The following is a 190,351-nucleotide window of genomic DNA, read 5'->3' on the forward strand; positions in this document are numbered from 1 at the left end:
GCCATTTGGAAACCGTTTGCGTCGACACCTTGTGCCGGGCCGCGATTTCACGCCCGGGAAGGCCTTCGGAACTGTCCAGGATCAGCTCCGCGCGTTGCTTCTCGGCCGCTGGCGTTTTGCGGCGCCGTACCCACTGCTGCAGCTCGGCACGCTCAGAATCCGACAGGTCCAGCTTGATCGGTTTGCGACCACGTTGAGCCATCACGCCCCCTCTTAAACGGAGATCAACCCATGGCCTATATTGTATAATGAACTATTGTTAAAGCACACTAGGCGACGGCCGGCCCGGGGTGGTGCCCTATCGCCAGTTCAGGACCAGGCCCTGGGCACGGAGGATTTGCAACGCGGGGTCGACACAGGTATCGATAAAGGCGGCGCGGCGTGGATTGTCGCGCGCCAGACGGCGGTAGTCCGGGCCCACGGGCAACCCCGCGAGCTGGTAGATATCCGCCGTGGGGTAGTAGAAGGCATGCACGAACTGGCGGAACACCCGTCGCATCAGCGGGCGGTAGGCCGCCTTTTGCCAGGTCGGCAGGGTATCCAGATAACTCTCCAGCGTGTCCCGGGCATGCGCCATGTGGCGCGCCTCGTCGATCATGTGGGTGGTCACGACGTCGTGCACTGTGGGGCTGATCTGATCGCGGCGCTGGTGAATCAGGCGATTCATCCGATCCGGGACCTCCTCGCCGATCATCACTGCGATCCAGAAGATCGAGGACTCGAACGGGGCAAAGCGGCCGACCAGGGTGGCGAGCTTCGGTTTCGGGAAGCGCCGTTCCGGCAGCTCCAGCCCGCTACGGCGCATGAACTCGATGAACATCAGGCTGTGGCCAGCCTCTTCGCGCAGCTCGTGCAGGCGGTAGTTGAGCCGGTCTAGCCGGCCGGTCGAGTGCATGGAGATGCGCGAGATGCGTTCCATGAACAGGCCTTCCAGCCACAGCGCGCCACTGATGAAATAGAGAAATTCGTACTGCGACAGGCGGCGCTTCTGCTCGCCGGACAGCGCGGAATATTCCGGCGTGCCGAACAGCGAGATGGCCTCTTCCGGGATCCAGTAGTCCTCCGAAGACAGCGCATCCCAGCGAATCCGCGTGAGCGGATCCTGGTACGGCGAGCTGTTGCGGCTCAAGTGATCGAGCAGCTCCTGGGAGGAATTCATCGTTGGCGTGCCGGGACCCATGCGGATAACGCCCGGAATCATACCGACTCTGCCGCCCCGGACCAACGCCAACCCGTTGCAATCTGCGGTTGCTCCCCCATGATAGAGCGCATGGACAAGAACCTACGGTACCGAATTAGTTTTCTGAACAACGGCAAAACGTACGAGCTGTACGCCCGCGACGTTTACCAGGACGAGCTTTACGGGTTCGTCACGATCGAGGGCCTGCTGTTCGGCGAGCGCACGCAAATGGTGGTGGATCCGTCGGAGGAGCGCCTGCGCACCGAGTTCGAGGGTGTGGAGCGTTTCCATGTGCCGATGCATGCGCTGATCCGGATCGACGAGGTCACGGCGGTGGGCACCCCGCGCATTCACGATGCGGGCACCGCCGGTGGCAATGTGCACGCCTTTCCCGGGCTGCCGGGCAAGGGCGGTTCCTGAGCCCGCAAGCTGCTGTTTTGCGCCCGCTCCATTGCGCCGGTGCCGCGGCTGGTTTAGGATTCCGCGCTTCGTGACCGTCCAGCGGTTGCGGAAAACGGAGAGGTGGCCGAGCGGTCGAAGGCGCACGCCTGGAAAGTGTGTATACGGTAACCCCGTATCGAGGGTTCGAATCCCTCCCTCTCCGCCAGATTCAAGCAAAGGGGCCCGAGTGGCCCCTTTTGCATTCTCGGCCGTGGCGTGTTGCTCGTTGGCGGTTGGGCATGGTTCATCAACCGATTTTTTCGATGTTTTTGATGCCTTCGGATGCGCCAGGCCGGCAGCGCTGAACTCCTTGCGCCTGCGGCGCCGATCAGAATTTCTATTTTGAATCGTCCGGCCTGACACGCCCTCCGCGAGGGGTTTATATCCGGATGGGTAGCTTGAGACAGGCGTTGTCTTATCGTGGTCGTTCGGTTTCACCATTGAGGCAGATCCAGCCCACCGTAGGATGCCGATGAGCGAAGCGAATCGCATCATGGCCCGTGCCGCCTCGGCGAACGGTGCGTTTCGCTCCGCTCAACAGCACCCTACCTGTGATCTCTCAAGCGCCTGCGTCTCCGTAGCGGGTCAGAGCACGGCAGGCGGCCGGACGAGGGCATCGTAAACGTCCGATGATGAGTCAGGACCGATCGGCTAGCCGCGGGGCTTGAAGCCGGGTGGGTGGCGGGCAATCCAGGTGACGAAATCGTGGACGACTGGTTCGTCCAGGAGTGCTTCGCGGTTATTCAGGCGTTCGGCCAGGGTCTGCTCGTCGAAGTGTTTGTGGATGTGGTCATGGCAGGGGCGGCAGACCCACAGGATGCGGCCCTCGCGTTCGGCGCGGGTGAAGCGCCGGCGGATGCGCTTGCGCCGGTGCTGCTTGCGCGGGATCAGGTGGTGGCGGGTTAGCGCGTCCATCGCGCGGCCACACAGTTCGCAGGCGGCTGCCGGTCCCCGTTCAGCCTCGCCGGATCCGATCACGGCATCTGCAGGCGGCAGCGCGGCGGCGGCTGGGTGATGGCGTAGTCGGGCTGCGCCAGATCCATCAGGCAGGGGGCGCCTTCCGGGTCGACGATGCGCGTGCCGATGGCGCGGATCGCGTCCTGGCGCAGGCCGGTCTCGCGGACCTGGCGGCTGGTGATGGGCTGCCATTCGCCGTCGCGTTCCTCGGCGATCTCGAAGCCGAAGGGGAAGTAGCCGGGCGCGCCGAGGCGCAGGTCGGTGACCACCAGCCGGTCGGGTGCTTCGTCCTGCTCGGCGCGGTGGAAGCGCAGGAAGTCGCCGGCGAACCATTGCAGCCGCTGCCCGTCCTCCAGGGCCAGGGCCTCGTCCTGCAGGTGCGCGCCGCGTTCGAAGACCTCGAAGTCCGGGCGGATCGGCTGGTCGAAGATGCCCACCCAGGCCTCCAGAAACTGGTCATCATCCACGACGGTGACGCGCCACAGCAGCAGGTTGAACGGGGTAGGTTGCACTAGGCGTGGCTGGTCCTGCAGGTCCATCGCGATCAGGGTGGGCTGGATGCGGTGGTCGATCCAGGCCTTGAGCGCCAGCCCGGACCCGGCATAGGCGGTGGAGAGGACCAGTCCGGCCACCAGCAGCCTTGGGGCGAAGCGGTAGAACAGCGCGCCGATCGTGGCGACCAGGAGGGGCACGGTGTAGAGCGGGTCGATCACGAAGATCGAGGCTGTCCCCACCGGCCCGGCGAAGGGCCACAGGAGCTGGGTGCCGTAGGTGGTGAGCGCATCCAGCAGCACATGGGTGGAGAGCACCAGGAACAGGAACCACCACCAGCGCCCGAAGCCGATATCGCGCGTGGCCGGGATCCGTGCGAGCAGGCCCGCTATGCCCGTCGCGACCAGTAGATGCAGCAGCAGGGAGTGGCTGAAGCCGCGGTGATGGATGAAATCGGAGACGTCATCCCCGTAGGCTATGAGCACGTCCAGGTCCGGGATAATGGCCACTACAGCGCCCAGCAGGACGGCCTGCGGCCCAGGCGTGATCCGAGGGTCAGGCCGCCGACAACGGCGCCCAGGCTGGCTTGGGTGACGGGATCCATGCGGGAGCATTTCCTTTTTGGTGACGCGCTTGCGACTGGCGCGCGGCGCCCAAGTTCACGTGATCAGACCAGAGCGGCAAACATGACTCAAGCCGGAACCGACAACCAATGGCAGTTCTGGGTGGACCGCGGCGGCACCTTTACCGATCTGGTTGCACGCGACCCGGAGGGCCGGCTGCATACCCGCAAGCTGCTGTCGGATAACCCGCGGGCCTATGCCGATGCCGCGGTGCAGGGCATCCGCGACCTCCTCGGACTGACCGCCGAGGCAGCGATCCCCGCCGGGATGATCCACGAGGTGCGCATGGGCACCACGGTGGCGACCAACGCGTTGCTGGAGCGCAAGGGCGAGCCGACCCTGCTCGTGGTCACCGCAGGGTTGGAGGACGCACTAGCGATCGGGCACCAGGCGCGGCCGGACCTGTTTGCGCGCTTCATCCGCCTGTCACAGCCGATCTATGCGCGAGTGGCACCGGTACGCGAACGGGTGAACGCGGCCGGCGAGGTGCTGCAGCCAGTGGATCTTGATGACCTGCGTCCGCGCCTGCAGGCGGCGCTGGACGACGGTATTCGCGCGGTGGCCATCGTCTGCATCCACGGCTATCGCTATCCGGCGCACGAACAGGCCATCGCGGGGCTCGCGCGGGAGATGGGCTTCGCCGAGGTGGCGACCAGCCACGAGACCAGCCCTCTGATCAAGCTGGTGCCTCGCGGCGAGACCACGGTGGTGGACGCCTACCTGTCGCCCGTGCTGCGCCGCTATGTCGATCAGGTGGCCGGCGAACTGGGGGATGTGCCGCTGCGCTTCATGCAGTCGCATGGCGGGCTGGTGGACGCGGCCCGTTTTCGCGGCCGTGACGCAATCCTGTCCGGTCCGGCCGGCGGTATCGTCGGGGCGTTGAAGACCGCCGCGCCACTGGGGTTCGAGCGCCTGATCACCTTCGATATGGGCGGGACCTCCACCGATGTTGCGCATCTGGCGGGCGAGCTGGAACGCCGCCAGGAGAGCGAGGTGGCGGGTGCGCGTCTGCGTGTGCCGATGCTGGATATCCATACCGTGGCCGCTGGAGGAGGGTCGGTCTGCCGCTTCGACGGCATCCGCCTGCGGGTTGGGCCGGAGTCCGCCGGGGCGCAGCCCGGGCCGGCCTGCTACGGCCAGGGCGGGCCGTTGACGGTGACCGACTGCAACGTGCTGCTGGGGCGCCTGCGCCCGGCGTATTTCCCGGCCGTGTTCGGCCCCGATCGCGACCGGCCGCTGGACCCGGAGCCGGTTCGGAAGCAGTTCGACGAGCTGGCGGTTCAGGTCATGTCGATGACGGCTGAACGGGTGACGCCGGAGGCGCTGGCCGAGGGGTTGTTGCAGATCGCGGTGGAGCACATGGCCCAGGCGATCAAGACGATCTCGGTGCAGCGTGGCCACGACGTGTCGCGCTATGCCCTGGTCTGTTTTGGCGGGGCCGGCGGGCAGCATGCCTGCCGGGTCGCGGAGCAGTTGGGCATGCGCCACATCCTGTTCCATCCGCTGGGCGGCGTGCTGTCGGCCTACGGGATGGGGCTGGGGGAGCTGCGGGCCCTGCGCGAGCGCAGCCTGGAATGGCCCCTGGACGACGAGCATGCCGCGGCGATCGAAGCCGCGCTGGATGATCAGGCCACGGCGGCGGCCGCGGCCCTGGCGGACCAGGGGGTGGAACCCAAAGCCATGCGCATCGAGCGCCGGCTGCATCTGCGGCTGGCCGGCTCGGACACCGCGCTGGAGGTCCCGGCCGGGTCCTCCGATGCGCTGATGGAGGCCTTCGCCGCAGCCTATCGCGGGCGCTACGGCTTTGCCCCGCCGGATCGCGAGCTGGTGGTGGCGGTCGCGGCGGCCGAGGCCATCGCGACTGCGGCGGAGGCGCCGCCGGATCGGTCACCGGAACCGATGGTCGAGGGTCCCGCGCCGGAGGCGGATACGGTCGCGATGGTGGTGGCGGGCGGGCTGCGCGACGTGCCCCTGTACCGGCGCGAGGCCCTGAGCCCCGGGATGACGCTGGCAGGCCCGGCACTGGTCATCGAGGCTACCGCGACGCTGGTGCTGGAGCCGGGCTGGAGGGGTCGGATCGAGCACGAGGGCTCGCTGTGCCTGGAGCGCGAGGCGGGCGCGGGTCGGCGGGTGCAGCCAGCGGACGCCGCGCCGGACGAGATCCCGCGCGATCCCATTCTGCTCGAGGTCTTCAACAATCGCTTCATGGCGATTGCCGACCAGATGGGTTTCACCCTGCGCAATACCGCCCATTCGGTGAACATCAAGGAGCGCCTGGACTTCTCCTGCGCGCTGTTCGATGCACGTGGCAATCTGGTCGCCAATGCCCCGCACATGCCGGTGCACCTGGGGTCGATGGGTGCCAGCGTGCGTGCGGTGGTTACGGTGGCGGCCGGCGATCTGCGCCCGGGCGACGCCTGGGTGCTGAACGACCCCTACAACGGCGGGACCCACCTGCCGGACATCACCGTGGTTACGCCAGTCTTCGTCGGCCCCGGGGATGCGGTGACCGAGGACCCGCAGGCCGGGATTGAGCAGCCGGCCTTCTTCGTGGCCTCGCGCGGCCACCATGCCGATGTCGGCGGCATCACTCCGGGCTCGATGCCGGCCTTCTCCCGCCGGCTGGAGGAAGAGGGCGTGCTGATCCCGCCGACCCTGCTCGTTCGCGAGGGCCGCTTCGCGACCCCGGCGATGCGGACGCTACTGGCCTCGGGCGAGTGGCCGGCGCGCAACCCGGAGCAGAATCTGGCCGATCTGGAGGCCCAGGTGGCGGCCAACCGCAAGGGGCTGGAGGAGCTGGGGCGGCTGCTGGACGAATACGGTACGGGCACGGTGGCGGCCTACATGCAGCATGTGCAGGACAACGCCACCGAGGCGGTGCAGCGGCTGATTGCGGGCCTGGAGGGCGGCACGTTTAGCTATGCGCTGGATAACGGTGCCGAGATCCGGGTTGCCGTGATACCCGATCCGGGAGCGCGCCGACTGCGGATCGATTTCGCGGGGACCTCGCCGGCCCGCGAGGACAACTTCAATGCCCCGGGCTCCATCGTCCGTGCGGCGGTGCTGTACGTGCTGCGCACGCTGCTGGAGGACGAGATCCCCCTGAACGATGGCTGCCTGGTTCCGGTGGACCTGGCGATCCCGGAGGGTTGTCTGCTGAACCCGGCGCCGCCCGCCGCCGTGGTGGCGGGCAACGTCGAGACCTCGCAGGTGGTGACCGATGCCCTGTTCGGTGCCCTCGGGGTGCAGGCCGCGGCCCAGGGCACGATGAACAACCTGACCTTTGGCGATGCCGAGCGGCAGTACTACGAGACCATCGCCGGGGGTGCCGGGGCCGGTCCCGGCGAGGACGGGGCGAGTGCGGTGCAGACGCATATGACCAACTCGCGTCTGACCGATCCCGAGGTGCTGGAAAGACGTTTCCCGGTGCGGGTGGAGCACTTTGGCTATCGCCGAGGTTCCGGCGGCCGGGGGCAGCGCCGCGGCGGCGACGGTGTGATCCGGCGGCTGGGTTTTGATGTGGCGATGGAGGTTGTGCTACTGGCCAATCGGCGCCGCGTTCCTCCATTCGGACTGGCCGGGGGTGAGCCGGGGGCGCTTGGCGAGGATGCCATCCTGCGCGCGGACGGCATGCGCGAGCCGATGGCAGGCTGTGATCGCCAGACGGTGGGCCCGGGGGATGCGGTGGAGATCCGGACTCCGGGGGGTGGCGGCTACGGGCGCGTCAGGGATTAGGCTCGCCGCAGCACGGGGACGTCAGTCGTCCCAGCGCTGCGGGACGCGCTGGATCTCATCGGTGTCGTATCCGAGCTCGGCGAGGTAGGCGAGGATGGCCTGGTAGTCGTCCTCGGGCATCTCCGGTTCGCGCGCCATGATCCAGACATAGTCGCGCTTGCTGCGGCCGATCACCGTCTGGCTGTAGTCCTCGTCGAGATAGACGATCAGGAACTCGGCCTTGAACGGCCACAGGAATCGCATGCCCCATTCGGCGTTGTCCTTGCTGCGTACGAAGCCTGTCGGGTTGTATTCGCGGCGCGGGCCGTCGAAGCCGCTCTTGTTGAACGAGAAGGTGGTGGCAATGGTGCCGTCGTCGTTCAGCGCGTACTGCTCCAGGGCGTTGTAGGCATCGCGCTCCAGTAACGTCGGGATGTTCGCGATCACGTACCAGTCGCCCATGTAGCGGTCGAGGTCGACGTGGTCCACGGTCGGCATCTTCTGCGGGCTGCTGCATCCGGTCATCAGGATCCCCAGTACCAGGCCCGCGCAAAGGGCCGCCAGTGTGCGTGTCATCGATGCATCCCAGAGGGGTTCGAAAGATGGACCGTGCCGCTGCGGAAAAGGTCCGGTGGGGTGGCAGGCCGCGTGCCAATCCGGTCCAAGGTTGGCCTCAGGCGGTCTGGCCGAGGCGCTGATCCATCAGGTGATCGAACAGCGATTCTTCCGGAATGATCTGGGCGCGACCGCTGCGGAATTCGTGCGCCAGACCCTGAATGCTGTGCTGGCGCTTGGCGCGTCCGGCGGCATCGGTGAACAGCAGGCGTCCGGCGTGACTGCCGCGCCAGACCAGCTTCATGCGCGTGACCCTGGTGCCGGCGGGGGAGGTGAACTGGATCCAGGTGCCGGAGATCAGGTTGTCGGCATGCTCGACATGCTCGTCGTCGTGGTCGCGCATCAGGGACGGATCGTCGTCCGGGTGGCGCGGTGCACTGCCGAAGATGGAACTCGGGCGGGCGCTGGTTCGCTTGCGCGTCGGCTCCGATCGTTCTTCGCTAGTGCCTGCCTTGTCGGTTTGCCCAGTCGGCGCCTGTTCGGCTGGTGCCTGCCGATCGGCGGTGGCGGAGCGGCGTTTTCCGGCGGCGACCAGGTGGGCGCTGACCAGGTCCTGCTTGATACGGGCGCGCTCCTCCTTCGATAGCGGGGCGCGATCGAGGAAGGCACGGATGCGGGCCAGGAGTGGTGCGGAGGCCTGGAAGTCCGGTTCCCGCTGCATCAGTCCCAGAAGCTCGTGCAGCAGGGCCATCCCGTCGCTGTCCGGGTCCGCGGCGTCCGGGGGCGCGTCACCGGATGCCGCGGCATCCGCCTCCGCGGTCTTCTGGGCGGTCATCAGGGGTACCCAGGCATCCATCAGTTGTTCGCGGGCCTCGTCGGGGATGTCCTGGCCCATGGAGATCACAGTGCGCTCCACCGTGGATTCGACGCTGTAGCTGATCTCCAGCGTGCGTTCCTCCAGCTGTGCCTCAGCCTGTTCGCTCGCTGCCTGGTGGGCGATCTGTTCCTCGGCCGCGGCAAGTTCTTCCCGGAGCCGTTCCAGAGCCTCGTCAAAGGCCGCGCTGTCGCCCAGGCCACCGTTACGCACGCGCTCCACATTCGCGAACACCAGGCGGGTGAGCGGCAGCTGTCGGGCCTCGTCCAGGGGCAGGTCGGGGTCGATGCGCAGCGCGATGTTGAGCAGCAGGCCGGTCATCTGGCGCGCCGGGTGCATGCGATCGCGGAAGAAGTGGGTTTCGCGCATCGCGATGCGAACCAGTGGCAACTGAAGATCGGACAGCGGCTCGCGAAGGGCGGGGTTGAGGTCGTCCCGCTTCAGGATCAGATCGAACAGACCCTGCAGCAGATCCATGATGAACGGTTCCAGCGTGCTGGCTGGAGATGTGTTCAGCACGGTGGTGATGGCCTCGACCGGGCTGCCAGCAGGCATCTGTCCGGCTTCCGTCATGACTTCGCCGGCGACCGGTACCTGATACCCGAATTGGCCCCAGTTGCCCGACGCGGCGCCGGTCCCGGGCGAGTTGGCCCCCGGCGGGGCGCTGGTGGGGGCTGTTTGTCCCGCGTTGGTATCGCTGCGACCTGCCGGCCTGCGTGTCGTCTGGCGCACCTCGGGAACCGTGAAGCCGGCCGCGCGGAAGTCCTGCAGTAGCGCCTGCATTTCGGGCTGCATTTCCCGGAGCATGTCACGATCGAACCAGTGCAGGAGCAGCAGGCATTCGTCGGCGGACAGCGGGACGGCCTCCACAGCCTCGAGGAAGGCCTCGCCCAGTGCGTGGGGGTGCCAGGGCGCAGCTTCGGGCGGTGTGGCGAGGTCATAATCCCGGGTGACCGTCTCCAGCGCGTCGATCTCCTCGGACAGGCTGGAACGCGCGCTGTTGACGAGCTTGCGCAGGGCGACTTCGCGTTCGGTGTCGGCGTCATCCATCAGGGACAATTCCAGGCCGTCACCGGTGAGGTCGCCTGCGCCCTCTGTTTCGTCAACGGAGATCAGGGCCGCGTGTAGTCGCTCGCGGAAGTGTTGCCTGATCGTTGAACTACCCATCCGAACCTGTCGGGACAGGGCGAATTTCTGGGCCGCCCGCTGCGAATCGATGGCGCGTTCGGAGGCCTCCATCAGCCGGTCGTCGAGGTCATTCAGAAAGGCGTCGTGCCGCTCCTGGACCGCCTTGAAAAAAGGTGCCCAGATACGGTGGAGGGTGCGGGCCGGGATCCGTTGGGGTTGCGCCATGTCGGTTCAGCAGCTGAGATCAAGGCTGCCAATCTAGCACCCCGGCAATCAAAGGTGTCAGTCACCCGCGACCTTTCCCTGCCCTGACGGGGAACCGCATGTCGGGCCCCGGGTCAACGAGGTTGATGTTGATTCATTCGCACGTTGGCGTTGATCCTTTTATCTTTCTACTAGCCCCGGCGCGGCGGGCGCCGGGGCTAGGCAGCACGCAAGACCGACTCGGGAACCAAAGTGCGAATGGGTCCGTGTCTCCCTGAATATCGCAACAGAGGCCGACAGATGCAGCGGATGATCGAATGGGCGGAACAGGGACGGGTGCCGGACCCGCTGGTGCGGGCGGGGATTCGTCGGCTGCTGGCCGCGCGGCTGCGCGCGAGTGGGGCCCCGGCCGAGGAGGCGATGGAGCGGCGTTATGCGTTGATCGAGGCGATGCGCGCCGCGCCCGTGGCGTTGTCCACCGAGGTTGCCAACGAGCAGCACTACGAGGTTCCGACCGAGTATTTCGAGCGCTGCCTCGGGCCGTGGCTGAAATACTCCTGCGCCTGGTGGCCGGAGGGCGTGGACGACCTGCGTGGCGCCGAGGCGGCCATGCTGCAGCTGACCTGCGAACGGGCGGGCCTCGAGAACGGGCAGCGGGTCCTGGAGCTGGGCTGTGGCTGGGGTTCGCTGTCGCTCTGGATGGCGGAACAGTACCCGAAGTCGCGCATCGTCTCGGTGTCCAACTCGGCGACCCAGCGGGCGTCGATCGAGGCGCGGCGGGATGCGCGCGGGCTGGAAAACCTGACGATCATCACCGCGGACATGAACACCTTCGCGCCGGAGCAGACCGGGTTCGACCGGGTGGTCTCGGTGGAGATGTTCGAACATATGCGCAACTGGCCCGAGTTGCTGCGGCGCGTGGCGACCTGGCTGCGCCCGGGCGGGCAGTTGTTCATGCATGTCTTCGCCCATCGCGAGTTCGCCTACTTCTTCGAGAGCGAGGGCGAACACGACTGGATGGGGCAGTACTTCTTCCGCGACGGGCTGATGCCAGCGGATGACCTGGCGCGGCATTTTCAGGAGGATCTGCGGGTGGTGCGCCAGTGGCGGGTGAACGGCCACCACTACGCGCGCACCCTGAACGCCTGGCTGGCGCGCCAGGACGCCGCGCGGGACGAACTGATGCCGTTATTCGAACAGACCTACGGCGAGCAGGACGCGGCGTTGTGGTTTCAGCGCTGGCGGATGTTCTACATGGCCTGCGCCGAGCTGTTCGACTATCGCGGCGGGAACGAGTGGTTCGTGTCGCATATCCTGTTTCGTCGGCCGGAAGGTTAACGGGTGGCGGGATGGGGCATGTTCCTTGCCGGGCTTGCCGCGGTGCTGGCTCTGATGACGGCGGTCTGGGCGGCGAGCGTGCTGCGGCGCGACGCGAGCCTGGTGGATCGCTACTGGGGTCTGGGTTTCGTGCTGGTCACGCTGGTGTGGTGGGGGCTGGCCGGGTGGCCCCTGCTGGGGCTGTGGATCGTGATCCCGGTGCTGCTGTGGGGGCTGCGGCTGTCCGCCTTCATCACCTGGCGCAACTGGGGCCACGGCGAGGACGGGCGCTACACGGACATGCGCGCGGGCCGCAGCGAGCGTGCCTTTGCCGTGCGCAGTCTGGTCACGATCTTCTGGCTGCAGGGCGCACTGGTGGCGGTGATCGGCCTGCCCATGCTGGCCGTGGTGCGGGCCGACGCGCTGGGGTGGCCGCTGGCCGTGGCCGGTCTGCTGTTGTGGGCGGTGGGGCTTTTTTTCGAGGCGGTGGCGGATGCGCAGATGGCACGTTTTCGCGCCGATCCGGGCAATCGCGGGCAGGTGATGGATCGCGGCCTGTGGCGTTTTAGTCGCCATCCCAACTATTTCGGCGAGATTGTGGTCTGGGTCGGGTTCGCCCTGCTGGCCCTGGCTGCGGGCGGCTGGTGGGCTGTGCCCTCCGTGGTGTTGATGATCCTGCTGATCCTGCGTGTGTCCGGCGTCACGTTGCTGGAAAGTCGTCTGCATGAATCCCGACCCGGTTATGCTGACTACGTGCGCCGCACCAACACGCTGATCCCGGGCCCACCGCGCAGCTGATGCGGCGGCAGGAATTATCCCGCACCCTTGCTGCGCTTTCCCCGTCCGCGCTATAAAGCGCACGTCCTGTCCGACCGGTGGTCGGGCGCCTCTCCCGTAGCCGCCGTAACCGCAAGCGAGTCGATCGATCCGATGAGTGCGAACCCGAGTTCCGTCCAGGCCATTGAATTGAAGGGGCGCATGATGCTGGTCTCGGTGCTGCGCGTGTACCAGACCGATCCGCGGGTTCTGGGCGAGGCGCTGGCCGCGCGGCGCGAGGAGGCCCCGGATCTGATGCGCGACATGCCGATCGTGCTCGATCTGGAGGCGGTGGCCGAGAGCCCGGAGTCCGACCTGCAGGCAACCATCGAGCGCGTGCGCGCCGAGGGCTTCAAACTGATCGGCCTGCAGGCCGGCGCCGCCGCCGAGCGCCTGCAGAGCTATGCCGAACTGTTCGATGTGCTACCGGTGCTGCAACTGGGTGGGCGCGGCGGCGCGCCCACCGGCGAGGTACCGCTGGAGGACGAGCCCCCGGCGCCGGACAAGGCCGTCGAGCCCGAGGAGGAACGTCCGCCGACCGCCGTGGCGGCGGTCCACAGCTCGACTCGTATCGTCGATCAACCGGTGCGCTCCGGGCAGCAGATCTACGCCCGCGGGGGGGACCTGATCGTGACCGGCGCAGTCTCGCCAGGGGCCGAACTGCTGGCGGACGGGCACATTCACGTGCTGGGCCCGTTACGTGGGCGTGCGCTGGCCGGGGTGCGCGGCCTGGTGACCGCGCGTATCTTTTGTCGGCGCCTGGACGCCGAGCTGTTGTCCATCGCCGGACATTACCGGATCGCCGAAGACATCACGGAAGCCGAACGCGGCGAGAATCGGCTGGTGACACTGGACGACGAAAGCCTCAAGATCGCGGAGATATGATCGGCCACCTGCCGGTCACGAATGACAGGAACCCGTCCACACGCCCCGGGAACGCCGGGCGCGTGCAAGACGACAAGGAGCTACCGCCAACATGGCACGTATCGTAGTGATTACCTCCGGCAAGGGCGGGGTGGGCAAGACCACCACCTCGGCCGCGATTGCCACTGGCCTGGCCCAGCGCGGTCACAAGACCGTCGTGATCGATTTCGACGTCGGTCTGCGCAACCTCGATCTGATCATGGGCTGCGAGCGGCGTGTGGTGTACGACTTCGTCAACGTGATCAACGGCGATGCGAACCTGAAGCAGGCCCTGATCCGCGACAAGCGTGTGGAAAACCTGTACATCCTTCCCGCCTCGCAGACCCGCGACAAGGATGCCCTGAGCCAGGATGGCGTGGAGCGCGTGCTGAACCAGCTGTCCGAGGACTTCGATTACATCGTCTGCGACAGCCCGGCCGGGATCGAGCGCGGGGCGCTGATGGCCGCCTACTTCGCCGACGAGGCGATCGTGGTGACCAACCCCGAGGTCTCCTCGGTGCGCGACTCCGACCGCATCCTCGGCATCCTGGCGAGCAAGACGCGCAAGGTGGAGCAGGGCGGCGAGCCGATCGAGGGCAAGCTGCTGCTGACGCGTTACTCCGCCGAGCGCGCCGAACGCGGCGAGATGCTGAGCATCGAGGACGTCGGCGAGATCCTGGCGATCGAACTCCTGGGCGTGATCCCGGAATCCCAGGCGGTGCTGAATGCCTCGAACGCCGGACAGCCGGTGGTGCTGGACGAAGAATCCGACGCAGGGCAGGCCTACCAGGACGCGGTGGACCGGTTCCTGGGCGAGGAACGCCCGCTGCGCTTTGTCGATGTACCGAAGAAGGGCTTCTTCGGACGCCTGTTCAAGGGTTGATCATGGGGATTTTCGATTACTTCCGTCAGCCGCGGCAGAAGAGCGCCAGCGTTGCCAAAGAACGCCTGCAGATCATCGTGGCGCGCGAGCGTGCGGCGCGCTCCGGGCCCGACTACCTCCCGGCAATGCAGCAGGAACTGCTGCAGGTGATCCGCAAATACGTTCAGGTGGACGACGAGGCTGTGCAGATGAGCGTTGACCGCGAAGGGGACTGCGAGGTCCTCGAGCTGAACATTACCCTGCCGGACGACCAGGACTAACGCGATGAAAGTTCTTGTGACCGGCTCGGCCGGATTTATCGGCAGCGCCCTCAGCCTGCGCCTGCTGGAGCGCGGCGACGAGGTGATCGGCGTCGACAATCTGAACGACTACTACGACGTCTCGCTGAAGGAGGCGCGCCTGGCGCGCACCCAGGACCACCCGAACTTCACCGAGGTGCGCGAGGACATCGCCGATCGCGCCGCGATGGAGCGGGTGTTCCGCGAGCACCGCCCGGAGCGGGTGGTGAACCTGGCGGCCCAGGCCGGCGTGCGCTATTCGCTGGAGAACCCGGCGGCCTACGTCGACACCAACCTGGTCGGTTTTGGCAACATCCTGGAAGGCTGCCGGCACAACGGCGTCGAGCACCTGGTCTATGCCAGCTCCAGCTCGGTCTACGGCGCCAACACCACCATGCCGTTCTCGGTGCACGACAACGTCGATCACCCGCTGAGCCTGTACGCTGCCAGCAAGAAGGCCAACGAGCTGATGGCGCATACCTACAGTCATCTCTACGACCTGCCGGTGACCGGGCTGCGCTTCTTCACCGTCTACGGCCCCTGGGGCCGCCCGGACATGGCGTTGTTCATGTTCACCAAGAAGATCCTGGCGGGCGAGCCGATCGACGTCTTCAACTACGGCCACCACCGGCGCGACTTCACCTATATCGACGACATCGTCGAGGGCGTGATCCGCACCCTGGATCACGTGGCCCCGCGCAACCCCGACTGGAACGGGGCCGAGCCCGACTCCGCCACCAGCGCGGCCCCCTACCGGCTGTACAACATCGGCAACCACGAGCCGGTGGAATTGATGCGCTACATCGAGGTGCTTGAGGACTGCCTGGGCAAGAAGGCCGAGAAGAACCTCCTGCCGCTGCAGCCGGGGGATGTCCCGGACACCTATGCCGATGTCGAGGCCCTGCGCCAGGACGTAGGCTATGCCCCCGCGACTGTGGTCGAAGACGGCATTGCGCGCTTCGTCGAGTGGTATCGCGAGTACTACCGCGTTTGATTTCCAGCCCGCGGCCACCCGGCCGCGCGGTCCTTGGTCCCGCTCGTTTGTCGGACCCTTCCTTGCCTGTCGTTCAGGGTCAGTCCCGTGGCCCGTTCACGGAAGTCGTGCGCACCAGGAACCTGTAGCCGGTCGGTGAGTCCACCGGAGACATCGATGCAAGGAGACAAGGCATGAGCCAGACCATTTTGATCGTAGTCACCAGTCACGGCGAGATCGCGCCCGGTCAGGCGACGGGCCTGTGGTTCGACGAGTTCGCCGAGCCCTATGATCGCTTCCGCAAGGCGGGTTTCGAGGTCAAGGTAGCCAGCCCGAAGGGCGGCCCCGTGCCGCTGGACCCCAAGAGCCTGGAGTCCAGTCATTTGGGTCCGGCGGCGGTGGCCGCTCAGGAGGCCCTGGACGACACCATAACGCTCGACGCGGACACGAACCACGGGGCCTATGCGGCGATCTTCTTCCCCGGCGGCCACGGGACCATGTTCGACCTGCCGGACAATCCGCATGTGCAGCGCCTGGTCGCGGAATTCATGGAGAACGACAAAGTGGTTGCCGCGGTCTGCCACGGGCCGGCCTGCCTGGTCGGCGCGATGCTGGCGGATGGCAGTTCCGCGGTGAAGGGGCGCAAGGTCGCGGCCTTCACGAACAGCGAGGAGAAGGCGGTCCAGCTGGACACTGCGATGCCGTTCCTGCTGGAGGACAAGCTGCAGGAACTCGGCGGCGAGGTGGATACCGCCGACGATTGGGCCGATCACGTGGTGGTGGACGGCAAGCTGGTGACCGGGCAAAACCCGCAGTCCAGCAAGAGTGTCGCCGACGCGATCGTGCGACTGCTGCGCGAAACGGGTTGAGCACCTGAATCCGGCCGAGGCGAATGCCTCGGCTTTTTTTGATCCCGGATGTGAATCAGGTTCAAAAACCGTCGCTGGTTCGATATGCTGCGTTCCATGAGTACAGTGGATCGCAAGAAGCGCGAGCGCGAGGCGCGCGAGGCGCTGTTCATCGAGCGGGCGCACGAGCGCATCCGCGAGGAGGGCCTGCTGGCCCTGCAGATGTCGAAACTGGCGGCAGACTGCGAGTACGCGACGGGCACGCTGTACCAGCACTTCGAATCCCGGGAGGACCTGCTGGCGGCGGTGGCGGCGCGCACCACGCTGCAGCGGGCCGCGCGTTTCCGGGCGATCCCGGAGCTGGCGCTGAGCACCCGTTCGCGCATGCTTGCGATCGTGCTGACCGACATCGATTTCGCCGCGCAAAACCCCGACTACTATCGCCTTACCCAGTACCTGGTGACCGAGGTGGTCTGGGCGAATGTGTCGGCTCCGCGCCGCACGGCATTGCTGGAGGCCGGGAAGCCGATCAGCGAGGCGGTGCATGCGGTGGTGGCCGAGGCGCGCGAACGCGGCGATCTGCCCCCGGCCCGCGAGATCTCCGAGGAGGAGATGGGGTTGGGCCCCTGGGCGCTGAACGTGGGCATGCAAAGCCTCGCCAATGCGCGGGGCCTGCTGGATGCCTACGACATCCACCGGCCCTATGACCACCTGATTCGGCATTTCCACGCCCTGATGACCGGCTGGCGCTGGGAGCCGCGTCTGGACCCGGACGAGCCCACGGTTGTGCGCGCGGAGACCGAGCGCGTGCGGGCGGTCCTGCGCGATGCGGGTCTCGGCGATTCAGGCCTGGCCTCGAGCTCTGCAGCGGCGGGCTAGTCCGCCGATCACAATTCATGATGCCGGCGGGGATGGCCCACCGGATCCGGGAGACCCTGATGAAGCGTTTCATCCTCATGCTGGTGGCGGTGGCCATCGTGCTCGGCGGTATTTTCGGCTTCAAGGCCTTTGTCGATCAGCAGATCGCAGAGTACTTCGAAGATATGCCGGAGCCCGTGGTGACCATCAACGCCGCCGAGGTGTCGACCGACTCCTGGACCCCGCAGGTGCGTGCCATTGGGAGCCTGGAGGCGGTGCAGGGCGCGACCCTGAGCTTCGAGACGCAGGGCATTGTCCAGGCGATTCACTTCGAAAACGGGGCGCGGGTCGAGGCCGGCGATCCGCTGGTGGATCTGGATACCACGCTGGACGAGGCCGAGCTCGACAACCTGCGTGCCGGCGAGCGCCTGGCGCGCCGCGAGCTGGAGCGCGCCAGGGGCCTGATCGAGCGCAACGACATCTCGGATTCGGAATTTCAGCGCCGGGTGGCCGAGGCCGAGCAGGCCCAGGCCTCGGTGAAGGCGCAGGAGGCCCGCATCCGGCAGAAGAGTCTGCGCGCGCCGTTCGCTGGCGAGCTGGGTATCCGTGAGGTGAGCGTCGGCCAGTTCGTTGGGCCCGGGGATCCGATCGTGGTGCTGGAGGCGCTGCAGCCGCTGTATGTGAATTTCACCCTCCCGGAGCGCCGCTTGGGCGAGATCGCCCTGGGTCAGGACGTCCGTGTGGATGTGGATGCCTTTGGCGAAGCATTCACCGGCGAGGTGACGGCCATCGAACCGCGGGTCCGCGCGGCCTCGCGCATGTTCCGCGTGCAGGCCGTCCTGGGCAACGAACAGGGTCGCCTGCGTCCGGGGCAGTTCGCCCGGGTGACGCTGGATCGCGGGGAGTCCGAGGAGGCGGTGGTCGCGCCGCAGACCGCGATCCGCTTTGCGCCCTGGGGGCAATCGGTATTCGTGATCGCGGAGGACGACGAAGGCCAGCTGCGGGTGGAGCAGCGCCTGATCGAGACCGGCGCGCGCCGCGGTGATCTGGTGCAGGTCCTTGACGGGCTGGAGCCGGGTGAACGTATCGCGGCCAGTGGCCTGCTCAAGCTGCAAAACGACTCCCCGGTCGAGATCACCGAGGATGCCCAGCCCGACGCCGAGCGCGACCCGCGCCCGGCGAACCGCTAGACCGGGGTCGCTGGCATGCGCTTTACCGATATCTTCATCCAGAAGCCGGTGCTCGCCACGGTGGTGAGTCTGTTCATCCTGTTGTTCGGGGTGCGCGCGGTGTTTGACCTGAACGTGCGCCAGTTCCCCGAGGTGCAGAACGCGGTGGTGACTGTCAGCACCGCGTATATCGGCGCGGATGCCGACCTGGTGCAGGGCTTCATCACCACGCCGATGGAGCGCGAGGTGGCCGAGGCCGAGGGGATCGATTACCTCGTTTCCACCAGTCGCGCGGGGATCAGCATCGTCGAGGCCCACCTGGAGCTGGACTACGATCCCAACGTGGCCCTGACGCAAATCGCGGCCCAGGTGGACAAGATTCGCAGCGACCTGCCGGCGGAGGCCGAGGACTCGGTGGTGGATCTGTCCGTGGGGCAGGACGTGGCCGCAATGTACATGTCGTTCTACTCCGAACGGCTGTCCAACAACCAGACCACCGATTACCTGATCCGCGAGGTGCAGCCGGAACTGGCGACCATCAACGGCGTGCAGCGGGCCGAGATCCTGGGTGCCCAGAGCTTTGCGATGCGCGCCTGGCTGGATGCCGATCGCATGGCGGCCTTCGGCGTGACCGGGCGCGATGTGCGCGAGGCATTGCAGCGCAACAATGTGCTATCCGCCGTGGGTCAGACCCGCGGCTCCATGGTCGGGCTGGCTTTGACCGCGGATACGGATCTAAGCCGGCCGGAAGACTTCGAGCAGCTGATCCTGTTCGACGCCGACGGTGACCTGGTGCGCCTGAGCGATGTGGCCGAGGTCGAGCTGGGCTCGGAGAACTACGACACCTCGGTGCGCTTCAATGGCGAGGCGGCCACCTTCGTCGGCATCGAGATGGCGCCGGACGCCAACGCCCTGGACGTGATCGCGGAGGTGCGCCAGGTGTTCGACGAGCGCATCCTGCCGCGCCTGCCATCGGGGCTGGAAGGCGAGATCGTCTACGACTCCACGGACTACATCCAGAGTGCGATCGACGAGGTGCTGGTGACCATCGGCCTGGCGCTGGGGATCGTGCTGGTGGTGATCTACCTGTTCCTCGGCTCGCTGCGTAGCGTGATCATCCCGGCCGTGGCGGTGCCGCTGTCGCTGGTGGGCACCTTCATGCTGATGCTGCTGATGGGATTCTCGCTGAACCTGCTGACCCTGCTGGCAATGGTGCTGGCCATCGGCATCGTGGTGGATGACGCGATCATCATGCTGGAGAACATCTCCCGCCATATCGAGGAGGGGATGTCGCGCATGGATGCGGCGATCCAGGGGGCGCGCGAACTCGCCTGGCCGATCGTGGCGATGTCGACCACGTTGGTGGCGGTGTTCCTGCCGCTGGGGTTCATCGGGGGGCTGACGGGTACGCTGTTCGTCGAATTTGCCTTCACCCTGGCGGCGACGGTGGTGATCTCCGGCATTGTCGCGATCACGCTGTCGCCGATGATGTGCTCGAAGATCCTGCGCGATGGCGCCACCGAGAAGCGCGGGCGAATCGAGGGCTGGCTGGATACGCGCTTCGACGGGCTCCAGCAGCGCTATCGCCGGCGTCTGCACGGGGCACTGAATGATCGTTTCACCATCGCGGTGTTCGGCGCCATCGTTCTGGTGTCCTGCTACTTCCTGTTCGTGACGTCGCAGACCGAGCTGGAGCCGCCGGAGGACCAGGGCTTTGCGTTTTCCATCATGGAGGGCGATGCCTACATGGGCCTGGACTGGCTGGAGCGCAACACGGCGCTGACCGACCAGTTCCTGGACGAGATCCCGGAACTCGAGAACATCTTCATCGTGAACGGTTTCGGTGGCGGCCCGGGCATCGCCGGTGCCGGCAACCAGGCCCTGGGTGGTTTCGTCCTCGCACCCTGGGATCAGCGTGACCGGGATACCGAGACCATCCTGCAGGAGGAGCTACAGCCACGCCTGGACCGCATCCCGGCGCTGGAAGTATTCGCGATCCAGCCGCCGCAGCTGCCGACCCCGGGCGACGGCGCTCCGGTCAGCGTGGTCCTGGGCTCCACCGGTTCGTTCGAGGAGCTGGAGCAGTTCGCCAGCGAGATCATGCAGCGGGCGATGGCGACCGGGCGCTTCATCTTCATGGATTCCGATCTCGACTTCGACCAGCCGCAGGTGGATCTCAAGATCGACCGCGAACGCGCCGCGCAGCTCGGGATCGACATGGCCACGCTCAATGCGGATCTGGCGACCATGCTGTCTGGCGGGTTTGCCGGGCGCTTCGCGATGGAGAACCGCAGCTATCGCGTGATCCCCCAGGTGCAGCGCAGTGAGCGCCTGAATCCGGAGCAGCTGGAGGAGCTGTTCACCCGCACCCGCGATGGCGAGCCGATCCCGCTGTCCAGCATCGTGACGCTGGAGGAGACGGTCACCCCGCGCTCGCTCAAGCGCTTCCAGCAACTCAATGCCGTGACCCTGTCGGGCGTGCCGCGGCCGGGCGTGACCCTGGGCGAGGCCCTGGACATCGTCGACCGGATTGCCGCCGACGTGCTCCCGCCGGATGTCAGCGTCGACTACGCCGGACAGTCGCGCCAGCTGAAGGCCGAGGGCAGTGAGCTGGTGATCACCTTCTTCTTTGCCCTGCTGGTGATCTTCCTGGTCCTGGCCGCCCAGTTCGAGTCGTTCCGCGACCCGTTGATCATTCTGACCACGGTGCCGATGTCCATCGCCGGGGCGCTGATCTTCATCAGCCTCGGGGTGACCTCGCTGAACATCTATACCCAGGTGGGCCTGCTGACCCTGATCGGCCTGATCGCCAAGCACGGCATCCTGATCGTGGAGTTTGCCAACCAGCTGCAGCGCCAGGGCCGGACGCTGCGCGAGGCCATCGAGGAGGCTGCCGCGCTGCGCCTGCGGCCGATCCTGATGACCACCACCGCGACCGTAGTGGCGATGGTGCCGTTGCTGATGGCTGCTGGGGCTGGGGCCGGCTCGCGCTTCGCGATGGGCCTGGTGATCGCCAGCGGCATGGCGATCGGGACGCTGTTCACGCTGTTCGTGGTGCCCGCCGTGTATCTGTATCTCGCGCGGGATCACCACGCCGCCGCCAGCGGAGAACCGGCGACCGCGACTTCGTGAGGTCCGGGCAGGCCGTGCCCGGGGTGCTGCCTGCGGCCGGTAACGCGGGCTTGTACCCTGCATCGCGCCAAAGGCATGCATCGGCTACGGTCTTCGACTACAATCGACAACCGCAATCCGTCGCGGTCGGCGTCCCGACGCCTGACTGCAACCTTGCGAACCCGAACCCCCGCCGGTCAGCGGCCCTCCCGCTGCCCGGCTTTTATATAAACGATAGTCTATCGGTCGCATCTAGATTATTTATTTGTTATTAGTGATTGCCCTCCCTAATCTAGGCGACCATCACGATTAACCAACGCGTAGGAGAAGGCCACATGTCTGCCGCCAAGAAGTACTCCGCGGGCGTCAAGGATTACCGCGAAACATACTGGATGCCCGAATACACGCCGCTGGATACTGACCTGCTGGCGTGTTTCAAGATTACCCCGCAGCCCGGTATCGACCGCGAAGAAGCTGCCGCCGCCGTGGCAGCCGAGTCCTCCACCGGTACCTGGACCACGGTGTGGACCGACCTCTTGACCGACATGGATTACTACAAGGGTCGGGCGTACATGATCGAGGACGTCCCGGGAGACGACGAGTCCTTCTACGCGTTCATCGCCTACCCGATCGACCTGTTCGAAGAAGGCTCCATGGTGAACGTGTTCACCTCCCTGGTCGGTAACGTGTTCGGCTTCAAGGCCGTGCGTATGCTGCGCCTGGAAGACGTGCGCTTCCCGATCGCCTACGTGAAGACCTGTGGCGGTCCGCCCATGGGTATCCAGGTTGAACGTGACCGCCTGAACAAGTACGGCCGCCCGATGCTGGGCTGTACCATCAAGCCGAAGCTGGGCCTGTCCGCGAAGAACTACGGCCGTGCCGTGTACGAGTGCCTGCGTGGTGGTCTCGACTTCACCAAGGACGACGAAAACGTCAACTCCCAGCCGTTCATGCGCTGGCGTGACCGCTTCGATTTCGTCCAGGAAGCGACCGAAAAGGCCGAAGCCGAGACCGGCGAGCGCAAGGGTCACTACCTGAACGTCACCGCGCCGACCCCGGAAGAGATGTACAAGCGTGCCGAGTACGCCAAGGAAATTGGCGCACCGATCATCATGCACGACTACATCACCGGCGGCTTCTGTGCCAATACGGGCCTGGCCAACTGGTGCCGCGACAACGGCATGCTGCTGCACATCCACCGTGCCATGCACGCGGTTATCGACCGTCATCCGAAGCACGGTATCCACTTCCGTGTGCTCGCCAAGATCCTGCGTCTGTCCGGCGGTGACCACCTCCACACCGGCACCGTGGTCGGCAAGCTGGAAGGCGACCGCGCCGCGACGCTTGGCTGGATCGATCTGCTGCGTGAATCCTTCATCCCGGAAGACCGCTCGCGCGGCATCTTCTTCGATCAGGACTGGGGTTCCATGCCGGGCGTGTTCGCCGTGGCCTCCGGTGGTATCCACGTCTGGCACATGCCGGCCTTGGTCGCCATCTTCGGCGACGACTCCGTGCTGCAGTTCGGTGGCGGCACCCTGGGCCACCCGTGGGGCAATGCTCCGGGCGCGACCGCCAACCGTGTGGCCGTCGAGGCCTGCGTCCAGGCCCGCAACGAGGGTCGCGAGATCGAGAAGGAAGGCAAGGAGATCCTGACCCAGGCCGCCCAGCACAGTCCCGAACTGAAGATCGCCATGGAAACGTGGAAGGAAATCAAGTTCGAGTTCGACACCACCGACAAGCTGGACGTCCAACACAAGTGATCGTCCGTGTGCGGGCGGCCTGAGTGGGCCGCCCGCACCTTCAGAGAACAAGCGCATAGGATTAACGACATGTCCGATATTCAGAACTTCAAGCCGGTGCAGAAGTACGAGACCTTCTCCTACCTGCCCGAGATGAACGCCGATCAGGTTCGCCGTCAGATCGAATACGCCATTGCCCAGGGCTGGAATCCGGCGGTCGAGTACAGCGAAAAAGAACACGCCATGTCCAACTACTGGTACATGTGGAAGCTCCCGATGTTTGGCGAGCAGTCCGTCGAGACCGTGCTGAGCGAGATCGAGCAGTGCCGCCGTGCCAATCCCGGCATGATGGTCCGCTTCCTCGCCTACGATAACTACGCCCAGAGTCAGGGCACGGCCTTCGTGGTCGACCGCGGTCGCTAAGGACCCGGTACCTGCCGGGTCCGCCTTCGGGCCCGGCAGTTCAGTAAAGCGTTATTTACCGTTGCTGCCGCCAACTGTAAGGAAGTGCCATGAGTAATCCGACATCTGCGTCTGAAGGTCTCTCGGGGCGTGAACGTGCCCTGGAACGGCGCAAAGCCATGTCCCGTAATGGCAAGGCTGCCGTCAAGTCGACCGGTCAAACCAAGGGGAGCAGCCGCTCCGCCGTGGCTGCGCGGGACGCGCGCCAGGCGAAACCGGACCCTGTCCCGGCGCCCCAGACGCGGGAGCGGGAAATGCACTCCAGTGAATCCTCGTCGCAGGTCTCCGTCGAGACCCGCGACACCACCCCCGAGCGCCGGCCCGATCCGGGCGCGCACGCGGGTGCCTCCAGTGGTCGCCAGGTAGCCCTTGAGCGGCGCCAGAAAATGGCGCGCCAGGGCAAGAAAGCCGTGGGCCGAACCAATACCCGTGCGCAGGCTGCGGGTGGCATGGCCCCCGCCGGCGCTGAGCGTTCGCGCCAGCTGGAAGCGCTGGCCCAGTCGCAGAACGTCGAGGTCGATTGCTCGAACATGAGCGGTCGCGAGATCTGCCGCCTGCGGCGTCAGGCGCTTTCCACGGAAGGCAAGAAAGCCGTTGCGCCGGAACCGCGCCGTGGGGATCGCATCAAGGGATCGGAGCCGGTGGCTGCTGCGACCCAGGAATCCAAGAAGGATTGCGGCTGCGGCTGCAAGGGCGAGAAGGCCGAGCGCGATGCGTCGGTAAACAGCGCCCCGAGCCGCGACTCCGCGATGGTCGAAAGCGGCCTGGACCAGCTGTGCGACAAGGTCGAATCCGGGGGTGAGGCCGCTGGCCCGCACCCGATGATCTCCGAGGTTCGTGCGATCTGCATGGCCCGCCGCGATGCCATGGCGCAAAACGGCAAGCAGGCCCTGCGCCGTCGCTTCAACGGCGGTCAGGCCCGCGGCACCCTGCCGCAGGAAGGTGCCTGGAAGGCCTCCAAGCGCAAGGGTATGTCCACTCGCGAAGTGGCTCGCCAGCGCCGCGACGAACAGTGCAAGCTGGGCCGTGGCTCCTCCGAGCCGGGTCGGCCCTGCGGTCGGCCACGCCCCGTCGAGGGCGATGTGCCGCCGAAAGTTGAAGAGGGCACCACGCTCGCCGGCAGCCACGTCAGTGGCACGCAGGTCGAGCGGACCTCCGGCGTTACCGGCACCGAGGCGGGCAGCTGCTCGTCGGTCACCGGGACCGAATACCTTGGGGTGGAACATTACGAGCGTTACTGTGGCGTGTCCCCCGCAGGCAATCCGCCGAAGGTGGGCGCTTCGCACACGGCGCACGGCCAGTCCGTCAGTGGCACCGAGGTCGGTCGTTCGACCCGCGTGACCGGCGACGAGCGTGGGGCCTGCGAGACGATCACCGGCACCGAATACCTCAGTACCGAGCAGTACGAAGGCTTCTGCGGCACGCGTCCGCAGGCCGGGCCGGCCCGAACCAGCGTGATGGTCACCCGTCAAGGGGAAGGCGTATCGGGCACCTCGGTCGGGCGTAGCCCGAGCGTTACCGGCGACGAAGCCGGCTCTTGCCGCGATGTGACCGGTACCGAGTACCTGAACACCGCGGCCAGCGAGGTTCCCTGTAACACGGGAAAGTCGAACGGGGCGCCGGCGAAGGTCGGCGTGATGCACACGCTTCGCGGTCGTGAATTGACCGGGCCTGAAGTCGGGCGCTCCATCAACGTGACCGGTAACGAATATGGCAGCTGCAAGCCGGTGACCGGGACCGAGTATCTCGGCACCGAGCAGTTCCAGGGCTTTTGCGGTACTCGCCCGGAGCCGGCCCCGGCCAAGGTCCAGGAGTCGCACACCATGGATGACCAGAGCGTGACCGGAGTGGCCGTGGGCCGCAGCCAGCACGTGACCGGCGATGAGCGCGGCTCCTGTGCCTCGCTGACCGGTACGCCGTACTACAACAAGTCCGACTTTGGTGAACTGTGCGACCGCCCGGACGCCGGCGGTGTGCCCAAGGTTGGTGTGATGCACACCCTCCGGGGTCGGGAGGTTTCGGGCACCCAGGTGGATCATTCGATCCACGTCACGGGAGACGAATATGGCGGCTGCAAGCCGATCACCGGAACTGAATACGCCGGTTCTGAGCATTACGACGCTTTCTGTGGCGGTCAGCGCCCGGAAGCCAGTCCGGAGAAGGTGACTGTGGGCCGTACCTGGAACCAGCAGATTGTTTCCGGCTCCGCGATCGGGCGTTCCTCGCGGGTGACCGGTGACGAGTACGGTTCCTGTAAGCCAATCAGCGGCACCGCCTATATCGGTCCGGATCAGTACGATCAGTTCTGCGATACGCAGGATTCGAAGGAGGCCGGGACCCGTGTGGCCGAGCGCCAGTCCACGCCGGGGCACTCGCTGTCCGGCAGCCAACCGGGCTACGACAAGCGCGTGACCGGTACCGAACGTGGCGCCTGTCAGGACGTTTCCGGTTCCCCGTACGTGGGCGGCAAAGAGTTTGCCCAGAGCTGCACCAGTGCGGCGAGCAGTCTGCATCCGCGTCTGCGCCCGGAGGGCATGGGCACGCAGGCGGCTCCGGCTCAGCCAGCGCCACAGGAATCCGCTCGCCCGATGCCCAACGCCGGTTTCAGTGTGGACACGCCGGCGCGGGTCGCCGCGGAGCGTCGTGAACGCGTGACTGGCACGGCCTATGGCACTAGCGGAAGCCTGACCGGTTCGATCAACAAGGCGATGGGTCTGGTCTCCGGCACCGAAGAGTTCCGTTATGGCGCCAGCAAGCAGTCCGTGGCCGCGGAGCCGGTGGAAGAAGCGGAGAAGGTCGGTGCCAACCGGGTGACGCTGAACGGCAGCAGCAATGGCGTCTCCATTACCGGCGACGACTGGGGGCGCGGTGACCACGTGACCGGGACCGAGGGCCTCTCGACGCGCCGCAACCAGACGCAGAAGGGCAACCCGCGTGGTGAAGGCCGCAGCGCTTATATCAATCGGGAACTCGAGCGCAAGGAAGCGCCCCCGAGCAGGATCACGGGTTCCTCCGGGAACAGCGACGCCGGTTCTCTGGTGACGCTGTCCGGCGGGGCGCGCGGTTAAGGACAGGAGAGGACTCTGAACGTCATGGTGCGTGGTCGCCGCAAAAACAGCTCCATGGGCTCGCGCTTCGCGAAGTCCCGGGTTGCGGCTGCGCGCGCGGCGGTGCCGAGCTCTGCGGCGGCGGTATCCGCTGTGCCGGCCTGTGAGTCTTCCGTGCCGGAGGGGACGCGCGAGCTGACGGCGGGTCATGCGTTGGCGGATGTCCCGATGAACGAGCGGTTGCACGCCTTCGAGCAGGGGTTCCGGGAGCGCTTCGCGCAGCTGGTTCCGGTGCTGAAGGAGGTGCATGCGCTGCAGCACGAGCGCGACTTCGAGGCACGTGCGCAGGCGATCGTCGAGGAGCGCCTGGGGTATCAGCTGCCGCAAAAGGCGCTGGAGGATGCCTGGATCAACGATCTGGATACGCGCGAACTGTATCTGCACGGGACGTTCGAGCTGTTTGATCAGGTGGTCAACGAATACTGGGCCGGCCGTGATGACCTGGTCGCCGAAGCGGAAAGCGCAATTGCGTATTTCCTCGACTGCGACTTCCACGAAGTGGACATCTCCCCGTGCTCGGACGGCCGACTGCTGGGGTTGCGCCGCTTCATCCTGCGGCTTCCTGATCTCGCGGTGCGAGTGAAGAGTTACGCCGGGGCGCAGTTCGACATCGAAGAGGATGTACGTCACTGGACCAAGCGCGAACTACTGCGCTTCCGTGAGGGGCGGCCGACCACGGCCGATGTCCCCAGCCGCTATCTGAAGATTGCGGCTTACCACTACAGTGGCGCGGATCCGCTGCATCAGGGATGCGCGGCGCACGGCAACAGCGAGCGCGATGCGGCGGACGGTGCCCTGCACCAGCTGCGCGCGTTTCGTCAGGCGATCGAGAACACCTACTGCTGTGGGGCCTCGGTCGACACGCTGCTAATCGGGGTGGATACCGATACGGATGCGATCAAGATCCACATCCCGGACGCGGACACACGGATGAGCCTGTATCGCTTCGTGGAAAGCGCGGAGTTGTACCGGGCGACGCAAGGGCTGGACGACCAGACCGCATCGCTGCGGGTGTATCAGGCGATCCAGGACACGATTCACCAGCAGGGCTGGGGGCGCGGTAACGGCGCGCCGCACGAAGGAATGCTGCGCCTGATCTCGCGGCTGCTGCTGAGCAATATTTCGCAGCTGGATTATGTGGCGCGCTATCACGGAGGCCATTACGCCGATGTCGGCCACCGCGAGCGCGTGATTATCGTCGGTCAGGAGATCGAGGAGATGCAGGTTCGCAACTTCGCGTACTTCGCTCACCTGGAGACGATGGAAGAGGGCGCCGAGGGGATGGATGTCGGCGTGAACAAGATTTTTCGCAAGCTGAATGTCGAGCGCGGCCTGCCGATTCCGGTGGTGGTGCATTACCGCTACGACCGCAAGGTGCCGGGATCGCGGGAGCGGGTCGAGGCGCGTTGTCGCCGAATTCGCAACACGATCATGGATCGCTATCGCGACCTGGCTGAAAAGGGCCTGATCGGCTGCCACATGGTGATCCGCGACAAACGCAGCGGAAGCCGTCTGGAACCACTGGCCGCCTGACGCACACGGGAACGGGAATGAAGATCTGCAAGGTTGAGAAGACGCTGGTTTCGACCAACCGCATCCGCGATCTGGGGCACCGGCCGTTGCTGGTGGTTCAGGAAAAGGCGGGTGGGCCGCGCACCGTGGCGGTCGATGCGGTCGGGTGCGTGCCCGGGGACTGGGTCATCGTGGTGGGCAGCTCGGCGGCGCGCGAAGCGGCCGGTGACAAGTCCTACCCGAGTGACGCGACGATCGTCGGGATCATTGATTACTGGGAGGAGCAGTAGCTCCATGGAAATCATGCAGGTGCAGGATGAACTGGTGGTGACCCGTCGCGTCGACGGGTTGAGCACTATTTCCCTGCGCGTGCTGGTCGACCAGAAGGGTGCGCTGAGTGTGGCCGTGGATCCGGTTGGGGCGCATCCGGGAAACTGGGTGTTCACCATCAGCGGGTCGGCCGCGCGGCTCGCGCTGGACGACAACACTATCCAGACCGATCTCACGATCGGCGGCATCATCGACCACTGGGACGATGGTGGTAAGAAGACGGAAGGGTCGAAGGACGTGGCAGGACAAGACCAGACCGATGCACAGCGCTCTGCTGGTTCCCGCAAGGCGGCGTGAGCGTCATTTTTGTTTTAAAAAACCGTAAATCCAGGAGAGAAGACAATGGCAACTGAACGTTTTGGTGTGGCGCTGGGCATGATCGAGACCCGTGGTCTGGTGCCGGCGATTGAAGCGGCCGATGCAATGACCAAGGCCTCCGAAGTGCGTCTGATCGGTCGCCAGTTCGTCGGTGGCGGCTACGTGACCGTGCTGGTCCGTGGCGAAACCGGTGCCGTGAACGCCGCTGTGCGTGCCGGTGCGGATTCCTGCGAGCGCGTGGGTGACGGCCTGGTGGCCGCGCACATCATCGCCCGCGTGCATTCCGAAGTGGAAAGCATCCTGCCCGAGCAGGTTGAAAAGTAAATCATCAGTAACGCTTGATAGGAGTTGAGTAATGGCTAGCGAAAACTTTGGTGTGGCCCTCGGCATGATCGAGACCCGTGGTCTGGTGCCGGCGATCGAGGCCGCGGACGCAATGACCAAGGCCTCCGAGGTGCGTCTGATCGGGCGTCAGTTCGTGGGTGGTGGTTACGTGACCGTGCTGGTCCGTGGCGAAACCGGTGCCGTGAACGCCGCTGTGCGTGCCGGTGCGGATTCCTGCGAGCGTGTCGGTGACGGCCTGGTGGCTGCGCACATCATTGCTCGCGTCCATTCCGAGGTGGAAAACATCCTCCCGGAAAAGCCGTAACTCACGGCGGCCGAACCCCGTCGGGCCCGGATCGGGCCCGACGGCTTTTTCATGAAGAGGTAGATGATGGCTAACGAAATTTCTGGTGTGGCTCTTGGCATGATCGAGACCCGTGGTCTGGTCCCGGCGATCGAAGCCGCGGATGCGATGACCAAGGCCGCCGAAGTGCGCCTGATCGGTCGTGAATTTGTCGGTGGCGGTTACGTGACCGTACTGGTCCGTGGTGAAACCGGTGCCGTGAACGCCGCTGTGCGTGCGGGCGCGGATTCTTGCGAGCGTGTGGGCGACGGCCTGGTGGCTGCGCACATCATTGCTCGCGTGCATTCGGAAGTGGAAGGCATCCTGCCGACGGCACCGACTGCCGGCGGTTCGGCCAGCTGAGGCGACATCCATGTCCGATCCACGGATCGTGGGGTACCTGAACCGGGCGGTGGCACACGAGCTGTCGGCGGTGCAGCAATACCTGGCCCAGGCGCGGTTGACCGCGATGTGGGGGATGACTGACGCAAGCGACTGCCTGCGTCGGGACGCCCAGGAAGAGCTGGATCATGCGGATCGCTTCATGACTCGCATGTTCCACTACGGGGTGGTGCCGAACGGCAGCCAGCTGGCGCCGGTGCGGCTTGGTCGCTCCATGGCCGAGCTTTTGGCGCGCTCGCGCGAGCTGGAGATGGAGGCGATTCGTCTGTATGACGAAGCGGCCGTCTATTGCCGACGCGTAGGCGCGGTGGATGATGCGGCGCTGTTCGAGAGCATCCTCGAGGATGAGCTGGAACACGTGCGCGAGATCGATGCCCAGGGCAGCACCGCGTGACGAGTGCGGACGCGGCAACAAAAGCGGAGTAGGCAATGGCGGATACCGATCTCGTGGTTCCGGCCGGGTGGGAACCCGGCAAGGGGACCTCGGCGTCCATGAGCAAGCAGTTCACGTTCGACCGCTACGGCATCACGCGGAAATTTCTCGACCACGTGGCCGAGTTGTCGGAGCAGGACGGTTATCATCCGAACATCAGCTTCGGGACGACCTACGTGAACATCACCATCGACGCCCGTGACGGCGAACAGCTCGGGGAAGGCGACAAGGCCTTCGCCCTTGAAGTCGACCGCCTGGCCGATGCCACTACCGGCTGAGCCGGGGCATTCTTGACGGGCCGGGGCGATCCCGGTCCCCTTCCGCAGGAGGCTGTTGCGTGGGTTCGAGGGTAATCGCGGTAGTCAATCAGAAGGGCGGTACCGGCAAGACCACCCTGACCATGAACCTGGCGGCCGGCCTGGCCCGGCGTGGCCGTACGCTGGTGGTGGATGCCGACCCGCAGGGCTCGGCCGGGCAATGGGCGCGCATGGCCTCCGAGGATCGCCCGTTTGCGGCCTCGGTGTTTGCGGTCGCCGGACCCCTGGATCGCGAATTGAAGGCCCTGCGCAAGGACTACGACTACATCGTGGTGGATTGTCCGCCGACGCTCGAGGGCGGTGCCGTCACCGGCGCCCTGGCGGCGGCCGACGAGGTCCTGATCCCGGTGCTTCCGTCGCCGGTGGATCTGTGGGGCAGTGTGCGTATGGGGCGCGGGCTCGAAGAGGCCAAGCTCAAGAATCCCGCCCTGCGCCCCTACATCGTGATCAATCAGCTCGAAGTCCGCAGTGCGCTGTCGCGTGCCATGAAACACGCACTGATGGAGATCGACATCCCCGCCCTGGAGCAGTCACTGCGCCGGCGGGCCATATATCGGCGTTCTGCGCTGGAAGGCTGTTCCGTCTTTGATCTGGGCAAGCCGGGCGACGCGGCGGCGGCGGAGATCGAAGCCATCATCGAGGAGGTGTCGCAATGAGCAATGTGCAAGACAAGCTGGCAGCGGGCGTGCGCAGCGCGCGCGAGGACCAGGACAAGGACAAGACCCCGGACACCACGGCCAAGGCTGACGCGCCGGCCGCGGCAGAGAAGGACACCAGCCAGGAGCCGGCGAGCAGCAGCCCGCAGGCTGCTGCGAGTACCAAGGCGGCCGCCACCAAGAAGGCGGCGACTACTACCGGCAAGGCTACGGCCCGCAAGGGCACCACGGCGCGCAAGAAGCCGGCAGCCACGAGGAAGACGGGTACGACCGCCCAGTCTACCCAGGCCAAGGCAACCCCGGCCGGCAAGAAGCCGGCTGCGAAGAAGGCGGCGAAGGCGAACAAGAGCGGAAACGCGTTGCATCCGGATCGGGTCTGGCCCGACTGAGGCCCTGCGTGCCGATGGCCGGGGCTTGCGCCCCGGCCTTTCTGATTGAGGAGTCGAAACATGCAGGACGAACTACGCGATCACCTGATCACCGAGGAGCCCTACTATCAGTCCACGGCGGACGAGGTGGAGCTGTACGAGGCTGCCTATTCGGTGCGCATGCCGATGATGCTCAAGGGCCCCACGGGCTGCGGCAAGACGCGCTTTGTCGAGCACATGGCGTGGAAGCTGCGCAAGCCGCTGATTACCGTTTCGTGCAACGAGGACATGACCGCCTCGGATCTGGTCGGCCGCTATCTTCTGGATGCCAACGGCACGCGCTGGCAGGACGGTCCGCTGACCCAGGCGGCCCGCCACGGGGCGATCTGCTACCTCGACGAGATCGTCGAGGCGCGCCAGGACACGACGGTGGTTATTCACCCGCTGACCGACAATCGTCGCATGCTGCCGCTGGAGAAGAAGGGTGAGATGGTCGAGGCGCATCCGGATTTTCAGGTGGTCATCTCCTACAACCCGGGCTATCAGAGCCTGATGAAGGACCTGAAGGAGTCGACCAAGCAGCGCTTCGGCGCGCTGGACTTCAACTACCCGGATCACGAAACCGAAACGCGCATTGTGGTCCACGAAGGCGGGGTCAACGAGGACATGGCCAGCAAGCTGGTCAGCGTCGCAGAACGCGCGCGCAATCTGAAGGGCCACGGGCTGGACGAGGGGATCTCGACCCGCATGCTGGTGTACGCCGCATCGCTGATCGCCAAGGGCGTCGCGCCGTTGGCCGCCTGCCGCATGGCCCTGGTGCGTCCGATCACGGACGATCCGGACATGCGCGACGCCCTCGACTCCGCCGTCACGACGTTCTTCTAGGCGCTTGCGCCGGATACGATGAGCATCCATCTGGAGGAATACCAGGACCTCCTCGAGGACCTCGGGGGGCAAGCTTCCGAGGTCCTCGAGGCCTCGTGGCAGGAGGCGACGCGTGCCTTCAGTACGGGTGGCCTGAAACGATACTACCTGGAAGGCGCGCGCAGCCTGCACTCCCTGGGGCGGGGTTCGGAGATGGTTGTTGCCTTCGTCCAGGAGGCGCCGGATCTGGCGCAGGAACTGGGCGAGGACGCGGTCGGCGAGCTGGTGAGCTCGGCGATCAAGATGTACTCCAAGACCAGTGGCGCGGTTATTACCCTGCTGATCTCCACCAGCCCGATCGCGGCGCGGCGCCTGGGCGACCTGCGCCTGTTCGGGGGATATCTGCGCCTGGTCGACAACCTGCTGGGGCAGGCGCCGCGCGGCGTTCGGCCCATGCTGGAACACCTCGACGAGTTGCTTTCGCAATTGACGCTGGGCGGGTTGCGCCGTTGGGCGACCTGGGGCGGACAGGCGCATCGCACCGACCTCGAGGCACAGATTGCCTACTTCGGTCTGGAATCGCCCGAGTCCCGCTCGGTGCTCCAGAAGGAGCGCCGTGGCACCCTGTTTGTGGATGTGCAACGCCGCATCAACCTCTATCTGCGTTCGCTCTGGGCGCGCGACTTCTTCATGCGCCCGACGAGTGGCGACTTCGAGTCGCGCGAGGGCTACAAGCCCTATATCGAGGGGTTCACGATCTTCCTCCCGGACGCATTCGACGACTGGGAGGGTCTGACCGGGCTGGATCTCTACCGCGCTGCCGCGGCCCATGCGGCGGCCCATGTGGTCTACACCCGCGAGATGCAGCCGGAAGAGGCCCCGCGTGGGGTGATCGGTGTGCTGACCGAGCTGTTCGAGGATGCACGCGTGGAGGGCCTGGCGACGCAGGGCTTCCCCGGCCTGCGCAACCTGTGGACGCCCCTGCATACGGCCACCCCGGAGGACGGCGAGGCGCCGCAGGCGCTGCTGTCGCGAACCGCGCGCGCCCTGCTGGACCCGGATTACCGCGATGACCACGCGTTTGTCGGCAAGGCCCGGGCGGCCCTGGCCGGGCGGGCGGACGACCTCGAGGCCCCGGGGCTGGCGGTCGAGCTGGCCGAGGCCCTGGCGCCGGAGTTTCCGGAAAAGGGCTACATGAATCCGCGCCAGGTTGCCCCGGATGTGGTCTACCGCGATGACAACCGGTACATCTGGGCCTTCGGCCGCGAGGAAGAGGACTTCGAGACGCTGATGGCGGGCGGCGCCAATCAGGAGCGGGTGTATGTCTCGCTGATGGAGATGCTCAACACCCTGGATGTACCCGGAGCTGGCGATGATGCCCAGCTGATCATGGTGCTCGCGACCGAGTTCTTCCGCGACAGCGAGGACGAGAGCATCAATCAGCAGGAGGGCAAGGAGCCGATCTCGCTGCCCTACCACTACCACGAGTGGGACTACCAGATGCAGCTGGAGCGGCCGCACTGGGTCACCCTGCTGGAACGGCGCCCGCAGAAGGGCGACGTGGCCGAGATCGACGCGATCAACGAAAAGCACAAGCCACTGATCTCGCGCCTGAAGTTCTTGATCGAGGCGATGCAGCCGCAGGGCGTCCAGCGCCTGCGCAAGCAGGCCGAGGGCGACGAGCTGGACTTGAACGCGCTGGTCGATGCGCAGATCGATCTGCGCATGCGGCGCCAGCCCGACGAGCGCATCTACGTGCGCAACGTCCGCCAGGTGCGCGATCTGTCCGTGCTGGTGCTGCTGGATCTGTCCGAGTCCACCAACGAGATGGTCCAGGGTACGGACACCAGTGTGGTACAGCTGGCGCGCGAGGCCACCGCACTCCTGGGCGGGGCAATCTCCAAGATCGGCGATCCCTTCGCCATCCACGGATTTGCCTCGGATGGGCGCCACGACGTCGAGTATTACCGCTTCAAGGACTTTGGCGCGCCCTACGACGATCATGCCCGGGCACGACTGGCCGGGATGAAGGGCCAGCTCTCCACCCGTATGGGCGCGGCCGTCCGGCATGCCGGGCATCTTCTGCAGCAACAGGGCACGCAGAAGAAGCTGTTGCTGATCGTGACCGACGGCGAGCCGGCGGATACCGATGTGCGCGACCCGCAATATCTGCGTCAGGACGCGAAACGTGCGGTGGAAGAGGTGGGCAAGAACGGCGTCTACAGCTTCTGTATCAGCCTGGACCCGAAGGCCGACGAGTACGTCGAACGGATCTTCGGGGCACAGCACTTCATGGTGCTGGATCGTATCGAACGGCTCCCGGAAAAGCTGCCGATGCTGTACGCCGGTCTCACCCGGTAGGGAGTACCGTGACCCCTCGAGTTCGACGCAACCAGCGAGTCGCTGCCCGGTCAGATGCAAGGCGCGCTTGCGCAGGAAGGATGGGTCTCCTTTCCAGCAGGCGCAACGCCACAGATGGCCGGTCAGCGACTCGCCCGGAGGGAGCTCCCATGAAGCGCCATGACGGCGTTACGGCGCTTGACAAGGACCGGGCCATTGCCTGCGCGCCGCGCCTTGTCCTGGCGCTTCATGGGAACGCTGGTTGCGTCGAACTCGAGGGGTCACGGTACTAGCATGGCCAGGAAAGGGACCGGCACGACACCGCAGAAGGAATCCGGCCTTCCGCAGGTGATGCTGAAATCCGAACTGCCGGCGCACCTGATCCGGCACGCCACCCTGCGCCAGCTGCAGGTGTTCGAAGCGATCGTGCGCCTGGGTAGCTTCACCCGCGCGGCGGAAGAGCTCTATCTGACCCAGCCGACCGTCTCTATCCAGATCAAGAAGCTCGCCGGGGCCCTGGGCCTGCCGCTGTTCGAGTACGTTGGGCGCAAGGCCTTCCCGACCGAGGTCGGGCTGCTGCTGTACGACACCTGCCGCGAGATGCTCGGCGCGCTGACCAACCTGGAGATGAAGCTGGCGGAGATGCACGGGCTCAAGCGGGGGCGGCTGCGTCTGGCGGTCATCACCACCGCGCAGTATTTCGCACCGACCATCCTCGGGCAGTTCGCCAGGCGTTATCCGGATATCGAGCTGTCGCTGGAGGTCAGTAACTTTGACCGCGTGTTGCAGCGGCTGGCCAACAACGATGACGACCTGTACATCATCGGGCACGTACCCGAGCGGCTGACCGACATCGCGGTCTACCCCTTCGCCCCGAATCCGCTGGTGGTGATGGCCAGCCGCGACCACCCGTTGGTCGGGCAGCGCAACATCCCGATTGAGCGCCTGGAACAGGAGACATTCCTGATGCGCGAGCCGGGCTCCGGTATCCGCGAGGCGACGTTGAAGCTGTTCCAGGAACACGGCATCAGCCCGACCGTGCGCATGGAGCTCGGTTCCAACGAGGCGATCAAGCAGGCGGTGATCGGCGGTCTCGGGATCGCGGTGCTGTCGCTGCACACCCTCAGCGCGGAGGGGGCGGGCGGCCCGGTGGCACTGCTGGACGTGGAGCACTTCCCGATCCACCGCCAGTGGCACATCGTTCACCCCAGGCAGAAGGTCCTGTCGGTCGTCGCGCAGACCTTCCTCGACTTCGCCATCCAGGACGAGGCCCGCGTACGTGGCCAGGTCGAGGACCTGTTGGCCGCGTTCAAGGCGCAGGCCAGTTGAGGGACGCTGTCGCGAGCATGACAGGCCCTGGAGGCTCCCTTACAATTCATCGTCTATCCGGCCGGGGACGGCCGAACTCGGAGATCCGTCAGTGACCACGAGCAGCCGGCCGCGCATCAGCGGCACCCAGTTCATCAACGCCGATCAGGCGCCGCGTTCACGTCTGAGCCTGAGCGCCTCGCATCGCGATCAGCACCACCCGGTCACCGGGACCGGTGGCGACCCCCGGTTCGGCGCGATCGATACCCCGGCCAACGAGAGCTGCGTGGTCTGCGCGCCGGCGACCCGTCGGCTGGCCGAGGAACTGTTCGAGGGCTGGAACGCCGCCCTGCAGACCGGCGATGCGCGCAAGGTCGCCGAGCGCTACGCCGACGATGCCGTCCTGCTGCCGACGGTCTCCAATGTCCCGCGTACCAGCCATGCAGAGATCCAGGACTACTTCGAGCACTTCCTGGAGAAGAAGCCTCACGGCACGATCAACACCCGTAACGTGAAGCTCGGCTGCAACAAGCTGACGGATGCCGGTACCTACACCTTTCGCGTGACGGATGGCGGTGAGACCAAGGAGGTCCCCGCGCGCTACACCTTCGTCTACGAGAACCGTGACGGGGAATGGAAGATCGTCCATCACCACTCCTCGATGATGCCGACCGCCTGAAGAGGGTGTCTCCCCGGTCCGGAGGCCTTTCGGGCCTCGGGCACCGCTTTAAGGTGAGTTGACTGTTCTCAACGCTCTCGGCTTCGCTCCAGCGCCCGCGCGAGCTTGATGCCGCTCGAAATCAGGCCGACGTGGCTGAATGCCTGCGGGAAGTTGCCGAGGAAAGCGCCGCTGGCCGGGTCGATCTGTTCCGGGAGCAGACCCAGCGCATTGGTGCGGTCGCACAGGGAGTCGTACAGCGCCTGGGCCTCCTCCAGCCGATCCTGCCCGACCAGATTGTCGACCAGCCAGAAGCTGCACAGGACAAACGCACCCTCGTGCCCAGGCAGCCCGTCCGGCGACTCCTCCGGCAGGTAGCGGTACAGCAGCCCGTTCCCTGCGCCCAGGCGCCGGATGATGGCCTCTGTGGTGGCGACCATCTTCGGATGATCCGCGGGGATAAGGCCGCGTCCCGGTAGTGCCAGCAGGCTCGCGTCGACGCCGCCGCCGCCCAGATGCTCGGTCAAGGTCTGGAGTTCGGGGTCCCAGGCCTGTTCGATGATTGCCTCGCGGATCTGTCGCGCCTCGGAACGCCAGAGGGCGCTGTCGCCTTGCACGCCGTTGCTCTCGGCCAGTTCGGCCCCGCGCTCCAGCGCGACCGCGCACAGGGCGGCGGAGTAGGTAAAGGGTCGTCCGGCCGTGCGGACCTCCCAGATACCGTGGTCGGGGTTTTTCCACTCCGTGTTGGCCGACTCGACCAGGCGCCGCAGGCGTTCCCACAGGTGATCGTCCAGCGTGCCGCCCCAGCGTACCCAGCGATAGGCGCAATCGAGGATCTCCCCGAACACGTCATGCTGACGCTGCTCGACCGCGCCGTTCCCCCAGCGCACGGGCCCCGAACCGCGGTAGCCCTCCAGTTCGGGATCGCTCCGCTCCGGCTGCGGGAGGTGGCCATCCACGTCATACAACACCCGGGGCCAGCCCGCGCGATCAACGGCGTCCAGGGCCCAGCCGATAAATCCGGCGGCCTCGTGGGTCATGCCGATATCGCTCATCGCGTACACCGAGAAGGCCGCATCGCGGATCCACGCGTAGCGGTAATCCCAGTTGCGCGGTCCGCCGATCGCCTCCGGCAGGGATGACGTCGGTGCCGCAATCATGGCCCCGGTCGCGGTGTAGTCCATCTGCTTGAGGGTGACAGCCGAGCGGCGGACGAGGTCCTCGCGAGGCCCTTCATAGCTGAAGTGCGTCATCCAGCGTCGCCAGACCAGCAGGGTGGCCTCGAGCAGTTCCTGCGGGGTGCGGGGCTGGAACCGATGTGTATGCGGCCCCCACCCGAGGAGCACGTGATGCTGCTCCCCCGCCTCCAGTTCATGCAGGCTGTCCTCCCCCTCCAGGGGCAGGGACGAACTCAGGGCCAGTTCCAGGTCCGGTTGGCGGTGCAACGACAGGCCCAGGCCAGCCCCGTGCGCATACACATCCGCACCGCCCCGGGGTGCGACGCGGACCCGCAGGCGTACCCGACCCTCCAGCACCTCGATCCGGCGAAGCAGCTCGTTCCTTCCGGCGGGTGCGTCTTCGGAGAGGTCGGCCCCTGCGCGCAGGGGCAGGCAGTCGGTCACCCGGACGCGCCCCTCGGGGCCGGCCATCTCGGTAATCAGGACGGCGGTATCCGGAATATAGCGCTGGTGCGAGGTGACCAGTGGTTCCGGGGCGACGGTGAAGGCGCCGCCGCGCTGGTGGTCCAGCAGCGCACAGAACAATGGCTCCGAGTCAAAGCGGGGGACGCACATCCAGGGGATCGCCCCGTCGCGGCCCACCAGGGCGGCGGTCGTGCAGTTTCCGATCAGGCCGTGTTCCTCGATCGGCAGGTAGCCGTCAATGCGTTGTACGGGGCGGTCGGATACCGTCACTGGGTCACTCCTTCGACATGAAATGTGGGTAAGGCGGGCATGGCGGATCGCTCTTGCTCCAGGATGACAACGGACTCGCCGGGCAGGTCGAGGCGGTCGGGTCCCACGACGATACCCGCATCGGATTGCAGCAGGGTGTGCAGGTCCGCGGCCGCCGGGCATTCCAGGCGTTGCGGAGCAGGTTGCAGGTTGCACGCCACCAGCAGTCCCGGCCGGCGCATCATCAACCAGCGCCCGGCCTCGTCGAAACTCGCTTCGACCGCATCCAGCCGGTCATCGCCGAATGCCGGGTGGCTGCGCCGCAGGGCGATCAGGGATCGGTACCATCGCAGGATTCCGGCGTGGCGTTCGCGTTCGCGCTCGCCCCAGTTCAGCCTGGATCGTTCGAAGGTCTCGCGGGATTGCGGGTCCGGAATCCCGTCCGTATCCCGGCTGAAGGCCGCGAACTCGCGCTGGCGGCCTTCGGTGACCGCGCGCCCGAGGTCGGCGTCCGTGTGATCCGTGAAATACAGGAACGGGGTCTGCGCAGCCCATTCTTCCCCCTGGAACAGCATCGGCACGAAGGGGCTGGTCATCACCAGCGCCGCCCCGATCTTCAGCAGGCCGGGGGAGAGCAGATGGCTGATGCGCTCCCCATTGGGTCGGTTGCCAATCTGGTCGTGGTTTTGCAGGCAGCCGATGAAACGTCGCCCCGGCAGATCGGATGCCGGGCGGCCGTGGATACGGCGGCGGTAGCGGGAGTATCGGCCGTCGTAGGCCAGGCCGCGCGTCAGTACCCGGGCCAGATCGGCGAGGCGGCCGAAATCCGCGTAGTAACCGTCGGACTCCCCGGTCAGCAGCGCATGCAATGCGTGGTGGAAGTCTTCGTTCCACTGCGCATCGAGTCCGTAGCCGCCGGCTTCGACCGGCCACGCCACGCGCGGGTCGTTGCGGTCGTTCTCCGCGATCACCACCAGATGCCGCCCCAGTTCCCCCTCGAGGCGCTGCACCTCGGTGGCGAGTTGTTCCAGGAAATGGATGGCCGAGGTATCGACGATCGCGTGTACCGCGTCGATGCGCAGGCCGTCGATGTGGTAGTCACGCAGCCACATCAGGGCGTTGTCGATGAAGAAGCGGCGCACGCTGTTGCTGTCGGGGCCGTCGAGGTTCACGGCGTCGCCCCACGGGGTTTGGTAGTGGTCGGTGAAATAGGGGCCGAACTGCGCCAGGTAGTTGCCGTCCGGCCCGAGGTGGTTGTAGACCACGTCCAGCAGCACCGCGATGCCGCGGCGGTGGCAGGCATCCACCAGCCGTTTCAGGCCGTCGGGGCCCCCGTAGGCGTGGTGCGGAGCATACAGGTCGACCCCGTCGTAGCCCCAGCCGCGCGCGCCGGGAAACTCCGCCACTGGCATCAGTTCCAGGTGGGTGATGCCGAGTTCGACCAGATGGTCGAGCCGGTCGATCACGCCGTCAAAGCGGCCCTCCGGGGTGAAGGTGCCGACGTGGATCTCCTGGATGACTGCCGCAGCCAGCGGCGGCGCCTGCCAGCCGGCGTCGTTCCAGGCGAAGCGGGAATGGTCCAGCCAGCGCGACGGGCCATGCACGCCCTGCGGTTGCCAGGCGGAACGCGGATCGGGAAACGGGCCGTTGCCGTCGACGCGGAAGGCGTAGTCGCTGCCGTGCACCAGTCGCTCGGTGTCCAGTGACCACCAGCCGTCCGCCCCACGGTCCATCGGCAAATAACTGCCGTCGCACTCCAGCTCGACCTGGATCGCCTCTGGCGCCCACACCCGCACGGTCGTCATGGCATGGGCTCCTCGCGTTCGAGCAGCGCGACCGGAAACGCTCCGAGGATCTCCGCCACCGGCCGTTCGCCGCCTTCCAGCGTCTCGCCGGACAGGCGGTTATGCCAGTTGCCCGGCGGCAGCGGGAGCCGGGTGTCGCGCCAGTCGTCCGCCAGCCCGAGGACCAGGCGCGGCACCAGCACCAGCGCTCCCGCGCCGCGCTGGTAGGCCACCGCATGCGTGGTACGCTCGCCGTTGGCCCGCAGCGGGGTGTAGGCGGCATCCGGGCGGAACCATTCCGGGTGGCGACGGCGCAGGGCCAGGGTCTGGTGCACCACCCACTGCTTGGGCAGGCCCTCGTCGGCGCGGGCAATGATCTGCGCCGGCGACAGGTGTGCCAGTTCCTCCAGCAGGCGGGCCCGCGTTGCGAAGTCCACCGGGCGGCGGTTGTCCGGATCGACCAGGCTCAGGTCCCACAGCTCGCTGCCCTGGTAGAGGTCCGGGATCCCCGGCGCGGTGAGCTTGATCAGGGTCTGCGCCAGGCTGTTGCTGCGGCCGGGGCCGACCAGCGGCTGCAGGAACGAGTCCAGTGCCTCGCAAAAGCCGGGGTCTTCGAGCGTGTCGGCCACGAAATCGCGCAGCGCCTGCTCGTAGTCCGCCTGGGGATGGGTCCAGCTGTTGTGCTGCTTGGCCTCGCGGGTGGCCTTTTCCATGTAGGCGGTCATGCGTTCGGCGTCGATCGGCCAGGCGCCGATCAGTGTCTGATAGTAGAGGTATTCGGTGGCCGGGTCCGGCCATTCGCCCGTGCGGTGGCGGGCGTTGTGGCGCATCCAGCGACGCACGCTCTGTGCCCATGCGCCCGGAATTTCGGACAGCAACACCAGGCGGGCGCGTACGTCCTCGCTGCGTTTGCTGTCGTGGGTCGAGGTCGCCAGCATCGCCTCGGGATGGCGGCCTTGGGCCTGGGCGGTAGCGTCGTGGAACGCGTCCACCGACATCCCGAAGTGGTCCGGGTCGCCGCCGACCTCGTTGAGCGCTGTCAGCCGGGGGAAACGGTACAACGCGGTGTCCTCCACGCCCTTGGCCATCGTCGGCCCGGTCAGCTGCTGGAAACGCAGGGCGAGCTCGGTCTCGCGCTCGCCGGGGATGCGCAGGAGCAAAAGGTCGCGCAGGAACTGCAGAAGCTCTTTGTCCAGCTCTGCGCGATGCTCGGTGGCCTGCTCGATCGCAGTCTCCACGCAGCCGACGTCGGTCATGGTCACCCCGCCTTCGCGCGGGCTCACGTAGGAGCGGTAGACCGGGAAGCAGGCGGCCACCTCCAGCAGGGCGAGGTAGAGCTCGTGGCGGGTGTAGTCGCGATGGCGGCGGTGGCGTTCGCAGATGTCCACGAACAGCGAACTCAGACGGTTGAGTTCGCTGCCGAGCAGATCCTTCAGCACCTGCCGCTTGGAGTCGTAGACCAATTCCGGGTAGTCGGCCTCCACGCCGGCCAGTTCCTCGAACAGCCGCGTCAGCGGCGCCTCGCCGGCCGGGTCCACGAACAGCCCCTGCACGCGGTTGAGGAAGTCGTAGCCGGTGGTGCCAGCGATCGGCCAGTCGTCGGGTAGCGACTCGCCCGGCTCGAGGATCTTCTCGGCGACGATCCAGGTATCCGGGCAGGCGCGGCTCAGCTGGCTAAAGTATTGGGCGGGATCGCGCAGGCCGTCCGGATGGTCGACCCGCAGGCCGTGCACCGAGCCTTCCTCCACCCAGCGGACCGGCAGGGCATGCACGGCTCGGAACACCTCCTCCTGCTCCTGGCGTAGCCCGGCCAGGTCGTTGATGTCGAAGAACCGGCGGTAGCCCAGGTCGCGGCCGGCGGTGCGCCACCAGGCCAGGCGGTAGTTCTGCTTCTCGATCAGCGCGTCCAGGGCATCGGGATCGGTGTTGATCCGCTCCACCTCGGCCTGGAGCGCCTCGGCGGCTCCCGAATCCTGGCGGGTGATGTCGTCCAGCAGCTGGCGGATCACATCCTGGTCGCGGTGGCGCCGTTCCGCCGAATCGCGCGCGGTCAGGTGTGGCTGCGGCAGGCGTGCGCAGGATTCGGCGAGAAAGCCGAGCCGTTCGATGCACGTGGCGCGATAGGCGCGGTCGAGCAGATCGTTGAGCGAGGACGGGTCGAGCGGAAAGCGGTGCTCGTAATAGGCAAGCCCGAACAGCCCGTCGGCGTACTGCAGGCGAATCTCTCCGGCCTCGAGGACGCGTCCGTAATGATCGCCCAGCACTGGCAGCAGGACCTTGTTCGGCCAACGTTCTTCCGAGGACTCCCAGTCCACGTCGAAATACATCGCAAACGGGCTGGCGGGGCCGTTTTCCAGAACATCCCACCACCACGGGTTCTGGTCCCCGGCGACCGCCATGTGGTTGGGCACGATGTCCAGCACCAGCCCCATCCCGGCGGCCTCCAGCGCCGCGCCCAGGCGCTGGCGCGCCGCCTCGCCGCCGAGCTCCTCGTTCACCCGCGAGGGGTCGACCACGTCATAGCCGTGGGTGCTGCCACGCACCGCCTGCAGGATCGGCGACAGGTAGACATGGGACACACCCAGCCGCGCAAGGTAGGGAACTACATTCGCGGCGTCGTCCAGCGTGAAGCCCGGGTGCAGTTGCAGGCGGCAGGTGGCGATCCGCTCGGGCTGCGCGCGCTGCTCTCCGCGTCCGTTCGCGGACCCCGTTCGTCCTGTGTTGCCGAAGGATGCCTGCATCGACCTCCGCCCCGAAGGCAGACCGGCCGGGAAGTCCGACCGCTAATCCGAATATGGACCAGATTTCGGACGAAAGGAATGCGCACTCCTGCGCAACCTCTCAACAATGGAGGCATCGGTGCCGGGATAGGCCGCCTGACCGGGACCTGCGATCGCCGGTGGGGTTGGCTGGCCCATCGCTGCCGTTGCATTATTTTCGGTCTGTTGGGCGCGCACCCGCCTGACCACCTGACGTGTCGAGTTGGAGAAGGCTGCCGGAATGATCAAGGAGTCGGACTGGAAGCGGTTCAGCCAGTTGAAGGAAACCGCGCTGGATCGTTACTGCGAACGAGCCCTGGCCGATTGTCGGGCGACAATGGAACAGGAGGACCGGTCGAACCACGAACGCTTTCTGGATCTGTACCAGCAATTGCACGAAGCGGACAAACGGCTGGAATTCATCTTCGATGGCCACGCCCGTTCGAAGGCGCTTGATCAGTTCGCGTGCATGCGGCGCGAAGGGCTGATCGAGGATTCGGAGCTGGAAGGGTTTACCGAGGAATTCGTGGAGAAGACCCGGCCGCTGGCCTGGTAGTTGCCGCCCCCGGCCAACCCCCAACGTGCAGGCGCCTGCCCCGCAGGCGAAGCGACACGGAATGACGAGCGCCACGTACCAGCCGGGACGGATATGCCTTCACCACCGTTCCACAGCATCGCTCTGACCCCGGCGCTGCGCAGATGACTTGGGCGATACGCGGACCGTCCCGTCCACCGCTGCGATCCTGTTCGTCCTACTGCCGGCCGGGGCGATGGTCTTCGGGCTGATTGCTGTCTCCTGGTTATCGCGGCCGCCCGCGTGACGCCCTTGGCAAGGCAGGGGCGCTCATAAGTTCGCGTCCCCCGGGGCCGGAAACCAAAAGGCCCGGCGGGTGCCGGGCCTTCGGGGTGGATCAGGAGGCGAGTCGTTTGTACTTGACCCGGTGCGGCTGCTCGGCCGCGGCGCCGAGGCGCTTGTGGCGGTCTTCCTCGTACTCCTGGTAGTTGCCGTCGAAGAACACCACGTTGCCGTCTTCCTCGAACGCGAGGATGTGGGTGGCGATGCGGTCGAGGAACCAGCGATCATGCGAGATCACGATCACGGAGCCGGGGAAGTCCAGCAGCGCCTCTTCCAGCGCGCGCAGGGTTTCCACGTCCAGGTCGTTGGTGGGTTCGTCGAGCAGCAGGAAGTTGCCGCCGCTTTGCAGCAGCTTGGCCAGGTGCACGCGGTTGCGTTCCCCGCCCGAGAGATCCTTCATGCGCTTTTGCTGGTCGGTGCCCTTGAAATTGAAGCGACCGACATAGGCGCGTGACGGCATCTGGAAGTTGCCGACCTGGATGATGTCCTGGCCGTTGGAGATCTCCTCCCAGACGGACTTGTCGTCCTGGAGGGCGTCGCGGCTCTGATCGACATAGGCCAGCTGCACGGTCTCGCCGAGCTCGATGGTCCCTTCGTCCGGCTGTTCCTGCCCGGCGATCATGCGGAACAGGGTGGTCTTGCCCACGCCGTTCGGGCCGATCACGCCGATCAGCGCACCGCGTGGGACGGACAGGGACAGGCCCTGATACAGCACGCGGTCGCCGAAGTGCTTGGACAGGTTCTCCACCTCCAGCACCTTGTCGCCCAGACGCGGGCCCGGCGGGATGTAGATCTCCTTGGTCTCGGAGCGCTTCTGGTAATCGGTGGAGGCGATCTCCTCGAACCGCTTCAGGCGTGCCTTGCTCTTGGCGCCACGGCCCTTCGGGTTGGAGCGCACCCACTCCAGCTCGGACTCCATCGCCTTCACGCGGGCCGTCTCGGACTTTTCTTCCTGCTTCAGGCGCTTTTCCTTCTGTTCCAGCCACTGCGAGTAGTTGCCCTGGAACGGGATGCCCTGGCCGCGGTCCAGCTCGAGGATCCAGCCGGCCACGTTGTCGAGGAAGTAGCGATCATGGGTCACCGCGACCACGGTGCCCTGGAACTCCTGCAGGAAGCGCTCCAGCCAGGCCACGGACTCCGCGTCCAGGTGGTTGGTCGGCTCGTCGAGGATCAGCATGTCCGGGCTGGACAGCAGCAGACGGCAAAGCGCCACGCGGCGGCGTTCCCCCCCGGAGAGGTTCTTCACGTCGGCATCCCACGGCGGCAGGCGCAGGGCGTCGGCGGCGACCTCCAGCTTGCGTTCCAGGTTGTGGCCGTCGGCGGCCTCGATCTTCGCCTCCAGCTCGCCCTGCTTGGCGGCCAGGGCGTCGAAGTCGGCCTCCGGCTCGGCATAGGCGGCATACACCTGATCCAGCTCGGCCAGGGCCTCCTTGACCGGGGCCACCGCCTCTTCCACGTTGCCGCGCACGTCCTTGCTCTCGTCGAGCTGTGGCTCCTGCGACAGGAAGCCGATGTTGATGCCCGGCTGCGCGCGCGCCTCGCCGACGATGTCCGTGTCGACCCCGGCCATGATACGCAGCAGGGTGGACTTGCCCGCGCCGTTGTAGCCCAGCACGCCGATCTTGGCGCCCGGGAAGAAGTTCAGGTTGATGTCCTTGAGGATGTACTTCTTTGGCGGGACGATCTTGCCCACGCCGTTCATGGTGAAGATGTACTGCGCCATGGTGCTCCTGAGGTGAATGCGGTTTGGATAGGGTGCGGGCCGGGTCGCCGGCAGCTTGTTTGTGCACTTTACCATCAGGCGCCCGCGGATTTGTGTCCCCGGGTGTCCGGCGGGCCCCCCTTGCACTGGACTTGTTAAAGCTTGTGGGGAAGTGGGCGGCGTACTGCGCGCATGGGGCATGGGCGACCATTTCCGGTTAAGATGTGACCGCGGTCACGTTTTTTTGACGAGTGGCTGGCTGGTAGCTTGGCGCGCAGCGGGGGGCCGGAGATGGGGTTGGTATCAGGGAATTCGATGGCGGAGCAGCCGGAACAACAGACAAGAGAGCCCCTTCGGATCGTGGTGTTCTCTCGTCGCGCCGGATTTGCCGACGGGCTGGGCACGAACCTGCCGAGCCAGCAGCATGCGGCTTACGAGGAATTGGCATCAACACCCGAATCCGGGGCGCGGACCGGCTTTGTCGTGGACCTGGAATCGTTGCCCGAGCCGCTGGAGCTGATTCGCGCGCTGCGGCAGCACCCCGAATGGCGAATGCAGTTAATTTGGACCCGGGGCGACGCCGGACCAGAGAGTCGAGCCCTGACAGACGGGGCCTTCGAGACGGTGGACAACCCGGGTGAACGTATCGAGACGTGCAGCGGCCGATTGCTGACCGCGAACGGAGGCCAGCCCGCACGCAGTCAGGATGACGTCTTGCTGACACTTCTGTGGAGCCACCCGCACATGAGCCTGCAGCCGGTGCGCGACTGGTCCGCCCCAGAGCTTTACCGCTACCCTTTGTTGGATGTGCTTCTGGAGGAGGACACCCCGGAGTTCTGGCTGCGGGGTTTGAAACAGCGGCGCTTGGTGGAGGGCCAGGAGCTGGTGGATCGCGTTCGCCTGTGCCCGGGGTGCCGCCATGGACACCTCAGTTTCGTGGATGTCTGTCCCGAATGCGACTCGCTGGATATTCGCACCGAGCCCGGACTGCACTGCTTCAGTTGCGGGCACGTGGCGCCGCAGCGGCTGTTCCAGGACAACGGGATGCTGAGTTGCCCGAACTGCCACGCGACCCTGCGGCATATTGGCGAGGATTATGACCGGCCGCTGGAGAATCATGTTTGCGGCGGCTGTCAGCACATGTTTATGGAAGGGCGTGTTCTGGCGCGCTGCATGGCCTGCGGCCAAGCCCATGACCCGGATGCCCTGGAAGCGCTTGGAGTGTATCGCTACCGGTTGTCCGAGGCCGGCCGGCTGGTCGCGCGTACCGGCGACATCGGGGATTTGTACGGCGTCTTCGATGAGATCAATTATGTTTCACCGGAGCACTTCGAGTTCTTCTTCGACTGGACGCTGAAACTTCGGGAGCGCCACGAAGAGATCCGGTTTGGCCTGATCCTGCTGCACCTGAACGGGTTGGCGCGGGTGATCGATACCCTGGGCCATGGTCGTGGCGCGGCCTTGGTGGATTCCTTCGCTGAGCGGGTCAAGGCACTAGTGCGCACAACTGATCTGGTGACGCGAACGGCAGATGATCGCATCTGGTTGTTGCTGCCGCAGACGTCGGCCGACGGGGTGGATGTATTGGCTGGCCGCCTGTCCCGGCTAATGGAAGACAGTGTAGAAGGGACTGCCCTGGATCGCTTGGGGCGGGTTTATCACGAGTCCTCGATCGGCATGAGCGAGGCCGAGGACGCAGCGGCCGTAATGGCCCGCCTGGTTTCGCGCTCGCAATGACCGGTGTGCTGGAATTCCTGGCGCAGATCGTCGAGATACTCGGTGGGCTGTTTCACGAGACGAATGCGCTCGCGTTGGCCTACATGTTCATCCCCTTCGTGGTGTTTCTGGAACTGCCCCTGAACCTGATGATCTGGTTGGGGGTGCTGCGCTACTACACGCGGCGAATCTACGCGGTTCCGACCCGCTACCCCTATACCCCGAGGGTGACCTGCATCATCACGTGTTACTCGGAAGGGGGGGGCGTGCGGGGAACGGTGCGCTCCATGCTTGAGCAGGTCTACCCGGGGCAGATCGAGATCATCGCGGTAGTGGATGGGGCCGACCAGAATCCGGCTACGCTTAGCGCCCTGCGCGCGATGGAACCCGAGGTCGAGCGATATGCCAGCCGGAAGCTGGTAGTGGTGCCAAAGACGCCGCGCGGCGGACGGGTTTCGTCTCTGAACGCCGGTTTGCAGATGGCGCGCGGGGAGATCCTGCTGGCGGTGGACGCCGATACCTCTTTTGACAACACGATGGTGACCGAAGCGGCTGGGCATTTTCGAGATCCCAATGTGATCGCGGTGGCCGGTTCATTGCGGGTCCGCAATTGGCACGACAATCTCCTGACGCGTTTCCAGGCGCTCGAGTACATGATCACCATCCACCTTGCCAAGGTCGGGCTCGGAGAGTTTCACGGTATCAATAACATTTCGGGTGCGTTCGGTGTGTTTCGGACCGAGATGGTGCGCAAGATCGGGGGCTGGACGACCGGCTCGGCCGAGGATCTCGACCTGACCCTCAGGCTCAAACAGTACTTCGGTCGCTACCCGGGCTTTCGCATCGCGTTCGAGCCGAGGGCCATGGGGCATACCGATTGCCCGGCGACCTGGAAGGGCTTCCTGCTCCAGCGCCTGCGCTGGGACGGCGATCTTTTCTACATGTACATGCGCAAGCACCGCGCAGCGTTTTCCGTGCGGCAAATGGGGTTCTGGAACGTGCTGTTGGGACTCTGGTACGGGATGTTGTTCCAGATGATCATGCCGGTGTTGATCGTGCTGTACACCCTTTGGCTGGTGGTCATGGTGGCGCCGGTGGTGGTGGTGGCCACCTTCATCATCATCATGGGCCTGTACGCCGTACTCACGGCACTCATGTACATCACCGCCTTGGTGTTCATCTCCGAACGGCGGGGACGGGACCTTCGCTTGGCCTGGTTGATCCCGTTGTTCCCGTTCTTTGCGATGCTCATGCGGGTGTGGTCGCTGGTAGCCATCATCAACGAATGGTGGCGCCACTCCAGTCAGGAATCCTCCATGGCACCCTGGTGGGTGCTGCGCAAGAGCAAGCGTTGACATGACCATACGATCCACATTGTTGGCCGCAGTCTGGCTGGCGGGCTTGGCCGCCGCCGGTGGTGTGCAGGCCGGAGACACCTTGCCGGGGTTGCTGGAGGAAGCACCGCAGGCCCCCTTGCTCCTGGCGGAACAGGCCGAGGTCGAACGCGCGCAGGCACAACAGGATCGCCAGTACGAAACGCACGGCTGGGAACTGTTCGGCAGCGCGGGTGGCGGCACTTTCGACGAGCCGGTCGCCGCCGGAATCAACCGGCGTTATACGGGTACGCGGGCCACTGTCGGCGTCCAACGGCCGCTGTTGGGCAGTGACGAACAGCAACGGCGAGCTATCTGGCAGGCCCGGGGCGAGGCCGGTGCAGCGGCCTATCGCTACGAACAGCAGTTGCAGGAGGTTCGCCGTGACATCGGCGAGCAATACGCCCGGATCTGGCACGCGCAGCGTGCGCAGGCGCTCAGCAGCGCCATGCTCTCGGTGGAAGGCGAACTGGAACGTTCGCTGCAAGATCGGCGCGATCAGCAACTGATGCGCGATGACGAGATCGGGCGGTTGCAGCAAGGTCTCGACGTTGCGCGTCTGGATGCCGACCAGTCCGCGATTAGCGAGGACGAGGCGCGGCTCGAACTTGAGGGCTTGCTGGGCCGGCAGGTCTCTCTGCCGCGTGCCCCGGCATGGTTTGATCCGCAACGGATGACCTGTCCGCTGCAGGAAACGGACGGGGCGCCGGGCGTGCGGGCGGTCGAGGCAGAGCTCGAATCCGCGGTCGAACGCGAACGCCTGACCCGTTTCAATGCGCTGCAGTCCAACCTGCAGCTGCGCTACACGTCGACCTACGAGGACGACGTCAGCCGCATGGGCAGCGGGCTGGAGTTTGTCTGGACCGTCTCCATCCCGTTGCGAGCTTTCGGCGGCGAGAGTCCTCTGCGTCGCGAGTTGCAGGCCGAGCAACGGCGCCTGCAACACCTGCGGGCCGCTGCCCAGGGCGCGGCGCTGCAACGTCAGGATCTGGCCGAGCGGCGCCTCGAGGTGCATCAGCGTCGCCTGCAGGCTGTGACAGCCGAGCTGAAGCGTGCCGAGCGCAGTCTCCGCGTCGCACAAGAACGTACCGACGATGCGCTGGCCGTGCCTTGGGAGGAGTTGTTGCCGGCGCGTGCGGAATACTATCGCGCCGCCCGGGCCCGGCTGGATGCCACGCTGGAAATCTGGCTGGCACAGATTGCCTGCGACCAGTTCGTAACCGAGCAACCTCGAAGGCTGGAGCGAGTGGCGCAGGCGCGGCAGGTGCTGGGCGCGAGTGTCGAGGCAATAGCTTCCCTTGGCGGCCCGGTTCGTATCTATCTGTGGCAAAGCGCGCCGGTCATCGCGGGGCGTGATCCCGCCTTCTGGCCGGTGCTCGAACGTGCGGCCGTAGAGCACATTTGGTTGTCCCTGGACGGCGACCAGATCGGGCGGTATGTCTCTTCCGCGGACCCTCTGGAACGGTTCATCCGTGAGGCGCGCCGGCGTGGGGTATCCGTCGGCCTGTTGCTGGGTGAACCGACCTGGACCCTGCCCGAACACCGCAAGGATCTGGTGGCGATCATTGAATCTCTGGCGCATGTCGATTTTGCCGACCTGCATCTCGACATAGAGATCGATCAACTCAATCGCTATGTTCACGACCGCGACTGGTTGCTGGAGGAGTGGCTGCAAACGGTGGCGGCCGCTGCCAATGCCTCCCCCTGGCGCGTCGGGATTAGTGCCCATCCGCGGGACTTCGGTGACCCGGATCGTTGTCTTGGCTGCGAATTCGCCGAGCGCGGCGTAGATGAAATCGCGCTGATGACCTATGCCACCCGTCCGCAGACGCTGGAAGCGCAATTGGAGCCAATCTTGCAGCGCGGGGCCGGAGTTGACTGGGTGCTGGCGCAAAGCGTGGAGCGCGCGTTGCCACCGGAGAACAGCTGGTTCCAGCATGGCTGGAACGCCATGCAATCGGGGCTGAATGCCGCACTCGAACCACTTGGGCGTCGGGAACTACCGATTGCGATCCAGAGCTATTCCGATTTGAAGGATATGTGGGCCGATGAAGATTCGCTTTGACAGCAGTGACCGGCGCCAAGCCGGACAGGACGGTGGTCTCAAGGTCCGCTACGGGCCGGCTCGACGGGCCGCGTTTCGCCTGCGCTGGTACTTGATTCTGCTGCTGGTTGCGAGCCCGGTGCTCTATTTTCTGTATTCGCTGATCAGTGATCAGCTGTCCACCGAGGTGCCGGCGATGATCTGGTACCCACAGCATCAACTGCTAGCTCGGGTACCCGGTTTTGTCGATTCGGTGGAGGTTGATCGCTGGGAGCGTGTGAGCCGAGGCGACACGGTAGTGGTGCAGCGGAGCCCGGAACTGGAGAGCAAGCTGCGTCAGATCGAGATAGACCTGGTACAGCTGCGTGAGCGGGTCGCCCATACGCACCGTGAGCGCCAGGCGGACCTGAACCATCGGATCGGCCTGTTGAAGGACAACTTGGGAGATGTGCGCGGGCATGAGGCGCGCCTCATGCGGCTGATCGATCGCCGTTCGGCGTCCCAAGGGGAAATGCTGCCGGTGCGAACCGAGCGCGCACGCATCGAAGAGCGCTTGGCGGAACTCGAGGGCGAGCTGCAGCGGCTCCCGCAGGCAGACTCGGTGGAGACCTGGCCCGACACCCTCCAGGTTCGCTACGACCAGCTCCAGTCCGAGCGCTCCGAACTGCAACAGGAGCGGGCGCTGCTGGTGAAGGAGGCCGATCTCGACGGGGTGATCACCGAACTCTTGGCGGAGCCCGGCCAGTTCGTGACCGTGGGAACCCCGTTGTTGCGCTACAGCGGCACCCGGCTGCGGATTGTGGCGTACATCGAGCCGCGCCATCTGGAGCGCCGTATCGTGCCGGGCCGCGAGGTGGCCCTGATTCTACCGGACCGTACACACCGGGCCGCTGTGGTGTGGGATACGGTGGGTGCCGCCGACCGCCTGCCGGCCGAGCTGCGCACCGGTATTGGCGATGGCCAGAGCGCCGTGCCGGTGATCGTCGAGCCGGAAGAGGCCCTTCCGGAGATTTGGCGCGTGGATCGACTGCCGGTGCGTGTGAAATTCTGATCCGCCGGGCGGTGCGATTCGGTTTATCGGGCGTCAAACAGGGGCGGATGTATTTCCCGCGTGTTCTCTCCGCCGGCAAGCCCTTTCCTGTGGGGCCTGAACCCGGAGCGATCAACTTAACGAGACCGCAAGTGTCCACGGCAAAAGACTAGACCGGACCCCAGCGGCGTAGGTGCGACTGCGGCTCCGTTATCTCATCCCGCCTGGATTTGGGTTCATCAAGCCGGGGCTCGACGAGTATTGGCGCGAAAAGGCTGAATACCCGGGATTTGGAATGGCGCGTGCTCGACGCAAACTGCTACCATTGATGTAATGACAAGGTATCAACGGGGGCGCGTGCACCAGGCCTTGCGCAGGGGCACGGCGGCAGCGCACAAGGCGCTGGATCATCACCGGTTGATGCAGCGGCTGACAAGCAGTGATCTCACCCGCGAGCAGTACGCTGAATCGCTCGCGGCCATGTGCCGACCGCACGCGCGACTGGAGCGGTGGGTTCATGAAAGCCGCCATCATTTTGAGTCGGGACTTGAGCTGTCGCCACGTCTCGAGCGACTGGAAGCAGACCTGTTCGAGTTGGGCCAGCCCGCTCCCGTTCCCCCGGCCTCGCAGACCCCGCCAGACCCTTCGGGCGGACGTGCGGCTTGGTGGGGCCGGGTTTACGTGCTGGAGGGGTCGCGTCACGGCAGCGCGGTGATTGCCAGGTGCATCCATTCCAGTCTGGGCGATACCGCGCCTTGCCGTTTCTTCGGGGAGGCCATGGTGCCCGGCGCCTCCAGGACCTTGCTGGCGATGCTCGAGCGCGAGCTGGAAGATCATGACGCTCTCGAGCAGGCTGTAGTGGGGGCCCGAGAGGCGTTCGCCATCTACCAGGCCGAACTGGAGACCTTCGATAGCCGCAAAGATGCCGTCGAAATGCGCTAAATTAACCGCCCGCAGCAACTCCCCGAAGGAGATGAAGGATATGGACGAGCCGGAACTGGAAGCCGCGCTCGAGGCTTGCGAGCGCGAGCCGGTGCATATCCCGGGAGCGATTCAGCCGCACGGTGCGCTGATTGCCATGGACGAGCAGCTCCAGGAGGTTCGCCAGGTTAGCGCCAACCTCGAATCCATCCTCGGTATGCGGGTGGCGGATGCGTTGGCCATGACACCCGAGCGGCTGTTCACTCGCCGCTGGCTCGATCAGATCCGCACCCAGCTTGAGTCCCCGAACCGTTACGGTGCGATGATCGTGTCGCTGCGGATCCGCGGCCGGTCACAGCGGTTTCGCCTGCTCTCGTATCGCAGCGGTGCGCGGGTGGTGGCCGAATTCGAACCGATTTCCGGCAATCCCGAGCGCTGGCTGTTCGGCGCCATGGCCGACTGGCAGACGGAGCTGTCCGGTCATACGACCCGTGACGGGCTGCTGCGGGCGCTCACCGCCCTGGTGCGCGAACTGGCCGGCTACGATCGGGTGATGATCTATCGGTTCGACGAGGACTGGAACGGCAGCGTTGTCGCCGAAAGCCTGGCCGACGGCGCCGACAGCTACCTCGGCCACCACTTTCCGGCCAGCGACATTCCTGCCCAGGTGCGGCAGCTCTACAGCATCAAGCGCGTGCGCGACATCCCGGATGCAACGGCCGAAGCGGTGCCGCTGGTGCCGGCAAGCGACCCGGTCGACGATTCAGCCCTCGACCTCTCGCACGGCATTCTGCGTGCCGTCGCACCGATCCATGTCACCTACCTGGCCAACATGGGTGTGGTCGCCTCGATGTCGATTGCACTGCATCTGGATGGTCGGCTGTGGGGGTTGTTGGCCTGCCATGCAACGTCACCCAATATCCTGTCGCCGGCGCTGCGTGATGCCCTGCGTGCCATGGTGCAGACCGCCTGCTTTCAGCTCGAATTGATCCAGGCACGCGAGGAAGCCGTGCTGATTCAGCGGGCCAACGACAGCCGCGACGTCCTGGTCGACGAACGTGGCGAGTTTCCCGAGCCGGAAGAACTGCTGGCGCGACACGGCAAGGACTGGCTGCAGGTCTTCCGGGCGAGTGGCGCGGTGCTGGCCGCCGGCGATCAGAGCGCCGGCGTGGGCACTGTGCCGGATGCCGAGTCGATCAATGGCATTGTCGCCTGGTTGAGCCAGCATCACTCCAGTGAGCTGGCCTGGTCGTCGAACGAGCTCGGCGGGACCGAGCTGGGAACGTTCTGTGAACCCGCCCGGGCCGCGGGCTTGCTGGCGGTACCGCTGCCGATGCGGAATCCGCGTGACGCCTGGCTGCTGTTCTTTCGGTCGGAGAAGGCCGAAACCCGCATCTGGGCGGGCAATCCCGACAAGACCATCGACCGGCAAAGTGGCCGACTGTCGCCGCGCGAGAGCTTCGCTTCCTGGAAGGAAATCGTGCGCGGACAAAGTGCCCGGTGGCGATCGGTGGAACTGCGTGCGGCGACCGACCTGGCCAGCGATCTCGCGGTGCTGATCGCGGCCGGCGAAATCAGTCAGCTCAACCAGCGGCTCGAGCGCCTGGCTACCCGTGACCATCTCACCGGCCTGTGGAATCGCTATCGCATGGAGGGGGCGATCGAACAGGAGGTTGCCGCGGCCGAACGCTACGGTCGACCTTGCGCGCTGCTCATGTTCGATATCGACCATTTCAAGCGTTTTAACGACACCTGGGGACACGATGCCGGCGACGAGGTGCTGGTGAGAATTGCAACGACTGTCTCGACCCAGATGCGCGACACCGATCTCGCGGGTCGCTGGGGGGGTGAAGAATTCCTCGTACTGGCCGCCAACACCGATCTCGAGGGTGCGGCGCGTCTGGCGGAACGGCTGCGCGCGGCGATCGCGGCCCTGGAGATCCGCGACTATGGCCATGTGACTGCCAGCTTCGGCGTGGCGGTATACCGGGAGGGCGATCAGAGCCGCGACATCGTCAAGCGCGCGGACCTCGCCCTGTATGCCGCCAAGGAGGGCGGACGCAACCGAGTCGAAGTCAGCGCCGACTGAATCCGAACCTAGAGGCATGTGGGCGTTAGCCTTGGCGGGTCGAACCATGCTCGATAACGAGAAGACGTGTACGAAACGGGGATGACGCGGGGTTTATTCGCGCTTGCAGCCGCGACGTTTTGCCGTCGAATGGCACCCTCGGGAGTGAACCCATGCCAGGCGGGGCCGGGGCGGCAGGCCGACCCGATTGGGCCGCTGCGGCGTCTCGGGGGAGGCGTTTACTGGTGTGGGTTGAAGCCGCGACGGCGCAGGAAGGCCTTCTCCAGTTCGACGACAATGAACAGGACGATGCCGAAGATGAGGATGCGGGCCCATTCTTCGGGGCCGATGGCGGTGGTGCCGAACAGGAACTGTAAGGGCGGGGCGTAGGTGAACAGGCCCTGTAGCAGGATCAGGGCGGCGACCGCGATCAGGACCGGGCGGCTGCCGAACAGGCCCTCAAGATTGAAGGACGGCTCCAGGATGTAGCGGCTGTTGAACAGGAAGAAGAGCTGGCCCATGACCAGGGTGTTGATGGCGACGGTGCGGGCGAATTCGTCGGCCACGCCCTGTTGTTCCAGCCAGAGGAAGTGGCCGAAGGTGCCGGCCACCAGTAGCGCGGAGACGAAGCCGACGCGCCAGATCAGGAAGCCGGAGAGCAGGGGCGCGCGCGGTGGGCGCGGGGGGCGTTGCATCACGCCGGGCTCGGTCGGTTCGAAGGCCAGCGCCAGCGCCAGGGTCACGGCGGTGACCATATTGACCCACAGCACCTGCACCGGTGTCAGCGGCAGCGTCAGGCCGAGCAGGATTGCGGCCACAATGGTGAAGGCCTGGCCGCCGTTGGTGGGCAGCAGGAACAGGACGGCCTTCTTCAGGTTGTCGTAGACCGTGCGGCCTTCCTCGACCGCGTTGGCGATGGAGGCGAAATTGTCGTCGGCCAGGACCATCTCGGAGGCCTCGCGGGCGGCCTCGGTGCCCTTGATGCCCATGGCGATACCGACATCCGCGCGCTTGAGTGCCGGGGCGTCGTTGACGCCGTCGCCGGTCATCGCCACCACCTCGTGATGGCTCTGGATGGCGCGGACCAGGCGCAGCTTGTGTTCCGGCGTGGCGCGGGCGAACACGTCCACACGCTGGACCATGTCTTCCAGCTCGCCATCGGTGGCGCTTTCCAGTTCGTGGCCGACCACCACGCCGCCGGCCGTGTCGATGCCCAGCTCGTCGGCGATGGCGCGGGCGGTCACGCCGTGATCGCCGGTGATCATCTTCACCCGGATCCCGGCCTGCTGGCAGGTGGCGACGGCGGCGATGGCCTCGTCGCGCGGCGGGTCGATGATCCCGCAGACCGCCACCAGCGACAGCCCGCCGTCCTCGACATCGGCGAATTCCAGTTCGCGCTTGTGATCGGCCACGCGTCGGGTTGCCAGGGCGAGCAGGCGCTGGCCGCGTGCCGCGACCGCGTCCATCCACTCCTGCCAGTGCTCGCTCTCCAGCGGCTGGTCACCGTCGGCCGTGCGCTGGTGGCTGCATACCGCCAGCACCCGCTCCGGGGCCCCCTTGAGGAAGATGAAGGCACCGCCTTCGTGGTCGTGGTGCAGGGTGGCCATGAACTTGTAGGACGACTCGAAGGGGATGAGGTCGTCGCGAACAAAGAGCTCGTTGATCTCCTTCGGCTCCAGGCCGCCTTTCATGGCGGCGGCGATCAGGGCGCCCTCGGTCGGGTCGCCCTCCATGGTCCAGTGGTCGTCGCTGCGATAGAGCTCGGCGTCGTTGCACAGCAGGATGCCGCGCAGGGTCTCCGCCAGCAGGGGGTCAGCTTCCGGACTCACATCCTCGCCGTCGCGGGTGATCCCGCCGTGGGGCTCGTACCCCACACCGGCCAGCTCGTATTCGGCCTCGGCGGTGACGATGCTCTTCACCGTCATCTCGTTGCGGGTGAGGGTGCCGGTCTTGTCCGAGCAGATGGTGGTGACCGACCCGAGGGTCTCCACGGCCGGCAGGCGGCGGATGATCGCGTGACGCGCGGCCATGCGCTGTACCCCGATCGCCAGGGTGATGGTCATGATGGCCGGCAGGCCCTCGGGGATGGCCGCGACCGCGAGGCTGACCGCCGCGAGGAAGGTCTCCACCAGGTCGTAGTCGCGTACCCAGAAGCCGAAGGCAAAGGTCGCCGCGGCGAGCACGCCGATGGCGACTGACAGGCCGCGCCCGAACTGGGCGATCTGGCGCAGCAGCGGTGTGGTCAGGGTCTCCACCTCCCCGATCAGGGTGGAGATGCGGCCGATCTCGGTATCGGCCCCGGTCCCGACGACGACGCCACGGCCCTGACCGAAGGCCACGAGCGTGCCGGAGTACGCCATCGAGAGGCGATCGCCGAGATCGGACTCGGTCTCTACCGGGGCGGTTTGCTTGTCGCTGGCCACGGATTCGCCGGTCAGCGCGGCCTCGTCGATGCGCATGTTGTGTGCCGCAGTGAGACGCAGGTCGGCCGGGACGCGGTCCCCGGCCTGCAGGTAGACGATGTCGCCGGGGACCAGCGTCTCCGCGGGGATGCTGCGGCGCTGGCCATCGCGCAGCACCTGGGCCTTCGGTGACAGCATCTGGCGGATCGCGTCGAGGGCCTTCTCCGCCTTGCCCTCCTGTATGTAGCCGATGATCGCGTTGATTAGCACGACGCCCAGGATCACCCAGGTATCCAGCCAGTGGCCAAGCAGGGCGGTGCCGATGGCCGCGGCGATCAGTACGTAGATCAGCACGTTGTGGAATTGCAGCAGGAAGCGCTGGATCGGCCCGGTCCGCGCGGTCTCCGGCAGACGGTTGGGTCCGATCTCCTGGAGCCGTTGTTCGGCATCGGCCGAGTCGAGCCCGTGCTCGTCCGCCTTCAGGCGCTGGAGCACCTCGTCGTTCTTCAGCGCGTGCCAGTTGGGGGATGGGTCGCGATCGCTCATGCGTCTCCCAGCGATGTGATGGCGGCAGGGCCCGCCCGGATTTTTCTATCATGCTCCGGGCAAGCCGCGCTGTCAGGCCATTGGCCGTGCGTCCGGGCGGAATTTTCCCACCGTTGATGAGTCTATTCTTCCACGATAACCACCAAGGAGGTTCCCCATGTCTCGCTGGATCGCAACGACCGCCCTCACGGTTGCCGGACTGTTCGCCATCCCGGCCATGGCCGCGGAGAAGGTCACGCTGGCACACGATGATTTGACCCTGGTCGGGCACATGAAGGAAGGCATGGGTGCGAGTCCCTCCGACGGCGTGGTCCTGATGCTGCACGGCACCCTGGCGCATGGGCGCATGGAGGTGATGGCGGGGGTGCAGGACCTGCTGGCCGACCATGGCCTGAACTCCCTGTCGATCAACCTGAGCTACGGCATCGATGCACGTGAAGGGATGTTCGAATGCGACGCCCCGGTGCGGCACGGGGTGGATGACCACCTGCAGGAGATCAGTCTGTGGCACGAGTGGTTGCAGGACGAGGGCTACGGCCCGGTGACCCTGTTCGGCCACTCCCGTGGCGGTAATCAGATCGCTCGCTACCTGACCGAGCGCGATCCGGACGGAATCCGTGCTCTGGTGCTGGTGGCGGCCTCCACCTTTGACGAGGATGAGGCAGCGGCCGACTTCGAGGACCAAAGCGGCCTGCCGCTACAGGTGATGCTGGACCGCGCCCGCGAGCTGCAGCGCATGAACCAGGAAGAGACCCTGATGGAGGATGTGCGCTTCCTCTACTGCGAGGAACTGGATGTCACCCCGCGCGCCTTCCTTGGGTACTACGAGCCGACCAGCCAGAACGACACGCCCTCGGTGATCCGCGGGATGCAGATCCCGACGCTGGTGATCGTGGGTTCCGAGGACGACGTGGTGCCGGACCTGTCGCAGAAGATCGAGGCGGTGAAGGGCAGCGGCGACATCACCCTGATGACCGTGGACGGTGCGGGCCACTTCTTCCGCGACTTCTTCGCCGATGACGTGGCCGATTTCACCACGGACTTTATCGATCAGAACTGATCGGTAAGCCCTCAAGAAAAAGTCGGCGCTAGTGCAAGGCCGGCCCGGGATTTCCCCGGGCCGGCCTTTTTCGTGCCCGTGGTAGGGGGCTATCCGACCAGCAGCGTCAGGTAGAGCCCGAGCATCGCGGCGGAGAACAGCAGCCCGATGGTCTCCCATCGGGTCAGGACGCGTTCGGCGTCTTCCAGGCGCTGGCGCAGTTTCAGGCGCAGCACCCGCAGGCGTGCCGGCATCCGGCGCGGCCGGGGTGGTGGCAGGGCCAGGTTTCGGTGGGTACGGTGGGCGGCACTCCAGGCGGCCTCGGCCAGGACGGCCAGATCGCCCTCCGGCACGCGCGGGGTCTCGCGGTCGCGGATCAGGCGATAGGCGATACCGGCGAGGACGAGTCCGAGAACGACCGGCCACAACAGGGTCAGGCCATACAGGTCCCGTGGCTCGACGGGCAGGCCGTCGGGCCCTCCGACCAGGACCCCGAGCGGGAGCAGCAACGCCATCGGTGCAAGACTGCCCCAGGCCCACCATCGGTGCCGGTCGAGCCCATCGGCGGGTGTTTGCAGTCCGGCCTGCCAGCGCCAAAGGAAACGCAGCAGCAGCACGGTGGTGCCCGCCGCGGCGAGGGTCAGCAGCAACTCCGTATGTGCCAGCCAGCCGGGCAGCGCGTCGGGTGCCAGTGGGCCCTTTAGCGTGTTCTTGGCCAGCGCGCCGCTGGTGAAAGGCAGCCCGGCCAGGGCCAGGGCCGGTAACAGGGCGAACAGGACAAAGGCGGCGCGGGCCAGTGGCGTGGCCGGCCACTGGTGCTGCATGCCCGCCGTCAGGAACAGGGCCCCCTTCGCCAGCCCGTGATGAACGGCGTACAGCGTCACGGCGGCCAGCAGCCAGCCGCGTGCCTCCGGCAGCAACAGGGCCAGCCCGATGCCAACCGTCATCAGCCCCATCTGCGAGATGCTGGAGTAGGCGAGGATGGTCTTCGGCCGCACCTGCAGCACGCCGACCAGGACCCCGAGGAAGGCCGCCGCCAGGCCCAGCAGGACCAGGGTCTCGCCCAGCACCGCATGGCCGATGGCGTCAATCGGCAACAACCGCATCCAGCCCAGCAGCCCGGCCTTGATCATGGCCCCGGAGAGCACGGCGCTGGCCGGCACCGGGGCCGCCGGGTGGGCCAGGGGGAGCCAGAAGTGCAGCGGCAGGATGCCGGCCTTGATCCCCAGGCCCAGGACCAGCAGTACGAGGGCCCAGCCCTCGGGGCGGGCCGTCGCCATGGCCGCGAGGCTGGATTGCCCCGCGGCGTGGACGGCCAGGAGCAGGCCCGCGAGCAGCAACACCTCGCCCAGCACCGCAAGGATCAGGTACACCCGCCCGGCGCGCCACGCCTCTGGCTTCCCGGAGTGGACCACCAGCCCATAGGCGGAGAGGCTCATCAGGGAAAAGAACAGATAAAACGAAGCCGCGTCCTGCGCGAGAATCAGGCCCAGGTTGCCGGCGAGTGCCAGCAGCCAGAACACGTAAAAGCGCTCGCGTCGGGCGTCGTCATGCCGCTCGCCGAGGGCGAACAGCCCGGCCGCCAGCCACAGGCCCGCGGTCAGGGCCAGAAACGCCCGCCCGGTCGGGTCGACGGCCAGATGAGTCCCCATCAGCAGGCTATCGAAGGTTGCCTCCAGCCCGGTCGGGGCCAGCGCGGCGAGCAGCAGCCCGGGGAGTGCGGCCCAGGGCACGAGGCGGTTCAGCCGCACCTGCCCCGGGCGCAGGCCGATGAACACGGCCAGCAGCAGCGGCAGCAGCGGGACCGCGAGCAGGAGGGCGCCGCTCACAGCCCGAACTCCGGCAGGGAATAGTCGCGCCGTACGATTAGGCTGACCCAGCCCAGCGGGCTCAGCTCCAGCCCGGCGAACAGCCCGACCAGCAGACCCAGCGCGGCGGTGAAGACCACCGGAAACAGCAGCATCCAGTGGGTCTCGAAGCGGGTCGGCCCGGCCTGCGCCTGCAACGGTTCATGCCACGGCTCGCGGCGCTCGCCGAGCCATCCGCGGATCACCGGCGGCAGGAAATAGGCCGCGTTCAGCAGGCTGCTGAGGATCAGCACGCCGAGCACCCAGGGCATGCCGGCCTCCAGCGCCCCCAGCCCCAGGTGCCACTTGGTCACGAATCCTGCCAGCGGCGGCAGGCCGATCATGCCCAGCGCCCCCAGGGTGAAGGCGAGCATGGTCAGCGGCATGCGCCGGCCGACCCCGTCGAGCTCGCTGATGCGGTGGATGCCGAGGGTCTCGGCGAAGTTGCCCGCACAGAAGAACAGGGTGATCTTGGTGATGCCTTGATGAACCAGGTGCACCAGCCCGCCGATGATCCCCAGCGGCCCGGCGAGGGCCACGCCCAGGATGATGTAGGAGACCTGGCTGATGGTGGAGAAGGCCAGGCGCTGTTTCAGGTCGTCTGTGCGCAGGGCCTGGATGGAGGCGTAGACAATGGTGATCGCCGCCACCACCAGCAGCCCGGCGGTCAGACCCAGTTCGATCGCCAGCTCGGTCCCATACACGTCATTGACCACGCGGATGATGCCGAAGGCCCCGGCCTTGACCACGGCCACCGCGTGCAGCAACGCGCTGACCGGCGCCGGCGCGACCATCGCGATGGGTAGCCAGGAGTGCAGCGGCACCAACGCGGCCTTCACCCCGAAGCCGATCATCAGCAGCACGAAAAGGATCTGGAGGGTGGTGGCGTGTGTATCTGCGAGGCCGTCCAGGTACCCGCCCGGGGTGAAGCCCTCGGCACCCGCCAGGAGCGTGAGCCAGACGATGGCCGTGAACAGCACCAGCCCGCTGGTCAGGGTGTAGGCGAGATAGAGCCGGCCGGCGCGCAGCGCAGCCGGGGTGCCGCGGTGGACCACCAACGGCCAGGTCGCAAGCGTCAGAATCTCGTAAAAGATCAGGAAGGTGACCAGATTGCCCGACAGGGCGATGCCTACCGTGGCGCTGACGCACAGCGAGAAGAACCCGAAGAAGCGACTGCGCCGGGGCGATCCTTCCAGATACCCGATCGCGTAGATCGTGGTGACGAACCACAGCACCGCCGACAGGCTGGCGAACAGCAGTGACAACGAGTCCGCGGCCAGGACCAGATCGATACCCGGCATCAGCGGGAGGCTGAAATAGTACTCGTCGCCGCGTAGCACCCCGTCCAGCAGGACCGCGACCAGCGCCAGCTTGGTGCCGGCACCGCCCAGGTTGAGCGCGGTGCGCAGGCCCTGGCGATGCTCGGGCAGGAAAAAGATTGCGATACCCGGCCCGAGGGAGCTGAACAGGATCGCGAGCAGCAGCCAGCCGCCGTCCATCAGGGGGCCCCCGGCGTCAGTGCGAGCGTGTTCAGGGTCAGCGTGCCGGCCAGCCCGGCCAGCGCCGCGATCGTGGCCAGGCCCAGGGGAACCCAGTCCATCCACGGCGAGACCGTCTCGCCGGCATCTTCGCGTCCGCGGTGAAAGGTCGGGGCCACCATCCGCAATATGTAGGCCGCCGCCAGCAGGCCGCCGCCGGCGATCGCCAGCACCCACAGCACGCCGATCACGCTGCCGGCCAGTACGGTTCCCAGACCGGCCTCCAGCAGCAGGTACTTGGCGATGAAGCCGCCAGTGAACGGCAGCCCCATCAGGCTGACGCCGGCCAGCCCCAGGGCGAAGACCGTGCGCGGCCGCGCCCGCAGTACATCGCCGAGATCGGCCAGCCGATCATGCCCGGCGGCGTGCTGCAGCGTGCCGGCCGCCAGGAAGACCGAGGCCTTGGCCAGCGCGTGGACGACCGCGAAGAACACCACCACCCGCCAGGCACCCGGATCTACCAGCATCAGCGGGAAGGCCACCAGCAGATAACCGAACTGGGCCACGGTGGAATAGGCCACGATCGATTTGAGGCGGCCGGCGCGCAGGGCCTGCAGCGAGCCCCAGACCAGCGCCGCCACGCCCAGCATCCCGACGAGGATGCCGAAGGCCGGGGTGGCCAGCGGGGCGAACACGCCCATCCACAGACGCAGGATCAGGTAGAACGACCCGGTGACCACCAGCCCGGAGAGCACCGCGCTGACCGGCGCCGGGGCCGAACCGTGGGCCGGCGCCAGCCAGACATGCAGCGGGAACAGCGCAGCCTTGAGCATCAGCCCGGCGGTCATCAGCACGGCGGCCATGCGCTCGGTCGGGCCCGCCTCGGTGCGCGCCTCCAGCAGGACCAGGTCGAGGACCCCGTGCTCCCCGAACAGCAGCACCACCCCCATCAGGAAGCTCAGCGAGCCGAGGATGTTGACCAGCAGATAGCGCACCGCGCCGGAGACCGCGGCGGCCGTTCCGGTGAAGGCGACCAGCGCCACCGCCGACAGTGAGACCACCTCCAGCGTGATGTACAGGTTGAAGGCATCGCCGGAGAGAAACAGCATGTTCAGGCCGGCCCACAGCCAGAGCCACAACGGCCAGAATTGGCGCCGCTCGATGCGATCATGCACATAGCCCAGGCTGTAGAGGCTGGTCGCGAGCCCCACGACGGCCGTCAGCACCAGCAGGGTCATGGACAACCCGTCCAGATGCAGCATCAGGCCCAGCGGGGCCTCCCAGCCACCCAGCGCCACCCGCGTGGCGGCGGCCTCCGGATCCGGCCCTGCGTTCAGGAACAGCGCGCTCAGGCCCAGCACCCAGGCCGTGACCGCGAGCGCCCCCAGCAGGCCGATGCGATGGGCCTGGCGCGGCCAGGCCGTTGCCAGTATCGCCACCGCCAGTGACAGCGCGACTAGCCCGGCGATCGCCCCCGGGAGCAGCTCGGCATCGGCCGGGATCACGAGGGTCGATCCTCGCCGGAGGACGGATCGGCGGGGCTACCGTCGGCGTGATGCGTCTCGCGCGAGATGTCTTCCACCGGGACGTCGTCGTCCGGTGGGCCGGGGAGCATGACCGCGTGGCCGGTCAGTCGGGTCAGGTGTACCACCAGGGCGAGGGCGAAGGCGGTGGCGCTGACCGCAACCACAATGCCGGTCAGGGTCAGGGCCTGCGCAACCGGGTCCGGCGGTCCCTCGCCGCGGGCGGCCACGCCCAGCAGCACCATGAACACGCCCGAGCCCATGATGTTCAGGGCCAGGATACGCAGGACCAGATGGTGCCGGCGGATCAGGCCGTACAGCCCCAGGGCAAACAGGATGGCGCCAGCGGTGGGATACAGCAGGCCCGGTGCCAGCGTGTGAGCCAGCGTTTCGGCCAGGCCGTTCATGCGTCGTCCCCGGTCGGCCGTCCGGCCACGAACAGGGCCACCAGGGCCAGCGCGATGGATAGCGTAGCCGCGACCTCGATCAGGATGATCAGCGGGTAGGCCCAGGCCTCGGCGTAGCCGAGAAAGCCGTGCCCGGCCACGAGGCCGTACAGCCCCACCAGCAGGAACAGTGCAACCCCGCCGGTCAGGCCCAGGCGCAGCGGCGCGCCTGGCGCCATCGGCAGCTGGCGGGGCCGCGCCAGTACCAGCAGGATGCCGGCCGCGCCGAGGATGGCCCCGGCCTGAAAGGCGCCGCCGGGGGCGTGGCTCCCGGCCCACAACACGTACACCCCGGTGACGATCGCCACCGGGACCAGCAGGCGCAGGGTGCCGGGCAGGATTGGGCCCGGGGCCGGACGCGCCGGGATCAGGTCATGCCGCCCCAGCGACCACGCGCCCAGCAGCGCGATCAGCACGATCGCCAGCTCGAGGAAGGTGTCGTAGGCGCGGAAGTTCAGCAGCACCGCCGTGATCGGATGGTCGACACCGGAGACATCCATGTGCGCGTCCACTACCGGCTCCAGCCCGGTGGACTGCGGCTGGTGCCACAGCGCGGTGACCAGCAGGCCGCCGACCACCAGGGCAAAGGTCAAAGCGGGCAGGAAGGTCCGGCGTTCGGGCGGCGGGTCGTGCAGGGCGCGCAGCAGGGCATGCGGCCCGGTGGGATCGGGCGGGGGGGTATGCGGGCGGCCAGTGTGGCGCTCCGCCATGATGCTGCGCAGGCGTTCCAGCGTGACCAGCAGCAGGGCGCCGGTAATGCCCGCGCCGATCGCCGCCTCGGCCAGCGCGATGTCCGGGGCCTCCAGCCGCACCCAGGCCAGCGCCAGCAGTAAGCCAAAGGTGATGAATAGCACCACGGCCCGAAACAGGTCGGTACTGGCGAGGCAGCGCCAGGCAACCCCGACAATGCCGGCCAGCAGGACCAGGTCGAAGAGGACCAGCAGCCCGTTCATCGGTCCGACTCGAACTCCCCGTGGGTCCAGGTCCGTTGCGCGACCATGTGCGCGGCGGTAGTCCCTGCGGCCAGGACCAGCACCCAGATCAGCAGCAGCTTGAGGATGTCCGCCGGCCCGCTGGCCTGGAACATCAGCCCGAGCACCACCAGTCCAAGGCCGACGTTGTCGGCCTTGGTCAACGCATGCAGGCGTGAATAGACGTCAGGGAAGCGCAGCAGCCCGGCGGTGCCGGCTGCAAAGAAGACGAGCCCGACGAGGATCAGGATGATGGTCAGTGTGTTAGCGATCATCGTTCGATTCCCTTGATTCCGTGGACTCCGGGTTTCGCCGGTGGGTCGGGGTATCCGGGGGTTCCGGCAGGCCATGCTGGCGGACAAAGGCGACGGCGGCGACCACCGCCAGCAGCGCGAAGACCAGGGCTACGTCGATCAGGGCGGATTCCTCCAGGGTCATCGACAGCAATAGCAGGATCGTCACCCCGGTGGTGCCGAACAGCTGCGCGGCCAGCATGCGGTCCCCGGAACCCGGCCCGCGCAGCACGCGAATGAGACCCAGCAGGATGGTGCCCAGCAGGAATAGCGCTGCGGCCAGGTAGAAGACGCTCATGGGGCCTCACCGCTGCGCTTGTTGCGATGCTCGCGCGGGTCGTGGAAGGCGGCCCGGATGCGCTGTTCCAGGGCGATCAGCGCCGCCCGGGTGTCGGCCTCACGATCCAGCACATGCAGAGTCAGCAGCCGGCCCTCCAGCCGTATGCTGAGCGTGCCGGGCAGCAGACTCACGACCGCCATGAACAGGGTTAGTGGCGGACCATGGGAAAGCTCGGTTCGGTAGGTTACGAAGGCCGGGCGGATCGGCAGGCGCGGATCCAGGGCGCGGCGCGCAACATCCAGGCCGCCCAGGAACGAGTTGCGCAGAAAAAAGATCAGCAGGCCGGGCAGGGCGCGCAGGCGTAACGGGAGCGGCCGACCGGTCGGTAGCAGCAGGCTGGCGCTGCCGGCCAGGACGATCGCCAGCACGGCCAGCGGCTCGAGCAGGGCCTGGTGGCCCGCGAGCACCCACCACAGCAGCGCGGCCGCGGCCGCAGTCCCGATCGCCCGCCTGCCACGCGACCGCGCGCGGCCGGGGAAGCCGGGCCTCGGTTGCGAAGAGCGAGACGGGGGTGCCATCGAATCGCTGGCTGTCGGAGGTGTCGAGGCGATCCAGCCGCTCTTATCTCAGCTCGTTGCTGGCGTCGGTGAACCCCATCAAGGACACGTCAAAGACGAACGGTTGCTCCTGGTGCAGGGCGCGGAAGGCCACGGTCAGGGCTTGCCCGCCGCGGAGCGCACTCATCTGAGCGTCACTCAATTCGCGCCCGGCGACGCAGCCCTGCTGTACGCAGGTGACATAGCCGGCATCCATTTCCTCGCCCGCGTCATCGACCTGCATGCGGATACCGGGACGCAGATCCACGCCCAGCGGAACCAGCACCTCGATCACATGCTGGTCACCTTCGCGGCGGACGGTGGCCTGGAGGAACAGCCCCTGAGCCTGTTCGTCCTGAATCTCCAGGGTCTGCTGCATCTGGCAGCGCTCCCCGTTCTGGGTGTCGATGCAGGCGACCTCCCAGTCCTGATAGACCGTGGTCTCCGGTTCCTGCTGCTGCATGGGCTGCTGCGGCTGGCCGGGCTGCTCCATCTGCTGGGCCGTGGCCGGGGCGGCGAGGCCCGCGAGCAGCAGGGCAAGCAGGGCGATGGAGGGACCGCGGCGGACGCGGCGAACACACTGGATGGCCGTATGCATGAGTCGAGGTGTCTCCGGTATTGAAATGACGCCCCTACTCTAGCGCGCCAGGCAAGGCGGTGCCTCGAACCGGCTTCGGTTTCGGGGATGCAGTAGGCGCGCTTCCCTCCCGTCCGTCGGTCAGGGGGTGTAGCGTTCGACGAAGTCGCAGCGGCCCTCAGGCAGCCAGTCCGGGAAGTCGTAGTAGCGTGCGAGCACCGGCTCCAGGACCTGCTGGTGGTAGGCGGTGTAGTCGAAGCCGTGGCCCTCGGCGAGGGTCCACTCGACGCCGCGGATGGTGACCTCACGCACGCGGACCTGGTCGAAGAAGGGCTCCACGTGCGCCGGGTCCAGTTCGCCGCGGGTGGGCACGTACAGCAGGTTGGCCCCGTCCAGCGCGCGGAAGTCGGTGAGCAGGTCGTCCTGGCGCCCGTAGTGGGAGCCGGGGCCGAACACGCCGACTTCGCGCCCGGCGTAGTAGGCGAGCACTGCCGAGCGCGAGTAGCTGCGGGTGAACACCTGCCAGTCGGTGTCGTATCCGGCAACGACCTCGGCCACCGACTCCGGTGCGAGGTAGAACACCGCGTCGGCGTAGCGGTTCTGATCCTTGAGCCATTCCACCGGCATCAGCGCGATGGTCAGCAGGATGGCGGCGTGCAGCGCGGCAAGCCCGCCCGACATCCAGGCGCTGATGTTGAGGGCGCGCACCGTCAGGAACAGCGCCGGCAGCAACAGGAATGGGGCGAAGGCGGCCAGCCAGTGGAGGCCGATGCCCTTGAACGGGGCGAGCAGCGCGAACAGGGCCAGCGGGATCAGCCCGGCGGAGAGGAACACGCCCAGACGATGTTCGCGGATACCGGCGCCGAGCGCCCGCCATTGGCGGGCGTAGAACCACAGCAGCCAGGGCGTGAACAGATAGACCAGCAGGACCGCGTAGGTGAGTCCGTTGCCGGGGTCGAAACCGCCGTCGCCGTGCCGGTTCACGATGTTGAACATCACGTTGTACCAGCAGTTGCCCCAGTTCCAGTACAGGTTGAGGGCCACCGCCGGCAGCACGCCGAGGATGATCAGCAGGAGCCCGCGCCAGTGGTGCCGCGCGAACAGCAGGATGTGCAGCCCCAGTGCGATCCCCAGCAGCACCGCGAAGTATTTCGACAGGAACGCGAGGCCCAGGGCCAGCCCCGCAAGAAGGAAGAAGAGTGCGCGTCCGGTGCGCAGGGCGTACCAGGCCAGCCCCGTCGCCAGCAGGACGAACAGGATCAGCGGGGTGTCCGTCGCGGTGATCACCGCGATGAAGAACAGCGGCATGAACAGCGCCAGCAGCGAGACCAGGCGCGCCCGCACCGGATCGGTATGCCGCCACCAGGCAAAGATCGCCAGCGCCGGGGCCATGGAGACGAAGATCCCCAGTGCGCGGATGGCCAGTGGGTGGTCCGACAGCGCCAGGACCGCGCTCAGCCACCAGCCGATCATCGGCGGGTGGTCGTAGTAGCCGAGATCCGGGTTGCGGCCCCAGATCAGGAAATAGGCCTCGTCGCCGGTGATCGGCAGCGACCAGGCCATTAGCACCTTTACCAGCAATACGGCCAGCACGATCGCGCCGTAATGACGGGCGAGCCAGGGCCAGGAAGGCCGCTCGTGGTTCACTCGGGAATGCCCTCCCCGGCAGGTCCGTGAACCCGGTGGAAGCGGCCCCGGCGCAGCCGATAGCCGCTACGCGCAAGATCCAGCATCGGCTGGTCGGCGGCGCTGTCGCCGTAGGCCGCGACCAGATCCACGGGGGTCTCGGGGTCCAGCGTGGCCAGCCAGGCGGCGATCGCAGCCGGCTTGGCGGCGCCCCGGCAGTTGGTGCCATCCAGGCGCCCGGTGACGCGACCGGCGTCATCCACTGCCAGGCGCGAGCTGACTACGCCCTTGATGCCATGGCGCTCGGCCCAGGGCTGCAGCCAGACATCCAGGGAGGCGGAGACCAGCACGCAGTCATGGCCCGCGGCCTGATGGGCCTGTAGTGCGCGCATGCCTGCCGGCCGCACAAGACGATCCAGACGACGGTCGGCGAACTCGCGCCCCTTGGCCTGCAAATGAGCCAGGGTCTCGCCGCCCAGCATGCGGGTGAGCACGGCCTCTTTCGCGTCCTGGTTGGACAGCCGTTTCAGCGCCAGGCCGGTCAGGGCCGGGAGGCAGCTGGGCAGGCGGCGCAGGAACTCCGGCGTCCCCAGCGTATGACGCAGGAAGGGGAACAGGCTGTCGCGTCGGGTCAGTGTGCCGTCGAAATCAAACAGCACGATGCGCCGCGTGTCATCCGGATGCATGGCTACAGTTTGAGGCGTTTGAACAGGTACTCGGGGATCAGGCGGATGATGGTCATGATCACCCACCACTTGGCCGGCAGGTAGGCCACGTCACGCCCGCGGCGCATGGCCCGGACGATGCCGCGGGCGACCGTTTCGGGTTCGGCCCACAGGGCGCCGGCCCGGTTGAAGCCCTCGGTCATCGGGGTGCGCACGAAGCCGGGCTTGAGCGTGACCACGTCGACGCCGCTGAAGAACAGGCGGTTGCGCAGGCCCTGCAGGTAGGTGGCGAGCATGCCCTTGGCGGTGCCGTAGACATAGTTGCTCTGGCGCCCGCGATCACCGGCGACTGAGCCGATGGCGGCGATCACGCCACCCCCGCGGGCCTCGAAGTCCGGCGCGATGCGGGCGAGCAGGGCGATGGCGCTGGTGCCGTTCACGTGGATCGCCTCCAGGGTTTCGTCCACCGAGGCGTTGCAGGCGGCCTGGTCGGGCAGGGTGCCCCAGGCGAGCAGCGCGCTGTCCACCTCGCCCAGGGCCTCCTGCGCCTGTTGCCAGATCGCCGCGTGGCCGTCGATGTCCGCGAGATCCGCGGTTGCGCCGAGGATGCGGGCGCCGTCGGGGTCGTCGGCGCGCACCCGCAGGTCGGCCAGCAGGGCCTCCAGGGCCTCGCCGTCGCGGGCCACGCAGAACAGCCGCGCGCCGGTGTCGACAAGATCGCGTGCCACGGCGGCCGCGATGGCCGAGGTGGCACCAAAGAGGACAACGTTTTTCATGGGGTTCATGCAGTCACCCTGCGCCAGAAGCCGGAGGAAAATTCGGGGTCCACATACTCGGCGAAGGCCTCCCAGCGGGGGAACCCCTGACGGAAGACGTCGGCCGGCATGCGTGCGTCCTTCGCAGGGTACAGGGCACCGCCGGCCTCCTGCACGATCGCGTCCAGGCGCGCGAACAGGCGTTCGGTGTCGCGGCCCTTTTCCGGGAAGTCCAGCGCGAGCGTGGCGCCGGGACGCGGGAAGGACAGCATGCCCGGGGCGGGGCGGGCCCCGAAGGTCTTGAGTACGGCGAGAAACGAGCCCTGGCCGCTGGCGGCGATCGCATCCAGCAGGGCCTGTACGCCGTCCTTCGCATCCGTCGGCGGCAGCACGCACTGGTACTGATAGAAACCGTTGTGGCCGTAGATCCGGTTCCAGTGGCGGATCGCATCCAGCGGGAACAACCAGGGCAGGTGATGGACCGCGCGCGGGGTCGCGTGTACCGGCTGGCGGTAATAGACGTGGTTGAACGCGCGCAGGGTCAGGCGGTTGACCAGCGAGACCGGCGGGTCCAGCGGGATGCTGCGGCGGCGTTCGTGCCAGGCGTCCTTGCGCGGGGCGGTGGTGGCATGGCGCGCGCCGCCGTAGATGCCACGCCCGACCCGGCCGTTCGCTCCCGGGTTCAGGCAGTCGATCCAGGCCACGGTGTAGGGCCACTCGCGCTCGGACTGGGCGTTCAGCTCCCAGAACGCGTCCAGCGAGTCGAAGCGCTGCGACCAGGCGCGCATCCAGGCGCTGCGTATCGGCGCCAGTTGCAGAGTCACGGTTTCGATCAGCCCTGTCAGCCCCAGGCCGCCGACGGTCGCGGCGAACCAGTCGGGGGTGGTCTCGGGGGTGATCTCCAGCACTTGGCCATCGGAGCGGCGCAGGGTCAGGGCGCGCACGTGGTCGCCGAAGCTGCCGGCCTGATGGTGGTTCTTGCCGTGCACGTCGTTGGCGACCGCCCCGCCCAGGGTGACAAAACGCGTGCCGGGTACCACCGGCGGGAACCAGCCGCGTGGCACGGCAAAGTGCAGCAGCGCGTCCAGCGACAGGCCGGCCTCGGCCGTGAGCTCTCCGGTGGCGGCGTCGAAGGCCACGAAGCGATCCAGCCCCGGGGTGTGCAGCAGGGATGCCTCCGGGTTCAGGCAGACGTCTCCGTAGCTGCGCCCCAGGCCGTGGGCGAGCAGCGGTCGCGGCACATCGGGCAGGGCCCGCCCGCGGCGATCCAGGGTGACCTCGGCGGCATGTTCTACCCGCGGGATGCGGTTCCAGCTGGCGGTCATGCCCTGGCCTCCATGCGCCCAATGCCCCCGTCATTGTGAGGCCCCGCAGGGGCCGTGGCACAAAAGCGCGGAGCGCGTTGAACGGCCGCAGGCCGGCCCGAAGGGCGAGCGCAGCGAGTCATCGCCGCCTCATGCCCCCCACGCCTGGAACAGCTTTTGGAGATTGCCGCGGCCCCTGCGGGGCCTCGCAATGACCGGGGTGTGGATTGCCGGTTGCGCATGATGATGCCGGGATGGCACCAGGAGAACGTTGCGGCCCCTGCGGCTCTCTGGCTTCGAACCTGTAGGAGCCCGGCCCTCCGGGCGATTGGGGCATTGGTTGCACCCCATCGGCCAGGGGGCTGGACGCCTGCAGGGCTTCGCCGTGACGGGGTGAGAGCGAGAAGCCTATGCATGGTGCTGGTCCGCGAGTTCGTGGCCGCGGGCCTCGGGGTTGGTGCCCAGTGCGATCAGGCCGAGGATGACCGCGAACCACAGCGTGGTGAAGCGGATCAGCATGGTCGCCGCGACCGCGTCGGCCGGCGGTATGTCGGCCCATAGCAGCAGGGCGACCATCACGGCCTCGGTGCCGCCGAGCCCGCCCGGCAGGAAGCTCAGCGCGCCAGCCAGCATGGCCAGGGCGAAGACGAAGGCGGCAAAGGCGAAGCCGACTTCGAAGCCCATGGCATTCAGGATCCACCAGAAGGCCAGGGCCTCCGCACTCCAGGCGATTACGCTGAGCACGGTGGTCCCGGCCAGCAGGGCGGGCCGGTGGCAGCGCCGCGCCTGCAGCAGGACGGTGACCAGGTGGTGCAGGGTGCGCCACAGGCGCTGCCCCGGACGGTCGCTCAGGACTTGCAGCCAGGCCAGCGGCCGGCGCCAGGCGAGCACCACCAGCGCGGCCAGGATGCAGGCGGCGCCGATCAGGATCAGCCAGGTGCCCTGGGCCACCAGGGTCAGGCCGAGCATGGACAGCAGCACCACGGCGATCAGGTCGGACAGGCGCTCGGAGACGAATGCCGCGAAGCTGTCGGGGTAGGGCACATGGCGGCGCTTCAGCAGCACGCCGCGCAGGGCCTCGCCGGCCTTGCCGGGAGTGGTAGTCAGGGCAAAGCCGGCGACGTAGATGTGCAGGCTGGCGGCGGCCGGGACGGCATGCCCCAGGGTGCGCAGGTACAGCTGCCAGCGGGCAAAGCGCAGACTGTAGTTGACCAGCGAAAGCGCCAGGGCCAGCAGCAGGCCGCCGATGCCCACAAGCTTGAGGGCGCGCCAGACCTCGTCCGCCCCGGCCCACAGGGCGACCCCGAGATACAGTGCGACGGCCACGATGACCGAGAACATCACGGCGCGCAGGCGCCAGCCGGAGAGCCGTACCGCGCTCATGCGAGCACGGCGATGGTGACCCCCAGCCATACCGCGACGGTGGCCAGCAGGTGGGGGTCGGTGACCAGGTCGCGCGAGGTGTCGTTGCCGCCGCCGCGGGCGTGCAGCAGGAACAGGTAGCGGAAGATGCCGTAGATCACGAACGGCAGGGTGTAGATCAGCCCGTCGGTGCCATGCAGCGCGATGGTCTCGGCGCTGACGGTGTACAGGCCATAGGCGAGTACGGTGCAGGCGGCGCTGATGGAGATGAACTGGTCCAGCAGACTGACGCTGTAGTCGTCGAGTACGCGGCGTGGTCTTTCGGCGTTGCCGCGGCGTTCGATGGTGATGTCGGCCAGTTCCGCACGGCGCTTGGCGAAGCCGAGAAACAGCGTCAGCATCAGGCCACACAGCAGCAGCCACTGCGAGGGTTCGATGCCCAGGCCCAGGGTGCCGGCGAGGATGCGCAGCATGAAGCCGGCGGCGATGCTGAATACGTCGAGGATCACGACGTGCTTGAGCGACCAGGAGTAGGCCACGTTCAGCACCAGGTAGGTCAGGATCAGCGTGATGACCCAGGCGCTCACCAGCGCCCCGAGGACCAGCGCGATGACCGCCGCCGTTGCGAAGATCGCCCAGGCGGTGGGTATGCCGATGGCGCCGCTGGCGATGGGGCGGTCGCGCTTGGTCGGATGGTGGCGGTCGGCCTCGACGTCGACGATGTCGTTCAGCACGTACACCGCGCTGGCAATCGCGCAGAAGGCGAGGAAGGTGAGGCCGGCCGCCAGCACCGTGCCGGGCTCGCCCCACTCGTGCGCGAACACTACGCCGAGGAATACGAACCCGTTCTTGATGTACTGGTGCGGGCGCAGCAGTTTGATCAGCGAATACAGCATGCAGGCGTCGGCCGTTAAAGAAGGTGCAGTCTACTGACGCACTCGATGCGTTACCATCGGCGGCGCTGTCGCGCGCCCGTGCTGCGCGCGCCATCCCATGTTTCGATCTCCCAGGAGAACTGCCATGTCCCGTATTGCCCGATTCTTTCTTCCGGCCGTCCTTCTGGCCGCGGCCGGGCTTGTTGCCGGTTGCATGTCCGGAGGTGGCCCGGAACCCGAGTTCGCCGAAGGCAAACCCTTCCCCGAGCGCACCCTGAACGACCAGCACGGCGATGCGGTGGAGCTGCCGGGCAATGCCCGCGTGATCCTGAAGACCGTGGAGGCGGCGCCGGCCAATATCGCCAATGAGGTACTGGGCGAGATGAGCGCCGAGCAGCGCGACGCGCTGGGCATCGTCTATATCGCCGACATCCACGAGATGCCGGCGCAGCCGATGCAGAACGTGGTGCTGCCGCGGATGCAGGCGCGTGACTACTCCATCGTGGTGACCTCCAGCGAGGCCGATGCCGGCTTCCTGCCACATCAGCGCGAGCAGGTGACCGTGATCCTGCTGGACGCCGAGGGTGTCGTGACCGGGGTCGGCCATGCTGGTAGCGAAGAGGCCCTGAAGGACATGCTCGACGACGCGCACGAGTAAACCCGCGCATGATGGGTTCGAACCGCGGCAGGGTCTGAGATGGCCTTCTTTCTGGGCCTGCTGACGGCCCTGGGGTTTGGCGCCGGCGATTTCTTCGGCGGGCTGGCCTCGCGGCGCATCCCGGCGCTGGTGGTGGCCTGCTATTCCCAGATCCTCGCGACCGCGGCCCTGTTGGTGATCGCCCTTCCGCTGGCGGGGCTACCCGGGGCGCAGGCCCTGATGTGGGGCGGGGCCGCGGGGCTTGCTCTGGCGCTGGGCCTGCTGGCGTACTACCACGGCCTGGCCCAGGGTTCGATGGGGCTGGTCGCCGCGGTGACCGGGGTGATCTCGGCGCTGGTGCCGTTGCTGGTCGGACTCGCGCTGGGTGAACAGCCGGGGCTGCTGGCGTTGCTCGGGATCGCCGCGATCGTGATCGCGATCGGGATGATCTCTGGCGGTGCGCGCAAGGCGAGTCCGCGCAACCTGGATAAACCGGTCCGTGGCCTGATGGCGCTGGCCCGGGGGGAGCATCCGGTTCGCGGTCTGCTCGACGCGGCAATCGCGGGGGCCTGCTTCGGCCTGATATTCGTGTTCCTGAACGAGGCCGAGGCCGGCTCGCCGCTGTGGCCGGTGGTCGCGACCTCGGCAGTGGGTGCCTTGGCCCTTCTGGTGGTGATGCTGATCCGCCGTCCGCAGTTGGGGATGAGCCGCTCGACCCTGGTGTTGCTGTCGCTGGCCGGTCTGTTACAGGCGGCGGCCACCGTGGCCTTCGTGGTCGCGGTGCGCATGGGCCTGTTGTCGATCATCGCGGTGGCCGGGGCGCTGTCCCCGGCGCCGACGGCGCTGATGGCGCGATTGTTCCAGGCCGAGCGCATGTCACGGGTGCAACTGGCCGGGTTCTTCTTCGCCCTCGCCGGTATCCTGCTGATCGTGCTGGGCGGGCCCGGATAGGCATCGGGCGAGTCTGATAAGTTGGTGCCCTGATTCACTCCACAGGAGGTGCGAAGTGTCCGAAGATCCGAAACCGGAAGTTGTGCGCAGCGACGTGAGCGAGCCCACGCTCGGCCCGCGCAAGGAAAGCACCATGGTCACCGTGGTGTACGTGCTCTATCTGGTCAGCTTTCTGACCGTACTGACCGCCATCGCCGGTTTGATCCTCGCCTACATCAAGCGCGGCGAGGCCGATCACGTCAGCGTCTCCCACTTCACCTATCAGATCCGCACGTTCTGGATCGGGCTGTTGTTCGGCGTGATCGGGGCTATCACGACGCCCATTGGCATCGGGTTCGTGATCTTCCTGGCCCTGGTGATCTGGCTGCTGGTGCGCTGCATCAAGGGCCTGCTGGCCAACAACGACAACCGCGCCATCGAGCAGCCCGAAACCTGGCTCTGGTAAGCGCCTTGTGCCGTGCCCGAGCCGCGTTCGCGGATGCGTGAACGGCTGGAGCAGTATCAGGTACTGATCTACCTGGTGATGATCGGCCTGGGGCTCTTCCTCGGCCTGAATGCACCGGAGGCCAGCCAGTGGCTGGATGTCGTGCTCTGGCCGGTGCTGGGGCTGCTGCTGTACGCCACGTTCACGCAGACGCCGCTGATCCATCTGGGCGAGGCGTTCCGCGAACCGCGTTTTCTGGTGGCCGCGGTGATGGGCAACTTCGTGGTGATCCCGCCGCTGGTCTGGGCGATCCTCCAGGTGGCGCCGGGCGATCCGGCGATCCTGCTGGGTATTGCCCTGGTGCTGCTGGTGCCATGCACCGACTGGTTCATCACCTTTACCCATCTCGGCGGCGGCGATACCCGCCGGGCCATCGCCTTCTCCCCGATCTCGCTGCTCATGCAGCTGGCGCTGCTGCCGCTTTATCTGTGGCTGTTCTTCGGCGGCGAATTCACCCTGGCGCTGGCCGGCGAGGACGTGCTGAAGGCCTTTGCCGGCCTGATCCTGGTCCCGCTGATCCTGGCGTACTTGACCGAACGCTGGGCTGGCGACGACCCCGGCCGCGGACACCTGATCTCGGGCCTGGCCTGGCTGCCGGTCCCTTTGCTGGCCGTGGTGGTGTTCATCATCGCGGCCTCCCAGGTCAACACGGTACTGGACGGTGCCGGTGTGCTGTTGCCGCTGTTGCTAATCTTCGCCGGCTTCCTGGTGGTCGCGGCCCTGCTGGCGCGTGCGCTGGCCGGGATGTTCGGCCTGCCGGTGACCGAAGGGCGGGTGCTCGCCTTCAGCCTCGGGTCGCGCAACTCCTTCGTGGTCCTGCCCATCGCGCTCGCCCTGCCGCAGGGGCTGGAACTCGCCGTGGTCGTGGTGGTGTTCCAGTCCCTGGTCGAGCTGATCGGCATGGCCCTGTACCTGTGGTGGATTCCACGCCATTTGTTCCCCGATCGCCCTGCCGCCTGAGGCGGCGCTTCCGAGCCCCGCATCGCCGTCCCGCCTTTTGTATCGGGTCGATCACCAGACACGTGCAGGAGTGCCGTCCGCGGAGGTGGCCGCGTGTCGAGCACTTCCTGGGGAAGGGTGCGGTAGCGGGGCGGATGGGCCTCGTGCGGGGCCAGGGGCAGGCAAAGGGATCGTTCCCCAGGCGGTGCATCGCCCGGGGCTGACGGCTGACGGGTACCGGTTCGACCGGGGTCAGCGCTCCAGGTACTGCAATTTGTTCTCGACGCCATCCCATTCCTCGGCGTCCTCTGGCGGGTCCTTGCGCGCGGTGATCACCGGCCAGGTGCGGGCGAGTTCGGCGTTCAGCTCGATGAACTGGAGTTGGTCTTCGGGGACGTCATCTTCCGGCACGATGGCCTCGGCCGGACATTCCGGCTCGCACAGAGTGCAGTCGATGCATTCGTCGGGGTCGATGGCCAGGAAGTTCGGTCCTTCATGGAAGCAGTCGACCGGGCAGACCTCGACGCAATCGGTGTACTTGCACTTGATGCAGTTATCGAGAACGATGAAAGTCATGCTTTTCTCCCTTTAAATTCAGTCTGTTGACCGAGACTTTTGATGCCCGGTCATGGTCGCGGCGGTGCGTGTCCCTGGCCCTGCCGACAAGATATTGCAGCATTGTAACGCCACCACCGCGGGAGTCGTGAATCCCGGATCGCGCCGGCGTCATTGTGGCGGCGCGCCTACCGCAGCGAAACGCACCGCTCCCCCCGGTGGCCCGCGGTGTGATGCGATTCGCTCCGTGCGTCAGCATGTTACGGCGCTTCTCCGGGAGGGTGGTTTTCGCGCAAGGCGTCCTTCATGCGGTAGAGGGCCTCCAGGGCCTCGCGCGGGGACATGTCGTCCGGGTCCAGGGTGTCGAACAGGGCCTTCAGGGCGCGTGCCTCCGGTTCGTACGATTCGGGCTCGGGTGCGGCCACGTCTGCTGGGGCGGGTTTGGGCGTGAACAGCCCCAGTTGCGGTGAGTCGCTCTCGGCGGCGCGGTCCTCCAGCTCGCGCAGGTGCTGGCGTGCGAGCTTCAGGACATCGGCCGGTACCCCGGCCAGTTGCGCTACCTGCAGGCCGTAACTCTGGTTGGCCGGGCCCTCGCGGACCTGGTGCAGGAACACGATGCTGTGTTCGTGCTCCATGGCATCCGTGTGCACGTTGGCGACCGCGGGCTCGCGCTCGGCCAGCGCCGTCAGCTCGAAGTAATGGGTGGCGAACAGGGTCAGGGCCCGATTGTGGCGTGCCAGGCGTTCGGCGCAGGCCAGGGCCAGGGCGAGGCCGTCGAAGGTGCTGGTGCCGCGGCCGATCTCGTCCATCAGCACCAGGCTCTCGGGGCCCGCGTTGTGCAGGATGTTGGCGGCCTCGGTCATCTCCACCATGAAGGTGGAGCGCCCGGAGGTCAGGTCGTCGGAGGCCCCGATGCGGGTGAAGATGCGGTCCACCGGGCCGATCTGCGCGCGCGTCGCCGGGACGAAGCTGCCCATGCAGGCCAGCAGCACGATCAGTGCGGTCTGACGCATGTATGTGGACTTGCCGCCCATGTTCGGGCCGGTGATCACCAGCAGCCGGCGCTCCTCCGGATCCAGCTCGGTGTCGTTGGCGACGAACGGGGTATCCAGGCCGGCTTCCACGACCGGGTGGCGGCCCTGTTCGATACGGATGCCGGGTGCGTCGACCAGTTCCGGGCAGCGCCAGTCCAGGCGCTGCGCGCGTTCGGTCAGGCAGGCCAGGGCATCCAGCTCGGCCAGTGCGTCCGCGATGGCGCGCAGGCGCGGGGCGCGATCCTGGAGCTCGGTGATGAGGCCGTCGAACAGCGCGCGTTCGCGGGCCATGGCCTGCTCGCGGGCGGAGAGGATCTCGTCCTCGAAGCGCTTGAGTTCCTCGGTGGTGTAGCGTTCCGCGTTCTTCAGGGTCTGGCGGCGCATGAAGCGCCCGGGCAGCTCGGCCGAGCGCGTGCGCGAGACCTCGATGTAGTAGCCGTGCACGCGGTTGTAGGCGACCTTGAGCGTGGGGATGCCGGTGGCCTCGCGCTCGCGCGCCTCGATCTCGCGCAGGAACGAGTCGGCATCGTTCTCCAGTGTGCGCAGCCGATCCAGCTCGGCATCGAAGCCGGCGCGGATCATGCCGCCGTCGGTGACGCGCAACGGCGGTTCCTCGACCAGCGCGGCGGCCAGGGTCGCGCTCAGATCGTTCTCCGGGGCCAGGGACTCGTGCAGGGCCTGCAAGGACCCGCCGGTCTCTGCCAGCGGGGTCAGGGCCTGGTGCAGGGGCGGCAGGCGTTCGAGGCTCGCGAGCAGGGCGGTCAGGTCGCGTGGCCGGGCGCTGCCGAGCACGATGCGCGAGAGGATGCGTTCGACATCCGCGCTGCCGGCGAGGGACTCGCGCAAGGGTGCGGTTGCCCCCGACTCCAGGAGTCCGGTGATCGCGGTCTGGCGCTCGCGGATGATTGCGCGCTCGCGCAGCGGCTGATGCAGCCACTGCAGCAGTCGGCGCGAGCCCATCGCCGAGCGCGTGGTGTCCAGCAGGGCCAGCAGCGATCCGTGGCGTTCGCCGCCGAGGGTGCGGGTCAGTTCCAGGTTACGGCGGGTGGCCGGGTCCAGCACCAGCATCTGGCTACGCAGCTCGTGCGCCAGGCCGGTGATGTGCGCAAGGTCGCCCCGATGGCGGTTCTGCACGTAGGCAAGCAGGGCCCCGGCCGCGGCGACCCCGAGATCCAGGCCCTCGCAGCCGAAGCCGGAGAGATCGCGGGTACCGAAGTGGGTGGTCAGGACCCGGCGGGCGGAGACGCCGTCGAAGTGCCAGTCGGCGTGGTGTTGCGGGGCGAAGCCCTCGATCCCGGGGATGGGTGCGGCCTGATCCGGGATCAGGCATTCCACTGGATCCAGCCGCGCCAGCTCGGCGGCCAGCTCGGTCGCGTCGCGCACCTCCAGCAGGCGGAACTGGCCGCTGGCGAACTCCAGGCTGGCGATCCCGAAGCCCTCCTTGCGGCCCTTGATGGCGGCCGAGCCGGCCGGGCAGACGGCGACCATCCGGTTGATGCTGCGGGCATCCAGCAGGGCCTCCTCGGTGACCGTGCCGGGGGTGACGATGCGCACAACCTCGCGCTTGACCGGGCCCTTCTGTGCACCCACCGCGCTGGTCTGCTCGCAGATGGCGACGCTCTCGCCCAGCTTCAGCAGGCGCGCGAGATAGCTCTCCAGGGTGTGCACCGGGATGCCGGCCATGGGGATGGGTTGTCCGGCCGATTCGCCGCGCCGGGTCAGGGTGATGTCGAGCAGCCCCGCGGCGCGCTCGGCGTCGTCATGGAACAGCTCGTAGAAATCGCCCATGCGGTAGAGCAGCAGCGTGTCGGGGTACTCGGCCTTGATACCGAGGTACTGCTGCATCATCGGGGTGTGTGCGGAAAGGTCTGTATTGTCAGTCACTTGTGAGCGGCTGTCCAAAAAATCGGGGTTTGCAATTAGACATTTGTCTAATACTCGGGGGTTTGGCGCGCACGGTATCACGCGCGCGGATGTATCGGTGGGCAACCCCTCGTGCCCCCCGTGCGGGCTCCATACCCCAACGAAAAACGCCCCGGCCTCTCAGGGGGAGAAGGCACGGGGCGCCGAGCACACAGGGGGGTGGTGCTCTTCAGTCACGCTATCCGGCGCACATCAGGACCGCAAGCAGGCCAACTAACGTTCCACACCCCTGCTTATAACGCCCTCGTAACGCCCTCGAGTAGCGGGGTAGACATTCGCGCGGCTGGCATCGTTGTGTGGTGCGGTCTGCCGCCGATTTGCCCGGCTAATGCTGCATCTCATCGGAGTATGGGCGGCGGTGCTCATCGGTCCGGCGGCGCTCGATCCGGGCAAACGCGCAGTATACGGATGCAGCGCCCGACGTGGCAGGTGGGGCACGTGCGGGAGTTGTGCCACACTCGGGTTAGCGCAAGCGACGCGATGTCAGGCAGGAGGCGAGCATGATCGGGGAAGAGGATCGGCGCGATCACCGGCGGATGCAGGTCAGCACGGCGGCGCGTGTCACCTGGCGCTCCAGTGGCGAGTCCATCAGTGTGCAGCTGGAGGACCTCTCCGCCATGGGTTGCGCCTTCGTGGCACAGCGCGAGACCGATGCCGGTGTGGGCATGACGGTCTCGGTGCCGAGCCCGGACGGTCGCCTGGAGGGCCTGGAGCGCCACGGCCGCGTGGTGCGCTGCGCCCCCGTCGAGGGCGCATCCGGCAACGGCTGGCGGGTTGCGGTCGCCTTCGATCCGGAGGGATGATCGCGCCATGACGGCAGAATCGAGCACCACCCTCCTGACGCTGCGCGAGTCCGACACCCCCAGCCTGTCGGCCCTGGTTTATGACCTGGGCGAACGTCTGATGGCGAAGGGCGAACGTCTGTGCACCGTGGAATCCTGCACCGGCGGCGGCATCGCCCAGGCGATGACGGATATCCCGGGTAGCTCGCAGTGGTTTGAATGCGGCTGGGTGGCGTACTCCAACGCCGCCAAGACCGGGATGGTCGGTGTCCCGGCCGAACTGATCGAGGAACACGGCGCCGTCAGCGAGGCGGTGGCTCGCGCGATGGTCGAGGGCGGGCTGGCCCGCAGCGGTGCGGATCACGCGCTCTCGGTCACAGGAATCGCCGGGCCCGGCGGCGGGACCGATGCCAAGCCGGTCGGCACGGTCTGCTTCGGCTGGCAACAGCGAGGCCAGGATGCCCGTGTCGAGACCTGCCATTTCGATGGCGAACGCCACGAGGTCCGCCTGCAGTCCATGCTGCATGCCCTGAGCGAACTGCTGGGGCACTAGGTGTGATCTCTCTATAGGTTGTCCACGGGGCCATGCCGGCCCGGGAACCTCGAGTCGACGGCCGCGCCTGGAATCTCGTGGGCGCGCGTGCCCCTCCCATGAAAACGCCCCGGCCTCTGGAGGCACGGGGCGTCGAGGACACAGGGGAGGAGGTGCTCGCGGGAAACGCTATTCGTCCCCTTTGGCCCCCGTAAGCCAACTGGCTCACAGACCCCGAATTTCGCCCTGAACCCCGCGCTGGAACGTGTGCGGGGCCGCGACTGTGTGGGCCGCGTTCGGGGCGGGGGGCGATTCCGCGGGTGTGCGCCAGCGTCCGTTCCGCGGCGTCAGGGTTGGACGGCCGCCGGGGTGGCGTTCCGGGATAGAGCTCCGGGATAAAGCGACGGGATTAACGGAGTCACAGAACCGGGCAGGCGAACCGGAGCTATGCGGTATACGGTATATGTTGTGCATACGAAGGTCGTATGCCCCGGACCGCGCGGAGTATGCCGTGCGGGGCGGGATCGCAAGTCGACGGCGGGCGGGTTCGCGGACAGGTAGACCATGAGAAGGAACGACGGGTGCAACAAGTGCCGCCGGACGTGGCGGCTCGCGTTCCTTGGGATCGCCCTGCTGCCGTGGCTGGTGGCCGGTCCGCTGGCTGGGGCAGACGAGGATTCGGAGCCATCCTCGCCGGTGATGGTAAGCCCGGCGGAAGTGACGGCCCTGGAGGTCGACCTGGCCGCTTTCCGTGAGCGCCTGCCCAGGTTGCTGGGGGCAGTGGACACGCAGCCGGCGGAGGAGTGGCTGGAGGCCAGTCCGCTGGATGAGCTTGAGGCGCGCAGCGGCGACGAGGAGCGGGCGGACGCAGAACGGGCGCTGTGGGACCAGGCCCGCGAGCACGAGCAGGCGGGTGTCGAGCGGGTGCGCGGAGCGCTGGACCGTGCGACCACCGCCCGGGAGGTGCCGGAACGCCTGGGCGAGTTGGAACAGGGCCTGGACGGGATCGGGGCATTCCCGCCCGGGCTGGGCGAGGAGGTCTCGATCCGCCGGCTCGAGGATGCACTGGAACGGGTGGCGCGCGACCGCGAGCGACTGGAAGCGGAGCTCGATGACCAGCGCATCCGGCACGCGCAACTGGAAGAGCAGGCAGAGGTTCAGGCGGAGACCCTGGAGCAACTGCGCCGGGAGCGTCAGGAGCTGGAGGACGGGCCACAGCCGCTGCCCGAGGAGGTCGAATGGACGGAAGCGCACGCGGCCGTGCAAGAGGCCCGGGGGCGCCAGGCGGATGCCCGCCTGGTTGCGGCGCAGCTGGATGCCGATTCGCTGCCGCCGCGCATGCAGGCGCTGGGCCTGCTGATCCGCGGCCTGGAGCTGGAGGAGCGGTGGCAGCGCGTCCTGCAGAGTCGGCTGGAGGTCCGGTTGACCGAGCTGTCCAGCGAGGAATTGCAGGAACTGCGTTCGGAGTTGCGGACCCTGCTGGAGCGTCAGCCGGAAGCACGGCGGCACTATGAGGAAGAAATCGAGGAACTGCATGCGGCCTTCGACCGCATTGCGGAGGCCCGGGCACAGACCCGCACCCTGCAGCATGAGCGTGATCGGCTGGTCCGGGTTGAACGGGAACTGGCGCAATCCCTGTCCCATGTCCACGAGCGCCTGGAGATCAGTGGCCTGACCGAGGCGTTGGGCGGGGTTTTCCTGGAGGAGCAGCGACGCCTGCACGATCTTGACCAGGTCCGCTTCCAACTGCGTGATCTGGAGCGAGAACTGGCGCAGTCGCAGTTGCGGACCATCAGTCTGCGCGAGCGTCTGGCTGCGCTGCCGGCGGACCCGGTGGCGGAGTGGGAACCCCCAGCACGTGCCGCCTTGCGCGAGCTTCGCCGCCAGACACTGAATGCGGAGCTGCAGTCCGAGGAGGCGCGGACCGAACAGCTGCGCCAGGCCGACCTGCGTCTGCGGGCGGTCGTCGAGCTGGTGGCGGAACTCGACCGTATCCTGCGAGAAGCGCTGCTCTGGTGGCCGAGTCATTCCCCGGTCGGGGTCGCGTGGATCGAGCGGGTGCCGGCCGCGACCCTTGCCCTGCTTGACCCCGAGGCCTGGGCGGAGCTGCAGGAGACATTCCTGCGCGAGACGTTGCACCGGCCATGGTTCATCGGCTTCATGCTGCTGGTGGCGGGACTGCTCTATTTTGCCGGGCGCAATATCCACCGTCACCTGGAGCGCCTCGCCGAACTGACCCGTCACCGCTACACGGACAGTCTCGGGATCACCGTCAGGGCCCTGGGGTGGAGTCTGCTGCGTGTCCTGCCCGTCCCATTTCTGCTGTTGTCTCTCGCATTCCAGCTGCATGCGGTCCCGGACCCGGGCTTTGCGGTGGAGGTGCTGTCCCTGGCGCTGGTCACGGTTTCGGTGTGGTGGCTGGCGGGGCATCTCCTGCTTCTCTTTATCAGCCGCCATGGGGTCGGGGCCGCGCATTTCGGCTGGCCCGAGCCATGGCTGACTCGCCTTTATCGTCATCTGCACTGGTTTCTGCCGGTGCAGACCCTGCTGTTCCTGTTCGTGGCACTGACCTTCGGGCACCCGAGCGACGCGGTGTTCGACCTTTATGGCCGTCTGGCACTCCTGGCGGTCATTCTGAACTTTGGTCTGGTGGCCTGGCTGCTACTGGTTCCGGTCCCGGACGCCTCGGGAGACGGCACGCTGGATGATCGCGGCCGCCGGCTGCTGCTGCTGCGGGGGATCCTGATCCTGGCGGTGGTGGGTCTGGTCACCCTCACCCTGGCCGGTTATCTGTACACCGTGGCCGAGCTTCTGCGGCACCTGGTCGGGACGGTCCTGGTACTGATTGTCGTCGGTCTTGGCTACAGCCTGGCGGCCCGGTGGCTGGTCCTGGGCGAGATGCGGCTGGCGCTGCTCCGGGTCCGTGAACGGCGCGAGCTGGAAGCGGTCACCGAGGGCGGCAGCGGCGGCGAGGCCGGGCTGGATGCCCCCGAACCGCGGCTGAGCATGGAGGATGTGAACCTGCAAAGCCGCACCCTGCTGCGGGTGGCGGCGCTGGGCGGCATGGTGGTGGGGCTGTTGTGGGTGTGGGCGGACATCCTGCCGGCCCTGGCCTGGCTGGACGGGATCACGCTGTGGTCGCGCACGATCGAGATCGGCGAGAGCGAAATCCTCACCAGCGTGTCCCTCCAGGATCTGTTGCTGGCCGCGTTTCTGGGGGTGCTGTTTCTGTTGTCCGCGCGCAACTTGCCGGGGCTGGTGGAGATCCTCCTTTCGCGCAGCACGAAGATGGATGCGCCCGGGCGCTACACGTTCACCATGCTCTTGCGCTACTTCCTGGCCGTGGTGGCGGTCATCGTCGTGTTTTCGCTCCTGGGCCTGCGCTGGAGCGAAATCCAGTGGCTGGTGGCGGCGCTGACCATCGGTCTGGGTTTCGGGCTGCAGGAGGTCGTGGCCAACTTCGTTGCCGGCCTGATCGTGCTGCTGGAGCGCCCGGTCCGGGTGGGCGATACCATCACCGTCGGCGAATACAGCGGGACGGTATCGAAGATCCGGGGCCGGGCTACCACGATCGTCGACTGGGATAACCGGGAGATCGTGGTTCCCAACAAGATGTTCATCTCGGACCACCTGATCAACTGGACCCTGAGCGACACGACCACGCGGCTGGTGATCCCCGTGGGGGTGAGCTATGAGTCCGATGTCGATCTCGTCCGGGAGACCCTCCTGGAGGTTGCCCACGACGACCCGCACGTCCTGGAGGATCCCGAATCGGTGGTGTATTTCCTCCGATTCGGGGACACCGCGCTGAATTTCGAACTCCGGGTGTTCGTCTGTCAGATGGCGGACCGGCTGGTCACACTGAGTGAACTCCACACCGCAATCATCAAGCGCTTCCGTGAACTGGGTATCAAGATCGCCTTTCCGCAGATGGACGTCCGTCTGCACGACGACGGAACGCGACGGCGCAGCTCCGCGTCCCCTTCGGTGGGTCGCGACGAACCCGGGGACCCCACCGATCGGTGACGGGTGCCCGGTTCGTCGGCCCGGGGCGGTGACCCGGGCAAACCCAAGCGTCCCGCCTCCCGGCCAGGCTGCTTGCCTCCAGTGCCGCGCGCTTTAAGGAGACGCTGATTTAATCGCGCGCTCGCGCTCGAGTCGCTTTTGCGTGCGAACAAGGCGCGGCGACTGCCGTGCAGTCATTCTGCACAAGGGAGCCGCAACGCCGTGCGCGCGCCCGTTTTCGTCAACAACGGGCGGCCGAGCCCGCTCTTTCAATCACTTGTCGGGTTGGTGCCCCCCCCCATTTCAATGAGAATGGCCCGATCCTGCGTTGCGCCGCTTGCGGGTAGAACCACTACCCGCTGCACGACGCGCCTGGTCTCGGGAAACAGGGGGCACCAACGCGAGCGTGCGATTAAATCAGCGTCTCCTTAAGCGGGGCGGCGTGTGTTTTTTGCAAGTCCTTTGTCCCTGCACGATCACGGGTTGGGTCACTCCCCGCCCTGTGGGATACTGCGGCCCCGTATCCGCCCCGTCTTGGGCAACGGGTCGGAAACCATCGCAGCAAGTATCGGGAGGCATACCGTGGACGACAATCGCAAGAAGGCCCTGACCGCCGCACTTGGGCAGATCGAACGCCAATTCGGCAAGGGCGCGGTCATGCGCATGGGCGATCAGGAGGCGGTGGACATCCCCGCGATCTCCACGGGCTCCCTGGCACTGGATATCGCGCTCGGCATCGGCGGTGTGCCGCGCGGGCGCGTGGTCGAGATCTACGGGCCGGAGTCCTCGGGCAAGACGACCCTGACCCTGCAGGTGATCGCCGAGGCGCAAAAGGCCGGCGGTACTGCCGCGTTTGTCGACGCCGAACACGCACTGGACCCGACCTACGCCGAGAAGCTGGGCGTGAACGTGGACGACCTGCTGGTCTCGCAGCCGGATACCGGCGAGCAGGCCCTGGAGATCTCCGACATGCTGGTGCGTTCCGGCGCGATCGACGTCGTGGTCGTCGACTCCGTGGCCGCGCTCACGCCCAAGGCCGAGATCGAGGGCGAGATGGGCGACTCCCACGTTGGCCTGCAGGCGCGCCTGATGTCGCAGGCCCTGCGCAAGCTGACCGCCAACATCAAGCGCTCCAACACGCTGGTTATCTTCATCAACCAGATCCGCATGAAGATCGGCGTGATGTTCGGCAGCCCCGAGACCACCACCGGCGGCAACGCCCTCAAGTTCTACGCCTCGGTGCGCATGGACATCCGCCGCATCGGCGCGATCAAGAAGGGCGACGAGGTTATCGGCAACGAGACCCGCGTGAAGGTGGTGAAGAACAAGATGGCACCCCCGTTCCGGGAGGCGTATTTCGAGATCCTCTACGGCGAGGGGATCTCCCGCGTCGGCGAGATCATCGAGATGGGCGTGAAGGAAGGCCTGATTGACAAGGCCGGCGCCTGGTACAGCTACAACGGCGAGCGCATCGGCCAGGGCAAGGAAAACGCCCGGCAATACCTGAAAGACAATCCGCACATCTCCGAGGAAGTCGAAAAAATCCTGCGCGAACGCCTGCTGCCCAAGCGCAAAAAGGCCACGGCAGAGGACGTGCCGGTCGATGCCCCGGTCGAGGAGCAAGGCTGACCCGGCCGACCCCGAGGCGGCGCTTGAGGCGGGCCTGCGGTTGCTGATTCGGCGCGAACACTCCGGCCGGGAGCTTGCCCGCAAGCTCGGTGAGCGCGGCTTCGAACGGGATGCGGTGGACGCCGCGCTGGAACGCGCGCGCCAGCTCGACTACCTGAGCGATACCCGTTACGCGGACTTCATGGCCCGCCACCGCACCGAGCAGGGTTACGGCGAACAGCGCATCCGCGCCGAACTTGCCCACAACGGCATCGGCAACGACACCGTCAACGCCGCCATCGACGCCCTGGAGATCGACTGGATCGACCAGGCCCGTGGCCAGCTCGAACGCCACTTCCGCCATCCCCCCGAGACCCGCGAGGACGAGGCCCGCTACCTTCGCCACCTCGCGGGCCGCGGCTTCCCCGGCGGTGTCGCTCACCAGGCCCTCGCCACCTGGAAGGACGAGTCCTGACCGATTGCTTCGCTGCGCTCGCAATGACGTTCTATTTACCCCGCCATTGCGAGCGCAGCGAGTAATCTCCTGACGCAGCCACGCGAGTCGGATCTCAAGCAATTCCGGGACGATTGCCGCGGCGCCTCGCAATGACGTGCCTTCTACCCCGTCATCGCGAGTGGCATCGCGACGAAGCACAAAAGCGGCGAAGCAGCGTTGAACGGCCGCAGGCCGGCCCGAAGGGCGAGCGAAGCGAGTAATCGCCCAACGGGACCACCGGCTCCGGCGGCCGAGCAACCCCCCCCCCTCAACCGGCGGGTGTCCCCGCGAAGGTATGGCCCGAAAATGGGCCCGGCAATACGCGGGTGGAGCGCTTGCGTGATAGCATTCCGGGCTTGACCCCATTGCTATCGGAACCGCATGAAAAGCGCCGACATTCGCCGGAGTTTCCTCGAATTCTTTGAAGGCCATGGCCATGCCATCGTGCCTTCCAGCCCGCTGGTGCCCGGCAACGACCCCACGTTGCTGTTTACCAATGCGGGCATGGTGCAGTTCAAGGATGTGTTCCTCGGGCGCGAGAAGCGCCCGTACACCCGGGCCGTGTCCAGCCAGCGCTGCGTGCGCGCCGGCGGCAAGCACAACGACCTCGAGAACGTCGGCTACACCGCCCGGCACCACACCTTCTTCGAGATGCTGGGCAACTTCAGCTTCGGCGACTACTTCAAGCGCGACGCGATCCACTACTGCTGGCAGTTCCTGACCGACACCATCGGCCTGACGCCGGAGAAGTTGTGGGTCACGGTCTACGAGACCGACGAAGACGCCTACAAGGTCTGGGCCGACGAGATCAAGGTCCCGGCCGAGCGCATCATCCGCATCGGCGACGCCCCTGACGGCAGTTCCGACAACTTCTGGCAGATGGGCGAGACCGGCCCCTGCGGCCCCTGTACCGAGGTCTTCTATGACCACGGTCCGGAAGTGGAAGGCGGCCCGCCCGGTTCCCCGGACGAGGACGGCGATCGGTACATCGAGATCTGGAACCTGGTGTTCATGCAGTACGACCGCGACGCGGACGGCACGCTGAACCCGCTGCCGCGTCCGTCGGTGGATACCGGCATGGGCCTGGAACGTCTGGCCGCCGTGCTGCAGGGCGTGCACTCGAACTACGAAATCGACCTGTTCCAGGACCTGATCGCGGCCGCGGCGCGCGTGACCGGGGCGACGGAGAAGGATTCCGCCTCGCTGCGCGTGATCGCGGACCACATCCGCTCCATCGCCTTCCTGATCACCGACGGCGTGCTGCCGTCGAACGAGGGGCGTGGCTACGTGCTGCGCCGCATCATCCGCCGCGCCGCCCGCCACGGCTTCAAGGTCGGCGCCCAGGATGCCTTCCTCTATCAGACGGTGGGCGATCTGGTGCGCGTGATGGGCGAGGCCTTCCCGGAGCTGGCCGAGGCGCAGGCCCAGGTCGAGAAGGTCCTGGAGAAGGAAGAGCGCAAGTTCCTGGAGACCCTGGACAAGGGCATGAAGATCCTGGAAGAGGACCTGCGTGATCTCGAGGGCAAGGTGATCCCCGGCGAGACCATCTTCCTGCTCTACGACACCTACGGCTTCCCGGTGGACCTGACCGGCGACATCGCGCGCGAGCGCGAGCTGGAGCTGGACATGGAGGGCTTCGAGTCCGCCATGGCCGGCCAGCGTGCACGGGCTCGTGCGGCCAGCCACTTTTCCATGGACGACGGCGGCCTGCCGCAGGTCGATGTCGCGACCGAGTTTTCCGGGTACGAGACCGTGGACGACGAGGGCCGTGTGCTCGCGCTGTACCAGAATGGCGAGGCCGTCGATCGCCTGGAGGTCGGCGCCGAGGGGCTGGTGGTCCTGGACCGTACGCCGTTCTATGGCGAGTCCGGCGGTCAGGTGGGCGATGTTGGGACGCTCAGCGGTTCCGGCGTGCGCTTTCAGGTCTCCGACACCCGCAAGCAGGGCGCGGCGCATATCCACGTGGGCCAGGTACGCGCCGGCACACTGGAGCGCGGGCAGACGCTGCAGGGCGCGGTAGAAGGCCCGCGCCGCGAGAACATCCGCCGGCACCACTCGGCTACCCACCTGCTGCACAAGGCCCTGCGCGATCAGCTGGGCGATCACGTGCAGCAGAAAGGCTCGCTGGTGGACCCGGACCGGCTGCGCTTCGACTTTACTCACATGGAGCCGCTGACCGACGAACAGCTTCGCTCCATCGAGGCCCAGGTGAACGCGGAGATCCTGGCCAACGAGGCTACCGATACGGATGTCATGGACATCGAGTCCGCGATGGAGTCCGGTGCGGTGGCGCTGTTCGGCGAGAAGTACGGTGACCGTGTGCGTGTACTGAAGATCGGCTCCTCGGTGGAGCTGTGCGGCGGCACGCATGTGCACCGCACTGGCGACATCGGGTTGTTCCGCATCACCGCCGAGGGCGGCGTGGCCGCCGGCATCCGCCGTATCGAGGCGGTCGCCGGCGAGGTCGCCCTGCGCTGGGTGGACGAGCAGATCGGCCACCTGGATGCGATCGCCGATCGCCTGCGCGCCGGGCGCGGTGAGGCGGCCGACAAGGTCGGCCAGCTGCAGGAACGTACCCGCGAGCTGGAGAAGCAGGTCACCCAGCTCAAGGGCAAACTGGCCAGCCAGGCCGGCGACGACCTCGGCTCCCAGGCCAAGGATGTCGATGGCATCCAGGTTCTGGCTGCCAAGGTCGAGGGCGTGGAGCCCAAGGCCCTGCGCGACATGGTCGACCAGCTCAAGCAGAAGCTGGGCAAGGCGGTGGTGGTGCTGGGGACTGCGACCGGCGAGGGCAAGGTGAGCCTGGTGGCCGGCGTGACCAAGGCCGAGACCGGCCAGTTCAAGGCCGGCGATCTGGTGGGCCATGTTGCTACGCAGGTCGACGGCAAGGGCGGCGGCCGCCCGGACATGGCGATGGCGGGCGGGCAGAGCCCAGACAAGCTGGACGCGGCCCTGGCGTCGGTGGAGGCCTGGGTGCGCGAACGCGCCTGACCGCCCGGTATCGTCCGATCCCCGTCATGGCGAGGCGCGTAGCGCCGTGGCGATCTCCGGGGGTAGCCCCGGTGCGGGAGGGTTCGGCGGGATCCGGTGGTTTCGGATGGAGGTTGCCGGGCCCCGTCGGGGCCTTGCAATGACGGGGCCCTGCGCGGGGTTTGCCGGCGCGGCGGGCTTTAATGCGGCGGCTAGTTAGTGTTTAATGCCCGCTTCTTAAGTAAACGCTAATGGATGGGGTGCGCCCTGTCCGGACGGTCGCAAGGGCCGGGCACGGAACGGAATCTTGAAATGGCGTTGCTGGTACTCAAATTTGGCGGCACCTCGGTGGGCTCGCCCGAACGCATCCAGGCGGTGGCGGAACGCGCGCTGAAGCTGCGCGAGGAAGGCCATCAGCTGGTGATCGTGGTCTCCGCGATGAGCGGCGAGACCGATCGCCTGTTGGGCCTGGCGCACGCACTGAACCCGCGCGCCGACGGTCGCGAACTGGATGTGCTGCTTTCCACCGGGGAGCAGGTCACCATCGCGCTGCTGTCGATGGCGCTGGAGGCGCGGGGCTGCGATGCGCGTTCCTATACCGGGGCGCAGGTGACGATCCGCACCGACAGCGCGCACAACAAGGCGCGCATCCGCAGCATCGACGATGCCCGGGTGCGCGGCGATCTCGACGCCGGGCGCGTGGTGGTCGTGGCGGGCTTCCAGGGCGTGGACGAGGACGGCGCGATCACAACCCTGGGCCGGGGCGGATCCGATACCACCGCGGTGGCGCTGGCCGCGGCGCTGAAGGCCGACGAGTGCCGCATCTACACCGATGTCGACGGCGTCTACACCACCGACCCGCGGTTGGTGCCGCATGCCCGCCGGTTGCAGAGCATCACCTTCGAGGAGATGCTGGAGATGGCCAGCCTGGGCTCCAAGGTGCTGCAGATCCGCGCGGTGGAATTTGCTGGCAAGTACAACGTCCCTTTACGAGTGCTGTCCTCGTTCGAGGAAGGCCCGGGAACCCTGATTACCACGGAGGAGGATGCGCAAGTGGAACAGGCGCTGGTTGCGGGTATCGCGTTCAATCAGAACGAGGCCCAGCTGACGGTTCAGGGCGTCCCCGATCAGCCGGGGGTCGCGCATCGCATCCTTGGCCCGATCGCGGACGCCAATATCGAGGTGGACATGATCGTGCAGAACGTCGGGGCGGATAACTCCACCGACTTCACGTTCACCGTCCATCGCAATGACTACGATAAGGCCCTGGAGATCCTGCAGGCGGCCGCGAAGGCGCTGAGCGCCCGCGAGGTTTCCGGCGATACGCACATCGTGAAGATCTCGGTGGTCGGGGTCGGCATGCGTTCGCATGCGGGCATCGCCAGCAAGATGTTCGAGGCCCTGTCGCGCGAAACCATCAACATCCGGATGATCTCGACCTCGGAGATCAAGATCTCCGTGGTCGTAGATGAGAAGTACCTCGAACTTGCAGTACGTGCATTGCACGATGCGTTTGAACTCGAACAGACTCCCGCCGGTCAACAGGAGGACGGTTAAGGATGACAGACCGTAAAACGGTTACCGGACGACCGACTCCGTCCGACACAGGCACTGCGGAGAAGAGCATGCTCATTCTGACTCGACGTGTGGGCGAGACCCTCATGATTGGCGAGGATGTGTCCGTCACCGTCCTCGGGGTCAAGGGCAATCAGGTCCGCATCGGCATCAACGCACCCCAGGACGTCGCGGTCCACCGGGAGGAGATCTTCCAGCGCATCCAGCGCGAAGCGAACCTCGCCAGCGGTGAAGATGGCGGCGACGCGGGCTCCGGTGGTGAATCCGGGGCCGGGGGCGTCGCCGCAGGCGCACGCGACGACTGAACCTCCCGTAAGGAAGGTGAAAGGCCCGGAGGCTGCGATCAGCCTTCCGGGCCTTTCATTTGAAGGCCCAAGGCCTTATCCTGTGCCGCGTTTCCGGAGAGTTGGCCGAGTGGTCGAAGGCGCTCCCCTGCTAAGGGAGTATGGGTCAAAAGCCCATCGAGGGTTCGAATCCCTCACTCTCCGCCAAATCCTGCAAAGGGGCCCGAGTGGCCCCTTTCGCACGTCTGGCCCCCGAGATTTGCGGGATTCGAACCCGAGATATAAGAACGATGGTTCGACCGGTGGCGCGTAGCGACACCGGAACGCCGCAGCGTAGCGAAGGCGGCCCGAAGGGCGACCGGCGCAGCCGGGCGTAATCCTCACTCTCCGCCAAATCCTGCAAAGGGGCCCAAGTGGCCCCTTTCGCACGTCTGGCCCCGGGCGTCCGGCCCCTAACCCTGCTTGTTGATCAGAACCCGTTTGTCCGGCCACCGCAGCCTGTGCTGGGTTCCCGGGCTTCGTTTGTCTGCAAGGCCCCGGGGGGGCATCAGTTCCGAGCCAGGGGCATGGCGAGGTCGAGGTGCGGCCAGCTTGCGGGCAGCTGTTCCGGGGCATGGGTGACCAGGATGCACTGACGGTCCTGAAGCCAGGGCTGGAGCCGTTCGATCACCCTTTGTTGCGTGGCCGTGTCGAGGCCGGTAAAGGGTTCGTCGAGCAGGACGACGGGGCGATCCTGAAGGACCACGGCCGCCAGCGCGAGGCGGCGACGCTGGCCTCCGGAGAGGTAGGAGCCGCCTTCGCCGATGCGGTAGTCCAGGCCCTCGTCGGTGCCGCGCACGCTCGCGGCGAGATCGACCCGCTCCAGGGCTTCCCATAGTGCGGCGTCGTTCAGCGCCGTCTGGCTTGGGTTGAGGATGGCGCGGAGGGTCGTATCCGGCAGTTGCAGCCCCTGGGGCAGGTAGCTGATGTGGCGGTAACGGCCATCGGTCGCGATCGCGTTCAGCTTGGCCTCACCCAGCGAGACGGTACCGGTCAGGGGCGGGAGTTCACCGGCCAGGGTGTCCAGCAGGGTGCTCTTGCCGCGCCCGCTGGCCCCGCTGATCACCAGGGGGCGGCCGCGCGCGGGGGCGATGTCCAGTGGGCCGAGTAACGGGCGTTCGCGGCGAAAGCCGATGGTCAGACCGCGTGCGTGCAGCGCGAGGGCGGCGTCGCGAGGGAGCGGGTCCAGCAGCTCGGCGGGCGGTCTGGCCTGGGTGGCGGTGGTCTCCAGATGCTGGACGCGCCCGGCCGCCTCCAGACTCTCGCCGGCCCGCCACCACGCCCCGGGCAGGCTGCCCAGGACCTCGCCCAGGCCCAGGGTCATCAGCGGCAGCAACACGGCGACGGGCGCGGTGAGGATTCCGTCCCGATACCAGCCCAGTGCGAGTACCAGCATCAACAGGGCGGAGGCGCCGACCAGGCCCTGGACGATCTGTTCGGAGGCGACCGAAAACGCCTCCTGAGCGCGTTGCCGGCCGGCGTAGTCCGCGTTTTCCCGGCGCAGGCTGGCCTCGTGTTCGCGGGCGCGGTCGTAGGCCAGAAGCTCGGCCAGGCCGCCGATGTAATCGAACAGCCCAACGCGTTCGCGGACCCGTGCCTGCACCAGCGCGTGGCTGCGCCGCTGCCCGGCAAGGGCGAGCAGTAGGGACACCGCGAGGGTTGCGACACCGGAGCCGGCGAGCACCGCCGCTGCGGGCCATGGCGCCAGCCAAAGGGCGATGATCAGCGTGGTGGTCAGGCTTAGCGCGGCCGCGATCATCGGCCCGGCGACGCGCAGGGGCATCGCGTCCAGGGTGTCGATGTCCCCGGTCAGGCGGGTCTGCAGGTCGCCACTGCGGTAGGCGCGAATGCGTTCCATGGGCAACGCCGCGAGGCCGCGAAAGCTGCGGCCGCGCAGGTCGGCCAGGCTGCGCAGCACCGCCTCGTGGCTGACCAGGCGTTCGAAGTAGCGCGCCAGGGTGCGACTGATCGCGGCGGTGCGGATGCCGCCGGACGGCACGTAAAGGTCCAGGGTGGCCAGCAGGCCCGCGCCCGCCAGGGCGGTCGCAGTGATGAACCAGCCGGACAATGCCAGCAGGGCTATCCCGGCGATCCAGGTCAGCGCCAGCAGGCCCCAGGCGCCCCAGTACCAGCCCTGGCGCTGTCGGAACACGCGGTGAAGAAAGGCCAGCCCCGCGCGGGTTTCGTTATGCATGGTGAGCCTCCGGCGTGGCCGGCGCCAGTTCCAGGCGTTGGGGGCAGCGCTGGTGGATGGCGGCATGATGGCTCGCGATGACCAGCGTCAGGCCGCGAACATCGGCCAGCTGAAACAGCGTGTCGAGCAGGGCCTGTTCGGTGTCCGGGTCCAGCGCGCTGGTGGGTTCGTCTAACAGCCAGAGACGGTGGCCGGAGAGCAGGGCGCGCGCTACGGCAACACGCTGGGCCTGACCGCCGGAGAGCCCGTGCTGGGCCTCGCCGATGGCGGTATCCAGGCCATCGGGAAGCTCGGGTGCCTCGAGCGGCAGGCCGGCCTGTTGCAGGGCGCTGGCCATCTCCGCATCCGGGATCGTGTCGCGGCGGGCGAGCTGCAGGTTTTCCCGCAGGCTGCCGTGGAACAGATGGGCGTCCTGGTCGATCCAGGCGAAATGGCGGGCCATCGGATGGCGCCGGATCGTACCCGTGGCGGGCGGCAGAAAGCCGGCACACACCGCGAGCAGGGTGGACTTACCGCTGCCACTGGGCCCCGTTAGCGCAAGATGGGCCCCGGCGTGGACTGCGAGGTCGAGATCCGCCAGTGCCGGCGTGCGCTGACCCGGGTAGTGCACCGTGACCCCCTCGAGTTGCAGCCAGGGGGCCGCCGCGTCCTCGTCGGCGGGCGCGGAGGCCTCTGCGGGGTCCATGGGGTCGGAGGGCGACGCAAGGGCGGGGGCGAGTGTCTGCGCGGCGGCCAGCGCGCCGGCGCGGTCATGGTAGCTCTGGGCGAACTGGCGTAGCGGCAGGAAGTACTCCGGCGCCAGCAGCAGGATGAACAGGCCGGTGAACAGGGTGATGTCGCCGGCCGGCCCGTAGTCGATGGCACCGAACAGGGCGAAGCCAATGTAGATCGCAACCATGCCGATCGCGACGGCGCTGAAGAACTCCATGATCGCCGAGGACAGGAACGCGACCCGCAGGGTGCGCATGGTCAGCCGCCGTTGCTGGTGACTGCGTTCGACGACCTCGGCCTCGGTGGCTGCGATGGCGCGCGCGCGGCGCAGCCAGTCCAGGGTGCGGATGCGGTCGAGAAAGTGCCCCGCCAGCCGGTTCTCCTCCTCCTGCTGGCGCCGATGGATCTGTTCCGCGCCCATGCCGACGATCGCCATGAAGGCCGGGATCAGGGGGGCGGCGAGCAGCAACAGCAAGGCGGCGAGCCAGTCCAGCCAGAGCGCCGCGACCAGGATGGCCAGCGGCGTCAGGATGACCGCCTGGCGGGCCGGAAGATAGCGTGCGTAATAGCCGGTCAGGTCATCCACTCGTGTCTGGAACTGTTCCGCCCAGGCGCCCGCGGTGGTCTGCCCGGCCAGCCGTGTCGGTCCCGTGTGGCGGGCCTGGCGCAGGAGGTCGGCGCGCAGCTGCTGCTTCACCGCAAAGGCGAGGCGGTGACCGGCCAGATCTCGCAGGGCCTGAGCGGAATACCGCAGTGCGAGCAACACGAGACCCCCGAGCAGGATCCCCGGCAGGTACGGGGCGTCGGCGGCGAACAGGGTGCCGTGGACCGCCCAGGCCACGAGCCCTGCCAGGGCAATGGTGGCCAGTGTCGCCACCAGCGTGCTGGCGGCGCTGAGGACCAGCCAGCGGCGGTGCGGCTGCTGGCGTGTGTGCAGCCATTGCCCCGGCGAGGCGCGTTCGCCCGTCGCATGCGTGTCTGTTGTGGCCGGTTCCGTCATCGACTAGCGCAGGTAGCGCCCGCGCAGCATGTTGAAGTACAGCGGCTTGATCATGTGGACCTTCAGGCGCCACCACATCCAGCTCGGGGCGCCCTGATCGAGGAAGGTGAAGGTCGGGACCTCCTCGAGGCTGTAATCGAACTCGACCAGGGCCGCCTTGCCCACCTCGGTGATCAGCGGGCAGGAGGTGTAGCCGTCGAACCGCCGTGCGGGCTCGCGATCCTGGAGTACGTCCACCAGATTGTCCGGCATCACCGCACCATGCGAGCGCACGGTCGAGGCGGTCTTGCCGATCGCGGTCGAGACCACATCCCCGGCACCGAAGATGTTCGGGTACTCCACGTGCTGCAGGGTGCGGTCATCCACCGCCAGCCAGCCGCCGTCCGACAGGGGCCCGTCCGCCACCGCCAGCCCCGCCTCGCGAACGAAGTCGTGCGCGCGCATCGGCGGGGTCACGTGGAGGTAGTCGTAGTCCACGGTCTCGCGGCCGCCGTCGCGGGTCTGGAACTGGGCCTGGCGGGCATCGATATCCACCGCCACCAGGGCGCCGCCGTCGTTCACGGCCACGCTGCGCTCGGCGTAAAGGTCGCGCACCATGTGGTCGAAGCGTTGCACGCTGAACAGCGTCTCGGAGGCGCTGTGATAGTGGAAATCGGCCCCGGAGCGCCGTCCGGCGGTGCGCAGCAGATCGTCAGCGATGAAGGTCGCCTTGATCGGCGCACCGGCACACTTGATCGGGGTGTTGGGAATGGTGAAGCGCGCCACTCCGCCGTTTTCGCCAAAGGTATGGATCTGTTCGTAGGCGTCACGCGCGGCCTCGGCGCTGGCGTACAGGCTGGTCAGGCCGGGGCGGCCGATATCCTCGCGGCGCAGCCCCTCGATCGCCTCGTAGTCCAGGTGCAGACCGGTGGCGACCACCAGGAAGTCGTAGTCGAGCCGGTCACCGCCGGTGGTCTCGACGCGTTGCGCCTCGGGGTCGATGGCTGCCACCGCGGAGCGGACCCAGTCCACGCCACGCGGGATGTAACGTTCATTGCGGCGCTGTACCTCGCCGACCGAATAGACACCGGCGGCCACCAGGGTCCAGCCCGGCTGGTAATGGTGGATCTCGCTCGGTTCGACAATGGTGATCCGCGCCCCGTCCAGCAGGTCGCGCAAGCGGGCGGCCATGGTCATGCCTGCGGCACCCCCGCCCAGCACCACGATGCGGGCCTGGCTGGAAACGGCCGCGCGGGCCGGAGCGGCGTGCACGCCGGTCGCCGACACCAGGCCGGCGGCACCGGCAATCTTCAGGAAATCGCGCCGGGACAGCCCGCGCAGCGCCTCGTCGGCCTGGCGGGCCATGGCTTTTTCAATCGCTGGTTGCTTCGGGTCTTCGGGCTGGTGCATTGCTCTCTCCGCGTATCCGTCTGCCGCGCCGAGACCGGGCGGGCTAGTTGTGATGGTCACGCCGCCTTCAAGCGGTTCGTGTGACGGATTGCTTACAAGTTGCATGCCAACACCGGCAGGCCGTTCCAGCGGGCCTTGTGTGCCGATATTGGCGGGACCAGACTGCCATTAATGACAGTCGCGCGACACGTAACTGACGAAAATGGCAGCCAAACACCGGCTGGAGCCCGCGCCCGGCGACCGGGAAAACGCCGGTTTCTGGCGTCCAGGCGGCGGCAGCCGTCCGGACGCCCAGGCTGGCACGGTACTTGTTAGGAGGTTCATCGATACGTCATTTCGGCGTGCCCTTGACTACGGAGGAAAGGCCATGGAGCTCGACCCCATACTGCTATCGCGAATTCAGTTCGCGTTCGTGGTTTCGTTTCACGCGATCTTTCCGGTCTTCACGATCGGGCTGGCTTCGTTTATCGCGTTTCTTGAGTTCCGCGCCTGGAAGACCGGCGAGGCGATCTATACCCAGATCTCGAAGTTCTGGATCAAGATCTTCGCGGTGGTCTTCGGTATGGGCGTGGTCTCCGGACTGGTCATGTCGTTCCAGTTCGGTACCAACTGGAGCGCGTTCTCCTACGCCACGGCCAATTTCCTCGGGCCCGTGCTGTCCTACGAGGTGCTGACCGCGTTCTTCCTGGAGGCGGCCTTCCTCGGCGTCCTGCTGTTCGGACGCGACAGGGTCCCCCAGGGCGTGCACCTGTTCGCGGCGCTAATGGTGGCATTGGGCACGTTCATCTCGTCCTTCTGGATCCTGGTGGCCAACAGCTGGATGCAGACGCCGGTCGGCTTCGAGCTGCACGACGGGGTATTTCACGTCTCGTCCTGGATCACGGCCATCTTCAACCCGAGCTTCTGGCCGCGCTTCTTCCATATGGGCCTGGCCTCGCTGCTGACGGCGGGCTTCGTGGTCGCCGGGGTCTCCGCCTGGTACCTGCTGCGCCAGCGCGACGTGGTCATGAATCGCAAGGCCCTGGGCACCACGATGTGGGTGCTGCTGTTCGCGGCCCCGGCCCAGCTGGTGGTCGGCGATATCCACGGCCTCAATACCTTCGAGCACCAGCCGACCAAGGTGGCGGCGATGGAAGGCGTGTGGGAGACCGAACGCGGCGCACCACTGCTGCTGTTTGCCATCCCGGACTCGGCCAACGAGACAAACCACTTCGAGATCGGTATCCCGAAGATGGCGAGCTTCATTCTGACCCACGATCTGGACGGTGAAGTGCCGGGCCTGCTGGAGGTCCCCGCGGAGGAACGTCCGCCGGTGGGCATCACCTTCTGGTCGTTCCGCATCATGATTTCGATTGGCATGGTGATGATCCTGTTCGTCCTGGTCGGTGCCTGGCTACGCTTCCGGCGCCGGATGTACTCCTCGCCGCGCTTCCTCAAGGGCCTGTCGTGGATGATCCCGGCGCCATTCATTGCGGTGGTCGCGGGCTGGTTCGTGACCGAGACGGGGCGCGCCCCCTGGCTGGTGTACGGCGTCATGAATCATGCCGAGGGCATCACGCCGGCCCTCACCGGCGGCATGGCGCTGTTCACCCTGATCGGCTACGTGGCGGTCTACGCGGCGGTGTTCAGTGGCGGGGTCTATTACCTGTTCCGCATCGTGCACCAGGGCCCGGAACCGGCCGATGCCACGCATGCAGCGGCGCACGCCAAGCGGCCCCTCTCGGCCGCCGACACCTGGATCGACGACGCCGCGGTCCGCGGTGAAAGGAGCTAAGTCATGGAAACCACGCTTGATATCACGCTGATCTGGGTCGTCATCATCGCGGTGGCCCTGATCGCCTACGTGCTGATGGACGGGTTCGACCTCGGGGTGGGGATCCTGTTTCCCTTCGCCCCGGGGGAGACCTCGCGCGACGTGATGATGAACTCGGTCGCCCCGGTGTGGGATGGCAACGAGACCTGGCTGATCCTTGGAGGGGCGGGGCTGCTGGCGGCCTTCCCGCTGGTGTACTCGGTGTTCCTGCCGGCGCTCTATATCGGGGTCTTCCTGATGCTGGCGGGGTTGATCTTCCGCGGCGTGGCCTTCGAATTCCGGTTCAAGGCGCATCGTTCCAAAGGGTTGTGGAATGCCGCCTTCGCGATCGGATCGGCGGTGGCGGCCTTCGCCCAGGGCGCGGTAGTGGGTGCCTACATCCAGGGGTTCGAGATGGACGGCCTCAGTTTCGCCGGCGGTCCGCTCGACTGGCTGACGCCCTTCACTGTACTCACCGGGATCGGGCTGCTGGCGGGCTATGCCCTGCTGGGGTCCACCTGGCTGATCGTCAAGACCGAGGGCGAGACCCAGGCCTTTGCCTATCGGGTCGCACCGTGGATGCTGGCGGCCGTGCTGCTGGTGTTCGGCGCAGTGAGCTTCATTACCCCGTTCATTGATCCGAAGGTGATGGAGCGCTGGATGGGTACCTGGCAGTACCTCTGGGTGTTGCCGGCCCTGGCGCTGCTCTCCTCCTGGGTGCTGATCCGCGCGGTTCGCCGCCGCCACGAGGGGATCCCCTTCGTGGCCACTATCGCCCTGTTCATCACCACCTACCTGGGGCTGCTGGTGAGCAAGTGGCCGTATGTGGTGCCGCCGGACTACACGTTCTGGGATGCGGCCTCCTCGCCGGACGCCCAGCTGTTCACCCTGGTAGGCGCGCTGTTCGTGATCCCGATCATCCTGGGCTACACCGCGTGGACCTACTGGGTCTTCCGCGGGAAGGTGACCCCGGAGACCGGCTATCACTAGGTCGCTTCCAGTACGCGCCCGACCCCAAGCCGAACGGGGCCCCGGCGGCTTGGCCGGGGCCCCGTTCGAGGTTGGTGTTCGTGGGGCTAGCGGGGTGCACGGCGAGCGATCGGCGGATCTCCCCGGATCGCCGGGGTCGCGGTGCAGCGGTCGCGGCGGGTCTTCGAGTTGCGGGCAACGTACGGGGGTGAACCCATGCCGTTGAACATCACTCGACTGAACGTGTCTATTGGGCAGCGCGACGGTGCCGTTTCGACCGTCGGATACGCAGTCCAGTACCCCCTTGTGCGAGGCGACGTGACGAGCATCCCGAAGAAGGATCCGGACCCGCAGGACACGCATGTCGAGACCCTGCGGCAGATGCTGGAGCTATTCCGGGAGCCGGCGATCCTGCTGTCCCCGGACTATCGCATCCTCGCTGCCAATGCGGCGTACCAGCACGTGTACGGAACAGATCGCGATGGTTCCGGCCGCAGCTGCTTCGAGGCCTCCCACGGGTTCCGGCGCCCTTGCGACGAGGCTGGCGAATCCTGCCCGCTGCGGGCGGCCCTGAGCAGTGGGCATCGCGAACGCGTCCTGCACGTGCATCACACCGAGTCTGGTCGCGAACACGTGGACGTGGAGTTGTTGCCTATCCAGGGCGCGGGTGGCGAGGTCCTGTATCTGGTCGAGCGGCTCCATCACCTGCCGGTATCAACTCCGCATGCGGGCGCCGGCGGCCTGGTGGGTCGATCGAAGGCCTTCAATGCCATGCTGGGTCTGATCAGCCGGGTGGCGCCGAGCAATGCCTCGGCCCTGCTGCTTGGCGAGTCCGGCACCGGCAAGGAACTGATCGCCCGGGCGATCCACGAGGAAAGCTCCAGGAGCCAGTCCCCGTTCGTGCCGGTGGAGTGCTCCGGGCTGACGGAAACGCTGTTCGAAAGCGAATTGTTCGGCCACGAAAAGGGTGCATTCACCGGGGCGACCTCGGCCAAGGCGGGCTTGGTGGAGGCCGCCGAGGGCGGGACCCTGTTCCTCGACGAGGTGGGCGACATCCCGCTAAGCCAGCAGGTCAAGCTGCTGCGCCTGCTGGAAACCCATGCCTATCGCCGAGTCGGGGGTGTGGAGTCGCGGGGGGCGGACTTCCGTCTGGTCTGCGCGACCCACCGCGACCTCGAGGCCATGGTGCGGGCCGGCGAGTTCCGCGAGGATCTGTACTACCGCATCAACACTTTCCCGATCGACGTGCCGCCCCTGCGGCAGCGCGCCGAGGACATACCGCTGCTAGTGGATGCGTTGATCGAGCGTCTGGACCTGACTGTACGTCCCCGGCTCGATGCCGAGGCGCAGAAACTTCTCAAGCGCTATTCATTCCCGGGGAATGTGCGCGAGCTGCGCAACATCCTCGAGCGGGCGGCATTGCTGGCCAATGGCGAGACCATCCGCCCGGACCAGCTGCCGGACCGGGTGCGGGAGGGCGCGAGCCAACAGGGCGGCCAGGATCCCGGGCGGATGAATGCCTTGCTGCACCCGCAGTCCCTGCGCCCCCTGGACGAGATCGAGCGCGAATACCTGCGGCATGCGGCGGCGGTCTACCCCGGTGATCGTCGTGCCCTGGCGCAAACCCTGGGGATCAGCGAACGCAGCCTGTACCGGCGCTTGCGCCAGCTCGAGGGCGACGCCGACGAACAGGAGGCCTGACGCGTTGATCCCGGTGGGGTGGGGCAGGCAGCCCCGCCCGTTCCGTGGGCCAGCAGCGTCCGGGGGAAGCGGCCGGACGTCCCTTGGTGGCCCGTCAAAGTGGACGGGGGTACGCCGTTACCGCCTGGAACATGAATACCGACGATATGCCAATAGACCAAAGCCACTGGAGTCTCACATGAACAAGAGCGTACTCACCCTTTCCCTGTCCGCCGCCCTGCTGGCGAGCCCGATGCTGGCCTCGGCCGAGCCGCTGTCGTTCGGCGAGCACCAGACCGTCCGCTCGATGGCCAGTGTCGGTATCGGCCAGGCGATCGTGAACCAGATGGGGGCCGGTTCGATGGCCGTCATCAACAACCCGTCCGCCGTCTGCGGAGCCCTGGCCGGCGGGCTGGGTGCGTCGATGCTGTCGGCCGCCCCGCAGGCCGGCTTCCGCATCGCGACCCTGCGTTCCGGCGAGGACGCGGCGGTCGCAGTGCAGGTGACCGCGGACAAGGACGTGGCCTACCTCGCGCTGGGTGGCTCGCTGGATCGCGAGGAGAACATTGCGCTGGCCCACGCCTATCTGCAGGAGCTGGCCGCGTCCGAATGGGACGGCACCCTGGTGCTGCATATCTCCTCGTGGATGCAGAAGCAGGTCCAGGCCGTGGCGGAGGCCGACGAAGCCGTGGCCGACTATCTCGAGGGCCTCCGCATGGTGGCGCTCCAGCCCGATCTGGCGGCGGGGCAGGCGGTGATGCTTGGAGTGAATTTCGACGGTGAGAGCTTCACAACCGAAGAGGTCGGTCGTCAGGACATGCGCGAGGACCTGGTGGAGCTGTTCCGCCGCATGTAATCCAGTGGGGATGGCCCGGGGAGGGCTCATTTCCTTCCCGGGCCATCGTTAGCTTTCCGCTATCGAGTCGTTAGTGAATTAGTAATTCCCGATATGCGCGGATCCAGATACGGTGGTTCGCACATGGAGGCACGGCCCCATGAGATGCCGAACCAACCTCTAGAATGAAAGGAGTACATCATGGCACTGCATTTGGGCGATACCGCACCGAATTTCCAGATTGACACCACCCAGGGCAAGATCGATTTCCACGAATGGATCGGCGACTCCTGGTGCTTTTTCTTCAGCCACCCGGCCGATTTCACCCCGGTGTGCACCACCGAGATGGGCCGTACCGCCCAGCTGGCCAAGCAGTTCGCGGACCGCAACGTGAAGCCGCTGGGTCTGTCGACCGATACGGTCGAAGAGCACAACAAGTGGATCGAGGACGTCAACGACACCCAGGACACCACGCTGGAGTTCCCGATCGTCGCGGATGCCGACAAGAAGATCTCGGAGCTCTACGAGATGATCCACCCGGGCGAGAGCGAGACCGCGGCGGTGCGTTCCGTCTACATCATCGACCCGAACAAGAAGATTCGTCTGATGATGACCTATCCGATGTCGGTGGGCCGCAACTTCGACGAGATCCTGCGGGTGATCGATGCGCTGCAGACCGGTGACAAGCACGGGATCGCGACGCCGGCCGACTGGACCCCGGGTGCTCGCGTGATCATCCCGCCGACGGTCAGCAACGAAGACGCGCAGAAGAAGTTCCCGCAGGGCTTCGAGGAGATCCGCTCCTACCTGCGCTACACCAAGGTCTGATCCGGACCAACCAGCGACCTCGCCCGGCAACGGGCGGGGCCGTACTCCCGGGATGGGAGCAGGGGCCGCAAGGCCCCTTTTTTGTGTCTGGCTACTGCGGGCGAGTGGCTAGCGGCCCAGGCCGGTGAGGCGGGCGGGTTCCAGGATCTCGATCCAGTAGCCGTCGAGGTCCTTCACGAAGGCGATGTCCTTCAGGCCGCCCTCGTCCGGGCGCTTTACGAACTCCACGTCGTTCTGGTCGAACCAGCGCACGGCCGCGTCCAGGTCCGGGACCGAGAAGCAGATGTGGCCGAAGCCCTGTGGTTCCTCGTTGCCGTCGTGGTAGTGAAAGTCCGCGTCCTTCTCGGTGCCGTAGTTGTAGGTCAGCTCGAGGATGCCGCGCTGGCTGAACATCCAACGGGTGGCCTCGCCGGCGTCCTTGGGCGGCTGCGGCTCGTCCTCGCCAAGCTGCGCGAGGAAGTAGAGCGTGAACTCGAACTCCGGGAAGTCGAGGGTCTTCACCAGCTGCATGCCGAACACGCGCTGGTAGAAGTCCAGCGCCTTCTGCGGGTCCTTCACGCGCAGCATGGTGTGGTTGAAGCGAAAGCCTGCGGTCGGGTTGTCGCTCATGGTGTGTCCTTGTCTCGGCCAAAGGGGGTGTCCCGGAAGACTGGAACACAGGCGGCGTGGTTCCCTCAAGTGTGGCCGTCACGCGTCGGAGGTTGGGGCGGGGCGGTTGGATTCCGTCACTGCGAGGAGGCCCCGCCGACGCGGTAGTCTGTCGGGGATGCCCCGACGCCTGGGCAACGTTGGGGGGATCGCTTCGCTGCGCTCGCGATGACGGGAGGCGTGGCCGTGGTGGGGCGGTTGGGGCTGCGTCACTGCGAGGAGGCGTAGCCGACGTGGCAGTCTGTCGGGGTTCCCCGGCGCCGGGGCAGCATCGGGCGATCGTTTCGCGGCGCTCGCGATGACGGACAGCGTGGCCGTGGCTACTGCCGGCAGAAGGGCCAAACCTGGTAGAAGCGGCGGCAGCGGAACTCGGACTCGCAGCTCTGTAGCTGGGACTCGTAGCGGTCGGCGCGCTGAGCCACCTGTCGGGCCGCGGCCCGGACCTGCGGCTTGCTCTGGTAGCTGCCGCGGTTATAGCCGCCCTGGCCTTCGTGGTAGGCGAGGTAGAGGTGTTCCGAGTTGTACAGCGACACGCCCGTCATACGCTGGGTGCGCGCGTTGTACCAACCGATGAAGTCGGTCGCGTGCTTCATGTGCGAACGTCGTGCGAAGCGGCTGCCGGCATCGTCCTGGTATTCGCCCCAGACCGGGTCCTGGGCCTGGGCATAGCCCCGGGCGGAGGAGGGGCGGCTCCACGGAATGAAGCCGAGCAGGCGTTCGCGGTCCGGGCGTACGTGGCTGCGGAAGGAGGACTCCTGCTGGATGAACGACATCTGGGTCGCGATCGGCGTGCCCCATTCCCGCTCGGAATCCCGCGCATGGTCGTACCAGCGCGGCTGCTCGCGGAAGATCTCGCAGATGTTGCTTTGGTCCTGGGGCGGGGAGGGTGCCAGCGCGGCGCAGCCGGCGGTGATGGCGGCCAGCGCAAGCAGCAGCCCGGCCCGCGAAATGGCGACGAGCGTCCGCCGCGTCTTCCTTGATCCTGCCTTGTTCACCCGAATCTCCCGCCCGGTTCCCCCAATGGCCCGCGAGTATAAAGCACCGCTGGCCGGTTAGAAGAGCATTGGGGGTGCGGGCCTGCCCGCGTAGCTTCCGCGGTATCCCCGCGGGCGGAGACGGTTCAGTGGATGAGTCTGGTGGCTGTGTCGCGAGATCCCGGCTCTCCGCTGCGCTCCGGCCGGGATGACGGGGAGGTGGCTGGCCGGGATGATGGGGAGATGGCTGGCCGGGGTGACGGTCGTGGGAGGCCAGCGAGCGCCCTCTGTGGGAGCGGGCTTTCCCGCGAAGCCCCTGCCCGCGTCGGGCCCGGGCGCCGCCGTGGGGGCTGGATGCTACGTCTGGCTGTGCCACCCCTCATCCAGCGGGCTCAGCGCCGGGTCGGTCCGCCAGGGCCCCGGTTCTATCGGCTCCTGCGCAATCTTGCGGATGCGCGCGATGAACTCGCGCCGGGGTATAGCCTCGGCACCCAGGTTCAGCAGGTGCTCCGTCTCCATCTGCACGTCCACCAGCGGCCAGCCCCAGGCGACCAGGTGGCGGCACAGCCAGGCCAGCGCCATCTTGGAGGTATCCCGCTCGCGCGAGAACATCGATTCGCCGCAGAACAGTCGCCCGACCGCCACGCCATAAAGCCCGCCGATCAGGCGCGGGCCGTCCCACACCTCCACCGAGTGCGCATGCCCCGTGCGGTGCAGTGCGATATAGGCCTGCTGCATGCTGGTGGTGATCCAGGTGCCGTCGGCGTAGTCGCGGGGGCCGGCGCAGGCGTCGATGACGGCCTCGAAGGCGCGATCGAAGCTGACCGTATAGCCGCGATTGCGGATCGCCTTCTTCAGGCTGCGGTGCAGCCGGAACCGGCTCGGCTCCAGCACTGCGCGCGGGTCCGGGCTCCACCACAGGATCGGCTGCCCGGCCTCGAACCAGGGGAACACCCCGGAGCGGTAGGCATTCAGCAGGCGCGGCACGGAGAGATCGCCGCCGGCCGCCAGCAGGCCGTTCGGCTCGAGCAGCGCTTGCGCCGGGTCCGGAAACGGCGCTTCCGGGTGCTCCGGATCCAGCCAGGGCAGGGTGATCTGCGGGCCGGACGTCATGGGACGAGCCCCCATCGGCCAGAGGGCTGGCCTCCTGCAGGTGGGGGTGGGTGTCCGGGGCCCTGTAGGAGCGCAGCCCTCTGCGCGGTCGGGCGTTGGCCCGGCCCCCATCGGCCAGAGTCCTGCGCGGGCAGGGGCTTCGCGGGCAAGCCCGCTCCCACAGGGTGATCCGGGATCCCCGAGTGCGGAGAAGGTCCAGTCGGCGAGCCTGTTGCCTGGGTTGGGAGATCCCGGCTCTTCGCTGCGCTACGGCCGGGATGACGAGGTGGGGCACTGCGGCCGGGATGATGGGTCTCGGTGTGCCGGCGGCATTGTAGGAGCCTGCTTGCAGGCGAATGGGGTGCGGCGGAGTCCAGCGCGGGCAGGGGCTTCGCGGGCAAGCCCGCTCCCACAGGGCGATCCGGGATATTCGCGGCTGGCCATGGGTGGACGGGCAAGCGGGTGGCCAGCGTTGGGAGATCCCGGGTCTTCGCTGCGCTGCGGCCGGGATGACGGGGGGAGGGGTGGCCGGGATGACGGTTGTGGGCGGCCGGGGAGGGCCCATGAAACCGTGGGCGCGGGGTTTGTGGGAGCCGGTCCTGTGGGAGTGGGTCCGCTCCCACAGGACCGGCTCCCACGGGGCGAGCCGGGTTCAAGTTAGTGGTCGGGCACATCATCGGACTGGGCCTGGCGATAGGGCGAGTGTTCGTGCAGGCGCTCGCACTGGGTGTGCATCATCTGTGCCTCGCGCTCGCAGAAGTCGCGCACCGGCTGGTCGAAGCCCTCGGTCAGGATCATGTGGGCCGAGTAGGTCGGCGTGGGCAGGAAGCCGCGCGGGATCTTGTGCTCGCCCTGGGCGCCCGGCTCGAAGCGCGCCAGCCCCTCGCGGATGCAGAACTCGATGCCCTGGTAGTAGCAGGTCTCGAAGTGCAGGTCGGCCAGGTCCTCGGTGCAGCCCCAGAAGCGCCCGTACAGGGTGTCGTGGCTGCGATAGCAAAGCGCGGCGGCGATGGTCTCGCCGTCACCATTCGCGCCGGGGTCCGTCGCATCCGGGTCCGCCACGCTCGGGCGCCGGGCCTCGAACAGCACCACCTGGTCGCCAAGCTCGGCCGCGGTCTCGACAAAGAAGGCCTCCGACAGCGTCGGGATGCCCATGTGCTTCTCGAAGGTATCCACGTAGAAGCGGTGAAAGCGCGCCCAGTCCTCCGCCTGCCCGGTGGCGCCGGTGAGGGTGCGAAACACGATCCCGGCCTCGTTCACACGGCGGCGTTCGCGCTTGATGTTCTTGCGCTTCTTCGAGCTGAGCGCGCCCAGGAAGGCGTCGAAGTCCGCGTAACCCCCGTCCGCGGCATTGGTCCAGTGGTACTGGCAGCCCATGCGCTCGGCCAGGCCCAGCTCGCGGGTCACGTCCAGATCGTCCTGATTGGGGAACAGGATGTTCACGCCGGAGGCGTTCAGCTCGCGCCCGCGGGTGACCAGCGCGCGGACCAGCAGGGTGCGCAGGTGATCGAAGTCCGGCGCCTCCGGGTGCACCAGCAGGCGCGGCCCGGTGGCCGGGGTGTAGGGCACGGAGACGACCAGCTTGGGGTAGTAGTTGAGCCCGTGGCGGTTCCACGCGCCTTCCCAGGCGAAGTCGAACACGAACTCGCCGTAGTTGTTGGTCTTGGCATAGGCCGGGGCCGCCGCGACCAGCTGGTCGTCGCGGAAGATCAGCACATGCTGCGGGAACCAGCCGAACTGCCGGCCCAGGCACTCGTGGCGCTCCAGGCCTTCCAGAAAGGCGTGGCGCAGAAACGGCTCGGTGCCGCCGGTCAGGGCATCCCAGGCAGCCGGATCCACCTCGGCCAGGCCGTCGCGCAGCTCGACGCGCTCCGCCACGTCACCCGTGTCGTCCTCCGACGGGTCCGGTGCCTGGGTGTCGCCCTCGGCGCTCATGCGATCAACCGAGCTTGTCCAGGTACTTCTCCGCGTCCAGTGCGGCCATGCAGCCGGTGCCGGCGGAGGTGACCGCCTGGCGATAGACGTGATCCATCACGTCGCCAGCGGCGAACACGCCCGCCACGGAGGTGGCAGTGGCGTTGCCTTCCAGCCCGCTTTGCACCTTGATATAGCCGCCCGCCATATCCAGCTGGCCCTGGAAGATGTCGGTGTTCGGCTTGTGGCCGATGGCGATGAACACGCCCATCAGCTCGAGATCCTTGGTCTCGCCGGACTGGGTGCTCTTGAGCCGCGCGCCGGTCACGCCGGTCTCGTCGCCGAGGATCTCTTCCAGGGTGTGGTTCCACTCGATGGTGACGTTGCCGTTCTTTTCCTTCTCGAACAGCTTGTCCTGCAGGATCTTCTCCGAGCGCAGCGAATCACGCCGATGCACCAGGGTGACCTCGGAGGCGATGTTGGACAGGTACAGCGCTTCCTCGACCGCGGTGTTGCCGCCGCCGATCACCGCCACCTTCTGGTTGCGGTAGAAGAAGCCGTCGCAGGTGGCGCAGGCGGACACGCCCTTGCCGGCGAAGGTGGTCTCGGACTCCAGCCCCAGGTACTGCGCGGAGGCCCCGGTGCAGATGATCAGGGCATCACAGGTGTATTCGCCGGAGTCGCCGATCAGGCGGTAGGGCTGGTCCTTTAGCTGCACCGTGTGGATGTGGTCAAAGATCACCTCGGTGTCGAAGCGCTCGGCGTGCTTCTGCATGCGCTGCATCAGCTCGGGACCCTGCACGCCCTCGTTGTCGCCGGGCCAGTTGTCCACGTCGGTGGTGGTCATCAACTGGCCGCCCTGTTCCAGGCCGGTGATCACGACCGGGTTCAGGTTGGCGCGCGCGGCGTAGACGGCGGCGGTCCAGCCGGCCGGGCCGGAGCCCAGGATCAGCAGCGGGCAGTGGCGCGTTGCCTTCTCGCTGCCGCCCTTTTTCGGCTGGGTCGCGGTGTCGCCGCCGGAGGAGAGCGAGACGGCGCCGGTGGCGGACTGCATGGCCCCCGTGGCGACGGCGGCCTTGGGCGCGTCCTGCTTGCCGGCCTGCTTGCTCTTCTTGTCGGATGAGTCCTTGGCGTCGCTCATGCGGTACTCCCTGTCGATTCGATGAATACGGCTGGCGCCGCCGGCCCGGCCGGCAACGCAAAAAAGTGGGTTCGATAAGGCGGGGATTATTGGGACGCGGCGGGTCTTTGTCCAACATCGCCACGCCGGGCGTGGATGCCCCAAAGCGGTCCCCGCGCGCGATACCGATTCGGTAATCGCAGGCCATAAAACATTTTCATGTTCTCGTGGGCCGCAGACACCCGGCGGGGAGTCACTACATCGGCGTTTGGTGGATAACCCGGGCGCCTCGCCAGGAATGGCGACAGGACGGGGAATGGCCGATTTTATCCACAGCTTGCCCACGGCTTGTGCGCGGCTTGTTCTTTCTTGAGGCACTATATCTAGTGGCTATGCAGTTCCCGATCCCCGATCTATAGTATCCCACGTTCGATCCAACACCAGCGCGAGGCCCGTCATGCACAGCGATTCCCATACTGCCACAGCCCAGCAGGGCACCCAGTACCCGCCGCAAGCCGAACCGTCGGCCGAGGTCCTGGCGACCAGCCCGGGCCAGCACCAGGTGATTCGCCGCAATGGCAAGGTGACCGGCTTTGATGCCTCCAAGATCGAGGTCGCGGTGACCAAGGCCTTCCTCGCGGTGGAGGGCGGCAATGCCGCGGCCAGCCGTCGCATCCACGAGGTGTCGAAGGAAGTCGCCGGGCAGGTGGTGGACAGCCTGTTCCGCCGCGCCGGGACCCAGGGCATGACGGTCCATATCGAGGATATCCAGGACCACGTGGAGCTGGCGCTGATGCGCAGCGGCCACCACAAGGTCGCGCGGGCCTACGTGATCTACCGCGAGCAGCAGTCGCAGAAGCGCGCTGCCGAGGCCGCCGAGCAGGGTGCGGACGAACAAGCCGAGGCCGTCACGCTGAACGTGACCCGTGCCGACGGCACCCTGGCCCCGCTGGACGAGGACCGCCTGCAGGCGGTGGTCGCCGAGGCCTGCGCCGGCATCGAGCAGGTGGATGGCGAGAAGATCCTGACCGAGGCCCGCCGCAACCTGTTCGACGGCGTGGCCGAGAAGGATGTCTCCACCGCGCTGGTGATGGCCGCGCGGGTGATGATCGAGAAGGAGCCCAACTACTCCGAGGTCACCGCGCGTCTGCTGATGGACGCGCTGCGCCGCGAGGCCCTGAGCTTCGTGCACGGCCGCCCGGAAGAGGCCACCCAGGCCCAGCTGGCCGAGCGCTATGCCGATTACTTCGGTGCCTACATCAAGCGCGCCGCCGAGCTGGAGCTGGTCGACAGCGAGCTGACCCGCTACGACCTCGAACGCCTGGGCGCCGCGCTCAAGCCCGAGCGTGACCTGCAGTTCACCTATCTCGGCCTGCAGACCCTGTTCGATCGCTACTTCATCCACAGCGATGGCACCCGCTTCGAGCTGCCGCAGGCGTTCTTCATGCGTGTGGCGATGGGCCTGGCGATCAACGAGATCGACCGCGAGGCCCGCGCGATCGAATTCTACAACCTGCTGAGCTCGTTCGACTTCATGAGCTCCACGCCGACCCTGTTCAACTCCGGCACCCTGCGTCCGCAGCTCTCCAGCTGCTACCTGACCAGCATCCCGGATGACCTCGACGGCATCTACAGCGCCATCCGCGACAACGCGCTGCTGTCCAAGTTTGCCGGCGGGCTGGGCAACGACTGGACCCGCGTGCGCGGCATGGGCGCCCACATCAAGGGCACCAACGGCAAGTCCCAGGGCGTGGTCCCGTTCCTCAAGGTCGCCAACGACACCGCGGTGGCGGTGAACCAGGGCGGCAAGCGCAAGGGCGCGGTGTGCGCCTACCTCGAGACCTGGCATATCGATATCGAGGAGTTCATCGAGCTGCGCAAGAACACCGGCGACGACCGCCGCCGCACCCACGACATGAACAGCGCCAACTGGATCCCGGACCTGTTCATGAAGCGCGTGGCCGAGGATGGCGACTGGACCCTGTTCTCCCCGAACGAGGCGCCCGACCTGCACGACCGGATCGGCGCCGACTTCGAGAAGCGCTACAACGAGTACGAAGAGAAGGCCGCGCGCGGCGAGATGCGCGTGTACAAGACCATGAAGGCCGTCGACCTGTGGCGGAAGATGCTCGGCATGCTGTTCGAGACCGGCCACCCGTGGGTCACCTTCAAGGACCCGTGCAACCTGCGCAGCCCGCAGCAGCACACCGGCGTGGTCCATAGCTCCAACCTGTGCACCGAGATCACCCTGAACACCTCGGATGACGAGATCGCGGTGTGCAACCTGGGCTCGATCAACCTGGCCGCGCACATCAGCGAGGCCGGCGAGCTGGATCAGGCCAAGCTGCAGCGCACCGTGAACACGGCCATGCGCATGCTCGACAACGTGATCGACTACAACTACTACTCGGTACCGCAGGCGCGTCGCTCCAACATGCGTCACCGCCCGGTGGGCCTGGGGATCATGGGTTTCCAGGATGCGCTGTACAAGCTGCGCCTGCCGTATGCCTCCGAGGCCGCCGTGGAGTTCGCCGATGCCTCCATGGAGGCGGTGTCCTACTACACCATCCAGGCCTCGACCGATCTGGCCGAGGAGCGCGGGCGCTACGAGAGCTTCCCCGGCAGCCTGTGGAGCCAGGGCATTCTGCCGATCGACTCGATCGAAAAGCTGGCCGAGACCCGCGGCGAGTACCTGCAGATGGACACCACCCAGCGCCTGGAGTGGGACAAGCTGCGCAAGCGGGTGAAGAAGGTCGGCATGCGCAACTCCAACACCATGGCGATCGCGCCGACCGCGACCATCTCCAACATCTGTGGCGTGTCGCAGTCGATCGAGCCGACCTACCAGAACCTGTTCGTCAAATCGAACCTGTCGGGCGAGTTCACCGTGATCAACCCGTACCTGGTGCGCGATCTGAAGGACCGCGAGCTGTGGGACGAGGTCATGGTCAACGACCTCAAGTACTACGACGGCTCGGTGCAGCCGCTGGACCGCGTGCCGGAGGACCTCAAGGCCCTGTACGCCACCGCGTTCGAGCTGGACACCCGCTGGCTGGTCGAGGCCGCCTCGCGCCGGCAGAAGTGGATCGACCAGGCCCAGAGCCTGAACCTGTACATGGCCGAGCCCTCCGGGCCCAAGCTGGACGCCCTGTACAAGCTGGCCTGGGTGCGCGGGCTCAAGACGACCTACTACCTGCGCTCCATGGGTGCGACCCACGTGGAGAAGAGCACCGTGGCCGACTCCTCGCGCGCCAACAAGCTGAACGCCGTCTCCGGCGGCCAGCAGGCGGCCGAGCCGGAGGCGCCCAAGGCGTGCTCCATCCTCGAGCCGGACTGCGAGGCCTGCCAGTAAGGCCCGCCCGCGAGCGGGCACCGAAACCGCACCACGCAACAAACTGAACAAAGGCCCGGCCACCGCGCCGGGCCGCCACCGAAAGAAGAGGGACACTATGCTTTCCTGGGACGATCCGATTGCCGCCGTAAAAGGCGAAGGCCAGAAACAACCCGCCGTACGCCCGGGCATGGGCTTTCAGGAGAACGAAGCCCTGATGAGCACCGCCGGCGCCGCGCCCAGCGTCCCGCCGGAGCCGGAGAACGCCGGCCAGCCGCTGGCCGAGCCCAACGAGGAGGCCCTGACCGGCACCGGTCTGGAAGACATCGAGATGGGTGCCGAGCGCATCCGCGTGGATGACAAGAAGATCATCAACTGCCACGCGGACCTCAACCAGCTCGTGCCCTTCAAGTACAAGTGGGCCTGGCAGAAGTACCTGGATGGCTGCGCCAACCACTGGATGCCGCAGGAAATCAACATGAACGCGGACATCGCCCTGTGGAAGGACCCGAACGGTCTGACCGACGACGAGCGCACCATCGTCAAGCGCAACCTGGGCTTCTTCTCCACCGCCGACTCGCTGGTGGCGAACAACCTGGTGCTGGCCGTGTACCGCCACATCACCAACCCCGAGTGCCGCCAGTACCTGCTGCGCCAGGCCTTCGAGGAAGCGGTGCACACCCACGCCTACCAGTACTGCGTCGAGTCCTTGGGGCTGGACGAGGGCGAGATCTTCAACATGTACCGCGAGGTGCCCTCCGTCGCCGTCAAGGCCGAATGGGCCCTGCCGTTCACCAAGCACCTGGCGGACCCGAACTTCCGCACCGGCACGCCAGAGGCGGACCAGAAGCTGCTGCGCGAACTGATCGCCTTCTATGTCGTGTTCGAGGGCATCTTCTTCTACGTCGGCTTCGTGCAGATCCTCTCCATGGGCCGGCGCAACAAGATGACCGGCGTGGCCGAGCAGTTTCAGTACATCCTGCGCGACGAGTCCATGCACATGAACTTCGGCATCGACGTGATCAACCAGATCAAGGTCGAGAACCCGCACCTGTGGACCGAAGACTTCAAGAACGAGATGCGCACGCTGATCCATGATGCGGTGGAGCTGGAGGCACAGTACGCCCGCGACACCATGCCCCGCGGCGTACTCGGCATGAACGCGCAGATGTTCGAGGAATACCTGCACTTTATCGCCAACCGCCGCTGCGCCCAGATCGGCCTGGCCGAGATGTACCCGGGTGCCGACAACCCGTTCCCGTGGATGAGCGAAGTGCTCGATCTCAAGAAGGAGAAGAACTTCTTTGAGACGCGGGTTACGGAGTATCAGACGGGTGGGGCTTTGAGCTGGGATTGAGGTTGGCAAGGTCGCGTCCTATTGGAACCGCGCTAAAGAAATGGATTTTAAGCAGCAGATAAATAAGGGCGCCGCGGCGCCCTTATTTGTACCGTTTGTTCTCAATGCATAAAAAGACTCTCGCGAGCATCTTGGTCCACTTCCCTGTGATGCCCAATAGATAGGAAATCCAATTGATGCCCGATATTGGACCGCTACTCTCTAATATTGGCCGAGACGAATTGCACCTATTCGAAACTATCGCTCGATCAGTAGCTGCAGTCCTCACTGTCCTATTTGGTTTAATTACCTTCTATTTCAAGTGGCAATCCTGGAGGTCTCGATCGGTCGAGCAAATAGCTATGTCTGAGACCTCTAGGGATGCGAAGAGTGGTTTTCCGATCGACCCCACAGGGCTTTTCGAAAACCATGCTCCGTTTCCTTTTATTCCTTCGAGGCTAGACACTAGGGCGCCAGATGAGAGCGGCTGGTATACTCATACAGAAGTGCGTCTGTGGAACTTCGGGAATCGCATCTTTTGCGGATCATTAGTTAAGGATTCTTCAGTCGCGCATCTATCCATCCCGAGCCGTGTTGAAGGCTATAGTTTAAGGTCGATAGTCTCAAATGATCCCGACCTCGAAATTGAGATTGGTAACCCCTATTGTAGCGTTCATGCGAAAGATGAGAGGGTTCCTATTCGTTTTGGGTTTATGCGCCCGGGAAAGGGGTTCATGTTGTCGCTCAGACATAACGATCCTGATGGCAGCGGGGTCTCAATAAGGGCATTTTCTGATACAGTCGCGCACGAGGTCATCGGCACACATCATGTCATGAAACATTCGGTTGTCAGGTTTATGGGTCGCTTGACCGAGTTCGCCGTCCTCCCTGTCTCTGGTATCGCCCTCTTTCTTTTTTACGCGGGTGACATTTGGGTTGCGGGTGCGTCCGCCATTTTTGCTTGGCTTCTGATGCGGTCCGTTATTATAAATAGGAGCTTTGTCGAGTCGCCGTCGAATTTGAACTGTCGTTACGGATGGGTCGTTCGAAGATGGGAGGAAACGTAGGCGGTGAGGTTTGGGCCAAACAGAAAGAGGGCGGGCTAGAAAAGAGTACGCATGGCTTAGCAATTCCGGGCCTCCCGCTACCAGTGCATGGGGTGATGAAAGGTTTGCGAGTGTTTATGCAGACCCAATGTCAAGAAGTCTGTCTAATCTGTTGCTAGCGGGAAATAGATGGATCTACTTCAACACGCAAAAGAGGCTTATGCGAGCGAGTTGGATCGTCGCAATGAATTGCGCCGGGCGTTGAGTCTGCCCGTGAGTATCGCGGTGGTATTTGCTGGCGCGCAGTTCTCGCTTTTTCGGGCTTTCCCATGGGAGGCTGCGGATTCGCTGCTGACGATTGCATTCGGGATGACGTGGACTGTGGCAGTGTTGGCATGGATCGCACTGGTTGCCTTATTGATTTGGGGGCATGTGGGGCACGCTTACGCTTACATCGCAACACCCAAGGAGATCCGTGATTATCGTGTGAGGCTTGCTGCGCATTATGAAACGCGTATCCCGGACCAAAGGCTCGATGAGGAATTGCAACGTTTTCTTGAGGTCGAGTATGCAGAGAACGCGCATCACAATTCGAACAGGAACGATAGAAAATCGGCGTGCCTTCATAGAGCCAACCAGGCACTGGTGGTCTCCTTGTTATTTACCGCGCTATCGGGATTCATAGTCCTTGTGGTCGATCTTTGAGGGGGGGGGATATGAGCGAGAAAGACAAAGGCAAGACGCACCAAACGCCCAGCGAGAAGCCAAGACCGACGCCACCACCGAGCCGTCTTGTCAGGGACAACGACCGGAAACCAAGAATGCAGAGATAACGGGGTCGGACCAGAACGGGTTCGGACCTCGATAACGTGCGGAAAACGCGAAGGAAACCGGTCTAGAAAGGCAAGAATAAGGGGGCACCCATGATTTCTACATGAAGGGGGTGACAGTGGTTTGAAAGGGGATAGGCAGGTTGTGTTGGCGATCTTGGTGGGTCTCTTGGGCTTTATGGCGGGGTTTTTGTCGAAAGAGAACGGTTTGGGGTTTTATGTGGATGGGATTCTAGGCGCTCTTGTTACCTTGGTTGCCGCGTTTTTCGGTGCTTGGTATGCATTTAGGTTGCATGACGACAAAGATAGAAGAAGGCGTGCAGACAGTGATGTTCGGGCGGCAAATCGGGCGATTTTTGAAATTTCAAGACACTGTAATCGACTTGCGACGTTTAGAAAACAGTTTTTGGATGAACATAAGCATAATCCTAACCGCGATTACTTGATTATGCCGGTTGCAGGGTTTTCGTGGGATGCGCCAAGCATAGACTACGATGCGCTTGCATTTTTGATTGAATCGTCGCAGCCAGATTTGCTCACGGAGGTGGCGGTAATGGAGCAATCGATTTCGTCGGCGGTCGATGTAATACGTCAGCGCTCAGAGTTTCATGTTGAAAAGTTGCAGCCTGTAGTCGAGAAATTGGAGTACGAATACGGGCCGGAATTTTCAGCCGATTTGATCGAACAGAGATTGGGGCCTAAAAATGCTCGGGTTCTTCGATTATTAACCGATTATAATTATGAATGTGTGGACACCGCTATCTCGGAAATGGAAAAAAATATGGACAGGTTGGCAGAAGCGGTGAAGAAAATCTATCCGCAACATGTCGTGGTGTCATTTAAGGTTCCAGTGACCCAATGAGCGTGCGTAAAGAAGATGACGGCATAACGGGGTCGGACCTCGGTAACCTACGGAAAAACAGCGGTAAACCGGTCTAGAAAGGGCGCGATTCGAGCTTAAAGCGGTCATTTCGGCCATAAAATTGGGCGTTCCAGGGAGGGAAGCCATGCCACGGGCGAGTCGCCATCATCTGCCGGGCCATGTCTGGCACGTTACCCATCGTTGTCACAAGCAGGAGTTTCTGCTGAAGTTTGCCCGCGACCGCAGGCTCTGGTGAAAAGAAGAGGACACCCATGATCTTCTTGACGGTCTGAGGCGGTCGGGCTAGGTTTTGGGGGGGGATTGCATGAGCGTAGAAAGAGGACACCCACAATCTTCTGGCGGTCCGGGGCGGGTCGATTAAGTTTCAGGGCGGAGGTGCCAGGATTAGGCAGGGTGCTGTGATCTCTGGAAGCTCGAGGAAAGGCAAGGTCTGGCATCTGTCGAGGGATTGGGGCCGAGTATTATAATGGTTGGAAGAGCGTGGACTTAAGTGGCGCGTGGTTTATATAAAGAATAGCAGGGAGCGAGACCACATGAGAATCAAACAAGCCGCTATCGGCGCAGCGGTTGCGATAGGATTTGGTGCATCAGCTGGCAATGCGATCGCGGATGATCGATGGAAGGTGATGGAGCCCATTGGCGACTACCAGATTGTGGTTGTTAATGAGGACCACTGGCTGGAAAAAGGCGTCTACAGTGAAATAATTCCGCATGTATGTGTGCGGCAGAGCAATCATTGCAAGGTGCTGTTTTGGAAGGATGAGGACTTGGTTCCAACGAGCTTCCCGATGAGGCATAGGAATTCATCTGGGATCGTGGCGTATAACGTATTCGAAGCAAGGGGTGTGGACTTATTTTCTGATGAAGGTTGGTCGTGTGAGATCGTAGATCAACCCGATATTTGTTTCGATGTGTACTGATGGAAGATCGCGGGCCGGAAAGAAGAGGACACCCATGATGTTCTTGACGTCCGAAATGATCCAACTTCCTCAGACCAAAAAGTCCTATCCATTCATGGAGAAGAAGATGACACCCATCATCTTCCTGACGGTCTAAGCCGGCCGGGCTAGGTTTTGGGGTGAGTTCATGGACCAAGGAGGGTCCTGATTTCTTGACGGCCTGAGGTTTCTGGACTGGTCGGGCGCGTAAAGAAGAGGACACCCACCATCTTCTAGGACAAGAAGAGGACACCCATGATTCTTGACGGCTCTCTCCCTGTCATTGCCATTCCGGCGCGCCCGGTTTCGGGGCCGGAAGCGGAACTCCTTGTTCCGGGGCCACAAGATACCCATACCGGGGGTGTGTTGTCGCGTCGGCTGGCCACGGCAGGCCGATGGGTATGTTGGCGCGCTGCGGCTGGTTGGGTTGGGGGCGGGTGGACCGGTGGCCGGGCTTTGGCTCCGTATTGGCCGGCTTGTGCAGTTCGGCACCGTATACCCTGATTCGCTATCCTATTCGGTAATCTATGAGGAGCCTGTCCATGAAAGCACGTGCCGCTGTCGCCTGGGAAGCCAATAAGCCCTTGTCCATCGAGGAGGTCGATGTCGAAGGGCCACGGGAGGGTGAGGTGCTTTTGCAAGTGGTTGCCAGCGGTGTGTGTCACACGGACGCATTCACCCTGTCGGGGGATGACCCTGAGGGTGTGTTCCCCAGCATCCTGGGCCACGAAGGTGGCTGCGTGGTGCTCGAGTGCGGGCCCGGGGTGAAGACCCTCAAGCCCGGCGACCACGTCATTCCGCTCTATATCCCGGAGTGTGGCCACTGCGAGTACTGCGCCTCGACCAAGACCAACCTGTGCCAGTCCATCGCCGACACAGTCTGGACCGGCTACATGCCCGACGGCACCCGCCGCTTCTCCCAGGGCGGCAAGCCGATCTATCACTATATGGGGTGCTCCACCTTCGCCGAGTACACCGTGGTGCCGGAGATCGCGCTGGCCAAGATCAATCCGCAAGCGCCCCTGGACAAGGTCTGCCTGCTGGGCTGCGGTGTCACCACCGGCATCGGCGCGGTGCTCAACACCGCCAAGGTCGAGCCGGGCTCCACGGTGGCGGTGTTCGGCCTGGGGGGTATCGGTCTTTCGTGTATCCAGGGGGCGGTGATGGCCAAGGCCAGCCGCATCCTGGCCATTGATCTGAACCCGGACAAGTTCGAGATGGCCAGGGCCCTGGGGGCCACGGATTGCATCAATCCCAGCGAGGTGAACGGGTCCATGGTGGAATACATCCGGGAGCTGACCAAGGGCGGGGTCGATTACTCATTTGAGTGCATCGGCAATGTGAACGTCATGCGCGATGCCCTTGAGTGCACCCACATGGGCTGGGGTGTCTCTACCGTGATCGGTGTTGCCGGTGCCGGACAGGAGATCAGCACCCGGCCCTTCAACCTGGTGGTGGGCCGTACGTGGAAAGGCACGGCCTTCGGCGGCGTGAAGGGGCGATCCCAGCTGCCGGGCTACGTGGACAACTACATCGCCGGCAAGATCGAGCTGGACAGCCTGGTCACCCACACCATGCCCCTGGAGGACATCAACCGCGCCTTCGACCTGATGCACGAGGGCAAGAGCATCCGCTCTGTGATCATTTTCTGAGGTTGATGATGAAACAGCTTGAACGCATCAAGGAGTTCGGCGGCTGGCTCGAACGTTGGGAACATGAATCGTCCGCATGCCGGTGCGCCATGACCTTCTCGGTCTACCTCCCGCCCCAGGCCGCCAGCCAGCAACTTCCGGTGGTCTACTGGCTGTCAGGTCTGACCTGCACCGATGACAACGTGCGGGTGAAGGCGGGTGCCCAGCGCTACTGCGCCGAGCTGGGTCTGATCCTGGTCATGCCCGATACCAGCCCCCGGGGCGAGGGTGTGCCGGACGTTGCGGAGCGCTACGACCTGGGTCAGGGTGCGGGGTTCTATGTCAACGCCACTCAGCCGCCGTGGGCGACGCACTATCACATGTATGATTACGTCACCGACGAGCTGCCCCCGCTCATCGAGGCGAATTTTCCTGTCATTCCCGGCAAGCGCGCCATTAGCGGGCATTCCATGGGAGGGCATGGAGCGCTTGTCTGCGCGCTGAAGAATCCCGGCATGTATGCCTCGGTCTCTGCGTTCTCACCCATCTGCAATCCGGTGATCAGCCCGTGGGGCGAGGGCTGCTTCAGCGCCTATCTGGGTGATGACCGAAAGGCCTGGGAGGAGTTTGATGCCACCTGCCTCGTCAACGCCGGTGCGCCACTGCCTCCGGCGCTGATCGACCAGGGCACTGCCGACGAGTTCCTGGCTGAGCAGCTGTTTCCCCAGAACCTCCAGGCCGCCTGCGCGGCACGCAAGATCCCGCTGGAGCTGCGCATGCAGGAGGGGTATGACCACAGCTACCACTTCATTGCGACCTTTATCGGCGAACACTTGGCGTTCCACGCCAGGGCCATGATGGCTTGACGCCCAGGCCATGAGCGAGAATAACGGGGTCGGACCTCGGTAACCTACGGAAAAACAGCGGTAAACCGGTCTAGGAAGGGCGCGATTCGAGCTTAAAGCGGTCATTTCGGCCATCAAATGGGCATTCCAGGGAGGGAAGCCATGCCAGACCGAAGAAGAGGACACCCATGATCTTCTTGACTGTAAGAAGAGGACACCCATCATCTTCGTGACGGTCTGAGGCGGTCGGGCTAGGTTTTGGGGTGAGTTCATGGACCAAGGAGGGTCCTGATGACGCGAGCCAGGAAGGAGCTCGTCTTGATCGAGGCGACGCCGTATTACCACTGCATTTCTCGTTGTGTTCGCCGGGCGTTCCTGTGTGGCGAGGATTTCTATTCGGGCAAGGGGAAAAGAAGAGGACACCCATGATCTTCTTGACGGTCTGAGGCGGTCGGGCTAGGTTTTGGGGTGAGTTCATGGACCAAGGAGGGTCCTGATGACGCGAGCCAGGAAGGAGCTCGTCTCGATCGAGGCGACGCCGTACTACCACTGCATTTGTCGCTGTGTTCGCCGCGCGTTCCTGTGTGGCGAGGATTTCTATTCGGGCAAGAACTACGAGCACCGGCGCGGCTGGTTGCTGGAGCGGCTGCGCGCGCTTCAGGACGTGTTCGCGGTGGATGTGTGCGCCTATGCGGTGATGTCCAACCACTATCACTTGGTCCTGCGGCTCGACTCGGACCGGGCAGCATCCTGGAGCGAAGACGAGGTGATGGAGCGCTGGGAGCGCTTGTTCTCGTTGCCGTTGCTGGTGGCGCGGTACCGGGCGGGGCAGACGCGCACGGAGGCCGAGCGCGAGGGGGCGCAGGCGCAGATCGCCCTGTGGCGGGAGCGCTTGCAGGACCTTTCGTGGTTCATGCGCAGCCTGAACGAACATCTGGCGCGGCGGGCGAACGCGGAAGATGGCTGCAAGGGCCGCTTCTGGGAGGGCCGCTACAAGAGCCAGGCGCTACTGGATGATGCGGCGGTGCTGACCTGCATGAGTTACGTGGATCTGAACCCGGTACGTGCGGGGATGGCGGACACGCCCGCGGGATCCGATTTCACCTCCATCCAGCAGCGTATCCGGGAGGGTGCAAGCGTGCCGGGCGCGACCGGAGAAGAGTCCGGGGAGCGCACGGAGCCGCGCCTGACGACGCTGGGCCACGAGGGCGATGACGGGCATCCCAATGCGGTGGTTTTCACCACTGACGATTACCTGGAACTGGTCGACTGGACGGGGCGCGCGATTCGCGAGGACAAGCGCGGGGCGATCCCGGACCACATCCCGCCGATCCTGGACCGCCTGCAGATCGATCCGGCACATTTCCTCCGGCACGTCCGCAGAGGTGGAAGGAGCTACCACGTGGCGGCACTGGGCCGTGTCGAGCGCATGCGGAAGGCAGCGATGGATCGCGGCCGGCACTTTATCAAGGGTATCGGCGTTTCGCGTCGAATCTTTGTGGGCTCGCCAGAGTGCCCTTGATGGGGCACGGTCTGACCCCGACGTCTGTGCGAACGTGGAAACCAATTAGAGCCTCCCTGGCGGTGGGAATCAGACATTAGCTAAAAATCAATTCCGCTATCCATCTTGTTCCTCTTCCAGATACGTACAGCCCTCCGCTTGATCCAGCCAAGTATGTAAAGCCGGAATGATATCGAAAGGATTTGTCGGATCATCATCGCGCGTTGGGTAGCGCCAGCCACGACACCATATTTCCTTTCTTTAATGTGATGGAACGTACCACGCACTAGTTCGAATGCCATCCCCTTATCGAATTGCTTGGAGGTGTAGTTCAAGGCGATCTCGATCTGGAAACCCCGCACGCCATTCGTCGGGACGGCCTCCCAGAGCCGGCGGGTCAATGCCCGATCTCCGCCGATAATTGGGAAGAATCGCAGCGCCTGGTTTAGCATCAGCGTCGATCGAGCGCGCAAGCCAACGTTCATCTCGACGCGTCCCTCGATGACGGGCTGCATGATCCGGGACAAGGTCTGCTGTGTGTGGCCAGTCACGTCAGCGTCGAGAAATAACAGGACGTTAGATTTCGCTGAACGCACGCCTGCATCCAATGCAGTCGCCTTGCCCGTGTTTCGAGCCAGACGGATGACGCGGGCACCCGCGGCCTCTGCGACCTGGGCCGTCGCATCCGTAGAGCCATCATCGACCACGAGGACTTCCCCAACCCAAGGATGCTGGCGTGCACACGTAATGACATCGGTGATGGTTCCGACCTCATTGAAGGCTGGTATGACTACCGAGACCATCGGTTCCTCAACACCCGGCTCGCGATATAATTGGCGGACACCGCAATCACGATGAATATCAGGAAGGCGATCTCCAGATCCTCCACCAAATCGGCAAGTTGACGTGTCGTGCCGACGACCGAATAGGCGAGAGCAACGAAGACGGCAAATAAGGTTAGGACGCCGAGGAAATTGACGATGATATAGGTGCGAAAACGCATATCGTGTACCCCCGCAAGCACTTGGGCCGCCGTCCGTGTGCCATATACAAACTTGGATAGAAACAGGATCTGTACGCCGTTGCGATTGAACAGGCGTTCCAGACCACGAACGGCGTTGTTGCTGTGGCGTCCAGGGATGCGGTCGAGTGCAGAAGCGGGGAATTTTCTTCCCAGCCCGTACCAGACGAGGTCCGACAAGACGGTGGCCAATATTGCCAGCGAGATGACTGCAGCAAGATCAAGGCGCCCGGTCGCAGCCAGGTATATCGCCGGCAAGAGCACGACTTCTCCCGCGACGAGCATGCCGACAAAAATGAACAGATACGGATAGGTCTGAAGCAGGCTGAGTACCTGTTGGAACAGATCTTGCGCCATGGCATCCATCGAGAAATTACGTAGGTAAGGGGGATTCGGCGGGCAGTTGGGTGGGCGAATGTTCGTGGTATTAGGGCGAGCTTTCAGGCCCATCGACAGTCCGGTGATGGCTGCGAATTGGGATTACGAGGGGCTTGCTGTGGTCGCCGGCGGAATGTTGGATTGCGATGAGTCCCCTATGCGGAATCTGGGGTGCGCCGCCGCCAGGCGGGTGCAGCGGTTGAAAGCGGGTGTTCAGTGCGGGCGCTCGTAAGTCCTCTAATGATCAATTGGAGATCCCAACGTATGTCGGCCGGCTTTGATGGAGCTTCATGCGGAGGCAATCGCCCCTGCCGATCCCGGGCGGCCATTCCGAGTCGAGTGCGCAGGATCTTCCTACTACACGAGAAAACTACTACACGTGGAAACGATTCATCTGTTGGATGGCGCACAGATGAGCGGTGCTTGTTGGAATTTCAGTTTCCGCTGAGAAACCAGAACAAGTGGACCCCCATGATCTTCTTGACGGTCTAAGCCGGTCGGGCTAGGTTTTGGGGTGAGTTCATGGACCAAGGAGGGTCCTGATGACACGAGCCAGGAAAGAGCTCGTCTCGATCGAGGCGACGCCGTATTACCACTGCATTTGTCGCTGTGTTCGCCGCGCGTTCCTGTGTGGCGAGGATTTCGATTCCGCATGACGAGGTCGGACCTCGTTGCCATCCACAGGGTTAATTCGACCGCCGCGCGATCAGGTCCATCACCGCGCGGATGAGTTGCCACTGGCCGATAAGCCCCACGCCTTGCGGATCGATGTGGGAAAAGCCATCGATCAGGTGGAGGTCGGCCTCGCCGATTGCACGGGCGAGGCGCGCGCTTTCGGTGTGCGGGATCATGGTGTCGGCCCGACCGTGGATCAGGATGGCACCGTTGGAAAGATGCGAGAGGTCGCGGTTCGTCAGGGACAGCATCTCGATGGCCTCCTGCGCGCTGGCCGGCAGATCATTCAGGAGCTCCGGCACGCGGTCCTGGTCATCGTTCAGGATTAACGCCAATAGGCTTCGCCCCTCATCCCCGAGATCATCGGCCTGGTCGTCGATGGGGGCCTTGGGGTCGCCCATGCGCCGTCGCGCAATTTCTTCGAGAATCCTGCGGTCTTCGCGGTCATCCAGCATGTGCAGATTGCCGCGCAGGAAGAGCCACTTCGCCAGCGGGTCAGGCGTCCGCGTCTGCCAGTGGTCCGATTCGGGCTCCTGGAAGGCGCCGGTGGTGGAGAAGGTGATGACGTTCTCCGTGTCGTAGTAGCCGCCGATCCCGACCAGGAAGTCGATGGCCTCTTCCCCCTGCGGCGTCAGCGTCGCCAGGACGGCCAGGCCCACGGCATAAGAGATCGCCGCGACCCCCACGTATTGTTCATCCGCTGCGCGCTCCACCTCCAGGCGGGACAGAAGGGCCGCGGCATCACCGATGGCAGCGGCCTCCTCGGGGCGCACGCTGAGGTCTTTCGAGCCCTGCAGGTCGGGCACCAGCACCAGGAAGCGCGCCCGCGCCAGCGTATTGGCGAGTTGCACCAGCCGGCGGTCGTCCTTGCCCTGTGGCGTGAAGCCCGGCACGAGGACGATGCGGGCCCCCACATTCTGCTGGGGATGATAGAGGTCGGCCGCGATGTCACCTTCGTCCGTCTCGAGGGTAAGCGTTTGGCGCATGGGCTCGGGGGTGCGGTCCTTCAGCGTGCTCGGTCCCGCGCCGGCCTCGATGTCCTGGAGCACGCGCGTCGCCTCCCAGCTTTGGGTGCTGATGCAGCCGGCAAGCAGCAAGAGACCCAGCAACACAGCAGCGATGCGCAGCATGCGATTCTCCTGTCAGATGAGCGGTACCACTCCCGTCGGTACCCTAAGTCTAGATCCGGAGTGACCGGGTCGGACCTCCAGGCGTAGGGTGCAATGAACAGGTTGCTGCCGGATCGGAAAAGGGTTTGGGCCTTGGAGTGGCCATTTTCGGCCTTGAGTGGGGCTGTAAGCTGCGGGGTCTTCGGCGAGGTGTGGAGCGTCGGAGTCGGGGCGTATGGAGCGATCGACGGCGCGGATATCCAGCTGTGCCTGGATCTGGCGCAGGAATGAGTGGCTTCCCAAGAAGAAGAGGGCACCCATGACCTTCTTGGGGGCCGACGCTGTGTCCAGCTTTACTAGCCCGGAGAGCCAAGAAGAGGATGTGATGGATATCAATCTGGGCGGGGCATTTCTGGAGGGGATGCTGCGATTCTGGTGGGCCTGGCTCCTGGTCGTGCTGTTCGCCATCGGTCGGCTGCCGAGGGTCAAGGGCTGGGTGGGTGAGCTTGTGGTTCGCCTGATTCTGTCGGTTGGGCTGGACGGCAAGGCGGCGCATGCGCTTCACGATGTCACGCTGGAGACGGGCGACGGCACGACGCAGGTCGACCATGTGCTGGTGTCCCGCTTCGGCATTTTCGTCATCGAGACGAAGAACATGCGCGGGTGGATCTTTGGCGGTGCGCGGCAGGCTCAATGGACGCAACGTTTCTACCGCCAGTCGTTTCGCTTCCAGAATCCGCTGCGCCAGAATTACCGGCATGAACGGGCGATTTCCGATGCGCTGCAGGTCGAGCCCGAGAAGATCCATTCGGTGGTGGTCTTCGTCGGCGGCAGTCGTTTCAAGACGCCGATGCCCGATAACGTGGTCCGGGGCCTGGGGCTGCTGGGCTACATCCGGTCGTTCCGCACGAAGGTGTGGAGCGATGACGAGGTGCAGGCCCTGGTGGAACAGCTGAAGGGTCGCCGGCTGGAGCCTTCTCGGCATACGCACCGGGCCCACGTGCAGCAGCTACGCGAACGGCATGAGGCCCCGGCCGGGCCGGCCTGTCCGAAATGCGGAAAGGCGATGATGAAGCGGAAGGCACGTCGCGGCTCCCGGGTCGGCCAGGTGTTCTGGGGGTGTACGCAGTATCCCGGCTGCCGCGGAACGAAGCCGGTCCAGTAGTCGGGTTCAATCTGGCATTGTGGAGGCGTTCGATTCGTTCCGGAAATGAAAAGGAAGGGGCCATGGCGAATACCCGGTACGTGACCGCGAATCGATTGACCAAGGAGTCGAAGGCGATTCAGGCGAAGGGGCGGAATCTGGTCCTGATCCTGGGCCTTCCGGTCGCGGTTGCGGCCTTCTTCATTCACCCGCTCGTAGGGCTTGTGGCGCTTGCGGGCGTGGCGGCCCTGTATGGCAGCATCGGTGGCAGCGCGGTGATCGAGGCGGGGGCGCGCGGCGAGGATGCGGCCCTGGACTGGCTTTCGAAGCTCCCGGATTCATTCGCGATCTTCAATCAGGTGGATCTGCCCAGCGAACAGTCCCGCACCGGGATGGTGGAGGCCGACCTGGTGGTGACCGGACCGGAGGCGGTGTTCGTGATCGAGGTGAAGCACAACAACGGGGCGATCGACTGTGACGAGAGCCGGCCGCAATGGACCGTGAGCAAGACGGGGCGTCGCGGAAACCGCTATGGCAAGGAGATGCGCAATCCCATCAGGCAGGTGAAGAAGCAGGTGTGGTTGCTGAGTGAATACCTGAAGACGCGCAAGGCGAAGCGCTGGATCCAGCCGATCGTGCTGTTCACCCACCCGGATGTCTCGCTGGGGCGTTCGCCCGACCTGTCGGTACCCGTGCTCACTGGCCCCGAGGTGGTCGAGTACATCCGGAACTTCAAGCCGGAGCGGTCGCGCCCGGTGAAGGAGAACACGGTGCAGGCCATCGCGTCCCTGAAGGGCTGAATCGTCGAGAGTGGCTGCGCATCGCGGGGTCGGACCACGCTAAGAGTCGGAAAAGGCGATGAAAAGATCTGGACCAGGGCCCGAATTCGGGCTTGAAGCGGCAATTTCGACCGTCAAATGGCCATTTCGGGGAGTGAAGCCCATCACTGGCTGGGTCCTGTCTGGCATGTCGCCCATCGCTGTTTCAAGCAGGAGTTCCTGCTGAAGTTTTCCCGTGACCGCAGGCTCGGGCGGTACTGGCTGTACGAGGCGCGGCAGCGCTACGGTTTGTGTGTGCTGGACGACATGATCACCTCGCCGCGCGTGCATCTGCTGGTACGCCATGTGGGGAGGGCGAGATGGCGGGTGACGTCGTGGACCTAATCCGGGGAAGTCGACAGGTGGCCAGTCCTGCAGCCGACGCAGGTTATCTGGGGGATACACGGTCTTGACCAGGAAATGGGGCGGGGAAGCCTCCCAGAGGGCCGGTTGGCAGGATATAAGCCTCTCGGAGTCAGGTGGTCATCGTGGGTCCGAGCCGCGCCTTGGCTCGGCTCTCCGCTGGAGGAGCAATAAGGGACCGTCGCGACGCCCGGAATGTCGTCAGGAGGTTTCCAGCGGTAGGCGCCCCTGCTCGGCCAGGCGCAAGCAGGCGTCCACGGCCTGCGGGTCGTAGAGGCTGCCGCGGTACTTCTGCAGTTCCTTGAGCGCCACCTCCAGCCCCAGGCCCGGGCGATACGGACGGTGCGAGTGGATGGCCTCGACCACGTCGGCGACCGCGAGGATGCGCGACTCCGGCAGGATGGCATCGCCCTGGAGGCCGTCCGGGTAGCCGGAACCGTCGAGGCGCTCGTGGTGCTGACGCAAGATGGTGGCCACCGGCCAGGGAAAGTCGATGCCCTTGAGGATCTCGTACCCCGACGCGGCGTGTCCCTTGATCAGCTCGAACTCCGCCGACGACAGGAGCCCGGGCTTGGCCAGGATCTCGACCGGGACCGAGATCTTGCCGATGTCATGGACCGCACTGGCTACATGCAGCCCCTTGCGCCGTTCCGCGTCCAGGCCGAGTTCCACGGCAATGGCGTCGGCGACCTGCGTGGTGCGTTGCTGGTGGCCGGCGGTGTAGGGGTCACGCACTTCGATGGTGGCGGCCATCGCCTCGATGGTGCGCTCCAGGGAGTGCTCCAGCGCGGCGCGCGACTGCTGCGTGCGCAGGCCGTAGACGAGGTCGCCGGCCAGTTCGTTCAGCAGCGCAATGTTCTCGGGCTCGGCGAAGGCATCCTGGGTATGCGCGGCGACCTGCAGGCTGCCGAGGCGGCCCCGGTCGTCGTGCAGCGGCAGTACCAGGACGAGCAGGGCGGGATCCGGCTGGGGCACCAGGCAGGCACCGTCCGGTTCGATGGAGCCGGGGCCGGGCTCCACCCATTCCACCTGTGTGCTGGTCCGATGCTCCGGTCCGTCCTGCAGCCGGACGCCGGCCGCGGCATAGCCGCCGGTGGTGGTGATGGCGGAGGTCATGCCCTGCAGCAAGTCGTCCGGGTTCTCTGCATGGACCAGGGCCCGGTTGCCTGCCGAGACGGTGTGCAGGGCGCGGGTGCGTTCGGTGACCAGGGCCTCCAGGGCCTGATGCGACTGGTGCATGGCCAGGTGGCTCTTGACCCGGACCAGCACTTCCTCGGCCACGAAGGGCTTGGTGATGTAGTCGACGGCGCCGGCGGCGAACCCGCGCAGCTTGTCCTCGGGTTCCCGCAGGGCGCTGAGGAAGATCACCGGGATGTCCGCGGTGTCGGGGTCCGCCTTCAGGCGGCGGCAGACCTCGAAGCCGTCGAGATCCGGCATGCGGATGTCCAGCAGGATCAGCGCCGGATGCCGCTCGGCGACGGACTCCAGCGCCAGCCGGCCACCCGGTGCCACGCGCACCCCCAGCCCGGCCTGCTGGAGCACGTCGACCATCAGGCGCAGGTTGTTGGGGTTGTCGTCCACCACCAGGATGCCGTCCCCGGTGTCCGGTGACTGTGTCATTTGCGGTCTTCCCCGAGGGCGTTGAGGAGGGTCTCGTAGCGAAAGGCGTTCACGGCACTGCGGACCGCTGCGGCGAGCTCGGGTTCCTCGTTGCGCAGGGCTTCAAGCCAGTCCGTCATGGCGCGCAGATCACCGGAGCGCACGGCCCGTGCCAGCGCGTCCCTGCGTTCCGGGGGCAGGGCCTGCAGTTGCGGGGCCAGGGCTTCCAGGTCGCGGGTGTCGTCCGCGGCGGGGGCCGTGTCGGCCTCCGCGTAGCGGAATTCCACGCCGAGGTGGCGCTGCAGCGTGCCGAAGATGTCGTCGTCGCTGTAAGGCTTGCTGATCAGGTCGGCGCAGCCCGCCTCGCGAATCTCGCGCGACTGCGCCAGCGATGCCGAGGCGGTCAGGGCCACCACGACCGTGTCCTGGCCGCCGGGGGCTTCGCGGATCGCACGCGTCGCCTGGTAGCCGTCCATGCGCGGCATGCGCATGTCCATCCACACGAAGTGCGGTTGCCACTCGCGGAAGATCTCCACGGCCTCTTCGCCATCGCGCGCCAGGCGCACCTCGAACCCCGCCCCCTCCAGCAGCCGTTGCAGCAGGATGCGGTTGGATTCGGAATCGTCGGCCACCAGGATGCGCCAGGTCGGCTGGCCCGGCGCCAGGCCCAGGATCCGGCGCGCGGGCTGCGTGTCCGGTTCGGGCGCGTCCTCGGGCACCTCCAGCGGGATCTCCGCCGTAAAGCGGGAGCCCTGGCCCGGGGTGCTGGAGACCTCCACTGAACCGCCCAGCAGTTCCGCGAACTGGCGGGTAATCGGCAGGCCCAGGCCGGTGCCTTCGGTGGTGCCGGCCTCGCCGACCTGGATGAAGGGTTCGAAAATCGACTCCTGCAGCTCCGGCGCGATCCCGGGGCCGGTGTCCTCCACGATCAGGTGCAGCCGAAGGTCGCCCTCGGGCGTCTGGGTCTGTTCGGCGCGCAGGTCGACACCGCCGGAATCGGTGTACTTGATGGCGTTACCCACCAGGTTGATCAGGATCTGGCGCAGCTTGCGGGCATCGCTGCGGATGAAGCGGGGCAGGGCGGGATCGGTGTCCAGGGTCAGGGCCAGGTCCTTCTCTCGCGCCCGTGCGCCGAGGGTGTCGATGACATCGCGCAGGGTCTGCGGAAGATCCAGCGTGCCCGACTCTACGGTCTGGCGGCCAGCTTCGATCTTGGCCATGTCCAGCACGTCGTTGATCAGTGACAGCAGGTGATCGCCGTTGCGCTCGACCAGACCCAGGTGGTCGCGTTGCTCGGACGTCAGGTTGCTCCCCTGCGCAGCCAGACGCGAGAACCCGAGGATGGCGTTCAGCGGCGTGCGCAGTTCGTGGTTCATGCTGGCCAGGAACACGCTCTTGGCGCGATTGGCGTCTTCCGCCTGTCGGCGTGCGTCGTCCAGCTCCGCCGTGCGTTCCTGCACGCGCTGCTCCAGGCCGGTGTTCAGCTCGCGAATGTGCTGGGCGGCGGCGTGCTGGGCGCGGATGTCGCGACCCAGGCGCCGGGCACCCACGCCGAGTCCGGTGACGCCCAGCAGCCACACCCCGGCCAGGGCCGAGAGAGTGACCGTGGCGCTTTGCTGCTCGCGCTGGAGGTAATCACGCAGCGGCACCGCGACCGAAACGCCACCGCGGATGTCGCCCACCTCGTAGCCCTGATGGCCATGGCACTCCATGCAGCCGCGGTCCACATGCATGGGCGCCATGAACCGCAGGTGGGGTTCGTCGTCGATCTCCGCGACCTCCAGGCGTTCCTTCGCCTCTTCCTCGAAGGCCTTCAGCGCCTCCTTCTCCCACGGGTCGGGGGCGTTTTCCGAGCGCAGTGGCTGGAGGCTGGTGATGTTGCCGCGCACCCCGAACAGGTCGCCGAATTCCTCGTTCAGATGGCGCAGCATGTAGGCCGGGTTCATCAGGGTCAGTTCCTGACCCTTTGGCGTGGTGATGTCGCGCTCCGGCAGGTGCGCGAGATAGGGGTTGGGCTGGGTCAGGTCGCCCACCGGCACGTAGACCCCGCCGTGCAGCGTGCCCCAGAAACGGAAGGCCTGGTCCTTGTTGAAGTTCGCCCGCGCCTCCTGGTAGGCCAGATCCAGGGTCATCGAGCGGAAGTGATCCAGCAGCCAGACGCTCAGCCCGGCAAAGAAGAACGTCCACACCAGGGCCGCCAGCGCCACGGAGATGCGCAGATGGCGCAGCTGGGAGCGAAAGGCGGTGTCGGCGTGGGCGTCGTCGGACATGGGAGTGCGAGCATCCAGCGTGACGGACTTCGCAGTTTAGCAGGCATCCCGCCCCGGCAGCCCCTGCGGGTCGATGCGGGAACCAAAGACACGGAGAAAAAGGACACCGCTGATTTTCTTGACGGTTTGAGGCGGGCTGACGAGGTTTCAGGGGGAGAGGGTTAATTGTTCTTTTGCGGGAAGCGATCTGGCATCAAAGGAAGGGCCGGAAGGCGCCTCGCACGAGGCGTTTCGATTTCGTGACACTGCGCGGGATATTCGGAAGGAAGGAGTGAGCTGATGGCCAGCGACAACTTGCCGACCGTGGATGGGCAGCACGGAGAGAACGTAAACGAAGAAAAGGACACCCATGTCCTTCTTGTTTTAGGCTGGTCTGAAGAAAGGGTCAATGGCAGCGCGGCGCGACTTAGATCACGCCGTGGATCAGCCCGAGCTTGATGGCTTCGGATGAATCGATATACCAGTTTTCGAGAGCCCGGGCGCGTATCGTCTCGAAATCGACGTTAGAGCCCTCAGCGATCGCGCGGAAGCCCTCCTCCTCGATGACGATCGATTGTTCGATCTCGTGGAGCGTGGCCTTGAGCGCCGCGACACAGGTACGAAGCGGACCATCGACAACGACCTTCTTTTGCATCTGGCGCTCGTGGATCATCAACCGAGTCGTCTTGGTCAGGAAGCGACAATCGACCGGAAAGAATGACATGAAAGTCGTGCCGGCCGAATAGACAGCGACCTTGCCGAGGAAGATCATCTCGCGTCCGTCCTGCTCGCGCAGCAAACGGACGTCGTCACCCATCACCCGGGCCATCTCGGGGTCGCCGCCAAGGGTGTTGATGGTGATTACAATCGGCCCGGTGTCCGGGCAGCCTTCGAGCTGCTTCCGGAAGCTGTTATACATGTCCTGATCGACAGTGCCTGATAGGCGTACATGTGGATTGGCAAGCAGGGCGTAACAGTCAGAATCGGGCATCGAGAGGATCCAGCGTATAGGAAGAAGAAACGAGTAGCCGTATAAGACTAGTAAATCAGGAAGCGACCCCCTATTCGGTCCCGGCCGCGCAGAAGAGGACACGTCCGGTCTTCTCTCATAGGTGATTCTGCTACCGGTGTACCGCCCGCGCCCTAGGCAGCGTTGTTCAACGGCGGATGCGAGGATGCTGGCCTGTAAACCTGACGTTAAGACTGTCGGCAGCCTAGCCTTTGGTGAGGATCCTGCTGCCGACGTAGTAGGGCGTCTGTTCGATAGGCCACATTGGTCTACGAGATCTCGTGGAGGACGAGGACACTCATGATCTTCTTGACGGTCTGAGGCGATCGGACTGGGTTTTGAGGGAACGGATGGACCAGGGAGGGTCCTGATGACGCGAGCCAGGAAGAAGCTCGGTGAGGTTTGTGGGATCAGACCTTGCCTTTTGCCCCTGGAGTTTTCCGGCGGGGACGAAAGGCAAGGTCTGACCCTGACGTCTGCTATGGGTGCACGGCGGTGTTTTGTCCGAACCGGATCTGCCAGCCTTGGTGATCGTGGCGCTCGAACAGGAAGCTCATGCGCGTGTGCAGCTCGCCGTCGCCGCGGTCCGGCAGGCCCGTGGGCATGGATTCGATACCCGAAACCCGAAACATGACCTCCGCGAAGGCGGTGTCGTCGCCGAGCAGGGTGATGTCCTGGACGTCGACACTCAGCGATGTTCCGGCAAAGGGGCCCTGCAGCAAGTCCGTATGCCGTTGTGCGTTGCTCGAACGGTCCTCGAGGCGTGTGCCGACGAGATTGACCACCCCGGCATCCTCCGCGTAGTCGCGGGCCCAGGCTGCGCCATCGCCGGCTTCCCACGCGGCCCCCTTGGCCTCCAGGATGCGCTGGATCTCGCCTTCGTCGGCCCACGCAGGGGGCGCTATCAGTACGGCCAAGGGCAAGGCGATCAGTAGGAACGGTTTCCTGGACATGCAAGCTCCGGATGGTGGTTGTGACAGGCGCCCCTGTGTACAGGAGTGGCGGCCTGAGTGCCAGAGAGCGAGCATGGGATCAGATCTTGCCTTTTGCCCCTACAGGTTTCCGGCGGGTGAGAAGAGGACACCCATGATCTTCTTGACGGTCTGAGCTGCAATGACGGGGTCGGACCTCCAGGCGTGGTTTGCAATCCACAGGTTGCCGCCTTAATGGGAATGGTTACTGGCCTTGGAGTGGCCATTTGCGGCCAGGAATGGGGGTGCAAGGGGCGGGGTCTTCGGCGAGATGTGTAGCTTCGGCGTCGGTGCGTACGGAGCGATCGACGGTGCGGATACCCAGCTGTGCCTGGATCTGGCGCACGAATGAGTCGCTTCTGCCGGCGAGTGCCTGGGACCAGCGATCATCCTTCGCGACGGAGTTGTTTCGCAGTGCGTCTGCCACCCAGGCGTGATGGGTATCGGCGAGGGACTGGACGCAGGGCAGGTCGAGGGCCCGCGTCAGCGCTTTGCGATCGACGATGCGGTAGAGCCGGGGCGGTTTCATGACTCACTCCGGGATATTTATTGATCTTGCAGGGTCTGCAGATCAACAATCGAGCAACTGGTTTTACGTGTTTTCCGGCAGTCTTGATCGTCTGGCTGATGATCGTATGAACAGCTCTTCTGCTGGAGTTCATGATAGTCAGCTTCGCTATAGGCTGTTGCGGGAAGGTTGGGTGGGTAATACACGCAACCCCCGCACAGCTCATTGACGTCAACCTTTTTTGACATAGAACTGGAAGCCTCCCTCGCTCGTCCGAGATTCCACCAATGTGTGGCCAGTCCGTTCACACCAGGCAGGAATATCCGTGACTGTTCCGGGGTCAGTGGCGACGATCTCCAGAATGTCGCCACTGTTGATCTTCTTTATGGCCACGTTCGTTTCCACGATGGGCATCGGACAACATTTACCACTGGTGTCCAGTTTGCTGTCGGCCTTGATATCAGTCATGTGTTTGCTCCTTAGAAATACTGGCAATGTTCGGCCTTGGCGGCTTTTTCGTTCAAAAACCAGGATGCGCCGACGATGCCGCTGGCTTCCGGGATCAGGTTGTCCTCGTTCACGCCGAAGATACTGGCCGCAAGGCTGCAGGCATAAAAATTGACGTTATCGGTGGCCTTGAGGGCCTTGATTACGTCATAGATATCCGGCGGCAATCCCGCCTTCTCGACCTGCTGGCGAACCCAGCCATCCTGATCGGCATGCTCCCCCTGGATCACCTGGCCTTGCGCGCCTTCCTCGGTCAGCGCCTTGACCGCCCAGTTCACAAACAGTAGATCGACCTGGGTGCCCTCGGCCCCCTGCAGATAGGCAAACGCCAGGGGCGTGAGCAGTTTGTCGTACCCGTCTTCGCGAACCACGATTGCAAGTGATTTCATTGCTGACTCCTTAGAACGAACGTTCGTTCGGGTTTAGGGACCAAAAAAAGGCCGATGCCGCCTGAACAGGTTGCTCAGACCGCCACCGACCGCCAGGCGCTTTGCCAGATCTCATCGAAATACTCCGGCAATGGCGCATCCAGAATCCCATCCAGACGTAACTGAATTAAGCGCAGCGCGCCGCCAAACACGGCCGATGCCGCGATAATTGGGGTCATCTTCCGGACTTCGCCGCCCTTCATCCCGGCGGCTACCATCTCGCGCATTTGTACGAAAGGGCGCGAGGAGCAGACCGGTTTCTGATCCGGCATAAACTCCTGATGGCGGGAAAACAGCATGAACCGCATCACCGCCGGCTCCTGCTCGGTCAGCTGAAAGAGCAGCGCGATCACTGCCCGGCAGCGATCCTGAGCCGTGGCATGGGTCGCCTCGATCTCACTGAAATGCGACTCCATCCGCTCGACCAGGGTGTCGTAGAGTTTCCGGGCGATACCCTCCTTGTCGCGAAAGTAGTGGTAGATGGAGCCGGTGCTGACCGAAGAGGCTTTAACGAGGTCCGGAATCGAGGTATTGAAATACCCCTGCTCAGAAAAGAGATTCAGCGCCGCCCCCAGCACCTGTTCGGTGGCAGGGGTGGTGCGGGCACGTTGGGTGTTGGTACTAGTATCCATACCTTCAGACTAGAACGAACATTCGTTCCAGTCAATCAGGCTATCCAGGAAACGGGAACAAGGAACACCGGGTCGGACCACGATAACCATGCAGCGAGAAGAGGACGGCCATGCTCTTCTTGACGGTCTGAGGCGGCCGGGCTAGGTTCCAAGGTGAAATGGATGGACCAGGGAGGGTCCTGATGACGCGAGCCAGGAAGGAGCTCGTCTCGATCGAGGCGACGCCGTACTACCACTGCATTGGTCGTTGTGTTCGCCGCGCGTTCCTGTGTGGCGAGGATTTCTATTTGGGCAAGAACTACGAGCACCGGCGCGGCTGGGTGCTGGAGCGGCTGCGCGCGCTTCAGGACGTATTCGCGGTGGATGTGTGCGCCTATGCGGTGATGTCAAACCACTATCACCTGGTCCTGCGGATCGACTCGGAGCGGGCGGCATCCTGGAGCGAAAGCGAGGTGATGGAGCGCTGGGAGCGTTTGTTCTCGTTGCCGCTGCTGGTGGCGCGGTACCGGGCGGGACAGACGCGCACGGAGGCCGAGCGCGAGCGGGCGCAGGCGCAGATCGCTCTGTGGCGGGAGCGCTTGCAGGACCTATCGTGGTTCATGCGCAGCCTGAACGAGCCTCTGGCGCGGCGGGCGAACGCGGAAGAGGGCTGCAAGAGCCGCTTCTGGGTGGGCCGCTACAAGAGCCAGGCGCTACTGGATGATGCGGCGGTGGTCACCTGCATGAGCTACGTGGATCTGAACCCTGGCCGTGCGGGGATGGCGGACACGCCTGAGGAATCCGATTTCACCTCCATCCAGCAGCGCATCCGGGAACGAGCCAGTGAGCCGGCAGTGGACGGAGACGGGTCCTGTGAGCGCACGGAACCCCGCCTGACGACGCTGGGTTGCGAGGGCGATGACGGACATCCCAACGCGGTGGTTTTCACCACCGACGATTACCTGGAACTGGTCGACTGGACTGGGCGCGCGATCCGCGAGGACAAGCGCGGCGCCATCCCGGAACCCATTCCGCCGATCCAGGGACGCCTGCAGATCGATCCGGCGCATTTCCTCCGGCACATACGCAGAGGCGGAAGGAGCTACCACGTGGCGGCACTGGGCCGTGTCGAGCGCATGCGGAGGGCGGCGATGGATCGGGGCCTGTGCTTTATCAAGGGTATCGGTGTTTCGGATCGGATGTTTGTGGAGCATCCAGGGTGTTCTTGATGGGGTGCGGGCTGACCTCGTTCATCTGCGACGTTGGGGCGAGTGATCGGGTGGATAAACGGTTCGGCCCAGGATCGGACGAGTATGCGTCCCACTGGGTGGGTTTTCTCGGCATAAGGCTCATCGGGTCAGTTGGTTAACGTGATCCGACCCTGGCCTTCGCATTCGCAGCTTCCGCTCCAGCCCGATTGCGTAGGCCCGCTCCGCCAAGGGCGCGGCCGCGTCGATCTCCCCCAGCAATCGGTCCCGCCGCGTCTGTTTGAGTGGCGAAATGGATATGCGCGCTGCGCGGGATTGTGGGGCGTGTTTGTGTGTCCCCGCACAGACGGGCGCGGGCTGGCTACGCAGAGTTTTCGGGTGGGTTGGCAATGTCGTCGACCAGCCATTCATGAGGACCGCGGGATGGACTGGAGTTATGCGGGCACCCCGCCCTTAGCGCGAGTAGCGACGTGTCTCGAGCCCCTACGGGTTTGGGGCCCCTATCCCGCGCAATTCTGCGTTGCATCCCGTGCCGGCAGAATGACTACTGGTCTGCGTGACGCGTCTGATCCCGGGAACAATGGGGCACCGACGCGGACGGGGCCGTTGATCAGGGGGCCCTTAAGGGGCTCTCAAGGAGAAGACATGAACAAACCAGCCTTCCTGCAACCCGAGGCGAACTCTCGGGTGGCGAAGCAGTGCGAGTATCTCGCGGAGGAGTACGGGGCGCAGGTGTTGCGGCCGCTGTACCAATCCCTCAGGGAGTCCATCGGCGACGAGAGTCTGACCGGCATGAATGCGCCCGGCCCGGATGCCAATCCAGTGGATCAGGCCTGGTTCCTGGTGAAGCTACTCGGCGCCGATGATGCACTCCGGGCGATCGAGGGCGCGGTACGCGAATACGCCCAGGACCCAAGGGCCTCGCTGGAGTCGCATCTGCACGTGGTCGAGGCGTGGGGTGAACCCAAGGCCAGGGCGGGTTGAGCATGGATCGACGTTGGCGGTGCTGCCTCAACTGGCGGGCGCGCTTTCCCGCGAGAAATGAGGACACCCGCGGTCTTCGTTATGTTTGACACCGTACGGACGCCAGCCTGACATCGGCCTATTTTTTCGAGCGTGGAAAGCGGCCCGGCATCAAGGCAAGGGTCGGAAGGCGCCCCGCACGATGGGCATAAATCTCGTGACACTGCGCGGGATATTCGGAAGGAAGGAGTGACATGATGGACAGCGACAATTTTCCGAGCGTGGATTGGCAGGACGGACAGAACGCGGATCGGGTGAAGATGCAGGTGAGGCGCGAGGAGCCGGTGATCATGAAGATGCCATCGGACATGGACTGGTCGGTGGACGGAAGCGAGTTCGAGTGCACAGCCGATCCGGACGACGGGATGCAACGCGACTGCGAAGGCGGCGGCCTGTTACGGAAACTGGCTGAGCTCAACGACATGCCAGAGCTGAGAGAGATTGCGGGAGCCTGCGAATTTTCGAGTTCGCGTGTGGACATCGACCCCGCCGGTGGGCGCATCATCATCCATGACTGACTCGCCCGGCGGCCACAATGAAGAAAAGCGAGGAATGGGCGGCCGTGTTCAGTTACTGGATGCAATCACCGCCGCCTGGCAACAGGCGGGGTGCACGCTGTGGCAGACGCAGCCCGTTAGTTGTTGTGTTCGGGCGTGGCAAAGAGGCTGAAAGCCAACGGCCGGCCTAATGTGGGGTCCGGCGGTAGTGGAGCCGTTGGGAGCTCCGAAAAAATTCCGGTATCAAGGACAATCTTCTTGTGGACGGGGCCGTAGTAAAGAAAGTACATAATCCGGGGGCACGCACGGTAGGACGCCACGATATTATCGAAGACACCTTTCGTCACGGTGGCATTAAATGGGTCGAACATGTAGATAACAAGAGGGCCATTGGGGATGGGGAATGTTGTGGCGTCCGCCAAGATGGATTCCGGTCGATTGCCAAGCTTGCGGCGGCCGCAGTAGGAGTCGATATTGTTGTTCGCCTCGGCATGCAGCGTCGTAGAAAACTCAACGCCGACAACCCGCTTGAAGGGGAGCTCGGACGCCAGCAGCAGCGTCCGTCCGCGACCGGATCCAAAATCAACGAATGTGAAATCCTCCAGGTTCTTCGGGAGATAAGAGAGCATCGCCATGAAGGGCTTGGCGGCCGTCGCCTTGTAGATTGTGGCGAATTTCTTGTTGGGGCTGTCCGTATCCAGATGCTCCCGTTTCACAAGACCTCCGGTCTTGATGCCTAAACGGCGATCTATGCTTGCGTCTCGCCACAGGTTGAAAGAATGCCTTATATTTTTTGCAGCCAATTGGGCCAGGGTACGTCCTCCATGGCCTTGAAGGGTTTCCCAGCTTCGCCTGAGAGCCCACCTGATCGAGACCACTGACTGCGTGCGAAACTCCGTTAGCGGGTGTTTTACGGTCATCTGTGCAGGCTCCATATTTATCCGAAGCGGGGGTCTGATGGGGCTGAGACTGGCGCTTTTCTCTCAGGGTAAAATTTAGACGCACACGGCCCAAGTATTCCGACAATAGGGCCTGATTCGAGCCATTGGCGATGGCTGGGAGTCGACGATCTAGCAAAACGCGCCGCCGCCACCGACCCGGGCGGACCGTGAGCGGCCGAGCTCCACGGCGTTAAGGAAACACTGATTAATGTACGCGTTCGCGCTCGAGTCGCTTTTGCGTGCGGACAAGGCGCGGTGACTGCCGTGCAGTCATTCTGCACAAGGGAGCCGCAACGCCGTGCGCGCGCAAAAGTGGCCGAGCCCCTGCATTCAATGGCTTTTGGGGTTGGTGCCCCAGGTTCCCCGATCCTGCGTTGCGCCCCTTGCCGGTAGAACCACTACCGGCTGCGGACCGCGCCTTGTCTCGGAAAACCTGGGGCACCAACGCGAACGTGTACATTAATCATGTGTTTCCTTAAGTGGGAACCGTGAGGGGCTATCAATGGGATCGTAGGTCCCACCAGATTTGTGTAGACGTACTCGGATCGCTGCTCGTCCCATTGCCGCTCCTTTTCAGCGACGTGCATGCGGAACGCTTCAGCCTTCTCCCAATCCGTGGCTTGCCGGTGTCGCAGTTCCGGTTGTAGCTGCGCTGATTCATCGAAGCGCGCCTGTTCGGGTTCGGCCAGATTCTTCAGGTACGGATTGGGCGGGCCCAGGCTGAGGGTTTCCTCCACACCTTCTGCATTGGCAGCACCGGGTTCATCCTCCTGTGCACATGCCGAGGCGGCGAATGGCATACCGGCCAGGACCAGGCGATAGCGGGTTTGTATGTGGCTCGGCTTGATCAATGGATCCCCTACGGTCATCCGGGCCCGGGCTTGAGCTATTCCAGCAAGCCGGAGCCGCGTGCCGACGAAAGGATTCAAGCGAATCCCATGCCAAGACCGGGGAACCCCGAAGAAACAGACAGGTACGAGAAACCGGGGGCTGGAATCTGTTCTCGTGTGTGCCTTTTTGGAAAGAATCCTGACGGTCTGCGTGTCGGCCGGAGAAAGAGGATGCCCATGATTGTCTTGACGGTTAAGTGAGAGCGCCCAATGAACAAGGACGATTCGATTCCCGAGTTCCTGGGCGAAAGCGTCTGACCTCGTTCATTTATGCCCCACAAGACCGCGCAGCCAGCGCTGGTATATTGTGCGACTGATCTCGGGCGTTAGGCTGCAGCGTTTCGCTGACCGATCGTATAGTCAGTGCGAAACATGTTGCCGACCAGGAGGATCGACGGGTCGGGACTCACTCACTACCCACCATAGGGACTGGCTGAATGGCACAGGGCGCACCGACCCCGCTGAGGTCGCTTTCATCCGACAAAGTGGTGGGCCTGAGTACGCTGTTCGTTGCACTGGCGGCGTTCTCCTGGGGGCTGTCCGGCGGGATTGGGGGCATTCTCACGGGCCAGGGCTGGGACCCGGTGGTGGTGTCGTTCTACCGGGGCGCGATCGGGCTGTTGTTCGTTCTCGCCTGGCTCGCGATACGCCCGCATGGCAGCGGGTTGGCCAATGGCCGCATGTGGTTCTGGTCGGCGATTGCCGGCCTGGGTGTCGCGGGCAACTTCACCTTCTACTTCCTGAGTATCGCGGAGGGCAGTGTCGCGGTGGCCGCGACCCTGATGTACTGCGCCCCGGTGTTCGTCTATCTCGTCTCTTTCGCACTCGGGCTCGAAAAACCCACGCTGTTCAAGTGGGTCGCGATTGCGATGGTCATGCTGGGCGTGGTGCTGCTGACGGGTATTTACGATATCGGCGCCGGTGACGTGACGCCGATCGCCGCCGGGGCTGGCCTGGCATCCGGGCTGTCCTACGCGGTATTTATTTTCGGCTTCAAGTTCGCGGCACCCCACGGCAGTCCGCAGGCGATTCTGGTGATCGCGTTCGCGGTCCTGGTCGTCATCCTGTTCGGGCTGGGCGATCCCGAGCAGACCGTGGCTGTGCTGAGCACGCCGAGCTGGCCGCTGTTCGTGGTGCTGGGGGTTCTGGGCGCCGGGTTGTCGTTCATTTTCTACATCATCGGCCTGAACCACACGGCACCCGCCGTCGCGTCGATCGTGGCGATGGTCGAGCCGGTGACCGCGTCGTTGTTCGGCGTGGTGTTCCTGAGCGAGACCCTGGGCGCCGTGCAGATCTTCGGCATGGGGCTGATCCTGCTGACCGTGACCGCCTTGAGCGTCTATTCCAGCTCGCAGAAGCAATCGGTTCCGCCCCAACCACGTTCCGAGTAGCGCTTGTACCTGCTTCGGGAGCTGGATTCGCGGGGTCCGACATCGCCGTCACGGCGCATCTGCCGACAATGTTTCCAAAGAGACAAAGGGATGAGAATGAGGGTCAAGGATGCACTCATCCCTGCTAATCTGAACTAGGGATCGGGCGGCTCGGACGTCTCCCGGTGTTTACTGGTCAGCGGCCTTGCCCAAGGAGGCCAGTGATGCGCGAGCCTGTCCACTCCCACCCCTGCTGCGGCACCGAACACCCCGGGGGCACGTCGTGCCTGTGCGGCCGGCCGGAGACCATGCGCGCCATGCAGCGTATCGAGGCGGACATCAGCCGCCGGCGCATGCTGGGAGGCATGGCGGCGCTAGTGGGCATGTTCGCCGGGTTCCGAGTAGCGGCCGGGCCGGATGAGCGGCCGGGCCTGCCGGATCGCCCCCTGCTACTGGTGAATCTGCGGCTGTTCGATGGCCAGTCCCCCCATCTGAGGGAAGGCGTGGCGGTGTTGATCCAGGGTGAGCGGATCGTCGATCTGATCACGCCGGACGCGGCGCCCGAGGATGTGCTGCGTGTGGATTGCGGAGGACGGGTGGTGATGCCCGGACTCATCGATGCCCACTGGCATACCACCCTGGCGGGAGTGGACATGCGCACCGCCCTGACGGCGGATCCGGCCTACATTCACCTGCAGGCGGCGCGCGAGGCGCGGGCGACGCTGATGCGTGGCTTCACCACGGTGCGCGACGTGGGCGGCCCCGCCTTCGCTCTCAAGCGCGCCATTGACGAAGGCGTTACCCCGGGGCCGCGCATCTACCCCTCCGGCGCGATGATCAGCCAGACCTCGGGGCACGGTGATTTCCGCATGCGCCATGAAGTACCGCGCACGGCCCTGTCCGGCCCCACCCAGACGGAGCTTTCCGGGGTGTCGGTGATCGCCGATGGCGCCGACGAGGTGCTCCGTCGCGCGCGGGAACAGCTCATGCTGGGCGCAAGCCAGATCAAGCTCATGGCTGGTGGCGGTGTGGCCTCCCTCTACGATCCCCTGGATAGCGTGCAGTACACCGAACGGGAGTTGCGCGCGGGTGTCGAGGCTGCCAGGGACTGGGGCACCTACGCCACGGTGCACGTTTACGTGCCCGCAGGGATCAAGCGCGCCATCCGCGCGGGTGTCGGCTGCATCGAACACGGCCAGCTGGCAGACGAGGAGGCGGTCCGCATGATGGCGGGCGAGGGCGTCTGGTGGAGCCTGCAGCCATTTCTCCAGGACGAGGACTCCAACGTTTACCGGGATCCGGAACAGGTGGCGAAGCAGACGCGGGTGGCCAGGGGTACGGAACAGGCCTACGCGTGGGCACGCGAGCATGAGGTACAGACCGCCTGGGGCACGGACATCCTGTTTGCCCCCGACAAGACCCATACCCAGGGGCGTCAGCTGGCCAAGATGACCCGCTTCTACGAACCCCTCGAGGTACTGCGCATGGCCACTGGGGACAACGGCCGCTGCCTGGCGTTATCCGGGCCGCGCGCGCCCTACGGCAGCGGTCTGGGGGTTATTCAGCCCGGCGGCCTGGCAGACCTGCTGGTGGTCGACGGGGAGCCGGAGCGGGATCTGTCCTTCCTGGCGGAGCCGGAGAACTCGTTGCGGTTGATCATGAAGGGCGGGCGGATGTACCGGAACACCCTGTGAAGTTGTTCCCGGCAGGGCTAAGAATCCTACCTGCGGATGTAGCAGGTCGGCGGATTGGCGGCGGATGGGCAAAGGGCAAGGTTCGACCCCGGGCATTTCGGCTGGCAGTGGATGGGCAAAGGGCAAGGTCAGCCCCGGTCATCTCGTCTGCGCGAGGATGGGACTCGGGGGGCGGTCTACTCGAGCGCGCAGAGGCAGTCGGTTCCGTCTCAAGCAGGCGCTGAGTGGCGCCCGGGCCTGGAACCGGCCCGGTGCAGTCCGGGATGGTGGCGTGGAATCACGCCAAATATCGGTTGATCTGGCTATCGCGGGTGGTAGATGGTCACCAGGACTGACGCGTCTTCCAGCGCCTTGAGGGCATGGGGCTGCCCCCCATCCAGATAGATCAGGGCGCCGGCGGTGAGTCGCTGGACCTTGTCTTCCCCGATACGGAAATCGACCGAGCCTTCCAGGCATTGGATCGTGATCTCTCCGGGTACGGCGTGATCACTGAACTCTTCGCCTTTGGGGAGCACGACGCGGAAGACTTGCAAATGCTGCGAACGCAGCAGCGTTGCACTTTTTGACCCGCGCAGTTCTTTCCCCAAGGGGCGAACGTCCACGATCTCTCCGGGTGTGGCGTGGTGCAATGCCATGTTGTGCTCCAGCAGTTTTCTACAATCTACAATGGCGGGGCGCGCAGGCCTCAGCGGAGTGGGCGCACCTCGGCGATGTCGGACAGCGCGATTGGCACGACCATGTAGCCGCTGCCGAAGCGTCGGCGCACACGGATGTGCTCCTCCTCGATTCTGAGCAGTTCGCCATCGCGGGCGCGCCCGTCGGCGAGCTGGATGCGGATATTGCGGCCGATGTGGTCGCCCAGTGCATTCAGTGCGATGTTCGGGACATGCGATGGGTCGGGTGCCGTGGCCGAGGCGGCCGGGCCCGTGTTCAAGTTCGTATTCTCGGTCGTAGTCGGCCTGGCGGGGCCCGGAGCGACGGAGCGCAGATCCACTCGCCCGTAGTGTTTTCCCGCCACGGTCAGGCTGGACTCGACCCGACGTAGCAGGTGGGTCGGGGTGTCGACGTTGGCCCAGAGGAGCGCCGGATTGTCGATCGGGCCAATGCGCAGCGAAATGTCCTTGGGGTCCTCGATGAAGCGGCTGTAGGCATCGACCATGCCGGGCCCGGGCTGCACGCCGAAGGGGCGCCAGGCCTCGACCCAGGCGCCTTTGTGGTGCTCGGTATACTCCTCGAGAGCCATCTCCATCTCGTTCGCGCAGAATTCCATCAGCGCCGGATAGTACCCCCGGTCCTCGTACCCCATCGTCAAGGATTGTAGCGAGGCGGTCATTAGCGCCGGAGCGAGATCGCGGGCCCGGTTCGAGGCGGCCTGGATGTCGAAGCGTCCGGTGGAGGCGCCCTGGCCCAGTGGGCCCATGCCGAACGTGCTGTGCACGGTCAGGCTATTGTGGTCCTCTTCGAGGTGGTATCGGGCGCCGAAGTCCAGCGGGATGTCGTGATAGCCGAGTGCGGCCATCAGGGCGTCCGGCGGGGCGGCTTGATAGGCCCCGCAGCCGGCGGTGTCGAGCCACAGCGCAGGCGTGTCGCCCTGCGCGCCTGCGGCGATGCCGGCCGGGAGGGTCAGGCCGTTCACCGAAAACCCGAGCTGCCGCGGCAGGCGTCGGGCATCCAGCGTGTGCCGAAGCCGGGCGAGCCGCCACAGGTTGCCGGCCTCCAGCGTGATGCGGTCTGCCCGCATGCGGCCGATGGCCCTGTTGTTGGGTTCAAACAGCAGCCCGTTTACGTGCAGTTCGCCCCCGAGGCCGATACCGACGTCGGAGTAGCGCAGCGTGCCGAGCGGCTCGAGCAGCTCCACCATGTCGTCGAGCTTCTGCTCGACCTGACGGACCTCGTAGTGGTAATACCCGACACCTGCGGCGGCGACCACGAGGCCGCCCACGATCAGTTTCCCTGGCATGTTCTCTCCCTGTTTTGACTCATCCGGGCCGCGCGATACCGGACCCGACAGCGGGATTGCCTTGTCCCGCGCCAACACGATAACCACTCCGGGATATTTCCGCACTACCGTGGAGACACGCACGCGTATGGGCTCTGCCTTCGGATTTGGCAGGCCGGTCGTATGGACGCAAGCAGGCGAGACTACGGGGTCAGATGGTGCCTTTTGCCTCGCGCGGGACGGGCCGTCCCAGGGGGTGACCGCAAGAGGCAAGGGCTGAGCCCGGGGCGCTGCGCGGGAGTCTGAGCGTGGACGAGTACCGTGACCTCGCCTGCTGGGTCGAAAGCGATTCTGGCCTGGGTAATCAGCTGGCCGAAGCCGCTGGCGGCGGGTAACCCTGTCGGCCAACCGTGAAGCCGAGCCCCGACGGCCCGGTGCCGCCGGGACTTGTTTCTGTCCGGGCGGCTGTCCCGCGGGAAAGGGGTTACTCTTCGCGGGCGGGAATCGAGGCGAAGTAGGCCGACACGGCGGCCATCTCTTCTTCCTCCAGCTCCTGGACGAGGCCCTGCATCAGTCCGGCCAGGGGGGTGTCGCGGGCGCCTTGCGCATAGGCCTGAAGCTGTGCCATGAGATAGCGCGGCGGCTGGCCGGCAAGCGGCGGCAGGCTGGGGTTGCGCACCCGCCCCTGTTCGCCATGGCAGGAGGCGCAGGACTGGATATTTCGATCCGGCAGCCCTTCGAGCGCAATCTCGCGCCCTTTTTCCACCAGGTCTTCCGGCACCCGGTATGGCCCGCCCGCCGGTTCCAGCTCGGCGTAGTGGCGGCTGACCGCCTCGATCTCGTCATCGTCCAGATGCTGGGCGATCTGGGCCATTGTGGCATTCGGGCGCTGGCCTTCCCGGTAGGCCGTCATCTGCTCGACCAAGTAGGCCTCCGGGAGCCCCGCCAGGCGCGGGAATGGGGGCTGTGCCTGGCCCTGGCCCTGTTCGCCGTGGCACTGGATGCAGGCGGTCGCGCCGCGATCATTGCCTTCCTGTGCAATTTGGGCGCCCGGGTCGTCCTCGGCGACGGCGGCGCCGCCCAGCAGCCACAGGGCGGTTAACAGAGCGAGTGGCCGGGCAGTGATTCGGTCGAAGGTGTGCGCTCGTGCCATTGGATCACCACGATTTCATGACTTCATATTCAGGAACATAGGGTGGTTTCAACGATGGTGCAATTGCGGTGCGCATTTGTTGGGCGTGTGAGGGGTGCGCCGCCGGATGTTGCCGCGGTCCGGGGTGCCGCATCCCCGAACAGGAAGAGCGAACAGGAAGAGGACACCCACCTTCCTGGATTTCGCACGGCGCGGCGGCGCATCCGGGAATCATTCCGCCGGGAGGCAGTCCGGAAGGGAATCCTCCAGCCTGCGGGGTGTGATGCCGAGGTCGGTGAAGCTTCCCGAATTTTCGCCGGCGACATTGTCCTTCTGCATCAGGAAGATCTGGTCCCGGGTCAGGGGTGCGTTCGGCAGCAGCGAGCCGAGCCGGGCCAGTGCGTGCCAGAGCGCGAAGGGCACTGGCACCATCGGGCGCTGGCGCTCCAGGTGCGCCAGTACCAGAGTCAGGATCTGGCGGTACGTCATGATGTCGGGGCCAGCGAGTTCGAAGACAGAGCGTGCGGGCGGGGTGGCGGCGAACAGCCTGGCCACGGCGCGGGCGATATCGGCCACGTGCACCGGCTGCAGGCGGGTCTCTCCGCGGCCGAACAGGGGGATGACCGGCAGGCGCGTCAGGCCGGCCAGGTTGCGCAGGAAGGCATCATGCGGGCCGAAGAGCACGCTGGGACGCACGATCAAGGCGTCGGGGAACTCGCGGATCACGGCCGACTCGCCTTCGGCCCTTGCGCGTATATAGGCGGAGCGCGATTCGCTGTCCGCCCCGATCCCGGAGATTTGCACGACTCGCGCCAGGGCCGCGTCGCGCGCCGACCGGGCGAGGCGGGCAGCGCCTTCCACGTGGATGGTGGTGAAGCGGAGATCGCGTTGTTCCACATACAGGCTGACCGCGTTCACCACGCCGGTGGCTCCCTCGATGGCCCGGTCGACGTCGGCATCGTCACGGATATCGGCGCTGCAGTGCGCCACTTGGGCGTGTTGTTCCAGTGCGGCGGGTAACGTCGCCCGGCGGGAAGCAATCCGCACGTGGTGTCCGGCATCGATCAGTTCGTGCACGATCGCGCTGCCGAGAAAGCCGGTGCCGCCGAATACCGTGATCAGGTCCGGGCGCATGGCGAGCCCCCTTTGAGCGATTCGGACGGGCGCCCGATGTGGGGTGTCCAAGGTCAGCCGCCCAGGTCATCTACTGGGTGAGACCGCGTGGAAGTACGAAATGTCCCGGGATGCCGTCGATTCAAGGGGGGGCTGCGCCTGCTGGGATCGACCAGGAGGCTCTTGATCGATCCCTGATAGCCGGAAACATTGCTGCCGTCCCTGCTCAGGGGGCATCACTTGCTGGCAGGGAGGGGGCGACATGGCCCCCCGAAGCAGTTGATCGCGGACTGATTCGGTCAAGTATCCAGTCAGCGCGTGCGCTGACAGCCGGCCAGCTGCACGGCCCAGGCGTCGAGCAGACGCTGACGCACAGTGGCATCGTCGTCGCGCTGCAGCTCCTCGCGGCTGGCATTGAAGGTGCGGGTCATCCAGCCGTCCTCGGCGGCGCACTCGACCCGAATCTCCCAGCCGTCGTCGTGCGGCTCGACATCGAACGTGTAGGTCCCCAGATGCAGTTCCTCCAGCAGGCCGCTGACCATCTCCCGCGCCCGGGAGAACTCCTCGACGGATAACGTCATCGTGTCGTCCCTCATGTTGCCGTGCAGCCACTGTTCGAAGCGGCGGATGGCGTGCTCGAACTCCGTGCGGTAATGCGCGGCCGGGGGGTGATTGCCCGCGCCGGCCAGCGCTTCGCGGTAGATGCTCAATGTGCGCTCGACCCATTCCCGCGTTGCGGGCTCGCCGTCACGTTTGACCAGGAAGCGGATGCGCTGCAGTTCGTCTGTCACGGTCTGCTCTCTGGAACGGGGCCTGTATCTGCCATGATGTAGGGTATTGCGGGCGCCCGTGCAAGCGGTGGCCCTTCGAGGCGGGTCCGCTATGGTCCGCCGGAGCGGGACGGGCCGCTGCCGGGGGAGCCCGCCCCGAGTGCGTTGCGGGTCGGCGAGGCGTGGGCGGACACCAGTGGAACTGTGAAGCGCCGCGGCGCGGGAGGCGGCAGACCGGGAAGCGGATGCACGAACGTCTTTCACACGTGGTGGGTTTCGATGATGCGCCGTTCGCGCGGCAGCATCGAGGCGACGTGCGGGTGGTCGGTGCGGTATTCGCCGGGATGCGGCTGGACGGCGTGATCTCGACGCGGGTGCGCCGCGATGGAGTCAACGCCACCGCGCGTCTGGCTGAATGCCTGCTGGGCAGTCCGTTTGCACCGCAGCTGCACGCGATCCTGTTGCAGGGGATCACCCTGGCCGGATTCAACGTGGTGGATCTGCAGGCGCTGCACGCGCGCACCGGGTTACCGGTCCTCGCGGTGACGCGCCACGCACCCGATCTACCCGCGATTCGCCGTGCGCTGCTCGGGCATGTTCCAGGGGGCGCGCGCAAGTGGCGGCTGATCGAGGCCGCCGGCGTCATGGAACCGCTGGCGGGGTTGTATGTGCAGCGCTGCGGGCTGAGTCGCGAGGCGGCGCAAAGGCTCCTGGAAGACCAGCGAGTCCATAGCCGGTTGCCGGAACCGCTGCGGGTGGCTCACATGATTGCGGGAGGCGTGACGACCGGGGCGAGTCGTCACCGTCCGTGACCGGGGGCGCGAGCCGTCCGGGAACGGGCGGACATTGGGCCGCCCGCTTTCGGCACGCGACTCCACTGCAGGAGCACAGGCGAGATTGTGGCACCCTCGGGTAGGGCGCCGGGCCTGGCGCTACGCTCGTTGCAGGCAAGCCTGAAGGAGGCCTCGATGGCCCGTGTGTATGTCGGGACGTCCGGCTGGAACTACCGAGCGTGGAAGGACGACTTCTACCGCGGGGTGCCGCAGCGCGAGTGGCTCGCCCACTGTGCGCGGTATTTCAGCGGGCTGGAGATCAATGCCACCTTTTACCGCCTGCCCGCGAGTACGACCGTGCAGCGGTGGGCGGAGCAGACGCCGCCGGATTTCGGCTTCGCGATCAAGGGCAGCCGGTTCGTCACGCATATCCACCGATTGAAGGACGCCGGGGACCCGGTTCGGCTGCTGCGGGAACGCATGCAACCGATGGGGGACCGGCTGCGGGCGATCGTGTGGCAATTGCCACCGAACTTCGCGGTGAACCGGGAGCGTCTAGAGGCGTTCACCGCCGCGCTGGGGTTCTGGCCGGAGGTGCGGCATGCGATCGAGTTCCGCCATCCCAGCTGGTTTACCGAGGCGGTGGCGGGGCAGCTGGACGCGGCCGGAGTGGGGATCTGCCAGTCCGATGCCCCGGACTGGCCGTGCTGGGAGACCGTAGCGGGTCCGCTGGCCTACTGCCGCCTGCACGGCCATACCCGCACCTATGCCTCGGCCTACAGCGACCGCCTGCTGGACCAATGGGCCGACCGCGTGCGGCAGTGGCTGGCGCAGGGGCGCGAGGTGCATGTCTACTTCGACAACGATGCCGAGGGGGCCGCGCCCCGGGACGCCCAGCGCCTGATCGAACGGCTGCGGGATGCAGCCTGACGGTTCAGGCATCTGCCTCCGCGCGGTGGCGGCGGTACAGCCGCAGGGCCGTCAACCCGACCAGCAGCGAGGCCAGTCCACCGATCATGAATACATGTGCGGGCGTGGCTCCGGCCGGCCCGGTGAGCAGCCAGAAAAGGACCGGCGCCACCAGCATGGCGGAGAAGGCCAGGAAGTTGCTGGCGGCGATGAAACGACCGCGCCGGTCGGCGGGGCTGTGACCCTGCAGGTAGGCGGTGATCGGCACGATGAAGAATCCGGAGGCAATGCCTAGCAGGGCCATCAGCATCAGCGTCGCGGGGTAACTGTCGGTGGCGAAGTACAGCAATGCGCTGATCAGGGCCGCCGCGATCATGCCGGCCGGGGCATGGTGCATGGCGATGCCGCCACGCGACAGGTAGCCGGCAAGGATGCTGCCGGTTCCGATGCCGAGCGCCAGCGCGGTCAGGATGATGCCGGTCGCGAGCTCGCCCAGCTCCAGATGGACCTCGGCGAACAGTGGGACGTTGAGTTGGTACAGCGTGCCCAGAGCCCAGAACCATGCGATGCCGAGGATCACCATGAACAGGACGCGTTGCGGCCGGATCTCGGTGACCGACTGCATGACGGTCGCGAACGGGTTCAGGCGGAACGGCGCGGGGTTGTCGGTTGCCAGGGTCGGGGCGATGAACAAGCTGGTCACCAGACCGGTGACGGACAGCGTCACGATCAGTGCCGCCGGGACCCAAAGCGCCTCGCCGGCGAACTCCATCACGAAGCCGGCCAGCGCGGTGCCGAGGATGATCGCCAGGAACGTCCATAGCTGGATGTGCCCGTTGGCGCGCGATAGCTGCTGGTAGCGCACCAGCTCCGGCAGGATGCCGAACTTGGCCGGGCTGAAGAACGTGCTCTGCAGGCCCATCAGGAAGGTGGTCACCAGCAGGCCGGGGAAGTTGTCGGTGATCAGCATCAGCGCGGCGGTCAGCAGCACTGCGGCCTCGGCCATGCGGGTGCAAACGATCACGATCTTCTTGCTGTAGCGGTCGGCGATGTAGCCCGCCCAGGGCGAGAACAGCACGAACGGAAGCAGGAACACGAAACCGACCAGGCTGTAGTAGAAGGTGCCTTCGCCCTCGGCGACGAACTCACGGATGGCGATGAAGATGACCACCAGCCGGAAGAAGTTGTCGTTGAGGGCGTTGATGAAGACCGTCGCCATGTGGGCGACGAAGCCCTTCCTGCGGATGTCCGAGGTCTCGGTCATGGGATCTGCGTCCCGGCGGGGTTCTTGAAAGCACTATAGGTCAGGTTTGACCGCAAAACGGGGGCGGAACACGCGAAATGGCGAAAACAGAGATGAAACGAGGATAAAGCGGGTGTCATTGGCGCTTAAAGCCGCGATTTCTGCCGTCGAATGGGTATTCCAGGGAGGGGCCCATGCGACGAGCCCATCGCCACTACGTGCCGGGTCATGTCTGGTATGTCACCCGCCGCTGTCAGAAGCGGGAATGCCTGCTGAAGTTTGCCCGGCAAACACGGCCGGCAAACAAGAGGACACCCATGACCTTGTTTGCGGACTGCATCGTCGGTTTCTGCAGTGAGTCCCGGATGCACTCGACCCGAGGAGAAAAAGCGGACACCCATCATCTTCCATGAGCAAGAATTCACGTGGGCCGAGCTCATATGGCACTCCCGCGCCTACCAGGCGAGCGCCAGCAATCCGGCCCCGAGGCAGACCACGATCACCGGGATGATGGTCTCGCGGATCACCTGACCCTCGCGTGCTTGCAGGCCGGCGGCCCCGGCCGCCATGGCGATGTTGTGCAGCGAGATCATGTTGCCCACCCCGGCGCCAATCAGTTGCAGGGCGAGTACGGTCGGGAGCGCCATGCCCAGGGCATCGGCAGTGTCCGCCTGGAGCTGGGCAAACAGCAGGTTGGAGACGGTAGCACTCCCGGTCATGAACGAGCCCAGGGCACCGAGGAAGGCGCTGAACATCACGAAGGTCCCGCCCAGCGATTCCGCCAGGCCCTGCCCCAGCACCTGTGGCATCGACGGCAGGCCGGCCGCGTTGGTGCCGGAGGTCAGCAGGAGCTGGGTGAGGGCGATGATGAACGCCAGCACGATGGCCGCGACGCGCAGCTTGCCCCAGGTGGCGGTCACCGCCTGACCCAGCGTGGCCCGGCTTACGCGAAACAGGATCAGCGCGGTGAGCAGGGCCAGGCCAAAGTAGAAATAGGGTGTGTACAGCGGGGCCAGGCTCTGCCCCAGCTCGATGCCGTTGAACTCGCCCGGCGACCAGCGCACGGACTGCAGGGCCTCGCGCAGCGGCATGATGGTGCGCGAGGCGATCAGCGCCACGGCCATTACCGCGAACGGCACAAAGGCCAGGAGCACGCGCCCGACTGGGGCCCGCTCGACCTCTGGGCGCCGTTCGTGCCCAGGTAGCAGGAAGCCGCGCTGTGCCGCCAGGGCAATCACCGCCATTGCCACCACGCCGCCGATGATCGATGGCAGTTCCGGCCCCACCAGCCAGGCGACCAGCAGATAGGGGATGCCGAACGCCAGCGCCGATAGCACGGCGAAGGGCACGAACTCGCGGAAGCGCCCGCGTTCTTCGCCCAGCGTGGCCACCCAGACCATGAATAGCGTGATGAACGGTGCGAGGACGGTGTGGATGAGCGCCGTCTGCAACACCGCCGAGCGGGTGGTCTCCGCATCCAGGCCGAGGCCGGCGAAGCCGATGATCACGGGTGTTCCGGCCGCACCGAAGGGGACGGCGGTGCTGTTGCCGATCAGGGCGATGGCGACCGCCTTCAGGGGCCGCATGCCGAAATACACCAGCAGCGGTGCCGCCAGCACCGCGGGGGTGCCGAAGCCGGCGATGCCCTCTACGAAGCCGACCAGCCCCCACCCCAGCAGCATGGCCAGAACCCGGTGGTCGCGCGAGACGCTGGCGATCACTGACTGAATGGCCGCCATATGGCCGGTGCCGATCATCACGTTCAGCACCAGAAGTGCCATCAGGATGATCAGCAGGACCTCCACGAAAACGATGGCGGCATCCAGCAGGCTCGCTACCAGCACCGTCCCCGATATCTGCCAGACCAGCACGGCCAGCACCAGCGTGGCGAGATAGGCGATGGGTGCCGCTTCAAAGGCCGGCCGCCGCAATGGCACCAGCCACACGAACAGCAACACGAACGGCACCAACGTGAGCCAGAACAGCACGATCACCCCTTCCGCACGATGCGAGTCGTCATCCTAACCCGGGGCTCGGTTCGGGCATAACCGAACCGGGTTGCCACAAGGCCCCTCGGCGTTATGCCCCGCGAAGAGCCGTTTGGTCGAGCAGCGTCCTGGAGGTCAGGGCTGGACGCTCGGCCCCATGGGCCGTGGATACTTGTCTATAGTGACGCTGAACTGCTCACGTCCGGGTCTACATGATGCATAACTCCGAAACCCAGTCATCCGGGGGCGTGTCGGATGCCCTTGATACGGATTTCTTGAAGAAGCTTCCAAAGGTGGTCGATGACCTCAGGGACCGCTGGTACATCGTGCGCCAGCGCGGGTTCCGGCCACAGGACGTGATGGATGTCCGGAGCATAACGCGGGCTTTGGTGAGTGGCCTGACCGGCTCGGCAATGGATGACTCTTTCACCACCGCTCGCCGGATTGATGAGCGTCTGACGCAGTATGCGGCCACTACGGTGCGTCCCAATCCGGCCGATCTCGAGACCATTGGAGCCCTGGTTCTGCGGCTGCGCGAAAGCGTGCGGGGCGAACTTCCGCTCGCCGCGTACGACGCCGAGGCGGCCGCGCCTGCCCCGACGGTCCAGCGGCCTCTGGTGTGTCTGTTCGGGGCGGATGCTTCGCCGGAGAGCGGGACCGCCTTGCTGCTGGGACTACACGGTTATGCGGTTCTTGCGTGCGCCGATGAGGCGGCCCTGCCGCATCCGGGCGAGTCGACTGCACCCGACGTGATGCTGGCCGAACTGGCGGCGATGGACGACGCTGAACTGTCGCGGCTTGTCCATCTGCGTGACGGTTCGCTGCCGGGCGTGCCGCTGGTCATCCTGGCGCCTGTCAACGGAGGGCCAGGACAGGCAGAGCTGCATGTGCTCCGCGCCGGTGCCGATGCCCTGCTGAATCGGCCCGTGACGGACCTGGATTTGGTGGGGGCCATACGCGGGCTGGTGCAGGACGACTTTCTGACCCCTTACCGGGTGCTCATGCTCGGCTCGGACGACGGGTCTGTCGAGGAGCCGGCGGCCATGTTGCGGCAGGCCGGGCTGGAGGTAGGTATCAGCATGGACCCCCTGGAGGTCGTTGATCGAGTGGCGGATAGTCGGCCGGAGGCGGTAGTGATCGCCGGGTCTTTGCCGGGGGTCACCGCGGAGGAGATCGGCCGCCTGCTGTTTCCCCACGACATGTCTCTGGACATCCCCCTGTTGGCCCTGGGTGTGCCGGGGGCACCGGATGGCTCACCCGGCAATGGGATGATCGACTACCTGCCGCCCGCCAGTACCGATGCGGACATCGTCTGCCGGGTTCGTGCGCGGGCTGCATGGCACCGCCGGATTCGGTCGCGGGCGCACGGCCAGGCCGAGAGTGGTCGAGCGCCGACGCTGGTGCATCCCCTGGAGTTTGAGCGTCTCGTGTTATGCCATCTCGACTGCCTTGATCCTGCGCAGGGGACCGCGGTGGTCCTGCAGTGGGCGTTCGACGACCCCGGGGCGCTACTCGCCCGCCTCGGTCCGATCGACTATCAGCAGACTCGCAACCAATTCGTGCGCCGGATTCGCGAGGCCATGCGACCGGGCGATCTGGTAGTGAGCCATGGCGAGGCGGGCTTGATTGCGACTGCTCAACGCAAGGACGTGAAGGAGATCGTTGAACTCGCGCGCCGTTTGCACGAGTGGACCCCCGGTGCCAGCGTGTCCGGTCTCCCGGGCGGAACCATTGCGGCCAGCATCGGTGTCGGACAGGTGGTGTGGGAACGTCCGCTCAAGGCTCTGGACCGTGCAATCGCGCTTTGTAGCGAGGCCCGCAACAGTGGCGGCAACCGGGTGCAACTTGATCCGGAGTTGCTGACCCCGGATCTGGAGGTCGAAGAGCGCAGTCACTGGCGGCGCACTATTGCCCATGCCATCAAGGAAAAGCGACTGTTCCCGGTCTTTCAGCCGATCGCAAACATCAGCGGATCCGATCAGATCGAACGCCATGAGGTGCTCCTGAGAATCCGCGAGCCGAATGGGCAGATCCTGTTGCCGGGACAGTTCGTCGAGATGGCGGAACGTCTCGAACTCGACCGTCATCTCGATCGCTGGGTCATCAGTAACGCCCTGGCGATCCTCAGTGCCCGGACCGTGAGCCATCCACAATCCCGGTTATTCGTGAAGATGTCTCGCGGCTCGCTGGGCGATTCGAGCTTTTTGCCCTGGCTGGGCAAGAGTCTTGCCGAGCACCCGGTGTGGCCGGGAAGCCTGGTTCTGGAACTCCGCGAGGGCGATGTCCTGGGTCGGCTGGACCAGCTCTCGGCCTTTGCTGATGCGCTCCGAGACATGGAGATCCGCATTGCCCTGGAACACTTTGGCGCCAGTACCGATGCCGATACGCGCCGTATGCTTGCCGAAATGCGGCCCGACTACGTCAAGATCGCGCGGGAACTCACCGTGGGGCTGCATCACTCCGCCACGTCTTCGTTACGGCTCAACGGCCTCCTGGGTCAGGCAAAGGAGGTCGGTGCCTACACCATGGCCAGCTATGTGGAGGATGCCGATGGTCTGGCCTTGTTGTGGCAGGCCCAGATCGACCTGGTTCAGGGGAACTTCATCCGGCAGCCAGAGGAAGAGCTGCGTTACGAACTCGAGTTTCCAGGCCTGGACGACGCGGGCTGATCGACTCGGTCCGATAGGACAGTCGCGCCTGCGAAGAATGCGGTCAGGCCGGCAAGGCGCAGGGGGGCGGTCACGAGCAACGGATGGTCCATGACGGTACGATCGGCAGGCGGGGTCGCCAGGCCCCGCAGCGACAGACCGTTCCAATCACGTGACGCAGGGAGGCGCTCATGATTCTTCTGGTTGTATACAGTCTCGCGGTACTGGCCGCATTGGTGATGCTTTTGTCGCGGCGGCGCGCCGCGCTTGGGGTGCGGGTGTTGTATGCCCTCGCGACATTGGTGCTGCCCTTTGCCACGGTATTGCTCGCGCATGCGCTGAACGGTGGCGAGGCATCCGGGGCGGGGTCTTTCGGGGTGGTGCTGTTTGCGTTCTTTGGCAGCCCGTTGTTGATGTGGTGGGTGTTTGCCTATCGGCATCCTGCAGTGGCCCCCGAGGGTCCTGCTGAAAGGGGCGTTGGGCCGGGTTCACCGCCGCCGGAGGCGGCCATGTCGGCCGTGACGGATGACGTGCAAGAGTCCGCGGTAGCCGCGGCACAGCACTCGACTGCACGGGCGCAGGTCTTCCGCCGTGCGGCGCTGGTGCAGACACCGGGGTCGCTCCTGCTGGGGATGGGGCTGGCCGAAAAGCTCGGGGGTAGTGACGGTCCGATCTTTCCGTTTCTGGCGAATGGCTGGCTGGTCGACGGCATGCTGGGGCTGGGGGCGGTTCTGCTTGCCGTATCGCTCCGTATGATCGTCGCAGAACTGCGCAGGGCGTCCGAACCGCAACGGGATGCCGATGCGCTCGGAATCCGTAACCCGCGTCGCTGAGCCACCCTCAGACGCAGTTCGCCGCCCCCGTTTTTCGTACGCCAGGTGAACTGGTCCGCTGGATCGGATTCTGTGAGCTCTCTAACGGAATGCCGCTTCTGCGTATGACGGATCGGTAGCGAGCCTCTCCGGCGCGGGCTATGTTCTGGATGGATCCGCTGTGGTGAACGAATTCCTCGACTCGCGGGATCGGCGCGAAAACGGTCGGTCGGCGCGGACGGGGGCTGGTGCGGGATCGTGGGTATGGGTGAGCAACGCGGTACGGAGGGTTTCGTCATGCAGGGGCACGTCGTTGGCAGGGGTGCAATCCGATTCGCTTGCAGAACCCCGCTTGCGATACCCATGACGATGGTCGTGGTCATGGATTCCGGGCGGGGAACGAAGGCATGACGACAATCTGGGACGTTGCCGCGTGAAGGTGCTCGTCATCCTGGGCCACCCGCGCACCAATAGTCTGTGCGGGGCGCTCGCCGAAGCCTACAGCGAAGGGGCGCGCGCGGCCGGGACCGAGGTGAAGTCCCTGGAGCTGGCGAGCCTTGAGTTTGATCCGCACGTACACACCCCTTCGCCCAATCAGCAGCCACTCGAAAAGGACCTGGAGGCCGCGCGCGGCCTCGTCGAATGGGCCGATCACCTGGTGTTCGTCTATCCCACCTGGTGGGGCACCATGCCGGCGCTGCTCAAGGGGTTTCTGGACCGAATCATGACGCCGGAATTCGCCTTTCGCTCCTGCGAGGGCGGTACCGGATATGAGGGGCTGTTGCAGGGCCGCTCCGCGCAACTGATCACGACCATGGACACGCCGCCGCTGATCCACCGACTTGTGTATCGCCAGCCAGGTACCAACGCGATGGCACGGGCCACGCTGGGGTTTTGTGGGGTCCGGCCGGTGCGCTCGTTGATGTTCGGCTCGGTGCGTAATAGCAACGAGATCCAGCGCGAAGCCTGGTTGCAGCGCGCGCGAGAGGAAGGGCGGCGTCTGGCCAAGGGGCGCGAGAGTCCGGGCGAGTGGCTCTCGCACAAGGCCGGCGCCTGGTTGCAGGCTTTGCGCTTGCAGTTCTATCCGATGACCTTTGTGGCCTATGCGGTGGGCGCGCTGGCTGCTGCTCCGGCGGGCGGGGTGTTCGGCAACCCGGTGTTCTGGCTTGGGTATCTGTGCCTGTTTCTACTGGAAGTGGCCACGGTGCTGGTGAACGAGCGCGTGGACTTTGGCTCGGACCGGCAAAACCGGTTCTATGGCCCCTTCACCGGTGGATCGCGCGTGCTGGTGGAGGGGCTGCTGTCCGCGCGCGAGCTGGGCGGGGGGATTGCCGTCGCGCTGGTGGGTTTCGTCCTCGCGTTCGTTGCGTTGCTGGCGACCGCACCGGGAGACGCAGGGCCGATCCTGGTGGTGATGGCCGTCCTCGCGGTCCTGGCGATCGGCTACACGGCCGCGCCGCTGAAGCTTAGCTATCGGGGGCTGGGGGAGCTGGACGTTGCACTGACGCACAGCCTGGGTGTGCTGCTGTGTGGCTATGTGTTTCTGGCGGGCGAATGGACCGCGCCCTTGCCCTGGCTGCTGAGCCTGCCGCTGTTCCTGGCGATTCTGCCGTCGATCACGCTATCCGGCATTCCCGACCGCGAGGCGGACGCCGCGGTGGGCAAGGGTACCCTTGCCGTGCGGCTGGGCAACGACGGTGCGCTTTGGGTGGCGTTGTCGTTCACGATCCTGGCGGCGGCCAGCGGCGCGTTGTTCGATGCGCTGGGAGGGGCGCAGGGGGCCTATGCCGGGATCGGGTATGTGGTGGTCCCGTATGCCGCGTGGCTTGCCTGGCTCCTGTGGCGTGCGCTGCACCGCGAAGGCCCCAGGGGCCGAATTGACGGGTTGATGGCGGCATCCCTGGGCTATGTGCTCTGGTTCGGATTGTTCCCCCTGGTGAACCTGGTCATGGGGTGATGGTGGGTATCTCCAGGAAAAGAAGCTAAGAAGAAAGCAGGGAAGCCGTGAATTTCCGATGATTTTTTGAAAGTCCGCGGCCGCTGTTCACAGGATCGGCCTCCAGAGTGGCGGCAACTCACGTTGCGGGAGGCTTCCAGCGGTGCATTTGGCCTACAGTCAAGGACTGCAGTGGCCAAAAACCGGGAGGCGCCAGGCTTGGCCATTGTCGGGCCCTGTTGTTGGCCACCTGCGCATGGTGGTCCGCCCGTGGGTGTCCAGGATCAACGAGGTGACAAGCCATGTCCGAGAATCCAATCATTGCCATCAACATGAGCAAGGTGACGAATACGCTCGAGTCCCACGAAAAGATGAACAAGGTCGGCCCGAAGGTCTGTATTACGACGGCGAAGCATCCCGGCTTTCTGGGTTTCGAGCAGCTGATTCAGACCGGGATTCATCCCATGGGGGGGCGTTTCGGTGGGGGCGCGCTGGACATGCGCGAAACACTCAACCCCATTGGCATGTTCCAGTACACCGTATGGAAGGACGTCAAGTCGCATGAGGAGATGCACTACGAGCAGTTCGACACCATCTACGAACTGTGTGGGGCCTGTCTCGACATGCTGATCGAGGGCCCCTGGGAACCGCTCTACGAGATTCGCTTCTCTGATCTGCCCCCGGTGCTGGCCATGACGGATGTTCCACATGCGCTCGCCGCCAGTTTTGCCAATCAGCAACCGGTGCCGAAGATGGCTTTGGCCTCTCAGCGTTCCGTGGTCGTGGGGGATCACTGGGTCATGGATGGCCATGAGGAGGCGTTCGAGGAAGGTGCCCGGAAGACTCTCGATTGGCTGAAGCAGCATGCACCGGGCATGATTGGCTGGATGATTCTGAAGCAGATTGGCGTCTCTGCGATCGGCTCGTTTCAGCTGGATCCGGAAGGGGCTACCAAGGCCACGCTGGGTGCAAACCCGCCGCGTTATGCGACCAACTACGGGACCGAGCCGACGGCGAATCCACCGATCCCGGCGCAGACCCCCGCGCAGTATTTCGTACATATGGAATGGGAGTCGCCGGAGCATGCCCACCAGGGCCTGGCCAAGGCGCTGGTGAACTACGAGCTCCTGCAGATCCACAACAACGGCGTCCTCGCCCATCTGGACCGGGGGCCGTACTACATGCTCTTCGCACCCATGATGGAAGAAGGGAGCTGGCGTGAATATCTTGTCGGTTAAGACCGCGGCCGTGCGTCTCGTTAGAAGGGAAGCAGGACAGGGAAAGCCATCATTGGCCAGTGGTCTCAAGGCCAGTGGAGCGTGCGCCTGAGGCGCCTTATTTGGACGGTGGTTCGCCACTAGGGAGACGCTGATTGAATCGCGCGCTCGCGTTGGTGCCCCCTGTTTTCCGAGACAAGGCGCGTCGTGCAGCGGGTAGTGGTTCTACCCGCAAGCGGCGCAACGCAGGATCGGGGAACAGGGGGCACCAACCCCGAAGGGGCTCGGCCACTTTTGCGCGCGCACGGCGTTGCGGCTCCCTTGTGCAGAATGACTGCACGGCAGTCACCGCGCCTTGTTCGCACGCAAAAGCGACTCGAGCGCGAGCGCGCGATTCAATCAGCGTCTCCCTATTGAGCCGCTACTGGCTACTGGCGGCGGGCGCGCCACGCAGCTTTCTTCGGGCCTTGTCCCGCCAATTGGGTGCCAGGGCTTCGCAGTCGGCGAGTTGCTGCAGGTGCTGGCGGTTCGGTTGCTGATAGACCGTGGCCATGGCCGCGGCGATGCTGAGGCTGCCAGGGAGGCGTTCGAGAAGCTCAATCGCGCCGCCAGCGGCGAGGGTGCCCGGCTGCTGCACGCGGTAAAACCAGCCGCAACGGCCCGTTTCCTGGACCCGGCGGGCCAGGCCGGGGATGTCGAAGCGGACGTCCAGCTTCCAGCAGGGTGTTCGGGGCTGACTTACCTGCACCCGGGCGGAGCCGATGCGATAGACATCGCCAATGTGAACGCTGTGCTCGTCCATGCCGCGGCTTGCGAGGTTTTCGCCGAAGCCGGGGGGCTCGAAGCGCGTGGCCCGCGCCGGGTACTCCGTCTGCCACCAGGCGTAATGGTCGAGGCTGTAGTGGAGCAGCGCCCGTTCGGGACCGCCGTGATTGTCCGGGTCGGCCTGTTCGTCACCGGTCAGGCCGAGGCGATCCACTGATACCTCGCCTGGCACGGGTTGCTTGTCGATGGCGCTGGCGCGGCCCTTGGCGTAGTCCTGGGCCACGCGGCCGGTGTAAATGCCACTGAGGGTAAAGATCGTCATCCGGGGGCTTTCCCTGTTGTTGTGACTCTGACCATAAAACAGTCCGGGCGCGCCGATAGAAGCCGAGAACGAGCCATCCGGCGGGTCTTCAGCGCCCGCTCAGGTAGATCAGGCGGGCGATAAAGGCGATCCCCAGGATGATCCAGCCGACCGGGTAGGGCAGTACGCCCGAGAAGAACGCGGTCAGGCTGGCGATGAGCAGGGCGCCGATGACGAGCAGAGGGATATCCATCCTCTTGAGAGCCAGGATTCCGGCGGACGTTCCGCGCGGGCGGGACACCCCGGGCTCTTGCGCTTACGGGTTGCCTTGCCACTGATCGAGGATCTCCAGGATCGGGTCGATGGCCGGGGGTTCGTCCGTCAAGGCGCCGGGTACCAGAAGACCGCGGTGCGAGGCCTCCAGGAGCAGGGGTTCGGGGTGGCCCTCCAGTACCAGGGACCCCACCGGAACGACGCCGTCACCCAGGCCCTTGCCGGTCTCGTCCCACCACTGGCCGACGCGCTCCGGCAGATCCTCGATGCCGAGCTGTTCGCTCAGGGCCTCCAGGCTGGACTCCATCGCCGGGGTCGGCTCGGTCAGCACGCCGCCGATGATGCGGACCGGGATCGTGTCCGGCCACGGGCGAGCGTTCAGTTGCGCGAGAAAGGTGCTGTCCGGGCGCAGGTCGATCTTGGCGGCGCCGGTGCCGTCACGCAGGCCGGCGAACAGCGAGAAGCGCTGCTCGCGGATGTCGGCCAGCCACTCCCGCACCTCCAGCCACACCCGCAGCCGCGCCCAATCGGAGCCGTGGTTGGGCGTGGCGACCAGGATCACGCCGTCGATGCGGGGGCCCTCCACGCTCGGTGCGGCGCCTACCGGGTGGCGATAACGGGTGATGAAGTCCCGAATCACCAGGCCGCCCATGCTGTGGCCAATCAAGATCACTGGATGGTCCGGATCCAGCTCGGTCCAGTATTCGGCCAGCAGGTCGGTGCTTTGCTCGATGGCCTGATCGTTGGGGTAGCGAAACTCCCAGCCGTTGAGCCCGGCGGCATCCAGGGACAGTGCCAGCTCGTCCCAGATGTTGCCGGGTTCGTCGAGGCCATGCAGCATCAGTACATCGGGCGGGGCGGAATCGTCGAAGGTCTCCGAGCGTGGCACGAAGCCCAGTAGCTCATCCGGTAGCTCCATCGCCTCGGGGAACCACTCTTGCAGCCGATCCTGCACCTCGATGCGCAGCTCGCGCTCGTGCTCCGGGTGCTGTTCCGTCCAGCTTAGCCAGGCCGCCAGAACCACCAGCGGCAGCACGACGATCAGGCCCACGACAATCAGGCGCTTGCGCAGGTGGGATTGGGGGCGTGTGGGGCGGCTCATGGTCAATCACCATCCGATATGCGACGTGTCGCGGCAAGGGCTTGTGCACCGTTGTGGTCGGGCGCAGGCAACCTGCCGACCGGTGTGTATGATGCCTGGACCACTAACCGCCATGCTGTTTTCGAGGAGCGTCTGCATGCTTCGTTTGGTCGTATTCCCCCTGTTGCTGATCCCGTTTCTGTTGACTGCCTGTGCCGGGCTGGATGTGCGTGATTTCGGCCTGAATGGCGGCGGCGATGATCGCGCGGAGGAGGCGATCCGCGAGGCGCTGCGGGTGGGGACCGAGCGTACGGTGCAGCGGACCGGTCGCGAGGACGGGTACTGGGGCAACGCGCTGATCCGCATCGGTCTTCCGCAGGAGCTGGAGCAGGCCGGTGATACGCTGCGGCGCGTCGGGTTCGCCAGCCAGGTGGACGATCTGGAGCGGCGGATGAATCGTGCGGCGGAGTCTGCGGCGCAGGAGGCCGTTTCGGTCTTTGTCAGCGCCATTCGCGGGATGCGGCCGGAGGACGTGTATGGCGTGCTGCGCGGGGCCGATGATGCCGCCACGCAGTATCTGCGCGACGCGTCCGAATCCACCTTGCGCGAACGCTATATGCCGATTGTGCAGGAGCAGATGGAGCGGGCTGATGTCTATCGCGTCTATCAGCCGCTGCGCGATGCCGCGGGCCGTATCCCCGGTTTGTCCGGGCTGGACGTGGATCTCGACCGTTACGTGACCGATCACGCCCTGGACGGCCTGTTCACGATCCTCGCCGACGAGGAGCGCCGCATCCGCGAAGACCCGGCGGCGCGCACCACCCAGCTCTTGCGCGACTACTTCGGACAGTAGGTCTCGGGGCGGCACCCGTTGCGGCCCCGATAGTACGGTCTGCCCGCCACTGGCGTGGATGGCTCCCTGCGCGCGTCTGTCCCCGTCACGTTCCATGCAAATAGACTATCGACCCAGTAGATAAAGAATACTTTAGCTATGGATGGCTGCGGGTGTAGCTTGCAATGCAACGGACAGAACACCGGGCAGGCCTGTGGGAAAAGGGTGCTGCACCGGTTCGATTGACCACGGACCTGGACGGTCCGATCCACCAAGCGACGAAAGGAGAGCGCAATGGGTGCCAACGATTTCAACAGTGAGGGAAAATGCCCGGTGATGCATGGGGCACAAACCCGACTGGGCGGGCACGGCAAGACCATCGAGCAATGGTGGCCGAGCCAGCTGAACCTGAGGATCCTCCATCAGCACACCCCGGAATCCAGCCCGTTGGGCGAAGATTTCGACTACGCCAAAGAGTTCCAGAAGCTGGATCTGAAGGCGGTGAAGGATGACCTCTACGCCCTGATGACGGAATCGCAGGACTGGTGGCCGGCGGACTACGGCCATTACGGCGGCCTGATGATCCGCATGGCCTGGCACAGCGCCGGGACCTACCGCACGGCGGACGGCCGCGGCGGGGCCTCCACCGGAAACCAGCGTTTTTCGCCGGTGGACAGCTGGCCGGACAACGCCAATCTCGACAAGGCGCGGCGCCTGCTGTGGCCGATCAAGCAGAAGTACGGCGACCAGATCTCCTGGGCCGACCTGATGATCCTGGCCGGCAACTGCGCGCTGGAGAACATGGGCTTGAAGACCTTCGGCTACGCCGGCGGTCGCGAGGACATCTTCGCCCCGGAAGAAGACATCTACTGGGGTGCCGAGGACGAATGGCTGGGCAACAACCGCTACAGCGGCGACCGCGAGCTGGAGACCCCGCTGGCGGCGGTGCAGATGGGCCTGATCTATGTGAACCCGGAAGGCCCGGACGGCGAGCCCGACCCGGTCAAGGCCGCGCATGACATCCGCGAGACCTTCGCGCGTATGGCCATGAACGACTACGAGACGGTGGCGCTGATTGCCGGTGGGCACACCTTCGGCAAGGTGCACGGCGCGGGCGACCCGGCGAAGATGGGTCCGGAGCCCGGGGCCGCCCCGGTTGAGGAAATGGGCCTGGGCTGGAAGAACAGCCATGGTACCGGCAAGGGCGACGACACCATTACCGGTGGTCCGGAAGGTGCGTGGACCCCAAACCCGACGCAGTGGGACAACGGCTACTTCGACATGCTGTTCGGTTACGAGTGGGAGCTGACCAAGAGCCCCGCCGGTGCCTACCAGTGGGTGCCGAAGGACGTGGCCGACAAGGATCGGGTGCCGAAGGCGCATGACTCGTCGACGATGGAAACGACGATGATGCTGACCACCGACCTGTCGATGAAGATGGATCCGGCCTACGAGAAGATCTCGCGCCACTTCCATCAGAACCCGGACGAGCTGGCGGATGCCTTTGCCCGCGCCTGGTTCAAGCTGGTGCACCGCGACATGGGGCCGAAGGCGCGCTACCTGGGCCCGGAAGTCCCGGCCGAGGATCTGATCTGGCAGGACCCGGTGCCGGCCGTGGACCACGAGCTGGTCAACGAGCAGGACGTGCAGGCGCTGAAGGAGAAGATCCTGGCCTCCGGCCTGTCTACCCGCGAGCTGGTGAATACTGCCTGGGGTGCCGCCTCGACCTATCGTGATTCGGACAAGCGCGGTGGCGCCAACGGGGCGCGGATCCGTCTGGCCCCGCAGAAGGACTGGGAGGTGAACGAGCCGCAGACGCTGCAGAAGGTCCTGGGCACCCTCGAGGGCATCCAGAAGGACTTCAACGCTGCGCAATCCGGCAACAAGAAGGTCTCGCTGGCGGACTTGATCGTGCTCGGCGGCAACGCCGCAATCGAGCAGGCCGCGAAGAAGGCCGGCAGCGACGTCGATATCCCGTTCCATCCGGGGCGTACCGACGCCACCGAGGAGCAGACCGATACCGAGGCCTTCGAGGTTCTGGAGCCAGTGGCGGATGCATTCCGCAACTACCTGAAGAAGCGCTACACCGTGCCGGCCGAGGAGATGATGCTGGACCGTGCGCAGCTATTGACGCTGACCGCGCCCGAGATGACCGTGCTGGTCGGCGGCATGCGAGCCCTGGGTACCAATATCGGTGACGCGAAGCTGGGCGTCCTCACCAACCGGCCTGGCGAGCTCACAAACGACTTCTTCGTGAACCTGCTGGACATGGATACCGAGTGGCGGCGCACCTCCGAGGAGGCCGAGGCGTTCGTGGGCCGGGATCGCAAGAGCGGAGCCGACCAATGGACCGCCTCGCGGGTGGATCTGACCTTTGGTTCCAACTCGCAGTTGCGGGCGATCTCCGAGACCTACGCCCAGAAGGGTTCGCAGCAGAAATTCGTGAACGACTTCGTGGCGGCATGGAACAAGGTGATGAACGCTGACCGTTTCGATGTGAAATAGGTCCGACGAGGTCCGAAGCGGGTACCGGCGCTTGGCGCCGGTCCCGGCTTCGGATTGGACCGGTCCGTACGACCTCTTGTGGGGCAAGACCCGGCCCCGGCAGGCATTCCTGTCGGGGCCTTTTCGGTTCTTTACGCCTGTGCCGATTCCCGTCGGAGCAGGCATTCATCAGTGGCGTACTTACCTTACCGGCGGGCGTGTAGTGGACCGGTGTGCGGCTGGTCGGATAGCAGTAGGGTCGGGATCTCGTCCGCCAGGAGTGGGCGCACGAAGTAATAACCCTGAATGCAGTCGAACTGCAGCTCGCGACCAATCGCCAGCTGCTCCCGGGTCTCCACGTCTTCGGCAAGGGTGTGCAGGCTTGGCGAGCCGGACAGTAGGACCCTGCCGCGCGCGGTCGCGAGGCACTGCGGTTCCCGGACCTCGACGAGGTATCGTCCGGCTTGCCCGACAGTGCTTGGTGGAGGCGCACTTCGGCGCCGACGCCAGTGGGCGGTCAGAACAGGCCGCAGGCGGGGCCTGTGCGCGCCGAGTGGACCCCGCGGATGTCCGGGTGGGCACGCAGGTCATCCATCATTTCGCTGTACAGACCATCCGGGACATCCCGCGCGAAGGTGATATCGACCCGCCCGTTGCGTCGCATGTTGTAGGCCGTGAAGGCATCTGCATCGTAATCGAACAGGATGTGGGATAGCGCGTCTTCGGAAGCGCGCGCCTCGGGTGTGGTCGCGTGAGAGGTGGTGGCGCAGCCGGTCAGGGCCAGCGTCAGCGCCACAATGAAAATCAGTATGGGGAGCGAAAAGCGAGTGTTCATGGCAAGTCCTCGGTGCGGGGAGCGAGCAAGTTGGCGGTTCCGGGTCTGAGCGACGTCCCTGCGTGATCGCGAGGGAGGCGGCCATACGGGCTCATCGGGTCATCGTGTGAGCAGCCCACCACCTCTAGTTATGTCAAAACCAGAGGGAACTCAAGGGATAGGGAGTGATGTGGCTCACGCTCTCGCTCCTCCATTGACGCATGGCCTGCTTAGGCGAGCAGGCGCAGGACGAGCTGGGGTGCCTGGTTGGCCTCGGCAAGGATGGCGATGCCCGCCTGCTGGAGGATCTGGGCGCGGATCAGGGCGGCGACCTCGGCGGCGTAGTCGGCATCGAGGATGCGACTGCGCGCGGCCTGGAGGTTTTCGCTGCCGATGCCGAGATTGTCGATGATGGATTCCAGGCGGTTTTGCACCGCACCCAGGCGGCTGCGGCGGGCGCTGATCTGGTCCAGCGCCTGGTCCAGGCGGGCGAGGGCGTCGCTGGCGCCCTGCGCGGTGTCGAGGTTGAGCGTGGCGAGACTTCCGTCCACGGCGCGGGTGGCCGGCATGCCCAGCACATCGAGACCGGCGTTGCCGCTGATGGTGATGGTCTTGCGTGCGGTGATGTCCAGGCGGCCGTCGAGGGTGGCGGAGGCGCGGCTTGGGCCTCCGAGCTCGCGATTGATGGCGATGGCCAGTGCCGCGGCCGAGTCGTAGTCGCCGTCGGGCACACCGATCTCTGGCCCGTCGCCGATGCGGATCTGGAAGTCGCCGGAGACCGTGAACGGGCCGTTGGCAAACAATGCCGCCAGGTCACCGGAACGACTGACCGCGCCCCCCCCGAGTTGACGCGTGCGCATGCCGTCGCCGAGATCCACTGCCAGGGTCTGCCCAGCGTTGGCGCCGACCTGGAAGAAGGCGGTGGCGGCGCTGCCGTCGAGCAGGGTGCGGCCGTTGAAGGTGGTCTGGGTGACCACCCGGTCGGTCTCCGCCAGCAATTGCTGGGCCTCGCGGTTGACGGCCTGACGGTCAGACGCGGAGAGGGTGCCGTTGGCGGCCTGCAGGGCCAGTTCGCGTATCCGTTGCAGGTTGCCGCTCATGGAGCCGAGCGCGCCCTCGGCGGTGCGGGTCAACGCGATGCCATCCTGCGCGTTGCGCATGGCCTGGTTGAGGCCGCGAACCTGGGTGGTGAAGCGTTCGCTGATGGCCAGTCCGGCGGCATCGTCGCGCGCCGAATTGATGCGGCGCCCGGAGGCCAGGCGTTGCAGGGCAACCTGCAACGCACCCTGAGAAAGGCGCAGGTTGCGCTGGGCGTTCAGCGACAGGAGATTCGTGTTGATCACCTGAGACATTATTGTCGGGTCTCGCGGCCCGTCACCGGACCGACCTGTACCCGGTGCCATGCCGCCGGGATCATGCAGCCGGAGTTCACCAGCTACAGGGCGTTAACGGCTGTCTTGAGCCGAACTTTAGGGTTGGGTCGCCCGATCCCGCTCCATGATGGCCCGGGCCCGGCGGGTGTGCCGTTACGGCCGGGTGGCGTCGGGTTCCGACCTGTTCGGTGTGCCCCATAGCGCGTGCAGGCGTTCCTCCCGGCCACAATTGGCCACGTAGTCGGCGTAGCGTTCCGGGTGGCTGCGGTAGTAGTTCTGGTGTTCGTCCTCGGCGCGATAGAAGGGTGCAGCGTCCCGTATGCGCGTCACCACCGGTTGGTCGAAGCGGCCCGAGCGGTTCAGCTCGGCCCTTGAGGCTTCGGCGATGGCGCGCTGGGCGGCATCCTGCGGAAAGATGGCGGTTCGATAGTGGGGCCCGCGATCACAGAACTGCCCGTGCGGATCCAGCGGGTCAATGCTGCGCCAGAAGGTCTCCAGGATCTCGCTGAAGTCGATGCGCTCGGGGTCGAAGAGGATACGCACGGCCTCGACGTGGCCGGTGCGCCCTGTGACCACCTGCCAGTACCCGGGATCGAGGGTATGGCCTCCGGTGTAGCCGAGCTCGGTTTCAAGCACGCCTTCCAGCGCATCGAAGGGTGCCTGCATGGACCAGAAACAACCGCCGGCCAGCACCGCCTGTTCGGGCTCGTCGGCCTGTGTCAGGGCCGGCGCCGAGAACAGGAGCAGGGCGGCAAGCCAGAGTGTGCGAGCGAAGGACATGATGCCTCACGAATACATGCGAGCCGATCGTCAGACCTCGGCCCGCGCTTAAGGTGCCCGGCCCGGCAGATGCGGACGTTGGGGTCAGTCCCTACTGGTCATCGCGAGGGATGGAGGATATGGACTCGACCACGAAGTTGGCGCCGCTACAGAACATCCGGTGGTGCTGGCCGATGACTTCCTCGCGGGAGTGGCCTACTGTCTTGAGGAAGAGCTTGTTGGTCGCGAGGAGCTGGCCGCGCGGGGTGAACTCGATGTAGGCGACGGCCTCCCGAATCGCGTCGAGCACGGCCGTGTCGGCGGTTCCCGTAGCAGGATGGGCAGTCGGCGAAGCGGCGGGGCTGGAGAGCATGGCGAGCTCCTTGAGACAGGGTACGGTAGGCGCCGTTGAAAACAATGTACAGGTAATGTACAAGAAACGCACAGATGTTTCCTGTTAGGAGCGATGCAATGGGTAATTGGGCAAAAATCGGGGTGCCAGCCGCCGCCTTCTGGCTGGGATTCTCGGTCCTGTTGGCCGGGTGTGGGGGGACCTTCCCGCAGCCCGGTCCGGATCCGGAATTCGACGACGGACTGAGCGCGGAGGCCCTGTTTCAGCGAACGCTTGCGGCCCACGGCGGGGACCTGCGCAAATACCCGGGCGATCTGAACCAGGCGACCGATGGCGAGTGGGGGCGCATGATCCAGCGCCTCCAGCCGCTGGTGGCCGACGGCAAATACCGCGGCCAGGGCGAAGAGCGTTATCGCCCCGCCGATGATCTGTATGCGGTCCACTACACCGGTCCCGAGGGCACGAAGAGCGTCTTTCGCCACGGTGACGAATTCCGCTTGTATTACGATGGCGAGCGCAGTTCGGACCGCGACCGGATTCGCGCCAGCGCGATGACCACGGACGCCGGCGAGCTGTTCCACTACGGTCCGAGCTTCGTCAAACACCGGGCGACCGCCATGGAGCGGCTGGCGGACCAGCGCGAGGGCGGTGTGAACTACCGCCGGGTACTGGCCACCATCGAGCCGGGGTTCGGCGAGGCGGACGAAGACCGGGTGGTGATGTGGATCCACCCCGAAACCGACCTGCTTTATCGCGTGCATGTCACCTTGAACGGCTTTGGCCCAACCCAGGGTGCCCACGTGGATACGACCTTCCTGGAGTATGCGGAGATCGAGGGGTACACCTTGCCCACGCGCTTCGAAGAACGGGTGCGCGGGCCATTGCGGCTATTCGTGCACGAGTGGTGGGTGACCGGTCGGGACAGCGGACGCGGTTGGGCGCCCGCGGATGTCCGTGGGCCCGGTTTCTCGGGGGCGGCGGCGTCCGCCGCGGCTGACGCTGCCGCCCCGTAAGGGATGTTCGGGTATGCCATCATCGGCCCGCCATGAACGAAGTGAGCCGACCCAAGGCCCGAACCACGGCCGACTTGCCGATCCCGAATGACCCCGAGGCCCCGGCCCCGGATGCGCCGGCGGACGCAGATTGCTCGTGGGGTAGCTGTTCGGCCGAGCCCTACTGGCTGGAGGTTGCGGAAGCGCTCGAATCCGTCCCCGATGGGATGCCGGGCAAGCCACCTTCCTGAAGGCGCCGGACCACGGCCAGTGCCGTGCGGCGGCTGTAGTCGTGGATCTTCCAGTGATCCGGCATCCAGCCGACCAGGAAGCGGTAGAAGTCGGCCTGGGCAATGGGGAACAGCGCACGCCACTCGTGCTCGATGGCGTCGGCTTCCGCGCCCTTGCCATGTTCGTTCAGGGCCTCGCGCAGGGCTTGGAAGTAGTCCTCCAGCAGTCCGGTCTCCCAGGTCTCCTGTTCGTGTTCGTCGAGGCCGCTTCCGAGGAAATAGGCCACATCGCGCATGCCGCAGCCGCCTCCGACGTACTGGAAATCCACGGCTGCGACGGCGTCGCCCTGCGGCGCAAAGCAGAAGTTGGCGACCTTGGCATCGCCATGGACGAGGCTGCGGTAGCGGGCGCCGGTCAGGGCGTCGTCGAGGGCCGCTGCCGTCTCGCGAATCGCCGGGTCCTCGATGGCGGCCCATTCGTCCGGGCGCGTGGCCAGATGCCAGTAACTGCCCTCGGGCCACAAGCCTGCGGGCTCCCGCCCCATGAAGCGCGCGTGGAAGCGGGCGAGCCAGCGCAGACACTGCCGGGCCTCGGTCCGGGTCAGATGTTCCTTGCGCAGCGGGAAGCCGGCGGCGTCGAGGTCCTCCAGCACGATGAGGTGCTCGTCCCCGACGGTTGCGGTGTCCAGGCAGCGGGGTACGCGGCTGCTGGCGTCGCACTGGCCGGACCCGTCGCGATACCAGGCCATCTCGACCTGATAGGAACCCACCTTGCGCTGATGCGAGCGGTCGTTGTTCCAGCCGCGAGGATGGTCCAGATCGCCGGGAAAGACGACGTGCTTGAGGATCACCGTGGGCACGTCGGCGCCTTCGAGGCGGTAGCGGACGATCTCGCCATAACCGCTCCAGAGGATCTGGATCACGTGGTCACGCACCGCCTTGCGGGCACCGGTGGCCTGCTGGACGAAGCGGGTGGGGGCGTCCGTCATCCGCGCGGGGGCAGGGCGCGGCAGCTCCAGAACACGCCCAGCATCTCGAGCATGGCGGCGTCGTCGCGGGTCCAGAAAACGATGTCGTCGGTGGGATTGGCGTAGCGCCCGCCATAGGCCGTCTCGGTGGCTTGTAGTCGCGCGCGGGCCCCGTTGAAGGCCAGCACGGCCTGCTCGCCCTCGAAGGTGGCGGTGAGCTCGGGGCCGTAGGCGCAGATGTAGGCCACCTCGCGTGGGGCGTCATCGCCACGCGGCAGGGCGCTGCAGCCGGCGATCAGCATGATTCCTGCAAGGATGATGGCTCGGCGCACGCGGTGGTCTCCCGTTGACGATCGATTATCGTAGCGTCCGGGCGGCCGGTACTTCATGTGGCCCTGCATGGCCGGGGGTGTTCCGGCCATGCAGGGCCGTGTGGACCGGGCCGATTCAGGCGCTGTGGCCAGGGTACGCGACAGTCGATGCGGATCGGGCCAGCACCCGTTCGAAGTTGGCCGCGGCCTGCGGGCGGGCAAACAGGAAGCCCTGCAGGGCCTGGCAACCGGCCTCCTGCAGGAAGGCTTGTTGCGCCTCGGTTTCCACGCCCTCGGCGACGGATTCGAGGCCCAGGTTGTCCGCGAGGCTGAGAATGGTGCGCACGATGGCCGCCGCGCTCGACTCGGTCTCCAGGTCCGCGATGAAGCAGCGGTCGATTTTCAGCACATCCAGCGGAAAGCGGCGCAGATAGGCCAGTGAGGAGTACCCGGTACCGAAATCGTCCAGGGCGACCCGGACCCCGCGCTCGCGGAATTGGCCCAGGGTACGGATGACCTGATCGGTATCGGCCATCAGCATGCTCTCGGTGACCTCCAGCTCCAGTGCATCCGCACGTAGGCCGGTTTCTTCCAACACCCGGTCGATGCTGTGCGCTATCTGACGATCGCGAAACTGGGGGGCGGCCAGATTGACGGACACGCGGACCGGTGGCAGCCCAGCCTGATGCCATTCCCGACACTGACGGCAGGCTTCGGTCAGAATCCAATGGCCCAGTTCCACGATCAGCCCGGTCTCCTCGAGGATCGGGATAAAGGCGCCCGGCGAATGTACCGTGCCGGCTCCATCTTCCCAGCGCAGCAGGGCCTCGACGCCGACGATACGGCCATCGCCGGCCGCCACCCGCGGCTGGTAGTGGAGGAAGAACCCTTCCTGGTGATCGACCGCACGCCGCAGCTGGCCCTCCAGCGAGACGCGCGTCCGCACGTCGTTGTTGAGCTCGCCGGAACAGAACTCGATGGCATTGCCCTCGGTGCGCTTGGCCTGGTGCATCGCGGATTCGGCGCGGCGCATCAGGTCGGGCGCATCCTGGGTGTCGTGTGGATACACGGCGACCCCGACGGAACCCGGGACATAGAGCTCGTGGTCGCCGGCCTTGATGATCTGGCGCAGCGGCTCCAGCAGGCGGGTCACCGCGCCGGCGACCGAGCCGGGGGCCTCCACCGGGAGCAGGGCGCCGAACTCGTCGCCGCCCAGGCGTGCCAGTACGCCACCGACCGGCAGGCGGTTCTCCAGGCGTCGGGCCACGTGTTGCAGGACCTCGTCGCCGGTGGCCTGGCCCATGCCTTCGTTGACGCTCTTGAAGCGATCCAGGCCGATGTGGGCCAGCACCAGCGGACGCCCCAGGCGTTCGGCATCGGCGACGGCCTGGTCGGCGCGTTCGGCAAAGCGGGTGCGGTTGGGCAGGCCGGTCAGGGCGTCGTGGTAGGTGATGAATTGCAGGCGGCGCTCCGCCTCGCGCCGCTCGGTGATGTCATGCACCACGCCGGCCATGCGCTGGGGCCGGCCCTGGGTGTCGAAGTCCACGCTCCCGTGCTGGTAGACGATGCGGATCGAGCCATCGGGGCGGACGATGCGGTGCTCGATGTCGTATTCCGGACCCCCGGGGGTGAGGGCGTCGTCGACCGCGCGCTGCACCCGCTCGCGGTCGTCCGGGTGCACCGCCTGCATGAAGGCCTCGTGGGTGGCACCCCATTGGTCGTATTCGAGGCCGAAGATGCGGAAGACCTCGTTGGACCAGCGGATGCCCCCGGCGTCGAAGTCCGAGATCCAGTTGCCCAGGTGGGCGATCTGCTGTGCCTCCTGCAGTTCCGCCTCGCGCCTTTCCAGTGCCTCGCGCGCGGCCTGGCGCTCGGTGATGTCCTGGAACGAGATCACGGCGCCGGTGATCCGGTCACGGGCATCACGCAGGGGGGCGGCATTGATGAGTACCGGAAATCCGTGCCCCGCGCGACTCCAGAAATACTCCTCGCAGGCCTGCAACGGCTCGCCGGTGTGCAACACCCGGTAGACGGGGCATTCCGTGGGCGAGAAGGCCTGCCCGTCGGGATAGGTATGATGCGACAGCTCGTGCGAATTGTGGCCCAGGGCCTCGGCTTCCGTGGCAAACCCGAGCAGTTCGCAGGCCGCAGGGTTCAGGAAGGTGTAATTGCCGTCGGAATCGATGCCGAATACGCCCTCGGCCAGGCTCCCCAGCAGGTTCTCGCGCAGGAGTTCGCCCTGCTTGCGGTCGGTGACGTCGATTCCGAGGGTCTGGAAGTGGGTGATCTCGCCGGCGTCGTCGAAGAAGGCGCGGCTGGTCCAGCGGACCCACCGATCGGCACCATCGCCGCGCTGTACGGGGTTCTCGATGGTGCGCACGGGTGCTTCGGGGGTGACGCGAAGCAGATCGGCACGGTTTTCTGGCTGCCGGTCTTGGGGCAGGTCATGAATCCAGCGGTGTCCGAGTAGCCCGTCGGGCGGCACTGCGAAGTAGTCGTGGGCCGCCTGGTTGGCGTAGAAGATGGTCGTATCGGGTCGATAGCAGATGATGATGTAGGGGTGGTGTTCCACCAGATCCTGATAGTGGACTTCCAGTCCGGACGGATCGCTCATGCACTCTCCCTGCTTCTCGCGATCCGATGGCTGGGTCTGCCCGATCGCCTCGCTGCGAGTCTGGCAGGGGTATTTTCAATGCGCAAACCGTAATTCGGACACAGGATTAACCGGCCGTTTTGCCGCGCACACGTTGGGGGTGCCTGTCAGCGTGGGTCTTCGTGGGAGTCGAGCTGATCCATCGGGTCGTGGTCGTCCTGTTGCTGCCGGACGCGGCGTGCGTGCATCTGGCGGTCGGTGAGCGACGTGTCGGCGTGGACATTGCGCACGACCAGGAAGGTCCACACCGTGGCGAACACCCACAGGAACAGGCCGATCGCCAGTGGGAAGCCTCCGTAGCCGGAGACTCCGGCCAGGCCGGTCAGCAGCGCATAGGCGAGGGAAACCAGCGCGGCGGCCCAGACGATGGCGATGGGGGCGGCGCAACTGTGGGCGGCCGCGCCGTAGCGATACGCACCCACCGGGGGCAGGGCTACGCCGAGAATATAGTAGAGCGCGGGTTCCCGCGCGGGGTTATGCAGGCTGGTCATGTCCGTCTCTTCCTCCCGGGTGCCGACCTTCTAGAGTCTGGTCCGAAACCCGCTCGTTTTCCACGTGGCTAAGCGAACTATACGGCAGGATTCGGCTGGGATTACGGATCTGGATGGGTCGTACCGACCTGCGCGCGCAGCTGGCGCAGGTCGGCGAGGACCTCGAAGACATGCTCGTCCGGGTCGACGTCGCGGTAGATCTTCGCGAGGCGTCCATCCGGATCGATGATGAAACTGTGGCGCTTGGCGAAGCGCACGACGAGAAAATTGGAGAGGGCTCCGTAGTCGCGCACGGTGACGCCATCCGGGTCGGACAGCAGCGAGAACGGCAGCTCGTACTTCTCGGCGAAGGCCTGGTGGCTGGCCTGGCTGTCCATGCTGACGCCCAGGATCTGCGTATCCTGGGCGATCAGGCGGTGCATGGCGTCGCGGAAGTTGCAGGCCTCGGTGGTGCAGCCAGGGGTGTCGTTTTTCGGGTAGAAGTAGAGCACCAGCCAGCCGCCCGCGTAGTCCGCCAGGCGGTGGGTCTCGCCGTGCTGGTCGGGGAGTTCGAAGGCCGGTGCCGGCTGGCCGATACGCAGGTCTCCCGCCTGGGCACTGCCGAGCAGAAAGGCCAATGCAAACAGCAGGATGGCTGAAACACGCATCTTGGAACCCCCAACCGGTCGGCTTCGCGCGCGGTCGGCGCTGATACTCCGTTCAGATCGCTGCGGCGGGTATTGGTTCAGGTCGCGGGCGGCGGGTTGTCGGCTGCGGCGATGGCGACCCGGTCGCGACCGCTGCGCTTGGCCTGGTAGAGCGCGCGGTCCGCGGACTCAACGAGTTGGGCGGCGGTACTTCGGTCATCGGGGATCATGCTGGCGACCCCGGCGCTGGCGGTCAGGGTGGAGGCAATCCGGGAGCTCGTGTGAGCGATCGCCTCATCGCGGATCTGCTGCAGGCAGCGTTGCGCCAGGGCGTGGGCGGCATCGATGTCGGTGTCCGGCAGGACCAGCACGAATTCCTCGCCGCCCAGGCGCGCCAGCAGGTCCTGCTGGCGGCTGACGGCACCGGCGAGGCAGGCCGCGATGCGTTGCAGGCAGACGTCGCCGGCGGGGTGCCCGTAGCGGTCGTTGTATTCCTTGAAGTGGTCGATGTCGAGCATGATGACGGCGAGCGGGCGCTGATCGCGCCGGGCATGCGCCCACTCGCGTTCCAGCACCAGATCAAATTGGCGCCGGTTGGCGATGGCGGTCAGCGAGTCGCTGTAGGAGAGGGTCTCCAGTTCGCTTTTAAGGCGCAGGAGTTCCTCTTCCTGCTGCTTGCGTTCGCTGATGTCGAACATGAAGCCGACCAGGGCCTCGACCTCGTCGTCCTTGCGCACCACGTGGACGACGTCGCGGATCCAGATGTAGTGGCCCTCCCGGGTCAGGGCGCGGTAGTCGGCCTCGTGGTCGACCCCGGACTTCGACTGGGTCACGCAGAAGTTGACGACCGAGTCGCGGTCGTCGGGGTGCATGCGTTCCACCCAGTCGTCGATGCTGACCCAGCTCTCTGGCGTCCAGCCCAGCAACGCCTCGATCTGCGGGCCGATGTAGGTGAAGCACATGGTCGCCCAGTCGATCTTCCACGGGATGGCGCGGGTGGATTCGAGCAGCGTGCGATAGACAGTGCTGTCCGGCTCCATCTCGGGGCTGGAGGTGGGTGATTCGATGTCCGGTCCCAGTGCCGTTCCCGTGTTCTCCGGCTCGGCGGCCGTGGTCGTGTTCATGGCGAATCAAGTCCTTCTGCAGGGTCTCAGCTGGCGGCGAGGGGCTGGATCAGCAGTTCGATTCCAGGGGAGGGCCCCTCGTCACCGAGGTTCGTGGCCGGGCTGGCGGTGCCGAAGATGCGCAGCACCAGGCGTTCGGGGGCGACCCCGGCGTTCTCCAGGCGGCGGCCCGCGGCCATTGCATCGTCCTCTGCGCCCCCCGAGTTGGCGTCGACTGCTTCGATGCCGGGACCATGCGCGATGACGGTCACCAGGCTGGCACCAAACTCGTCGAGCAGCCGGCCGATCGTGTCCAGTGCGCGGGCCTGGTCCGCACCTCCCGGCAGGGCCACACGGATGCCCGAATCCTGATGATCGATCTCGGTGGACTGTCCCGCCAGTTCCTGGCGCAGACGGGCGCCCAGGACGTCCATGTAGTAACCGAGGCGGCCGGGGTTCAGGGTCTCGTGACCCTGTTCCCTCAGGATGGCGCGTCGTTCACTTTCGGCGCTGGACGATCGGGCAATGTGCAGGCCCAGTGACGGTTCGGTGGGTTCCGTCGAGCTGGTTTCCGAGTCCGTATCCGAGTCCGTATCCGTATCTGCGGCTGAAGCTGCGTCCGTAACCGTATTTGTTTCGGGCCGGTTATCGGTGCCTTCGGTCGTCGCCGTATCGGTTTCCGGCGCGGCGGGTTCGGAGGCGGGGTGGTCGCTAGTGGGAGCCGGGGCATCCTGCTCCACCGGCAACAGGCCACAGCCCGAGGCCATTGCGGACAGCAACAGGGGGAGCGCCAGGATGTGGCCCGAGCGACGGGTGTTCGAAGATTGGGACATGCTCTCCTCAGTGTTGGCGGCACCAGTCAAGGAAGGCCTCGGCGGACAGGGGACGGCTGAAGTGGTAGCCCTGTCCGCCTTCCACGCCCTGCGCGCGCAGCCATTCGACCTGGTGGGCCGATTCGATGCCCTCGGCGACGATCTGCAGCCTGAGGGTGCGGGCCATCTCGATGATGTGGGAGATGACATTGCTGGTCACCGCCTCGTGGGCGATGGCATCGGTAAAGGATTTGTCGATCTTTAGTGTATCGAGTTCGAAATGTTCCAGGTAGGAAAGGCTCGAATATCCGGTGCCAAAGTCGTCGATGGCGATGCGGTGGCCGCGCTGGCGCAGTTCCCGCAGGCGGGCGCGTATGGCGTCTTCGTTGAGCAGGGAGCGTTCGGTCAGCTCCAGCTTGATCGCGGAGGGCGAGACACCTGCCTCGCGCAGGGCCTTGCGCAGCAAATCCCCGAAGCGGTCGGAGGCCAGGTCGTGGCCGGTGATGTTGAGGTTGATGGTCTGCTCGGGATGCGCCCGCAGGTTGTCGCCCAGGTCGCGCAGGATCGCGCGCAGGATCGCCAGGGTCAGAGCGGTGGCCTGCCCGGTGTCCTCGGCGAGCGGCACAAAGACATCCGGGCGGATGGTCTCGTCGCCCTCGCGATGCCAGCGGGCCAGGGCCTCGGCACCCCGGCAACGGCCGTCGGCGAGGTCGACGATGGGCTGGTATTCGACGCTCAGGCGCTCGTTGGCAATGGCCTCGCGCAGCTCGCTGGCCAGGCTCAGGTGACGGCGCAGGTAGTGCAGGACCAGGAGTAGCCACAGGGTCACCAAGAGCAGCCCGAAGAGGCCCGCCACGATCAGGGTGGGGAGGTAGCGATCCCAGAAGGCCGCCAGCGGCTGCACGGCAATGATGTCGACAGGGAAGATCGTGTCCAGCGAGAAGCGGCTGACGATGCGCCCCTGGGCGCGGTCGACGCTCAGGCCGACGGGGGTGGCATCGGGTGATGGGAGATCGGCGTCAACGGGATAACGGATCATGGGCAGGCCTTCGACCCACAGGCCGACCCGCTGCTTGTCCAGCAGGCCGGGACTGATCAGCAGGCGCGGGTCGATCGCGACGTCGTGCCGGCCGAAGCGCATCAGGAACAGCTCCACACCGCCCACGGCGGTGTCCGCGCTCGGCCACCAGGCGACCACGCCGGTGTCGTAGATGCGGCTGGCACGCGGCGGTGTGAGGGCCTCGCCCTGGACAAATCCCGCACCGCACTGGCGTTCGGCCGCGCGCCAGTACCCGATGGCACGCACATGGGGCCGGGCGATGGCCGCGTCCTGGAGGCGTTCCAGGTGCTCCGGGGAGCAGGGTTCCAGTTCCAGCTGATTGAGGGTGTCCAGCAGTTCACGGGCGTCGACCAGGGCGGCCTCGGTCTGTTCGCCCAGACGCTGCGCGAGTTCGGCCAGGCGCTTTTCCTCGGCGACCACGGATTCCTGCCACAGGAACCAGGCCAGGGCGGCGAGCGGCAGCAGGATGCCGAGCAGGGCCGCGGCCGAGACCGAGAGCAGGACCTTGTCGCGTCGGTTGACCATATCCACCAGGGGCTGGGATCGAACGGATCGAGAGTAGCACGGGGCGGACCTCAGGCCCGTACCCGCAATGTCACGGAGAGTCGGCAACGCCTATGGTCAGAATGAGGAGTCCATGTCGGGAGGTGTTGCCATGAACCGGGATCGGGAAAAGGGCGGAGATGGGGGTGCGCCGACATCGCATGAAACATCCGGAACGCGAATGGCGCAGGCCCTGCGCAGCCGGATCAGCATGCATGACGGTGTCACCGTGTGGTGCGACTGCTGTTCTTGCGAGGCCGAGCCGTACTGGGCGGAGGTGGCAGAGGAGCTGGGGATCGATCCGGATCCGGGCGTGGCACGTGGAGGCCGCGCACGCGGGTCAGTCGCAGCTCCCGACCGAGTCACGGGCGCAGATGCGGCCGTCGGTCCAGATGCTGCGGCTTAGGTAAGCAGCATCCAGCCGGGCACCGGAGAGGTCGGCATCGGTCAGGTTGGCGTGGGCGAGATTGGCATTCTCGAGGTTGGCATCGACCAGGCGGGCCTGGATCAGGTCCGCGCCGGTCAGGTTGGTGCCAGCGAGATTCGCGCCCTCCAGTCCGGCCAGGGTGAGGTCCGCGAAACGCAGATCCGCGTCGGTCAGCCGTGCGCCGTGCAGGCGCGCCCCGGTTAGGCGGGTGCTGTGAAGTGACGCGCCCGTCAGGTCGGCATTGCGCAGGTCGGCGCCGGCCTTGTCGCAGTAGTTCCAGTTGATGCCGGGCCCTGCGGCTTGTTCGCAGTCGGGCCCGGGGTCACGCTCGAAGGCAAGCCCGAAGGCGAGCAGCAGGCCGATGGCCAGGGTGACGGCAAGGCCACCCGCGATCCAGGGCCGCGGCCCGCGGACCCACTCGCTCCAGGGCGGCACCGGCCGTTCCAGGATCTCGGCCCATTGTTGGCGATGGGAGATCGTCCCGGGCGACTCGGGACCCCGGCGGTCGCCCTTGCGGCGCTCGCGGATCTCGGCGGGCGGGTTGTCGTCGCGCCGTTCCCGTCGGCGTTCGTCTTCGCGCAGGCGGGCCTGGTCCAGGCGTTCGCGGCCCTCCGGGGTGTGGGCGTTCTGCAACTCTTCGGGGATCAGGTGAGGGCGCTGGTCGATGCGCCACCAGGTCTCGCGGTCGAGGCTGACCTGGTCTTCCGGGCGCAGCCGGCCCAGGATCAGGAAGCGGCTGATCGTGCGCTGAGGGTAGGGCCCGAAGACCTGATCATCGCGTCGGGTAAACCACAGTTCATGGCGCCCGGCGCCTGTTTCCGGGGGCGGGTCTTCGGCTTCTGGCCGGGGATCGGGGTTGTCGCGGGTCACGGCTCTTGCAGGCTCCCCTTGGCGCCGCGTCCGTTGCGGCGAAAGCCGCGAGTATAGGGCATGGATCGACTATTGACCGGGCTGCGTGGCACGGGTTACTGGGTCGGGTTCGGGGGCGCAATGCCCCATGTATCGAGCTGGTCGCGGAGTTCCCCGGCGGCGGGCTCCGCCTTCTCCAGGATTGCGTCGATCCGGTTGAAATGCAGCAACCGGATGCCACCGGTATCCGGTACCAGGTAGAGATTCGGCGGGTCCAGGCGGGTCATGTGGCGGATGATGGAGCCCTGCATGATGCTGAAGCTCTTGAACAGCAGGTCGGTGATGCCGATGTCCTCGGTGGCGTTCGGCGAGCCATTGCCGGACACGTCGACGGCGATCACGTAGTCGTATTCGCCCTGCAGCAGATCATAGGGCAGCGGGTTGGAGGCCCCGCCGTCGATTAGCGTCTGGCCGTCGCCGTGCCGGACCGGTTCGAACAGGCCGGGCACCGCCATGCTCGCCTCGATCGCCAGGAACAGGTCGCCCTGGTCGATCACCACGCTCTCGCCGGTGCGAAAGTCGGTGGCGACCACCGCGAAGGGGATGCGCAGGTCGTCGAAGTCGCGCGCCTCGGTGTGCTCGGCGAGAAAGCGCAGGAACTCGCCCGAATCGAACAGGGCATTGCGGCCCAGTCGCAGTGGGACCAGGTCCAGCAGTTTGATCTCGGAGCGCGCCAGCCCGGTCAGGGCATCGAGCTCGGATCCGGAAAATTCGTCGAACAGGTCGAAGATCTCGTCGGCATCGAGCCCCGCGGCGTACAGCCCGCCAATCACGGCGCCGATGCTGGTGCCGGTGATGCGGTCGGGCAGGACCCCCCGATCGTCGAAGACCTGCAACATGGCGATATGCGCCAGCCCTCCGGCCCCGCCCGAGCCCAGCGCGAGGCCAATGGTGGGGGCCGGCGGTTCAGCGGTGTCCGCAGCCAGTGCGGCCGGGGCGGCGGCCAGCAACAGGGCGAGGAAAAGGACCGACAGCCGTCTCATGGGGCGATGCGTTTCCGGGGGACGTGGGCCATGCTGCTACCCTGAGCCCGAATGCACCGACGGGCAAGAAGAGGGTTGCGCATGCGGGTCAAAACAGGGAGTGGCGAGAGGGTCCCGCGCGCCTTCAAGTGGAGCTATCTCGCCTTCGTGCTGGTACTGGTCCCGGTGTATGCAGTGGTGCACGGCTGGTTCAATTTCCTCTGGTTTTCCAACGTGGCGTTACTGGGCGGGCTGCTGGCGGCCTGGCTGGAGAGTCGCCGGATCGCGAGCATGATGCTGGTGGCCGTGGTTCTGCTGGAGCTGGGCTGGGTGCTGGATTTCCTGCTGAGCATGGCGGTCTGGGGTTGGGCCCCGCTGGGGGTTGTGCACTACATGTTCAACCCCGAGATCCCGCTGTTCGTGCGCCTGCTGTCGCTTTACCACCTGCCGCTTCCGTTCGTGCTGATCTGGATGGTCTGGCGCCTCGGGTATGACCCCCGTGCCTGGCGCTACATGGTAGTGCTGGGCTGGGCCATCCTGTTGCTGACCTTCGCGCTGGCGGATGCCGACAACAACGTGAATTGGGTGCTGGGTCCGGGTGGACAGGTGCAGGAGTGGATGCACCCCGTTGCATGGCTGGCGGTGGTCATGGCGGTGTGTGCCGGGGTGTGGTGGCTGACGCATCTGCTGTCTTCCTGGCTGTTGCCGCAGCGCGGGCTGCGGCGCAGGATCGCGGGCAGCGGACGGGCTTGGTAGGCTGACGGGCTTTCCCGGGCGAGGATACGGGAGCGGAAATGATCGAGACTACGCCGGTAGAGCGGGTCGGGCTTGTCGAACGGGATGCGTTCCTGCGGCAGTACAAGTCGGTCGCGCAACCCGTGATCCTGGAGGAGCTGACCCGTGGGTGGCCGGCACGGGAGCGCTGGGCGCCCGATTATTTCCGCGAGGTCGCCGGTGATGCCGTGGTGCCGCTGTATGACAGCCGGCCCGCGCGCGACAACGGGCATCAGCACGCCGCGTCCCTGCACATGCCGCTGGCGGAGTATCTGGACCTTCTGGAGGGGGGCGAGCGCGACCTGCGCCTGTTCTTCTTCAACCTGGTTGCCGCCCGGCCGGCGCTGGCGCGCGACTTCGAGTTTCCCGAAATCGGGTTGCACCTGTTCCGCAAGCTGCCCGTGCTGTTCATGGGCGGCAAGGACGCGCGCGTGCAGATGCACTTTGACATCGACCGCCCGGATATCCTGTTGTGCCACTTTGGCGGGCCGAAACGCGTACTGCTGGTCGGTCCCGAGTACACGCCGTACATGTATCACGTGCCATTCTCGTTCAGTGCGCTGGCCTCGGTGGACTTCGAGAACCCCGACTACCAGCGCCATCCGGGGCTGCGGCATGTGCGTGGCCACCTGGCCGACTTGCGCCACGGGGATGCGCTCTATATCCCGCCCGGGTTCTGGCACTACGTGCTGTATGACGACATCAGCTTTTCCATGGCACTGCGGGCGTTTCCGCGTGACCTGCCGAATGTGGCGCGGATGCTGAGCAACCTGCTGGTGACGCGGACCATCGAGGGCACCATGCGCAAGCTGGTGGGGCAATCCTGGAACGACCGCAACGAACGCCGCGCGGTGGAACGCACCGAACACTTTCTCGCCCGGCATCCCGCGGCCTGACGGATTAATCCAAGCGCTCGCGGAGTAAGATCAGGGTATTGGCCTTTTCTTCTTCTGTCTGGAACGAGGTGCTGCCGTGAGTGAAGCCCTGCATGTGGTCTGTCCGCATTGTGATGCGGTGAATCGAACCCCCGCGACACGGCTGGGGGCCGGCCCGAAGTGTGGCCAGTGTCATCGGTCGCTGTTCGACCACGAGCCGCTGGAGCTGACCGCCACGAACTTCCTCCGCCACCTCGAGCGTAACGACATCCCGCTGTTGGTGGACTTCTGGGCGCCGTGGTGCGGCCCCTGCAAGATGATGGCCCCGCAGTTCCGCCAGGCCGCGGCGGATCTCGAGCCGACCGTGCGGCTGGCGAAGGTGAATACCGAGGCGGAGCCGGAACTGGGCCGGCGGTTCGCGATCCGCAGTATCCCGACCCTGGCACTGTTCCGCGGCGGACGCGAAGTGGCGCGCCAGCCGGGCGCGATGGGGGCGGCGGATATCGTGCGCTGGACACAGAGCCAGGTTTAGCCTGCCAAGGCGGGTTCGTCGGTCGTCAGTACCGTAGGGCGCTGACGGTAATCAATCAGCGGCTGCCCAGTTCGCGCCAGGCCTCGTGGCCGCAGCTCATGCAGTGGTATTGCGCCTCGAAATGCCCCGGCTGGTTCGCGTGTTCGCGGATCGTGCCGTCCTGGAAGGTGAAGCTGCGCAGGGTGCAGCGCGGGCATTTTTCCACCGGGTCGCGGGGGGCACGTGGCTCGCTGGCCGCAGGCGCGTGGGTACCATCGGTCATACCGGCGGCGTCTTCCATTGCCTGATTGATCTCCCGGGTCAACTCGGCCGTTACCCGGTGGGCGGCCTCTGTGGTGTCCTCGCGGGCCATGGCCTCCAGCTCGGCCAGACGGTCACGGATGTGCTTCAGACGGGTTTCGAGTTCGGTCACGGGCGCCTCCAGGGTGGTATGCCCAGCATAGTCGGTTCGCGTTCGGGCGGGGGGGCTAATCCAGTCGGACTACGGTTCGGCCGCGGATCTGGCCCTTCAGGATCGGTTCGCCGTAGTCCGGCAGGTCTCCCAGGCCGATCTCGCTGGTGATGGCGTCGAGATCATCCCCGGGGAGCAGCGCCGCCAGGCGCTCCCAGGTTGCCCGCCGCCGCGCGGCGGGGCACAGGACCGAGTCGATCCCCAGCAGGTTGATCCCGCGCAGCAGGAACGGCAGGACCGTGGTCTGGAGTTGCGGGCCGCCGGCCAGGCCACAGGCGGCCACCGAACGTCCGTAGGCCATGCCGGCCAGTACATGGGCCAGCATGTCGCCGCCGACCGTGTCCACACAGCCGGCCCAGCGTTCGCCCAGCAGCGGCTTGGCCGGCGCGTCGGCCAGCGCCTCGCGAGCCACGATGGTGCTGGCACCCAGTTGGTGCAGGTAGTTGGCGTTCTCCGGGCGTCCGGTCACGGCGGTGACCGCGTAGCCCAGGCGTGCCAGGAGCCGCACGGCGATGCTGCCCACGCCGCCGGAGGCACCGGTGACCAGGACCTCGCCGGCGTCCGGTTGCAGTCCGTGGTCCTCCAGGGCCTGCACCGCCAGCATGGCGGTAAAGCCGGCGGTGCCTGCGGCCATGGCTTGGCGCGCGCTGTAGCCGGGCGGCTGAGCGATCAGCCAGTCGCCGCGGACACGCGCGCGCTGGGCGTAGCCGCCCCAGTGGGCCTCGCCGACGCGGTAGCCGGTCAGCACGACGGGATCGCCCGGCCGGTAGCGCGGGTCTGCCGATTCGAGCACGGTCCCGGCCAGGTCGATGCCCGGCACGTGCGGATAATCCCGCACCAGGTTGCCCAGCCCCTGCAGGATCATGCCGTCCTTGTAGTTGAGCCCTGAATAGTGAACCTGGAGCAGGACCTCGCCCGCGGGCAGGTCGTCGAGGGTGAGTGTCCGGATTGTGGCTACCGGGCCGTCGGGCTGCTGTTCCAGGAGCAGGGCCTTGAAGGATTCGGTCATGCGAATCAGCGTCTCGTTAGGGGGGCGCAACGGCAGCCTAACAAACGGCTGTCTTTTCTGACGCGAAGGCCGGGGAATGTTGCTAACCTCATTGGAATAGGCGGATGGGATTGCGCGTGTTCGCCGGGCGGTGTTGCGGCACGCGCCGAATGTTTCCCGTTGCGAGGATGATCATGGCGGCAGACCTCTCCGCGCGTTTCCATTCGCAGATTATCGAATACGCCCCGGTCTGGGTGAATACCCTGGATACCGAGGGACGGGTGACGCTGTGGAACCGGGCCGCCGAACGGATCAGCGGATACAGCCGCGAGGAAGTCGTGGGACACGCCGGTATCTGGGAATGGCTTTTTCCCGACCCGGAGTATCGTGTGGCGGTCGACGCCGAGGCGCAGGCCATCATTCACGAAGGCCGCGAGGTCGCGGGACTGGAGGCCACCATCCGCACCCGTAGCGGCGACGAGCGCACGCTGTCCTGGTATGCCCAGCGGTTTTTCGATGCCGATGGCGCGCTGCTTGGGGCTAGCGTGATGGCGGAGGACGTCACCGAGCGCAAGCAACTGGAGATCCAGGCACAGCACCAATATCGGTTGCAGGCGATGGTCTCGGCGATCTCCGCGCAGTTTGCGGACCTGTCGGCGGACGCGGTGGACGCGGCCGTCGCGCAGGCCCTGCAACGACTGGGCGAGTTCTTCCGGATGGGCCGAGCCTACGTGATCCGCTTTCGCCCGGACCATGAGACGATGGACCTGGTGAGCGAGTGGTGCGCGCCCGGCATCGCCCCCTTCCTCGACGAGATGCAGGGGGTATCCATTGAGGCGCATGGTTGGGTGACTCGCCAGATTCGGCAGGGGCACATCGTGCACGTCCCCGATGTGGATGCGCTCCCCGAGGCTGCGGTGGTGGAGCAGGCCGAGTTCCGGCGCCAGGACATCGAGTCCCTGTTACTCATCCCGTTGATCAGTGACCAGAAGGCCTTCGGGATTCTGGGCCTTGATTCGGTGGCCCGGCTCCACGAGTGGAGCCCCGAACAGATCGCCGTGCTGCAGGTGGTGGCCGATATCATCGCCGGTACCTTCGCGCGCAAGAAGGTGGAGGCGGAGCTGGCACGCCAGGCGCGGGTGGATGGCCTGACCGGTCTGGCCAACCGGCGCGAATTCGATGCCGTGCTGGAGCGCGAGTGTGGCTCGCGGCGCGAGGTGAACCTTGCGCTGTTGATGATCGATATCGACCAGTTCAAGCCGTACAACGACCGCTTTGGCCACCAGCGTGGGGATGACTGCCTGCGCCAGGTCGCGCAGGTTTTGCGCGCCGCGGCAAACCGGCCCACGGACCTGGTAGCGCGTTACGGCGGCGAGGAGTTCGCCTGCATCCTGCCGGATACCACGCTGGAGGGTGCGCGGGCGGTTGCCGAGCGGGTGCGCCGCAAGGTCGAGTCACTGCAGCTGGGCCACCCGGACAACGTGACGGATGCCGTGACGGTCAGTGTCGGGGTGTCCGCGGTCGATGGGGGACGATCCGTGGCCCCGGAGGATTTGTTGGGGGAGGCGGACCGGCAGCTTTACCGGGCCAAGCGCGAGGGGCGCAACCGGGTCTGCGCGGCGGGGCTCTGATTACCCCCGCCGGGCTTATTCTGCGTCGGCGGCGCGGGTCGGGCGTTCGCGCGGATCGGCGGAGCGGGCGTCTTCGCGCTCAAGCAGGGTGACTACCGGGGTCGACTCGCTGTCTTCGCTCACCAGCTGATCGCCTTCCATCCACGGTGGCGGAAGCTGCGGACGCATGTCCTGGACCTGTGCGAAATTCGGGAACTCCACCTTGGAGAACAATTCCGCAGCGGATTCCTGCGCCTGCGGGTTTTGCAGGGTCAGCACGAAGCCGGTGGCCAGCACCAGAAGGGAAAACTGGAAGCGCTGATCGCTGTAGGTGGAACGTGAACGCAGCAGGTCGAGCATTGGATGGTCTCTCGGGATTCTTGCCTTTATAGACAGTACGCCCGGACGAGGGTTTCCATCAAGCAGGCCCGGTGTGGAGCGGGGCTTTGAGTCGCCATCGATCCGGGTCGTGTCGAGGGCGGCCGGGGGCGTGTTGCTTCAGGAGGCGCGGCGGCAGACCAGAAAGACCTCTTCGACGCCGTCGGTGGCGACCATGCCGGGGGTCAATTCGAGGGGCTTTTGCAGGCGCAGTCCCAGGGGCATCAGGAAGCGGTTGTAGACCTTCATCGCCACGGGCCGATGACGTTGCAGGAACCACATGCCGAGGTCATTGAGGCGCGAGGATTTGGGCTTCATGCCGAAGATGGCGCTTTGCTCGATCTGCAGGTGGTGGCGTTCCAGCAGTTGCGTCAGCTTGGCCGGTTCATAGCGCCGGTAGTGGCCGACGATGTCGTCGAACGGCGTCCAGTATTCCGGGTGTAGCGGGGTGGACAGCAGTACCCGAGCCCCGGGTGCCGCCACCCGCGAAAGCTCGGCCAGGGCCGCCTCGTCGTCTTCCACGTGCTCGACGATATCCAGCGCGCACACCAGGTCGAAGCTCTGGTCGGCATAGGGCAGGGCGGAGATGGGGGCGGTGTGGGTGATGCCGCCCGCGCTTTCCAGTGCGGCCAGGGCCGGTGGGCTGATATCGACAAAGTGGGTGCCGGCGATCGGCAGGCGCGGGCGCATGCCGGGCCCTACTTCGAGCCGGCGGGTATGCGATACGGCCAGGCTGGATACAAGGCCCCAGGTGTTGAAGCGCTCCGGGTGAACCAGACGCGTGTCCGCCCACAACCCATCGTAGAAGCGCTGGTTGACGTCGCCGATGTCCGAATGTTGCTGCGGGGCAGTATCGTGGGTCACGCGGTGGCCGGGCTTGAATGGTGCGCAATAGTGTAACCAACCTGGCGGGTGGTCACAGACCGGCTGGATAGGCCCCGGGAAGCCGTTCTCGGTTTGGCGGGCGGGACAGCGCCATCCGCTGTGTCATTCGTCGGTCTCAATGCGCCGTGAGTGCCGGCGCTGAATCCGGTGGCGCAGCGCGGCGCCCAGTAGCAACAGTACCGCCAGCGCGAACAGGGGCAGGAGGGTTTGCGGTTGCAGGGCCTCGCCGGTCGCGAGGGCGTCGGTGGTCCCGTGGATGGCGGCGGCGTACACGCCCCACTTGACCGCGAGCCCGAGCACGGCTGCCAGCAGGAAACGGCCAAGTGGAAGGCCCAGCGCGCCCCCGGCGTAGTTCACCATCGAATGGGGAAAGCCGGGGAACACGCGCAGCGCGATTTGCGTCGCGAGGCCACTGTGGCGGCGCAGGAAATCGGCCAGCCAGGCGTCATCGCGGTGTTCTTGATCGGGATGCCGCGCCAGGCGGGCGGACACGCGGTACGCACCCCAGGCACCACTGACGCTACCTGCGAGGAGCAGGCCGACCGCTAACAGGGGAGGGTGGAACGGGGCGATCAACCAGAGCACCAGCGTACCGGGGAGGGCAAAGGTCAGCATCAGGGCCATCAGGAGCACCAGTCCTGCCGTGGCCCAGGGGCCGCCCGCGACGGCATCGCCCCAGGCCAGCAGCCGGACCGGATCGCCCACCCACAGCGCGATGCCGATGCCCAGCGCAATCAGCAGCACCAGCAGGCCGCGCCCGATGTTGGCGCGGGAACTCCAGGTGGATCGGGGGCGGGAGTGCGTCATTGAGAGGGCCCTCCGGGGAGCGTCCGGCGTGATGCGGTCAGAGTAGCGGATGTGCAATCACAAGGTTCGGTGGCCGGCTCGCACCGGCGCTGCGGATCGGTACACTCGGCTGAGGCACCCGGTGTGGAGACGCGGATTGAGCAGGAAGCTGGAGAATCAGACGGCCCACAAGATCCTGCGCGGGCTCAAGTCGCACTATCCGGTGTTCTACCTTCTCGGCTGGGACGAGAACCGCATGGAGCGGCTGCTGCGCTCGGTCGCGCGCTCGTTCTACGGCGAGGATGGCCATCTGGAGGTCTGGTCGGCGAGCCACGGGTTCGGCGAGCACGACGACCCGAATGAACCGACGACGGACCCGGTAGCGGCAGTGGCGCGGGTGGCGGCCGGCGAGACGGATGCCCCGCGCATGGTCCTGCTGAAGGATCTGCCCACGTGGTTCGAGGGCAACCCGGCGCTGGTGCGCGGAGTACGCGACCTGTACTACCAGCTGAAGAAGGGACGCAACGTGGTGTTCCTCAGCTGCCCGTTGCTGAAGCTGCCGGAGATCCTGAAAAAGGAGGTCTTCCTCGTCGAAGTGGATCTGCCGTCCGAGGCCGAGGTGCTTGAGCAGCTCGAGCATAGCCGGGGTACCTCGGAGATACCGCGTGAACAGTTGTTCCGGCTGGCGGCCGGGATGCGCGGCCTGTCGCTGAACGAGGTCGGGCACCTGAGTGCGCGGCTGTTCCGCGGCAAGCCGATGGCCGAGGCCGCGATGCTGGCCGAGGTGCAGGAGGAAAAGGGCCAGATCCTGCGCAAGGAGAGCTGCCTCGAGTTCTATCCACCGCAGCGCTCGCTGGAGGATATCGGCGGTCTGGAAAACCTGAAGGAATGGGTGCGCACCCGCGCCGACCTGTTTACCGAGAAGGCCTGGAACGACAACGTCCCGCTGCCGGCCGGGGTGCTGTTCATGGGCGTGAGCGGTTGTGGCAAGAGCATGGCCGCCAAGGCGATCGCCACTGCCTGGGGGCTGCCACTGGTCCGGCTGGACATGAGCCTGGTGCTGTCCGGCAGTTTCGGCACTCCGGAAACTGCCTTTGCCCGGGCCACCCGGATCGCCGAGGAGATCGCGCCGATGGTGCTGTGGGTGGACGAACTGGAGAATGCCTTCGGCTTCGACAGCCACGCCGCCGGCAGCGCCGGCAACGTGAATATCTTCTCGAGCTTCCTCACCTGGTTGCAGGAGAAGTCGCCCCGGGTATTCGTGGCGGCGACCGCGAACCGCATCCAGCAGGTCCCGGCCGAGCTGATGCGCAAGGGACGTTTTGACCAGCTGTTCTTCCTCGACCTGCCGAACGTGGAGGAGCGCAAGGAGATCCTGCGCATCCACGTCGAGCGCCATGGCGGCAACCTCGAGGACTTCAACCTGAATTATATGGCGGCCAGTACCGAGGACTGGAGCGGGGCCGAGATCGAGCAGGCGGTGAAGTCGGCGCGCATCGACGCCTACCAGGACGGGCGGGTATTCAACCAGCGCGACGTGATCCGCAACGTGATCAACACGGTACCGCTGTCGCGGACCATGGTGGAGCAGATCCGCGAGATCAAGAGCTGGGTCTTCCAGCGCGCGATCAATGCCTCGAAGCCGGAGCCGAAGGGCGCCGCATCCGGCCCGCAGAAGCCGCCCGGCTGACCGCCCGGTCCCGGTGCACCGGGCGCCGGAGAGCGGGCCCTGGGTGGCCTATACTCCGGTCAGGGGGACACCAGTACCGCTACTGGTCCCCCCGCGGGTTCAGGTACGGTTCGCCAGTGGAGGAATGCTCATGTGGCGCAATGTTTCTTTCGCGATCGTCCTGGCGGCGGTCCTGGGTCTCGGCGGCTGTGCGACCTATCAGGGGTCGCAGGAGCGGGCCGGGATGGTGATCGGCGGCGTGCTGGGCGGGGCACTCGGCTCGCAGGTGGGAGCCGGCCGCGGCCGCACTGCGGCGATTATTGCCGGAACCCTGGCGGGCGCGGCGATTGGTGGCTCGGTGGGTCAGTCCATGGACGAGGTCGACCGGTCGAAGACCGCGCAGACGCTGGAAAGCGTGCGGACCGGAGTGCCTTCGCAGTGGGTCAATCCGGACAGTGGTCACCAGTACACCGTGGTGCCGACTCGGACCTATGAGACCACCGCCGGTCCCTGCCGCGAATACACCATCGATGCGTTAATCGGTGGGCGGACGGAGCAGGTGTATGGCACGGCCTGTCGTCAGCCGGACGGCAGCTGGCGTATCCAGGGCTGATCAGCGAGCCCCCCGCCCTGCCACGTGCCTCGGTGTCCCCCTAGTGTGCTTTAACAATAGTTCATTATACAATATAGGCCATGGGTTGATCTCCGTTTAAGAGGGGGCGTGATGGCTCAACGTGGTCGCAAACCGATCAAGCTGGACCTGTCGGATTCTGAGCGTGCCGAGCTGCAGCAGTGGGTACGGCGCCGCAAAACGCCAGCGGCCGAGAAGCAACGCGCGGAGCTGATCCTGGACAGTTCCGAAGGCCTTCCCGGGCGTGAAATCGCGGCCCGGCACAAGGTGTCGACGCAAACGGTTTCCAAATGGCGAAGGCGTTTTGAGCACTATCGGCTTG

Annotated in this window: 161 protein-coding genes, 2 tRNA genes and 6 pseudogenes; 90 read left to right on the forward strand and 79 right to left on the reverse strand. The window is 65.8% G+C overall.

Going from position 1 to position 190,351, the window contains the following annotated elements; genetic code table 11:
• Nucleotides 1–202 (reverse strand): helix-turn-helix domain-containing protein (locus D578_RS14940; protein ID WP_018949950.1); only part of this gene is annotated, 202 nt, incomplete at its 3' end.
• A 96-nt stretch (nucleotides 203–298) separates the two neighbouring features.
• Nucleotides 299–1,159, reverse strand: coding sequence for a diiron oxygenase (locus D578_RS0110745; RefSeq protein WP_018949951.1), 861 nt, complete (start codon nucleotides 1,157–1,159; stop codon nucleotides 299–301).
• A gap of 111 nt (nucleotides 1,160–1,270) precedes the next feature.
• Between D578_RS0110745 and D578_RS0110750 the strand changes: the two genes are divergently transcribed.
• Together D578_RS0110750 and D578_RS0110755 are read left to right on the forward strand one after the other, a co-directional pair.
• Entirely contained in the window at nucleotides 1,271–1,600 is a 330-nt protein-coding gene (locus D578_RS0110750) for a DUF1820 family protein (protein ID WP_018949952.1), read from the forward strand.
• Between the two features lie 96 nt (nucleotides 1,601–1,696).
• Nucleotides 1,697–1,787, forward strand: a tRNA-Ser gene (locus D578_RS0110755).
• Between the two features lie 485 nt (nucleotides 1,788–2,272).
• Here the strand turns inward: D578_RS0110755 and D578_RS0110760 are convergent.
• Both D578_RS0110760 and D578_RS14945 read right to left on the reverse strand, forming a co-directional pair.
• Nucleotides 2,273–2,536, reverse strand: a complete 264-nt coding sequence (locus D578_RS0110760) for a hypothetical protein (protein ID WP_018949953.1) — start codon at nucleotides 2,534–2,536, stop codon at nucleotides 2,273–2,275.
• A 59-nt stretch (nucleotides 2,537–2,595) separates the two neighbouring features.
• Nucleotides 2,596–3,674, reverse strand: a pseudogene (locus D578_RS14945) (metal-dependent hydrolase).
• A gap of 82 nt (nucleotides 3,675–3,756) precedes the next feature.
• Here D578_RS14945 and D578_RS0110770 point away from each other — a divergent pair.
• The gene (locus tag D578_RS0110770; protein WP_018949956.1) at nucleotides 3,757–7,428 is read left to right on the forward strand and encodes a hydantoinase B/oxoprolinase family protein; all 3,672 of its coding nucleotides are present in this window, start codon (nucleotides 3,757–3,759) and stop codon (nucleotides 7,426–7,428) included.
• 21 nt (nucleotides 7,429–7,449) lie between these two features.
• Here the strand turns inward: D578_RS0110770 and D578_RS0110775 are convergent, their stop codons facing one another.
• Nucleotides 7,450–7,983, reverse strand: a complete 534-nt coding sequence (locus D578_RS0110775; RefSeq protein WP_018949957.1) for a lipocalin family protein — start codon at nucleotides 7,981–7,983, stop codon at nucleotides 7,450–7,452.
• 97 nt (nucleotides 7,984–8,080) lie between these two features.
• Entirely contained in the window at nucleotides 8,081–10,189 is a 2,109-nt protein-coding gene (locus D578_RS0110780; protein WP_018949958.1) for a DUF1631 family protein, read from the reverse strand.
• 279 nt (nucleotides 10,190–10,468) lie between these two features.
• Between D578_RS0110780 and D578_RS0110785 the strand changes: the two genes are divergently transcribed.
• The 27 genes from D578_RS0110785 (at nucleotide 10,469) to D578_RS0110925 (ending at nucleotide 36,826) form a co-directional block, all read left to right on the forward strand.
• Nucleotides 10,469–11,506 carry a cyclopropane-fatty-acyl-phospholipid synthase family protein gene (locus D578_RS0110785; RefSeq protein WP_018949959.1) on the forward strand — a complete coding sequence of 346 codons (1,038 nt, stop codon included), beginning with the start codon at nucleotides 10,469–10,471 and terminating at the stop codon, nucleotides 11,504–11,506.
• A gap of 3 nt (nucleotides 11,507–11,509) precedes the next feature.
• Entirely contained in the window at nucleotides 11,510–12,283 is a 774-nt protein-coding gene (locus tag D578_RS0110790; protein ID WP_026289299.1) for a DUF1295 domain-containing protein, read from the forward strand.
• Nucleotides 12,284–12,463: 180 nt separating this feature from the next.
• Entirely contained in the window at nucleotides 12,464–13,186 is a 723-nt protein-coding gene (gene minC / locus D578_RS0110795; RefSeq protein ID WP_026289300.1) for a septum site-determining protein MinC, read from the forward strand.
• 91 nt (nucleotides 13,187–13,277) lie between these two features.
• Nucleotides 13,278–14,087 carry a septum site-determining protein MinD gene (gene minD / locus D578_RS0110800; protein ID WP_018949962.1) on the forward strand — a complete coding sequence of 270 codons (810 nt, stop codon included), beginning with the start codon at nucleotides 13,278–13,280 and terminating at the stop codon, nucleotides 14,085–14,087.
• Between the two features lie 2 nt (nucleotides 14,088–14,089).
• On the forward strand, nucleotides 14,090–14,347 hold the full coding sequence (gene minE / locus D578_RS0110805; protein ID WP_018949963.1) for a cell division topological specificity factor MinE: 258 nt from the start codon (nucleotides 14,090–14,092) through the stop codon (nucleotides 14,345–14,347).
• Between the two features lie 4 nt (nucleotides 14,348–14,351).
• Nucleotides 14,352–15,359, forward strand: a complete 1,008-nt coding sequence (locus D578_RS0110810) for an NAD-dependent epimerase (RefSeq protein ID WP_018949964.1) — start codon at nucleotides 14,352–14,354, stop codon at nucleotides 15,357–15,359.
• A gap of 173 nt (nucleotides 15,360–15,532) precedes the next feature.
• Nucleotides 15,533–16,207 (forward strand): type 1 glutamine amidotransferase domain-containing protein, encoded by a 675-nt coding sequence (locus D578_RS0110815; RefSeq protein WP_018949965.1) that lies wholly within the window; start codon nucleotides 15,533–15,535, stop codon nucleotides 16,205–16,207.
• 84 nt (nucleotides 16,208–16,291) lie between these two features.
• Entirely contained in the window at nucleotides 16,292–17,065 is a 774-nt protein-coding gene (locus D578_RS0110820; RefSeq protein ID WP_018949966.1) for a TetR/AcrR family transcriptional regulator, read from the forward strand.
• 59 nt (nucleotides 17,066–17,124) lie between these two features.
• Nucleotides 17,125–18,234: an efflux RND transporter periplasmic adaptor subunit gene (locus D578_RS0110825; protein ID WP_026289301.1), complete on the forward strand. Its 1,110-nt coding sequence runs from the start codon at nucleotides 17,125–17,127 to the stop codon at nucleotides 18,232–18,234.
• Between the two features lie 15 nt (nucleotides 18,235–18,249).
• A complete protein-coding gene (locus D578_RS0110830) occupies nucleotides 18,250–21,345 on the forward strand; it encodes an efflux RND transporter permease subunit (RefSeq protein WP_018949968.1) in 3,096 nt (1,031 codons plus the stop codon).
• A gap of 314 nt (nucleotides 21,346–21,659) precedes the next feature.
• Entirely contained in the window at nucleotides 21,660–23,084 is a 1,425-nt protein-coding gene (locus D578_RS0110835) for a form I ribulose bisphosphate carboxylase large subunit (RefSeq protein ID WP_018949969.1), read from the forward strand.
• 69 nt (nucleotides 23,085–23,153) lie between these two features.
• Nucleotides 23,154–23,486: a ribulose bisphosphate carboxylase small subunit gene (locus D578_RS0110840; protein WP_018168592.1), complete on the forward strand. Its 333-nt coding sequence runs from the start codon at nucleotides 23,154–23,156 to the stop codon at nucleotides 23,484–23,486.
• Nucleotides 23,487–23,644: 158 nt separating this feature from the next.
• Nucleotides 23,645–26,593 (forward strand): CsoS2 family carboxysome shell protein, encoded by a 2,949-nt coding sequence (locus D578_RS0110845; RefSeq protein WP_026289302.1) that lies wholly within the window; start codon nucleotides 23,645–23,647, stop codon nucleotides 26,591–26,593.
• Between the two features lie 24 nt (nucleotides 26,594–26,617).
• The gene (locus tag D578_RS0110855; RefSeq protein WP_018949971.1) at nucleotides 26,618–28,165 is read left to right on the forward strand and encodes a carboxysome shell carbonic anhydrase; all 1,548 of its coding nucleotides are present in this window, start codon (nucleotides 26,618–26,620) and stop codon (nucleotides 28,163–28,165) included.
• A gap of 17 nt (nucleotides 28,166–28,182) precedes the next feature.
• Entirely contained in the window at nucleotides 28,183–28,434 is a 252-nt protein-coding gene (locus D578_RS0110860) for a carboxysome peptide A (protein WP_017940626.1), read from the forward strand.
• A 4-nt stretch (nucleotides 28,435–28,438) separates the two neighbouring features.
• On the forward strand, nucleotides 28,439–28,771 hold the full coding sequence (locus D578_RS0110865; protein WP_018168596.1) for a carboxysome peptide B: 333 nt from the start codon (nucleotides 28,439–28,441) through the stop codon (nucleotides 28,769–28,771).
• Nucleotides 28,772–28,816: 45 nt separating this feature from the next.
• Nucleotides 28,817–29,116: a BMC domain-containing protein gene (locus D578_RS0110870; protein ID WP_012982275.1), complete on the forward strand. Its 300-nt coding sequence runs from the start codon at nucleotides 28,817–28,819 to the stop codon at nucleotides 29,114–29,116.
• 31 nt (nucleotides 29,117–29,147) lie between these two features.
• On the forward strand, nucleotides 29,148–29,441 hold the full coding sequence (locus tag D578_RS0110875; RefSeq protein WP_012982276.1) for a BMC domain-containing protein: 294 nt from the start codon (nucleotides 29,148–29,150) through the stop codon (nucleotides 29,439–29,441).
• 66 nt (nucleotides 29,442–29,507) lie between these two features.
• Nucleotides 29,508–29,822: a BMC domain-containing protein gene (locus D578_RS0110880; RefSeq protein WP_026289304.1), complete on the forward strand. Its 315-nt coding sequence runs from the start codon at nucleotides 29,508–29,510 to the stop codon at nucleotides 29,820–29,822.
• 10 nt (nucleotides 29,823–29,832) lie between these two features.
• The gene (locus tag D578_RS0110885; RefSeq protein WP_018949972.1) at nucleotides 29,833–30,255 is read left to right on the forward strand and encodes a bacterioferritin; all 423 of its coding nucleotides are present in this window, start codon (nucleotides 29,833–29,835) and stop codon (nucleotides 30,253–30,255) included.
• A gap of 35 nt (nucleotides 30,256–30,290) precedes the next feature.
• Nucleotides 30,291–30,572, forward strand: coding sequence for a 4a-hydroxytetrahydrobiopterin dehydratase (locus D578_RS0110890; protein ID WP_018168599.1), 282 nt, complete (start codon nucleotides 30,291–30,293; stop codon nucleotides 30,570–30,572).
• Between the two features lie 59 nt (nucleotides 30,573–30,631).
• Nucleotides 30,632–31,267, forward strand: a complete 636-nt coding sequence (gene parA, locus D578_RS0110895; RefSeq protein WP_018949973.1) for a ParA family partition ATPase — start codon at nucleotides 30,632–30,634, stop codon at nucleotides 31,265–31,267.
• On the forward strand, nucleotides 31,264–31,656 hold the full coding sequence (locus D578_RS0110900; RefSeq protein WP_018949974.1) for a hypothetical protein: 393 nt from the start codon (nucleotides 31,264–31,266) through the stop codon (nucleotides 31,654–31,656). Before parA ends, D578_RS0110900 begins: the two co-directional genes overlap by 4 nt.
• Nucleotides 31,657–31,716: 60 nt before the next feature.
• A complete protein-coding gene (locus D578_RS0110905; RefSeq protein WP_018949975.1) occupies nucleotides 31,717–32,520 on the forward strand; it encodes a CbbQ/NirQ/NorQ/GpvN family protein in 804 nt (267 codons plus the stop codon).
• An 18-nt stretch (nucleotides 32,521–32,538) separates the two neighbouring features.
• Nucleotides 32,539–34,860 carry a nitric oxide reductase activation protein NorD gene (locus D578_RS0110910; protein ID WP_018949976.1) on the forward strand — a complete coding sequence of 774 codons (2,322 nt, stop codon included), beginning with the start codon at nucleotides 32,539–32,541 and terminating at the stop codon, nucleotides 34,858–34,860.
• A 330-nt stretch (nucleotides 34,861–35,190) separates the two neighbouring features.
• A complete protein-coding gene (locus tag D578_RS0110920; RefSeq protein ID WP_018949978.1) occupies nucleotides 35,191–36,168 on the forward strand; it encodes a LysR family transcriptional regulator in 978 nt (325 codons plus the stop codon).
• Nucleotides 36,169–36,259: 91 nt separating this feature from the next.
• Nucleotides 36,260–36,826 carry an SgcJ/EcaC family oxidoreductase gene (locus D578_RS0110925; protein WP_018949979.1) on the forward strand — a complete coding sequence of 189 codons (567 nt, stop codon included), beginning with the start codon at nucleotides 36,260–36,262 and terminating at the stop codon, nucleotides 36,824–36,826.
• 68 nt (nucleotides 36,827–36,894) lie between these two features.
• On the opposite strand, the gene D578_RS0110930 is transcribed toward D578_RS0110925, so the two are convergent.
• The 3 genes from D578_RS0110930 to treY are packed head-to-tail and all read right to left on the reverse strand — an operon-like array spanning nucleotide 36,895 to nucleotide 43,222.
• Nucleotides 36,895–38,718, reverse strand: coding sequence for a glycoside hydrolase family 15 protein (locus D578_RS0110930; RefSeq protein ID WP_018949980.1), 1,824 nt, complete (start codon nucleotides 38,716–38,718; stop codon nucleotides 36,895–36,897).
• Nucleotides 38,715–40,502 carry a malto-oligosyltrehalose trehalohydrolase gene (gene treZ / locus D578_RS0110935; protein ID WP_018949981.1) on the reverse strand — a complete coding sequence of 596 codons (1,788 nt, stop codon included), beginning with the start codon at nucleotides 40,500–40,502 and terminating at the stop codon, nucleotides 38,715–38,717. Before treZ ends, D578_RS0110930 begins: the two co-directional genes overlap by 4 nt.
• A complete protein-coding gene (gene treY / locus D578_RS0110940) occupies nucleotides 40,499–43,222 on the reverse strand; it encodes a malto-oligosyltrehalose synthase (protein ID WP_018949982.1) in 2,724 nt (907 codons plus the stop codon). Before treY ends, treZ begins: the two co-directional genes overlap by 4 nt.
• 259 nt (nucleotides 43,223–43,481) lie before the next feature.
• Here treY and D578_RS0110945 point away from each other — a divergent pair, with 259 nt between their 5' ends.
• Entirely contained in the window at nucleotides 43,482–43,796 is a 315-nt protein-coding gene (locus tag D578_RS0110945; protein ID WP_018949983.1) for a hypothetical protein, read from the forward strand.
• Nucleotides 43,797–44,151: 355 nt separating this feature from the next.
• On the opposite strand, the gene ettA is transcribed toward D578_RS0110945, so the two are convergent.
• A complete protein-coding gene (gene ettA / locus D578_RS0110950; RefSeq protein ID WP_018949984.1) occupies nucleotides 44,152–45,819 on the reverse strand; it encodes an energy-dependent translational throttle protein EttA in 1,668 nt (555 codons plus the stop codon).
• A 294-nt stretch (nucleotides 45,820–46,113) separates the two neighbouring features.
• Here ettA and D578_RS0110955 point away from each other — a divergent pair, with 294 nt between their 5' ends.
• The 6 genes from D578_RS0110955 (at nucleotide 46,114) to D578_RS0110980 (ending at nucleotide 54,971) form a co-directional block, all read left to right on the forward strand.
• Nucleotides 46,114–47,535: a diguanylate cyclase domain-containing protein gene (locus D578_RS0110955; protein WP_018949985.1), complete on the forward strand. Its 1,422-nt coding sequence runs from the start codon at nucleotides 46,114–46,116 to the stop codon at nucleotides 47,533–47,535.
• The gene (locus tag D578_RS0110960) at nucleotides 47,532–48,869 is read left to right on the forward strand and encodes a glycosyltransferase (protein WP_018949986.1); all 1,338 of its coding nucleotides are present in this window, start codon (nucleotides 47,532–47,534) and stop codon (nucleotides 48,867–48,869) included. Before D578_RS0110955 ends, D578_RS0110960 begins: the two co-directional genes overlap by 4 nt.
• A gap of 1 nt (nucleotide 48,870) precedes the next feature.
• Complete coding sequence (locus D578_RS0110965) at nucleotides 48,871–50,952, forward strand: TolC family protein (RefSeq protein WP_026289305.1); 2,082 nt, start codon at nucleotides 48,871–48,873, stop codon at nucleotides 50,950–50,952.
• Nucleotides 50,936–51,982 (forward strand): HlyD family secretion protein, encoded by a 1,047-nt coding sequence (locus tag D578_RS0110970; RefSeq protein ID WP_018949988.1) that lies wholly within the window; start codon nucleotides 50,936–50,938, stop codon nucleotides 51,980–51,982. The genes D578_RS0110965 and D578_RS0110970 overlap by 17 nt, the downstream gene beginning before the upstream one ends.
• A 312-nt stretch (nucleotides 51,983–52,294) precedes the next feature.
• Nucleotides 52,295–52,903: a biliverdin-producing heme oxygenase gene (locus tag D578_RS0110975; RefSeq protein ID WP_018949989.1), complete on the forward strand. Its 609-nt coding sequence runs from the start codon at nucleotides 52,295–52,297 to the stop codon at nucleotides 52,901–52,903.
• A gap of 40 nt (nucleotides 52,904–52,943) precedes the next feature.
• Complete coding sequence (locus D578_RS0110980; RefSeq protein WP_018949990.1) at nucleotides 52,944–54,971, forward strand: sensor domain-containing diguanylate cyclase; 2,028 nt, start codon at nucleotides 52,944–52,946, stop codon at nucleotides 54,969–54,971.
• 218 nt (nucleotides 54,972–55,189) lie between these two features.
• Here the strand turns inward: D578_RS0110980 and D578_RS0110985 are convergent, their stop codons facing one another.
• Complete coding sequence (locus D578_RS0110985) at nucleotides 55,190–57,898, reverse strand: cation-transporting P-type ATPase (RefSeq protein WP_018949991.1); 2,709 nt, start codon at nucleotides 57,896–57,898, stop codon at nucleotides 55,190–55,192.
• Nucleotides 57,899–58,055: 157 nt separating this feature from the next.
• On the opposite strand from D578_RS0110985, the gene D578_RS0110990 reads away from it, so the two are divergent.
• Nucleotides 58,056–58,958 carry an alpha/beta hydrolase gene (locus tag D578_RS0110990; RefSeq protein ID WP_018949992.1) on the forward strand — a complete coding sequence of 301 codons (903 nt, stop codon included), beginning with the start codon at nucleotides 58,056–58,058 and terminating at the stop codon, nucleotides 58,956–58,958.
• 89 nt (nucleotides 58,959–59,047) lie between these two features.
• Here D578_RS0110990 and D578_RS0110995 read toward each other — a convergent pair whose 3' ends face one another.
• The 15 genes from D578_RS0110995 to D578_RS0111065 form a co-directional block, all read right to left on the reverse strand.
• Complete coding sequence (locus D578_RS0110995) at nucleotides 59,048–60,766, reverse strand: complex I subunit 5 family protein (protein WP_018949993.1); 1,719 nt, start codon at nucleotides 60,764–60,766, stop codon at nucleotides 59,048–59,050.
• Nucleotides 60,763–62,283: a complex I subunit 5 family protein gene (locus D578_RS0111000; RefSeq protein WP_018949994.1), complete on the reverse strand. Its 1,521-nt coding sequence runs from the start codon at nucleotides 62,281–62,283 to the stop codon at nucleotides 60,763–60,765. The genes D578_RS0110995 and D578_RS0111000 overlap by 4 nt, the downstream gene beginning before the upstream one ends.
• On the reverse strand, nucleotides 62,283–63,767 hold the full coding sequence (locus tag D578_RS0111005; protein WP_018949995.1) for a complex I subunit 5 family protein: 1,485 nt from the start codon (nucleotides 63,765–63,767) through the stop codon (nucleotides 62,283–62,285). The genes D578_RS0111000 and D578_RS0111005 overlap by 1 nt, the downstream gene beginning before the upstream one ends.
• Nucleotides 63,764–64,192 carry an NADH-quinone oxidoreductase subunit K gene (locus D578_RS0111010; protein ID WP_018949996.1) on the reverse strand — a complete coding sequence of 143 codons (429 nt, stop codon included), beginning with the start codon at nucleotides 64,190–64,192 and terminating at the stop codon, nucleotides 63,764–63,766. The genes D578_RS0111005 and D578_RS0111010 overlap by 4 nt, the downstream gene beginning before the upstream one ends.
• Entirely contained in the window at nucleotides 64,189–65,184 is a 996-nt protein-coding gene (locus D578_RS0111015; RefSeq protein ID WP_018949997.1) for a hydrogenase subunit MbhD domain-containing protein, read from the reverse strand. The genes D578_RS0111010 and D578_RS0111015 overlap by 4 nt, the downstream gene beginning before the upstream one ends.
• Nucleotides 65,181–65,477, reverse strand: a complete 297-nt coding sequence (locus D578_RS0111020; RefSeq protein WP_018949998.1) for a monovalent cation/H(+) antiporter subunit G — start codon at nucleotides 65,475–65,477, stop codon at nucleotides 65,181–65,183. The genes D578_RS0111015 and D578_RS0111020 overlap by 4 nt, the downstream gene beginning before the upstream one ends.
• On the reverse strand, nucleotides 65,467–65,793 hold the full coding sequence (locus D578_RS0111025) for a monovalent cation/H+ antiporter complex subunit F (RefSeq protein WP_018949999.1): 327 nt from the start codon (nucleotides 65,791–65,793) through the stop codon (nucleotides 65,467–65,469). Before D578_RS0111025 ends, D578_RS0111020 begins: the two co-directional genes overlap by 11 nt.
• On the reverse strand, nucleotides 65,790–66,353 hold the full coding sequence (locus tag D578_RS0111030) for a Na+/H+ antiporter subunit E (protein ID WP_026289307.1): 564 nt from the start codon (nucleotides 66,351–66,353) through the stop codon (nucleotides 65,790–65,792). The genes D578_RS0111025 and D578_RS0111030 overlap by 4 nt, the downstream gene beginning before the upstream one ends.
• Nucleotides 66,354–66,396: 43 nt before the next feature.
• Nucleotides 66,397–66,969: an invasion associated locus B family protein gene (locus D578_RS0111035; protein ID WP_018950001.1), complete on the reverse strand. Its 573-nt coding sequence runs from the start codon at nucleotides 66,967–66,969 to the stop codon at nucleotides 66,397–66,399.
• Nucleotides 66,970–67,089: 120 nt separating this feature from the next.
• Nucleotides 67,090–68,595, reverse strand: a complete 1,506-nt coding sequence (locus D578_RS0111040) for a glycosyltransferase family 39 protein (protein WP_018950002.1) — start codon at nucleotides 68,593–68,595, stop codon at nucleotides 67,090–67,092.
• Nucleotides 68,592–69,260 (reverse strand): HAD-IB family hydrolase, encoded by a 669-nt coding sequence (locus D578_RS0111045; RefSeq protein ID WP_018950003.1) that lies wholly within the window; start codon nucleotides 69,258–69,260, stop codon nucleotides 68,592–68,594. The genes D578_RS0111040 and D578_RS0111045 overlap by 4 nt, the downstream gene beginning before the upstream one ends.
• A gap of 2 nt (nucleotides 69,261–69,262) precedes the next feature.
• Nucleotides 69,263–70,015 (reverse strand): SDR family oxidoreductase, encoded by a 753-nt coding sequence (locus D578_RS0111050; protein WP_369772758.1) that lies wholly within the window; start codon nucleotides 70,013–70,015, stop codon nucleotides 69,263–69,265.
• 5 nt (nucleotides 70,016–70,020) lie between these two features.
• Nucleotides 70,021–71,319 (reverse strand): FAD-binding oxidoreductase, encoded by a 1,299-nt coding sequence (locus D578_RS0111055; protein WP_018950005.1) that lies wholly within the window; start codon nucleotides 71,317–71,319, stop codon nucleotides 70,021–70,023.
• Between the two features lie 387 nt (nucleotides 71,320–71,706).
• On the reverse strand, nucleotides 71,707–72,681 hold the full coding sequence (locus D578_RS0111060; RefSeq protein ID WP_018950006.1) for a lysylphosphatidylglycerol synthase transmembrane domain-containing protein: 975 nt from the start codon (nucleotides 72,679–72,681) through the stop codon (nucleotides 71,707–71,709).
• Nucleotides 72,678–73,556, reverse strand: coding sequence for a decaprenyl-phosphate phosphoribosyltransferase (locus tag D578_RS0111065; RefSeq protein WP_018950007.1), 879 nt, complete (start codon nucleotides 73,554–73,556; stop codon nucleotides 72,678–72,680). The genes D578_RS0111060 and D578_RS0111065 overlap by 4 nt, the downstream gene beginning before the upstream one ends.
• 124 nt (nucleotides 73,557–73,680) lie before the next feature.
• On the opposite strand from D578_RS0111065, the gene D578_RS0111070 reads away from it, so the two are divergent.
• The 4 genes from D578_RS0111070 to D578_RS0111085 are packed head-to-tail and all read left to right on the forward strand — an operon-like array spanning nucleotide 73,681 to nucleotide 76,567.
• On the forward strand, nucleotides 73,681–74,193 hold the full coding sequence (locus tag D578_RS0111070; RefSeq protein WP_018950008.1) for a hypothetical protein: 513 nt from the start codon (nucleotides 73,681–73,683) through the stop codon (nucleotides 74,191–74,193).
• Between the two features lie 39 nt (nucleotides 74,194–74,232).
• The gene (locus D578_RS0111075) at nucleotides 74,233–75,123 is read left to right on the forward strand and encodes an EamA family transporter (protein ID WP_018950009.1); all 891 of its coding nucleotides are present in this window, start codon (nucleotides 74,233–74,235) and stop codon (nucleotides 75,121–75,123) included.
• A gap of 55 nt (nucleotides 75,124–75,178) precedes the next feature.
• Nucleotides 75,179–75,568 (forward strand): hypothetical protein, encoded by a 390-nt coding sequence (locus D578_RS0111080; protein WP_018950010.1) that lies wholly within the window; start codon nucleotides 75,179–75,181, stop codon nucleotides 75,566–75,568.
• 33 nt (nucleotides 75,569–75,601) lie between these two features.
• On the forward strand, nucleotides 75,602–76,567 hold the full coding sequence (locus tag D578_RS0111085) for an arsenic resistance protein (protein WP_018950011.1): 966 nt from the start codon (nucleotides 75,602–75,604) through the stop codon (nucleotides 76,565–76,567).
• A gap of 231 nt (nucleotides 76,568–76,798) precedes the next feature.
• Here the strand turns inward: D578_RS0111085 and fdxA are convergent, their stop codons facing one another.
• Together fdxA and mutS are read right to left on the reverse strand one after the other, a co-directional pair.
• The gene (gene fdxA / locus D578_RS0111090; RefSeq protein WP_018950012.1) at nucleotides 76,799–77,122 is read right to left on the reverse strand and encodes a ferredoxin FdxA; all 324 of its coding nucleotides are present in this window, start codon (nucleotides 77,120–77,122) and stop codon (nucleotides 76,799–76,801) included.
• A gap of 239 nt (nucleotides 77,123–77,361) precedes the next feature.
• The gene (mutS, locus tag D578_RS0111095) at nucleotides 77,362–79,980 is read right to left on the reverse strand and encodes a DNA mismatch repair protein MutS (protein WP_018950013.1); all 2,619 of its coding nucleotides are present in this window, start codon (nucleotides 79,978–79,980) and stop codon (nucleotides 77,362–77,364) included.
• 578 nt (nucleotides 79,981–80,558) lie between these two features.
• Between mutS and D578_RS0111100 the strand changes: the two genes are divergently transcribed.
• From D578_RS0111100 to D578_RS0111140, 9 genes are all read left to right on the forward strand, one after another.
• The gene (locus tag D578_RS0111100; RefSeq protein ID WP_018950014.1) at nucleotides 80,559–80,861 is read left to right on the forward strand and encodes a PilZ domain-containing protein; all 303 of its coding nucleotides are present in this window, start codon (nucleotides 80,559–80,561) and stop codon (nucleotides 80,859–80,861) included.
• Between the two features lie 7 nt (nucleotides 80,862–80,868).
• On the forward strand, nucleotides 80,869–81,393 hold the full coding sequence (locus tag D578_RS0111105; protein ID WP_018950015.1) for a CinA family protein: 525 nt from the start codon (nucleotides 80,869–80,871) through the stop codon (nucleotides 81,391–81,393).
• Nucleotides 81,394–82,071: 678 nt separating this feature from the next.
• Entirely contained in the window at nucleotides 82,072–85,398 is a 3,327-nt protein-coding gene (locus D578_RS0111110; RefSeq protein WP_018950016.1) for a mechanosensitive ion channel domain-containing protein, read from the forward strand.
• Between the two features lie 561 nt (nucleotides 85,399–85,959).
• The gene (gene recA, locus D578_RS0111115) at nucleotides 85,960–87,006 is read left to right on the forward strand and encodes a recombinase RecA (protein ID WP_018950017.1); all 1,047 of its coding nucleotides are present in this window, start codon (nucleotides 85,960–85,962) and stop codon (nucleotides 87,004–87,006) included.
• Nucleotides 86,981–87,460, forward strand: a complete 480-nt coding sequence (locus D578_RS0111120) for a regulatory protein RecX (protein WP_018950018.1) — start codon at nucleotides 86,981–86,983, stop codon at nucleotides 87,458–87,460. Before recA ends, D578_RS0111120 begins: the two co-directional genes overlap by 26 nt.
• Nucleotides 87,461–87,862: 402 nt before the next feature.
• Nucleotides 87,863–90,472, forward strand: a complete 2,610-nt coding sequence (alaS, locus tag D578_RS0111125; protein ID WP_018950019.1) for an alanine--tRNA ligase — start codon at nucleotides 87,863–87,865, stop codon at nucleotides 90,470–90,472.
• Nucleotides 90,473–90,763: 291 nt separating this feature from the next.
• The gene (locus tag D578_RS0111130; RefSeq protein ID WP_018950020.1) at nucleotides 90,764–92,008 is read left to right on the forward strand and encodes an aspartate kinase; all 1,245 of its coding nucleotides are present in this window, start codon (nucleotides 90,764–90,766) and stop codon (nucleotides 92,006–92,008) included.
• Between the two features lie 68 nt (nucleotides 92,009–92,076).
• Entirely contained in the window at nucleotides 92,077–92,331 is a 255-nt protein-coding gene (gene csrA, locus D578_RS0111135) for a carbon storage regulator CsrA (RefSeq protein ID WP_018950021.1), read from the forward strand.
• A gap of 95 nt (nucleotides 92,332–92,426) precedes the next feature.
• Nucleotides 92,427–92,517: transfer RNA gene (locus D578_RS0111140), tRNA-Ser, on the forward strand.
• Nucleotides 92,518–92,857: 340 nt separating this feature from the next.
• Here the strand turns inward: D578_RS0111140 and D578_RS0111145 are convergent.
• Genes D578_RS0111145 through D578_RS0111155 form a run of 3 tightly spaced genes read right to left on the reverse strand, consistent with a single transcriptional unit; the run spans nucleotide 92,858 to nucleotide 97,643 of the window.
• Nucleotides 92,858–94,543 (reverse strand): amino acid ABC transporter ATP-binding/permease protein, encoded by a 1,686-nt coding sequence (locus tag D578_RS0111145; protein WP_018950022.1) that lies wholly within the window; start codon nucleotides 94,541–94,543, stop codon nucleotides 92,858–92,860.
• Nucleotides 94,536–96,254: a thiol reductant ABC exporter subunit CydD gene (cydD, locus tag D578_RS0111150; protein WP_018950023.1), complete on the reverse strand. Its 1,719-nt coding sequence runs from the start codon at nucleotides 96,252–96,254 to the stop codon at nucleotides 94,536–94,538. The genes D578_RS0111145 and cydD overlap by 8 nt, the downstream gene beginning before the upstream one ends.
• 3 nt (nucleotides 96,255–96,257) lie before the next feature.
• A complete protein-coding gene (locus tag D578_RS0111155) occupies nucleotides 96,258–97,643 on the reverse strand; it encodes an NAD(P)/FAD-dependent oxidoreductase (protein WP_026289308.1) in 1,386 nt (461 codons plus the stop codon).
• A gap of 367 nt (nucleotides 97,644–98,010) precedes the next feature.
• Between D578_RS0111155 and D578_RS0111160 the strand changes: the two genes are divergently transcribed.
• From D578_RS0111160 to D578_RS0111180, 5 genes are all read left to right on the forward strand, one after another.
• The gene (locus D578_RS0111160; RefSeq protein WP_018950025.1) at nucleotides 98,011–99,417 is read left to right on the forward strand and encodes a cytochrome ubiquinol oxidase subunit I; all 1,407 of its coding nucleotides are present in this window, start codon (nucleotides 98,011–98,013) and stop codon (nucleotides 99,415–99,417) included.
• A 3-nt stretch (nucleotides 99,418–99,420) separates the two neighbouring features.
• Nucleotides 99,421–100,425, forward strand: a complete 1,005-nt coding sequence (gene cydB / locus D578_RS0111165; RefSeq protein WP_018950026.1) for a cytochrome d ubiquinol oxidase subunit II — start codon at nucleotides 99,421–99,423, stop codon at nucleotides 100,423–100,425.
• A gap of 195 nt (nucleotides 100,426–100,620) precedes the next feature.
• Complete coding sequence (locus D578_RS0111170) at nucleotides 100,621–102,105, forward strand: sigma-54-dependent Fis family transcriptional regulator (RefSeq protein WP_018950027.1); 1,485 nt, start codon at nucleotides 100,621–100,623, stop codon at nucleotides 102,103–102,105.
• A gap of 178 nt (nucleotides 102,106–102,283) precedes the next feature.
• Nucleotides 102,284–102,940, forward strand: coding sequence for a hypothetical protein (locus D578_RS0111175; RefSeq protein WP_018950028.1), 657 nt, complete (start codon nucleotides 102,284–102,286; stop codon nucleotides 102,938–102,940).
• Nucleotides 102,941–103,120: 180 nt separating this feature from the next.
• Nucleotides 103,121–103,747, forward strand: coding sequence for a peroxiredoxin (locus D578_RS0111180; RefSeq protein ID WP_018950029.1), 627 nt, complete (start codon nucleotides 103,121–103,123; stop codon nucleotides 103,745–103,747).
• Between the two features lie 108 nt (nucleotides 103,748–103,855).
• On the opposite strand, the gene gloA is transcribed toward D578_RS0111180, so the two are convergent.
• From gloA to trxB, 5 genes are all read right to left on the reverse strand, one after another.
• Nucleotides 103,856–104,356, reverse strand: coding sequence for a lactoylglutathione lyase (gloA, locus tag D578_RS0111185; protein WP_018950030.1), 501 nt, complete (start codon nucleotides 104,354–104,356; stop codon nucleotides 103,856–103,858).
• A gap of 359 nt (nucleotides 104,357–104,715) precedes the next feature.
• Nucleotides 104,716–105,390, reverse strand: a complete 675-nt coding sequence (locus tag D578_RS0111190) for a hypothetical protein (protein WP_018950031.1) — start codon at nucleotides 105,388–105,390, stop codon at nucleotides 104,716–104,718.
• Between the two features lie 336 nt (nucleotides 105,391–105,726).
• Entirely contained in the window at nucleotides 105,727–106,482 is a 756-nt protein-coding gene (gene aat / locus D578_RS0111195; RefSeq protein ID WP_018950032.1) for a leucyl/phenylalanyl-tRNA--protein transferase, read from the reverse strand.
• A 636-nt stretch (nucleotides 106,483–107,118) separates the two neighbouring features.
• Nucleotides 107,119–108,396, reverse strand: a complete 1,278-nt coding sequence (locus D578_RS0111200; RefSeq protein WP_018950033.1) for a GNAT family N-acetyltransferase — start codon at nucleotides 108,394–108,396, stop codon at nucleotides 107,119–107,121.
• A gap of 4 nt (nucleotides 108,397–108,400) precedes the next feature.
• Entirely contained in the window at nucleotides 108,401–109,516 is a 1,116-nt protein-coding gene (trxB, locus tag D578_RS0111205; protein WP_018950034.1) for a thioredoxin-disulfide reductase, read from the reverse strand.
• A gap of 436 nt (nucleotides 109,517–109,952) precedes the next feature.
• On the opposite strand from trxB, the gene D578_RS0111210 reads away from it, so the two are divergent.
• From D578_RS0111210 to D578_RS0111250, 9 genes and pseudogenes are all read left to right on the forward strand, one after another.
• The gene (locus D578_RS0111210; RefSeq protein WP_018950035.1) at nucleotides 109,953–112,847 is read left to right on the forward strand and encodes a ribonucleoside-diphosphate reductase subunit alpha; all 2,895 of its coding nucleotides are present in this window, start codon (nucleotides 109,953–109,955) and stop codon (nucleotides 112,845–112,847) included.
• Between the two features lie 97 nt (nucleotides 112,848–112,944).
• A complete protein-coding gene (locus D578_RS0111215) occupies nucleotides 112,945–114,183 on the forward strand; it encodes a ribonucleotide-diphosphate reductase subunit beta (protein WP_018950036.1) in 1,239 nt (412 codons plus the stop codon).
• A gap of 1,214 nt (nucleotides 114,184–115,397) precedes the next feature.
• Nucleotides 115,398–115,913 carry a hypothetical protein gene (locus D578_RS0111220; protein ID WP_018950037.1) on the forward strand — a complete coding sequence of 172 codons (516 nt, stop codon included), beginning with the start codon at nucleotides 115,398–115,400 and terminating at the stop codon, nucleotides 115,911–115,913.
• Between the two features lie 273 nt (nucleotides 115,914–116,186).
• The gene (locus D578_RS15935; protein WP_155996783.1) at nucleotides 116,187–116,900 is read left to right on the forward strand and encodes a hypothetical protein; all 714 of its coding nucleotides are present in this window, start codon (nucleotides 116,187–116,189) and stop codon (nucleotides 116,898–116,900) included.
• Between the two features lie 145 nt (nucleotides 116,901–117,045).
• Nucleotides 117,046–117,153, forward strand: a pseudogene (locus D578_RS15940) (transposase); the annotation flags it as partial.
• A 301-nt stretch (nucleotides 117,154–117,454) separates the two neighbouring features.
• Nucleotides 117,455–117,841: a hypothetical protein gene (locus D578_RS0111230; RefSeq protein ID WP_155996784.1), complete on the forward strand. Its 387-nt coding sequence runs from the start codon at nucleotides 117,455–117,457 to the stop codon at nucleotides 117,839–117,841.
• A gap of 560 nt (nucleotides 117,842–118,401) precedes the next feature.
• On the forward strand, nucleotides 118,402–119,511 hold the full coding sequence (locus D578_RS0111240; protein ID WP_018950041.1) for an S-(hydroxymethyl)glutathione dehydrogenase/class III alcohol dehydrogenase: 1,110 nt from the start codon (nucleotides 118,402–118,404) through the stop codon (nucleotides 119,509–119,511).
• Nucleotides 119,512–119,516: 5 nt separating this feature from the next.
• Nucleotides 119,517–120,356 (forward strand): S-formylglutathione hydrolase, encoded by an 840-nt coding sequence (fghA, locus tag D578_RS0111245; protein WP_018950042.1) that lies wholly within the window; start codon nucleotides 119,517–119,519, stop codon nucleotides 120,354–120,356.
• Nucleotides 120,357–120,831: 475 nt separating this feature from the next.
• Nucleotides 120,832–121,857, forward strand: a complete 1,026-nt coding sequence (locus D578_RS0111250; RefSeq protein ID WP_018950043.1) for a transposase — start codon at nucleotides 120,832–120,834, stop codon at nucleotides 121,855–121,857.
• A gap of 80 nt (nucleotides 121,858–121,937) precedes the next feature.
• Here the strand turns inward: D578_RS0111250 and D578_RS0111255 are convergent, their stop codons facing one another.
• Together D578_RS0111255 and D578_RS0111260 are read right to left on the reverse strand one after the other, a co-directional pair.
• Nucleotides 121,938–122,639, reverse strand: coding sequence for a glycosyltransferase family 2 protein (locus D578_RS0111255; protein WP_018950044.1), 702 nt, complete (start codon nucleotides 122,637–122,639; stop codon nucleotides 121,938–121,940).
• On the reverse strand, nucleotides 122,627–123,214 hold the full coding sequence (locus D578_RS0111260; protein WP_018950045.1) for a DedA family protein: 588 nt from the start codon (nucleotides 123,212–123,214) through the stop codon (nucleotides 122,627–122,629). Before D578_RS0111260 ends, D578_RS0111255 begins: the two co-directional genes overlap by 13 nt.
• A gap of 563 nt (nucleotides 123,215–123,777) precedes the next feature.
• On the opposite strand from D578_RS0111260, the pseudogene D578_RS16315 reads away from it, so the two are divergent.
• Nucleotides 123,778–123,876: pseudogene (locus D578_RS16315) on the forward strand (transposase); the annotation flags it as partial.
• Nucleotides 123,877–123,921: 45 nt separating this feature from the next.
• Here the strand turns inward: D578_RS16315 and D578_RS0111270 are convergent.
• On the reverse strand, nucleotides 123,922–125,040 hold the full coding sequence (locus D578_RS0111270) for an alpha/beta hydrolase (RefSeq protein ID WP_018950047.1): 1,119 nt from the start codon (nucleotides 125,038–125,040) through the stop codon (nucleotides 123,922–123,924).
• 364 nt (nucleotides 125,041–125,404) lie between these two features.
• Here D578_RS0111270 and D578_RS0111280 point away from each other — a divergent pair, with 364 nt between their 5' ends.
• From D578_RS0111280 to D578_RS15575, 3 genes and pseudogenes are all read left to right on the forward strand, one after another.
• Nucleotides 125,405–126,184: a nuclease-related domain-containing protein gene (locus D578_RS0111280; RefSeq protein WP_026289311.1), complete on the forward strand. Its 780-nt coding sequence runs from the start codon at nucleotides 125,405–125,407 to the stop codon at nucleotides 126,182–126,184.
• Between the two features lie 62 nt (nucleotides 126,185–126,246).
• Entirely contained in the window at nucleotides 126,247–126,963 is a 717-nt protein-coding gene (locus D578_RS0111285) for a nuclease-related domain-containing protein (protein ID WP_018950050.1), read from the forward strand.
• A 117-nt stretch (nucleotides 126,964–127,080) separates the two neighbouring features.
• Nucleotides 127,081–127,296: pseudogene (locus tag D578_RS15575) on the forward strand (hypothetical protein); the annotation flags it as partial.
• A gap of 249 nt (nucleotides 127,297–127,545) precedes the next feature.
• Here D578_RS15575 and D578_RS0111295 read toward each other — a convergent pair.
• The 8 genes from D578_RS0111295 to D578_RS0111330 all read right to left on the reverse strand — a co-directional run bounded on the left by D578_RS0111295 (nucleotide 127,546) and on the right by D578_RS0111330 (nucleotide 135,247).
• On the reverse strand, nucleotides 127,546–128,964 hold the full coding sequence (locus D578_RS0111295; RefSeq protein ID WP_018950052.1) for an HD domain-containing phosphohydrolase: 1,419 nt from the start codon (nucleotides 128,962–128,964) through the stop codon (nucleotides 127,546–127,548).
• The gene (locus D578_RS0111300) at nucleotides 128,961–131,213 is read right to left on the reverse strand and encodes an ATP-binding protein (protein ID WP_018950053.1); all 2,253 of its coding nucleotides are present in this window, start codon (nucleotides 131,211–131,213) and stop codon (nucleotides 128,961–128,963) included. Before D578_RS0111300 ends, D578_RS0111295 begins: the two co-directional genes overlap by 4 nt.
• A gap of 406 nt (nucleotides 131,214–131,619) precedes the next feature.
• The gene (locus D578_RS0111305) at nucleotides 131,620–132,183 is read right to left on the reverse strand and encodes a ClpP family protease (protein ID WP_026289312.1); all 564 of its coding nucleotides are present in this window, start codon (nucleotides 132,181–132,183) and stop codon (nucleotides 131,620–131,622) included.
• A 497-nt stretch (nucleotides 132,184–132,680) separates the two neighbouring features.
• Complete coding sequence (locus D578_RS0111310) at nucleotides 132,681–133,154, reverse strand: SgcJ/EcaC family oxidoreductase (RefSeq protein ID WP_018950055.1); 474 nt, start codon at nucleotides 133,152–133,154, stop codon at nucleotides 132,681–132,683.
• 223 nt (nucleotides 133,155–133,377) lie between these two features.
• Nucleotides 133,378–133,701 carry a hypothetical protein gene (locus tag D578_RS14960; protein ID WP_018950056.1) on the reverse strand — a complete coding sequence of 108 codons (324 nt, stop codon included), beginning with the start codon at nucleotides 133,699–133,701 and terminating at the stop codon, nucleotides 133,378–133,380.
• A 210-nt stretch (nucleotides 133,702–133,911) separates the two neighbouring features.
• Complete coding sequence (locus D578_RS0111320) at nucleotides 133,912–134,148, reverse strand: sulfurtransferase TusA family protein (RefSeq protein WP_018950057.1); 237 nt, start codon at nucleotides 134,146–134,148, stop codon at nucleotides 133,912–133,914.
• Nucleotides 134,149–134,159: 11 nt separating this feature from the next.
• Entirely contained in the window at nucleotides 134,160–134,576 is a 417-nt protein-coding gene (locus D578_RS0111325) for a DsrE family protein (RefSeq protein WP_018950058.1), read from the reverse strand.
• A 74-nt stretch (nucleotides 134,577–134,650) separates the two neighbouring features.
• Nucleotides 134,651–135,247, reverse strand: a complete 597-nt coding sequence (locus tag D578_RS0111330) for a TetR/AcrR family transcriptional regulator (protein ID WP_018950059.1) — start codon at nucleotides 135,245–135,247, stop codon at nucleotides 134,651–134,653.
• Nucleotides 135,248–135,429: 182 nt separating this feature from the next.
• On the opposite strand from D578_RS0111330, the gene D578_RS0111335 reads away from it, so the two are divergent.
• The 3 genes from D578_RS0111335 to D578_RS0111345 all read left to right on the forward strand — a co-directional run bounded on the left by D578_RS0111335 (nucleotide 135,430) and on the right by D578_RS0111345 (nucleotide 137,975).
• Nucleotides 135,430–136,455 carry a transposase gene (locus D578_RS0111335; RefSeq protein WP_018950060.1) on the forward strand — a complete coding sequence of 342 codons (1,026 nt, stop codon included), beginning with the start codon at nucleotides 135,430–135,432 and terminating at the stop codon, nucleotides 136,453–136,455.
• Nucleotides 136,456–137,079: 624 nt separating this feature from the next.
• Nucleotides 137,080–137,418, forward strand: a complete 339-nt coding sequence (locus tag D578_RS0111340; protein WP_018950061.1) for a hypothetical protein — start codon at nucleotides 137,080–137,082, stop codon at nucleotides 137,416–137,418.
• 233 nt (nucleotides 137,419–137,651) lie between these two features.
• Complete coding sequence (locus D578_RS0111345) at nucleotides 137,652–137,975, forward strand: hypothetical protein (protein ID WP_018950062.1); 324 nt, start codon at nucleotides 137,652–137,654, stop codon at nucleotides 137,973–137,975.
• Between the two features lie 116 nt (nucleotides 137,976–138,091).
• On the opposite strand, the gene D578_RS0111350 is transcribed toward D578_RS0111345, so the two are convergent.
• Nucleotides 138,092–138,874 carry a class I SAM-dependent methyltransferase gene (locus D578_RS0111350; RefSeq protein WP_231364114.1) on the reverse strand — a complete coding sequence of 261 codons (783 nt, stop codon included), beginning with the start codon at nucleotides 138,872–138,874 and terminating at the stop codon, nucleotides 138,092–138,094.
• A gap of 419 nt (nucleotides 138,875–139,293) precedes the next feature.
• Nucleotides 139,294–139,746, reverse strand: coding sequence for a hypothetical protein (locus D578_RS15590; protein ID WP_231364115.1), 453 nt, complete (start codon nucleotides 139,744–139,746; stop codon nucleotides 139,294–139,296).
• A 476-nt stretch (nucleotides 139,747–140,222) separates the two neighbouring features.
• On the opposite strand from D578_RS15590, the gene D578_RS0111355 reads away from it, so the two are divergent.
• Nucleotides 140,223–141,176, forward strand: coding sequence for a DMT family transporter (locus D578_RS0111355; RefSeq protein WP_018950064.1), 954 nt, complete (start codon nucleotides 140,223–140,225; stop codon nucleotides 141,174–141,176).
• 203 nt (nucleotides 141,177–141,379) lie between these two features.
• The gene (locus D578_RS0111360) at nucleotides 141,380–142,849 is read left to right on the forward strand and encodes an amidohydrolase family protein (RefSeq protein WP_018950065.1); all 1,470 of its coding nucleotides are present in this window, start codon (nucleotides 141,380–141,382) and stop codon (nucleotides 142,847–142,849) included.
• A 302-nt stretch (nucleotides 142,850–143,151) separates the two neighbouring features.
• Here D578_RS0111360 and D578_RS0111365 read toward each other — a convergent pair whose 3' ends face one another.
• The 5 genes from D578_RS0111365 to D578_RS0111385 all read right to left on the reverse strand — a co-directional run bounded on the left by D578_RS0111365 (nucleotide 143,152) and on the right by D578_RS0111385 (nucleotide 147,824).
• Nucleotides 143,152–143,484 (reverse strand): cupin domain-containing protein, encoded by a 333-nt coding sequence (locus D578_RS0111365; protein ID WP_018950066.1) that lies wholly within the window; start codon nucleotides 143,482–143,484, stop codon nucleotides 143,152–143,154.
• Nucleotides 143,485–143,534: 50 nt separating this feature from the next.
• On the reverse strand, nucleotides 143,535–144,809 hold the full coding sequence (locus D578_RS0111370) for a hypothetical protein (RefSeq protein WP_018950067.1): 1,275 nt from the start codon (nucleotides 144,807–144,809) through the stop codon (nucleotides 143,535–143,537).
• A gap of 463 nt (nucleotides 144,810–145,272) precedes the next feature.
• Entirely contained in the window at nucleotides 145,273–145,941 is a 669-nt protein-coding gene (locus tag D578_RS0111375; protein ID WP_018950068.1) for a cytochrome c, read from the reverse strand.
• A gap of 210 nt (nucleotides 145,942–146,151) precedes the next feature.
• A complete protein-coding gene (locus D578_RS0111380) occupies nucleotides 146,152–147,054 on the reverse strand; it encodes a complex I NDUFA9 subunit family protein (protein ID WP_018950069.1) in 903 nt (300 codons plus the stop codon).
• A gap of 290 nt (nucleotides 147,055–147,344) precedes the next feature.
• Nucleotides 147,345–147,824, reverse strand: coding sequence for a hypothetical protein (locus D578_RS0111385; RefSeq protein WP_018950070.1), 480 nt, complete (start codon nucleotides 147,822–147,824; stop codon nucleotides 147,345–147,347).
• 224 nt (nucleotides 147,825–148,048) lie between these two features.
• On the opposite strand from D578_RS0111385, the gene D578_RS0111390 reads away from it, so the two are divergent.
• Nucleotides 148,049–148,615 carry a DUF99 family protein gene (locus D578_RS0111390; RefSeq protein WP_018950071.1) on the forward strand — a complete coding sequence of 189 codons (567 nt, stop codon included), beginning with the start codon at nucleotides 148,049–148,051 and terminating at the stop codon, nucleotides 148,613–148,615.
• Nucleotides 148,616–148,771: 156 nt separating this feature from the next.
• A complete protein-coding gene (locus D578_RS0111395; protein WP_018950072.1) occupies nucleotides 148,772–149,506 on the forward strand; it encodes a DUF72 domain-containing protein in 735 nt (244 codons plus the stop codon).
• Between the two features lie 4 nt (nucleotides 149,507–149,510).
• Here D578_RS0111395 and D578_RS0111400 read toward each other — a convergent pair whose 3' ends face one another.
• Together D578_RS0111400 and D578_RS0111405 are read right to left on the reverse strand one after the other, a co-directional pair.
• Entirely contained in the window at nucleotides 149,511–150,749 is a 1,239-nt protein-coding gene (locus tag D578_RS0111400) for an MFS transporter (protein ID WP_018950073.1), read from the reverse strand.
• Nucleotides 150,750–151,183: 434 nt separating this feature from the next.
• Nucleotides 151,184–152,716, reverse strand: coding sequence for an L-lactate permease (locus D578_RS0111405; RefSeq protein WP_026289314.1), 1,533 nt, complete (start codon nucleotides 152,714–152,716; stop codon nucleotides 151,184–151,186).
• A 212-nt stretch (nucleotides 152,717–152,928) separates the two neighbouring features.
• On the opposite strand from D578_RS0111405, the gene D578_RS0111410 reads away from it, so the two are divergent.
• The 4 genes from D578_RS0111410 (at nucleotide 152,929) to D578_RS0111430 (ending at nucleotide 159,350) form a co-directional block, all read left to right on the forward strand.
• Complete coding sequence (locus tag D578_RS0111410; protein ID WP_026289315.1) at nucleotides 152,929–155,385, forward strand: EAL domain-containing protein; 2,457 nt, start codon at nucleotides 152,929–152,931, stop codon at nucleotides 155,383–155,385.
• 170 nt (nucleotides 155,386–155,555) lie between these two features.
• Entirely contained in the window at nucleotides 155,556–156,197 is a 642-nt protein-coding gene (locus D578_RS0111415; protein WP_018950076.1) for a hypothetical protein, read from the forward strand.
• 412 nt (nucleotides 156,198–156,609) lie between these two features.
• Nucleotides 156,610–158,133: an NAD(P)H-dependent oxidoreductase gene (locus tag D578_RS0111425; RefSeq protein WP_018950078.1), complete on the forward strand. Its 1,524-nt coding sequence runs from the start codon at nucleotides 156,610–156,612 to the stop codon at nucleotides 158,131–158,133.
• Between the two features lie 281 nt (nucleotides 158,134–158,414).
• Nucleotides 158,415–159,350, forward strand: coding sequence for a sulfur oxygenase reductase family protein (locus D578_RS0111430; RefSeq protein ID WP_018950079.1), 936 nt, complete (start codon nucleotides 158,415–158,417; stop codon nucleotides 159,348–159,350).
• A 400-nt stretch (nucleotides 159,351–159,750) separates the two neighbouring features.
• Here D578_RS0111430 and D578_RS0111435 read toward each other — a convergent pair whose 3' ends face one another.
• The 3 genes from D578_RS0111435 to D578_RS0111445 all read right to left on the reverse strand — a co-directional run bounded on the left by D578_RS0111435 (nucleotide 159,751) and on the right by D578_RS0111445 (nucleotide 161,770).
• A complete protein-coding gene (locus tag D578_RS0111435; RefSeq protein ID WP_018950080.1) occupies nucleotides 159,751–160,416 on the reverse strand; it encodes an MOSC domain-containing protein in 666 nt (221 codons plus the stop codon).
• An 88-nt stretch (nucleotides 160,417–160,504) separates the two neighbouring features.
• Entirely contained in the window at nucleotides 160,505–160,648 is a 144-nt protein-coding gene (locus D578_RS16065; protein ID WP_018950081.1) for a hypothetical protein, read from the reverse strand.
• A gap of 63 nt (nucleotides 160,649–160,711) precedes the next feature.
• Nucleotides 160,712–161,770 (reverse strand): triacylglycerol lipase, encoded by a 1,059-nt coding sequence (locus D578_RS0111445; protein WP_018950082.1) that lies wholly within the window; start codon nucleotides 161,768–161,770, stop codon nucleotides 160,712–160,714.
• Nucleotides 161,771–161,906: 136 nt separating this feature from the next.
• Between D578_RS0111445 and D578_RS0111450 the strand changes: the two genes are divergently transcribed.
• Both D578_RS0111450 and katG read left to right on the forward strand, forming a co-directional pair.
• Complete coding sequence (locus tag D578_RS0111450; RefSeq protein WP_018950083.1) at nucleotides 161,907–162,602, forward strand: DUF4197 domain-containing protein; 696 nt, start codon at nucleotides 161,907–161,909, stop codon at nucleotides 162,600–162,602.
• Between the two features lie 273 nt (nucleotides 162,603–162,875).
• Entirely contained in the window at nucleotides 162,876–165,086 is a 2,211-nt protein-coding gene (gene katG / locus D578_RS0111455) for a catalase/peroxidase HPI (protein ID WP_018950084.1), read from the forward strand.
• 185 nt (nucleotides 165,087–165,271) lie between these two features.
• On the opposite strand, the pseudogene D578_RS16195 reads toward katG, so the two are convergent.
• The 5 genes and pseudogenes from D578_RS16195 to D578_RS0111480 all read right to left on the reverse strand — a co-directional run.
• Nucleotides 165,272–165,478 (reverse strand): annotated as a pseudogene (locus D578_RS16195) (EAL domain-containing protein); the annotation flags it as partial.
• Nucleotides 165,479–165,582: 104 nt separating this feature from the next.
• Nucleotides 165,583–165,900, reverse strand: coding sequence for a hypothetical protein (locus D578_RS0111465; protein ID WP_018950086.1), 318 nt, complete (start codon nucleotides 165,898–165,900; stop codon nucleotides 165,583–165,585).
• A 209-nt stretch (nucleotides 165,901–166,109) separates the two neighbouring features.
• A complete protein-coding gene (locus tag D578_RS0111470; RefSeq protein WP_018950087.1) occupies nucleotides 166,110–167,231 on the reverse strand; it encodes a flagellin in 1,122 nt (373 codons plus the stop codon).
• 174 nt (nucleotides 167,232–167,405) lie between these two features.
• Nucleotides 167,406–168,032 (reverse strand): peptide-methionine (S)-S-oxide reductase MsrA, encoded by a 627-nt coding sequence (msrA, locus tag D578_RS0111475; protein WP_018950088.1) that lies wholly within the window; start codon nucleotides 168,030–168,032, stop codon nucleotides 167,406–167,408.
• Between the two features lie 145 nt (nucleotides 168,033–168,177).
• Nucleotides 168,178–168,384: pseudogene (locus D578_RS0111480) on the reverse strand (PAS domain S-box protein); the annotation flags it as partial.
• Nucleotides 168,385–168,482: 98 nt separating this feature from the next.
• On the opposite strand from D578_RS0111480, the gene D578_RS0111485 reads away from it, so the two are divergent.
• The gene (locus D578_RS0111485; protein WP_018950090.1) at nucleotides 168,483–169,376 is read left to right on the forward strand and encodes a hypothetical protein; all 894 of its coding nucleotides are present in this window, start codon (nucleotides 168,483–168,485) and stop codon (nucleotides 169,374–169,376) included.
• A gap of 160 nt (nucleotides 169,377–169,536) precedes the next feature.
• Here D578_RS0111485 and D578_RS0111490 read toward each other — a convergent pair whose 3' ends face one another.
• The 10 genes from D578_RS0111490 to D578_RS0111535 form a co-directional block, all read right to left on the reverse strand.
• Nucleotides 169,537–170,574: a phosphotransferase gene (locus D578_RS0111490; RefSeq protein WP_018950091.1), complete on the reverse strand. Its 1,038-nt coding sequence runs from the start codon at nucleotides 170,572–170,574 to the stop codon at nucleotides 169,537–169,539.
• The gene (locus D578_RS0111495; protein WP_018950092.1) at nucleotides 170,571–170,855 is read right to left on the reverse strand and encodes an MliC family protein; all 285 of its coding nucleotides are present in this window, start codon (nucleotides 170,853–170,855) and stop codon (nucleotides 170,571–170,573) included. The genes D578_RS0111490 and D578_RS0111495 overlap by 4 nt, the downstream gene beginning before the upstream one ends.
• A 145-nt stretch (nucleotides 170,856–171,000) precedes the next feature.
• Nucleotides 171,001–173,478 carry an EAL domain-containing protein gene (locus D578_RS0111500; protein ID WP_018950093.1) on the reverse strand — a complete coding sequence of 826 codons (2,478 nt, stop codon included), beginning with the start codon at nucleotides 173,476–173,478 and terminating at the stop codon, nucleotides 171,001–171,003.
• A gap of 146 nt (nucleotides 173,479–173,624) precedes the next feature.
• Nucleotides 173,625–174,008: a hypothetical protein gene (locus D578_RS0111505; RefSeq protein ID WP_018950094.1), complete on the reverse strand. Its 384-nt coding sequence runs from the start codon at nucleotides 174,006–174,008 to the stop codon at nucleotides 173,625–173,627.
• A gap of 101 nt (nucleotides 174,009–174,109) precedes the next feature.
• The gene (locus D578_RS0111510) at nucleotides 174,110–174,655 is read right to left on the reverse strand and encodes a peroxiredoxin (RefSeq protein WP_018950095.1); all 546 of its coding nucleotides are present in this window, start codon (nucleotides 174,653–174,655) and stop codon (nucleotides 174,110–174,112) included.
• Nucleotides 174,656–174,732: 77 nt separating this feature from the next.
• Nucleotides 174,733–175,758: a sensor domain-containing diguanylate cyclase gene (locus D578_RS0111515; protein WP_018950096.1), complete on the reverse strand. Its 1,026-nt coding sequence runs from the start codon at nucleotides 175,756–175,758 to the stop codon at nucleotides 174,733–174,735.
• Nucleotides 175,759–175,784: 26 nt separating this feature from the next.
• A complete protein-coding gene (locus tag D578_RS0111520; protein ID WP_018950097.1) occupies nucleotides 175,785–176,570 on the reverse strand; it encodes a hypothetical protein in 786 nt (261 codons plus the stop codon).
• A 7-nt stretch (nucleotides 176,571–176,577) separates the two neighbouring features.
• Nucleotides 176,578–178,134, reverse strand: coding sequence for an EAL domain-containing protein (locus tag D578_RS0111525; RefSeq protein ID WP_018950098.1), 1,557 nt, complete (start codon nucleotides 178,132–178,134; stop codon nucleotides 176,578–176,580).
• A gap of 358 nt (nucleotides 178,135–178,492) precedes the next feature.
• Nucleotides 178,493–179,449, reverse strand: coding sequence for a pentapeptide repeat-containing protein (locus D578_RS0111530; protein ID WP_018950099.1), 957 nt, complete (start codon nucleotides 179,447–179,449; stop codon nucleotides 178,493–178,495).
• 95 nt (nucleotides 179,450–179,544) lie between these two features.
• On the reverse strand, nucleotides 179,545–180,471 hold the full coding sequence (locus D578_RS0111535) for a patatin-like phospholipase family protein (protein WP_018950100.1): 927 nt from the start codon (nucleotides 180,469–180,471) through the stop codon (nucleotides 179,545–179,547).
• 147 nt (nucleotides 180,472–180,618) lie between these two features.
• Here D578_RS0111535 and D578_RS0111540 point away from each other — a divergent pair, with 147 nt between their 5' ends.
• The 3 genes from D578_RS0111540 to trxC all read left to right on the forward strand — a co-directional run bounded on the left by D578_RS0111540 (nucleotide 180,619) and on the right by trxC (nucleotide 182,631).
• Entirely contained in the window at nucleotides 180,619–181,206 is a 588-nt protein-coding gene (locus D578_RS0111540; RefSeq protein WP_026289317.1) for a hypothetical protein, read from the forward strand.
• Between the two features lie 38 nt (nucleotides 181,207–181,244).
• Complete coding sequence (locus tag D578_RS0111545; RefSeq protein WP_018950102.1) at nucleotides 181,245–182,120, forward strand: cupin-like domain-containing protein; 876 nt, start codon at nucleotides 181,245–181,247, stop codon at nucleotides 182,118–182,120.
• A gap of 76 nt (nucleotides 182,121–182,196) precedes the next feature.
• Nucleotides 182,197–182,631, forward strand: a complete 435-nt coding sequence (trxC, locus tag D578_RS0111550) for a thioredoxin TrxC (RefSeq protein WP_018950103.1) — start codon at nucleotides 182,197–182,199, stop codon at nucleotides 182,629–182,631.
• 55 nt (nucleotides 182,632–182,686) lie between these two features.
• Here the strand turns inward: trxC and D578_RS0111555 are convergent, their stop codons facing one another.
• Nucleotides 182,687–183,043: a hypothetical protein gene (locus tag D578_RS0111555; RefSeq protein ID WP_018950104.1), complete on the reverse strand. Its 357-nt coding sequence runs from the start codon at nucleotides 183,041–183,043 to the stop codon at nucleotides 182,687–182,689.
• Between the two features lie 55 nt (nucleotides 183,044–183,098).
• Nucleotides 183,099–184,091 (reverse strand): MDR family oxidoreductase, encoded by a 993-nt coding sequence (locus tag D578_RS0111560; RefSeq protein WP_018950105.1) that lies wholly within the window; start codon nucleotides 184,089–184,091, stop codon nucleotides 183,099–183,101.
• Between the two features lie 173 nt (nucleotides 184,092–184,264).
• Here D578_RS0111560 and D578_RS0111565 point away from each other — a divergent pair, with 173 nt between their 5' ends.
• Entirely contained in the window at nucleotides 184,265–185,701 is a 1,437-nt protein-coding gene (locus D578_RS0111565) for a diguanylate cyclase (protein ID WP_026289318.1), read from the forward strand.
• Nucleotides 185,702–185,716: 15 nt separating this feature from the next.
• On the opposite strand, the gene D578_RS0111570 is transcribed toward D578_RS0111565, so the two are convergent.
• The 3 genes from D578_RS0111570 to D578_RS0111580 form a co-directional block, all read right to left on the reverse strand.
• Nucleotides 185,717–186,040 (reverse strand): hypothetical protein, encoded by a 324-nt coding sequence (locus D578_RS0111570; RefSeq protein ID WP_018950107.1) that lies wholly within the window; start codon nucleotides 186,038–186,040, stop codon nucleotides 185,717–185,719.
• A 138-nt stretch (nucleotides 186,041–186,178) separates the two neighbouring features.
• Nucleotides 186,179–186,922: a class I SAM-dependent methyltransferase gene (locus tag D578_RS0111575; protein WP_018950108.1), complete on the reverse strand. Its 744-nt coding sequence runs from the start codon at nucleotides 186,920–186,922 to the stop codon at nucleotides 186,179–186,181.
• A gap of 123 nt (nucleotides 186,923–187,045) precedes the next feature.
• Nucleotides 187,046–187,750 (reverse strand): TVP38/TMEM64 family protein, encoded by a 705-nt coding sequence (locus tag D578_RS0111580; RefSeq protein WP_018950109.1) that lies wholly within the window; start codon nucleotides 187,748–187,750, stop codon nucleotides 187,046–187,048.
• A gap of 136 nt (nucleotides 187,751–187,886) precedes the next feature.
• Between D578_RS0111580 and D578_RS0111585 the strand changes: the two genes are divergently transcribed.
• From D578_RS0111585 to D578_RS15615, 3 genes are all read left to right on the forward strand, one after another.
• Nucleotides 187,887–189,419 carry an AAA family ATPase gene (locus tag D578_RS0111585; protein WP_018950110.1) on the forward strand — a complete coding sequence of 511 codons (1,533 nt, stop codon included), beginning with the start codon at nucleotides 187,887–187,889 and terminating at the stop codon, nucleotides 189,417–189,419.
• Between the two features lie 130 nt (nucleotides 189,420–189,549).
• Nucleotides 189,550–190,011, forward strand: a complete 462-nt coding sequence (locus D578_RS0111590; protein WP_018950111.1) for a glycine zipper 2TM domain-containing protein — start codon at nucleotides 189,550–189,552, stop codon at nucleotides 190,009–190,011.
• A 111-nt stretch (nucleotides 190,012–190,122) separates the two neighbouring features.
• Nucleotides 190,123–190,351 (forward strand): helix-turn-helix domain-containing protein (locus tag D578_RS15615; protein ID WP_018950112.1); only part of this gene is annotated, 229 nt, incomplete at its 3' end.

The sequence above is a fragment of the Thioalkalivibrio sp. ALMg11 genome (assembly GCF_000377905.1).
Lineage (GTDB): Bacteria > Pseudomonadota > Gammaproteobacteria > Ectothiorhodospirales > Ectothiorhodospiraceae > Thioalkalivibrio.

Excerpts from the sequence above, each read along its gene's own strand:
- D578_RS0110745 (WP_018949951.1), bottom strand. The coding sequence starts at position 1,159 with ATGAATTCCTCCCAGGAGCTGCTCGATCACTTGAGCCGCAACAGCTCG.
- D578_RS0110750 (WP_018949952.1), top strand. The coding sequence starts at position 1,271 with ATGGACAAGAACCTACGGTACCGAATTAGTTTTCTGAACAACGGCAAA.
- D578_RS0110760 (WP_018949953.1), bottom strand. The coding sequence starts at position 2,536 with ATGGACGCGCTAACCCGCCACCACCTGATCCCGCGCAAGCAGCACCGG.
- D578_RS0110770 (WP_018949956.1), top strand. The coding sequence starts at position 3,757 with ATGACTCAAGCCGGAACCGACAACCAATGGCAGTTCTGGGTGGACCGC.
- D578_RS0110775 (WP_018949957.1), bottom strand. The coding sequence starts at position 7,983 with ATGACACGCACACTGGCGGCCCTTTGCGCGGGCCTGGTACTGGGGATC.
- D578_RS0110780 (WP_018949958.1), bottom strand. The coding sequence starts at position 10,189 with ATGGCGCAACCCCAACGGATCCCGGCCCGCACCCTCCACCGTATCTGG.
- D578_RS0110785 (WP_018949959.1), top strand. The coding sequence starts at position 10,469 with ATGCAGCGGATGATCGAATGGGCGGAACAGGGACGGGTGCCGGACCCG.
- minC (WP_026289300.1), top strand. The coding sequence starts at position 12,464 with ATGATGCTGGTCTCGGTGCTGCGCGTGTACCAGACCGATCCGCGGGTT.
- minD (WP_018949962.1), top strand. The coding sequence starts at position 13,278 with ATGGCACGTATCGTAGTGATTACCTCCGGCAAGGGCGGGGTGGGCAAG.
- minE (WP_018949963.1), top strand. The coding sequence starts at position 14,090 with ATGGGGATTTTCGATTACTTCCGTCAGCCGCGGCAGAAGAGCGCCAGC.
- D578_RS0110810 (WP_018949964.1), top strand. The coding sequence starts at position 14,352 with ATGAAAGTTCTTGTGACCGGCTCGGCCGGATTTATCGGCAGCGCCCTC.
- D578_RS0110815 (WP_018949965.1), top strand. The coding sequence starts at position 15,533 with ATGAGCCAGACCATTTTGATCGTAGTCACCAGTCACGGCGAGATCGCG.
- D578_RS0110820 (WP_018949966.1), top strand. The coding sequence starts at position 16,292 with ATGCTGCGTTCCATGAGTACAGTGGATCGCAAGAAGCGCGAGCGCGAG.
- D578_RS0110825 (WP_026289301.1), top strand. The coding sequence starts at position 17,125 with ATGAAGCGTTTCATCCTCATGCTGGTGGCGGTGGCCATCGTGCTCGGC.
- D578_RS0110830 (WP_018949968.1), top strand. The coding sequence starts at position 18,250 with ATGCGCTTTACCGATATCTTCATCCAGAAGCCGGTGCTCGCCACGGTG.
- D578_RS0110835 (WP_018949969.1), top strand. The coding sequence starts at position 21,660 with ATGTCTGCCGCCAAGAAGTACTCCGCGGGCGTCAAGGATTACCGCGAA.
- D578_RS0110840 (WP_018168592.1), top strand. The coding sequence starts at position 23,154 with ATGTCCGATATTCAGAACTTCAAGCCGGTGCAGAAGTACGAGACCTTC.
- D578_RS0110845 (WP_026289302.1), top strand. The coding sequence starts at position 23,645 with ATGTCCCGTAATGGCAAGGCTGCCGTCAAGTCGACCGGTCAAACCAAG.
- D578_RS0110855 (WP_018949971.1), top strand. The coding sequence starts at position 26,618 with ATGGTGCGTGGTCGCCGCAAAAACAGCTCCATGGGCTCGCGCTTCGCG.
- D578_RS0110860 (WP_017940626.1), top strand. The coding sequence starts at position 28,183 with ATGAAGATCTGCAAGGTTGAGAAGACGCTGGTTTCGACCAACCGCATC.
- D578_RS0110865 (WP_018168596.1), top strand. The coding sequence starts at position 28,439 with ATGGAAATCATGCAGGTGCAGGATGAACTGGTGGTGACCCGTCGCGTC.
- D578_RS0110870 (WP_012982275.1), top strand. The coding sequence starts at position 28,817 with ATGGCAACTGAACGTTTTGGTGTGGCGCTGGGCATGATCGAGACCCGT.
- D578_RS0110875 (WP_012982276.1), top strand. The coding sequence starts at position 29,148 with ATGGCTAGCGAAAACTTTGGTGTGGCCCTCGGCATGATCGAGACCCGT.
- D578_RS0110880 (WP_026289304.1), top strand. The coding sequence starts at position 29,508 with ATGGCTAACGAAATTTCTGGTGTGGCTCTTGGCATGATCGAGACCCGT.
- D578_RS0110885 (WP_018949972.1), top strand. The coding sequence starts at position 29,833 with ATGTCCGATCCACGGATCGTGGGGTACCTGAACCGGGCGGTGGCACAC.
- D578_RS0110890 (WP_018168599.1), top strand. The coding sequence starts at position 30,291 with ATGGCGGATACCGATCTCGTGGTTCCGGCCGGGTGGGAACCCGGCAAG.
- D578_RS0110900 (WP_018949974.1), top strand. The coding sequence starts at position 31,264 with ATGAGCAATGTGCAAGACAAGCTGGCAGCGGGCGTGCGCAGCGCGCGC.
- D578_RS0110905 (WP_018949975.1), top strand. The coding sequence starts at position 31,717 with ATGCAGGACGAACTACGCGATCACCTGATCACCGAGGAGCCCTACTAT.
- D578_RS0110910 (WP_018949976.1), top strand. The coding sequence starts at position 32,539 with ATGAGCATCCATCTGGAGGAATACCAGGACCTCCTCGAGGACCTCGGG.
- D578_RS0110920 (WP_018949978.1), top strand. The coding sequence starts at position 35,191 with ATGCTGAAATCCGAACTGCCGGCGCACCTGATCCGGCACGCCACCCTG.
- treZ (WP_018949981.1), bottom strand. The coding sequence starts at position 40,502 with ATGACGACCGTGCGGGTGTGGGCGCCAGAGGCGATCCAGGTCGAGCTG.
- treY (WP_018949982.1), bottom strand. The coding sequence starts at position 43,222 with ATGCAGGCATCCTTCGGCAACACAGGACGAACGGGGTCCGCGAACGGA.
- D578_RS0110945 (WP_018949983.1), top strand. The coding sequence starts at position 43,482 with ATGATCAAGGAGTCGGACTGGAAGCGGTTCAGCCAGTTGAAGGAAACC.
- ettA (WP_018949984.1), bottom strand. The coding sequence starts at position 45,819 with ATGGCGCAGTACATCTTCACCATGAACGGCGTGGGCAAGATCGTCCCG.
- D578_RS0110955 (WP_018949985.1), top strand. The coding sequence starts at position 46,114 with ATGGCGGAGCAGCCGGAACAACAGACAAGAGAGCCCCTTCGGATCGTG.
- D578_RS0110960 (WP_018949986.1), top strand. The coding sequence starts at position 47,532 with ATGACCGGTGTGCTGGAATTCCTGGCGCAGATCGTCGAGATACTCGGT.
- D578_RS0110965 (WP_026289305.1), top strand. The coding sequence starts at position 48,871 with ATGACCATACGATCCACATTGTTGGCCGCAGTCTGGCTGGCGGGCTTG.
- D578_RS0110970 (WP_018949988.1), top strand. The coding sequence starts at position 50,936 with ATGAAGATTCGCTTTGACAGCAGTGACCGGCGCCAAGCCGGACAGGAC.
- D578_RS0110975 (WP_018949989.1), top strand. The coding sequence starts at position 52,295 with ATGACAAGGTATCAACGGGGGCGCGTGCACCAGGCCTTGCGCAGGGGC.
- D578_RS0110980 (WP_018949990.1), top strand. The coding sequence starts at position 52,944 with ATGGACGAGCCGGAACTGGAAGCCGCGCTCGAGGCTTGCGAGCGCGAG.
- D578_RS0110985 (WP_018949991.1), bottom strand. The coding sequence starts at position 57,898 with ATGAGCGATCGCGACCCATCCCCCAACTGGCACGCGCTGAAGAACGAC.
- D578_RS0110990 (WP_018949992.1), top strand. The coding sequence starts at position 58,056 with ATGTCTCGCTGGATCGCAACGACCGCCCTCACGGTTGCCGGACTGTTC.
- D578_RS0111000 (WP_018949994.1), bottom strand. The coding sequence starts at position 62,283 with ATGGACGGCGGCTGGCTGCTGCTCGCGATCCTGTTCAGCTCCCTCGGG.
- D578_RS0111010 (WP_018949996.1), bottom strand. The coding sequence starts at position 64,192 with ATGAACGGCCTGGCCGAAACGCTGGCTCACACGCTGGCACCGGGCCTG.
- D578_RS0111015 (WP_018949997.1), bottom strand. The coding sequence starts at position 65,184 with ATGAACGGGCTGCTGGTCCTCTTCGACCTGGTCCTGCTGGCCGGCATT.
- D578_RS0111020 (WP_018949998.1), bottom strand. The coding sequence starts at position 65,477 with ATGATCGCTAACACACTGACCATCATCCTGATCCTCGTCGGGCTCGTC.
- D578_RS0111025 (WP_018949999.1), bottom strand. The coding sequence starts at position 65,793 with ATGAGCGTCTTCTACCTGGCCGCAGCGCTATTCCTGCTGGGCACCATC.
- D578_RS0111030 (WP_026289307.1), bottom strand. The coding sequence starts at position 66,353 with ATGGCACCCCCGTCTCGCTCTTCGCAACCGAGGCCCGGCTTCCCCGGC.
- D578_RS0111035 (WP_018950001.1), bottom strand. The coding sequence starts at position 66,969 with ATGCATACGGCCATCCAGTGTGTTCGCCGCGTCCGCCGCGGTCCCTCC.
- D578_RS0111045 (WP_018950003.1), bottom strand. The coding sequence starts at position 69,260 with ATGCATCCGGATGACACGCGGCGCATCGTGCTGTTTGATTTCGACGGC.
- D578_RS0111050 (WP_369772758.1), bottom strand. The coding sequence starts at position 70,015 with ATGAAAAACGTTGTCCTCTTTGGTGCCACCTCGGCCATCGCGGCCGCC.
- D578_RS0111055 (WP_018950005.1), bottom strand. The coding sequence starts at position 71,319 with ATGACCGCCAGCTGGAACCGCATCCCGCGGGTAGAACATGCCGCCGAG.
- D578_RS0111060 (WP_018950006.1), bottom strand. The coding sequence starts at position 72,681 with ATGAGCGCGGTACGGCTCTCCGGCTGGCGCCTGCGCGCCGTGATGTTC.
- D578_RS0111065 (WP_018950007.1), bottom strand. The coding sequence starts at position 73,556 with ATGCTGTATTCGCTGATCAAACTGCTGCGCCCGCACCAGTACATCAAG.
- D578_RS0111070 (WP_018950008.1), top strand. The coding sequence starts at position 73,681 with ATGTCCCGTATTGCCCGATTCTTTCTTCCGGCCGTCCTTCTGGCCGCG.
- D578_RS0111075 (WP_018950009.1), top strand. The coding sequence starts at position 74,233 with ATGGCCTTCTTTCTGGGCCTGCTGACGGCCCTGGGGTTTGGCGCCGGC.
- D578_RS0111085 (WP_018950011.1), top strand. The coding sequence starts at position 75,602 with ATGCGTGAACGGCTGGAGCAGTATCAGGTACTGATCTACCTGGTGATG.
- fdxA (WP_018950012.1), bottom strand. The coding sequence starts at position 77,122 with ATGACTTTCATCGTTCTCGATAACTGCATCAAGTGCAAGTACACCGAT.
- mutS (WP_018950013.1), bottom strand. The coding sequence starts at position 79,980 with ATGCAGCAGTACCTCGGTATCAAGGCCGAGTACCCCGACACGCTGCTG.
- D578_RS0111100 (WP_018950014.1), top strand. The coding sequence starts at position 80,559 with ATGATCGGGGAAGAGGATCGGCGCGATCACCGGCGGATGCAGGTCAGC.
- D578_RS0111105 (WP_018950015.1), top strand. The coding sequence starts at position 80,869 with ATGACGGCAGAATCGAGCACCACCCTCCTGACGCTGCGCGAGTCCGAC.
- D578_RS0111110 (WP_018950016.1), top strand. The coding sequence starts at position 82,072 with ATGGTAAGCCCGGCGGAAGTGACGGCCCTGGAGGTCGACCTGGCCGCT.
- D578_RS0111120 (WP_018950018.1), top strand. The coding sequence starts at position 86,981 with ATGCCCCGGTCGAGGAGCAAGGCTGACCCGGCCGACCCCGAGGCGGCG.
- alaS (WP_018950019.1), top strand. The coding sequence starts at position 87,863 with ATGAAAAGCGCCGACATTCGCCGGAGTTTCCTCGAATTCTTTGAAGGC.
- D578_RS0111130 (WP_018950020.1), top strand. The coding sequence starts at position 90,764 with ATGGCGTTGCTGGTACTCAAATTTGGCGGCACCTCGGTGGGCTCGCCC.
- csrA (WP_018950021.1), top strand. The coding sequence starts at position 92,077 with ATGCTCATTCTGACTCGACGTGTGGGCGAGACCCTCATGATTGGCGAG.
- D578_RS0111145 (WP_018950022.1), bottom strand. The coding sequence starts at position 94,543 with ATGCATAACGAAACCCGCGCGGGGCTGGCCTTTCTTCACCGCGTGTTC.
- cydD (WP_018950023.1), bottom strand. The coding sequence starts at position 96,254 with ATGACGGAACCGGCCACAACAGACACGCATGCGACGGGCGAACGCGCC.
- D578_RS0111155 (WP_026289308.1), bottom strand. The coding sequence starts at position 97,643 with ATGCACCAGCCCGAAGACCCGAAGCAACCAGCGATTGAAAAAGCCATG.
- D578_RS0111160 (WP_018950025.1), top strand. The coding sequence starts at position 98,011 with ATGGAGCTCGACCCCATACTGCTATCGCGAATTCAGTTCGCGTTCGTG.
- cydB (WP_018950026.1), top strand. The coding sequence starts at position 99,421 with ATGGAAACCACGCTTGATATCACGCTGATCTGGGTCGTCATCATCGCG.
- D578_RS0111170 (WP_018950027.1), top strand. The coding sequence starts at position 100,621 with ATGCCGTTGAACATCACTCGACTGAACGTGTCTATTGGGCAGCGCGAC.
- D578_RS0111175 (WP_018950028.1), top strand. The coding sequence starts at position 102,284 with ATGAACAAGAGCGTACTCACCCTTTCCCTGTCCGCCGCCCTGCTGGCG.
- D578_RS0111180 (WP_018950029.1), top strand. The coding sequence starts at position 103,121 with ATGGCACTGCATTTGGGCGATACCGCACCGAATTTCCAGATTGACACC.
- gloA (WP_018950030.1), bottom strand. The coding sequence starts at position 104,356 with ATGAGCGACAACCCGACCGCAGGCTTTCGCTTCAACCACACCATGCTG.
- aat (WP_018950032.1), bottom strand. The coding sequence starts at position 106,482 with ATGACGTCCGGCCCGCAGATCACCCTGCCCTGGCTGGATCCGGAGCAC.
- D578_RS0111200 (WP_018950033.1), bottom strand. The coding sequence starts at position 108,396 with ATGAGCGCCGAGGGCGACACCCAGGCACCGGACCCGTCGGAGGACGAC.
- trxB (WP_018950034.1), bottom strand. The coding sequence starts at position 109,516 with ATGAGCGACGCCAAGGACTCATCCGACAAGAAGAGCAAGCAGGCCGGC.
- D578_RS0111210 (WP_018950035.1), top strand. The coding sequence starts at position 109,953 with ATGCACAGCGATTCCCATACTGCCACAGCCCAGCAGGGCACCCAGTAC.
- D578_RS0111215 (WP_018950036.1), top strand. The coding sequence starts at position 112,945 with ATGCTTTCCTGGGACGATCCGATTGCCGCCGTAAAAGGCGAAGGCCAG.
- D578_RS0111220 (WP_018950037.1), top strand. The coding sequence starts at position 115,398 with ATGGATCTACTTCAACACGCAAAAGAGGCTTATGCGAGCGAGTTGGAT.
- D578_RS0111230 (WP_155996784.1), top strand. The coding sequence starts at position 117,455 with ATGAGAATCAAACAAGCCGCTATCGGCGCAGCGGTTGCGATAGGATTT.
- D578_RS0111240 (WP_018950041.1), top strand. The coding sequence starts at position 118,402 with ATGAAAGCACGTGCCGCTGTCGCCTGGGAAGCCAATAAGCCCTTGTCC.
- fghA (WP_018950042.1), top strand. The coding sequence starts at position 119,517 with ATGATGAAACAGCTTGAACGCATCAAGGAGTTCGGCGGCTGGCTCGAA.
- D578_RS0111250 (WP_018950043.1), top strand. The coding sequence starts at position 120,832 with ATGACGCGAGCCAGGAAGGAGCTCGTCTCGATCGAGGCGACGCCGTAC.
- D578_RS0111255 (WP_018950044.1), bottom strand. The coding sequence starts at position 122,639 with ATGGTCTCGGTAGTCATACCAGCCTTCAATGAGGTCGGAACCATCACC.
- D578_RS0111260 (WP_018950045.1), bottom strand. The coding sequence starts at position 123,214 with ATGGCGCAAGATCTGTTCCAACAGGTACTCAGCCTGCTTCAGACCTAT.
- D578_RS0111270 (WP_018950047.1), bottom strand. The coding sequence starts at position 125,040 with ATGCTGCGCATCGCTGCTGTGTTGCTGGGTCTCTTGCTGCTTGCCGGC.
- D578_RS0111280 (WP_026289311.1), top strand. The coding sequence starts at position 125,405 with ATGGATATCAATCTGGGCGGGGCATTTCTGGAGGGGATGCTGCGATTC.
- D578_RS0111285 (WP_018950050.1), top strand. The coding sequence starts at position 126,247 with ATGGCGAATACCCGGTACGTGACCGCGAATCGATTGACCAAGGAGTCG.
- D578_RS0111295 (WP_018950052.1), bottom strand. The coding sequence starts at position 128,964 with ATGACACAGTCACCGGACACCGGGGACGGCATCCTGGTGGTGGACGAC.
- D578_RS0111300 (WP_018950053.1), bottom strand. The coding sequence starts at position 131,213 with ATGTCCGACGACGCCCACGCCGACACCGCCTTTCGCTCCCAGCTGCGC.
- D578_RS0111305 (WP_026289312.1), bottom strand. The coding sequence starts at position 132,183 with ATGCCCGATTCTGACTGTTACGCCCTGCTTGCCAATCCACATGTACGC.
- D578_RS0111310 (WP_018950055.1), bottom strand. The coding sequence starts at position 133,154 with ATGTCCAGGAAACCGTTCCTACTGATCGCCTTGCCCTTGGCCGTACTG.
- D578_RS14960 (WP_018950056.1), bottom strand. The coding sequence starts at position 133,701 with ATGAAACCGCCCCGGCTCTACCGCATCGTCGATCGCAAAGCGCTGACG.
- D578_RS0111320 (WP_018950057.1), bottom strand. The coding sequence starts at position 134,148 with ATGACTGATATCAAGGCCGACAGCAAACTGGACACCAGTGGTAAATGT.
- D578_RS0111325 (WP_018950058.1), bottom strand. The coding sequence starts at position 134,576 with ATGAAATCACTTGCAATCGTGGTTCGCGAAGACGGGTACGACAAACTG.
- D578_RS0111330 (WP_018950059.1), bottom strand. The coding sequence starts at position 135,247 with ATGGATACTAGTACCAACACCCAACGTGCCCGCACCACCCCTGCCACC.
- D578_RS0111335 (WP_018950060.1), top strand. The coding sequence starts at position 135,430 with ATGACGCGAGCCAGGAAGGAGCTCGTCTCGATCGAGGCGACGCCGTAC.
- D578_RS0111340 (WP_018950061.1), top strand. The coding sequence starts at position 137,080 with ATGAACAAACCAGCCTTCCTGCAACCCGAGGCGAACTCTCGGGTGGCG.
- D578_RS0111345 (WP_018950062.1), top strand. The coding sequence starts at position 137,652 with ATGATGGACAGCGACAATTTTCCGAGCGTGGATTGGCAGGACGGACAG.
- D578_RS0111350 (WP_231364114.1), bottom strand. The coding sequence starts at position 138,874 with ATGACCGTAAAACACCCGCTAACGGAGTTTCGCACGCAGTCAGTGGTC.
- D578_RS0111355 (WP_018950064.1), top strand. The coding sequence starts at position 140,223 with ATGGCACAGGGCGCACCGACCCCGCTGAGGTCGCTTTCATCCGACAAA.
- D578_RS0111360 (WP_018950065.1), top strand. The coding sequence starts at position 141,380 with ATGCGCGAGCCTGTCCACTCCCACCCCTGCTGCGGCACCGAACACCCC.
- D578_RS0111365 (WP_018950066.1), bottom strand. The coding sequence starts at position 143,484 with ATGGCATTGCACCACGCCACACCCGGAGAGATCGTGGACGTTCGCCCC.
- D578_RS0111370 (WP_018950067.1), bottom strand. The coding sequence starts at position 144,809 with ATGCCAGGGAAACTGATCGTGGGCGGCCTCGTGGTCGCCGCCGCAGGT.
- D578_RS0111375 (WP_018950068.1), bottom strand. The coding sequence starts at position 145,941 with ATGGCACGAGCGCACACCTTCGACCGAATCACTGCCCGGCCACTCGCT.
- D578_RS0111380 (WP_018950069.1), bottom strand. The coding sequence starts at position 147,054 with ATGCGCCCGGACCTGATCACGGTATTCGGCGGCACCGGCTTTCTCGGC.
- D578_RS0111390 (WP_018950071.1), top strand. The coding sequence starts at position 148,049 with ATGCACGAACGTCTTTCACACGTGGTGGGTTTCGATGATGCGCCGTTC.
- D578_RS0111395 (WP_018950072.1), top strand. The coding sequence starts at position 148,772 with ATGGCCCGTGTGTATGTCGGGACGTCCGGCTGGAACTACCGAGCGTGG.
- D578_RS0111400 (WP_018950073.1), bottom strand. The coding sequence starts at position 150,749 with ATGACCGAGACCTCGGACATCCGCAGGAAGGGCTTCGTCGCCCACATG.
- D578_RS0111410 (WP_026289315.1), top strand. The coding sequence starts at position 152,929 with ATGATGCATAACTCCGAAACCCAGTCATCCGGGGGCGTGTCGGATGCC.
- D578_RS0111415 (WP_018950076.1), top strand. The coding sequence starts at position 155,556 with ATGATTCTTCTGGTTGTATACAGTCTCGCGGTACTGGCCGCATTGGTG.
- D578_RS0111430 (WP_018950079.1), top strand. The coding sequence starts at position 158,415 with ATGTCCGAGAATCCAATCATTGCCATCAACATGAGCAAGGTGACGAAT.
- D578_RS0111435 (WP_018950080.1), bottom strand. The coding sequence starts at position 160,416 with ATGACGATCTTTACCCTCAGTGGCATTTACACCGGCCGCGTGGCCCAG.
- D578_RS16065 (WP_018950081.1), bottom strand. The coding sequence starts at position 160,648 with ATGGATATCCCTCTGCTCGTCATCGGCGCCCTGCTCATCGCCAGCCTG.
- D578_RS0111445 (WP_018950082.1), bottom strand. The coding sequence starts at position 161,770 with ATGAGCCGCCCCACACGCCCCCAATCCCACCTGCGCAAGCGCCTGATT.
- D578_RS0111450 (WP_018950083.1), top strand. The coding sequence starts at position 161,907 with ATGCTTCGTTTGGTCGTATTCCCCCTGTTGCTGATCCCGTTTCTGTTG.
- katG (WP_018950084.1), top strand. The coding sequence starts at position 162,876 with ATGGGTGCCAACGATTTCAACAGTGAGGGAAAATGCCCGGTGATGCAT.
- D578_RS0111465 (WP_018950086.1), bottom strand. The coding sequence starts at position 165,900 with ATGAACACTCGCTTTTCGCTCCCCATACTGATTTTCATTGTGGCGCTG.
- D578_RS0111470 (WP_018950087.1), bottom strand. The coding sequence starts at position 167,231 with ATGTCTCAGGTGATCAACACGAATCTCCTGTCGCTGAACGCCCAGCGC.
- msrA (WP_018950088.1), bottom strand. The coding sequence starts at position 168,032 with ATGTCCTTCGCTCGCACACTCTGGCTTGCCGCCCTGCTCCTGTTCTCG.
- D578_RS0111485 (WP_018950090.1), top strand. The coding sequence starts at position 168,483 with ATGGGTAATTGGGCAAAAATCGGGGTGCCAGCCGCCGCCTTCTGGCTG.
- D578_RS0111490 (WP_018950091.1), bottom strand. The coding sequence starts at position 170,574 with ATGACGGACGCCCCCACCCGCTTCGTCCAGCAGGCCACCGGTGCCCGC.
- D578_RS0111495 (WP_018950092.1), bottom strand. The coding sequence starts at position 170,855 with ATGCTGATCGCCGGCTGCAGCGCCCTGCCGCGTGGCGATGACGCCCCA.
- D578_RS0111500 (WP_018950093.1), bottom strand. The coding sequence starts at position 173,478 with ATGAGCGATCCGTCCGGACTGGAAGTCCACTATCAGGATCTGGTGGAA.
- D578_RS0111505 (WP_018950094.1), bottom strand. The coding sequence starts at position 174,008 with ATGACCAGCCTGCATAACCCCGCGCGGGAACCCGCGCTCTACTATATT.
- D578_RS0111510 (WP_018950095.1), bottom strand. The coding sequence starts at position 174,655 with ATGCGTGTTTCAGCCATCCTGCTGTTTGCATTGGCCTTTCTGCTCGGC.
- D578_RS0111515 (WP_018950096.1), bottom strand. The coding sequence starts at position 175,758 with ATGAACACGACCACGGCCGCCGAGCCGGAGAACACGGGAACGGCACTG.
- D578_RS0111520 (WP_018950097.1), bottom strand. The coding sequence starts at position 176,570 with ATGTCCCAATCTTCGAACACCCGTCGCTCGGGCCACATCCTGGCGCTC.
- D578_RS0111525 (WP_018950098.1), bottom strand. The coding sequence starts at position 178,134 with ATGGTCAACCGACGCGACAAGGTCCTGCTCTCGGTCTCGGCCGCGGCC.
- D578_RS0111535 (WP_018950100.1), bottom strand. The coding sequence starts at position 180,471 with ATGAGACGGCTGTCGGTCCTTTTCCTCGCCCTGTTGCTGGCCGCCGCC.
- D578_RS0111545 (WP_018950102.1), top strand. The coding sequence starts at position 181,245 with ATGATCGAGACTACGCCGGTAGAGCGGGTCGGGCTTGTCGAACGGGAT.
- D578_RS0111560 (WP_018950105.1), bottom strand. The coding sequence starts at position 184,091 with ATGACCGAATCCTTCAAGGCCCTGCTCCTGGAACAGCAGCCCGACGGC.
- D578_RS0111565 (WP_026289318.1), top strand. The coding sequence starts at position 184,265 with ATGGCGGCAGACCTCTCCGCGCGTTTCCATTCGCAGATTATCGAATAC.
- D578_RS0111570 (WP_018950107.1), bottom strand. The coding sequence starts at position 186,040 with ATGCTCGACCTGCTGCGTTCACGTTCCACCTACAGCGATCAGCGCTTC.
- D578_RS0111580 (WP_018950109.1), bottom strand. The coding sequence starts at position 187,750 with ATGACGCACTCCCGCCCCCGATCCACCTGGAGTTCCCGCGCCAACATC.
- D578_RS0111590 (WP_018950111.1), top strand. The coding sequence starts at position 189,550 with ATGTGGCGCAATGTTTCTTTCGCGATCGTCCTGGCGGCGGTCCTGGGT.